Consider the following 224835-nt stretch of genomic DNA (forward strand, 5'->3'; position numbering starts at 1 on the left):
GATCGGGGTGGCCGAGATCACCGCTCCCACCGGGAGCTGAACGCCCGAAAAGAGTTGGCGTGCATCGTGTATATAGACGATGCACGCAAGCGGTCTAAGCTTCCGGGGGATGCCCGCAGACTCTGGCCGCCGGGGTAGCCCCGGCCCCCGACCAACCCGCAGGCGCCGGACGCCGGCCGATGCCCGCCAGGAGATCCTGGACGGTGCCGCGGCCGCCCTCCGTCAGTACGAGTGGCGCGAGCTCACCGTCGCCCGGGTGATGGACAAGACGACGCTCTCGCGACCGTCGTTCTACATGTACTTCGACGGCCTGGTCGATCTGCTCCTCCAGCTGACGATCGGCGCCCAGCAGGAGATCCTCAGCCGCTCCGAGGGGCAGCAGTGGCTCGACCGCTCGGTCAGCTTCTACGACTCGGCCCGCGCCGCCCTCGAAGGCCTCGTGGTGCTGCATCAGCACCACGCGTCGACCCTCGGGGCGCTCTTCGCCGCCTCGTACCACGAGCCGGTCTTCTTCGAGGCTCGTCGTGAGATCGAGCGACAGTTCACCGCCGCGATCTCGACCTGGATCACGGAGGAGGTCGCCGCCGGCCGCGCGCCCGCCGGAGACGCTCGCCGCCTGGCCAGTGCGCTGACGATGGCGACCGAGGCCTCGCTCGTGCGGTGGGCGGCGGAGGATCCGCCGCCGACCGCCGACGAGATGGTCGACGTCCTGCTGCGAATCTGGATCGGGTCGATCTACGGGATGACGCCGGAGCAGGTGCGCGACCGCTGGCCGGATCCGATCGGCGGACGTCACCCCGAGCCGGCCGAGGACCCGGAGGGCGGGTAGCGCGGGCGCAGGCCGTGGGCGTCGCGCGGGCGGCGGGGCACCCGCTCCGGGGCGTTCGGGCCAGGCAGCCGGGCCCCGAACTAAGGCATCCCTAACATAGGTGGTCCCGAGCAGCGAACCGAACGAGGACCGATGCCCGACACCCCCAGCACCCCGCCCACCCGCCCCGTCCGTCGGCCGCTGCGCGCCCGCGTCGAGCAGACCGAGCAGCTGACGCCGCACATGATCCGCGTCGTGCTCGGCGGCGACGACCTGCGGGCGTTCCCCGCGGGCGCGTTCAGCGACCACTACGTGAAGCTGCTGTTCCCCGCGCCGGGAGCGCCGTACGGGATGGTCTTCGACGTCGAGCAGGTGCGCGCGGAGCTCCCGCGCGAGCAGTGGCCGCGGACCCGCACCTACACGGTCCGCGCCTGGGACCCCGAGCGGGTTCGCCTGACCCTCGACTTCGTCCACCACGGTGACACCGGGGTCGCCGGCCCGTGGGCGGCCAATGCCCGTCCCGGCGACGAGATCCAGCTGCTCGGGCCGGGCGGCGCCTACCTGCCGGATCCCGACGCGGCCTGGCACCTGCTCGTCGGCGACGCCAGCGTCGTCCCGGCGATCTCGGCCTCGTTGGAGCGGATGCCCGCCGGGGTGCCCGTGTACGTGATCCTCGAGGTCGAGGACGCCGCGGAGGAGCTGCCGCTGCCCACGCCGGCCGACCTCCAGGTCACCTGGCTGCACCGGCGCGGCGGCATCGGCGAGGGGCTGCTTCCGGCGGTCGCGGCGCTCGACTTCCCCGCCGGGACCCCGCAGGTCTTCGTCCACGGCGAGGCGAACGCGGTCCGCGCGCTCCGCCGGCACCTGCTCGTCGACCGGGCGCTGCCGCGCGAGGCGCTGTCGATCTCCGGCTACTGGAAGCAGACCCTGACCGAGGACGGTTGGCAGGCGAGCAAGGCCGAGTGGAACCGCGAGGTCGAGCGGGACGTGGCCTGACGGTCCAGACAACTCCCCACCGTCGCGGGTGATCCGCCAGACTGCCGACCGAGACACACCGACGTGGTTGGAGAACCGATGGAGAGCACCGAGTACGCCGGCCTCGACGGGCTGGGCCTGGCCGAGCTGATCGCGAAGGGGGAGATCACCGCTGCGGAGGCGCTCGCCGCCGCCCAGCGGCGAGCCGCCGAGGTCGATCCCAAGATCAACTCGATCGTCCGCCGGATGGACGGGGAGGCCAAGGCGCGCACCGAGGAGCAGCTCTCCGGGCCGTTCGCCGGCGTTCCGTTCCTGATCAAGGACCTCGGCCAGGACTACGCGGGCCAGCCGACCTCGTTCGGCTGCCGCGCGCTGGCGACGGCGCCGGCGGCCGAGCACTCGACGGTCGTCCAGCGCTGGCTCGACGCCGGGCTCGTGATCTTCGGCAAGACCAACACGCCGGAGTTCGGGTCGAAGGGGGTGACCGAGCCGACGCTGTTCGGCGCGACCCGCAACCCGTACGACCTCGGACGGACCCCGGGCGGGTCCTCCGGGGGATCCGCTGCGGCGGTCGCGGCCGGGATCGTCCCGGTCGCCGGGGCCAGCGACGGCGGCGGCTCGATCCGGATCCCGGCCGGCTGCTGCGGCCTCTTCGGGCTCAAGCCGAGCCGCGGCCTCGTCTCCTGGGGCCAGAGCGTCGGCGAGCCGCTCCAGGGCTCGGCGTCCAACGGCGTGATCTCGCGCTCCGTCCGCGACAGCGCCGCGATGCTCGACGTGCTCGCCGGCCCCGACGCGGCCTCGCCGTACCTCCCGGCCGTGCCCGACGGCGCGTTCCTCGACGAGGTCGGCCGGGACCCGGGCAAGCTGCGGATCGGCTTCCACACCGACTCGAAGCTGAACCCGGCGACCGATCCGGCCGCCGTCGCGGCCGTGGCGGAGACGGCCAAGCTGCTGGAGGAGCTCGGCCACCACGTCGAACCGGTCACGTCCCCGACCGACGACGCCGCGCTTGCCCGCGACTTCCTCACCACCTGGTTCGCCAACCTGGCGTGGGACGTCGACGCCACCAAGCGCCTGACCGGTGCGGGCGACGAGGGCTTCGAGCAGGACACGCTGCTGACGGCCGCGCTCGGCCGCGCGACCCGCGCGGTCGACCTCGTCGACGCGGTCGAGCGCCGCCACATCTACGTCCGCGACCTGGCCCGCTTCCACGAGCGCTACGACCTGCTGCTGACGCCGACGCTCTCGCGTCCGCCGCTGCGGATCGGCGAGCTCGACAGCAGCCGCGGCGAGCGGATCGCCGCCCGGGTGCTGCTGAAGACCCGTGCGACCCGGCTGCTGCCGCATCTCGGGGTCATCGACAAGCTGATCCAGGAGAACCTCGGTTGGGTCCCGTACACCCAGTTGGCGAACATCACCGGTCGTCCGGCGACCAGCGTGCCGCTGCACTGGACGCCCGACGGGCTGCCGCTCGGCGTCCAGTTCGTCGGCCGGCTCGGGTCCGACGGGCTGCTGCTGCGGCTGGCGGCCCAGCTCGAGGCGGCACGGCCGTGGGCCGACCGCCGGCCGCCGCTCTGAGGGCATGCCGGACCGGGACGAACGCGAGAAGGCGGTCGCGGCCGACGCCGCGGCCGCGATCGTCGACGACGCGATGGTCGTCGCGCTCGGCTCGGGCACGACGGTGGCCCGGATCGCGGCTGCGCTCGGCGAGCGCGGCTCGCGGGCGTCGTTCGCCGTCGCCTCGCCGGCGACCGAGCAGGCGGCCCGCGCGGCCGGCCTGCGGCTGGTGGATCCGGCTCGCACCGCCGGCTACGACCTCGCGCTCGACGGCGCCGACCAGGTCGATCCCCGCGGGTGGGCGATCAAGGGCGGGGGTGGGGCGCACACCCGCGAGCGGATCCTGATCGCCGCCGCGGACCGGTTCGTCTGCGTGGTCGGCGAGGGCAAGCTGGTCGACCGGCTGAGCCGCGCGGTCCCGCTCGAGCTGCAGCCATTCGGTCTTGCGGCGACCCTCCGGCGGCTGCCGGGCGCCCGCCTCCGTGACGCGCCGGCGACGGTCGACGGCGGCCTGCTCGCCGACCTCGACGCCGACCTCGACGACCCGCGGGCGCTCGCCGCCCGGCTCGACGCGACCGTCGGCGTCGTCGACCACGGGCTGTTCGCGCCCGAGCTGCTCGACGAGCTGCTGATCGCGTCGGGGGAGCGGGTCGAGCGGCGCCGGCGTCCCGTCAGTGGCTGGTGATCGCGAGCCCGGCCGGGCTGACGACGAACCAGGAGGCACCGAAGCCGGTGTTGCCCTGGCCGTTGGTCTGGCCGGAACCCGTGTCGCCGGCGTAGCGGTAGAGCGGGTGCCGGGCGTAGGTCACCTGGATGGTGCCGTCGGAGCGTTTCGTCGTGCCCAGCAGCCGCGCCTTCGCGTTGCCGGTCACCTTCGCGGTCCCCTTGGTCAGGAGCGGCGGCCAGCCCTGGGCGCAAGCGCCGGAGCAGTTGCTCTTGCCGCTGCGGTCGGCCCTCCAGAGGTAGAGCGTGCGGCCGCTGCCGTTCACGAGGTAGGTGCCGAGGCGGCCGCGGGTCGTGCCGACGGTCGCGGGTCTGGTGGCCTTCGCCGCGTTGGTGGTGCCCGTCGCGCCGCTGCCGTAGCCGGACGCGCCGTAGCCGCTGCCGGTAGAAGACCCGGAGTTGGTCGTGGTGCTCCCGCCGCCACCGTAGCCGCCGGACGAGCCGCCGCAGCCGCTCAGCGCGAGCAGCGCCGTCGTACCGGCGACCGCTGCGAACATCATCGGTCCTCGCATGGGAATGCCCTTCGGTCCGGGGTTTCGGTCCTGCACCACGGAAGACCCCGCGGACCGGAATTCCTTCCCGGTGGCCGGGAACGCCCCCGTTACAGTCGGGCTCGTGGCGCGGCTCGCTCCCCAGGCGCTCGTGCAGCACGTGGATCGGCTCCACCGGGCCGCCTGGGCGCTCTGCGGCTCCCGCGAGGAGGCCGAGGACCTCGTCCAGGAGACCTTCGCCCGGATCCTCGCCAAGCCGCGCGAGCTGCACGGCCAGGACGAGCTCGCGTACCTGCTGCAGGCGCTGCGCAACACCTTCCTGACCGGCCGCCGGACCGCGAGCCGCCGCCCGCGCGAGGTCGCGCCGCTGGCCGAGGTGGTCGCCGTCGACCCGCGGCGGGCCGAGCGACCGGAGGACGCGCTCGAGACGCACGAGCTGCTGGAGGCGATCGCCGCGCTGCCGGAGGACTTCCGGCTGGCGCTGGTCGCGGTCGACGTCGCGGGGCTCTCCTACCGGGAGGCCGCCTCCGCCCTCGGCACCCGCGAGGCGACGATCGCGACCCGCGTCTTCCGGGCCCGTGACCGCGTCGCGACCACGCTGCGCGGGACCACGACGGACCCGTCGGCCGCTCCGCCGGCGGTCGCGCCGACCGCGCGGCCCTGCGGCCCGGCGGGCCGGGTCGAGCGGGGTCGGGAAGGTCCGGGCCCTCAGGGGAGTCTCCATCGGTGAACGACGTGACGCGCCCCGACCCGATCGACCCGATCCTCGCCGCCGAGCTGGCGGCCCTCGCCGACGGCAGCCTGCCGGCGGAGCACGTCGCCGCGCTCGAGCGTCGGGTCGCGGCCTCACCCGAGCTGGTGGACGCGCTCGCGGGCCAGCGCCGGGCGCGCGAGGCGACGCGGGGGTTGGCGTCCGCCGACGCGCCGGAGCGGCTCCACCAGACGGTCGCCGCGATGGTGGCCGAGGCCGCCGCTGCGCCCGCGCGGCCGGCGCGGGCGTGGTGGTCAAGGCCGCGGCGCCGCTGGGCCCTGCCCGCGGCCGTTGCCAGCGCGATCGTGCTCGCGGTCGCGCTCGGGTCGGGAGGGACCTCCCAGCCGAGCGTTGCCGAGGCGGCCCGCACCGCCCTGCGGCCCGCGACCCAACCGGCCCCGGCCGCGCGACCGCAGACCGGCGTGCTCGCGGTCGCGGTCGACGGCGTCGCCTATCCGTACTGGTACGCGAGCTCGGGCTGGCGTGCGGTCGGGATCCGCAACGACGTGGTCGACGGACGCCAGGTCCGCACCGTCGTCTACACCAACCAGCGCGGGCAGCGGATCGGCTACGCGATCGTGGCCGGCGACGCGCTCACGGTCGACGGCGGTCGCAGCGTCGAGCGGAACGGGGTGCGGATGCGGCTGTTCGAGGGCGGCGCGGCGACGATCGTGACCTGGCAGCGGTCGGGCCGGACCTGCATCCTGGCCGCCCGCGACGTCGATTCCGAGCTGCTGGTGCGGCTCGCGAGCTGGTCGTCGTGACGGTCGCTGCCGGGCGACGGCGGCGGGCGGTCCGGGGTTCGGACCACCCGCCGGCGCAGGCTGGCGCCTAGGGGACCAGCACGACCTTGCCGACGTTCCGGCGCTGCTGGAGGATCCGATGGGCCTCCGGCGCTTCGGCGAACGGGATCTCGGCGGCGACGACCGGCGCGATCGTGCCGTCGTCGAGCGCCTCGCGCAGCGGCGTGGTCCAGGCCTCGAGCGATCCGCGGTCGTCCCACAGCCGCAGCATGTTGAGCCCGATCACGGTCTTGCTCTCGCTCATCTGGTCGATCAGGTTGAACCCGCGAAGCATCGCCAGCGCCTCCGGGACCGCCTTGCGCAGGTTGCGGCTCTCGCCCGCGACCACCGACGAGGCACCGAAGGCGATCACACGGCCGCCCGGTCGGAGCATCCCGTAGCTGCGACGCAGCGAGCGGCCACCGACCGCATCGAGGATCACGTCGAACGACGGCAACCCGCGCTGCCAGCCACGCTTGCGGTAGTCGAGCGGGTGGGCGACGCCCTGCGCCCGGATCGCGTCGTGCTTGCCCGGTGAGGCCGTGCCCCAGATCTCGGCTCCGGCCCGCTTGGCGAGCTGGGTCGCGGCGATCCCGACGCCGCCGGCCGCGGCGTGGATCAGGACCCGCTCGCCGGCCTGCAGCGAGCCGTAGCCGTGGAGCGCGGCCCAGGCCGTCGCGTAGTTGACCGGCAGCGCCGCACCCTCGGCGAAGCTCAGCCGGTCCGGCAGCGGGCTGACGGCCCCGGCGTCGACGACGACCTGCTCGGCGTAGCCACCGAAGCGGGTGCCGGCGTAGACCCGGGCGCCGACGACCGGATCCTCGACGCCCGGCCCGACGGCGGTGACCTCACCGGCGACCTCGTAGCCGACGATTGACGGCAGCGGCGGAGCGTCGGCGTAGAGCCCCATCCGGGCCATCACGTCGGCGAAGTTGACCCCGGCCGCGCGGACGGCGATCGCGACCTGCCCCGGACCGGGCGGCCCCGGATCGGGCCGCTGCTCGACCCGCAGGACCTCGGGCGTCCCGTGGCTGGTGATGACGACGGCGCGCACGGGCGGCTCAGGGACGGACGGTCGTGAAGGGCATGATGGGACGCGAGCCTAGCCGGTCCCCGCCCCGCCAGAAACGCCCGTGCCCGAGTGGCCGATGAGTTCTGGGCCGTTGGCGCGTCCCTAGGACGAACCGACGGACCGACTTCCAGAGGAGCCCGAGATGAGCTTGCCCGACGTCGTATCGCAGGACGAGTGGCTGGTCGCCCGCAAGCGGCTGCTGGAGCAGGAGAAGGCGATGACCCGTGCCCGCGACGCGCTCAACGCCGAGCGCCGGCGGATGCCGATGGTCCGGGTCGAGCCGGACTACCGGTTCCAGGGCCCGGACGGCGAGGTCGGCCTGCTCGACCTCTTCGAGGGTCGCCGCCAGCTGATCGTCGGCCACTTCATGTTCGACCCGAGCTGGACCGACGGCTGCCCGAGCTGCACCGCCGGGGTCGACGAGGTCTCGAAGGGCCTGCTCGACCACCTCCACGTCCGCGACACCACGCTCGCCTACGTCTCGCGCGCGCCGCTGGAGCAGATCGAGGCCTACAAGGACCGCCGCGGGTGGACCGCCGAGCGCCGCGGCTGGACGTTCCCGTGGTACTCGTCGTACGGCAGCGACTTCAACTACGACTTCCACGTCACGCTCGACGAGGCGGTGCGGCCGCTGGAGTACAACTTCCGGACCGCCGCGGAGCACGCCGCGGCCGGGAACCCGCTGCCGCTCGAGCCGGGCACGTCGGCCGAGCTGCCGGGGACGAGCTTCTTCCTGCGCGACGGCGACCAGGTCTTCCACACCAACTCGACCTACGCCCGCGGGGCCGAGATGACCGGGGGCTCGTACTACTTCCTCGACCTGACCGCGCTCGGTCGGCAGGAGCAGTGGGAGCAGCCGAAGGGGCGCGCCGACCACGAGCGCGGTGCGCAGCCGAGCTTCGCGGAGTAGCCGGGCCACGTCGCAGTCGCGCGGTAGAACTGCCCACGATGCCGATCACCGAGACCGCCTTCGCGCAGCGGGCCGAGCAGCACCGGCGTGAGCTGCACGTCCACTGCTACTGAGGGGGAGGGACCGACGGCACGTCCGCGGCCCGGCGATCGATCGGATCGCGCCGCGCTTGGCGGCGAGCGCGGGGATCAGTCCGTCGGATCGAGCACGGACGGCGGACCGTGCTGGGAGACCGCGAGGCCACCCGACACGGCCGTGGTCGGCGCCTCCGCACCCGGCTCCGGGAGCCGGCTGTGGAACGCTCGCGCGACCCGCAGGGCGTGGGACTTGGCCAGCTCGGCCCGCTCACCGGCGAACAGCTCGTCGACCGTCGTCCGCCACAGCAGCAGCCACCGCTCGAAGTGCCCGGCCCGCAGGGTGACCTGCCGGTGGAGGTCGGCGTGGACGCGGAAGGCGCCGCCGGCGTAGGTCTGGTTGCCGAGCAGGATCGTCTCCCAGAACGAGGCGATCACGGGGATGTGGGCCTCGAGGTCGAGCTTGGCGACGTCGACGAAGATGAAGCCGATGATCGGGTCGGTCAGGGCGCGGCCGTAGAACGCCCGGACCAGCCGCTCGCAGTCGGCCCGGTCCTCGATGTCGTGGAGATCGCCGTTCGCGGTCACACCCCAACTATGGCGCAGCCGGGCCGCCGGGTCGTGGGAACGGGCACACGAGCGGCCGGTTCGCTGCGCAGAGACTCCGGGTCATGTCGCTGCTTCGCGCGCTCTGCGCTGTCCGCCGCTCCGGACACGACGAGTCTCTGGAGCGGCGACCGTCGGGTAGGCTCGCCGCCTGATGAGCGCGACCCGCCGGATCCACCACCTCGACTGCGGCACGATGTGCCCGCACGCTGCGCCGGCGCTGGGGCTCGTCGACCGTTCAGCCGGGCACCTCGTCGCGCACTGCATGCTGATCGAGTCCGGCGACGGACTGATCCTGATCGACACCGGCTACGGAACCGGGGACATCGCGGACCCCAAGCGGCTCGGTCCGGCCCGCCACCTGCTCCGGGCCCGGCTCGATCCGGACCAGACCGCGGTCGCGCGGGTCCGGGCGCTCGGTCACGATCCGGCCGACGTCCGGCACGTGCTCGTCACCCACCTCGACCTCGACCACGCCGGCGGGCTCGGCGACTTCCCCAACGCCACGGTCCACGTCCACGCGCCCGAGCTGGCCGCCGCCCGGACCCGCAAGCGCGATAGCGCCCTCCGCTACCGGCCGGCGCAGTGGGCGCACCGGCCCCGGTGGCAGGAGTACACCGCGGCCGGCGAGTCGTGGTTCGGCTTCGAGCGGGCGCGGCTGCTGGAGGACCTCGACGTCGAGATCGCGATGATCCCGCTGGCCGGCCATTCCGCCGGGCACGCCGGCTACGCGATCAACACCGGCGACGGCTGGCTCCTGCACGCGGGCGACGCCTACCTGCACCACGGCGAGGTCGCGTCGCCGCCCCAGTCGAGCGCGGGCCTGCGCGCCTACCACCGGATCAACTCCGACGACGCCCGTCTGCGTCGTGAGAACGCCGATCGTCTGTCCGAGCTCGTGCGCGACCACGGCGACCAGATCAACGTCTTCTGCTCGCACGACCCGGTTGAGCTGGCGCGGATGGCCTAGCGGCGGCCGCGGCGCCGGTCGACGGCCACCGGCGCGGCGGAGCACGCCGGTACGCTCGTCGCCATGTCCACCGACGCGCCCGTCGACCTCGCTCGTGCCCTCGATCTGGCGCGCCCCGCGACCGAGCGCATCTGCGCCGAGGTCTGGGCGCTTGCCGAGCTCTCGTTCGAGGAGACCGCCTCGGCCGAGGTCCACGTTCGCGAGCTCGAGGCTGCCGGCTTCACGATCGTCAGCCGGGGCACCTCCGGCCTGCCGACGGCGTTCGTCGCCGAATGGCGTCAGGGCGAGGACGGACCGAAGGTCGGGTTCCTGGTCGAGTACGACGCCCTGCCCGGCCTCGGCAACGCGGCGGTGCCCCGGCAGGAGGCCCCGGCCGACGGCAAGCGGAGCGGGCACGGCTGCGGCCACAACATGCTCGGCGCGGCCCTGACCGGGGCCGCGATCGCGACCCGCCACCAGATGCGGGCCGACGGAACCCCGGGCACCCTGCGCGTCTACGGCTGCGCCGCCGAGGAGACCGAGGGCGCGAAGGTCTTCATGGCCCGCGACGGGCTGTTCGACGACCTCGACGGGGCGCTCCACTGGCACCCGGGCACGAGCGCGGGGGTGATCAACTTCCGGATGGCCGCGGCCCACATCCTCCGGCTCGAGTTCCACGGACGCAGCGCCCACGCCGGCCTGGAGCCGTGGAGCGGTCGCAGCGCGCTCCACGCGCTCGAGCTCGCCGCGCACGGCATCAACGCGATGCGGGAGCACCTCGAGCCGACCGCGCGCGTCCACTACGTCATCACCGACGGGGGTCGGGCGGCGAACATCGTGCCGGACTACGCCCGGATGAGCGTCTACGTGCGCGACGTCGACCGGGCGCGCGTGCAGGCCACCAGCGACTGGGTCCAGCAGATCGCCGCCGGCGCGGCGCTCGCGACCCAGACCAGCGCCGAGGCCGCGGCCTACTTCGGCATGCACGACCTCCTGCCCAACGGGCCACTCGCCGCGCGGATGCAGGCGCACCTGGAGCGGGTCGGCGTACCCGACTGGACCGGGGAGGAACAGGCGTTCGCGCGCGCCTGCCAGCAGCAGGTCGAGCTGCCCGAGGCGGGGCTCTGCACGGCGGTGATGCCGCTGCAGGACGAGCCGACGACCGGCGGCTCGTCCGACGTCGGGGACGTCAGCTGGTGCACGCCGACGATCGGGATCATGATGCCGACGATGCCGCTCGGCGTCGCGCTGCACACCTGGCCGGTGACCGCCTGCGGCGGGATGTCGATCGGCGCGCGGAGCACCGTCGCGGCCACCGAGGTCCTGGCCCGGACGGCCCTCGACCTGCTGACCGACGCCGACCTCCGCGCCGCCGCTCGCGACGACTTCGAGCGGCGCACCGCCGGTCAGCCCTACCGGTCGCTGTTGCGGCCGGAGCAGACGCAGCCCGACGGCCTGACGGTCCGCGAGGACCACTCGTCGTGAGGTCCCGGGTGCGGAACGCCTGACGGCGGCTCGCACGGAGCACCTCGCGGTCTCGGTCACCGTCGAGGCGGACGACACCCGGGTCGGCGGCCGCGGGGCCGACCCCGCCCGGTGCCGGCGGCTACCCCGCGCTGGCGTCCCCGCGCTGGGCGGGGCAGGTGCCGCCGGGCTCGGTCGCCAGCTCGAAGTGCCAGATCTCGTTGGCGTAGGTCTGGCAGAGCCCATAGTCGGTGCCGTGCTGGATCAGCCAGCTGTCGGCGTCGGTCGGCCCGATGTCGACCGCCCGCCCGTGGACGTGGGTCGAGCGCTCGGGCGTGTTCACGTACTGGCGTGCCGTCTGCTCGTTCCCGTACCGCGCGATCGCCTCGTCGAGCAGCCGCTGCTGGTAGGCGGCGCTGCGCCAGCCGCCGTTGAGGCGGATCGTGATCCCGTCCCGGCGGGCCTCGACCGCGGCCCGCCGGATCGCGGTGCGGAGCTTCGGGTCGAGCCGGGTCACGGCCGGATGGTCGGCGAAGACCGAGACCGACTCGCCGGTCGCGATGTAGCCGCTGTCGTCGCCGGAGGCGTCGCCCGCCTTGCCGTTCGGGACCAGCTTCTCGGCCGCCTGGAAGACGGTCGACGGCGCCCGGCCGACGGCGCCCTGGCTCGCGTCGACCAACCGCTGCGCCACGGGGACGTCCGCCACTCGCGAGAGGCCGAAGGCGGTCAGGGTCAGGGTGACGACGACCGCCAGGATGATCGTCGGGCGCCGCGAGCGGCGGCGAGGCTGGTGATGCACGGTGCTCCTCGGTGGTGGGCGGGGCCGAGGACCACCTCACCAACCGGGGCGTTGCCCCTCCGTCTGCGGATTTCCAGACGTTCCCGCAACACCGCGGCACGCGGATGCGCTCGTCGTCATGGCGCTGCGGCTGGTGCGGCCGGTGCGACGACGAGCGAGCGAGCGGGCCGCTAGTGGAACGGGCTGACGCTGCCGATCGCGCGGCAGGCGACCTCGGCGTCGTCGTGCAGCGCGCACGGGGGCTGATCGGCGTAGGAGCCGGTCTCCGCGCCGTCGAGCAGGGCCTCGACGAGGTGCTCGCCGTGGCGGGTGATCGGGATCCCGGCGCGGAGCGCATGCTCGAGGTCGAGCAGCCGCCCGCGGGCGGCGATCACCTGCTCGCGGGTGGGGCAGGGCGGCGGGGTCGGACGGGTCGGACGGGCCGCGGGCACGATCCGGAAGCGCACCGCCTCCGCGATCAGGTCCTCGATCCGGTCGGCCAGGGCGATCCGGTGGGGGCGGTCGAGCACGCCGGGCGCGCGACCCTCGGGGGAGGCGAGCACGACGGCAGAGAGCGGCGGGAACGGGTGCCCGTCGAGCGACGGGGCGGCGGTGGTGGCCATGTCCTCCAGGATCCGTCCGGGACCGCCCGGCTGGTGTGCAGAAGCCGGCGGCTGGTGTGAAGATCGTCCGAAGACGCCGTCGTCGCTCATCGCTGCGCCGCCCCCGAGCGGAGCAACCGTCGGGCTTCACGGGCGTCGTCGTCGAGCGCCAGCAGGTCGCACGGGGCGAGGCCACCGCGACGGACGTCGGCCAGCAGCGTGCCGATCCGCTGCACGCCGCGCGGATCGAGCGGCCCGTCGCCGCGCAGCAGGTGCTCGATCTCGATCAGGACCGGGCGGGCGAGCAGGATCTGCTCGCCGAGGGCGGGGCCGAGACCGGCGGTCGGTCCCGGCAGGCTGCTCCCGCGGTCGATCAGCGCGGCGACGGCGTCGGCCAGCCGCAGACGGTCCCGCCGGACCAGGGTCGCGCGGACGCGGACGCCGAGCGCGGGGCCGCCCCAGAGCGGATGCGGATGGGCGGGGTCGTGCGGCGTCGCGGCTGCGGCCGGATGGTGGTGGGTACTCATGCTCCGAGCGTGGCCCCGGCGCCGCGCAGAGCGGATCAAGACCGATCGCACCGGCATCAAGACGCTGTGAACACGCCGCGCTCCGAGCCGACGCCGGTCGGCGGTCGAGCCGCCGCGCGTCAGATCCAGCGCCGGTAGCGGAAGACGCCCCAGAGCACGACGCCGACCAGCAGCATCATCACGATCGACATCGGGTAGCCGAGCTTCCAGCTCAGCTCGGGCATGTTGTCGAAGTTCATCCCGTAGACCGTGCCCACGAGCGTCGGCGCGAACAGGATCGCGGCCCAGGCGGAGATCTTCTTGACCTCCTCGGCCTGGGCGATGCTCGCCTCCGAGAGCGCCTTGGTCTCGAGGGTCAGGTTGACGTTGAGGATGTTCTGGAGCAGTTCGCGGAAGCCGGCGATCTGCTCGCGGACCTTCAGCGCGTGGTCCTCGACGTCGCGCAGGTAGGCCAGCTCCTCCTGCGAGACGCCCTTGCCGCTCTTCAGCTGCGCGAGCATGTCCGGCAGCGGCAGGGTCGCCCGCTGGAACTCGATCACCTCGCGGGTCAGCTCGTAGATCCGCCGGGACGCGCTGGCGCTGCCGTCGAAGACGTCGTCCTCGATCTCGTCGATGTCGTTCTCGATCCCAGCCACGACCGGCAGGTAGTCGTCGACGACCCGGTCGACGATCGCGTGCATGATCGCCAGCGGGCCGAGTCGCAGCAGGTCGGGCCGGCCCTCGAGCTTCTCGCGCACGCCGCGCAGCTGGGAGGCGTCGCCGTGGCGGACGGAGACGACGAAGCCGGGGCCGGCGAACAGGTGGACCTCGCCGAACTCGACCGACTCGCTCTCGTCGACGTAGCGCGCCGAGCGCAGCACCAGGAAGCGGGTCGTGCCGTACTGCTCGAGCTTGGGGCGCTGGTGGGCGACGACCGCGTCCTCGACGGCGAGGTCGTGGAGGTCGAACTTGCGCGCGAGCTGCTCGAACTCCTCGCGGCTGGGCTCGTGGAGCCCGAGCCAGACGACGGTGTCGGGCTCGCTGCAGGCGGCGAACAGGTCGTCGAAGTCCTCGGGGGAGCCGACCCGCCGTCCGTCGCGGTAGATGGCTCGGCCGACGATCATGCGGCGGAGCGTAGCGGTGTGCCCGGGCGACCCGGGCACCGGCCGCTCCTCCGTCAGCGATCAGTTCCGACGCGCCACCCGGTCCTACCACCAGAGCACCATCGAGGCCGAGGAGCACCGGATGTCCGAGACAGCGAGCGGTACCCGCATCACCCGGCCAGTCGGCACGGCCTTCGTCGCCGTTGCCGGCCCAGGGCCGGGCGCTGCCGCCGACCGGCGGCCGACATCTGCCGACCGCCAGCCGTCCGCGGGGCCGACCGTTGGCTACGTCGTCCCGTTGTTCGCCACCCAATCGCTGCAGCCCTCGTTCTCCGTGCAGACGCGGATCCAGTTGATCGGGTTTCCGCCCGACGGGGTGTGCCAGCCCGTGCATCCCGCGCTGGGAGCCCAGTCCGGAGACGGGTAGTCGCCGTTGACGGTGCTGTACCAGGCCCGGACGCGGTTGCCGTCGACCTGCCCGTCGCAGGCCTTCACGTTGTTCCAGCCGGACGCCATCGCGTAGGACGGGGGGTCGAAGGGGTTGGTGACCGCGGTGCTGGCCTGTGCCGTTCCCGCGGCGCCCCCGAGACCGACGACGGTCGTGGCGGCGATGGCGATCATCTTCTTCTTGATTCCGTACATGGGAACACTCCTGTTTTGGTTGTTGCCGGCGGCAGTATTGCAGCGTCCTCGGTGGGTGGTCAAGCACACTCCGGAGACATCTCTACGAGGCTTAGGCGATCCTCGAACACACATCAACCAGGCGGTCGGACGGCCGCGAAGGGCCCGCGCCGACGATCATCGCCTCGGCGTCGAACGGTCGGTCGTTGGGGTCCGAAAGTGCCGTGCCAGACTGGCGTTTGGCGCTGCCGGTCGTCGTCCGAGTCGTCGATCGGCGTGCCCGCGGGCGCCCGGATCGCCCCGGGCGACGGGCCGGCTGCCGGCCGGTCCGCCTACCAGCACCTGCGTGGCCAACCAGACGCCCGTTCAGCTCGCGCCGGCGGTCAGCTACGTCGTACAACGCGTCAACACGCGTTGCGTATCCGTGGCGCCAGAGGACAGCCGCGACGCGGCCCCGGGGCCGGCCGACAGCCCGCTTGCGGCGTCGACCAGCGGGCCGAAGGACGTCGACGCCGGCCACCCGGCCGGACCGTGCTCAGACCGCGGTGCCGACCGCCGCACCGATCAGGTAGGTCACGAGCATCGCCACGCTGCCCCAGAGCACGACCCGGGCGGTTGCGGGAGCGGCAGGTGCCCCGCCGAGCCGGGCACCGGTCGCCCCGAGGGCGGCCAGGGCCACGAGCGTGACCGCCACGATCACGGCGATCCGGGTCGCCCCCGAATCCAGGGCCGCGGCGAGCAACGGCAGGATCGCGCCGGCCGCGAAGGCGGCCGCCGATGATCCCGCCGCCTGGAGCGGCCGGGCGCGGCGGGCGGCGTCGAACCCCAGCTCGTCGCGGACGTGCGCCGCCAGGGCATCGCGGGCGGTCAACGTCTCGGCGACCTCACGGGCGAGCGCCGACGGCAGGCCCCGCTGCTCGTAGATCCCGGTCAGCTCGTCGAGCTCGCCATGCGGGTCGCTCGCCAGCTCGCGCTGCTCCAGCCGCAGGTCGGCCTGCTCGGTGTCCCGCTGGGAGCTGACCGAGACGTACTCGCCCGCGGCCATCGAGAGCGCCCCGCCGACGAGCCCGGCCACGCCCGCGGTCAGGATCGCGCCGCTCGAAGCGCCCGATCCGGCCACGCCGAGGACCAGGCTCGAGGTCGAGACGATGCCGTCGTTGGCGCCGAGGACCGCCGCCCGCAACCAGTTCGACCGGTGGCTGAGGTGGACCTCGGCGATGGTGGACGGCGCGTCGGTCATGAGCCCAGGCTACGCGCCCCGGATCCGCCCGTCGTGACCTTGCGACATCGGCCCGCGGCGGCCGTCGGCGGCGAAGATCGGCACGGTTCCGGCGGACGAGGCTCGACGGCCATGAGCGTGGAGCTGCGTGACGTGGCGCCAGGTCTGTGGCTGTGGCGCCAGCCGCATCCGGACTGGCAGGAGGGGGAGGGCTGGGAGCCGCTGGTGACGTCGTTCGTCGTCGCCTCGCGCGGGAAGCGGTTGCTGCTCGATCCACTGGCACCGCCGCCGAGCGCGCGCTACGTCTGGGACCGGATCGAGGCGCTCGCCCGGGAGCCCTGGTCGACCTGATCCGAGATTGGTGGGCCTACCGCGATGAGTTTCTCGCGAGCCCTGCGTCTGGGGGGCATGAGCGATTCCACGAAGACCAAGACGACCGTCACCAACATCGGCGTGGCCATGTTCACGGTCAGCGACCAGGACGCCGCGATCGCGTTCTACACCGGGAAGCTCGGCTTCGAGCTGCGCAGCGACGTCCGCTTCGGCGAGAACGGCGAGATGCGCTGGGTGGAGGTCGCGCCGCCCGGCTCGCGGGCGCGCCTGGCCCTCAACCCGCCGATGTACGACGAGCCGGGCGGCAGTTCGATCGGCGTCGAGACCGCCGACGTGCTCGGCGAGCACGCCCGGCTGAGCGCGCTCGGCGGGATCGACCTCGACCCGGAGCCGATGCGCTCGCCCGGTGCCCCGCTGATGTTCATGCTCCGCGACCCGGACGGCAACACCGTCGTGGTCGTCGACGTGCCCGCTGCCTAGGAGCTGCGCGACTGGCCTCGCTAGCCTCGAAGGATGAGCGTCACCGCCCCGCCGTCGTTCGCGTTCGACGACTCGTTCGCCCGCGAGCTGGGCGAGCTGTGCACGCCGTGGTCGGCGGAGGCGGCGCCCGAGCCGCGGCTGCTGGTCCTCAACGAGGCGCTGGCGGCCGAGCTCGGGGTCGACGGTGACGCGCTGCGTACGCCGGCGGGCGTCGACCTGCTCGTCGGCAACGCCCGTCCCGAGGGAGCGTCGCCGGTCGCCCAGGGCTACTCGGGGCACCAGTTCGGGCAGCTCTCGCCGCGGCTCGGCGACGGCCGCGCCCTGCTGCTCGGCGAGCTGACGGACCGACACGGTCGGCGACGGGACCTGCACCTCAAGGGCTCCGGACGGACGCCGTTCGCGCGTGGGGGAGACGGCAAGGCAGCGGTCGGCCCGATGCTGCGCGAGTACCTGATCGGCGAGGCGATGCACGCGCTGGGGATCCCGACCACCCGCGCGCTCGCGGTGGTCGCGACCGGCGACCAGATCTCGCGTGACAGCCTGCTGCCCGGGGCGGTCCTCTCCCGGGTCGCGGCCAGCCACATCCGGGTCGGCACCTTCCAGTACGCCGCCGCGCTCGGCGACCCCGCGCTCGTCCGGCGGCTGGCCGACTACGCGATCGCCCGTCACCACCCCGCGGCGGCCGCGGCGGAGAACCCGTACCTGGCGTTCTTCGCGAGCGTGGTCGACGCCCAGGCGTCGCTGCTCGCGCAGTGGATGCTGGTCGGGTTCGTCCACGGGGTCATGAACACGGACAACATGACGATCTCCGGCGAGACGATCGACTACGGCCCGTGCGCGTTCATGGACGCCTTCCACCCGTCGACCGTCTTCAGCTCGATCGACCATGGCGGCCGCTACGCCTACGGCAACCAACCCCCGATCGCGCAGTGGAACCTGGCCCGGCTGGCCGAATCGCTGCTGCCGTTGATCGACGACGACAGCGACGCGGCCGTCGCGGCGGCCACCGAGGTCCTCCAGGCGTTCCCCGCTCGCTACGGCGAGTACTGGGAGCAGGGGATGCGGGCCAAGCTCGGCCTCGTCGGGGCAGGCGACGGCGTCGCGGACCTGATCGAGGAGCTGGTCGCGCTGATGCAGGCCCAGCGGGTCGACCTCACGGCCTGCTTCCGGGCGCTCGCGGGCGTGCTGCGTGACGAGCCGGAGCCGGCCCGGGCGCTGTTCGCCGGCGACCCGGCGGCCTTCGACGCCTGGGTCGTGCGCTGGCGGTCGCAGATCGCCGGCGAGGATCGCGCGCCGGGGGCCGTCGCCGACGCGATCGACCTCGTGAACCCCGTCTACGTTCCGCGCAATCACCGGGTCGAGGAGGCGCTCGACGCCGCCACCGCCGGCGATCTCGAGCCGTTCGAGCGGCTGCTCGACGCGGTGACCCGGCCGTACGAGGTGCGACCGGGCCTGGACGCCTACGCCGAGCCGGCCCCGGCGAGCTTCGGCGGCTACCGGACCTTCTGCGGGACCTGAGCGACCGGCGGTCGGGACCGGTCGTCGCCCGGCGCCATCCGTCCGTTCGCGGGGCGGCGCCGAACGCCGCTCGTATAGTGGCGCAGTGCCGCTGTTCACCCCGCCATGCCCGATCGCGTCGCGCTCGCGCGGGGTAGCGTCGGCGTGACCCCCGTCCGCTGGATCACGCTGACCGTCGTCTCGGTCGCCACCGCGATGCTGCTGCTCGACGTGACGATCGTCTACGTCGCGCTGCCGACGATCCAGCGCGATCTCGGGGCCAGCTTCGTGCAGATGCAGTGGGTGATCGACGCCTACACCGTCGTGCTCGCCGCGACGCTGCTGGCCGCCGGGACGCTTGCCGACCGACTCGGCCGTCGCGCGGTCTTCGCGAGCGGGCTGGCGATCTTCACCGCCTGCTCCGCGCTCTGCGGACTCGCGGACGCGCCCCTGCTCCTGAACCTCGCCCGCGGGGCGCAGGGGATCGGGGCGGCCGCGATGTTCGCCGCCTCGCTCGCGATCCTCGCGCACGAGTTCCGGGGAGCCGAGCGCGGCTTCGCGCTCGGCGTCTGGGGTGCGATCACCGGCGCGTCGCTGGCGATCGGCCCGCTGCTGGGTGGGCTCGTCGTCGACGGGCTGAGCTGGCGGTGGATCTTCCTCGTCAACGTCCCCCTCGGGGTGGTCCTGGTCGTGGCGACGCTGCGGGCGTTGCCGGAGTCCCGCGACCGTCGGCCCGGCCGCCCCGACCTCGCCGGCATGGTCCTGTTCGGTGCGGCCAGCTTCCTCGCCGTGCTCGGCTTGATCCGCGGCAACGAGCAGGGGTGGGGGAGCGCGCCGATCGTCGCGACGCTGCTCGGCGCCGCGCTGCTGCTGGGTGCCTTCGTGGTGGTCGAACGGCGGGTGGCCGCACCGATGCTGCCGCTGGAGCTGTTCCGGGTCCCCGCCTTCAGCGGAACGGCCCTGGTCGCGTTTGCGCAGTCGATCGCGATCTACCCGCTGCTGCTGTTCCTGGCGATCTACCTCCAGCTGGCGCTCGGCTACTCGGCGACCGAGACCGGCCTGCGGATGCTGCCGATGACCATCCTGATCCTGGTGGTCGCGCCGTTCTCGGGCAAGTTGACCGGCCGACTGCCGCTGCGGGTCCCGCTGGTGGCCGGGCTGGCGCTGTTCGGGATCGCCCTGCTGACGATCCACGGCGCCGCGCCGGGCGACCACTGGACGCAGTTGCTGCCGGGCCTGCTGCTCGGCGGTATCGCGGTCGGCACGATCAGCCCGGCGCTCGCCGCGGCGATGGTCAGCGTGCTGCCGGTCGAGCGCAGCGGCCTCTCCTCGGGGATCAACAACACCTTCCGGCAGCTGGGGATCGCGATCGGGATCGCCGGGCTGGGGGCGATCTTCCACGGTCAGGTCGGAGCGGGCGCGACGGTCGCCGGGATCGTCGACGGCCTCAACGACGTGGTCCTCGTGGCCGCGCTGGTGGCGATCGCCGGGGCCGTGATCGCCTGGCCGCTGCTCGGCGGTCAGCGGGCGACGTCGCCGGAGACCGGCGAGCCGGCGAGGTCCGATGCCGTGGACCGACCCGCGACGCCCGGCGACTGATCGCGGCGGGAAGCCTCCCCACGAGAGTCCGTGCATCGGCTCGAACGCTCGGCACCAACAGGGCTAGGTGCTTGCGGGTGCTGTTCCCCCGTCAGCGTCGGCGCTTGCCTGACGAATGGCGCGCCGAATCCACGCGTCTGGAGGCGTCGGTCTCGGCCCGCCTTCGCAACGGTAGATCCGACACTTCATCCCGTAGTCGGTGCGCGTCGCGGCGTCCGAGTCGATATCGCGCCCGTTGACGCGAATCGACGGCGAACCGAGGAAGCGCTGGCGCTCGGCGTCCTCGACGGTCTCAATAGCCTGCAGCTGGATCGAGCTGGGATCGAGGCCACTGTCAAGGACAAGCGCCCGTAGCCGCGGCATCAGCTCGCCAAACGACGGGCACCCAGCGAAATAGAGAACCTGAATCTCCATGGTTCGAGTGTCACACCTCGGCTGAAGAGGCCACTGGAACCGGGGCCTGTCGAGATCTCGCCTGCCCTTGCTCAGACGGACAGCTCGGCCGCCAGCGCCCGAACCCGCCGGTCGATCTCGTCGCGCGTCCGCCGGACCTGGTCGAGGCTCTTGCCCGAGGGGTCCTCGAGCTCCCAGTCGATGTAGCGGACGCCAGGCACGTACGGGCAGGCGTCGCCGCAGCCCATCGTGACCACGACGTCGGCCCACTCGGCCAGCTCCTGGGTGAGCCCCCGCGGGGTTCGATCGCGAAGGTCGATCCCCAGCTCGTCCATCGCCTCGATCACCTCGGGGTGAACGCGGTCCGCGGGCGTCGTCCCGGCAGAGCGGGCCTCGTGGACCGCACCGGCGGCCCGGGCGAACAGCGCCTGGCTGATCTGGGAGCGGCCGGCGTTCTGGAGGCAGACGAAGAGGACGTGGCTCATGCGGTGGTCACCGAGGACGCGGGGGACGGGTTCGTGGGATCACGCGGACTCGGCCGCCAGCGACGGGGCGACGGCCCCATCCCGCGAGCGTGCCTCCGCCTCTTCGGCCGGGTAGTACCGGCGACGGATCCAGAGCGCCACGTAGACGAGGCCGACGAGCACCGGCACCTCGATCAGTGGGCCGACGACGCCGGCCAGGGCCTGGCCGGACGTCGCCCCGAAGACCCCGATCGCGACGGCGATCGCCAGCTCGAAGTTGTTGCCGGCGGCCGTGAAGGCGAGCGAGGCGGTGCGGGCGTAGGTCGCGCCGATCAGTCGCCCCGCGGCGAGCCCGGCGGCGAACATCACGCCGAAGTAGACGAGCAGGGGGAGCGCGATCCGCGCGACGTCGAGCGGCTGCGACGTGATCGCGTCGCCCTGGATCGCGAACAGCATCACGATCGTGAACAGCAGCCCGTAGAGCGCGAACGGCCCGATCTTCGGCAGGAACGTCTGCTCGTACCAGGCCTCGCCCTTCCGTCGGACCCCGATCACGCGGGTCAACGCTCCGGCGACCAGCGGGATCCCGAGGAAGATCAGGACCGTCCGGGCGACCTCCCAGATCCCGATCGAGAAGCCCTGCGAGTCGAGACCGAGCAGGTCGGGGAGGGCCGTCAGGTAGAACCAGCCGAGGACGCTGTAGGCGACGATCTGGAAGACCGAGTTGACGGCGACGAGCAGTGCCGTCGACTCGCGGTCGGCACAGGAGAGGTCGCTCCAGATCAGGACCATCGCGATGCAGCGGGCGAGACCGACGATGATCAGGCCCGTCCGGAACTCCGGCTGGTCGGCGAGGAAGATCCAGGCCAGCGCGAACATCAGCGCCGGCCCGACGATCCAGTTCAGCACCAGCGAGGCGCCGAGCATCCTCGCCGTCTGCGGGCTGCGGTCGCGGACGACCTCGCCGTAGCGGACCTTGGCGAGGACGGGGTACATCATCAGCAGCAGACCGAGCGCGATCGGCAGCGAGACCGTCCCGATCCGGAGCCGGTCCAAGCCCTCGTCGATCGACGGGATCGCCGCGCCGAGCCCGAGGCCGACGCCCATGGCGACCAGGATCCAGGCCGGGAGGAACCGGTCGAGGGTCGACAGGCGCTGGAGGACGGGCGCCTCGGCAGTGGCCTGGGCGGCGGAGGCGGTGGCCATGCCGCGAACCGTATCGATTGATGATCATCACTTCAATCGACAAACGTGATTCTTTCGTGTAGCGTCCTAGATCGATGTCCGTCGATATGGAGCTGACGCCGAAGATCAAGCGTGGGGCGGGGGAGCCCTGCTGCGAGCCGGTGGTCTACCCGGACGTCGACCGCGCGCAGGCGCTGCGGATGGCCGAGGTCGCCAAGGCCCTGGGCGATCCGATCCGCCTGCAGCTCGTCGACGTCCTGCGCAAGCACGCCGGCAAGGTCTGCGTCTGCGAGCTGGTGCCGTTGTTCGACGTCTCGCAGTCGACGCTGAGCCACCACCTCAAGAAGCTGCGCGACGCGGGGATCGTCGACAGCGAGCGCCAGGGCCTGTGGGCGTACTACTACGTCCTGCCTGGCGCGATCGACGAGCTGGCCGGCTGGCTGGGGTAAGCGCGAGGCGCTGAGCACCTCGCGCTGGGAGTCACCGCGAGACCGGGGCTGCTGGAAGCTCGCGGCAGAGATCGTCGGTCGTCGCCGCGAGCACGCCGATCCGCTGCATCTCGTCGATGTGGTGGGGCGTGACACCGCTGAGCGCGTCGGTCACCAGGACGGTGCGGTAGTCGAGCTCGCTGGCGTCGAAGGCGGTCGCACGCGGGCAGTTCGGGAAGTTGCAGCCCGCGATCACGACGGTGTCGACGTTCCGCGCCCGCAGGTGCTCGTCGAGCGGGGTGCGGAAGAACGCGCTCCATCGCGGCTTCCAGAGCACGACCTCGTCGGGGCCCAGGGGCTGCGCCTCGCCGCGGATGAGGCGCTCGTGGTCGAGGTCGGGGGTCCCGATCGGACGCAGCGCGTCGAGCAGCTGCGACCCGGGGCTGCCCGGAGCGACCGGGCCCGCTCCGGCGGCCACGAGCGTCCGTCGGACCAGGTCGACGTCGTCGCCGTCGTACAACCGCACGATGTGGACGATCGGCCGGCCTGCGGCGCGGAACGCGGCGACCAGCGTGGCCAGCTGCGGGACGATCGCGGTGGTCCCGTCGATCGGGGTGCGGCCACCGTCGGCGAAGTCGACCTGGGTATCGATCACGACCAGCGCCGCGCGGTCGACGTGCGGGGCGATGTGCGGATCTGGGACGTCCATGCCGACCATCGCTGCACCCTAGAGCAGCGGAAGACGCCGAGCCTGCGACCGCGGCGACGAACGACCGTGGTGGAGGTCCGTCGCGGCGCTGTGCCGGCCCGGGTCTGTCGCGCGCTGTCACGGATCGGCGCTGGCCGGTGTCCTCATGCCGAGAACACCGAACGAGGAGGCGAACATGACCAGCAACACCCGGATCCCCGCGACCGAGATCACCGGTCTCTACGGCGCACTGATCAAGCGGTTCAGCAAGCGGATGCTCGGCCAGGTGCCCGAGGGCCTCGGCGTGCTGTGGCACAACCAGCCGGTGCTCAAGGCCAGCCTCAGCATGGGCCAGAAGTCCATGAAGTGGAACGCGTGCGACACGGACCTGAAGTCCTACGCCCACATGGCGGTGGCGTCCCTGATCGGCTGCTCGTTCTGCCTCGACATGACGTACTTCCAGGCACACAACGACGGACTCGACGTGGCCAAGGCACGAGAGGTGCCGCGGTGGCGGGAATCGAACGTGTTCACCCCGCTGGAGCGCGACGTCCTGGAGTACGCCGAGGCGATCAGCCAGACGCCGCCGACCGTCACCGACGAGCTCTCCGCTCGGCTGCTGGAGCAGCTCGGAGCGCCGGCCCTGATCGAGCTGACGGCGATCGCCTCGATGGCGAACCAGATGGCGCGGTCGAACGTCGCGCTCGGGATCGAGGCCCAGGGGTTCTCGGCATCGTGCGGCCTTGCGCCCCTGGCCCAGCCGAGCGGCGTAGCGTCTCCGGCATGACCGGTGACCCGTTCGTCGCCCACCGCCGTCTGCTCTTCACCGTCGCCTACGAGATGCTCGGCTCCGCCGCCGACGCCGAGGATGTCGTGCAGGAGACCTGGCTGCGGTGGGACCAGCTCGGGACCGCGGCCCGGGCGGAGGTGCACGACCCGCGGGCCTACCTCGTCCGGATCGTCACCCGGCAGGCGCTCAACCAGCTGCGCACGCTGGCGCGGCGGCGCGAGGAGTACGTCGGCGAGTGGCTCCCCGAGCCGCTCCTGACCAGCCCCGACGTAGCCGAGGACGTCGCGCTCGCCGAGAGCGTCTCGTTCGCGATGCTGACCGTGCTGGAGACCCTCGGCGCCACCGAGCGGGCCGTGTTCGTGCTCCGCGAGGTGTTCGACACCCCGTACGACGAGATCGCGGAGGCGGTCGACAAGTCGCCGGCGGCGGTGCGGCAGATCGCGCACCGCGCTCGAGAGCACGTGACCGCGCGGCGGCCGCGGGCGCCGGTGAGCCGCGCCGAGCACGAAGCCGTGGTCGAGCGGTTCCTGGCCGCGGTCCGCGGCGGCGACCTGCAGGGGCTGCTGGACGTGCTCGCGCCGGACGTGGTCGTCGTCGCCGACGGTGGAGGCATCGTCACCGCGGCCAAGCGGCCGATCGTGGGCGCGAAGCGGGTGGCCCCGCTGCTGACCAGGTTGAGCGGCATGGTCGAGGCGATGCCGATCTGGCTCAACGGGGCCCCGGCGGTGCGGCTCGAGCTCGACGGCCAGCTCGACACCGTCACGAGCCTGGTGATCGAGGACGGCCGGATCACGAGGATCTACGCCGTCCGAAACCCGCAGAAGCTCGCGCGGCTCGCTGAGGAGGTCGCCCTCAGCCTCGGGTAGCCGACTGGTCAGCGCTTCTCGACCGACTTCGAGAACGAGATCCGACCGTCGACCGTCTCGGTCTGCTCGAAGCCCGATTGAGCGTGGGTGAGCAGGACGCCGGTGCCGCCACCGTTGAGGCTGCCGGTCGCGCCCAGCGTCGCCGCGAACTGGACGTTCCAGCCGCCGAGCGGCTCGCCGATCGACGCCCGCTGGCAGCTCTGCATCAGGATCGACTCCCAGTCCTCGTAGTAGCCGGTCGTGACCAGGCCCATCTTCGAGACCGACGGCCAGGCGACCTCGACGCCCCAGCCACCGACGAGCTTCTGCTCCTTGCCGCCGACCGTCCGCCGGTTGGTGCCGTAGACGTAGATCGGATAGCTGTCGTGGAAGGTCGCGGTCGACGTCCGCTCCTCGTGATCGCAGCCGGCATGCCACGAGCGATCGTCGGTGCTGTACGTGCCCTGGTAGGTGATCGCGACGTCGGCCTTGCCCTTCGCGGTACGCCCGGTCTGCTCGGGGAACGTGACCTTGCCGTCCTTGACCGTGACGGTCAGCTTCTCGCTCTCGACGCCACCGTGGAGCTCGCCCGTGCGGGTGATCGTCCACGATCCGCTGACGGTCGCGGTGGTCTTCTCCGGTGTCGCGCGGCCCTTGCGGTGTCGCTTCTTCTTGGCCACGGTGGTCGTGGCGGCGTGGGGGATCGCCAGCGGGTTCGGCGCCCCGATCGCCTCGCCGGGGACGGCGACGAAGGCCGTCGCGAGCCCGAGGACGAGGATCGGTCGCAGGCGTGGTTCCCAGGGCATGGCCTCAGCGTAGGAGCGTCGCGGGAGGCCGCGCATCCGTGATTCCACGGGCCGTCGTTCGGGTGGTTGCCGGGACGAGCGGCCACGGCGGCACCGAACGAAAGAAGGAGAGGGCGTCAACCGCTCTCTCCACTCTTAATTTATACCGCACACGAAGCCCTCATGAGGTCGCGGAGGGTGCCCCATACTCGCCTCGTCGCAGATCAGGACCGACGAACGAGGGAGAAGCGAGATGCGCACGAACGAGCATGCCGTGGTGATTGCCGGAGGCGGACCGACGGGGCTGATGCTGGCGGGTGAGCTGGCGCTGGCGGGCGTCGACGTGGCGATCGTCGAGCGGCGAGCCAGCCAGGAGCTCGCCGGCTCGCGCGCGGGTGGCCTGCACTCGCGCACGATCGAGGTCCTCGACCAGCGCGGGATCGCCGACCGGTTCCTGGCGGAGGGGCAGCAGGCGCAGGTCTCGGCGTTCGCCGGAGTCTCGCTGGACATCAGCGGCTTTCCGACCCGGCACGGATACGGGCTCGGGCTGTGGCAGAACCACATCGAGCGGATCCTGGCCGGCTGGGTCGACGAGCTGGCGGTGACGCTCTACCGCGGGCGCGAGGTCACCGGCTTCACCCAGGACGACAGGGGCGTCGATGTCGACCTCTCCGACGGCACGTCGCTGCGGGCGGAGTACCTCGTCGGGTGCGACGGCGGACGCAGCCTGATCCGGAAGGCAGCCGGGATCGAGTTCCCCGGGTGGGATCCGACGATCAGCAGCCTGATCGCCGAGGTCGAGATGGCCGAGGAGCCGGAGCTGGGCATCCACCACAGCGCCCTCGGCACCCATGCCTACGGCAAGACGGACTACGAGATCCGTGACGGCGAGATCATCTACGCGAAGGGCGGGCCGATCCGGGTCATGGTGACCGAGGAGCACGTCGGATCCACGACCGAGGAGCCCACCCTGCGTGATCTCAGCGAGGCGCTGATCGCCGTGGACGGGACCGACTACGGGGCCCACAGCCCGACCTGGATCTCCCGCTTCACCGACATGACGCGGCAGGCCGCGGCCTACCGCGACCGACGGGTGCTGCTGGCCGGCGACGCCGCGCACGTGCACTCGCCGGACGGCGGGCAGGGCCTCAACACCGGCGTCCAGGACGCGGTCAACCTGGGCTGGAAGCTGGCCCGGGTGGTCGAGCGGACGGCGCCGGAGAGCCTCCTCGACAGCTACCACGCGGAGCGTCATCCGGTCGCGGCCCGCGTGCTGCGCAACACGATGGCCTCGGTCGCGCTGCGCCGACCGGACGACCGCACCAAGGCCCTGACCGAGGTGATCGCCGAGCTGCTCGTGGCGGACGAGCCGCGCGAGCAACTTGCCGCGACGTTGTCCGGCCTCGGCATCCACTACGACCTCGGTGAGGGACACCCGCTGCTCGGGCGCCGGATGCCCGACCTCGACCTGGTCACCGCCGACGGTCCGCTCCGCGTCTACGCGCTGCTGCACGACGCCCGGCCGGTGTTGCTGAACCTCGGCGCGCCCGGGGGCCTCGAGATCGGTCCGTGGGCCGATCGGGTCCGGCAGGTCGACGCCGAGTACGCCGGCGTCTGGGAGCTTCCGGCGCTCGGGACGGTCGCTGCGCCCGCGGCCGTGTTGATCCGGCCCGACGGGTACGTGGCCTGGGTCGGGGACGGCAGCGCATCGGGCCTGACCGACGCGCTGACCACCTGGTTCGGACCGGCGGCCGCGGCGTAAGGTCCGATCGCGCGGGTCGGCACCGTCACGGGCACGAAGGCCCGGCCGAGCGGGAGGGACGCCCTCGGGCTGGTCGTTCCGGTCGCGCGTCGACGGGCCGGTCGAGCGCCGGGCCGACGATCCGCCCCGCCGACCGGCGCGCGACGATGACGGGCATGAACGACCGAGCGCAGCGTGCCGCCGCGGGTGATCCCCGCGGCGCGGCGGCCCCGTCCGACCCGTCCGAGTCGGCGGCGCCGGGGGCGGCCCGCGGTCGGGTCCTGGTCCTCGGCGAGGTGCTCGTCGACATGATCTGCGAGCGGCCCGTGCGGTCGTTCGAGGAGGTCGACGCGTTCGTCCCGCACCTCGGCGGGGCGAGCGCGAACGTCTGCGTGGTGGTCGCCCGGCACGGTGGGCGAGCGGCCCTCGGCGGGGTCGTCGGGGCCGACGCCTGGGGTGATTGGCTAGCGCGCCGGCTCGCCGACGAAGGCGTCGGCCTGGAATGGCTCCTCCGCCGCGACGAGCTGACCACGCCGGTCGCGTTCGTCACGGTCAGCGCCGCGGCTGAGCCGTCCTACGCCTTCTACGGCGCGGGGCTGACGCCGGGCTTCGGGGCGCTGGCGGGCCCGATCGAGACGGCGGTCGACGCCTGCGACGCGTTGTTCTTCAGCACCAGCATGCAGATCGAGCCCGACCACCGGGCGGTCACGCGGGCGGCGCGAGCGCGAGCGCTGGAGCGCGGCGTCCCGGTGGTCTTCGACCCGAACGTGCGCTCGAACCTCTGGACGGACCCCGCCCAGGCCGTCGCCGTGGCGCGCGCGAGCGTGCCCGGCACGTTCCTGCTGAAGGCCAACCGCGACGAGATCCGGCTGCTGTCCGGCGAAGACGATCCGGACGACGGAGCGCGGGCGCTGCTGGAGCTCGGCGCCCGCAACGTCGTCGTCACGCTCGGGCCCGACGGGGCGCTGCTGGTTGCCGACGGGGTGCGACGGCGGGTGCCCGGGGTGGGCGTGCGTGCGGTCAACGCGACGGGAGCGGGGGACACCATCGGCGGCGTGCTGCTGGCCCGCCTCGGGCAGGACGGGTACAGCACGCGGACCCTGGAGCAGGCGCTGCCCGAGGCGGTCGCGGCGGCGGCCCACAGCACGGAGTCGTGGGGCGCGGTGAGCTAGGCGACGTTGGTCGCGGCAGCGGTCGGGTGATGCCGACTAGCGTCCGGCCGTCGATGCCGCCCTCGCGTCGGCCGTCAGCAGGCGCGCCCCGACGTCGGCCTCGTCGAGGTCGACCAGGCCGCCATGTCGCGCGTGCCAGCGTCCGCCTTCGAGGTCGGCGGCCAGGGCGGTGACGGCGCGCTGCTCGATCGCCGGGCCGAGTCGATCCCAGACCGAGGTGTTGCGGCGGACGTCCGGGTCGAGATAGGCCGCGGGACGGTTCCAGTAGCAGCAGAAGAACCCGTCGACGCAGTCGGACGGGACCGGGACGGGCCAGATCGACGCGCCGAGCGCCGCGGCTCGCTCGGCCAGCGAGGGACGGCTGGTCGTGGCGGCGACGCCGAACTCCGGGAGGTAGTCGCGGACCAGCCAGTAGTCCGGCAGCGCGGCGTTGTCCCACTGGAACACGACGACGCGGCGCGCGACCCGCTGCATCTCGCGGAGCCCCGCGATCGGGTCGCGCCAATGGTGGTCGGTGAGGACCGCCATCGCGGCGTCGAAGGCCCCGTCATCGAACGGAAGATGCTCGGCCGAGGCCGCCACGCACGGGGCGGCGTCCGGCGGGCGCTGCCCCCGCATGACCGCGGAGGGCTCCACCGCGGTGACGTCGCGGTCGGGAGGCTCGTACGAGCCGGTGCCGGCACCGACGTTGAGGACGGTCCGGGCGTCGCCCAGGGCCGTCCAGATCCGCGCTGCGATTCGCGGGTCGGTCCTGCGCCCCACGGCGTACGTCCGGCCGATCCGGTCGTACAGCGCCCCGGCGTCCTCGCCGCTCATGCAACGCACGATAGGTCCCGCACGTGGCTCCGGCAACCGGCTCGGTCCGGCGAACGGCTCCTCGTCAGCGAGACGAATAGATTCGTCTCGCTCCATGCGTCGTCGTCGCAAGATCGTCCTCGCGGTACTGGCCGTCCTGCTCGCGGTCATCGTCGGCGGCTACTGGTACGAGCGGCCGATGCTGCTGACCGGGACCGGATACGCGGCGCACAACGCGTGCGCCCTGAAGTACGTCGCCGACCGGCAGGACCCCGACGCGGACCTGCCGCCGAACCCGCTGAAGCCGCTCCTGTCGACCAGCACGGGAGACGACTCGGCCACGGGCAGCCTGCTCGGCGTGCTGGCCAAGCAGCGGGCGTTCGCGACGCCGGGGTTCGGCTGCACCCTGGCCGACGAGCGCCCCGATCTGGGACCGGCCACGGAGGTCTCCCCGGACCGCAACCCCTACGCCAGCGCCCGCGCGCCGCGACGCCGGGATCCCGCCGTGGACGCCGCGATCGCGAAGGCGTTCGGGGACGACCTGCCCGAGGACGAGCGGACGACGCTCGGCACCCGCGGGATCGTCGTCCTTGAGGACGGCAAGCTGCTCGGGGAACGCTACGCGAAGGGCTTCGGGCCGCAGGTGCCGCAGCTCGGCTGGTCGATGACCAAGAGCGTGACGAACCTGCTCGTGGGCCGGCTGGTCGCCCAGGGCGAGGTCCGCCTCGACGACGACCACCTGCGACCGGAGTGGCACGACGCCCGCGCCCGCATCACCGTCCGTCAGCTGATGCAGATGACGAGCGGCCTGGACTGGGACGAGACGTACTCGTTGGGCACCCCGATCACGAAGATGCTCTACGTCAAGCGCGACATGGGCGCCTACGTCGCCAGTCAGTCGTTGGCGCACGCCCCGGGCAGCTACCAGCAGTACTCGACCGGAAGCCCGACGCTGTTGTGCGCGATCCTCGCGCCCAAGCACGGCGGCGCGGACTTCCCGCGTCGGGTGCTCTTCGCGCCGCTCGGGCTGTCGAGCGCGGTCTTCGAGCCGGATGCGGTCGGCACCCCGGTCTGCGGGTCCTACATGTGGGCGACGCCGCGGGACTGGGCGGCGGTCGGCCAGTTCGCGCTCGCCGGCGGGGTCTGGAACGGCCGGCGTCTGTTGCCCAAGGGCTGGATGGCGGAGTCGACCCGGGCCGTCGCGGTCGAGAGCGAGGACGAGGGCTACGCGACGGGCTGGTGGGCCAACCGCAGGCCCGACCGCTCGCTGGCGGAACCGAGACTGCCGGCCGACGCGTACTTCGCCTCAGGCCACGACGGCCAGTGGCTGATCGTGGTGCCGTCGAAGCGGCTGGTGGTCGCGCGGCTCGGCTTCACCCCCGACACCGACGTCGACGAGCGCGCGGTCTCGCTCGCCGCCGACCTGATCGGTCGCGAAGGGTCGAGCTGAAGACCGCCGTCCGACTCTCGGACACTCGCGAAGTTCGCCGCTTCTGGCGCGGCGGAGCCGGGCGATCGTCTACGTTCCTGCTTGCGCTATCCAGGTGGCGCACCCGTCCCTCGTGTGTGAAGGAGCGACCGATGCGTCGCGTCCGTGGTCTGTTCGCTCTCGGAGTCGTTGGACTCTCGCCCCTGAGCGGCGCTGCTTCAGCGGTCGCCGGAACGGAACCAGGTGGTGGTGGGGCAGGCGGGCAACCGTCACCAGCCGGCTTGCTGTTGGCGCCCTCGAGCGCGCTCGGTGGGTCGTCGTCGGCGCAGGGCTTCGACATCGGGGCCCAGCGCTCGGTCCGACGCCAGCGGGCACGGGCTCGCATGCTGATCGCGGGCGTGATGACCGTCGTTGGCATCGCGTCATCGGCGATGCCCGCGACGGCCTCGGTGACGGCGGCTTCCTGGCCGACGACCGCCAAGGGCTGGGACCGCGAGGCGGTCACGGCCGCAGCGGGACGATCGTGGGCGGTCTTCCGACGCGGCTTGGCGCTCGAGCTGCGTTCGCGCCCGCTTGCTGGAGGAGCGACGCAGCGATGGCGCTCGACGCTGCCGCGCTCGTTGGACGGCGTCGCCGTCTACCACCCGGTGCCCGGCGGCTACGTCGACCACGGGTCGTACCGCTATGCGTCGGTGGATCGGGTCGTCGTCGAGGACGGCCGGGTGCTGGTGCAGTACTCGTGGTGCCTGTCGGGTGAGGACATCTCCAACTCCGGACTGGCCGTGTGCGTGGGAACGACCGTCGCCGGCTACCGGGCCGACGACGGGGCAGCAGCGACCGTCGTCTCACGGCCCGGCGAGCAGATCGCGGGGACCGACCCGCTCGTGCTCGTCCGCCCGGCGGCGCCGCCGGAGACGGCGGGCGAGCTTCGGATCCTTCGGACCGGCGAGGTGCGTCCGCTTCCTGCTGGGGTCAGCGAGCCGAGTCTGGGGGTGCCGAGGACCAACGGGGGGCGCATCATCCAGTATCGATACGCCCCGTCGCCCGAATCCAGGCTCGTCTTCCGGGATCTCGTCGTCGCCGATCTTCGGACCGGCATGACCGCCTACAGCTTGGGCTACGACCAGCTTTGGGGGAGCATGTCACGAGCGAAGCCGTCGCTGTCGCTGAACGCGCGACTGGTGGCAAAGGGCGAGTTGGCGGTCGGCTTCAGCGCCCGCCGGCGTGGTGTTCAGCCGGTGTTCGTCGACGCCAGCGGACGTGTTCGGAAGGTCGGTGCGCGGATGGGCGGCGCGAGCGCTGTGCTCGTCGAGCCGTCAGGGGTCGATCGACGCACCGTCGTCTTCGTCTACGGGTCGGCGAGAACGTCCGGCCGCCGTCGGGCCTGCGAAGGGCTCTGGGTGGTCGATCGGGCTGGTCGGCGTGGCGCGCGTCTCCGTATGCCGCGCGACCTCGCCGTCGCCGGCGACGATGCGCCCGTCTTCTGGGACGGACGCACGTTGGTCTACGGCCGGCCGATCTCGGAGCCCAGCGGTGATCGGGACCGAGCGATGCTCGTCTGGCGCGGACTGCACCGGCTGAAGCTGCGGACCTCGGCCGTTCCGCAGTGTCCGCGCTGATGCCGAGCGACCTTCCGCAATGCTGAGCACGAACCACTTGCGACCGGTCGTCGCGACGAGCCTGACGTGGGCGATCGCGGGCATCCTGCTCGTGGCGCCCTCGGCCTCGGCGTGGGAGCAGTCGGTGCCTCCTGGCGATGATCCCGTCGTCGCCGACGGACGCGTGTGGTGGCTGACCGCGACGGCCGAGCAAGGCCGCGCCGGCCCGACGATGCTCCAGTCGCGCCCGTTGGCGGGCGGCGATCTGCAGTCGCGGTCGATCGCGCTGCCGCCCAGAGAGGCACTGCCGCCCGGCGACGGCGGTCTGCGCCCCGCCGGCGACGGCGTTGTCGTCAGCGCGAGGCTGACCGGGTTCGTCGACGACCGGGCGTACCTCGAGGTCCAGGCCTGTGGTCCGGCCCCCCAGGTGCAGTGCGGAGGCGTCGCACGACAGATCGTCGACACGACTTCCGGTCGACAGGTCGAGCTGCAGTCGCCGGCTCCCACGGCCACATCGACCTCCGACAGCCGGGTCCTGCTGGATGGGGGCCAGGCTGGCGGTCGCCGGATCCTGCTGGATCCCGAGAACCGCCGGCCGGTTGGCGTGGCCCCGGATCCGGCGAAGGGTCCGACGCAGATCAACGGGCGCTATGCGTCGCAGATGACCGGGGCGGACCGTTGGACGGATGAGCAGATCGAGGGTCCTCAGCGTCATGCCGCGCGGTTGCGGGTGTTCGATCTGCGGACCGGCCGGCAACGGTTCAGCGTGGGGATCAAGAAGGTCGCGTTGCGATCGGCGTCGCGGGGCGTTCAGGTACAGGACGTGCGGTTGCAGGACGACGGATCGGTTGCGGTCGAGACCGGGCGGGGCCCCCTGGCGGGCGACGGCCGGGCGGGACGTGGATCGTTCGCGCCGGTCTTCGTCGACCGGCGTGGAGGGGTTCGCCGCTTGGGGCCTGCAGTGCGGGACGTCAGTGGCGTACGTGGACTGCTGGCGCACGGCCGCGGCCTGGTCGGCGTCAGCGACAACCGGCCGCCGTCACGCAGCTGCGATGCCGACGTGTGGATCACCGACGGCAGCGGCATCCGGTTCCGGCGCGTCCGTGACGGTCTCTCGCACACCGGATGGCCGCTGCTCTGGGACGGCCGCTACGCAGTTTGGGGTCTCCAGAGCCGGGCGCGACGCACCGGGACGTCCTACGTCGCGGTCACGAGCGGCATCGACCGGGGTGGGCTCTCGCGACACGACCGACCCACCTGTAAGGCACGGCGCTAGTGCAGAGTCTGGCGCGCTCACTGGGCGGTCGGGTCGTGAGCGGTACGCGGCCACCGAGCATCCCAGTCACGTCGGGGCTGAGAGGCTGCGTGAGCTGGCCCTGCGGCGTTCGCGTGGCCGACCGCGCTCCGCGCGTGATCCACGCCACCTACAAGTGGCAAGGACCCAAGGGGAACGGGCCGTGCAAGTGAACCGCCTGCCGTTGGGCGCCGTCGGACTCGGGGCTCTCGCCGCGTTCTCGTTGGGGGCAGCGGGTCTGCCCGCAAATGCGGGTGCGTGGAGTGACCTCGCCCCGGCATCTCGGATCGGCACGAACGAGGACTACGGGACCGGCGGACTGGCTGTGTCAGGCGGGCGGGTGTGGTGGCTCGTTGACGTACGGTCGTCGGCAGACGGTCACCCGTCGATAGGCGCCGAGTTGCGTTCACGGTCGCTGACAGGCGGGCGGACCCGGCGAACCACACTGGATCTCGCCGCGATGCAGCGTCCCGGTCCGGTGACCGTCAACATCGACGGCGTGCCTAGTCTTCTGCCGGGCGTGGCGCAGTTTCGGATGCGGGCGGGCCGAGTGTTCGTGACAGGGCTTTGGGTCCCGCCCGTCCCGCCTGTCCCGCCGGTCGTGCAGCCCACCAGCTACGTCGGGTTCCTGGCGGCTTTCGACGCTCGCTCTGGGGCCGTGTTGCGTCAGGACGTCTTGAACTACCAGGAGGGCAGTGACCAACGCACTGGCGGGTTGCCGCGGTTCGTCAGCGGCAACCCGGCGGTGCTTGGTCCGCAACGGGTTGGTCCGCAACGGGTTGGCCCGGACCAGCTGCGTGATCCATGGTCGGACGCGGTGTTCGGTGCTCGGGCGCCGGTTGTTGCGTCGACAAGGGTTGCGGGTCGGTTTCTCTTGGTGTATCCGAATACGTTTGACTCCCAGGTGTCCTGGGAGCGAGAGCGTGGAGCGCTCCGGGTCTTGGATCTCGCGTCAGGAGCGGTGCGGTACCGGTTGACCCGGGCCCAGGTCAACCGGGCAGCGGGCGCACCCCGTGCCTCGAGTGCGGTCGTGACGTTGCGTGAGGACGGCTCGTTGAGCGTCGCGATCGGTGGTCGTGCCGGCAAGGGCGTCTACCCGGTCGCGGTCGATCCTCGGGGGCGGATCCGTCGGATCGGTAGACCGGTGGTCGGGGTCCGGTCGGTGGTGACCACGATCGGGCACGGTCGGGCGTTCGTGCTGGCGGACGCCAAGCGCACCGTTGGTGGGAAGACGAGCTATCCGCAGCGGCTGTGGATCACCGACCTTCGCGGGCGTCGTGGCCGTGCCCTGCCCGCGGTCGATCGGCTTGGTGCGTCGGTCGGAGGCACGCCGTTCTTCTGGGACGGACGTCACGCGGTCTACTACACGATCGGCAGGCGGGACCAGCCGGGGGTGCGGGTCGATACCGGCCTGAACCGCATGCGACTGCGAGCCGGCGAGGTCCCGGCTAGGTAGCAACGCTTGCTGCGGAGCATCGTCGAGGGGGCTGGCCTGGCGCCGAGATTCTTCTAGGCGATGTGGGAGTCAGTGTGATCTGCCCTGCGACGTTTGCGTGGCCAGCAGAGTCTCGATCCACCGAGCGGGCGAGGAGAGCCGTCGAGTCCCGGGAATGAGCGGCCCTGGTGCTCGGGGGCGGCGCTCCGAATCCTGGGGGAGGACGGCGTCGAGTACGCAGATCGAGACCGGACTTGCCGCGGAACCGAAACCGCGTATTGATCCAGCGGTCGACTCAGAGAGACGCGGGTTGCCCACGGCTCGGGCGAGAATCCTTGGCGGGCTCGCCGAACCAGCGGGAGAGGTGGACGTCCAGTTCCCGTTGATCGTCGCCGATCCAGGCGACGTGACCGTCGGGGCGGAGCAGGACGCACGGGACATCCAGTGCGGCAGCGGGATCCGCGAGGTAGTCGACCCGATCCGACCAGCCGCCGACGGTCAGGCGTTCGGTGCGGTCCAGCAGCAGGCCGCGGCCACGATGCAGCAGACCGTATAGGCGCCCCTGTTGCACGTCGATGTCGCGCAGGCGGCGGCCGAGCAGGTCCGGGCCTTCGCCGAAGTCGTAGCGGATGTCGATCGCGGTGATCTTCTCGATCAGGTAGCGGTTCACCTGGTCGAAGTCCATCAGTTCGGTGAGCAGCCTCCGCACGGCCTGCGGGCCCGATTCGGTGGACCCGAGCTCGATCTGGGCACGGGTGTTGTCCAGGACGTCCTCGGCGACCGGATGACGTTCGGCGTGGTAGGTGTCCAGCAGTGGTTCCGGCGCCGAGCCGCGGATCTGTGCGGCCAGCTTCCAACCGAGGTTGAAGGCGTCTTGAACGCCCAGGTTGAGGCCTTGACCGCCGGCGGGTGGATGGATGTGCGCCGCATCCCCGGCCAACAGCACTCGTGCCACCCGATAGCGCTCGGCGATCCGCGTGGCATCCCCGAAGCGGGACAACCAGCGGGGGGAGTGCACGCCGAAATCGGTTCCGGCGATGCTGCGCAATCCTTGCTTGAAGTCCTCGAGGGTGGGGGGCTCCGCGCGATCGCTGACGCCCACGGCGGGGACTACGACGCGATAGATCGCCTCGCCGAAGGGCCCGAGGCTCAATCGCTTGTCGGTCTCGCGGACTTCGGTCAGCTTGGCGGTGATCTCCTCCTGCGGGACGCCCACTTCCATCTCGCCCATCAGCGTGTCGGTCCGCGAAGGCTCGCCGGGGAAGCCGACGCCGAGCAGCTTGCGTACCGCACTGCGCGCGCCGTCACAGCCGACGAGATAGCGCGAACGCAGCTGCTCTCCGTCGGACAGCTCGACGGTCACGCCCTGGTCGTCCTGCTCGAGACCCACGACCGAGCAACCGTGCCGGACCTGCGCACCCAGTTCGATCGCGTGTTCTTCGAGCAGCCGAACGATGACCGGCTGCGGGATGCCCAGCAGATAGGCGTGCGCGGAATCCATGCCCTCGGGCGCGGGCTTGGCAATGCCGGCGAAGATGCCGCCGACCGGACGCTGCCTTCCGTGTTCGAGCATGCGATCCAGCAGTCCGCGCATCGCCAGCAGCTCGAGACTGCGGATGTGCAGACTGACGATGCGGGAGAACGCCGCGGGCTCGGTGTCCTGCTCCAGAACGAGTACCCGCACATCGTGCAGCCGCAGTTCGGCGGCCAGCATCGCACCGGTCGGTCCGCACCCGGCAATGATCACGTCGAACGTGAGAGGCGGGCGCTCGACGCCGGAGCGCGGCGACGAGCGTCCGGGGACGTGGCCCACGGCATCGGTCGGCGGCGGCGTTGCGTCTCGGTCGGTGCTGGCGGTGCCCATCGCCGACACAGTCTGCAGGAGCGCCCGGAGCCGCAGAGTTCCAGCTACCTGAGACCGCGGTCCGGGCGACGACGCCGCCGGCGCCGACACTCAGCTCCCGTCTGCCTCGGGCGGGTCGTAGCCGCGGCGCGGCAGCAACAGGGTCAGTCGCGGCACGGGACCGGCGCGAGCGATCGTCAGCCGTGCGCCTTCCGCCGCGGCGAGCGACCGGGCGAGGGCCAGGCCGATCCCGTGCCCACCGTCGCTGCCGCTGCGACGATCGAACGCGGTCGACGGGTCGTGGAACCCCGCTCCCTCGTCGCTGACGTCGACGGCGATCCAGCCCTTGGCGTCGCGGACGACGACGGTGACCGCCCCGGCGCCGTGGCGATCGGCGTTGGAGACGAGCACGTCGAGGATCTCGCGAACCACGCCGGGCGCGGCGACGGTGATCGGGCGTGGACCGGAGATCGCGGTGCGCAGCGGACGCCCGGCTGCGGCGAGCACGCCGCGCCAGCGCTGCTCGAGCTCCGGCAGCAGCAGCGCGAGGTCGGCCTCCTCCTGCTGGACGCCGCGCGGTCGGTCGCGGCCGACGCTGAGGAGCGTTGCGATCGTCGCCTCGAGGCGGTCGACCTGCGCGAGCGCGGCCGGGAGCTCCGGCGGCTCGTCGTCGCGGAGGCCGATCGCCTCCAGCTCCAGCCGCAGCGCGGCCAGCGGGGTCCGTAGCTGGTGCGAGGCATCGGCGCTGAACGCGCGCTCACGCTCGATCAGCGTCCCGAGCCGGGTGGCGGTGGTGTCGAGCGCGCCGGCGACCGCGTCGACCTCGGCGACGCCCGCACGCGGGGCGCGGACGGCGAAGTCCCCGTCCCCAAGCCGCCGTGCGGCACCGGCGAGCCGCTCCAACGGCCGCGCGAGGCGGCGTCCGAGCACGAGCGCCGCGACGCCCGAGAGCGCGACCAGGATCGCGGCGAGTCCGGCGAGCGCAAGCCAGGCGTCGCGGCTGCTGCGCGCCACTGACGTGGCGTCGCGGGTCGCCAGGACGGCGCCGGTCACCCGCTCGCCGACGACCAGCGGGACGGCGGTGACCAACCGGCCCTGCTCGAGCGCGTCGGTCGGTCGTCCGCCGTCGAGGGCCGCACGGACCAGCCCGTCTGCGACCGAAGCTCCGTTGCCCGTGATCCGCCGGCCGGACCGGTCGTAGACGGTCAGCTCGTCCGCGGACGGTGGCAGCTCGACCGGGTCGCGCACCGACGCCGAGACGTCGATCTGGCGGGTCGCGGCGATCGTGTCGCGTTGCAGGCGCAGCAGCTCGCGGTCACGGTAGGACTGGGACAGGACCACGCCCAGCGGGACCGCGAAGACGACGACGGCGGTCGCCGCGACGGCCACGATCGCGAGGACGAGCCGGCGTCTCACTCAGCCTCGAAGCGGTAGCCGACGCCGCGCAGGGTCGTGATCGCCGGGGCACCGAGCTTGTGCCGTAGCGCGAGCACGTGGGTGTCGAGGGTCTTCGTCGACCCGAGCCAGTCGGTGTCCCAGACCTCCCACATGATCCGCTCACGGGTGACGGCGCGCCCGGCCTCGGCGACGAGCAACGCCAACAGGTCGAACTCCTTCGGCCGCAGCGCCAGCTCGTCGCGGCCACGCCAAGCGCGGCGGGCGCCACGGTCGACGCGGAGGTCGCCGACGACCAGGATCTCGTCGTCCTCGCGGTCGGAACGGGAGGCCGCGACGCGCCGCAGGTGCGCACGGATCCGGGCCAACAGCTCCGAGAGCCGGAACGGCTTGACGAGGTAGTCGTCGGCCCCGGCGTCGAGGCCAGCGACGACGTCGACCTCCTGATCGCGGGCGGTCAGGATCACGATCGGCAGGTCCATGCGACCGGCGCGGAGCTTGCGGCAGACGTCGATCCCGTCGACGTCGGGCAGGCCGAGATCGAGCAGCACGAGGTCGAGCCCGTCGAGGGCGGTGGCGACCGCAGGACCGCCGCGGGAGAGGCGATCGACGTCGTAGCCCTGACCGTCGAGCACCCGCCGCAGTCCCGACGCGATCGCGTCGTCGTCCTCCACCAGCAGGATCCGGGGGCGGGCCACACCCGCAACCTAGACGCTCGCCGGTCGCCCGGCGCGAGAGTTGACCGGGCGATGACCTGACGCTGGCCGGGGGCGGGGACGACCGGCCTAGCTTCGACGGCATGTCGTCTCAACGCCTCCACGCCACCGGTTCGGTTCACCCCCGGAACGGGTTCCGCCACCGCGCCCGCGTGCTGCTGGTGGTCGGCGTCGGTGGGCTGACGCTCGCCGCCACCGGCTGCGGGTCGTCCTCGTCGTCGGGCGGGCCGTCCGGCGGCGGGCAGACCGCCGTCAACCCGAACGGCAAGGAGGTCAGTCCGGCCGGCGACATCCCCGACAACCAGGCCTACGTCGCCTACGCTCCGCCCGGCGGCGGCTACGCGGTCAAGGTCCCGGAGGGCTGGTCGCGGACGACGAGCGGCGGGACGGTCCGGTTCAGCGACAAGCTCAACGCGATCGCGACCGCCGCGGCCCCCGCGTCCGGCCCGCTGACCGTCACCGCCGCCCGCAGCAGCGAGCTCCCGCGGTTGGCCAGGGCCAACGCCGGCTTCGCCGCGGGCACCGTCTCGACCGTCTCCCGCAAGGGCGGCAACGCGGTCCGGATCGCCTACACGGCGAGAGGTCCGCAGGATCCGGTGACCGGCAAGGCACGGACCGACGCCGTCGAGCGGTACGTCTTCTTCCACGGCGGCCAGCGGGTCACGCTGACGCTGAGCGGGCCGAAGGGCGCCGACAACGTCGATCCTTGGCGGATCGTCACCGACTCGCTGCGGTGGACCCGATGAGCGCGCTGCTGGAGGCCGACAGCCTCTACCGCTTCTTCCACGCCGGCGACGACGAGACGCTCGCGCTGCGCGGCGTCTCGTTGCGCGTCGATGCGGGTGAGGTCGTCGCCGTCACCGGGCCGTCCGGGTCGGGCAAGTCGACGCTCCTGAGCTGCCTGGCCGGACTCGACGAGCCGGACGGTGGCGTGGTCCACGTCGCTGGCGAGCGGCTCTCGCGACGATCGGAGCGCGAGCGTGCCGCGATCCGCGGCCGCCGGATCGGCGTCCTCTTCCAGCAGACCAACCTCGTCGGGCATCTCTCGCTGGCAGACAACGTCGCCCTCGCCCAGGGACTCGCCGGCCGCGGCCGGGACGCGCCGGTCCGCCGCGAGCTGCTCGAGCGCTGCGGGATCGGGTCGCGGTCGCGCGCGTTGCCGGGACAGCTCTCGGGAGGCGAGCTGGCCCGCGCTGGCCTGGCGGTCGCGCTGGTCGCCGATCCGCCGCTGGTGCTCGCCGACGAGCCGACCGGCGAGCTCGACGCGGTCACCGCCGGCAGCGTCCTCGACCTGCTCCGCGAGCGCGCCGCCGCCGGCAGCGCGGTCCTGGTCGTGACCCACGATCCGCAGACCGCCTCGGCCGCCGACCGCGAGATCCGCCTGCGCGACGGGCAGGTCGAGTCATGAGCGCCGAGATCCTCGTGCGCTGCGTCGGTGCGGCCCGGACCTACGGGACCGGCGCGGCGGCGACGGTCGCGCTCCAGCCCGCCGACTGCGAGGTCGTGGCCGGGGCGCACGTGGCGCTGGTCGGTCCCTCGGGCTCCGGGAAGTCGACGCTCCTGCACCTGATCGGCGGGCTCGACGCACCGACCTCCGGATCCGTCGCGTGGCCCGGGATCGGCGACCGTCAGGCCCTCCGCCCGGGCCCGGTCGCCGCGGTCTTCCAGGGGCCGAGCCTGCTGCCGCCGCTGACCGTGGCCGAGAACGTCGCGCTGCCGTTGGTGCTGGCCGACGTCGCCGACGACAAGGCCCGCCGGCGGGCGCTCGCCGTGCTCGACGGCCTCGGGCTGGCGGATCTGGCCGACAAGCTGCCGGAGGAGATCTCGGGCGGGCAGGCCCAGCGGGTCGCGGTCGCGCGGGCGCTGATCGGCGAGCCGCGGCTGATCCTGGCCGACGAGCCGACCGGGCAACTCGATCGCTTCCACGGTGCGCTCGTCGTCGACGCCCTCCTGCACGCCGCCGAGCGCTCCGACGCGGCGCTGGTCGTGGCGACCCATGATCCGACGGTCGCCGAGCGCCTGACCGACCGCTGGCGGCTCGCCGACGGTCGCCTGATGACCGAGGAGATCGCATGCTCTGGCTGACCTGGTTGCGGGGGCTCGTCGCGCACCGCCGCGGACGACTGCTGGCGACGGTCGCCGGGGTGATGGTCGCCGTGGCGCTGCTGGCGTCGATCGGCAGCTTCCTCTCGGCCACGACCTCGTCGATGACCGATCGTGCCGTCTCCCGGGTCGCCGTCGACTGGCAGGTCCAGGTCGCGAGCAGCGGCGCGAGCGGCGCGGTCGCCTCGCCCGCTGGCGTCCTGGGCCAGGTCCAGCGTGATCCGGGCGTGCGGCGGGCGTTGCCGGTCGGCTTCGCCGATACGACCGGGCTGCGGGCCACGACCGGAGGATCGGTTCAGGGGACCGGCCCCGGACAGGTGCTCGGGTTGCCCGCGGGCTACGTGAAGGCGTTCCCGAAGCAGCTGCGGGTCCTGGCGGGAGGCGCCGACGGCGTGCTGCTCGCTCAGCAGACGGCGGCGAACCTCCACGCTCGGCCGGGGGAGACGATCGAGATCGGTCGCGCCGGCCTCGCTCCGGCTCGCGTGAAGGTCGCGGGCGTCGTCGACCTGCCGTCGGCCGACGCGCTCTTCCAGCGGGTCGGGGCCCCGGTCGGCTCACAGCCGCAGGCGCCCCCGGACAACGTGATCCTGCTGCCCGCGGCAGTCTTCGCGCAGACCGAGGGGCCGCTGGTCCGAGCTCGGCCCGACCTCGGGCACACCCAGATCCACGTGGCCCTGGACCACGCCCTGCCGGCCAGTCCTGACGCCGCCTTCACGTCGGTCTCGGGGCACGCGCGCAACCTCGAGACGCGCCTGGCCGGCGCGGGCCTGGTCGGCGACAACCTTGGTGCGGCGCTCGACCAGGCCCGCGGCGACGCGCTCTACGCGCAGCTGCTGTTCCTCTTCCTCGGCTTGCCCGGGGCGGTCCTGGCCGGCCTCCTGACGGCGTCGATCGCTGCGGTCGGGGCCGACCGTCGGCGGCGGGACGCGGCCCTCCTGCGGACACGCGGCGCGACGACCCGGCGGCTGGTCGGGATCGCGCTGGCGGAGGCAGGGCTGGCCGGTGGGCTCGGCGTCGTGCTCGGACTTGGCGCCGCGCTGGTGACGGGGCAGATCGCCTTCGGCACCGGCAGCTTCGGGGCGGGAGCCGTAGCAGCGGTGGCCTGGGCGCTCGGCGCGGCGGTCGTCGGGCTGGCGATCGCCGCCACGGCGATCGCCCTGCCCGCCTGGCGGGACGCCCGCAGCCTGACCGTCGTCGGCCAGCGGCGCCAGCTCGGGCGCCGCGACCGCGGACCGTGGTGGGCCCGCTACGGGCTCGACGTCATGGCGCTGATCGGCGCCGGACTGGTCTTCTGGCAAGCCTCGGCGAACGGCTACCAGCTGGTCCTGGCCCCGGAAGGCGTGCCGCAGGTGTCCGTCAACTGGTACGCGCTGCTCGCCCCGGCGCTGGCTTGGATCGGCGGCGGGCTGCTCGTCTACCGGATCGTCGATCTGGTCCTCGTGCGCGGTCGCCGGCCGCTGGCGCGGTTGCTGCGACGGGGAGCCGGACCGCTCGGGCCGACCGTCGCCGCGACGATGGGCCGTCAGCACCCGCTGCTGGCCCGTGCGGCCACGTTGCTGGCGCTGACCGCGGCGTTCGCCGGCTCGACGGCGGTCTTCAACGCGACATACCAGCAGCAGGCCGAGGCCGATGCCCGGCTCACCAACGGGGCCGACGTCAGCGTGGTCGAGTCCCCGGGCGTGCACGTCGGACCGGCTGGAGGCGGTCGGCTCTCGGCGGTGCCCGGGGTCGGCAGCGTCGAGCCGCTCCAGCACCGCTTCGCCTACGTCGGCGCCGACCTCCAGGACCTCTACGGCGTGCGGCCGTCGACGATCGCCCACGCGGGCAAGCTCCAGAACGGGTGGTTCGCGGGCGGGACCGCCAAGGGGCTGATGCAGCGACTCCAGCAGCGGCCGGACAGCCTGCTGGTCTCGGCCGAGACCGTCCACGACTTCCAGCTGCAGCCCGGCGACCTCGTTCGGCTGCGGTTGCAGGACAGCCAGACCAAGCAGTTCCGTGCGGTGCCGTTCCACTATGCCGGGGTCGCGAAGGAGTTCCCGACCGCGCCGAAGGACTCGTTCTTCGTCGCCAACGCCGGCTACGTCGCGCGGGCGACCGGCAACGACGCGGTCGGGACGTTCCTGGTCCAGACCGACGGCACCAGCCCGGCGACGGTCGCCAAGCGGCTGCGGGCGACGCTCGGCACGTCGGCCCAGGTCACCGACATCGTCGACCAGCGCAACGTCGTCGGCTCGAACCTGACCGCGGTCGAGCTGTCCGGGCTGACCAAGGTCGAGCTCGGCTTCGCACTGGTCCTGGCCGTCGCGGCCAGCGGGTTGGTGCTCGGTCTCGGCTTCCGCGAGCGCCGGCGGACCTTCGCGATCGCGACCGCGCTGGGGGCGCGCCGCCACCAGATCGGAGCGTTCGTCTGGAGCGAGTCGATCTTCGTCACCGGCGCCGGCCTCGTCCTCGGGGCCGCGGCGGCCTTCGGGCTCTCGCAGATGCTGGTCAAGGTCCTGACCGGCGTCTTCGACCCGCCGCCGGACGTGTTGGCGGTGCCGTGGGGCTACCTCGCCGGGGCGGTCGCGTTGGTCGTGGTCGCGGTCGGCGCCGCGGGAACGATCACGCTCCGCGCGCTCCGGCGGCCGGCCGTCGAGGAGCTGCGGGACCTGTAGTCGCCGGGGTGGGGGCGGGCGACCCCGTCTGCGAGCGCGGGTGGAAGCAACCTCGCCCCAACCTGACGCTCACCCACGTGCGTCGAGGGTCCACGAGCGTACGGTCATGGTCTTCGGACTCCTGCTCGCGGTGATCGCGTCGGTGGCGCTCAACGCCTCGTATCTGATGCAGCACGCGGGCTCGAGCTCGGCTCCCGAGATAGACGTCCGGCGGCCGGTCCTGACGCTCTCGGGTCTCCTGCGCTCGCCGTGGTGGGGGGCCGGCGCGCTGCTGGGGATCGTCGGCTCGGTCGGCCACGGGGCCGCCCTCTACGGTGCGCCGCTGACGCTCGTGCAGGCGTTCGCGGTCGGCGGCCTGGTGCTGACGGTGCCGGCCGCAGCGTGGGCCTTCCGCCAGCGGCTCGGGCGCCGCGACGCCTGGGCCGTCGCCGGCCTGATCGGCGCGCTGGCCACGCTCGCGATCGGGGCCGCACCGTCGGCGGTCGGGGCAATCCCGACGATCGCCCTGACGGTCGCCGTCGGCGCCGCGGCCGTGGTCGCCGGGCTGATCGTGCTGCTGCCGCGGTCGCGTCGCCGGGCGGTCGCGCTCGGAGCCGCCGGAGGGATCCTCTACGGCGCGGGAGACGCCGCGACCAAGGCGCTGGCCGTGGTCGCCCACGGTGGGCTGCTCAGCGCGCTGGCGAGCCCGTGGCTGATGGTCTACCTCGTGCTCGGCGTCGGCGGATTCGCCTGCTTCCAGCGGGGCCTCCAGATCGGCCCGGTGGTGCCCGTGATCGTGATGATGACCGCGGCGACCGGCGTCGTCGCGATCCTGATCGGCTTCCTCGCCTTCGGCGAACCACTCGGCGTGACCCCGGCGCTGGTCGTCGCCCACGTGCTCGCGTTCGCCGCAGCGGGGATCGCCGGCCTGCGGCTGGTCGCGAGCGAGAGCCGGCTGGTGCCCGCCACCTGAGTGGTCGGCTGGGGAGGCGGCTGCGCTCGGTTTGACAGCGGCTCGTCGCCCGCGGTTGTATCCCTGCCGATGCCCGCGCGCCCGAACGCCGTGCTCGCGCTGCTCGCACTCGCGGCCGTGCTCGCGGTGTTGGCGGTGACCTGGGCGATCCTGGAGCTCGGCGGGCCCGATCCCGCCGCCGATCCGGCACTCCGCGCCGTCGTCTCGGGACCGCTCTACGCGGCCCGCACGATCCGCGGCGACGACGGGGCCGACGACATCGCCTACCTGACCCGGGACGCCACGCTGACCGCGATCGTGCGGGCCGACCCCGCAGATGGCGCCCGCGGCGTCGAGCGGGTGCTCGTGCGGATCGACGGACGCGTCCGTGACGTCCGGGTCGCGGACTGCCCCGACCAGCGCTGCCCGCGGACCCTCGTCGTCCGCTTCATGCCCCGGCTCGTCGCGACCGGGACCGGAGCCCACCGGATCGAGCTCTTCGCCCGCGCCGCCGGCGGGTCAGCGGCGGTCCGCGTCGCCGCCTTCGACGTGCACGTCGGCGAGGCCGGCTCGGCGTCCGCCGAGATCGAGCCGCGCCGGAGGACGCCGCCGCCGCTGGCGCTCTCGGCGACCCGCCTGGCCGTCGACCGGATCGTGGCCAGGTCGACGATCCGCGAGCCGCTCGCCGGGCTGGTCGGTCGCTCACGCCTGCGGCTGCGGGAGCGTGGTGTCGGGCGAGCGATCGTGACGGTCCTCGCCGACCTGCGCCCCGCGCGCCGCGACGTCTCGGCGGAGCTGCCGCAGCCCGCCGGCGACGGGCCGGTCCGGATGCACGCCCGCGTGCTCCGCGACCTGCTGATCGACGTCGATCTGCGCCACCGGAGGTTGGTCGCGGTCCAGCCCGGACCCGATTCGCGGATCGATCGCTGGACGACCCTCCGGGGCGCTCCGACGGCGAGTGGGGAGGACGAGGCGCGGTCGGCCGCGTTCACCGCGTCGCGGCCGCCGCGACTGCACCGGCTCTCCGACCGCGGCCCGGCGTTCTTCGTCGAGGACGGCGACCCGAGCCTGCGCCGCGACGGACGGGACTGGCCGCTGTCGGTGGTCTTCTCGGGCGCGGCCACGGTCGCCAAGGTCAAGGCAGGCCTGCGCCGGATCGGTCTCGTTCGACGCGGGACATCCCGCTACCTCGGCTACCGCACCGCCGGGAGCGGCCTGCTGCGCTTCGACGGTGACCGCGGCCTCAAGAGTCCCTGCGACGCGAACGGGACCGACCTCCACGTCCGGGTCTACGCGCCGACCGCGACCGATCGCTTCGCCGATCCGGGGCTCGGGAGCGTCGTGCTCGGGACGGTTCACCTCGACCACGTCGACGGCTGCGGGGTCGGGCCGACGCTGTTCGGCTTCTCCGAGCGGGCCGAGGCCCGTCTCGCCGCTCTGCTGGCCTCGCGGCTCGGCTGGCGCGTCCGCCGCGACGCGCTCGCGGTCGGCAACGGCGAGCCGCTGCGGCGGGATCCGGCCGACCCCGGCCACCTCTGGCTCGCCGACGGGGCGGCGACCGTCGTCAGCGTCCCGTGAGCGCGGCCTGACGCTCGTGGTCATCGGCCTCCGGCCGGGAGCCGGTTCGCGGAGCCGTCTCGGGCGAGGTAGGGGCCGCTCGCAGGTTCCGGAGCAGCGCCAGCAGCGAGAGCCCGGCCGGCAGCCGCACGCCGTGGCGGACGAGCAGGGCCTCGAACCGCAGCGGCAACTCGAGCAGGGCGTCGAGCCCGGCCGGGGTCCGGTCGAGGTCCGACCGATCGTCGGCGGCGGGCCGCCGGTCGACGGTCAGACGTACGAGCGCGGCGGGCACGAGCAGCAGGCTGTTGAAGTAGGTCGCGCGGACCGGGGACCAGCCGGCGATCGTGGCGGCCTCGAGCAGGCTGGCGCGGCGGTAGCGACGGTAGTGGCGGTTGACCACGTCGTGGTGCGACCACAGCGAGGGGTAGGCGGGCACGGTCACCAGCAGGTGGCCGCCGACCGCGGTCACCCGCCGCAGCTCGGCGAGGCTCCGACGGTCGTCCGGCGTGTGCTCGATCACGTCGAGGCAGGTGACGACGTCGAACGTGCCGTCGACGAACGGCAGTCGCTCGACCGCGGCGACCCGCACGTCGTCGTGGCCACGGAGGCGGGCGACGGCGACGGCTTCGTCGCTCAGGTCGACGCCGCTCGGGCATCCGTAGCGGGCCAGCTCGTCGAGCATCCGGCCCGAGCCGCAGCCGGCGTCGAGCAGCTTCGCGTCCGGGGGCAGGGTGAGTCCGTCGAGAACGCCGTCGAGCACCCGACGGCGCCCGCGGTACCACCAGTGGCGCTCGTCGTTGGCGAGCATCGCGCGGTGTTCGGCTTCGAGCATGTCCCTATCCTGCGCCGGGCGGGATTGGCTGCGGCAGTGGGCGGGTTGGGGTCGGGTTAGCGTCGTCGGCCCTGCCCGGCAGGGGATCGGCCTGGCAGCACGCCTGCCGCCGAGCGGGGCGCCGAGCGGGGGTCAGGCATCGCCAGCGTCGGTCGCTGGTGCGGCGACCAGTTCGAGCACGAACCGCGCTCCGGGACCGTCCGGGTCGAGCCGCAGCTCGCCGCCCATCCGACGCGCGAGCTCGCGTCCGATCGCCAACCCGAGTCCCGATCCTGCTTCGGAGCCGGCGGAAGCGCCCCGGCGGAAGCGCTCGAAGACCTGCGCGGCGTCGGCCGGGTCGACGCCGCGCCCGTGGTCGCGGACGACCAACCGCGGGCGCTGGCCGTCGGCGGAGACCTCGACGTCGATCGGTCCCGCCGGCCCGGCGTGGCGGAGCGCGTTGTCGATCAGGATCCGGACGACCTGGGCGACACTGCTGGGGTCGGCGACGACCCAGACCGGCTCCGTGCCGGAGAGCCGGATCGGGGTCCCGCGCTCAGCCGCGCGCAGCGTCAGCTCGGCGACGACGGAGCGGGCCAGCTCGGTCAGCTCGACCAGCTCCGACCGCAGCGGGAGCCCCGCGTCGAGCCGGCTGAGATCCAGCAGGGTCGACGACAGCTCCGTCAGGCGCCCGGCCTGCTGGATCGCCTTCTCCAGCTGCTGGCGGGCGTCGGCGAGATCGGGTCCGGAGCGTTCGAGGTCCTCGGTCGCGGCGTGCAGCATCAGCAGCAACGAGGCCAGGGGGGTCCGCAGCTCGTGCGAGGCTGTCGCGACGAACGTCCGCCGGGCCTCCTCCTGGTCGCGCAGCTGCTGCTGCATGTCCGCGAAGGCGCGGGTCAGGTCACCGATCTCGTCGCGGGTGTCGTCGGCGTGAATCTCCGCGATCGGTCCCAGCTCCGCGACCCGCAGGGTGGTGTCGCGCAGCGCGGTGATCCGCCGGACCAGCCGTCCGGCGAGCGCGAGCCCGGCCAGCAGCGCGACGACCAGCGCGATCAGCCCGGCGACGAGCAGCGCGCGGCGAACGACCCGCTGGGCGGCGTCGACCCCGCTCAACGAGCGCCGCAGGGTCAGCGCGTACTGCTGGTCGTCGGCGGTCCGGAACGGCACCGTCACCTGGGCGGCTTGGCCGTCCTCGTCGGAGATCGTGCCGCTGACCGTACGCCGCTCACCGATCGCGCGGACGGCGTCGGTCGTCGGCCCGCGGCGGTCGATGTCCGTCGACACGAGCACCGTCCCGTCCGGCCGGGAGACGAGCACGTCGGCCTTGGTCCGCCGCCGCAGCACGATCGCTTGGACCCGGAACTCGCGGTTCCGCGCGGCGGTGCCCTCGGCGTCGACCGCGGCGAACATCGGCTTCGCGGTCCGCGCCGTCTGCCGCAGCGAGGTCAGCGTGTCGTCGCGCAGCTGGCGGTCGAGCGGCGCCAGCAGCAGGACCGCGGTCACCGCCAGGGTCAGGGCGCTGACCGCGAGCAGCGCGACCGTCAGGCGGCCGCGGAGGCCGGTGATCCGGTTCACGGCGCCTGCAGGCGGTAGCCGACGCCGCGCACGGTCAGCAGCAGCTCGGGCTGCTCGGGGAGGGCCTCGAGCTTCTCCCGTAGGTGCCGCACGTGGACGTCGATCCCGCGCGGGTCGCGGTAGGCGTTGTCGCCCCAGATCGCTCGCAGCAGCTCCTGCCGGTTGCGCAGCTCGCCCGGTTGCGTCATCAGCTCCTGGAGCAGCTCGAACTCGGAGAAGGTCAGCTGGGCGGGACGGCCGTCGACGGTCACCGTCCGGCGTCCGCGGTCGAGCACCAGCGGCCCGACCCGCAGCACGTCGTCGCCGATCGCGCGGCTGCCGGCCCGGCGCAGCACCGCTCGGATCCGGCTGCGCAGCTCGGCCGGGCCGAACGGCTTGGTCACGTAGTCGTCGGCCCCGGCCTCGAGGCCGAGGACCGCGTCGGCCTCGGAGTCGAGCGCGGTCAGCATGATGATCGGGACGACGTTGCGACGGGAGCGGAGGGTCCGGCAGACCTCGTAGCCGTCGGGGCCGGCCCCGAGCGCGACGTCGAGCAGGACGATGTCGAACGGGTCGGTGCTGGCCCGGTCGATCGCCGACCGCCCGTCGCCGACCGCCATCACCCGGTGCCCGTCGCGCTCGAACAGGCGCTTGATCTGCTCGCGGAGCGCGGACTCGTCGTCGACGACGAGGATGTCCAGGGTCTCCGTGGCCATGACGCGCACGCTACCGCGCGACTCCGTCGGTGTCGGGGGCCAGGATCGCTGGAAGTCGCCCGGCGTGGCGTACGGTGACCACTGGATCGGGCGTCTTCGGGGCCGTGCCGAGCCGGCCGGGCCCGGGGGTGGTGAGCGACAGCACTCGGTGGCGGGCATCGGTCATCCGATCCGGTCGAGCATGCCCGTGGGCACGCCGGCCTCGCGGCTGACGTCGACGCCGTGCTGGCGGACCCAGCGGACCGCGGGCACCGTCGTCCGGCCGCGGACCATCAGGACGTAGCGGACCTCGCCGCGGTGTGCGAACGCCGCCAACCGCTCCGGGGTCACCAGGGCTCGCCCGGCGAGGCTGGCCAACATCAGCACCGGCCGGCCGTCGCGGACGATCAGCGGAGCCGCGAGCGTGATCCCGGCACTGGCGACCTCGTAGCGTGCGGTGCCCTGATGGGCCCGCAGGTAGCGGCTGAGGAGCGTGACTCGCGAGGCCGACATCCGGCCGGCGACGCCCGAGTCGCTCCTACCGTCGCGCACCAGCCCGACGCTGGTGGTCAGCGGGCTGGCGAGGATCGCGGCCAGGGTCAGGCCGATGGAGAGGGTCGCCAGCCACGTCACCGGTCGCTGGCGCAGCGCGGGCGGCCGTAGGGCGAGCAGGATGGCCAGCCCCGCGGCGACGCTCCCGGCCACGAGCGAGACCACCAGCGCGGTGCCGTGCGCCTGCATCAGGAGCGGGACGCCGATCCCGGCCATGAGGCCGGCGGCGAGCAACGACAGGGCGGCCCGCCGCCGTCGCAGCGCCAGACCACCGAGGGTCACCAGCGCCACGCCGAGCACGCCGGCGACGGCGGGGGTGAAGGCCTCGAGGTAGCGCGGTCGCAGCTGGCCCATCAGGCTGAAGACGAAGGTCCCGGCCAGCAGCCAGGTCGCGAGCGCGGCGGCGACGGCGATCCGGCGGCGCTGGGCTTCCCCGGGGTCGTTCCAGCGACCGAAGCGGACCACGGCGACAACCGCGAACGCCCCGAGCACCAGGGCCGCGACCAGCTCGATGCCGATCAGCTCGACCAGGTGCTGGTGGTGGGCGGGATCGGTCAGCGCGACGAGGTTGGTCACGGCGGCGCCGCTCGCAGGGCCGCCGATCCGGTCGAGCCCGTTGTAGACCAGCAGCACGTTGGCGATCGAGCCGTCGGTCGAGCCGACCGGGAACGGATGCGCGCCCGGCAGCAGCGAGGCGACGACTGCCCAGGCGGCGGCGACGGCGGTGAACGCCAGTCCCGCCAGGCCGAGCGTGCGGAGCCGTCGCTGCGGGGTCCCGTCGAGCAGCAGCCAGGCGAGCACGGCCAACGCCGGCAGGCCGATCATCGCCTGGAACAGCTTGACCTCGAACGCCAGTCCGGCGACGGCACCGGCGAGCACGACGGCCCGAGCCCGGCGCTCGGGCCGGGCGCGAACGATCAGCCAGGCGGCGAGCAACAGCAACGTGCCCATCACCGTGTCCATCGTGTCCGAGCGGGCGGTCAGGACGGCGATCGGCAGGACCACAAGCGCCGCTGCGGCTGCGAGTCCGGCCGGTCGCCCGAAGCCGCGCCGGACGAGGTCGTAGAGGAGTGGCACCGCGAGCACTCCGGCGATCGCCTGCGGCAGACGCAGGCTGACGCTCGAGAAGCCGAAGAGCTTGGTCGACGCGACCTGCAGCCAGAGGTCAACCGGGGTCTTGTCGATCGAGACCTGGCCGCCCGGCTCGAGCGCTCCGTAGAGGAAGTTGTGCCACGAGAGGGCCATCGAGCGGACCGCGGAGTCGTAGAACGGCGTCCCCGCGACGCGGTCGAAGGCGTAGAAGCGGAGCACCGCCGCGAGGACGACGATCGCGGCCAGGCCGACTCGCGCGAGCACGACCGACGACGGAACCGCGGTGCGCGCCGGGGCCGCCGGACCCTCGCGGGCCGGCGGCGGCGCGGTGGCGCTCGGGGGGCTGCCGATGGCCGCGTTCGGTGCGCCCGCCTCCGGCGCCGCGTCCACGGTCTCGGTCGGGCCGCTCATCGCCTCAGGCCCCGACGGTCGTCGTCGGACGGTTCCGGGAGAGCTGCCGCAACGTGGCGCGCATCACCAGCAGCTCGTGCAGCGCCCGCAGGATCACCCGCAGGTTGCCGCCCGTCTCCGTGCCGGCGACCCGGGGCCGGTGGTGGACGCCGATCTCGGCGACGCGCGCGCCCTCGGCCTGGCAGCGCACGACCAGCTCGGTGCTGATCATCGCGCCACTGGAGCGGAGAGCGAAGCCCTGCAGGAGGTCCCGCCGGACGAGCTTGAAGCCGCAGTCGACATCGCGGACGGGGAGCGAGAAGAGCCGGCGGACGAGCTGGTTCCAGACGGCGGCAGAGGCCCGTCGCCGAGCGCTGTCCTGGCGCAGGATCCGCCAGCCCCAGATCGCGTCGGCGGTTCGCGTGACGGGGACGAAGTCCTCCAGCTCGCGGAGGTCGAACTGGAGGTCGGCGTCGGTCAGCAGGACCCAGTCCATCCGGGCGGCGGTGATGCCCGAGCGCAGCGCGTCGCCGTAGCCACGGTTGCGGGCGTGGACGACAAGCCGGACGTGCGGGTCGGCGGCGGCGAGGCCCCCAGCGACGGCAGCCGTCCGGTCGCTGCTGCCGTCGTCGACGACGACGATCTCGTAGTCGTGGCAGCAGAGCGCGGCCGCCGAGGCGGCGTTGCGGACGGCGTCGGCGACGTTGTCCTGCTCGTCGAAGCACGGCAGCACGAACGAGACCCCCCGCAGCAGCGGCGGCGCGGCCCTCCCTGCCAGCGCGCGCGCGTCGCCCTCCCCGGTCACGACCGGGGGCACGACGCGCGGATCGGTACGGACGCTGCGGTCGCTGGTCGAGGTCATGCTGCCACCGTGCTCCGACCCCGGTGACGCCATGTTGCTGCTCCGTTGGCGTCCGGTTAGCGTGGCCCGCGCCGCCCCAAGACCCCAACCTGGTCCCAACCTCACCCACACCATCGCCCGCCGAGCGTGGCGCAGGATCGGGCCATGAAGCCGATCCGCACCACGTCGCTACGCCTGACCGGGGACGGGGACCCGCCGCGCGCTGCGTCCGGCTCGTCCCAGCAACCGCCGCGGCACCTCACGCGGCCGCCGCGCCACGTGCCGCACCGTCGCGGCCCGGCCCGATCCCGGGGGTGATGCGCCGTGCGCCCGCTGGCCCACCTGCGCTCAAGGCTCCCGCTGGCGACGGCGGCGCTCGTCGCCGGAGTCGGCGCGACCAACGTCGTCGCGGCGCTGAGCCCGGAGATCCCGGCCGGTCTCGCGCGGATCGGACGGCTGGCCCCGGACGGGCTGGTCCTCGCTACGCATGCGCTGATGCTCCCGGCGGGGGTCGCCCTGATCGTGCTCTCGGCCTACCTCGCCCGCCGACGTCGGCGGGCGCTGTGGCTGACCGTCGGCGTATTGATCGGGCTCAGCGTGCTCCGGCTCGCCGACGGTCCGGAGCTCATCCAGGCCGCGATCAGCGGGTCACTGGCGGCGGTCCTGATTGCCGGCCGCCGCGCCTTCGCCGTCCGCCACGCGGCCGGATCGCTCGGCGCCGCGCTGCGGCGGGTGACGACGATCGCGGTCGGCGTACCGACGCTGGCGGCGGTCACGGTCCTGCTCGCCGCTGTGTCGGTCCGCCCCGAGCCGTCGGCCGGGGTCCTGGTCCGCGAAGTCGCGGACCTGATCAGCGGAGGGCACGGTCCGCTGCGGGTCACGGAGGCGTTCAGCTGGCTGCCGGTCGGCCTCGGCCTGCTGGCCGGCACGGCGCTGTTGGCGGCGGCCTGGATCGTCTTCCGGCCGCTGGGCGCGCCGGTCGAGGCCCCGTCTCCGTCGCTCCGCCAGCTCGTCCGCGAGCTGGTCCACGAGCACGGCAACGACACCCTCAGTGCGTTCAAGCTGCGGCCCGACGTCGGCACGCTGCTGTCGGCCGACAGGAGGGCGCTGGTCGGCTACCGGATCGAGAACGGGGTCCTCCTCATGTCCGGCGATCCGATCGGCCCGGACGATGCCCTGCCTGGCCTGCTCGACCGGGTCCGCGGGTTCGCCGAGCAGCGCGGGCTGCGGGTCGCGGCGGTCGGCGCCAGCGAGACGTTCGCCGCACGCGCGCGAAACGCTGGACTGCGGACGCTCTACCTCGGGGACGAGGCGCTGGTCTCGACCGCGGACTTCTCGCTCGAGGGCCGTCCGGTGAAGAAGATCCGCCAGGCGGTCAACCGGCTGGTGCGGGAGGGCTACCGCGCCGAGGTCCGACGCCTGGGGGAGTGCTCCGCGGCGACGCTCGGCGAGCTCGAAGCGGTCAGCGCCCGCTGGCGCGACGGCGCCCCCGAGCGCGGCTTCTCGATGGCGATGGACGGCCTCCACGGCGAGCACGTCGCCGATTCGCTGGTCGTCCTCGGCTTCGACCGCGAGCAGCGGATCCGGGGCTTCCTGCACTTCGTACCGGCCTACGGGCGCCCGGCGATGTCGCTGAGCGCGATGCGACGCGACCCGGACACGCCCAACGGGCTGACCGAGTTCCTGGTCGTGCGCGCGATCGAGCAGCTGGGGGAGCGCGGTGTCGTCGAGCTCTCGCTGAACTTCGCGGCGTTCGCCCGCTGGCTGCACGACCCGGCGGGGGCGGGGGAGCGGGCGATGGCGCGGATCATCCGCCGAGTCGACCCGTACTTCCAGATCGAGAGCCTCTACCGCTTCAACGCCAAGTTCTTCCCGCGCTGGCAGCCGCGCTACCTGGTCTACGAACGCGGGAGCGCACTGCCGCGGACGGCGCTTGCGACGCTCCGGATCGAGGGCCAGATCTCCTACCCGGCTGCGCCGTGGCGGCGCCCCGTCCCGGCGGAGCTCAGCTTCGCGGCTTGAGCTGCGAGAGGAACGCCCACGCCTCGGCGCCGGCGTCGATCGGGCTCGGGCCGGGGTCGCGCGGCGTCGCTCCCGGCCACGCGTGCTGGCCTCCGTCGACGACGATGTGCTGCACCCGGGTCCCGCGCTTGCAGCTGGTCCAGCGCATCCGCTGGACGCCCGCCGAGGCCCGCAGCAGGCGGGGCTGGGTCCAACAGCCATCGCGCTTGGCCCACTGCGTCAGCCACGGCCGAACGGCGCCGCGGAGGTCGGAGTCCGGCTTGCCACCGTACGGCACGACATGGTCGGCGTCCCCGTGGATCTCCAGCACCGAGACCGGTCGCGTCGGCTCGCACTCGGACAGCTGGGAGAAGCCACCGGCGACGACGACGATCCCGCTGATCCGGTCGGCCAGCTCGCAACCGAGCCGGGCCGTGAAGCCGCCGCCGTTGGAGACGCCGACGGAGAAGACCCGCGAACGGTCGATGCAGCCGCGATCCTCGATCGCGTCGAGGAGACCGCGGACGGCACCGACGTCGTCGCGGTCGGGCATCGCAGAGGCCACCAGCTGCCACGTCCGCTGTTCGCTCGGGGCGGTCGGGAAGGCGACGACGAAGCCCTTCTGGTCGGCGAGCCGGGCCAGCGACGAATAGCCGCGCATGAACGGGCCGCTGCCCCCGGCGCCGTGGAACGCCAGCATCAGCGGGGCCGGACGGCCCCGCAGCCGCGCAGGGACGTGCACGAGGGCACGCAGCGGCTCGGAGGACGAGCCGACGCTGACGGTGAAGTCCGTGCTGCCGCTGGCGGCCGGCAGACCGCACCGGACCGGGACCGCCCGCGACCCGCTGGTCGAGGGGAAGGTCACCGCGGCGACCGTGGCGGCCGTCAGAGCGAGCAGCAGAAGGGCGATCACCGTCACGCGTCGGCGCGACGGGGTGGTTGCACCATCCACAGGTAGTCAGAATATCGATTCGTCGTCTCGGTGTACGTCACACGTCGACGATGTCCACGCTCGCAGGGGTCATCCGACGGCGGGCAAGCAGACCGGCGGTCAGCGCCCCGAGCACGAACGCCAGTCCGTGCTCGACGGCGGCCAGGCCATCCGCCGGCGGGACCAGCGCGAGCGCCAGCCCGACCGTGGCGGCGACCGCGGTCAGGACCCAGGGGTGCCGCTCGGCGAGATGCGCCGCGAGGAGCGCCCCGACCGATCCGGCCCAGACGCAGGAGATCCCGTAGTCCGGTTGGTCGACGACATGGTCGACGTCGCCGCGGGCCACGAACCAGAGCACGCCGACGCCGAGGTAGGCGATCAGCGTCGCGCCGACGTGGGCGGCGAGCGCAGCGGCCCAGAAGACGCGGGCGCCGAGCCGGCGGATCACCAGCACGGCGGTCACGGCGGTGCCGACGATCTGGGCGAGCGGGGCGCCGGCGACGACCAGCGCGCTGGTCAGGAGCGCCTCGAGATCGCCCCGGGCGACGCCCGACGGCGTCGAGGCGAGCAGATCCGGGTCGGGCCAGCTGGCCGTTCGCCGCAGGATCTCGAGCCCGACGAGCGTGACGAGGTAGCCCGCGGCGATCCCGATCCCGATCCGCTCCAGGCACGGACGCCGACGCCACGACGGCCGGCGGTGGGGCGGGGGTGCCGACGCGGACAGGGTGGTCACGCTCTCGCGAGGATCCAGATGGTCACGGCCTCGCCGTTGAGCGCGTGCCGCGAGAACGAGCGGACGGCGTAGCGGTGCGGGCCGATCGTCACCGTTCCGGCGCCGCTCGGCAGCCGCGCGTTGCGCGCCGCCGGCAGCGACGTCCGGACCTGGCCGGCGGCGCCGCGGATCACGACGTCGGCGGGGTAGTTCCGGTGGATCAGGCGGACGACGCCGATCTCGTCCTGGATCGTCACCGTCAACGTGCCGAGCGCCGAGCCGGCGGCGGCGCGGAGCGTCGCGTGCGGTCCGTCGACGACGAACGGCACCCCGGCGTCGACGAACGTCTTCCCGCCCCGGACGATCTGGATCCGGCTGATGTGGCCGGGACCGGCTTGAAGCCGGTCGGCCTCGATCTGAGCCGCAGGTCGGTCGTTGCGGCGGACGGCGGCCAGCAAGGCCGGGTCGCGGGCGACGAGCCGCAGCTCCCGGTGGACGGTGCCGCCGCTGACCTCCTGGTCGTAGCGCTTCTCGGCGATCACGGTCACGCCGTCGACGGCCCGGGTCACCGGCGGGGACGAGCCGGTGGACGTCACCGCCGCGCCGGTGGTCTGGTCGTGGGCGGCGACGCCCGCCGTTCCACACCCAGCCAGGACGGCCGCGGCGGCCGCGGCGCTGAGGGAGAGACCACGAATCCGCATGCCTCCGGTCTACCGGGACCGCCGTGTCGTCTCGCGCAGATCAGGTTGGCCTCGCGTTGGGCCCCGTCCGGGGCCGGCAGGGGGGCGCGGCGCATGGCGGGTTCGCGCCGAGCGGCCAGGGTCGCTGATCGAATCCTGGTGCGCGCAGACTCGCTCGAGCAGACCCAGACCAGACCCGACGTCAGCTCGCTGGTTGGCGTCGGGCTCGAGTCACGCGCACGACGTCTCACTTGGAATCCGAAGAACGACGTCTCGGTTTGGCGAGAACGAGTTGTCACGTGATCCGAGAGCGGGTCTGGCTGAGGTTTGCGGTGCAGTCTCAGTTCGTGCGAGCAGCGTCTCGATCGACGGAGAATCGACATCCGAGCCCTGCGTGGAGGGAGGCATTCTCCTTCACTAGGTTCACATAATATTGATTATCGAGCGCAGAGAAGACGAGGGACCGAGAGGGGTCCCCCTGCGAAATCTCATCCGGTGATCGCCGAAATCTCAGGTTTTGATCGTCGTCTCACGTTCTGATCGCGCGGTCGCGAGTCCGGATGCGCGTATTGGCCGACGACGGCGATCTGCGTCCGGCTTCGCCACCCAGGCCGCACGTGACGGCCACAGGACCGAGCAGATCACCGACGTCGCCGCCACCGCGACCGCCGCACCCTCGACGGCTACGTCCGCGCCGGCAGGGGCGCCAAGGACATCGCCCGCGTCCTTTAGTGCGGATGCGGGCCGCATGTCTTCAGTCTGCTGCTGGACGACGTCCTGTCGATCTGCCAGACTGAATGAGAATGCTGAATGCACACACCTCATCTGGCACGCGGCAGCGGAAGCAGCCGGTCACCAGGGACGAAATCGTCGGACACTTCCAGCCGATCCAGGCGATCCTCTGGGAGGTCATCGAGGAAGCACGAGAGCTGACCTCGACGCAGGTGGTCGCCGACTCTTTTCCGCGGCTGGGTCGTCGCGCTCATCTGCGTCGGATCAGTGGCGGAGCGCGCTGGATGCACGTCGCCGACGGGATCGTCGGGCGGCGGGGAGACCTGCCGACGGGCTACTTGGTGAAGAGCACGGAGGAGCAGCACAATCAGGGGCAGTACGTCTTCCAGTTCCCGGGCGGCATCTTCACCGTCAAGCGCACGCCGCACAAGGACCCCGCAGACGGCAAGTACCTGCAAGACGCTCTCGACGGGTTTCAGGACCTCGCCCTGAACGCTGGCATCGACGTCGACGCTGACCTGGTGGTCCTCGTCTCCGTCGGCGCCATTGGAGAGCCGAAGCTGATCGTCAAGCACCCGACCCTCAGCAAGCCGCTCACCGTCGGGATGGAGCTGCTCCGTGTCCCGGCCGGGGTCGAGGCGATCGCCCCCGCGGTCCGCGAGATGCCGCAGCCGAAGGCCCGCTCGACCCGCAAGGCTCCGGCCGAGGGCAGCGACCGAGCATCCACAACGGAGGGCTAGATGGCCTCCAACTCCCCCGCGGTCAACTTCCGCATGGTGCGTCTCGCGCGCGAACTGCGCAAGATGACCCAGACGGCCCTGGCCAAAAGCGCACAGCTCCCCCAGGCGCGTCTGAGTCGCATCGAGACCGGACAACTCGAGCCCGCCCCGGAAGAGGTTCAAGCGCTCGCAGGCGCCCTTCGGTTCCCCGCATCGTTCTTCTCCGAACCCGGAGCGCCCGCAGCGGCACCGCTCTTTCGGAAGCGGGCGATCCGCTCGGTACGCCTGGTCGTCTCGATTCAGGCGCGCCTGAATACCGCCGTCTTGATCGCTCAACGACTGCTCGACGCCGGCGTGGACTTCGACGCCCCGCTGCGGTTCCCCGAGCCAGGCGACTTCCCCGGCGACGAGCCGGCAGTTGCAGCGGCCGCGTTGCGCCGTGACTGGCGCCTGCCGGTGGGCAGAGTCGACAACGTCACGGCGATCGTCGAAGCCGCTGGTGGCCTCGTGCTCCGCGTCGACTTCGGCACCGACGACGCAACCGCCGCCTTCATCGCGACGCCACGCGACGGGCGCCTCTGGTTCCTGATCAATACTCGCGAGACCGCCGGGGACCGTGTTCGTCTCAGCCTGGCTCACGAGCTCGGTCATGCCGTACTGCACCGGATGCTTCCCGCCCACGACGAGGCCGAGATGGAGCGGCAAGCGTTCACGTTCGCCGCGGCGCTCTTGCTGCCCGCCGACCAATTCGACGCCTCTGTGCCACTGGACGCACTGACGCTTGCCTATGCCCGGCGGCTAAAGAACACCTACTGGGTCTCGATCCAGGCGATCATCCGGGCCGCCCACGACCGGAAGCGGATCTCACGCGAGCGCTACGCCAGTCTCTTCAAGCAGCTCTCCGCCCGCCAATGGCGCACCATCGAGCCGGACCCGATCCCGCTAGAACGGCCACAACTCTGGCCGGAAGTCCTCCGCATCCACCGCACCGAGCACGGCTACAACGACCATGAACTAGCGGGACTTGCCCGGGTCACGCCCGAGATCCTCGCTGACCTATTCCCGGAGCACTTCACCGTTCAGCTGCAGCCACTGCGACTGGTGTCGACGAAGACCGCCCCCTCCCCATAGACCCGCTCGGCACCGTCTTCTACGCTGCCCCCATGCCCGATGAGGTCCCGTCCGACGAGCTGCACGCCGAGGACATCCCCGACAGCCCTGATGCTGACCTCGGCGAGATCGCGTCCTTCGCCCACACGTTCGACGGCTATCGGCACTTCGGCGAGGCTTGGGGCGAGTCGATGAACGAGGCCTCGGCGCGGTGGCGAGCCGACGGGACACTTCCCGACGACATCGACGACCTCCGGGCCTGCCTCTTCCTGGAGCACCGCCGAGACCGCTTCGTCGGCCGCCCCTCTGGCCTCTCAGAACCCGACGAGAGCGGCGTCAGAACGCTCCTGTATGACGGCATCACCGATGGTGGTCGACGGCAGGAGCGCTACGTCCGCGCCTTGACCCAGCGCATCCACAACATCGTTCGTACCCAAGCACCGTCCTAGTCCAGCTAGAAGGCCTTCTGGCTCTGAGGCCTCGGAGGGAAGGGACCGGTAGCGACGCGGAGAGTCTGATCTGGCCGTGCGATCTCGGTGACGCTCGCGACAGGGTCCGCGGCGCCGTGCCCGTCGCAAGATCGTCCCGGCTGATTCCAGTGCCCTCCCGCGTTCGCTGACGTCGCCGCACCGCGGGGGTCCGTCACGGACTCCGAGTACGGTGTCTGGGTGAGGAGTCGCGAGGACGTACTGTTTAGCCGGGGCGACCTGAGGGATACGCTCAAGGCCCAGTCACAGATGGTCGCCAATGAAGTTGGCTCCGCCCCGGAAGAGCATTTCCTCAAGGTCGACGAGGACGAGTGGGTAGCGAGCCTCGTGAGCCGCTGGTCGATTGAGGTGCCTGTACTGCACCTCGACCAGATGTGGATGGACCCATTGAGGGAGACGCCCGTCGACGTGTCGTGGGACCACGTGACGCGCTGGATCGAGGATCCGTCGACGCCGAGCTATGTCGACGGTTACAGGACTACCGTGCACATCCCGTTCACCGGTGAGGAAGACATCTTCCAGTTGCGGCCAGGTTCATGGTCGACGATGCTTCCATATGCCCAGGTCAGACCGGGCGAGGTGTTCGACGTCGTCGAGTATCCAGCCGACTCCCCGGTGGACATCAGGTCGCATGCCGAGCGGCTCGCACAAGAGCTGGAGACCTACCTGGCGTTCGCTCGCCGTGACGTCGAGCCTTACAACGCGAGGGTCGAATCGACAGCGCGGGCGGCGATCGTTGCGCGACGCGAGCGACTGAAGAGGAACTACGCGCATCTCGAACAGACGGGATTGCCGATCGGCCCTCCCGATGGTCAGGTGAACAAGGCGTATATCTCGGAAGCGATTGTCCGACGTCCGACCCCTGTCCTCCCCGCGACGACGTCCGTACCTATCGCACTGGAGCCGGTACTGCAGGACGATGTCTTCTCGCACATTCTCGGCGTCATCCGTTCGGTTGGTCACGACATGGAACGTGCTCCCGGAACCTACGTGCACATGGGCGAGGAAGACCGCCGCCAGATATTCCTTCTCGCGCTGAACACGCACTATCGAGGCCAAACCACGGCTGAGGCCTTCAATGTACGTGGCAAAACCGACTTGTTGGTCAAACACGATGGCCGGAACCTCTTCATCGGCGAGTGCAAGATATGGACGGGAAGCAAGGGCTTCGGTGAGACCATCGACCAGCTGTTTCGCTACGCGGCCTGGCGCGATTCAAAGCTGGCGATCGTGATGTTCGTGAACGAGAAGGGCCTCACCAAGATTGTCGTCAAGGGCCGGACAACCCTGAGCGAGCACCGGCAGTTCGTGCGGTGGGCGTCGAGCGACGAGGACACCGAGCTCCGATGCACGGTCACGTGGCCGGGCGACGCTGAGAAGACGGCGGATCTCCACGTCTTCTTCGTGCAGACGCCCCCCGCTTGACCGCGGAGTTCCCCGTCAACGGCGCAAACGTGTCGCCTCGGCTCCGACCCCGTTTCACTTCATCATGGTCCGCTCCGCGCGCTCGGTCTGCCCGGCCGTTGTATGGCGACTCCGAAACGACCGCTTCCGTCACGACCCCGAGCTCGAGCAACAAGTTGACCCCGACCTGGTCTCCCTCGCCACGGCACGTCACCGAGACCTTCTGGTCTACACCTCCCCGCCTCGGACGCCGGCCCTCCAACGGCAAGGAGGCACCACCCGAGCAGTCGACATAGCCGGCGCGCTGAACTGCCACCCGGTGCATCGGTTGTTCAGTCAGATGGACTGGTCTATCGACCTCGGTAGCCCGCACGCGATTGGTTAGAGTGACGTGCCGAGTGGGAATCAGCAGCAGACAGATAGCAACGGAGGCACCATGGACAGCAACCGACCGCCCGTGACGATCAGCACCCGCGGGTCGGGGCACTAGCCGCATGCGGATCAAATGCGTCGAGATTGCCAACTTCCGCAAGTTGGAGTCCGTCCGCATCGACCTCTCCGACCAGACAACGCTGCTGGTCGGCGCCAACAACAGCGGCAAGACCAGCGCGATGGACGCCCTCAAGCAGTTCTTGGGCGACAACTCGTTCAAGCTATCCGACTTCACCCTCTTTCATCTCCCACGCATCCGCGAGATCGGCGAGGGCTGGGAGGCGGCCACCGCACGCGCCGCTTCGGGGGGAGCGCCGTCGCCGCCGCCCCCGAGTGACGACTTCCAGACCTTGGCGGAGTGGTCAAGCCTCCTTCCACACCTCGACCTCTGGATCGAGGCGGGCGAGCACGAGATGTACCGAGCCCCTGACCTTCTTCCGCTCCTTGATGCGTACTGTGGCGGCGTCGGGGTCAGGCTCCGGCTCGAACCCAGGGACATCCCGACGCTCGTGAAGGACTACACGAGGGCTCGCAAGGCAGTGGAGGACACCCGTCGCGCTGAGCCCGAAGAGTCGAAGAGGCCTCGCCTTAGGCCGATGAACTTGGTCGAGTTCCTCGAGGCGAACGTCGGAACGTACTTCGGCGTCAGCGCCTACCGCCTAGACCCGCACAAAGTGTCAGGCGAGATCAGCTTCGCCAACACTATGGTGGGCAAACCGATCAAAACCCAATCCGACCCATCCGCTGCGCAACCTCAGCTCGTGGGCGAGGAAAGCGAGCCGATCGCGAAGTCGGTCCTCAGCAAGCTCATCCATGTCGACGTGATCGGCGCGCAACGCTGGCTGCAGAACGACGACTCCACGGAGACGCTCTCCAGCAGCATCGCTTCCTACTATAGGGAGCACCTAGACTTCGCGAAGCACCCGACGCCTGACGACCTCGGTGCGATCCGGGCCACCCAGGAGGCGTCGAAGATCTTCGACGAACGTCTCCAGGAAGTCTTCCGACCCCCTCTCGCGGAGGTGGCCCGCATGGGCTACCCCGGCATCGCGAATCCTGAGCCGGTCATCAAGACGGACATGCGGCTGACTGACGGGCTAGAACGCGAGTCGGTGTTGCGGTACCGCGTTGGAACCCCGAGCGATGGTCAGGACTCGACCCTGTTCGAGCTACCCGAGGGCCTCAACGGGCTCGGTTACCAGAACCTCGTGCTGATGATCTTCCGTCTCATGAGCTTCCGCGACAGGCGGCTGCGGCTCGGCAAGTCGGGCATGGCCGCCCCAGACGCGCCCGAACGTGTCCCGATCCACCTAGTACTGGTGGAGGAACCAGAGGCGCATCTTCACGCACAGGTTCAACAGGTTTTCATCAAGCAGGCTTACTCGACACTAACGACATACGTCGTGCAGGGCGGTTATCCCGACCTGACTGCTCAGCTAGTGGTGAGCACGCACTCGAGCCATATTGCCCACGAACTCGAGTTCGACGAGATTCGCTACTTCTGCCGGGGAGCGCCGGCCGACGACAAGCCAGTCCCAACGACCGTCGTTAAGAGTCTGGCGCGCGTGTTCGGCAGTAGCGACAGCACAGCGCGGTTCGTGAAGCGCTACCTCAAAGTGAACCACTGCAATCTCTTCTTCGCCGATGCAGCGATTCTCTTGGAGGGTGCGGCAGAGCGAATCTTGCTGCCGTCCTTTGTTGCCAACTCGCACCCCAAGATCGCTCAGTGCTTCGTCGAGTACCTCGAGATTGGTGGAGCTCACGCACACCGCCTCAGGGAACTCCTTGTCGAGCTCGCGATCCCGACCCTCGTCATCACGGACATTGACGCGGAAGACGCGGATGGCAAGAAGGTGCGGCCGCAGCGAGGTTCCAAGCAGACGTCCGACAGCGATGCCCTGAGGTTGTGGCTCGCGGCTCCTTCCTCCGTCGACGAGCTGCTGGAGCTGGCAGATGAGGACAAGGTCTCCAGTGGGCCGACCGACGTCGGCGTCAGGTTCGCCTATCAGGTCGCGGTCGACGCGCGCCTCGGCGACGCCGGGCCTATCGAGATGCTTCCCAGCACCTTCGAGGATGCCCTGGTCATGGAGAACCTCGCCCTCTTTGCGACTATGACTGGAACCGGGCTGCTCGGGAAGTTCATAGCAGCAGTTAAGGCAGCGGCCGAGGCAAACGATCTGTCGACGCTCGCCAGAAGCTTGTACGAAGCCATCGCTGATGGTGACAAAGCCAAGTTCGCGCTTGAGATGCTTCTGGCGATCGAGGACGAGAAGTCGGTGATCGTCCCGGGCTATATCAGTGCGGGTCTGCAGTGGCTGGAGTCTGAGGTCAACAAGCTGCCGCTGCTGCCGAGTTCAGTGGTCTCAGATGTCGGCGCGGTCACGGTAAGCCAGTCATGACAGGCGTCAGCGCGCTCGACCTCATCAGCGAGTCGGTCGACCTTAAGAACCCGCGGTCGTTCTTCGTCTACGCCGGCGCCGGATCGGGTAAAACGGCCCAGCTGGTGGCAGCGCTCAAGACCGCGACAGACAGGTGGGGGCGCGACCTGCGTGCGCGCGACTCGCGTTTCTGCGTGATCACCTACACGAACGCCGCCGCCAAGGAGATTCAGATTCGTCTCGGGCGCGACCCACTGGTGCAGGTCTCCACGGTCCACTCGTTCGCCTGGGCGCTCATCAAGCCGTTCTCCCGGGACATCGCGACGTGGCTGCGGAAACGCCTACAGGACGACCTTGTCACGCTAGCGGCCGACGAGGCGAAGGGCCGGCCGGGCACCCAGGCAAGCGAGCGACGCATCCACGACATCGAGCGGAAGACACGACGGCTCGAGACGCTCGACATGGTCCACCGATTCAGCTACAGCCCTTCGCAAGCGAGACGGGGAACGGACGGGCTTGCGCACGCCGAGGTGCTGCAGGCCGCTGCCCACCTCCTTTCCGAGAAGCCAATCTTGCAGGAACTCTTGATCGGCCGATACCCATTCCTGTTCATCGACGAGGTCCAGGACACCAACGAGGCCTTGATGAACGCTGTGCTGGCAGTGCAGGACGCACACCCGACCCGTTTTTGCGTCGGACTCTTCGGCGACACCATGCAGCGGATCTACGCAGACGGTAAAGAACGGCTCGAGGACGCGATCGGAGAGGACTGGAACCGCCCGGCGCTTGAGGTCAACTTCCGATCCTCCCAGCGGATTGTCCAGCTCGTCAACAGCATTCGTGCCGGCGGCGACCAGCGGACCCAAACGCCTCATTCGACGAAGACCGGGGTCGTGCGTCTTTTCATCGCCGACGAAGACTCAAAAGACCAACCTGGGTTCGAGGCGCTCGTCAGACGCCACATGGCCGCTGCCGCCGACGACGCAGATTGGGCGACGGCTGGGTCGGTCAAGACGTTGATCCTCGAGCACTCTTTGGCTGCCGGTCGGCATGGGTTCGCCGATTTCTTCCAGGCATTCGCGGGTGACACACGCCTGCGACAAAACGTCTTCAGCCGCGATCAGGCCGGATCCGGAATCGTCAGTTTCCTCGGGACGCAGTTTCTGCCGCTCGTCCGAGCCATCGCCGCCCAGGACAACGCGGCGACCGAGGCACTACTTCGTGAGCATTCCCCCTTGCTTGCTGCCGAGTCGGAGGCCCGCGACCCGCAGACGCGAGCACGACTGGTCGCGGACATTCGCCGCGCAGTAGACCAGGTGCACGGCGCAGCAGCCGGAGACAGTGAGTCGATCCTCTCAACTCTCTCGGCTGTCCACCGGGCGAACCTTCTTGCGCTGCCGGACATGCTCGCGTACGTCGTCGACAACCCGGAGTCAGGTACCCGCGACGTCAAGGAGGGCGAAGCCGACCAAGACACCGCGTTGGAGGCGTGGAGACTCGCAGTCGCCGTCGACACGGGGCAAGTCTCGCGCTTCTATGAGTACATCGTGGGAGACGCGCCTTTTGATACCCATCAAGGTGTGAAAGGTCTCGAGTTCCAGCGCGTGATGGTGGTGCTCGACGATAAGGCGGCAGGAGGATTTCTATTCTCCTACGGGAAGCTCTTCGGGGCGACCCCAGATTCGAAGACCGACCGCAAAAACGTCGCTGCGGGACAGGAAACGGCAAGAGATCGGACGCTTCGACTCTTCTACGTCGTATGTAGTCGCGCCAAAGGATCTTTGGCGGTCGTGTTCTACACGTCGGACCCTCAAACAGCTAAGCGCTCGGCCGTTACTCTCGGGTGGTTCTCTGACGCCGAAATCGTCCTTGAACGGGATCTCGTGGCCGGAACCGCATCATTCTCGCCGTGACCACTGGGCTCGGCGGATCGGTGCTCATGAGCGACTCCCGGCCGCAGCCGTCCGCCTGGCCCCGGTCTGGCCCGTCCCGCCCACACGACACTTCCTGAGACAACCGCGGTCATCACGGTCATTTGTCGCAGTTCTACGAGATCTCGTCCGATGTCTGTTGGTTCTCGCCTACGTGGGCGCGTCGTCTCATTAGCTGCGTCAGCCGGGACGAAGCTTCGAGTCAAGTCCACGACACCGGCCCGAGCCGCTCTCGCGTACAGGTCCCCGAGCGTCGCCGACTCCGACGAACGAGCCGGTGCTCCAAGTGACCAGTAGCGCTCCTGAGTTGGCCCGCATCCGCGCGTGCAGCACCTGACGCAGCGATCGACCACCAGGATGTTGTTGCGCTGATGCTCCACGCCGGCAGGACCGCGTCGATGTGCTGTCCGTCGTCGGGCTCATGATGGAACGATGGACACCGAGCAAGAGGGGCCCGCCTCTCCCGCGCCTCGCACCTCGTCCGCGATCGCACATTTCGTGCGCGATGAAGCACACGAGGCCCATGAGTGCCACTGGCTGGAGTGGAAGAGCCGACTGGATCTGCGCGAGGAAGGTCATCTCGCCAAGGTCGCAAAGGCGATCCTCGCGTTCTCGAACCGCACTCCGGATCAGGCCAGCCCGAGTGAAAGAGGATACGCATACTTCGTGGTCGGAACTGAACCGGGAGCGACCCACGGAACCGGCGAACCAGTCGACCTGCAGATCCTGCGCCCACGCCTGATCCGGCTAGTGGGACCTCGACCTCGTTGGGAACCCGAGTACGTTCAGTTCGGTGAGCACCACGTCCTGGTTGTCACAATCCAACCGCCGCGGTGGGGAGATCTGCCTAACGTTGCCCAGCAGAGCGTCCGAGACGCGCGCCAAAAGGCACGCTACGAGATCACCCAAGGCACCATCTACGTTCGTAACGGCTCCGAAACTGGGCCAGCCGGAGACGCAGACGTCGAGGCCCTCTTCATACGAGCACTTCGGGGTCGCGCTGCCACCCCCACCCGCCAGCCGGACCTCGAAGTCACCACCCGGCTCAATCTAGCCCGAACAAGGCTGCGCGCCGCCCGGCTCGGGCCCGACGAACTCCAATCCTTCATCGCCCGCGAGCGGTGCCGGCTGTTGGAGCCGCTCACACTCGCCGAAGAAGTCGAGCAAGCCAGACAGCAGCGGGCCATCAGGAGATCTCATTCACAGTCCGGCCCCAAGACCCTTCCGCACAACCAGGATATCCTGGCGACTATCAGGGCGTCGTTTGCTGAGCAACCTCAAGTCGAATGGTCGATGCCCGCCGTTCGCGGCGCGTTCGTCGAACCACGTACCCCTGAGGTCTACCGCGCGAAGGTCGCCAGCTACCTTGAGGAACTCGAAGCTGTACTACAGCGCGTGCTGGGCCTTCGCGTTCAACAGCTTGGTCTTGCGGTTCTTGCCGTGGATTTCAGCAACCCGGGCGACGAGGCGATCCGCGATCTCGAGATTGTCCTTCATCTCCCCGAAGCAGTCACAGGGGTCGAACTGCCTGACGAAAGCCCGAGACTCGCTGAGTTGCCGGCCGCACCGGTCCTTTGGGGCACGCGGCCCCAACGAGACGTGCATGCCTTCGACCTATTCTCACCTGGGCATATTCCGACGATCCACATCCACACCGACGTCAGACGCACGGACGACGGGTCCTTCGAAGTTCGCCATCGGACGTCAACGCTTCGCGCTCACGACACCAGGTCACTGCTCCTCCACCTGCTAATCGAGGATTGCCCCGACTCCGAGATCACCGTCGACTGGAGCGCCGCTGCAACAAACCGCGCGGGGCGGCCAACCAGCACGTTGATCGTGCCTGTTGGCTCGTTGCCAGTCACGATCGATGACCTGGTCGCCAGCGTCTGGGCCGGCGAGGACTAGCTCGGCCGCGCCGATCGACCTTGAGAGCCTCAAGACACGCCGAACCAAGCTGCGACCAGCGGCTCCACGAGGCCGCCAGCGCGCCAAACCGCCACGCGCTATCCGCCGATGTTCCTTGGCGTCTGGCCGACTACGTATCGTTCCGCACGTACGCACGTTCGATCGAAGGAGCCCAAATGACGGGACAGCGGCGACACGTTACGAAGCGGCCTGACGGCCAGTGGCAGGACAAGGCCGAGGGCGCACGGCGCGCCGGATCGGTCACCAAGACGCAGGGCGCAGCCGAGGCCGCCTCGAAGAGGGTGCTTGACAATCGACCGGGCGGTGGCGAGGTCATCGTCCACCGGCCCAACGGGCAGATCCGCGACTCCGACACCATCAACCGCAAGGACCCGAACCCGCCGCGAGACAGGCGCCACTGAGGGCCGGCTGCCCATCGGACCGGATCGTCGTCAAAGACGCTCGGCTCGGAAACAGAGTCGCTGCTCCTTCCACCGGCGCCCGCCGGGCGTCCCCAGGCAGCTTGCAATCCGTCTGGGGCGCCGCGCGCGATCAGCCGCTGAGACGGCGATCACTTCCTGAGACAACCGCGATCATTTCGGTGAGATTTCGCACCTCTGTGCGAAATGTCGATTCTCACCTGTTGAGCACGTTCGCTCTCTCGTCTCACCGTGCAGACGCTCGGCGGTCACGACCGTCATCGCTCGCTCGTCGACGGTCGACTTGCCACCACCCGTTCTCGACCTTCCCAGCGATCGACCTTCCGATGTCGAACCGGCGACGTCGGCTCCGACGTCAGGTATGAAGACCACCAACGGAGCGCAGCCACGCGCTCCGGCAATCCCTTTCGAAAGGGTCACGAATGTCGGACACCACCTGCCACATGTCGATCTCGCTCGACGGCTTCGTCGCCGGACCGGACCAGAGTCGCGAGCACCCGCTCGGGAAGCGCGGACACGACCTCCACCGCTGGCACCTCGGTGACGAGCGCGCCACCGAGAACGACGAGACCGCGGTCGGCTGGCTCATGCGCCCGCGTGGCGCCTACGTGATGGGCCGCAACATGTTCGGGCCGATCCGCGGCGCGTGGGACGAGGACTGGCGCGGCTGGTGGGGCGCCGAGCCGCCCTACCACGCACCGGTGTTCGTGCTCACCCACCACGCCCACGAGCCGATCGAGATGGAGGGCGGGACGACCTTCCACTTCGTCACCGACGGCTTCGACGCCGCCTACGCCCAGGCGCTCGAGACGGCCGGCGACATCGGCGTGGACATCGCGGGCGGCGCCTCCACCGTTCGCCAGGCGCTCGTCGCCGGGGTCATCGACGAGCTCGCGCTCGACATCGCCCCGGTCCTACTCGGGTCCGGCGAGCGAATCTTCGACGGCGTCGAATCGCTCGGGATGGAGCGCGTCGAGGTGCTGCATTCGCCGTTGGCCACGCACATCCGCTACCGCCGAGCGAGCTGAGATCAGGGGTCGCTCGAGACTCAGACGAACTGCGCCGCTGCGTGGCCCGACGCCCAGGCCCACTGGAAGTTGAAGCCGCCCAGGTGGCCGGTGACGTCCAGCACCTCGCCGATGAAGTAGAGGCCCGGGCTCTTCAGCGATTCCATGGTCTGGGACGACACCTGGCGGGTGTCGACGCCGCCCAGGGTGACCTCGGCGGTGCGGTAGCCCTCGGTGCCGGCCGGCATGACCTGCCAGGCGCCGAGCGTGCCGGCGAGGTCGCGCAGCTCCGCGGCGGTGAACTGCTTCAGGGGCTTCGAGGCGGACCAGTACTCGGCGACGAGCGTCGCCATCTTCTTGGTGAAGACCTCCCCCAGCACGGTCTTCAGCTCGCTGTTGGGGCGCTCGGCCTGCTGGCCCTGCAACCACTCCAGGGCATCGTGGTCGGGCAGCAGATTGACCTCCACCGCCTCGCCGGGGCGCCAGAACGAGGAGATCTGCAGGATCGCCGGGCCGCTGAGGCCGCGGTGGGTGAACAGGAGGTTCTCCCGGAAGCTCTGGCCGTTGCCGCGGGCGACGCAGTCCGCCGAGGTGCCGGACAGCTCGACGCAGAGGTCCTTGAGCCGGCCGTTGGCGGTGAACGGCACCAGGCCGGCGCGGGTGGCAAGCACGTCATGGCCGAACTGGCGGGCGACGTCGTAGCCGAAGCCGGTGGCGCCCAGCGTCGGGATCGACAGGCCGCCGGTCGCGATCACCAGCGACGACGCGGCGACGGGCCCCAGGTCGGTGGTCAACGCGTATCCGGCCTCGGTCTTCTCGATCTCGTGCACCGAGGTGTTCACGTGCAGCTCGACGCCGGCCTGCTCGCACTCCCCCAGGAGCATCTCGAGGATGTCCTTGGACTTGTTGTCGCAGAACAGCTGGCCGAGCTTCTTCTCGTGGTAGGGCACGCCGTGCTCGCCGACCATGGCGATGAAGTCCCACGGCGTGTAGCGGGCCAGGGCCGACTTGCAGAAGTGCGGGTTCTGCGAGAAGTAGTTCGCGGGCTCCGCGTACATGTTGGTGAAGTTGCAGCGGCCCCCGCCGGACATCAGGATCTTCTTGCCCGGCTTGTTGGAGCTCTCGATGACCAGCACCTCGCGGCCGCGAGCGGCAGCGGTCAGGGCACACATCAGGCCGGCGGCACCTGCGCCGATGATCACCACGTCGGTAGAGCGCACAACACTTCCTCGGGCACAGTCAACTTCGGGATCGATCCTGGCCCCGCAGGGCAAGGCTGCGGCATCGTTCGACGAACGACGCACGCGCACCGAGCGGCCTCTGTTCTCGCCGTCGTCCGGGCGAGACGACCGCCCAGGTGCTTCGGTGCCAGCGCAGGGTAGCGGCTCCCATCTGTCCCCCGGCCTCCCGGAGCTCTCGCGCCCGGTGGCCGCGTCCGTTCGAGACACCGCCCCGAGGCAGCGCCGAACGGCAGTCTCAGCTCCTGACGACGCCCTCGAGCGACGGCAGGAGCGCGGTCATCGCGCCGGTCGCCTCCTCGATCGCCGAGTGGCCACCGCCGGGCGGCAGGGCCAGCGCGTCGAGGGCCTGGTCCGCGCGCAGCACGAGCTCGCTGCCCGCCGGGGTCAGGGTCATCACGTTCTCGCGGCGTGACGTCGCCGACGGACGGACCGTCAGGTAGCCGGCCTTCGCGGCCGCCTCGACCTGGCGGCTCGCGCTGCTCTTCGCCACGCCGAGCAGGTCCGCGACCTCCTGCTGGTTGACCCGGCAGTCGGCCGCCTCGAGCGTGGCCAGCAGCGCGTAGAGCGAGAGCCCGACCCCGAGCTCGTCCTGCAGGCGTCGCTCGGCGAGTCCCTCGATCGAGGCCGTGACCCGCCGGGCGGCGAGCCACAGGTCGACCAGCGCAGGGCCTGTCACGTCATCCGGCATGCGGCTATCTTCCCGGATTATGGTTCCGTATGCAACACTCCCATCTGGAACCGTCTCGTCTGGAACTCATGCACGTCCTGATCGTCTTCGACCACCCCTACGGCGCCTCGGCCTCCGAGAACGTCCCCCACCGGCGGAGCTTCTCCGCCGCGCTGCTCGCCGCCGCCCGACGCGGCCTCGACGAGGCCGGCCACACCGTCGACGTGATCGACCTCGTGACGGACGGCTTCGATCCCGTGCTGTCCGCAGCCGATCTCGTCGCGTGGCGCGGGCGCCAGACCGTCGACCCGGTCGTGCAGGACTACCAGCGCCGGCTCGCCGCCGCCGATCACCTCGTCCTCATCTTCCCCACCTGGTGGATGTCGATGCCCGCGTCGACCAAGGGCTTCCTGGATCGCGTGCTGGCGCGTGGATTCGCGTTCGACGAGGAGCGGGTCGGCGGTGCGCTGACCAACCTGCTCCCGCGGCTCTCGGGCGTGACGGTGCTCACGCCGATGACTACCCGGTGGGGCCTCTACCGCCTCTGGTTCGGTCGGCCCGCGCACCGGATCCTCCTGCGCGGCACGTTCGGCCTGATCGGCGTGCGCCGTCTGCGTTGGGTCCCGTTCGCCGGCCCCGCCCAGCGCTCGCCCCGCACCCGCCAGCGCATGCTCGAGCAGACGACCCGGCGCTTCGCGCGCCTGCGGCCCAGGGGAACCCCGGCAGCAGGCTGACCCGCGTCGACGGCAACGCGGGCGTGTTCGACACGATCCGCCGAGACCGTGCGAACTGCCCGCCGGCGCGTGCCGTCGCCGGAACGCGAGGCCGGGCGAACGAGTTCAGTGATGCCGAGTGGCCGTGCCGTCGCCGGCGCTCTCGAGGATCGCCCAGGCGACGCGGTACTGCGTCTCGGGAACCAACATGGCGAGCAGGTGATCCTCGACGGCAGCGCGCTTGACGACCAGCGCCAGCTCGCGTGCCGGACCCGTGGGCGCGCCAGTGACCCGCTGGACGTGGTCGATGAATCCCTCACCGCCCGGCTTCCTCGTCAGGAGCACGAGCGCCTCGCGCTCGTGCTCTTCGAGGCCGACCATCGCGGCCACGTCCTCCGGTTGCAGCGTCGACCGTTCGCAGACGTCGTGGACCAGCGCGACCGGCCGTGCGGCCACCGGCACCCGGCCGGCGATCCGTTCGAGGTGGTCGACCATCGGCTCGCCGCACCAGTCGAGTTGCCCGGCGTGGACCTCTTGCGCCAGGCGTCGTGCCTGCCGGTCGCGCGCCGACCAAGGCGGGACGGCATGGCCGCCGCCGCAGCGCTCGAGCAGGTCGTGATGGTGGGTCACCGCCGCCATGCACAGAGATTGGCCCGCCGCCGGGCAACCGCCATCCGTGGGAAGCCGCAGCGACACCGGACAAACTGCGCGGGTTTCGTCCCGGAAACGTGGAACCGACCGTCCAGGACCGCTCCGGTGCCGACACCGGACTGCGCCCACGGGCCGACGGCGCGCCATGTCGGGCCCCGGAGCCGATCGTCGGGAACGGGCACGTACGCAGGCGGTACGGTCGGGAGATGCGTGCCGCGCTGCTGGAAGCCCCGGGCGTCCCGCTGCGGAACGTCGAGCGGGAACGACCGGAGGCAGCGCCCGGTCAGGTGCTGCTGCGGGTGTCGGCCTGCGGGGTCTGCCGCACCGACCTGCACCTTCGCGACGGCGAGCTGCCGTTCTCGGCCCCGCGGATCCTCGGCCACCAGATCGTCGGAACGGCGGTCGATGGCGGTGGACGACGCTTCGGCGTGCCGTGGCTGGGCTGGACCTGCGGCGAATGCGCCTGGTGTCGCAGCGGACGCGAGAACCTCTGCCCCCGCGCGAGGTTCACCGGTCGCGACATCGACGGCGGCTTCGCCGAGTACGCCGTCGCCGACGAGCGCTACTGCTTCCCCCTGCCCAACGGGCTCTCCGACGAGCAGATCGCCCCGTTGCTCTGCGGCGGCCTGATCGGGTACCGGGCACTGCGGATGTGCGGCGACGCCCGCCGGCTCGGCCTCTACGGCTTCGGCTCGGCCGCGCACCTGATCACCCAGGTCGCGGTCTCCCAGGGACGCTCGGTGCTCGCCTTCACCCGCGACGGCGACGCGGACGCCCAGGCTCTCGCCCTCGAGCTCGGGGCCGTCTGGGCGGGCGCCTCGGAGGACTCGCCCCCGGAGCCGCTCGACGCGGCGATCATCTTCGCGCCGGTCGGGTCGCTGGTGCCGCTCGCCCTACGGGCCGTCGCCCCGGGCGGGACGGTCGTCTGCGGCGGCATCCACATGAGCGACATCCCGTCGTTCCCCTATGCCGACCTCTGGGAGGAGCGCTCGCTGCGATCGGTCGCCAACCTGACCCGCGCCGACGCGACGGAGTTCCTCGCGCTGGCGCCGACCGTCCCCGTCAGGACCCACGTCACCACCTACGCGCTGAGCCAGGCCGAGCAGGCACTGAGCGACCTGCGGGCCGGCCGGCTGGTCGGCTCGGCGGTGGTCGTGCCGTGATCCGGTCCGCCGGCCGACCCGGCGCTTCCGACGACCTGGGGGTCACCGACCCCGCGCATCGGTAGTCCTCCCCCCGCCGATCCGTGAGCGTCCGCAACCGCGACACGGCGGACAGCCGACGGCAGCCGCGACCAGAACTGGGAGAACTGAGTCATGACGTATCTCCAGCACCGTCACCGTTCGGCCGGTGCCGCGGCGGGGCCGGCGAGCACCGATCACGAGCACCTCGAGCGCCTCGAACAGCGCCTGGCGGCGGCGGCCGCCGTGCTCCGTGATCACCGCCGCGAACGGCCCGCCCCCGGCGTGCACTCGGCTCTGGAGCGGTTCGAGACTCAGCTCCGCCACGTCAGACAGCACCTGGGCGCGCGGCACCATTGAGCAACGTCGGGGCCATCCGCCCAGCGTTTCGCCAGACCCCCCTCCGAAGGACCGTGCTCGATGTTCGCCAGGATCCTGATCGGCTTCGACGGCTCACCCGAGTCCGTGGTCGCTCTGCGTGCGGCCGACGCCCTGGCCGGTCCGGAGGCCACGTTGATCGCCGCCCACGTCGCGGCCAACTCCTACGTCTCCGCCGCTCCGGCCTACGAGCGTCGCCGCGTCGCCGCCGACGGACAGCTCAAGCAGGTTCGGACCCTGCTGCCCGACCGGCCCGACGTCGAGCTCGCCGCGCCGGGCGGCCCGAGCGTCGCCCATGTCCTGCACGAGACGGCCGCGCAGACGATGTGCGATCTGATCGTCGTCGGCAGCAGCCGTCGACACGGCACGGGACGGGTGCTGCTGGGCAGCAACACGGAGGCGACGCTGCACGGCTCGCCGTGCGCCGTGCTGGTCGCTCCCGACCTGCCGCCGGAACCGGTCGACCGGATCGGCGTCGGCTTCGACGGCACGGCATCCGGTCGCGGAACCGTCGAGCAGGCGGGCGTCCTCGCCGGGCAGCTCGGCGCCACCCTGACGATCCTGGGGGTCATCGACACCCGCCACTCGCACCTGACGTTCGGCACCGAGCGCGGCTTCGAGGACGTGCTCGACCGGACGCAGGAGCTGCTCGCCGAAGCGGAGGCGGCCGCGATCGCGGCCGGCGCGCCGCGCGTCCGGCGGCAGCTGCAGGAGGGCGATCCGGTCCACCAGCTGCTGGGGCTGGGGCGCGAGTCGGACCTGCTCGTCGTCGGCTCGCGACGCAACCGGCCGCTGCTGCGCGTCGTGCTCGGCAGCATCAGCGCCGCCGTCGTCCGGCGGGCGACCTGCGCCGTGCTCGTCCTGCCCGAGGCCATCGGGTCAGCGCATCCCAGCGCGGTCCCGTCCGCCAACGCATAGGCGCCCCGCGCCGCGCTCAGCTGCTCGACCGCGGACGGCCGATCAGGTCATGCCGCAACGCGTAGTCGACGAGCTGCGCGCGGCTGGTCCGGCCGAGCTTCTGCTGCACGTGCGCGCGGTGCGTCTCGACCGTCCGGACGCTGAGGAAGAGGGCGTGGGCGACCTCGGTGTTGGTGTGGCCCAGGGCGACCAGGCGGAGGACGTCGAGCTCGCGCGGGGACAGGTCGTCGGGCGGTCCGGTGCGCTCGGGCGCCGCGGCGATCTCGGCTCCGAGCGACGGATCCAGATAGGTGCGCCCCGACAGGGCGGTGCGGATCGCCTGGACCAGCTCGGCGTTGGCCGCCTCCTTCAGCACGTAGCCCCGGGCTCCCGCCCGCAGCGCGGCGCGGGCGAACGCCGGATCCTCCTGCATCGTGAGCACGACGATCGTGGTCCCCGGCGAATCCGAGCGCATCTTCGGGATCGTCTCGAGGCTGACCCCGCCGGGCATGTTCAGGTCGAGGACGAGCACGTCGGGCTTGTACCCGAGCACCATCCGCGCCGCCTCGGTCAGGTCCGCCGCCTCGGCCACGACCTCGAAGTCCGGCTGTCCGTCGAGGACCAGGCGCAGGCCGCTGCGGACGACTTCGTGGTCGTCGGCCAATGCGACGCGCACGCGCTCCGGTGCGGCAGAGCGCCCGGAGGCCTCGGTACCGGTGCTCATCGCCCTACGGTAGTCCCGCGGTCGTCCCCGACCCTCCGCGAGAGTCCCGCCGACTTGCCGTGGAGACTACGGATCCTGGCCCGCGGATCCGGCCCCACGACGCGGTGCCTCGAGGGGCGCTCGCGGCCGGTCGACGGAACCACCACGAGCGGGATTGCCCGCACGGCGATAGGAGAGACTGACGGTGGTCGGGGGCCCCGTCCGCCCGCCGGCGACGACGATGGGCGATCACGAGCTAGACAACACCCGTCTGCGGCGCCTGATCGCCGTCGGCCGATCGTTCGTCGAGGAGCTCGACCCCGAGGCGCTGTTCGGCGACATCCTCGCGGCCGCCCAGGAGTTGACCGGTGCCCGCTACGCCGCGCTGGGCGTGTTGGACGGCGATCGGAGGCGCCTGGCCCGGTTCCTGACCCGGGGCGTCGACGATGTGACGCGGCGCGCGATCGGCGATCTGCCCCACGGACGCGGCATCCTCGGCGTGTTGATCGACGAGCCCGAGCCGCTGCGGCTCGACGATCTGCACGCACATCCACGGTCGTACGGCTTCCCCGCCGGTCACCCGCCGATGACGTCGTTCCTCGGCGTGCCGATCGTCGTCCGCGGCAACGCCTGGGGCAACCTCTACCTGACGGAGAAGGCGGACGGCCCCTTCGACGCCGCCGACGAGGAGGCGCTGGTGATCCTCGCCGACTGGGCCGCCGTCGCCGTCGAGAACGCACGGGTGTACGCCGAGCTGCGCACCCGTCACGCGGAGGCCACCCGCTCCAACCACGTGCTCGCGGCCACCACGGCGATCAGCCGCGCGATCGGGACGGAAACCGACCTCGACCGGATCCTGGAGCTGATCGTCAAGCGCGGGCGCGCGCTGATCGACGCGCGGACGATGATGATCTCCTTGCCGCGCGGCAGCGACCTGGAGATCGTCGCCGTCGCCGGAGAGCGCGGCCTTGCGCACCCCGGCGTTCGGATTCCGATCGCCGGATCGACTGCGGGCATGGTGCTGCGCGATCAACGCCCCCGGCGGATGAGCGCCGACCAGCTCGCGGTCTCCCCCGCCGAGCTCGGGATCCACGCGGCCGTCAGCGCACTGCTGGTGCCGTTGGTCTTCCACGGCACCAGCCTCGGCATCCTGCTGGCCCTGGATCCGGTCGACGACCGGTCGAGGTTCGCCGCGGAGGACGAGGAGCTGATGCTGGGCTTCGCCACCAGCGCCGGGATGGCGGTCGCGATGGCGCAGGCCGTCAACGAGCAGCGCCTGAGGGAGGCACTGGCCAGCGCCGAGCAGGAGCGCCGTCGCTGGGCCCGGGAGTTGCACGACGAGACGCTGCAGGGGCTCGCCGGCCTCCGCGTACGGCTTGCGGTCGTCGAGCAGGACAGCCGGGAGCCGGAGACCAGCGCAGCCGTCCATGACGTGCTCGAGGCGCTGGCGGGCGAGATCCGCAAGCTGCGGACGCTGATCACCGAGCTGCGCCCCGCGGCCCTCGACGAGCTCGGGCTCGGCCCCGCGCTCGACAGCCTGGTCCGCAGGATCGCCACCACCGCCGGGCTGGAGATCGACCTCCGGCTGGACCTGGGCGAGCAGCGGCTCGATGCCGAGATGGAGACCGCCGTCTACCGGCTGGTCCAGGAGTCGTTGACCAACGTCGCCAAGCACGCCCAGGCGACGCGTTGCACGATCACGGTGGTTCGGGGCCACGACCACGTCGACCTCGCCGTACGCGACGACGGCCGCGGCGTCGACGAGCAAGCGCTCGGGAAGCGCTCGGGCTTCGGCCTGACCGGCATGCGCGAGCGGGCGCAACTGGCCGGAGGCTCGCTGGAGCTCGGGAACAGCGCCGACGGTGGCGCCGAGCTCCGCGCTCGCCTCCCGCTGCGTCGTTCCTCCCCCGCGCCCAGCTAGCCGGCCGCCCGTCGGCCGCCGTGACCGGTGCCCGTGCTCGACGGCGGCGCGCTCGCCCGCGGCCCGTCGCCGCCCCCTCAGGAGGTGGGTGCCTCGTGCCCGTCCGGCGCGGTCTCCTCGAGCGACGACTCCCGCACCGGGCGATCCCCCCGGGCCCGGCGCGGGAGCACGATCAGGGGGCACGGGGGCTCGCGCACCAGCGACGAGCTGACGCTCCCGAGCATGACCCGCCGCAGCGGGCCGTGCTCGTGCGAGCCGATGACCAGCAGGTCGGCGGTCACGCCGACCCGCGCCAGCACCTTCGCCGGGTCGCCCTCGAGCATCTCGGTCTCGACGGCCGCGATCCCGGAGACCCGCTCGGCGTGGTGCCGTGCTCGATCGAGGGCCTCGCGGAGCTCGTCGCGCGCATCGCGCGCCGCCCCTGGCCCCATGTATCCGCCGTACCAGAGGACGGCCTGCTCGACGACGTTGACGACCCGCAGACGGGCACGGGCCACGGCGGCGATCCTGGCGGCGACGTCGAGTGCGGCCTCGGATTCGGGCGAGCTGTCGTACGCCGCCAGGACCAGGCGAAGCGGCCTGTTCCCGGTCCGGCTCTCGGCGTAGCCGGTCGGGGCCACGGCGACCCCGCATGGCGACCCGTACAGCATCGGCTCGGTGGCGCTGCCGGGACGGATATGGCCCAGGCCGTGCCGGCGGCTCGCGCCGACGACGAGCAGCGTCGCGCCCTCGCGGTCGGCCAGGCGATGCAACCCGTCGGCGGGCGAGAGCCCGCAGGAGGGGACGACCGTCGTACGGGGCCGGCCGCTGACGACCTGTCGCGCGGACCCGAGCTCGTCGTCGGCACGGTCCCGCAGCACCTTGCGCCAGCCCGAGGGTGGTGCCAGCTCCTCCGGCGGGTTGTAGCCGTAGACCCGGGTCACGATCAGCGCGCTGTCCGGCGCGAGATCGGCCAGCGCCAGGCCGAGCGCCAACGCGTCCCGGCCACCCGGGGTGTCGACGTACCCGATGACGATGCGTTGCGGCATGGCCTGCCCCAACCGTAGGTGCCGGGCGCGCCGTGGCCATCGGCATTCCCCCGCAGCGACGTCCGTAGAACTCCCGGGGGCCTGCTCGGCGTTCAGCGGAGCCGGAAGGGCGGATAGCGATCGGTCACCAGCAGACCGACGTACCCGAGCACCCGGAGGTGCCAGCGACCGACGCCCACGACGAAGTCGAAGGCACCGCGCGGATAGCGACCGGTCACGAGGATCACGACCCAGGAGTAGAGGACCACGAAGAGCACCGCCAGCCAGAGGAACGACAGGACCACGTAGTGCGGCACCGCGAGCAGCCACTTGATCAGCGGCAGCCACCGGTTCAGGTCCGCTTCCGCGTCGGGGTAGTCGACCTCGAGGTGCACCGCCTGCTCGTCCTCCGTGGAGGGATAGTGATCGTCGAGGAGGGCGAGGTATGCGGCGATCCGCGCGCCGAACCGCACGAGCTCGCGGTTGAAGTCGAACCACCAGCGCGGATAGCGCCTGCGGAAGACGAGCATCACCACCGTCGGCAGGACGAGCAGGCCGCCCCCGGTGAACGCGACCCGCTGCTCGTCGACGGTCACGCCGCTGCCGTCGACGAGCCAGAGGACGACCATGATCGGGAGCGCCACCAGCGGGCGCAGCAGGGTGGTGAGGCGGTTCAGGGGTCGGTCGGGGTAGTCCACGTCGAGCCGCACGCGGAGGTCCTCCGTCCCGGACGAGGCGATGGTCATGCGCCGAACCTACGTCTGCGGCGCGCGGCCATCGATGGCGAGCCGCCGCCGACCCCACCGGCGTCACGGAACCAGCCGTTGCTCCCGCAGCCACCGCTCGGTGCGGCGCATGCCCTCGTCGAGGTCGATCCGGGGCGCGTAGTCGATCAGCCGTCGGGCCTTGTCGATCGAGTACGTCCCGGTGCGCAGGATGTAGGCGACGGCACTCGGGTTCACCTCGACCTCGACACCACGAACGCGCCCGTAGAGCGCCATCGCTCCGGCCAGGCCCTCGGCGACGCGGGTCGGCACCGTCGGCACGCCGCGGCGACCGAGCATCGTCGCGTAGCGCCCGAAGTAGTCCGCGGTCGTGACGCCGATCCCGTCGCTCAGCGTCAGGACCTGTCCCACCGCCGCCGTCGACCCGGCCGCGGCGGTCACGCCGTCAACCAGGTTGTCCACGTAGACGGGGCTGAAGATCGTCTTGCCGCCGGCCGGGAGCAGCAGCTGGCGGCGCTTCAGGTCGGTCACCGGGATCACGGTCCACGGCTTCGATCCCGGTCCGTAGACGTCGCCGGGCCGCACGATCGTGCACGCGATCTCGCCGGCGGCGTGCGCCTGCAGGACGACCTGCTCGCTGGCGATCTTGGTGTCGACGTAGGGCACGCCGTTGAGGCGGACCGGGTAGCTCTCGTCGACGCCGTCGGGGAAGCTGAACCCGAAGACGGTCACCGACGAGAAATGCACGAACCGCGTGGCGCCGCCGGCGATCGCCGCGTCGAGCACGAGCCGCGTACCGCGCGTGTTGACCTTCCAGAACTCGTCCAGGCCCGAGCGCATCGACACCAGCGCCGCGGTGTGGACGACCAGATCGCAACCGTTCGCGTGCTGCTGCCACTCCCCGGCGACGGAGATGTCCCCGGCGACCACGCCGAGGCGCGGATCCGCGCGCACGTCGACGCCGCGAACCTCGACACCGGACGCCCGGTAGCGGTCGGCGAGCGTCCGGCCGATGAAGCCGAGCGCCCCCGTGATGAAGACCCGACGTGGGGCGCTCATCGCGTCGCTCCGCTCGGCTCGGAGGGGCTCGGCGCGAATTCGCGGGCGGTGACGGACGGCAACTCCGGCGCCCCCTTCGGACCTGGCGTGCCGTTCACGGTGATCGCTCCATGGTGGACTCGCCGGCGAGTCTAGTGGCCCCCGATCGAACGCTCGCGCCGACGGTCTGCGTCGACAGCAGCGCGTCGCGCGCCGGTTCGCGTGCCGCCGCAGCAGTGCCCAGCGATTGCCCCCTGGCCTCGCCAACCAACCAGGCGGTTGGCGGGGGGGGGTGAGTGACATTCGGCTGCGACAACCAGGCAGAGACCCCGTACACCCCGGAGCCGGGAGCAGGTGCGGGTGCTCGAGCCAGGCCCCCACTGGCCGTGTCCAACCGGGCATGGGCAGGTTCGCCCATCGACAGGAGAGGTTCCCTCACATGACTTCCCGCAGGACGTTCACCCACCAGCCCGCGCGGCTCTCGGCCCGCGCGGCCTACGCCGCGCTCGCCCTGATCGCCGCGCTGTTCGTGTCGCTCGCGCTGATCGCGCCCGGCCGTTCCGAGGCCGCCGTCATCCCCAACGCGATCACGGCCGTCTCGACCTCGATCACCCCGGGCGGAACGGTCAACACCGACCTGACCTGGGCCGTCCCCGACAGCGCCCAGCCCGGCGACACCTTCTCGCTCACCCTCCCCGGCTCGCTGGCCGGGTACCCGGCGACGTTCCCGTTGAAGGACCCCAACGGCGACGTCGTCGCGAACGCGACCGTGACCGGATCCCCGGCCGTCGTGACCTTCACGCTGACCAACTTCGTGGCCACCCACGACAACGTGCACGGCACCGGGGGCTTCTCGGCGAACGTCAGCGCCGCTCCCGACACCGACGTGACGCTGACCTACGTGACCGACGACGGCACCCAGTACAGCTCCGTGGTCCACACGCCGGCGGCGGTCGTCGTCGACCGCACCAAGGGCAGGAAGACCGGTCGCTTCACCACCAGCACCGACCAGTGCCGCACCACCACCAGTGACTGCATGCAGTGGACGATGGAGACCCCCACCGGCCCGCTCTCGTCCGGCACGATCACCGACACCGCCACCGCAGGTCAGACGATCGACTGCGACACGCTGACGGCGAGCATCGGCGACGCCAGCGGCACCAACGCCGCGTTCGCCAACGGCACCGCGTTCACCGGGTACACGGACGTCTGCACCCCGACGTCGCTGTCGATCTCCTACGGGGCGGTTCCCGCCGGCAAGCTCCTGCAGTTCCGCTTCAAGGCCAACGCGACCGACCCGGCCGCGGCCAACGGCGGGTACAACTTCGCCAACACGGCCAAGTTCACCCAGGTCAGGAACGGCACCCCGACGGAGAACGGCTCCAGCGCCTACATCGTGTCGGCCTCGGGTCACGGCGACGGCGACGGCGATCTCCCGTCCCCGCCCACCACCCCCGAGGTTCCGACGCCCCCGGTCGTGCCGATCCCGCCGGTGACGACGCCGGAGCAGCCCGTCACCCCGGAGCAGCCTGCCCCCCAGATCGAGCAGCCGAAGCTCACCGTCCCGAAGCTGACGCTGAGGAAGACGTCGAACGTCAGGTCGGCCAAGGCCGGATCGGTCGTCACCTACACGCTGACGGCCCGCAACACGGGCACCGCTGACGCGACGAGCGTCGCGCTCTGCGACCAGCTCCCCGACCACCTCACGCTGGTGCGGAGCCAGAAGCGCCTGCACGCCGCGAAGCTCACGCATGGCCAGCTCTGCTGGTCGATCGGGACGCTCAAGGCCGGGCAGACCGTGGTGCGGTCGTTCCAGGTTCGAATCGACAGCGACGCACCGCGGGGGACGATCGTGAACCATGCGACCGTCGACCGCACCGACGTCGCCGGGATCGACGCCAAGGCCAAGCACGACGTGCGCGTCGAGCGGCAGGTCGTCAAGGCCGCCAGCGCCGTCACGGGCTAGGCGATCACCGTGGCGGACGTCATCGAGACGGCTCCGGGCGCGCAGGTGCCCGGGGCCCCGCCCGGCCGCACCGGGACGGCGGCTCCGCTCCGGCGGCTCGCCGTCCCGGTCGTGCTGGCGCTCACGGTCGCACTGGCTGGCTCCGTTGCGCCGACCAGCGAGGCCGCGGCCACCCCGACCGACGCCGCGACGATCAGCGCGCCGAGCCAACGGCACGGGGCGTGGGTCGCCAAGATCCTGCGCAGCACGAGCGCCCGCAGCCACCCCGGGAGCACCGGGAAGGGTTGGCCGGTGACGACGACCGTCCCCGGGGGCCAGTTCGCCCAGGAGCTGCTGGTCCTCGAGGAGCGGACCGTCGACGGCCGGTCGTGGCTGAAGGTCCGGCTGCCGAAGCGGCCGAACACCGCCGACGGCTGGATCATGGCCGACGCCACCCGCCTCCGCCACACCGGCTGGTGGGTGCGGGTGCGGACGCAGAGCCGGACCGTCCGCGTCTACCGGGACGGGCACCTGAAGATGAAGCTCTCGGCGGTCGTGGGGGCTCCTGCGACGCCCACCCCCCACGGGCTGTTCGCCGTGATGCTCGTCGCCCGCCAGGCCGACCCGCACGGCTTCATCGGTCCCTGGGCGCTCCACCTGACCGCCCACTCCGACGTGCTCGAGAACTACGGCGGCGGCCCGGGACGGGTGGCGATCCACGGACGCAGCGGCGCCAGCCTGCGCGATCCGCTCGGCAGCGCGCGCTCTCACGGCTGCGTCCGCGTGAGCAACCAGACGGTCTCGTCACTGGCGCGCCGGCTGCGGGCGGGCACGCCGGTCCGGATCACCAACTGACCCGGTGCGGGCCGGCCGCCTCGAGCAGCGCGTCGGCCCGAGCGCAGCGTCGCCCCAGGCGGCGACGTACGCGCACACTCGACCGATCCCAGAACTCAGGACGACGTCCTCATACCATCGTCTACAACCAACGCCTAGCGGTGCGCAAGCAGCCTTGAGCTCGACGCTGCTTGTGCCGGGACCGTAACCGGGATGGCCGCAGCATGACAAACCGGATACCCAAGACCTTCCCCACCAAGGTCGCGATCGAGCGCTCATAGGATTGGCTGCCCGTCCCGCCGACGCCTCCCGTACAGTCCCCCGACCACGAATCGGCCCGGGAGACGTTGCGTCACCCCGGCCCACCACAGGACGGGTCAGCATCGATGCGGTTCCACCGGACGAACTCCAGCACACGGGCCGCCCTCGTCGCGGCCCTCACCCTGGCCATCGTCGTCGTGCTCGCCGGATGCGGCGGTGTGCTCCGCAACGACGACAAGAGCCCGATCCAGAAGGCGTACGGGGGGAGCTCGGACAAGGACATGGTCGCGATGCAGGCCGTGCGCGACGAGTTCCGCGGGTTCCTCGCGGGCCAGGACGCGTTCTTCGTAGCGATCGACGATGAGGACCTGCCGAAGGCGCGGTCCGCGCTCGGGGCGATGTACGCCGGACTGGACCAGACCCAAGAGCGCGTGCTGGACGTGGACAACACCAAGCTGCGTTCCGCGATCCAGGGCTACACGGCGACCATGCGCACGCACACCCGGGCCGTGGACCGCCTGCTCGCCTACCGCGAGAGCGGCAAGGTCGACAAGCGGCGGGAGGACAAGCTCGCGACGAAGGCCGCGAACGCTGCGAACGAAGCGCACGCCGCCGACCGCAAGTTCTTGGCGGCGCTGCTCGAAGCTGCCTCTCCCGAACAGCGCGAGGTGCTCCGCAAGGAGGCGGCCGAGCGCGCGGCAAAGGTCGATGGCGCAGCGCCGGTAGAGGATTCCCGCCGCGCCGACCTGCTGCTGCTCGGGACGACGCTCGGCGCGTTCCTGCGCCACTACACCGACCACATCCAGGGGCTGGAAGCGGACGACTACCCGCGATCCCGCGCGGCCCTCGAGAAGATCGAGGCCGACGGAGCGGAGGTTCGGGACCTCATCCCGAAGCTGGACAGCTCCTCACTGCGGGCCACGGCCCAGGACTACGTGACCCGGATGGCCGCGATCGTCCGCACCGCAGACCGCCGGCTCGCGTACTACGAGGACCCGGGCGGACGCGTCGACAAGCGACTCGAGAGGCGACTCTCCCGCCAGTTCTGGCGGGCCATGAGCAAGCTCTACGACCACGAGGTCAAGCTCCTCGAGGACGTCCTCGAGGAGCTTGACGCCGAGGATCAGGAGCAGGTGGAGCAGGAGTACGACGACGCCATCAACGGGATGCCGAAGTAGCCGACGACACGCGGGCCGCCCACCGCCTCCGTGCCGACCGCCGTGGGCGGGTCACCGCCAGACGATGGGCTCGGCGGCACTACCACGACGAGCCACGCGCACGAACAGTACTGCCGCTACCTCCCCTACTCATACGTTCGTCCACGGCACACCGGTCCCGGCCCCACCGTCTCGACTTACGTAGAGTCACCCGCTCACCAATCATCCCTGGACGCCGTCGAAGCGCCGGGATCGCCACAGGACAGGGTTCACACGTATATGCGGTTCCATCGGACGACGTTCAGCACCAGCGCCACCATCCTGGCCCTGGCCCTCACCGTCGCACTGGCCGGATGCGGCGGCGAGAGCACCCCGGGGCCCGTCGTGCGGAAGGCGTTCGCCGACACGTCGACGCAGGACCTGAGCAAGGTGCAGGCGATCCTCCGGGACGTGTTCGCTCCCTACAACGCCGCGTACATCGACTTCCTGAACGCGCTGAACGATGAGGATCTGCCGGCCGCGCGGATCGCCATCGACAAGGCCGACGCGGCACTGGTGAAGGCGGCGAGTCGCATGCGCGGCCTGGGGCGCTCGTCGGTGACCACCGTCATCAGCGACTACCTCGCGACCATGCGCGGGGTCACCCGCTCAGCGGATCGCGTGCTGGCCTACTACGAAGACGAGGACTCGCCCCCCAGCGCGCGGGTCGAGAACAGGCTCTCGGAGAAGTTCCAGACCGCCACGCTCGCGGCCCAGAAGGCCGACCGGGAGCTGCTCGACCGCTTGCTCGACAACGCGTCGCCGGAGGACCGCAAGCGCATGCGCGCCGAGGCCCGCGCGCTCCAGAAGTCGCTCGACAAGCAGCTCGACTTCTAGCCGCTTGCGGCGCCCGACCCACACAGGATGGTCTCGTACCTATGCGGTTCCACCGGACGACACCCAGCACGAGGGCCACGATCGTGGCCCTCACCCTCGTTGCCGCGCTAGCCGGATGTGGCGACGTCCGCAGCGACGCCGTGCGCACGACCAACGACAAGGCCGCCAGCACGACGTCGGCGGGAAGCACAACGGAGCACGATCGAGTCGCGATCGCCGCCGTGCTCGAGGACCTCCGTGCCCACGACAAGCACGACGCGGGCCGTAGCGCGGCGCTCGAGAAGGATCGCGACTTCACGAACGCGATTGCCGCCATCGAGCGGATGTTCGACAGTCTGTTCGCCGCCCAGAACCACATCCTCGACGTGGACGACGCCACGACCCGCAAGCTGCTCAACGCCTACGTCGCCGCGCTGCTCGGTGCCGCCGCAGCCATCGACCGGATGTACGCCTACTACGACGACGATCGGGGCCTCCAGGACGACGACGTCGAAGAGGACCTCGAGACCCGTCTCGGCGTCGCCTACGAGAAGGCCGAGGCCGCGGGCAACCGGCTCGTCCGGCGGCTCCGCGAGGCGGCCTCGCCCGAGCAGCGGAAGCGCCTCGGTACGACGATCCGCGCGGTCCAGCGGAACTACGCGAGGCAGGCGAGCGGGTAGCCCGACCGCCACCGGTCGTCGGCAGGCCGGCCAGATACATATGTACGATTGTGCATATGTGGAGGCAGGCGACACGCGCGCGATCGCCGCTGGCCGATCCGGTCTACCGGCGGCTGTTCTCGGCCCAGGTGATCGCGCTGCTGGGCACCGGCCTGACGACCGTCGCGCTGTCGCTGCTCGCCTACGACCTGGCCGAGCGGAACGCCGGGGTCGTGGTCGGCATCGCGCTCGCGCTCAAGATGGTCGCCTACGTGGTGGTCGCGCCGGTCGTCTCGGGGTTCCTCCAGCACGTCGAGCGGCGACGGCTGCTGATCACGCTCGACCTGCTCCGCGCGGCGTGCGCGTTCACGATGCCGTTCGTCAACGAGGTCTGGCAGGTCTTCGTGCTGATCTTCGTCCTCAACGCCTGCTCGGCCGGCTTCACCCCGACCTTCCAGGCCGCGATCCCCGACGTGCTCCCGGACGAGCAGCGCTACGTCCACGCGCTCTCCCTCTCACGGGTCGCCTACGAGCTGGAGAACCTGCTCAGCCCGGCGCTCGCCGCCGCGGCGCTGCTGCTCGTCAGCTACCACGCGCTCTTCGCCGCCAACGGCGTGGCGTTCGTGCTCTCGGCGGCCCTCGTCCTCTCGATCGCCCTCCCCGCTGCCTCCCCCGCGGCCCGCTCGCGGGTCGGGACGGTCTGGGCCCGGCTGAGCTTCGGCATCCGCCGCTACCTGCGGGTCCCACGGTTGCGGGCCCTGCTGGCCCTGAACGTCGCGGTCGCGGCGGCCAGCGCGATGGTGCTCGTCAACACCGTGGTCGTCGTCCGCGACCAGTTCGACCGGGGGGCCAGCAGCGACGTCGCGGTCGCGCTCGGGGCGGCGGGCCTCGGGTCGATGGCGACCGCGCTGCTGGTCCCCAGGATCCTCCACCGGCTCGGCGACCGGACGACGGTCCTGGCCGGCGGAGCGCTGCTGCCGCTCGGCCTGGTGCTGACGGCGGTCCTGCCGAGCTACGCGGCGCTGCTGGCGGTCTGGATCCTGCTCGGGATCGGGCTCGCGCTGGTCGAGACGCCGTCCGGCTACCTGGTCCAGCAGTCGATCTCCGAGGGCGACGGTCAGGCGCTGTTCGCCGCCCAGTTCTCGCTCTCCCACGCCTGCTGGCTCCTGACCTACCCGGTCGCCGGCGTGCTCGGATCGGTGCTCGGGCTGGACGCGGTCGCACTGGTCCTCGCCGTGGTCGCCGGCCTGGCGGTGCTCGTGGCCGCACGGCTCTGGCCGTGCCCGCGGGCCGAGCGGCACGGCCCGGCGCGACCGATCAGCGCGAGCCGGCAGCGGCCGGGTCGGTCGCCGCGAGCTCCGGCGCCGGCGGCTCGTCGGCGCTGATCACGTGCTCGTGGTGGTACCGCATCGCCGTCAGCAGCTCGGGCAGGTGATGGTCGCGCAGCCGGTACAGCACCTGGCGTCCGGACTTCGATGCGGTCACCAGCTTCGCGTCGCGCAGGAGCCGCAGCTGGTGCGAGACCGCACTCTGCGTCAGACCGACCTCCTGGACCAGCTCGTCGACCGGCCGCTCGCCGTCCAGCAGCGCCCACAGCAGCCGCAGGCGGCTCGAGGTCGCGAACGCCTGGAGGGTGCCGGCCAGCTCCTCGGCCTCCGCGGGGCCCAGCGGCCGGGCGGCCGGCGCGTGCTCGGACGGATGCGGCATGTCCCGATCATAGGAGCCTGCCGTCGGCCGGCGCCAGCGATCCGGCGAGCACGGTGCTCGCCCGGGTCGCCAGAGCCGGCCGACGCCGACGGCTAGACCGGAGCGCCGGGGCCCAGCGGGATCCCGAGCAGGTACCAGGCGACGAAGAACAGCGTCCAGGCGACCGTCAGCACGATCGCGTACGGCAGCATCAACGAGATCACCGTGCCGATCCCCGCCTGCTTGTCGTAGCGCTGCGCGTACACGACCACCAGCGGGAAGTAGACCATCAGCGGCGTGAGCACGTTGGTCGGCGAATCCCCGACCCGGTAGGCGGCCAGCACCGTCTGCGGCTCGATCCCGAGGCGGATGAAGAGCGGGATGAAGATCGGCGCCAGCAACGCCCACTTGGCGATCGCCTGGGGCATGATGAAGTTCACCACCGCGGTGATCAGGATCACGCCGATCAGCAGCCAGACCGAGCCGATGTCCATCTGCTCGAGGACGTCGCCGAGCTTGACCGCCGCGACCTGCGGGATGTTGCTGAAGTTGAAGTACGCGATGAACTGCGCGACCAGCAGGAACAGGAGCAGCAGCCCGGCCAGCCCCGCCCACGACTTGGTGATCGCGTTGATCACGTCGGTGCTGCTCTTCAGCGTCCCCGCGCCCTTGCCGTAGCAGAGGCCCGCCACGAAGAAGACCAGCGTGATCATCACGATCAGGCTGTCCATGAACGGCGAGTCGCCGATGACCTTGCCGGTCTCCGGGTTGCGCAACGGCGCGCCGGGGATCGCGGTCAGCAGCACGATCGCGATCGCCACCGCGACGGTGCCCCAGAGGGCGTAGCGCAGGCCGCGGGCCTCGTCGGCCGCTTCGACCTCGGGCTCGTCGCCGGTCGCGTCACCCGGGCCGTCGCCGGCCGCCGCCGGATCGTAGGTGCCGAGGCGGCCCTCGACCAAGCGGGCGGTCACGATCGTCACGACGATCACGACGAAGATCGTCGAGCCGATCCCGAAGTAGAGGTTCGAGACGAGGTCGATCGTCCGGCCCGGCTCAACGAGCGCGATCGCCTCGTTGGTGATCTCGGTCAGGACCCCGTCGATCGGCGTGATCAGGAAGTTGACGCCGAAGCCGGCGGCCACGCCCGCGAACGCCGCGGCCATGCCCGCCAGCGGATGCCGCCCGACGCTCCGGAAGGCCGCCGCGCCTAGGGGTATCAGGACCAGATAGCCCGCATCGGAGGCGACGCTCGAGAGCATTCCGAGCAGCACGATGATCAGCGTCAGGGTGCGGTTGGAGGAGACCGCTACCAGCTTCCGGATCAGCGCCCCGATCAGCCCGGCCGCCTCCGCCAGCCCGACCCCGATCATCACGATCAGGATGATCGAGACCGCCGCGAAGTTGCGGAAGTTGTCGACGAACGAGGTGAAGAGGTACCGCACCCCGTCGGCCGTCAGGAGGCCCTTGACCGAGGTCGTCTCGGTGTGGACCTCGTAGCTCTTCGCCGGCTGCGGCTGGGTCGCGCCGACGTCGGAGGGCACCACCGAGCCCCCGTAGTACTGCTCCTGGGTGGCGACCGGCGGCGGGGTGACCGACTCGTAGGTCGCCTCGACGTTCATCCAGTTCAGCGCCTGGGAGAGCACGATGATGATCACGCACAGCGCCAGGAACAGGATCGCTGGGTGCGGCATCTTGTTGCCGACCCGCTCGATCCCGTCCAGCATCCGCTGCGAGAACGTCTTCTTCGGCGCCTCCCCTGCGCCGGGTCCCCCTGGTGCGGAGACCGCAGCGCCGCTCATGCGGTGCCCTGCGTCGCGGCGGCGAAGCGCCCGAGGAACGCGGCTTCGGCGACGATCGCCTTCTCGAGCTCGTCGAGCAGCACCCGCTCGTTGGGAGCGTGGATGTTGCTGTAGCCGTCGGTGGCGCCCAGCAGCAGGATCTCGGCCTCCGGCACGGCGGCCTGGAGCGCGTTGACGAGCGGGATCGAGCCGCCGGTCGCGGCGCTCTGGGTCTCGGCGCCCCAGGCCGCCGCGAGCGCATCGCGGGCGGCCTCGTAGGCGGGGCCGGACGGGTCGGCGGCGAAGCCGTTGCCGGTCTCGCCCGGCTGGACGTCGAGCTCGATGCCGAACGGCCGCAGCGCCCGCAGGTGGCGGACCAGCGCCGCCTGCGCCTCGGTCGCGTCCTGGGCCGGATGGACCCGCAGGTTGATCTTCGCCCGCGCGTGCGCGGCGACCGCGTTCAGCGCCCCGTCGACGGACGGGACGTCGATCCCGGTGACGGTGATCGCCGGCCCCGACCAGATCCGCGATCCGAGGTCGCCGGTGCCCATCAGCGGCAGCCCGGGACGGACCTCGGCCAGCTCGCGGAACTCCTCCTCGCTGTAGCCGGCACCGGTCCACGGCTCCCGCAGAAGGCCCTCGACGGCGACGTCGCCGCGCTCGTCGTGGAGCGAGGCCAGCGCCTGCAGCACGACCACCAGCGCGTCCGGGGCGGCCCCGCCGTACTGGCCGCTGTGCTTCGGCCCGGCGAGGGTCGTGACCTCGATCGTGACCATCGCCATCCCGCGCAGGGCGACCGTCAGGGTCGGGACGCCCGGGCGCACGCTGCCCATGTCGGCGATCAGCATCGCGTCGGCGCGGAACCGCTCGGGATCGCTGAGCGGGTAGGTCGTCAGCGCGCCGCCGCCGACCTCCTCCTGGCCCTCGATCACGAGCTTGATCCCGACCGGCGGCCGTCCACCCCAGGCGCGCAGGGCGCCGACGTGGGCGATCACGTTGGCCTTGGAGTCCGAGGCCCCGCGGCCGAAGATCGCGCCGTCGCGCTCGGTCGCCTCGAACGGCGGCGACGACCAGGCCGCCTCGTCGCCGGCCGGCACCACGTCGTAGTGGCTGTAGAGCAGCACCGTCGGCGCGCCCGGCGGTGCCGGGATCTCGCCGATCACGATCGGGGCGGTGTCGGGCAGCTCCAACGTTCCGACGTTCGCGACGCCGGCGTCCCGCAGCAGCGCGCTGACCAGCTCGTGGGCCTCCACGATCGGTCCTCGTGGTTCCGGGAACCCGGGCGCGGAGATCGACGGTATCCGCACCAGCGCGGCGAGGTCCCGCTGCAATTGCGGCATCAGCCCCCGCACGACCCCTGCGACATCGGAGGACGCAGGGTCCCCCTTCAACGGCCCCGACATGTGTGCCTCCGCGATTTGAAACGAGCTGAACCGCGGCGTACCTTCTCGTGCACACCGGGGCCTGTCAAGCAAGCAGGCCACCGCAGCCGTCGCGGTCGCCCAGGCCGGACGCAGCTCAGCCGGAGCGCGGCTCCCCCAGCCGGAAGACCCGCGGGCGTTGCCGTCGAGGTAGAGCGTGCGGGCCTCGTCGTCGAGGCCGAGCGCGACCTGGTCGACGTACGGGATCGGCCGGCCGGTCTCCGACGGCTTCAGCGGGCCGGTGCGGCCGCCTCGACCGAATATGGTTCGGGCATGACGGAGAGCGCCACCACCGCCGAGCGACTGCTGGACGCGGTGGTCGCCCGGATCGCCGCGACCGGGGCCGCGTCGGTCTCGATCGCCGGGGTCCGCGCCGACGCCGGGGTCAGCGTGGGCGCGGTCTACCACCACTTCCCCGACCGTCAGGCGCTGCTCGACGGCGCCTGGCTGCGCGCGCTGTCCAGCCACCAGGACGCCCTGCTCGAGGCGGTGCACGGCGCGCCGGACGCACGGGCCGGGATCGAGGGTGGGGTCGCCGCGTACCTCACCTGGCACGAGCAGCACCGGCCCGAGGCGATCGTCCTGCGCGAGCCCGGACCGACCCGCGACCGCGCCGACGGCTGGCAGCGGCGGCGGGCGCTCAACCGGCCGTTCTTCGCCGAGCTCGCCGGCTGGTGGGCGCGCCACGCCGAGGCGGGCAGCCTGCGGGCGCTGCCGCCGGTGCTCGTCCACGCGCTCTGGCTGGGCGCGGCGCGCGACGTCTGCGACCTCTGGATGCAGGGCCCCGCCGACCAGCCCGGTCCTGGCGAGCACGCCGCCCTGCTCGCCGACGCCGCCTGGAAGACCGTCTCGGTCTGAGCGACGGCCGGCCCGAACGGCCGCGACGCCCGACCGGATCGGGCGGTCGCGGGGCACGCCGGCGGCCCGGTGCGGCCGCCTCCGGCTAGTCGGCCGGGGCCGCCGCCGGCACCAGCCGGAAGACGGTCCGGGCGGTGCCCGCGCTGCCGTCGAGGACCGCGGCTATCGCCGCGTTGACGTCCTCGAGCCGGGCGTCGGAGCGCTCGACGCGGGTCAGGCCGCGGCGGTGGAGGTCGAAGACGTCGACGAGGTCCTGGTGGGTGCCGACGATCGAGCCCTTGACGGTCAGGCCGCCGAGCACGGTCTGGAAGATCGGCACGTCCATCAGGTTGTCGGCCGGAAGACCGACGCAGACGAGCGTGCCCCCGCGGGCCAGCGAGCCGAGGGCCTGCTCGAACGCCTTCGGGTTGACCGCGGTGGCGATCGCGGCGTCGGCCCCGCCGAGCGCCTGGATCGCCGCGATCGGATCCTCGTCGAGCGGGTTGACCACGTGCTCGGCACCGAGCTCGGTGGCGGTCTTCAGCCGTTCGGGGTTGATGTCGACCGCGACCACCTCGGCGCCGGTGATCCGGGCGTACTGGACCGCCATGTGGCCGAGCCCGCCGACCCCGAAGACGGCGACCAGGCTCGACGACGTGCAGCCCGACTCCTTGACCGCCTTGTAGGTCGTCACCCCGGCGCAGGTCAGCGGTGCGGCGTCGGCGGGATCGACGCCGTCCGGCACCGCCACGACGTGGCGTGCCCAGCCGACGACGTACTCGGCGAAGCCGCCGTCGACCGAGTAGCCGGTGTTCTGCTGCCGCTCGCAGAGCGTCTCGCGGCCGGAGTTGCAGTAGCGGCAGTCACCGCAGGCGTAGCCCAGCCACGGGACCGCGACCCGCATGCCGACCTCGACCCCGTGGGCGTTGCCCGGACCGACCCGCTCGACGGTCCCGACCGCCTCGTGGCCGGGCACGAACGGCGGCTCGGGCTTGACCGGCCAGTCACCGTGGGCGGCGTGGATGTCGGTGTGGCAGAGACCCGAGGCCTCGACCCGGACCAGCACCTGCTCCGGCCCCGGGTCGGGCACGGGGAGGTCCTCGAGTCGCAGCGGCTCGGTGAAGCGGTGAACGACGGCGGCCTTCATGGTCCGGCTCCTTCGGGGGACGGCGCGGCGGGGTGCCGCCCCCGCACCGTCGCGGGTGCGCCGGACGGTGCCATCCGGGCCTTCTCCGGTACGGGCTCCGTAGTCTCCGCCCGCGCTCGGCGGCGACCGGCGTCCGTCAGGCCTCCGGCGGACCCTCGGCGGGCGGATCGAGCGGGATCGACACGTGCCGGACGCCGTCGCGGGTCCGATTCCGGAGCGGCAGTCCGGACGCGATCAGCAGGTCGATCATGTCGCGGTTGCTCGGCAGGATCTCGGCCACCAGCTCGCGGTACCCGACCTCCCGCGCCCGTTGGGTCAGGTACTCGAGCAGCGTTCCGCCGATCCCGCGTCGGTGGTAGCCGTCGGCGACCTCGAAGGCGATCTCCGCGGTCACGCCGCCGGCCGGGAAGCACATGCCGTGGCCGAGGATCCGGCTGTCGTCGGCGGAGAGCGCGAGCACGCCCAGCCGTGCCTCGTCGCAGCGCGCCTCCTCGGCGGCGGCCCGGCGGATGTCCGCCCCGCCGGTGAAGAACCGCAGCCAGCGCGACTCGCCGGTCACGTGCTCCAGCAGGGTCAGCAGCAGCTGCTCGTCGGCCGGCGTCACCTCGCGCAGGACGATCGTCTCGCCGTCCGCGAGCGTGCGCCGGGTGGTCGTCGGCGCCGTACGGGCTCCCGCCGGCCCGGCGTCGCTCGCGCCTTCGGGCGGGCCCTGGCCTCGGTCTTCGGGCGCGGCGGACGACATGACGGACTCCTCAGGGCAGGTGCGGTGGGTGTCGCTCTCCCCCAGCCTCGCGCTCGGCGCGCGTCCTGGCAACCGGGCCGACCCGTTCCCAGGCGATTCCCAGCGAACGCCAACCTGAGCGACAGGCAGCCGGCGCAGGATGGGCCCCATGACCGGCAGCCCGCAGCACCCCGACGACCGCGCCAACGACCGCGGAACGCCGCGACCGGGTGACGCGGGCCAGCGCCGCGACCGCGGCCTGCGGCTCTCTCGCCGCCTGACCCGCAGCCTGGTCGGGGCCAGCGCGGCACTGGTGCTCGGCTTCAGCGTGCTGGCCGCGACGAGCACCGGCTCGCCCGGCGGCACGGCCAACCCGGTGACGACGACCGACACCGGGCAGGCCAGGACGACGACCACCACCGACACCACGACGAGGGGGACGACGTCGACGGACGCGACCGGCGCCAGCGACGGCAGTGCCCAGGACACCAGCAGCGCCGGCAGCTCGTCGAGCGGGACCAGCGCACCGTCGAGCTCGAGCTCGACGCCGGCCGTCACCTCGGGAGCGTCATGACCACCGCCGTGACCCGCTGGCGGGCCCTCGGCACCAGCGTCGAGGTCGTCGTCAGCGACCCGACCCAGCTGTTCGCCGCGCGGATCGCGGTCGAGCGCGAGCTGCTGGCGGTCGATCGGGCCTGCAGCCGCTTCCGCGACGGCTCCGAGCTCGTCCGGCTCAACGCCGCCGCGGGTCGCGGCCCGCGGCGGGTCGGACCGCTGCTGCTCGACGCGGTCGCGGTCGCCCTCGCCGTCTGCGTCCGGACCGGCGGGCTCGTCGACCCGACGGTCGGCCGCTCGATCGTCGCCGCCGGCTACGACCGGGACCTCGCCGCGGTTCCCGCCGACGGCCCGGCGGTCGTCGCCGCCCCCGCCCCGGGGATCGACGGGATCGCGCTCGACCGCAACGCCCGGACGATCGGCCTGCCGCCCGACGTCGCGCTCGATCTCGGCGCGACCGCCAAGGCGCTCGCCGCCGACCGGGCCACGGCCGCCGCCGGGCGCGCCGTCGACGCGGGCGCCGTGCTGGTCAGCCTCGGCGGCGACCTCGCCGTGGCCGGCCCTGCGCCCGCCGGCGGCTGGCCGGTCGGGATCGCCGACCACCACCGCGACAGCGCCCCGGCGCAGGTCGTCTCGATCGAGCGCGGTGGGCTGGCGACCTCGGGGCTCACCGCTCGCCGCTGGCGACGGGGCGACCGCACCGTCCACCACGTCCTCGATCCCCGCAGCGGCGAGCCCGTCGCGCCGGTCTGGCGGACCGTCAGCGTCGCCGCGCCGAGCTGCGTGGCCGCCAACGCCTGGAGCACGGCCGCGCTCGTCCGGGGGGAGGCGGCCCCCGAGCTGCTGCGCCGCGCCGGGGTCGCCGCGCGCCTGGTGAGCGACGACGGCGACGTGACCTGCGTCGGCGGCTGGCCCGCCGACGGGACCGCGTCGGCGGTGGCCTGATGGCGCTCTGGTACCTCTCCCGCGCGACCGGGGCGGTCACGCTCGTGCTCCTGACCCTGACCGTCGCGCTCGGGATCGCCAACCAGCGCCGCTGGGCTCCGCGGCGGACGCCGCGGTTCGTCGTCGAGCACCTCCACCGCACGACCTCGCTGCTGGTGATGGTGGTGCTGGCGATCCACATCGTCACCAACGTGATCGACGGCTACGTCCAGATCCGCCTGGTCGACGCCGTGGTCCCGTTCGCCGGCAGCTACCGCCCGCTCTGGCTCGGACTCGGCGCGCTGAGCTTCGACCTCCTGCTCGCCCTGATCGTCACCAGCTTGCTCCGCAACCGGATCGGTCTCCGGACCTGGCGGGCGGTCCACTGGCTCGCCTACGCCTGCTGGCCGGTCGCGATCGCCCACGGTCTCGGCATCGGGACCGACGTCGGCGGCGGGGGCTGGATGCTCTGGCTCGCGGTCGCCTGCGGCGTGACGGTCGCCGCGGCCGTCTGGGCCCGCCTGACCGTTCCCGCCCGACCGCCCGGCGCCTCCGCGCCGACCGCGCGGGTCGTACCTGCTTCGAACGTTCCCCACCGCGAGGTGCTGCGATGACCACCCGACTGCTGGCCGCCGCCGTCCCCGACGGCACGACGACCCTCGACCGCCATCGCGCGGTCCACGGCCCGCTGCCGGCGATCGGCCCGGCCGACGCCGACGCGTTGATCGCGAGTGTCGCCGCTGCTGGGCTGCGGGGTCGTGGTGGCGCCGGATTCCCGAGCGGCCGCAAGCTCGCGGCGGTGGCCGCGGCGGGCTCCCGGCGCCGTCCGCCGGTGGTCGTCGTCAACGGCACCGAAGGCGAGCCGGCCTCGGCCAAGGACCGGCTGCTGCTCACCGGCCAACCGCAGCTGGTGCTCGACGGGGCGGTCCTCGCCGCGAACGCCGTCGCTGCCGACGAGATCCACGTCGTCGTCCCGACCGCGACGCTCGCGGTGGTCGGGCACGCGATCCGGCAGCGAGCCGCGGAGAGCGGCCCCCAGATCCGGCTCCACGCCGCTGCTCCGGGCTATGTCGCCGGGGAGGAGACCGCCGTCCTCGCCCACCTCGAAGGACGCCCCGCCAAGCCCCGGATGACGCCCCAGCGCCCCGCCGAGCGCGGGCTCCGCGGACGTCCGACGCTGGTCCAGAACGTCGAGACGCTCGCCCACCTCGCCCTGATCGCGCGTCACGGCCCGGCCTGGTTCCGGGAACGCGGCAGCGAGGAGCGGCCCGGCACGACGCTGGTGACGCTCTCCGGTGCGGTCGTCCATCCGGGGATCTGCGAGGTCACCGTCGGGCTCCCGCTGCCGGCCCTGCTCACGCGGGCCGGCGGTCCCCGCGAGCGCCTTCGCGCGCTGCTGGTCGGAGGCTACTTCGGCGCCTGGGTCGATGCGGCCGAGACCGCTGCCCTGACCGACTCCGCGCTCCGACCGCTCGGGGCATCGGTCGGCGCCGGCGTGATCGTCGCGCTCGACGCGGCGACGTGCCCGGTCCGGACGCTCGCCCGGCTCGGCGGCTGGATGGCGGAGCAGTCCGCCGGTCAGTGCGGCCCCTGCGTCAACGGGCTCGCCGCGATCGCCGGGGCGCTGACCGCCCTCGCCGACGGCCGCGGTGGCCCGCACGAGCTGGACCGGATCGAGCGCTGGACGGCGATGGTCGACGGCCGCGGCGCCTGCGCCCACCCGACCGGCAGCGTGCGGATGGTCGAGAGCGGGATCCGGCTGTTCGCCGAGGAGCTCCACGACCACGCCGGCCACCGGCACTGCCGCGTCTGCTCCCCGTCCGTGCCGCGGGTCGGGGCGGCGCCTCGTGGGCGGGCGGCCGCGTGAGCGTCCGCGGCCCCCGCCCCGCGGCGCCGGCCACGGGGTCCGACCGGGACGGCAGCCAGGAGCTGGCCCTCGACCCGATCGCGTGCGTCGGCCACGGGCTCTGCGCGGAGCTCCTTCCCGAGGGGATCGTGCTCGACGACTGGGGCTACCCGATCGTGCTGGACGAGGCCCACGATCCGGCCCTCCGCGCGCACGCACGTCGTGCCGTCGCCGCCTGCCCCGCCCTCGCCCTCAGGCTGCGGGCGCGCGGCGCCTGAGCGCGAACCGCGTGTTCGGAGCGGTGCCCGTCAGCCCTCGGGCTCGAACAGGAACACGTCGACGGCAGTGTCGTCGAGCGCGTTGAGCCCGCTGATGTACGTCCGGACCCGGCGGCCGGTCGCCGCTTCGACAGCGGCACGCAGCGCGGCCTCACGGGCGTACTGGACGAGCACGCGGGTCTCGCGGAGCCGCCGTTCCTCGCCGATCTCGGCGAGGGCGTTCTCAGCCGTCGAGCGGGTGCCCTCGAGCACGCAGACCACCCCGTCGGCCCCGAGCACGTAGGGGCGCACGATCGTCGGCCCCCGACCGAGCACCTCCTTGTAGTGGTGCGCGACTCCGTTGGCGATCTCCTGCAGCCACGAATGCGGGTGCTCGGCGGAGGACGATTCCTCGGGCATCACGCCCATCCTACGTGCGCGATGCGCCCCCTCCTACGTGCGCGATACGCGTCAGCGGCGGCCTTCCCGGCGTCGGCCGGTAGACCCCCCGGTTGGCCGAGCCGACGAGCGGGTAGTCGCCAGCAAGGGACAAGCGGCGCTGCTCGATCGGGTGGAGCCGAAGGTCCCGGCCAGGTCGATCGGGGATTCGCTGAGACGCCTCCGGGATGCCTCGGAGGCGACCCGACGACCGCCCTGTCGTTGCCCACCCCCTCCCGGTGCTCACGTGATCACCGGCGGCTCCGCATTGGTCGCGAGCAAGCCCGGGTGCGCGCGCGAAGGGGAACGATCGTCGATCCCAGCCCGGTCGGCGGGCCGCGATCCGTAGGCTCCCGCATGTGACCTGGACGATCGACATCCCGGCGGACTCGCTGCCCAACCTCCCGCCGCTGCCGGAGGCCCTGCGGACGGCCCTCGACGACGCGCTCGCTCGGCCGGCGTTGCAGCAGCCGTCGTGGCCGGACAGCGACTACACCGCCCGCGTGCGCGCGTTGCTGGAGGCCGTGCCGCCGGTGACCCTGCCGGCCGAGGTCGACCAGCTGCAGGAGCGGCTCGGTGCCGTCGCCCGCGGCGAGGCGTTCCTGCTCCAGGGCGGCGACTGCGCCGAGACCTTCGTCGACAACACCGAGGCGCACCTGCGCGGCACGATCCGCACGCTGCTGCAGATGGCCGTCGTGCTCACCTACGGCACCGCGATGCCGGTCGTCAAGATCGCGCGGATCGCCGGCCAGTACGCCAAGCCGCGCAGCTCCGACGTCGACGCGCTCGGCCTGCCCTCCTACCGCGGCGACATGGTCAACGCGCTCGAGCCGACCCCCGAGGGCCGACGCCCGGATCCGGTCCGGATGCTGCGCGCCTACGCCAACGCCTCGGCGGCGCTGAACCTCACCCGTGCGATCGCCGGCTCCGGGATGGCCGACCTCCACCACGTGCACGAGTGGAACATGGACTTCGTGGCCAGCTCGCCGATGGGCACGCGCTACGAGCGGGTCGCCAACGAGATCGACCGCAGCCTCCGCTTCATGTCGGCCTGCGGGATCGACGGCAGCTCGCTGCGGACGGTCGAGATGTACGCCAGCCACGAGCTGCTGGTGCTCGACTACGAGCGCGCGATGCTGCGGCTCGAGGGCGACCGGCTCTACAACCTCTCGGCCCACCTCCAGTGGATCGGCGAGCGGACCCGCCAGATCGACGGCGCGCACGTCGCGCTCGCCGGCCTGACCGCGAACCCGACCGGCGTCAAGCTCGGGCCGAAGACGTCGCCGGACGACGCCGTCGCGCTGCTGAAGGCGCTGGATCCCGACAAGGTCGACGGCCGCGTCTGCCTCGTCGCCCGGATGGGCAACGACAAGGTCCGCGACGCGCTGCCGTCGATCGTCGAGGCGGTCCGCGACTCCGGCCACGTGGTGGTCTGGCAGTGCGACCCGATGCACGGCAACACCGAGGAGTCCCCGAGCGGCCACAAGACCCGCCACTTCGACCGCGTCGTCGACGAGGTCAAGGGCTTCTTCGAGGTCCACCGCGCGCTCGGCACCCACCCGGGCGGGATCCACGTCGAGCACACCGGCGAGGACGTCACCGAGTGCCTCGGCGGCGGCCAGGAGATCTCGCACGACCAGCTCGGCTCACGCTACGAGACCGCCTGCGACCCGCGCCTGAACACGACGCAGGCGCTGGAGCTGTCGTTCCTCGCGGCCGAGATGCTCCAGCGCAGCCACTGAGCCGACCGCTACGCCGGCCGCAAGCCCGCGGCCGGCGGAGGATCGGGCAGCACCCGCGCCAGGACCGCGGCCGGGTCGCCGAGCAGCACCCCGGGCGCCATCCGCCGCAGGAACTCGCCCAGCTCGGGCCGGACCGCGAGCGCGGCGGTGAAGTGCTCGCGCGCGTCGTCCTCGCGACCGATGCGGGCCAGCAGGACACCGCGCCAGAACGTCGCCTCCTGGTTGCCGCCGAGCAGCTCGCGGCCGGCGGCGAGGTCGTCGAGCGCCCGCTCGAGCGCAGCCCGGTCGTCGGTCAGCGGCCCGCCGAGCACGCCCTCCTCGCTCAGCAGCGCGAGGAATCGGTCGTAGAAGCCGTTGAGCGCGACCAGTCGCCGCAGCTCGACCAGCGGCTCGGGGTCGTCGTCGACGCGGCAGTCGACGCGGACCGCCTCCCACGGACGCTCCCGGGGGTCGGCCCGGACGACGAGCAACGACGCCGACTGGCGTCCGCGAAGGTCGCCGCCCTCCCCCTCGCCGGCGTCGAGCGCGGCCAGCAGCCGCGCCGCGAGATCGCCGCCGTGGGCCTCGTAGGCGGCCAGCATCGCCGGCCAGACCCGCTCGTTGGCGAGCATGTTGCCCTGGACGACGACCTGGTCGCCGACCGCGTGCCCGGCCGCGGGCACGCAGGTCGCTCCGGTGTGGACGGCGACTCGGCCGGTGGGGTCGATCGCCGCGACCTGCCGGGTCGGGGCCACGTGGTCGGCGTCGACCAGCAGCGCCAGCGCCTCGGGTGCGGCGAGGCCGCCGTCCATCAGCTCCAGCGCCCGCGGTCCGTAGGAGACCTCGGCGAACGCCTGGGTGGCGACGACGCCAGCGCCGGGACGGGCCCAGCCGACGACCCGGCCGACGCCGAAGAAGTGCGACTGGACCGCGACCCCCAGCTCGCCGGTCTCGCGGTCACGGGCGACGATCGAGTAGGTCATGCCGCCACCGCCGGCGCCAGCCGCGGGTGCCGCACGACCGGCCGGCCGCGCAGGAAGACCCCGGTCACGGTGCCGGGACGACGGAAGACCGTGAGATCGCTGGGGTCCTCGTCGAGCAGCAGCGCGTCGAAGACCTGGCCCGGCGCGATCCGGCCGTGGGTGGCGTCGATCCCGAGCAGCTCGGCGCCGCGACGGGTCGCCGCGAGCAGCGCCTCGTGCGGCTCCAGGCCCGCGTCGTGCAGCAGCGCGATCTCCTCGAGGTTGCGGCCGTGCTGGTCGGCGCTGAGCGCGTCGGAGCCGAGCGCGATCGGCACCCCGTGCTCGCGCGCGAGCTCGACCGCCTGACCCCAGACCGCCTCGAGCTCGGCCGCCTTCGGAACCGCGTAGTCCGGCAGCCGGCCCTCGTGGTTCCAGCCGATCGCGTCCCGCATCACCAGCAGCGTCGGCACCAGCCAGGTTCCGCGGCGGGCCATCTCGACCGCCTGCTCCTCGCTCAGCCAGGCGCCGTGCTCGATCGTGCGCGCCCCGGCGCGGACGGCGACGGTCAGTCCCTCGCCGCCGTTGGCGTGGACCATCACCCCGCGGCCGCGGCGCTCGGCCTCGAAGACCGCGACGGCGACCTCCTCGTCGCTCAGCTCCGGTTGGGTCGGGTGGTCGTGCGGCGAGAGCACGCCACCGGTCGTGCAGAGCTTGATCCAGTCGGCCCCCGCCCGCAGCGTCTGGCGGACGACCCGCCGCATCGCGTCGACCCCGTCGACGCAGAGGTCGGGCCGCCCCGGCCAGTCCGGGGTCAGGTACTGGGAGCTGATCTCGAGTCCCGGACCGGCGAGGAAGCCGTCGCCGTGCCCGCCGGTCTGGCTGAGCAGCACGACCGACGCCTGGACCGCCGGGCCCGGGATCAGGCCCGCGGCGATCCCGTCGCGGAAGCCGGCGTCGACGCCGCCGGCGTCGCGGACGGTGGTGACGCCGCCCTCGAGCGTCCGACGGGCCGCGGCGGCCGCCGCCAGCGTCCAGCGCTGGATCGAGGTCCCGAGCAGCTGGGCCGTGTCCCAGCCGCTCCAGCCGAGGTGGACGTGGCTGTCGATCACGCCGGGCATCAGGAACAGGCCGGCGGCGTCGGTCCCCGCCCCACCGGGCAGGTCGCGCCCGACCGCCGCCACGAGGCCGTCGCGGACCTCGACGTCGACCGGCCCGGTGAAGCGGCCGCTCGGGTCGAGCACGTTGACGCCGCGCAGCAGCAGGTCGCCGCTCATCGGCCGAGCACCTCGTGGGCGACGCGCTCGATCATCGCCTCGATCGGCTGGTCGGGCGGGAAGCAGAGCGCGATCGCGTCGGCGCCGGCCTCGGCCAGCGCCTCGAGCTTCGCCCGGCACTGCTCCGGGGTACCGGCGACGGTCAGCGCGTCGATCCAGGCGTCGGGGATCAGCGGGATCGCCTCGTCGAGGCCGCGGGCGGCGAGCGCCTCGGCCTCGTCGGCGATCCCCTGGACCTCGCTCAGCGGGTTGCGCGGTCCGGTCAGCAGGTACAGGCCGACCAGCTCGCGGAGCATCTCGCGGGCGACGTCGGGGTCGTCGTCGACCGCGCACATCACGTAGAGCACCACCCGGTGGTCCGGGCCAGCGCCGCCCTCGGCGATCCGCTCGCACGCCCAGCGCACGTAGTCGACGCCGGCGAGCACCGACAGGACCGTGCCGTCGGCGTGCTCGCCGGACATCCGCAGCGCCTTCGGCCCGCTCGCGCCGACGTACAGCGGCGGCGGCGAGGCCGGCGGGTGCTCGAGGACCACGTCACGCGCAGCGTAGGTCTCGTGCTCGACGTCGAGCCGCTCGCCGGCCAGCAGCGCACGGACCCCCGTGAGGGTGTTGCGGACCGACCCCAGCGGCGAGCGCGGACGCAGCGCCATGCCGTCGAGCCAGTCCGGCACCCCGGAGCCGATCCCGCCCGAGAGCCGCCCCGGGTACATCCCGGCCAGCGTCGCCAGCTCCATCGCCAGCAGCGCCGGGTGCCGCGAGACGGCCGGCACGATCCCGATCCCGACGGGCAGGCTGGTCGTCGCCAGCAGGCTGCCGGCGATCGCGATCGCGCCGGTGAAGAAGTAGTCCTCGCCGACCCAGAGCTCGTCGAGGCCGGCCCGCTCGGCGGCGGTCGCGGCGGTCAGGATCTCGGCCGGCGTCTGCGAGCTGCCGAGCAGCACGCCGATCTTCGGCGTCACGCGCGACTCAGGCATCGCGGGTCGGGATCGGGGTCCACGGCACGAAGCCGCTCCCGCGGCTCTCGGTGCTGTCCTCGAACGCGGGCCGCGGTTCGGTCGGGATCGGCGCCGGGCTGATGTGGGTGTGCCACATCCGCCACTCCGGCTTGCCGCCTCCGTCGTCGCGGCGGTAGATCTCGGTCGCCCGCAGCCACGGGGTGTCGACGTCGTCGGCGGTCCAGGCGTCGCCCTCGGGCTGGTCCCAGTCGAACCGGCCCTCGCAGGCCAGCCAGGCGGTGTCGCCGTCGACCTCGAGCCGCATGATCCGCACGTCGTAGCCGTGCGCGGTCCCGAGCAGCGGGGCGTAGAACTCCCACAGCGCGGTCTTCTCGTCCATCCCGATGTACGGATGGCCGTTGAGGTTGAACATCAGGTACTCCTCGCCGGGCGACGGGAACACCGTCTGCATCCGCGGGATGTCGAAGGCGAGGTTGGCCTCCCACCACTCACGGTGGAGGTGGAGGATCGCGTCGACGTCGGCCGCCGGCGCGTGGCGCTCGGGGTAGGGGGTGCTGGTCATCTGGTCGGGCTCCTCGTGGGGTGCAGGTCGATGTGATCGGTAAGCAGGGTGGCGATCGCCGCGGGCGCCTCGTACATCGGCAGGTGGCCGACGCCGGGCAGCCGCTCCAGCCGTCCGCCGGTCGCGTCGGCGAACCACGCCGACTCGTCGGGTGGGCAGGTCCGGTCGTGCTCGCCGACGATCGCCAGGCAGGCGACGTCGGCCAGCGCCTCGATCGCGGGACGGGCGTCGGTCGCCAGCGCCGCGCGCCAGATCGCGGTCACGGTCGCGCCGTCGTTCTCGCTCAGGTCGCGGGCGACGCGGGCGGCCAGCTGCTCCGGCGCGTCGTCGGCCAACGCGTCGAGCACGACGTGACGGCGGAGTGCCTCGCCGGGACCGAGCGCGGCGATCTCGCGCACGAGCTCGTCGGAGTCCTCGGGCGCGGGCAGGTAGGCGCCGCCGATCCCGGTCAGCGTGCGGACCCGCTCGGGAGCCCGCGCGGCGAGCTCGACGGCGATCGCCGCGCCGACCGAGGCGCCGACGAGGTGGACCGGCGCACCGCCGAGCTCGTCGAGCAGCGGCGCGCAGTCGTCGGCCCAGGCGGCGACCCCGTAGGGCCCGCCCCGGTCGGCTCCGCCGTGACCGCGGAGGTCGACGGCGACGCAGGCGAACCGCTCGGCCAGGCGCTCGGCGACGGCGCTCCAGCAGCCTCCGCCGAGGTTGGCGGGATGCAGCAGCAGCAGCGTCTCCTCCACGGGCGACGCGGGGGCCCAGGTGCGGATGCGGATCCGCCCGCTTCGACGAACGACCGCGTTCATCGTCCGGCTCCCGACCCCGGCTCGACCGGGAGCGGCCCGTGCAACGGGTCGGCCGCCGGCTCCGGCTCGTCGAGCAGGGCGGCGCTGCGGGCGATCGCCTCCCGCTCGCTGGCGGGATCGAAGCCCCGCATCAGCAGCAGGTAGAGGCCGCCGGCGACGAGCAGGCCGACGGCGAACGAGACGTCGGCTCCGTCGAGCGCCTCGTTCGCCGGACCGGTGAAGAAGCTCGTCGACATGAACGGCACCATCGCCGCGAAGCCGGCCACGTACGCTCCGAGGCCCCGCCAGCCCCAGCGGCCGTAGATGCCGTTGGGCGAGAACAGCTCGGTGACGGCGTAGTGCCCCCGCCGGATGACGTAGAAGTCGACGAGGTTGACCGCCGTCCACGGGACCAGCAGGTACAGCATCATCGTCACGAAGCTGCTGAAGTTGCCCAGGAAGTCGGTCGGCAGCGCGTTGGCCACCACCAGGACCACGACCGAGAAGAGCACGATCCCGACGACTCGCATCCGGGCGCTCGGGCGGACCACGCCGAAGCCCTCGAGGATGCTGGCCCCGGCCAGCATCGAGCCGTAGGCGTTGACGCCCATGATCGCGACCGCCGAGGGGACGATCGAGGCCACCACGGCGAAGGTGCCGAAGCCGCCGAAGAGCTCGTCGCCGACCTGCTTCAGGTTCGTGACGGCGTCGGGGATCGCGAACGAGCTGGCGATCAGCGCGCCGAGCGCCATCAGCCAGATCGACGAGAGCCCGGCGCCGAGGTAGGTCCAGCCGATCACCGAGCGGCTCGACGTCTCCGCCGGCAGGTAGCGCGAGTAGTCGGAGACGTAGACCGCGTAGCTGATCTGGTAGCCGGCGGAGGCGGCGAACTGGACCAGGAACAGGCTCAGCGCGAAGCCGGCGTGGCCCCCGCCGCCCCCGGTCCCCGGTTCGAGGTGGACGATCGCCAGCACGGTCACGACCGCGAAGATCGGGACGACCAGGTAGGTCAGCCAGCGCATCGCCAGGTGCAGCAGGTCGTAGCCGACGATCGCGATCGACCCGGCGGCGATCACCATCACCGGGTACCAGACGGCGTCGCCGCCGGGCAGGATCGTGGTGATCGCCTGGGTCGCCAGGATCACCCCGAAGACGCTGAAGCCGATGTAGACGAAGAGCACGGCGAGCAGCGGCAGGAACGCGCCGCGAACGCCGAACTGGGCCCGCGACTGGATCATCTGCGGGAGGCCCATCGTCGGCCCCTGGTTGGCGTGGAAGGCCATGAAGAAGGTGCCGAGCAGGGCGCCGAGCGCGGAGGCGAGGATCGCCCAGCCGAGCGCGAGGCCCTGGGCGGGACCGACGAAGCCGACGACCATCGTGCTGATCACGAAGTTGCCGGTGAACCAGAACGGCGCCTGGTGCCAGGCCTTGCCGTGGCGCTCGCGGCGCGGGATGTGGTCGATCGAGTGGGACTCGATCGACCGGGCGCGCGGCCGCGCCGCCGACGCTCCGGGCTCTGCTGCTGATCGTGCTGTTCCCACGGTTCCGTCCCTCTCCCGGACTGCGATGCACCTGCGAGCGGCGCTCGCGGTGAGCGTCGCCTCCCTCCCCCGTCGGCGTCGGCGCCTATGGCGCCGATCACCTGACGGCGATGAACTTACAACCGACCTGTAGGTCTTGTCAAACGATCGTTTGTGCGCGGCGTCGGGCGTCCACGACTTCCGAACCGCAGGAAGGGACCGGGGACGGAACACCGTGCCGGTTTCAGACCTCCAAACGACCGGCAACTCTGTCGGCGCCATCCGCGGTCGTTCGCGCGCATAGACTGCTGCCATGCGCGAGCGCGACGGGCAGACCTTCCTCACGATCGGCGAGGTCGCGGCCGAGGTCGGGGTCAGCGCCCAGACGCTGCGCGTCTGGGAGGCCCAGGACCTGCTCGTGCCCGACCGCAGCAAGGGTGCCCAGCGGCTCTACACGCAGGAGCACCTCGAGCGCGCCCGCCAGATCGCCGAGCTGCGCCGCGGCCAGGGCTGGAACCCCGCCGCGATCCGGACCGCGCTCGGCGGCAGCGCGACCGATCTGCGCACCGGCGAGGGCGCCGCCGCCCGCTGGGACGGCGCGACGATCCGCAAGGCCCGCCGCGAACGCGGCCTGACCGTCAAGCAGGCGGCCGCGCGGATCGGGATCTCGCCCTCGTTCCTCTCGTCGGTCGAGCGCGGCGAGACCGGCGTCTCGACCCAGATCGTGGCCCGGATCGCCGACGCGTTCCTGATCCCGATGAGCGGACTCGCCCGCTTCCGGGCCCGCGACACCAAGGTCGTGCGCCGCGACGAGCGAGCCCGCGGACTCTTCAGCGGCGGCGTCGTCTGGGAGGAGCTGGCCGTCCCCGGCCACAGCCTCGAGCCGGCGATGCTGACGGTCCCACCCGGCGAGACCAGCGGCGGCGCCTACTCGCGCCCCGGCGAGACCTTCGCCCTCGTCCTGGTCGGCGAGCTGCGGTTCACGGTCGCGCAGGAGCCGATCGCCGTCGGGCAGGGCGACTCGATCCTGCTGCCCCCGGCGACCCCCTACGCGTGGGAGAACCCCGGCGAGGTCCCCGCCCAGGCCGTCTGGGTCGAGCAGCTGGCTCCCCACGCCTGGGCCGACTCCTCCGCCGTCGACAGCGAGGCCGAGGCGACCCCCGAGCCGGCCGTCGACGGCGACTCGCCGACCACCGCCTGACGCGATGCTACCCCGCGCTCCAAGCACCAACGATCATCAAACCTATATCTGACCGGTAGGGTCGTGGCGTGCTGGGCGACGCCCGTGTGCCCGCCCGCCCGTACCGACCTCGGCTTCCATCCCCCGACGAACGACCCTCGATCCCATGCCCCAGACTCCGCACTACGGCCCGCCCGACGCCTCGGTCGCCCCGCGCTACACCGGCATCCGCACCTTCGCGCGCTGCCCCCACCAGACCGACTGGGCGCACGCCGACGTCGCGGTGATCGGCGTCCCGTTCGACACCGCCACCAGCTACCGGCCCGGGCCGCGGTTCGGGCCGGCGGCGATCCGCGACCAGAGCCAGCTGCTGCGCCCGTGGCACCCGCAGCTGGCGGTCGACGTCTTCTCGACGCTCTCGGTCGTCGACGGCGGCGACCTCGACGTGACCCCGGGCAACGCCGAGCGCACGGCCACCCAGATCGCGGACGGGCTCGCCCCGGTGCTCGACGCCAGCGCGATCCCGATCGTGCTCGGCGGCGACCACTCGATCGTGCTCGGCGAGCTGCGCGCCCAGGCCCGCAAGCACGGTCCGGTCGGCGTGGTCCTGCTCGACGCCCACGCCGACACCTGGGAGCAGTACTACGGCGAGCGCTACTTCCACGGCACGCCGTTCAAGCGGGCGCTGGAGGAGGGCCTGATCGACCCCGAGCGCTCGCTGCTGGCCGGCATGCGCGGCTCGCTCTACGCCGCCTCCGACCTCGACGAGCCGCGCTCGTGGGGCTTCGAGATCCTGACGACCGAGGAGCTCCGCGCGCTCAGCCCGAAGGAGTACGGCCGCCGCGTCCGCGCCCGGACGGGAGCCGCCGACGGCCGCCCGACCTTCCTCTCGTTCGACATCGACGTGCTCGATCCGGCCTTCGCCCCGGGGACCGGGACGCCCGAGGTCGCCGGGATCCTCCCGCACGAGGCGCTGGCCTTCCTGCGCTCGCTGGCCGGGCTGCCGTTCGTCGGCTTCGACCTGGTCGAGGTCTCGCCGCCCTACGACGGCCCCGGGCAGGTCACCGCGCTGACGGCCGCCAACGTCGTCTACGAGTTCCTCGCGTTGACGGCGGTCCGCCAGCGCGACGAGCGGGCGCGCGGCTAGCCCGCCGGGGGCGCGAGCTCGCGCCCCCGCTAGCGGGTCGCCGCGGCGTGGTCGACCGGGCAGCCCGCGGTCGCCGCAGCGGCCGCGTCGGTCGCCGCGTTCGCCCCGGCCGTCGTGGCCGACCGGCCCGCGGCCGGACGCCGGGCGACGACCTCGACCGGCGCGCCGTGCCGCGGCACCAGCGTGATCCCGCGCATCACGACGGGATCGAGCTGCGGACGCTGCGCCCGCAGCTGCACGCGGGGGACCACGACCCGCAGCACCTCGGCCATCTCCGCCTCCGCGAGCGCCGCGCCGATGCAGCGGCGGATCCCGCCGCCGAACGGGATCCACGAGTACGACGGGGCCTTCCCGTCGAGGAACCGCTCGGGACGGAAGGCGTCCGGCTCGGGATAGAGATCGGGCCGACGCTGCACCGCGGCGATGCTCGGGTAGACCCGGATCCCGGCGGGCAGCAGGTGCCCACCGACCTCCCGCGGGGCCTTCAGCGTCCGCTCGGCGGCGTCGAGCACCGGCCGCAGCCGCAGCGACTCGCTGACGACGGCGTCGAGGTAGGCGTCGTCGCCGTCGTCGGTCGCCAGCTCGTCCTGCAGGCGGGCCAGGACCGCCGGGTTGTGCAACAGCAGGTCGAAGGCGAAGGCGAGCCCGGTCGCGGTCGTCTCGTGGCCGGCGAGCAGCATCGTCATCAGCTCGTCGCGCAGCTCGACGTCGGTGAACGCGCCGCCGTCCTCGTCGCGGGCGGCGAGCAGCAGCGAGAGCACGTCGTCGCGCTGCTCGTGCTCGGCCTCGCGGCGCCGCCGGGCGATCTCCTCGTAGACGAGGGCGTCAGCCTCGGCCAGCTGCCGCTGGAAGCGGCCCCAGGGGCTGAAGCGACCGAGGTCGCGCCGCAGCGCCTCCGGCATCGCCAGCATCGCGGTCGCGTCGAGGACCGCCGTCAGTGCGTGGTGGAGGCGTTCGATCCGGGCCGGCTCGGTGACGCCGAAGACGATCCGCGCGATCACCTCGAAGGTCAGCGCCCGCATCCGCTCGCGCATCGCGAACTGCTCGCCGGGCTGCCAGCGGTCGACCTCCCGCTCGCTGACCTCGCGGATGACCTCCCGGTACCCCTGCAGGCTGGAGCCCTTGAACGGCGGCAGCAGCAGCCGGCGGTGGCGGAGGTGCTCGGGCCCGTCGAGCACGAGCACCGAGCGCTGGCCGAGGATCACCGACAGCGGCGCGTTCGCCTCCCCCGCGTGCAGGTCGGACTGGTCGCCGACGAACAGCTCGCGGATCGCCTTCGGGTCGGAGACGTAGACGCCGGTTCCGAAGATCAACAGCGGTACCGTGACGACATCCCCGTAACGGGCGTGCCATCCGAGCAGCGACTCGATCGGGCGCATCGCCAGCCGCGCCATGTTGACCGCGGCCGGGGCCCGCGGCCCCGGAGGCAGTGCCGCGTTCTGGGTCCGCCCTTGCGTCAACATACAGCTCCGTATAAAAGAACATCACCGTATGAAAAGCAAGCCCAGATCCCAGGCCGAGCGTCGCGGGGAGACTCGCGCGGCGATCCTGCACGCCGCCGCGCGGATCTTCGCCGAGCGCGGTCTGCACGCGGCCAGCCTCGATGCGATCGCCCACGACGCGGGCTGCACGCGCGGCGCCGTCTACTACAACTTCGCCGACAAGGAGGAGCTCTTCCTCGAGCTCCTCGACCAGCGCTGCACCCAGCACCTCCGGGATCTGCAGGCCGTCTTCGCCGGGGACGACGACCCCGAGCGGCAGACCCGGGTCGCCGCCGACGAGGCGCTGGCCGCGATGACCGGCGACACCGAGTGGCGCGCGCTCTACCTCGAGTTCCTGGCGCTGGCCGCCCGCGACCCCGGGATCCGCGACCGCTTCTCCAGCCGCAGCGCCGAGATGCTGGGCGCGCTCGAGGACGTCGTCGCCGAGCAGACCGAGCCGTTCGCGCAGGCGCTCCCGGTCCCGCCGCAGCAGTTGGCCGTGGTGCTCGACGGCCTCGCCACCGGGCTCTGGGGCCACCACATGCTCCACGGGGCCGAGATGGTCCCGCCGGACCTGCTCTCCAAGGCCGTCGCGCTGATCGTCGAGGGCCTCGCCGCCCGTGCGGCCGCGGAGCCGTCCGCGGCCGACGACGCCGCGGACGAGGGAGCCCCGCTCAGGCCTTCTTGACCACGCTGGACTTCAGCTGCATCGCGCCGAAGCCGTCGACCTTGCAGTCGATGTCGTGGTCGCCGACGCCGTTGACGAGGCGGATGTTGCGGACCTTCGTGCCCGCCTTGATCGGCGACGGGTTGCCCTTGACCTTGAGGCTCTTGATCACGGTCACGGTGTCACCGTTGGCCAGCACGTTGCCGACGGCGTCCTTGATCACGGCCTCGGCCTCCGCCTCGGCGGCGGCCACCGGGGACCACTCGTGGGCGCACATCGAACAGACCTGGAACCCACCCAGCTCGTAGGTGTACTCGCTCGCGCACTCGGGGCACACCGGGACGGATTCACTCATGCGGCGATTGTATTTCGCCAGCCCGAAGCCTGATCGGTCGCCGCGTCCGCGGATAGCCTGCGCCGATGTCTCCGGCCCCGCGCACCGTCCTCCCGCTCGTCGTAGCCGCCGCCCTGGTGCTGCCCGCGACCGCCGCGTCGGCGAGCACGACCCCGCTCCGGCTCGACGGCGTCGGCCCGCTCCGGCTCGGGATGACGCGCACAGCCGCGGTCGGGACCGGGTGGCTGACGGGTCGCTCCCGCGGATGCGAGCTCGCCAGCCCGGTCCCGATCACGTACCGCCTGGCCGGGGCCAAGGCGCCACGCGGACTGCGGGGCACGGCGGAGTTCAGCGGCGGCAAGCTGACCAACCTCGCCTTCACCGGCGGCGTCCGCACCGCGAACGGCGTGACCGTCGGGACCACCACCGCCAAGCTGGTCTCCGCCTACCGGCGGGCCGGGTTCCAGGCCTCGTCGGAGTACGTCGACATGTTCCAGGGGACGTTCGGGACCGTCAAGCGTCGGGGCCGCGACGTCCTCGGCAGCTTCGCCGAGGGCTCGCGGACGACGCTGCTCGCGATCCCGCGGATGCGCGTCTGCGAGTAGACCCCGCGGCACTCCCGCCGGCGCCGGTCGACGATGATCCGCCGATGGACGCCGCCAGCGACGAGGCGCGCACGGCCAACGCCGCGCGCAACGCGACCGTCCCCTACGGTCGCGCCCGGCGCTGGCGCGAGACCCGGCGCTCGCTCTGGCGGCTGCTCGACCCGTACGTCGCGGCGGGCGCCCGGGTGGCGGTCGTCGGCGCCGGCAACGGCTATGACGTCCCGCTCGGGCGGCTGGCCCAGCGTGCCGGTCGCGTCGACCTGATCGACATCGACGGCGACGCGGCGGCGGGCGCGGTCCGGCGCTTGCCGGGCCACGCCAACGTCCGCACGGTCGTCACGGACGTCACCCAGGGCGCGGCCGATGCGATCGTCCGGCGGGCGGTCCGGGACGCGGCGGACGCCCTCGAGACGACCGTCGGAGTCGCGCCGATCGACGACCCCCGTGACCCGGCCGACGACGTCGCCCCGATCGGCAGTCCGCGCGATCGCTCCGACGAGGCGGCCCTGCCCCGCGGCCCCCTCGATTCGGGCCCCTACGACGTGGTCGTCGCCGACCTCTTCCTGACCCAGCTGCTCTACCCGGCGCTGCGCGACACGGCCCTGCCGCGGAAGGCGATCGGGGCGACCCTCCGCCGCTACGGCCAGCCGCTGACGACCGCCGTCGCAGCCCGGCTCCACGCGAGCGCCCCCGACGGTCTCGTCGTCTACGTCCACGACCTGCTCGGCTGGTGGGACGGGCATCCGCAGCCGTTCACGATCGACGAGCTGCTGACCGCCGCCCGCCGCGACCCCGAGGCCGCCCTCGAGCTCGCCGCCCGCGGGAACACGCCCTACAGCGGGGACCCGCGCGTGGCGATCGCCGAGCTCGGCGCCGAGATCGTGCGGACGACGTTCTGGCGCTGGCCGTTCAGCCCCGGGACCGACTACGCCGTCTGCGCGACCGTCGCCCGCAGCGCGACGACGCGGTGAGCGGTCAGGAGTCCGACCCGCCGTCGTCCTTGACCGACGGCGCCCCGGCGATCAGGTCGGCGAGACGGCGCTGCCAGCGGACCTCCCGCCGGTCCGGGGCGAAGCGGGCCTGCGCGCGCTCCAGCCGCTCACCCGAGTAGCGGCGCCGGGCCCAGAGCGACGACGGCTGGGCCAGCCGGACCGCCCCGAAGAGCGCCACCACGGGGATGAACATCCCGATCACGCCGAGCAACAGCCGGCCCTTGACGAAGCAGATCGCGCAGAGCACGAGCGCGACCGCGACGGCGACGACCGTGCCCGCGATCGAGGCCGGGTCGTCGAGCCCGAACGGGGTGGTGCCCAGCACCACGAGCGCGGCGAAGGCCAGGGCCACGATCACCGCCTCGAACGACGCCCGCCCCTCGGGACTCCAGTAGACGTCGCGCAGGTAGACCCAGAGCGCGAACTCGTCGAGCGTGAATCCGGCGCCGATCCCGAACAGGATCGCCAGGATGTGCCACCAGGGCGTCTCCAGCGGCACCGCGAACGAGAGGAAGCCCGAGAGCAGCATCAGGCAGATGCCCCAGACGAGGTGGTGCAGGTGGACGCCGCCCGAGGACTCGACCCCGCCCGGCCACCAGGAGACGCTGCGGGTCAGCCGCGCGCTCGTCCGGATCGCGAGGAACGAGAGCACGAAGGCGGCCAGGACCAGGAACGCCGTCCCGCCGCCGGCCCCGGCCCGATCGCCGAACAGCTCGAGGTCGAAGGTCACCGCACTCAACACGCCGTCCACCGTACTGGCCGCCCCGCGCGCCCCGGGAGATCCGCGGGTGGTCGGCTGTCGTCACGGGCGCCGTCCGCCTGCGAGGCTGGATCGATGCCCGTCCGCGAGCCGCTGCTGATCGACGCGAACCCGCTGCCCGAAGCGCTGACGGGCGACCTCCGCCGGCAGCTGGAGTTCGTCGTCGAGGTCGACCGGATGAAGGCGATCCTGCGCCAGTCGCCGGTCGCCGCGGTCGAGCGGCGGGAGAACGACGCCGAGCACTCGTGGCACCTGGCGCTGATGGTGATCGTGCTGGCCGAGTACGCCCACGAGCCGATCGACCGCGCCCGCGTGATCGAGCTGGTCGTGCTCCACGACCTGGTCGAGATCTACGCCGGGGACACCTCGATCCACGATCCCGCCGCCGCGGTCGGACAGGAGCAGCGCGAGGCCGCAGCGGCCGACCGGCTGTTCGCGCTGCTCCCGGAGGAGCAGGGCCAGCGCCTCCGCGACGCCTGGGACGAGTTCGAGGCCCACGTCACCCCGGAGGCCCGCTTCGCGCGCTCGATGGACCGGATGCAGCCGGTCCTGCTGAACTGGATGGCCGAGGGCGGCAGCTGGGTCCGCGAGAGCGTCACGGCCGAGAAGCTGCGCTCCCGCGTCGGGATCATCGCCGACGGCTCCCCGACGCTCTGGGCCGCGACCGAGACCCTGATCGACGAGGGCGAGCGGCGCGGCTACCTCGCTCCGGCCGTCGAGGACCGCCCTTGAACGCGGGCGGCGGACGTGGTTCGCTGGGTCGAGGCCGCCGCATCCGCGTCGTGGCCAGCCAGCACCGGCGTCCCGACCGCCAAGGAGACGAGCGATGGCCACCACCTGCACCCACCTCGAACACGTCCGGATCACGGAGCTGCCCGAGGCGGTGGCCGGCTGCGAGGACTGCCTGGCGACCGGCGGCAAGTGGCTGCACCTGCGGATCTGCCTCGAGTGCGGCCACGTCGGCTGCTGCGACGACTCCCCCGGACGCCACGCGACCGCCCACGCCGAGAGCGCGCAGCATCCGATCATCCGCTCGATCGAGCCGGGCGAGCGCTGGTCGTGGTGCTTCCCCGACCAGCTGCTGCTGCGGATCGACGGGGTCCACGGGCAGCCCCAGATCCCGCCCTCGCCGCTCGGCGGCTGAGCGACGCGACGAGCGGGGCATCGCGAGCACGATCAGGAGGGACCGCCGCGCGTCGACGGGCTCCTAGGCCGACATTCCCCGGCCGGAGGCCGCTGCGTCCCGCGCCGGGTCGTCCGGCCGACCGCCGGGATCGCGGTCCAGGTACCCGGCGAACCCGTCGCGCCAGCTCGGCAGCAGCGGTGCCCAGCCGAGCCCCTCGCGGGCACGGGCGTTCGCGGCCCCGCGCAGCTCGGTCGACAGCGCGACCGCGAGCGGCCCCGCCACCAGCCGCGCCAGCCAGGCCGGGACCCGCAGTGGCCGCTTCGCCCCGATTGCGACCGCGAACGCCGGCAGCCACTCGTGCAGCGGCGCCGGCTCGTCGTCGACGACGTTGTAGCTCCCCGGACCACCGCGGGTCAGGGCCGCGACGGTCGCCGCGGCGGCGTCGTCGACGTGCACGAACGAGGTCACCCCCGCCCCCGTCCCGACCAGTGGCAGCCGGCGCTTCCGCACCTGGTCGCCGATCGAGCCGTCGGGGCTGAGGTAGGTCCCCGGCCCGTAGAAGAAGCCGTAGCGGAGGACCAGGCCCTCGAGGTCGCTGGCCCCGGTGACCTGCTGCTCGTTCGCGGCGAGGATCCACAGCGCCTCGGCCAGCGGGCCCGGCGCGTCGAGCCAGAGCGGGGCCGACTCGTGCTTGACCGAGCCGCCCTCCGGGGCGTAGGAGAACGCGACCGACTGCAGCAGGTAGCGCCGTACGCCCGCTTCGCTCGCGGCCGCCAGCAACGCGCCGGTCCCGGCCTCCCGGATCCGGTTGGTGGCGTCGTAGAGGTCCTTGCGCCGGATGTCGTACTCGGCCGGGAGCGCCGTCAGCTCGTCGACGACGACCTCCGGGCGGGCCGCGAGCACGACCGTCCGGACGGCCTCCGGGTCGAGCAGGTCGCAGACCACGCCCTCGGCCCCGCCGGCCCGCAGCGCCGCCGCCCGCTCCGGCGAGCGGGTGGTCGCCACGACCTCGTGGCCGGCGGCCAGCAGCCGCGTCAGCAGCGGCCGGCCGATCGCCCCGGTCGCCCCCGCGACGAGGACCTTCATGCCGACCGGTCCGTGATCGCGGCGTACGTCAGCAGGGCGCAGAGCACGGCCAGCGAGGTCTGGGAGACCGCGCCGATCACCCCGGCGTAGGTGCCCGGCTCGTCGGCGCCGAGGTCGTTCCAGTGGTTGATCGCGTGGAACGTGATCGCGGCCGTCGCGGCCATCAGGGCTCCTGGTCGCAGGATCGTCCAGCGCACGGCCAGCGCCAGCGCGACCCCGGTGCCGGCGGTCAGCGCCATCGCGTCGCGAAGGTAGTGGACGTTGTAGGGGCCGAACGCGCCGACGGAGGCGTGGAAGCCCTCCGGCGCCACGAGCATCCAGCCGGCGGTGATCAGCTGGGTGGCGGCGAGCGCGACGAGCCCGAGGCCGACGACCCGCTGCAGCGGTGTCCTGGCCTGGGAAGCGGTCAACGAGCGGGTGGTCATCACCCGAACCTAGTTCGGAGCCGCCGGCGTGCCCAGGACCAGTCGGGACCCGATCGGCAGGACCACTCCGGTCCGGGGCGGCGACCCAGGCTCAGGCGGCCGTGCCGCCGGTCGCCGCCTCCAGCCGCGCGATTGTCCGGTGGCAGAGGTCGCGGTAGAACGTGTGCAGCTCGACCCCGCCCTCCCAGACCATGTGGGCGTTGGCCAGGTGCGCGACCAGCGGCTCGGCCGCGGCGAGGTCGCGCAGGGCCTGCTCGTGGCGCCGCGCCATCCGCTCGAGGATCGCGATCGAGACCGCCGGATCGCAGCCCTCCGCCGAGGCCAGCATCAGCAGCCCCTCGTCGCGCAGCTCGAACGTCGGTTCCTCGTCGCTCGTCAACCAGTCGTGCAGCGCGTCGCGTCCCTCGGCCGAGAGCGCGTAGCGGCGCCGGGCCCGACCGCCGTGGGGATCGTCGGTGCTGGCCAGCAGCCCGTCGCCCTCCAACCGCTGGAGCTCGGGGTAGATCCGGCCGTAGCTCGTCTTCCAGAAGAAGGTCGCGGCGTCCTCGATCAGGCGCTTGACCTCGTAGCCACTGGTGGCCCCGAGGCCGATCGCGCCGAGGATCGCGCGAGCCGTCGCCGAGAGTCGCATCGGGCCAGCCTAGCGCGGCAATCTATCCGTGCTATATATCGCCGAGATGCATCCACGTCTCCTCACCGGCAGTCCCCGAGTTCGGCGGGCGCTGCTGCTGCTCGCGGTCGTGGCCCTGATCGTCGGCGGGCTGTCCAGCGCGGGACGGTTCTTCCCCTACAGCGCCGACGACCCGGACTCCCCGTCGATCGCGCTGCGGGCCGAGGTCGAGCGACGGACCGGCAGCGAGCTGACCCCGGGCGTCGTGATCACCGCGACCGGCGCGACCGCGGCCGAGTCCGCCCGCCGGACCGAGAGGGTCGTCGGCCTGGTCCGCGGCCAGCGCCACGTTCGCGCCGTCACGCCCGGCCTGGGACGACGCTCGCCGCTGGCGACCGAGGACGGCCGTACCCGGCTGGTGCTGGTCTCGCTCGCGGCCGTCTCCGACCGCGAACGGCTGCTGGCCGCCGAGCAGATCGCCGAACGGGTCGCCGACGTCCCCGGCGTGACCGTCGGGGGCAGCGCCCGGGCCAACGCCGAGGCCAACGACATCGTCTTCTCCGACATCGAGCGCGCCGAGCTGCTGGCCGCGCCGCTGGTCTTCCTGCTGAGCATCCTCGTCTTCCGCTCGCTGGTCGCCGCGCTGCTGCCGCTGCTGGTGGCGGGGATCTCGATCGGCTTCACGATCCTCGTGCTCCGGATCCTGTCCCACCAGCTCGAGCTGTCGGTCTACGCGATCAACCTCACGACCGCGCTCGGGCTCGGGCTGGCGATCGACTACGCGCTCTTCATCGTCAGCCGCTTCCGCGAGGAGCTGGCCCGCGGCGGGACGGTCGACGAGGCGATCGCGGCGACCCGCAAGGAGGCCGGCCACACCGTCGTCTTCAGCGCCCTGACCGTCGCCGCGGCACTGGCCGCGCTGCTCGTCTTCCCCCAGCGCCAGCTCTACTCGCTCGGACTCGGCGGGGCGATCGTCGCGCTCGCCTCCGCCGCGGTCGCGACCCAGCTGCTGCCGCTGCTGCTGCGGTGGCTCGGGCCGCGGATCGACGCCTTCACGCCGAAGCTGCTGGCCCGCGGACGGGACCGCGAGGCGGCCGACGGCGCCCGCAACTGGGAGCGTCTGACCCGCTGGGTCCTGCGACGCCCGGGGCGGGTGGCGCTGGTCGCGATCCTCCTGACCGGCGGGCTCGCGTGGGCCGGAACCGGGCTGAAGACGTTCGCGATCGACGGGCGCGTGCTGCCCGCGCACACCGACTCCAGTCGGGTCGCGGCGACGGTCCAGGCCGAGTTCCCGGCGATCTCCGTCGAGCCGTCGCTGGTGGTCGTGCGGGCCGACCGCGCCCGGGTCGTGAGCGAGACCGCGCGAGCGCTGCCGGGCGTCCGCGCCGTCGACCCGCCACGCGCGATCGGCGGCGAGCAGGTCGCGCTCTCCGTCGCCGGCAGCGCCGCGGCCACCAGCCCCCAGGGGGAGGCACTGGCCACCCGCCTGCGTGCGGCCGTGGCCCCGTACGGCGGCCAGGTCACCGGGGCGGCGGCCCAGGCCCACGACGTGCGGGCGGCGATCAGCGACCGCGTCCCGCTGGCCGCCGCGATCATCGTCGGACTGACCCTGCTGCTGATGTTCGCGATGACCGGCTCGGTCGTGCTGCCGGTGATGACGGTCCTGCTCAACGTGCTCACGCTCGGGGCGACGCTGGGGATCCTGCGGCTGGTCTTCCAGGACGGCCGGCTGGAAGGGCTGCTCGGCTTCACCTCGCTGGGAGCGCTCGAGGTGACCCAGCCAGTCGTGATCGGGGCGATCGCGTTCGGGCTCTCGACCGACTACGGGGTCTTCGTGCTCGCCCGGGTCCGCGAGGCGCTGGAGGCCGGCGCGAGCGTGCAGGAGGCGATCGTCGCCGGGCTGACCCGGACCGGCCGGATCGTGACCGCCGCCGCGGTCCTGTTCGCGGTCGCGGTCGGGGCCAACGTCACCAGCGAGATCGTCTTCATCAAGATGCTCGGCCTCGGCGCCGCCGCCGCGGTCCTGATCGACGCCACGATCGTGCGGGCGTTCATCGTCCCGGGGCTGCTCGGCGTGCTCGGGCGCTGGGCCTGGTGGGCACCGCGCCAGACGGAGATCCCGCCCGATCCCGAGCCGCTGAGCACCGAGGCGGCTGCTCTGGACACCGGTCCGGCGCGAGGCGCTGCCGGACCAGTGGCCCGCTGACCCCAGGCCGCGGCGCTCACTTGATGACCAGGATCTCCGGATTGGTGGCCAGCAGGGTCTGCGTGAAGGCGTAGTTGAAGACGAACACCCCGAGCATCGCGATCACGACCGCCTGGTTGACCGCCCTGCCGACCCCCTCCGCCCCACCCTTCGCGGTCATCCCCTTGTAGGAGCAGACGACCGCGATGATCGCCCCGAAGAGCGTGCACTTGAGCACCGACGCCCAGAGGTCGGTGACCGAGGCGTTGCTGAAGAAGGTCGACCAGAACGGCCCGACCGGGGCACCGTTGATCAACGTCGCCAGCACCCCGCCGAAGATCCCGAAGATCATCGCGTAGACGTCGAACAGCGCCGTCACGATCATCAGCGCCAGGAAGCGCGGGACGACCAGGCTCTTGACCGGATCGACGCCGAGCACCTGCAGCGCGTCGAGCTCCTCCCGGATCTTGCGCGCCCCGAGGTCGGCGGTGATCGCCGTGCCGGCCACGCCGACCAGGATCACCGAGGACACCACCGGCGCGAATTCCCGGATCGACGCCAGCACGAAGAACCCGCCGAGCCGATCCACGGCCCCGAACATGACCAGGAAGTTCGCCGCCTGCAAGCCTGGCGTGCCGAAGCTGATCGCCACGGTCGAGACCATCAGCGGGAACCAGCAGAGACGCAGCGCGAACAGGAACTGCTGGACGAACTCGTCCCCGTACGAATACGGGGGCCGAACCGCCGACACGATCGTCTTGCCTGTCAGCACGCAGACGTCGCCCAGCTCCCCGAGCGCGCTCCGGGCTGGGACGAAGATGCGACGGGTGACCGTGCTGGACATCGGAGCTGACCTTCCGTCGTGCGCGACCGGACCCCCGCGAACCCCGTGAGCACCGGACGCCGGAATCAGCGTGTACAGACTACACGCTGTCGCCGTTCACCGTACACACGACGATCTCCCAGCGCAACGGGTCAGCCGCGGAACAGCCCACGCGGGAATCCTCCACGGGCGCGCCGCCCCGGCCGTCTAGCGCGGGCCGTTGGTCTGGAGGACGACGACCGGCCCCTCCCCGAAGACTCCGGCGGCGTTGCCGTCGAGCGTCGCCGCGACGGCCTTCGCGGTGTAGACGGGATCGAGCGCGAGGCCGTCGGCGGTCGCGCGCTCGGTCGCCCGCTCGCCCTCCGGGGTCGGGTGGCCGTAGCCGGCGCCGAGCCAGTCGCGAACGACCTCCAGCCCGCCGCTGTGCAGGTCCAGCGGCGGCAGTCGGGCGCCGCGACGACGCAGCAGCCGCTCGGCGGCAACGGCCATCCGCCGAACCGTCGGGTCGTCCAGCCGCAGCGCGTCGTTGACCACGACCCCGACGACGGTGGTCCGCAGTCGCGCCAGCCGCAGGCCCAGCAGCAGTCCGGCCGCGGTCCCGCCCGAGCCGATCGCGGTGACGACGTGCGACGGCTCCGGCAGCGCTCCCCCACGGACCTGCTCGGCGAGCTCGAGCGCCATGTTCACATAGCCGAGGACCCCGACCGCCGAGGAGCCGCCGACCGGCAGCACGTAGGGCGGCCGCCCGCCGCTCGCGTGGCGGGCCAGCAACCACGGCAGCGCCGCGATCGTGCGGCCCTTGGTGTGGGTGAAGTGGAGCGTCGCGCCGGACGCCTCCAGCCGCTCCAGCTGGGCGCGGACGTGATCGTCGAGCGGCTGGTCGACCAGCGCCAGCGCCGTCCGCAGTCCCTGCTCACGGCCGTAGAGCGCGGTCGCCAGACCCCAGTTCGTTCCGAGGCCGCCGAAGGTCAGGATCGTCCGCGCTCCGCGCCGGCGCGCCTCGGGCAGCAGCCACTCGAGCTTGCGGACCTTGTTGCCGCCCCAGCCTCCCGTACCGAACTCGGCGTCGTCCTTGAGCCAGAGCGGCGCCGGCCCGTCGGTCAGCGCCGGGAGCGGACGGACCGGCGTCGGCACGCTCCCCAGCGACACGTGCGGGAGGCTCGCGCGGAGCTCGGGGAACCACTGGTGGAGCGGCGGTGTCGGCCCGGCCCCAGGGTTCGCGCGCGGCTCGGGTCGGTGGGGCATGCGGGGCACCGTAGCAACGGGTGGGCGGCGCGTCACGGAACCGCGCTCTTCCGTCGCGAGCCGGAGCGCACCCGCCGACGGACCGGTGGGTCAGCGATCGAGCCCCGGCACGTCGCCGCCGACCTTCGAGCGCAGCTCGTCGATCCGCAGCGGCCCCCCGGCGTCGGCTCGCAGCGGCGGCGTCCCGCCCCCGGAGCAGTCGCGGAGGCCGACCAGCAGCTCGCGCATCGTCTCCGGCCCGTCGTGGCGCGGCGACCAGCCGAGTGCCCGCAGCCGCGAGGTGTCCATCAGCGGCGACTGCACGCCGAGGTCGACCCAGCCCGGCGGCGACGGCTGCAGGTGCGCCCGCCAGGTGACCGAGGCCAGCGCGCGCAGGACGCTCTGCGGGATCGGGAGCGGCAGCCCGCCGAGCAGGCTCGCCAACCGGCGCGGGGTGATCATCGGGTCGGCCGCGACGTTGTAGGCGCCATGGGCGTCGGGCCGGAGCAGCGCCAGCCGGTAGGCCTCGGCGACGTCGTTGGCGTGCACGACCTGGAACTGCATCGCGCGCGGGACCGGGGCGATCGGCAGCCAGCCGGGCCGGACCAGCGGGCTCGGCCAGAACGGCCCGAGGAAGTACCGTCGGATCTCCTGTGCGGCGTCGCGCTGGAAGATGATCGCTGGCCGCAGCCGCACCACCCGGATGCCGCTGTGACTCGCCTCGAACGCGTCGACCAGGGCCTCGGCAGCGACCTTCTCGCGCGAGTAGAACGAGCTCGGGATCCCCGTCGTCGGCCAGCTCTCGTCGACCGGCCCGTCGGCTCCCGGCCCGTAGGCGGCGACCGACGAGGCGTGGACGAGCGTCGGGACCCGCGCCGCGCCGACTGCGTCGAGCACCCGCTCGGTCCCGGCCACGTCGACGCTGCGGGTGAGGTCGCGGTCGCGCGAGGGCTGGATCCGCCAGACGAGGTTGACGACCGCGGTCGCCCCGGCGAAGAGCCGCTCGAGGTCGTAGGTGCGGACGTCGCCGGAGACCCAGGTGACCTTGGCGCGGTCATGCTCGGGCGTGCGACGGGCGAAGGCGACGATCTCGTCGATCGCCGGGTCGACGATCAGCCGCCGGAGCAGGGCGCTCCCGACGTTGCCGGTGGCCCCCGTGATCACGACGCGCATGCCGGCCGAGTACCCCGTATGCGCGAGCGCCAATCCCGATCCACCGCCGGAGCCCGCGCGGCCTTCGCGATCGACCTCGTGCCCGAACGGCTGGCGCTCGCCGCCCAAGTGCGGCGCCACCGATCGAGACCATCAAGACGCGGCTCCCGCCCGCCTGAGTCAGTCGTCCGCGGCCTCGGGCGGGTGACCGAGCACGTTGATCAACGCACCGCTGGGGTCGCGGACGAAGAACCGGCGGACGCCCCACGGCTCGTCGGTCAGCGGGTGCACGATCTCATGGCCGAGCCGGACGGCCGTGGCGTGGACCGCATCGACGTCGTCGACCTCGATCGAGACGTCCGGCGAGGCGACCGCGCTGGCGTCCTCCCGCATCACGCTGAGCTGGACGGCCGGGTTGCCCGGCGCGGCGAAGGTGGTGATCCAGCCGTGGTCCATCGCCACCTCCAGCCCGAGCACGTCGACGTAGAACGCGCGGCTGTCGGCCGGCTCGGCGGCGTGGAGGTCGGGGACGATCCGGCGTACGGCCATGGCCCGCAGTATCGCGAGCCGGGCCGTCGCTCGGGCGTCGAGGTCGCGCCGCCCGTCGGGCGCCGCCCACCACTCAGGCCGCCGGCTGGCGCGGCGCGTAGCGGTGGTGGATCCCCAGCACGTTGCCGTCGGGGTCCTCGAAGAACGTCTGGTGGCAGACGCCGCTGTCGATCGTATCGCTGAGAAAGCGCACCCCGCGCGACTCCAGCTCCGCCCGTGCGGCCTCGAAGTCCTCGACCTGCAGCGCGACCGGATGCCTGTGCGGGCTGAACTCGAGCCCGAACGCGGCCGACTCCATCACCGCGAGCGTGAGGTTGCCGGTCTCGAACTCGGCGCCGGGCATCTCGCCCCAACGGGCCGTGCAGGGCAGGCCGAGCACGTCGCCGTAGAAGGCAACTGCGGCGTCGAAGTTCTTGGTCGGCAGCGCGACGAAGTCGACGCCGGTGACGAGGGAGGTCTTGGTGCTCATGGTCGTTCCTCGGTGGTGGACCCGACGAGCGTGACAGCCGTCCGGGACGCCACGGCCGCTCGCCGCGGCCCGTTCCCGAGGCCGTCACATAGGCTGATCGGGGTCCGGACCACCGCCGGGCGCTGGCCGCCGGAGCGGTGGTCCGACCGGGTCGCCCGACCAGCCTCGGGTGGCCCACCCGTCGACGCCGCACCGAACCCGAGGAGATCCGATGATCGACGTCCCCCAGCAGATCGACGCCGTTCGGCGGCAGGTCGGCAAGCGCAAGCTCGCCAGCGGCAAGGGCCGCACCGTCGGCCTCACCCAGACCTACGCCGCCCCGATCGACGACGTCTGGAAGGCGTGCACCGAGGCCGAGCGGATCCCGCAGTGGTTCCTGCCCGTCAGCGGCGACCTGCGGCACGGCGGTCGGTTCCAGCTCGAGGGCAACGCCGGCGGCACGATCGAACGCTGCGAGCCGCCGCACGCCTTCGACGCGACCTGGGAGTTCGCCGACGACCTCAGCTGGATCGAGGTCCGGCTCAGCCCCACGCCCGACGGCGGCACCGAGCTCGAGCTGACCCACATCGCGAAGGTCGGCGGCACCCAGTGGGCGGAGTACGGCCCCGGCGCGGTCGGGGTCGGCTGGGACATGGCCCTGCTCGGCCTGACCCTGCTGCTGACCACCGGCGCGCCGGTCGACGGGCAGGAGACGGCCGCCTGGCTCGGCTCCGACGACGGCCGCCGCTTCATGTCGCTCAGCAGCATCCGCTGGGGCGACGCCAGCATCGCCGCCGGCACCGACGAGACCGCCGCGCGGGAGGCCGCCGACCGCACCACCGCGGCCTACACCGCGGCCGACGACGAGGACTGAGTCCACCCGCGGAGGTAATTGCCTCCGCAAATATCACGGACCGTCGCGGTCGACCGTCTCCCCTCGCAGCCCCGGCATCCGCCGGGGCACGTTCCCGAAGGAGACAGACATGGACCTCGAACTGCACGGCCGCGTGGCCGTCGTCACCGGTGGCTCGAAGGGCATCGGCCTGGCCGTCGTCCGCACGCTGCTGGAGGAGGGCGCGCGCGTCGTCGTCAGCTCTCGCCGGCGCTCGCCCGAGCTCGACGCGCTCGACGGCGACCTGATCCACGTGCCCGCGGATCTGATGGATCCCGCGGCACCGACGGAGATCGTCGCCCGCACGATCGAGGCCTTCGGTCGCCTCGACGTCCTGGTCAACAACGCGGGCGGACCACCCCCGGGCGCGCCGCTGCCGCACACGGGCTTCCTCAGCCGCAGCGACCAGGCCTGGCAGGCGGTCTTCGAGCTCAACCTGTTCTCGGCCGTCCGCACCAGCCGCGCCGCGCTGCCGCTGCTGCTGGAGGGCGACGGCGGAGCGATCGTCAACGTCTCGTCGGTCAACGGCCGCCAGCCGGCGACGATGAACCTCGACTACGCGGCGGCCAAGGCGGCGATGATCAACCTGACCAAGGCGCTCTCGGAGGAGTTCGCCCCGCAGGGCGTGCGCGTCAACGGGGTCTGCCCCGGCCCGACGCTGACGCCGTGGTGGACCGACCCGGGCGGCGCCGCGGACGTCATCGCCGAGATCGCCGGCAGCGATCGCGACACCGTCCTGACCAGCGTCGGGCCGCAGATGATGCAGCTCGTGACCGGGCGGCTGGTCGACCCGCAGGAGGTCGCCGACGCCGTCGTCCTGCTCGCCTCCCCGCGCTCCGCGAGCACCACGGGGATCGAGCTGGTGGTCGACGGGGGCATGCTCAAGAGCACCTGACCCCAGCCCGTCGACCCGATGGCCGTCGCTCAGTCGGTCAGTCGGTCAGTCGGAAGACGCCGACCAACCGCTGGAGCTCGTCGGCGGTGCCGGCCAGCTCCTGCGCCGACGCGGCGATCTCCTGCGTCGAGGCGCTCGTCTGCTCGGTCGAGGCGGAGACCTCCTCGGCCGACGCCGACGACTCCTCGGCGACCGCAGCGACACCGGCGATCTCCTCGGTGGCCCGCCCGGTCTCCACGGAGACGCGGGTCGTCGCGACCGTGATCTCGGCCGCCCGCGCGTTGACCTCGCCGACCGCCTCCTCGATCCGCTCGAACGCGGCCCGCGTCTGCTCGACCGTCGCGACGCCGTCGTTGGCGCGCTCGACGCTCTGCGCGATCACGCCGACCACGCGGCCGGTGTCGCCCTGGATCTCGTCGATCAGCCCGCTGATCTCGCGGGCCGCGTCCTGCGAGCCCTCGGCGAGCTTGCGGACCTCCTCGGCGACGACCGCGAAGCCACGACCCTGCTCACCGGCACGGGCGGCCTCGATCGCCGCGTTCAACGCCAGCAGGTTCGTCTGCTGCGCGATCCCCGTGATCGTGTCGACGATCCCGCCGATCCGCTCCGACTTCGTCGACAGCTCGCCCATCGCCTCGCCGACCTCCTGCGAGGACCCGGCCACCAGCCGCATCGCGTCGGTCGCCTCGTGCGCGGCCTTGACGCCCTCGCCGGCGATCTCCCGCGCGTTGTCGGCGGCCCCGGCCGTCTGCTGCGCGGACGCCTCGCCGCGGGCGGCGGCTTCGGCCGCCTGCTCGACGGCGGCCCGGGTCTGCTCGACCATCTGGACCTGCCGCTCGGCACCGCGAGCGACGTCGCCGGTCGCGGCGGCGATCTCCTCGACCGCCCGCCCGGCCTCGGTCGACGCCGTCGCCATCTGGCCCGACGCCGCCGAGACCGACGCCGCCGACGCGCTCACGCGACCGACGATGTCCCGCAGGTCGACCGACAGCTTGCGGAAGGCGTGGCCGAGCAGGTCGCGCTCGGAGCGCGGCTCGACCTCGACCGTCAGGTCGCCGTCGGCGATCCGCTCGGCCGCCGTGGCCTTCTCCTTCAGGTACTCGACCATCCGCTCGAAGGCCTTGCCCATCCGGCCGATCTCGTCCTCGGTCGTGAGGTCGAGGTGCACGTCGACGTCACCGTCGGCGACCTGCTCGGCGGCCTCGGTCATGGCCGTGATCGGCCGCACGATCTTGCGGGCGAGCAGGATCACCGCGACGCTGATCAGGATCAGCGCCAGCAGGCCCGTCAGCAGCAGGTTCGTGCGGAGGCTGTGGACCGGCCCGAGGACCTCGTCCATCGGGGTCGACGTGAGCAAGCTCCAGTTGCCGTTCGGAATCGGCGACCAGGTCAGCATCACGCGCTCGCCGGAGAACGGATCGTCGGTCTCCGCCTGGCCCCAACGGCCGGCGTAGACGTCCTTCACGACCTGCTTGAGGACCGGGCTGTTCTTGCTCTCGGCGAGCTTGCCGAGCGTGCTCTGGCCGATCAGCTGCTTGCTCGGGGCGGAGACGAACAGCCCCTTGCGGCTGACCATCATCGCGTAGCCGGTCTCGAGCAGCTTGACCTTCGAGACGTCCGCGTCCATCGACGCCAGCGAGCGGTCGACGGTGGTCGCGCCGATGAACTTGCCGTGGCGGATGACCGGCGAGGCGTAGCTCGTCAGCAGGGTCTTGCCGTCGGTGTCGAGGTACGGCTCGATCACCGCGTCACGGCGGGTGTCGCGCGGAATGGTCCAGTACTCGCCGGCCCCGTGGCCTCCACCGGCCACGACCTCGAGCGCCAGCTTGTTGTCACGACGGCTCCAGAACGGGCCGAACTGGCCCTTGCCGTCGCTGCCCGGCTCGCCGCGGTGCTTGCTGTCGGCGCCGTCGAAGGCGTTCGGCGCGAACCCGGCCCAGGCCCCGACGAGCTGCTTGTCGCTCTCGATCGTGTGGCGGACCAGCGCCGTGACCTGCTTGCGGTCACCCCCGGTGTAGCTCTCCATCGTGTTGGCCAACTGCCGCGAGATCGCGACGCTGCGCGAGACCTGCGAGTTGATCGTCATCGACTCGGCATGGCCGGTCCGACTGATCTCGGCGAAGCGGGCCTTCTGCTGCTGGTCAGTGGCCTGGACGATCGCGAGGACCGTCAGCGCACCGATCGCCAACAGGATGGGTGGAAGGAGGAGGACGAGCATCCTCGTCCGCAGCGAACGGAACCGCAAGATCTTCATGGGGGAAACGGGGCTCCAGCGACGGGTGGCCGCGGGTCGGAGACATTCGGGTAGCAGCCCTGGTGATCGGCCGATACGCCGCAATCTGGAGCCGTAGCGACCAACCGTACGGTCGGGGGGGGTGTCGGATCCTCGGTGGTGCGGAGGCCGGGAGAACGCGGCTCGGCGGCCAGTCTGCGGGAGGTTGCGGGACGTGCCCGCGCGGTCGCGCCCCGGTCGGGTCGGGCGCCCCCGCCGTCGGTTGGGCCCGACCGGGTGGCCGGGGTTCGGCGGGGTCGGTCGTGCCCGGGTCGGGTCGGGCACCCCGTCGTGGGCCGAGCCCGACCGAGCGGCCGAAGTTCTGGGGCGTCGGCCGAGCCCCGACCGAGTGGCCGAGGTTCGGCGGCGGGGTGGGGAGCGTCGAGCCGAGGCCGATCTCACATCCTGCCGTCGCGGACCGTCCTCTCGATGGGCGACCATGCTCGAGAGCGGTTCGCGTCGCCCGCCTGTCCCGAGGGACAGACCGGGCTCAGACCCCGGCCGCCTGTCCCGCACCATCGTCCGCGACCGAGAACCGACCCCGGAGCCTCCCCGAACCGTGTCCCCCGAGCAGCGGCCGTCTCCCACCCTCGCGTCCCCGGCGCCCGCGATCGCCGACGGCTCGTCGACCGACGGCGACGGTGCGCCCCAGGCGATCGTCGGCGACGACGGCCTCGGTCGCTGCCCGTGGGCGACCGGCCACCCCCTCAACCGCGTCTACCACGACGGGGAGTGGGGTCTCCCGGTCCACGGCGAGCAAGCGCTGTTCGAGCGGATCTCGCTCGAGGCGTTCCAGGCCGGGCTCAGCTGGCTGACGATCCTGGCCAAGCGCCCCGCGTTCCGCGAGCTGTTCCACGACTTCGCCCCCGAGGCGGTCGCGGCGTTCGGCGACGACGACGTCGAGCGGCTGATGCTCGACCCGCGGATCGTCCGCAACCGGGCCAAGATCCGCGCCGCCCGCACCAACGCTCAGGCGACGATCGCCCTGCGCGACGAGGGCGGGCTCGACGCCCTGATCTGGTCGTACCTGCCGGCCGAGACCCCGCGACCGCTGACGACCGCCGACGTCCCGACCAGCACCCCGGAGTCGCGCACCCTCGCGCGCGACCTCCGCGCCCGGGGCTTCGCCTTCGTCGGGCCGACCACCGCCTACGCCCTGATGGAGGCGATCGGCCTGGTCGACACCCACCTGCTCGGCTGCCACCGCCGCGGCTGCTCGGGCGTCCATCCCGTGGGCTAGGCGCCGCGCGGGGTGCCGCGGAGTTGGCGCGCCCGGCGCGAGCTGATGCGGGTTGGCGTTCCCCGTGAACGCTTTTCTGCCTCCGCCGCCCCCGAACCCGGCGCGAGCGGCGGAGTGATGCGGATTTACTGTCGTATAGGCGGTAAATCCGCATCAGTCGGCCGCCCCGCCCCGAAGCGCCGCCCCGCCCCGGAGCGCCCACCACCCGAAGCGCCCGCACCCGGAGCGCCCCGCCCCGGAGCGCCCACCACCCGAGCGCGCCCACGCCCGCGGGCGCTGCTCAGATCGCCGGGGTGTTCCGCTTCGCGAGGCGCCGCTGGACCAGCACGTTCACGGCCATGAGGCCGAAGACGAGCAACAGCAGCATCGTCGAGAGCACGTTGACCTGCGGCGGCACGCCCTGGCGGGTGGCGCCGAAGATGAACAGCGGGAACGTCTGCGTCTGCCCCGCGTTGAAGCTCGTGATCACGTAGTCGTCGATCGAGAGCGCAAACGCCAGCACCGCCGCGGCGGCCACACCGGGCGCGATCATCGGCAGCGTGATGCGGAAGAACGTCGTCAGCTCCCCCGCCCCCAGATCCCGGGCCGCCTCCTCGATGTGAGGATCCATCCCTTCCAACCGGGATTTGACGGTCACCACGACATACGAGATCGAGAACATCACGTGCGCGAGCAGGATCGTCACGAAGCCGGTCCCGACCCCGAGCACGAGGAACATCGCCAGCAGGGCCGCGCCCATCACGACCTCGGGAGAGGCCATCGGCAGGAACACGAACATGTCGGCGGTTGCGCGACCACGGAAGCGATAGCGGATCAGGGCGATCGCGAGGAAGGTGCCCAGGGCGGTGGCGATGATCGTCGTCAGAACGGCGATCATCAGCGAGTTCTCCAGCGCCTTGGCCAGGTCCGGGTCTGCGAACGGGTGTGCCCAGTGCTTCAGCGTGAACCCGGACCACTGGAAGTTGAAGCGGCCCTGGTTGTCGTTGAACGAGAACACGATCATGAACAGGATCGGCACCAGCAGGAACAGGATCGCCAGCGTCGACCAGACCCCCAACGCGAACGTCCGTCCGCGACCGCTGGGGGCCTTCGGCTTCCGGCGCGGCGCGCCGGAGTCCGCGGGCGGGGTGGTCGGTGTCGTGACAGAGGACATCGCTCAGCCCGCCAGCTCGGTCAGGTTCTTGGTGCCCAGAACGCGTGAGTACAACGCGATGCCCAGCAGGATCACGCCCATCAAGATGAACGAGAGCGCCGCGGCGGTCGGGTAGTCCAGCACGTTGAGGAACTTCGACTGGATCACGTTGCCGATCATCGTCGTATTCGACGACCCCAGGATCGACGCGTTGATGTAGTCACCGCAGGCCGGGATGAAGACCAGCAGCGACCCGGCGAAGATCCCCGGGATCGCCAACGGCAACGTCACCTTCCGAAACGCCGTCGCCCGGCTGCAGTACAGATCGGTGGCGGCCTCCAGCAGCCTCCGGTCCATCCGGTCCAGGGTCGCGAACAGCGGCAGGACCATGAACGGCAGGAAGTTGTAGGCGATCCCGCCGACCACGGCCTTGCCGGTGGCCAGCACGCGGCCGTCGTCGGCGACCAGCCCGATGTCCTTCAGCTGCCCGACGAGCCAGCCGCTGTCGTTGAGGATCAGCTGCCACGACGCCGTGCGCATCACCTGCGAGACGAAGAACGGCAGGATCACCAGCAGCAGCCAGAACGCCTTGAACCGCCCGGCCTTGAAGGCGATGAAGTACGCCAGCGGGAACGCGATCACCAGGTCGATCAGGGTCGCCGCACCGGCGTATCCGATCGACCGCAGGAACTGCGTGTGGTAATCGCGGATCGCGTCGGTGTAGGTCGAGAACGCCCACGTGAACTCGAAGCCGACCTCCGGATCGCCGGTCATCAACGAGACCGACACCTGGTTCAGGATCGGGATCGCGAAGAAGATGATCAGCCACAGCAGACCGGGCAGCGCAAACCACCACGGCATCAGCTGACGACGAAGCTTGAACGACACGATCAGCCCCCCGTGACCTTCGCCATGGCTTCGTACATCTGCTGCTCCTCGCTGCTGGAGTACGACGGGTAGTTGTGGAGGTTGGCGCGGATCTCGTCCGAGGGGAAGATCAGCTCGTTCTTGGCCACCTCCGGTTCGGTCCGCTCGAGGATCGGGCGGATCCCGTCGACCGGACTGATGTAGTTGACGTAGGCACAGAGCTTCGCCGCCACCTCCGGCTCGTAGAGGTAGTTCATCATCACCTCGGCGGCGTACGGATGCTCGACGTGCGCCGGCAGCATCATGTTGTCGGTGAAGATCATCGACCCCTCCTCGGCGTACGTGAACCGGAGGTTGGGGTTGTCCGCCTGGAGCTGGACCATGTCGCCCGCGTAGGCCAACGCCAGCACGACGTTGCCCTTGGTCAGGTCGGTCGCGTAGTCGTTGCCGGTGAAGCGCCGGAACTGGCCCTTCTGGTTCTGCTCGTCAAGCGTCTGGATCGCCCCCAGCTGCTGGTCGAGCGTCGCCTTGGTGGCGTCCTTGCCCTCCATCAGGAGCACGGTGCCGGCGCTGTCGTACGCCTCCGCCAGCATCGTCACCTTGCCCTTCCACTCGGGGTTGAAGAACTCCTTCAGCGACGTCAGCTCGCGCCCGGTCGCCTTGATGTCGTAGCCCAGGCCGACCGCACCCGACTGGTACGGGAGCGTGAACTGGCGCTTCGGGTCGTAGGCGATCGACCGGAGGTTCGGGACCAGGTTCTTCGCGTTGGGGACGTTGCGCGGGTCGAACGGCGTGACGAACCCGCTCCGGACCCACTTCGAGGCCATCGGGTCGGTCAGGACCACGAGGTCGCGCCCGATCGGCACGCCCTGGGTCAGCTGCTGCCGGACCTTGCCGAAGAAGTCGTTGTTGTCGTTGATGTCCTCGAGGTACTTGACCTTGCCGCCGTAGCGCTGGTCGAACTCCTTCAGGAGCGACTTGTCCATGTACAGGGGCCAGTTGGAGAACGTCCAGTTCCCCAGCGGCACCTTCGGGTGGTCGACCGCGTCCGCCTCCTTCGAGAGCTGGGCCACGTTCTGCTGCGCCGTGCCCGCGATCCCGCAGGCGGAGAGGACCGAGGCCATCCCCGTCGCGAAGAGGGCCGCGGTCGCCCCACGGCCGACCAACCGGCGGCGCGACATCCGCTCGCCGAAGATCGTCTCCTCGAGCGCCCGCTCGATCCGTTCGCGATCTTCAGGCATCAGGGTCCCCCGGAGGTACGGTGCCGTCTCGTTCAGGCATGAGCGCTCCCATCGCCGGGCTGCTCGCCTTCGACGATGAAGGTGTGGCGCGGATCCCAGCTCAACAGGACCTCACGACCCGCCCCCAGCGCCTCTTCGAGATCACCGGCATCGTTCTGACAGATCACCGTCAACTCGTCGCCCCCGACCGTCTTGACGATGTACTCCAAGGTCACCCCCATGAACGAGCTGACCATCACCCGCGCGCGCAGCGCGTTGTGCCCGTCCGCCACCGGCTGATCGACCGGCGCGATCCGGACCTTCTCCGGCCGCACCCCGATCCGCACCGGACCCGACGCCAACGCCCCCACCCGATGCGTCAACAGCCGCAGCGAAGCCCCGTCGTGGGTCTCCACCGCGGTCCACTCGCCGTCAACACGGCCGAGCTTGACGTCAACGAGGTTCGACTTGCCCAGGAAGTTCGCCACGAACGCCGTCTCCGGCCGCTCGTAGAGATCGGTCGCGCTGCCGGCCTGCTCGATCCCGCCGCCGTTCATCACGGCGATCGTGTCGGCCAGCGACATCGCCTCCTCCTGATCGTGCGTCACGTGCACGAACGTGATCCCGACCTCCCGCTGAATCCGCTTCAACTCGACCTGGAGCTGCCGCCGCAGACGCAAGTCCAGGGCACCGAGCGGCTCATCCAGCAGCAGCGCCCGCGGCCGGTTGACCAACGCCCGCGCGAGCGCGACCCGCTGCTGCTGACCGCCCGACAGCTGCCCCGGCTTGCGCTCCGCCAGATGGGTCAACTGCACCGACTCCAGCGTCTCGCCAACCCGCTGCCGGACCTCCGCCCGCTTGACGCCCCGCCGCTCGAGACCGAACGCCACGTTCTTGGCGACGGTCAGGTGCGGAAACAGCGCGTAGGACTGGAAGACCGTGTTGACCTCGCGCTTGTGCGGCGCCAGGTCCGTCACGTCCTGCCCGCCCAGCAGCACGCGGCCCTCGGTCGGGACCTCGAAGCCGCCGATCATCCGCAACGTCGTCGTCTTGCCGCACCCCGAAGGGCCCAGCAACGCGTAGAACGCGCCCCGCTCGATCTCCAACGACAGATCACCGATCACGACCTGATCGCCGTACCGCTTGTGCACCCGATCCAAACGGATGTCGCTCTCGCCGCCGGCCTCGGCGTCGGTGGCGTCGATCGGGGCAATTGTGTCGCTGACCGTCATCGGGAACTCCTCCGGCCGCAGGCGGCCTCTTGCTGGACAGGCACTCCGGTAGGACCATGGTCCTCCCAGGTCGGGACGTGTTCGTGCAACGGGCTAGATCTCGTCCGGTCGTTCTGGACGACGAAGCAGGCGGAGCGCTGAGCGGGCATCACTCGTCCTCCGCCGGGACGGTCACCTGGTAGACCTTGCGGAGCGTTTCGCGGACCCGCCAGACGGTCCGATCGCCGGCCCGCAGCACTCCGAGCACGCCGGGCGCCAGCTCCAGGGTCGGCCCGTCGGCGACCTCGACGGTCGCGCGTCCGCTGAGCACCACGAACAGCTCGTCGGCCTCGACGTCGCGGACCACGCCCGGGGTGATCTGCCAGATCCCCCGCTCGATCGTGACGCCGTCGACGGTCGTGCTGTCGAGCGTGACCGCGTGGACCTCGGGACGACCGTCGAGCACGTCCTCGGGCGCGAGCGGCGAGGGCTCCAGCTCCGCGTACGGGACGTCGACGGTGAAGGAGGCGAGGGTGTCGCTCATGCGATGCTCCGGGGGTCGAGATCGCGCACGCCGTACGCGCGGCGGTCGGGATGGAAGGGGGTTTGGGGCCAGGCTAGTTCGGCCGCGAGCCGCCCGGGGAAAGTCCTTGCCAGGGAGCCGTGCATCAGCTGTCGAACCCCAGGCCGAGGCGGTCGAGCGTGCGCAGCCAGAGGCCGCGCCGGCCGCCGTTGCGGTCGGCCGCGGCCAGCCGGTTGCGGGTGATCTGGATCCCGATCGTCCGCAGCGGCTCGGGCGGGAACGGGACCGGCTTGGTCCGCACGTAGCGCAGGCGGGTCGCCTCGGTCTCGCGGCCGTCGACCAGGTCGAGCGCGACGCGGGCTCCGAAGCGGGTCGCGGCGACACCGAGCCCGGTGTAGCCCGCGGCGTAGGCGACGCGACCGCGGTGGGCCGTGCCGAAGAAGACCGAGAAGCGGCTGCAGGTGTCGATCGCCCCGCCCCAGCGGTGGCTGAAGCGGACGCCCTGCAGCTGCGGGAAGGTCAGGAAGAAGTGCTGCGACAGCCGCGCGAAGGTCGCGTCGTGGTCGTCGAGCCGCGCCTCGACCGGGCTCCCGTAGCGGTAGACGGCGTCGTAGCCGCCCCACAGGATCCGGTTGTCCGCGGTCAGCCGGTAGTAGTGGAACTGGTTGGCCATGTCGCCGATGCCCTGGCGGTTGCTCCAGCCGATCGAGGCCAGCTGCTCGTCGCTCAGCGGCTCGGTCACCAGCACGTAGTCGTAGACCGGCACGACGTAGCGGCCGATCTCCTTCAGCAGCGGCGTGAACGCGTTGGTCGCCAGCAGCACGCGGCTCGCGCGCACGCGCGCCTGCGGGCAGACCAGCTCGATCCCGTCCGCGGTCTCGCGGAGCGCGTCGACCTGGGTGTGCTCGTAGATCCGCACGCCGGCCGCCAACGCCGCCCGCCGCAACCCGAGGGCGAGCTTGCCCGGGTGCAGGATCGACGCCCCGGTGCGGTCCCAGACCCCGCCGAGGAAGAGCTCGGAGCCGACCTCCGCGCGGACCCCGGCGGCGTCGAGCACCTCGACCTCGTGCCCGTACCGGCGCAGCAGCTCGGCCTCCTCGTCCAGCTCCGGCAGCGCCTCCGAGTCGAGCGCGACCAGCAGCTCGCCGGTGTGCTCGAGATCGCAGTCGATCCCGAGCCGCTCGACGTCCGCACAGAGACCGGCGTGGTTCTCGAGGCCGAGCCGCTCGAGCGTTGGCAGCTCGTCCTCGAACCGCGAGAGGCCGTTGGCGATCCCGTGGGTCAGCGAGGCGACGCAGAAGCCGCCGTTGCGGCCGCTGGCGCCGAAGCCGCAGGTCTCCCCCTCGATCAGCACGACGTCCCGCGCGGGCGCGTCGGCCTTCGCGTGGATCGCGGCCCAGAGGCCGGTGAAGCCGCCGCCGACGATGCAGAGGTCGGCCGTCGCGTCGCTCCGCAGCGCGGGCTCCGGGGCCGGGATCTCGACGCCGCCGGCCTGCGCGTCGAGCCAGACCGGACGCACCGCCGCGTCCGCGTAGGCGGCGCGATCGGTGGTGGTCGGTAGCGTGCGGGGCCACGGCGTCATCGCGAGCACCGTAGACGGCTCGGCCCGACCCCGAACCAATCTGCGACAGGCCGTCGCCGATCGGAGGTCGCGGGGCGACGACCTGCCGCCCTTCTCACGCCGTTTGGCGACCGAATGGCGTACGCACGCTCGTTGTTGAAACGATTCGATACAGCGCCCACTCTGACAGCTCGTCTAGCCATTCGGGGGGTATCATGGACGCTGTGCCGGCCATCACCGTGCCCGCCAGGCATCATGGCGCGGTGACCGTCACCGGCTCCCCGACCGCCTTGTCCGCTCCCCTCACCGCCCCGGTACCCCGGATCACTGTCGCCCAGGCGCTCGCACTGCCGGTCCTGCGTCGTGGCCTACCGACCGTCGTCGCCGGACGCGAGCACCTCGACCGCCCGATCCGTTGGGTCCACGCGGGCGAGGTCTCCTACATCGCCTCGCAGCTGACCGGCGGCGAGCTGCTGCTGACGACCGGGATGGGGATCGGGCGCCGCGCCCCCGAGCAGCGGCGGTTCGTGGCCGGTCTCGCCGAGCTCGGGCTCGCCGCGTTGGTGATCGAGCTCGGCAGCAGCTTCGCCGAGCTCCCCGAGGCCCTGATCGACGCCGCCGAGCAGCACGGCCTCTGCCTGGTCGCCCTGACCCAGGAGGTGCCGTTCATCTCGGTCACCGAGGCGATCCACAGCGAGATCGTCAACGCCCACTACGCGATGCTCCAGCGCGGCGACGAGGTCCAGCAGCGGCTGACGCAGCTGCTGCTCGACGGCCACGGGATCCCCGAGGTCCTGCGCGCGACCTGCGAGCTGCTGGGTAACCCGATCTTCCTCGAGGACGGCGACGGCCGGCTGCTCTACCACGCGGGATCGGCCGGCGACGGGGTCGACGTGCTCGACGCCTGGAAGGCCTCCAAGAGCGCCAGCGGGCGGGCCCCGTGGCGGGCCGGCCTCGCCGCCCCGGTGCCGCTCGGCGCGCACCAGCAGGCCGGCCGGCTGCTGGCGCTGCCGGTCGCCGGGCCGATGGACGAGATCACGGAGATCGTGCTCCAGCGAGCGGCGGGGATCGTCGCGCTGTCGCTGCTGCGCGCCCGGCAGGAGGAGGAGCTGGTCGCCCGCGAGCGCGGGAACTTCCTCGTCGACCTCGCCGAGGGCCGGATCGCGGGCGGGCACGCCGAGCGGCAGGCTGGGTCGATCGGCTTCCACTCGACGGCCAAGCTGCTGCTGCCGGTCGCCGCCGAGACCAACGCCGCGGCCGGCGTCGCCGCCTGGAGCCTGGTTCTGCGCGACGTCCAGGTCGAGCTGGAGGGCCGCGGCCTCGCCGCGCTCGCCGGTCAGAGCTCCCGCGCCGGGCGCTTGCTGGCCGTCGTCGGCCTGCGTGACGTTGGCCAGCGGGCGACCGTCGCCGAGGCCGTCGCCCGCGCGATCCGTACCGCCGCCGACCGGCGGCTCGGCGACGGCGACGTGGTCGTGGCCGTCGGCGACGCGGTCGCCTGGCGCGACGCCGGACCCGCCCTCCAACTCGCCGGCGAGGCCGCCGCCAGCGCCGCCTCACTCCCGCCCGCCGACTGGCACGACGTGCGCGCCCTGGAGCTCCAGCGGTTGCTCTGGCGGTGGCGCGACGACGTCGAGCTGGCGGCCTTCGTCGAGCGCCGGCTCGGTCCGCTGATCGCGCACGACCGGCGCCGCAAGCACCAGCTGCTGCCGACGCTCGAGGCGCTCTGCGCGAACGGCTGGCGCAAGGCCGAGGCGTCGCGCGCACTGCACCTCAACCGGCAGGCGCTCTACAACCGGCTGGCCCGGATCGAGGAGCTGCTGCAGGTCGACCTCGGCGACCCGGAGCAGACGATGACCCTGCACCTGGCGCTGCGCGCGCTGCCGCACGTACGCGAACGCTGAGGCCCACGCGGGCGCACAGCGAGCGGCCAGCTCCGCCGGACGACGCGGAGCGCGACAAACCGTCTGCTGCCCGCGGCGGAGTCGCGACGGGCTGCTCGCTGATCGCAAGTGGGGCCTCCGTCACGCTTGGAGGGGGCCGGCTCCACGAGCCGGCCGCTGCCTTTCCTGTCGCCCGACCGAAGACCCCACTTCATGCCCGACACGACTCTCGCTTCGACGACCCGCACGCTCTCGCAGTACATCGGTGGGGCGTGGGTACCGTCGACGGCGACCGACGCCCTCGACGACCGCAACCCGGCCACCGGCGAGCTGCTCGCCCGCGTCCCGCTGGGCACCGCGGCCGACGTCGACGCCGCCGTCCAGAGCGCCCGCGCCGCCCAGGTCGCCTGGCGCCGGACCGCCCCCCAGGTCCGCGCCCGCGCCCTCTACAAGCTGCGCGAGCTGCTCGACCAGCACCGCGACGAGCTCGCCGCGATCGTCACCCGCGACATGGGCAAGACGCTCGACGACGCACTGGCCGAGGTCGGCCGCGGGATCGAGTCGGTCGAGGCCGCGATGGGCGCCCCGCACAAGCTCAAGGGCCAGACCCTCGAGGGGATCGGCACCGGCGTCGACGTCGAGCTGCACCGTCAGCCGGTCGGCGTCGTCGCCGCGATCACGCCGTTCAACTTCCCGGCGATGATCCCGATGTGGTTCCTGCCCTACGCGCTGGCGACCGGCAACGCCGTGATCCTCAAGCCGTCCGAGCAGGATCCGCTCACGTCCGAGCGCTACATCGAGCTGATCAGCGAGATCGAGGGGATCCCGAGCGGCCTGGTCAACCTCGTCCACGGCGCCCACGACGCCGTCAACGCGATCCTCGAGCACCCGGGGATCGACGCGATCTCGTTCGTCGGCTCGGCCGCGACCGCCCGCTACGTGGCGACCAAGGCGACCGAGACCGGCAAGCGCGTCCAGGCGCTCGGCGGCGCCAAGAACTCGATGATCGTGATGCCCGACGCCGACCCGGCGCTGCTGGCCGGCGGCGTCGCCGGCTCCGCCTTCGGGGCCGCCGGTCAGCGCTGCATGGCCGGCTCGGTCGCCGTGCTCGTCGGCAGCCGCGAGCAGCAGGACCACTCGCTGCAGCTGATCGTCGACGCCGCCTCCAAGCTGACCACCGGCCCCGGCGACGACGCCGCGACCGACATCTGCCCGGTCGTCACCTCCGACGCCCGCACCCGCCTGGTCGGCGAGATCGACCAGGCCGAGAAGGACGGCATCACCGTCGTCCTCGACGGCCGCAAGGCCGACGCCGGTGCCGGCAACGCCAACCTCGGCGCGACGATCCTCGACGACGTCCCGACCGACCACCGCGTCGCCGTCGAAGAGCTGTTCGGCCCGGTCCTCGCCGTCGTCCGCGTCGCCGACCTCGACGCCGCGCTCGAGTTCACCAACGCCAGCCGCTACGGCAACTCGACGATCCTCTTCACCGAGTCCGGCGGCGCCGCCCGCGAGCTGCGCTACTCGGCCGAGGCCGGGATGCTCGGGATCAACGTCGGCGTGGCCGCCCCGATCGCCTGGATGCCCTTCGGGGGCTGGAAGGACTCGATCGACGGCGACCTGCACGCCAACGGCGACGACGCGTTCGCGTTCTACACCCGTCAGAAGGTCGTGACCACCCGCTGGGCGGGCACCTCGGCCGGTACCACCAGCGCCGCCCCGACCGGTGGCATGCGCTTCTAGCGCGGAGACATCCCGATGCTCAACGACACCACCACCGCCACCACCGCGGCCCAGCACGACGAGCTCCAGCGTTCCGCGCGCGAGCACCTGCTGCTGCACTTCACCAAGCAGGCCGCGGCCTACGGCGCCAGCGCGCCGGAGCCGGTCGACGGCGCGGCCGACCTGCTCGTGCTCGAGCGTGGCGAGGGCCCCTACGTCTTCGACACCCAGGGCAAGCGCTACATCGACGCGCTGTCGAGTCTGTTCTGCTCGCAGATCGGGTACTCGTACGGCGAGGAGATGACCGCCGCGATCGGACAGCAGCTGTCGACGCTGGCCTTCAACACCAACTGGAACACGGCCCACCCGGCCGCGATCCAGCTGGCCAAGGCCCTGGCCGAGCGCGCGCCCGGCGACCTCAACCACGTCTTCTTCACCAACGGCGGCTCCGAGGCCGTCGAGTCGATGTGGAAGATGGCCCGCGAGTACTTCACCGCGATCGGCCAGCCGCAGCGGACGAAGGCGATCGCCCGCAAGAACGCGTACCACGGCGTCACCCTCGGGGCCCTCTCCTTCACCGGCGTTCCCGGCTTCAAGGACGGCTTCGGGACCCCGCCGGTCGACGTCACGCACGTCTCGAACACGAACAGCTTCCGGGCCGAGGGCGGCGACGACCTCGAGGCCTTCTCCGCCCGCCTGCTGCAGGAGGTCCGCGACACGATCGCCGAGCTCGGCGCCGAGAACGTCGCCGTGATCATCGCCGAGCCGGTCCAGAACGCCGGAGGCTGCCTGACGCCGCCGCCCGGCTACTGGAAGGGCCTGCGCGAGATCGCCGACGAGCACGGGATCCTGCTCGTCGCCGACTCCGTCATCTGCGGCTTCGGCCGGATGGGCAACTGGCTCGGGATCGAGCAGGAGGACGTCGTCCCGGACATGGTCACGACGGCCAAGGGCATCACCTCGGCCTACGTCCCCGGCGGCGCGGTCTTCGTCAACGACAAGGTCGCCGAGGGCCTGTTCTCCTCCGCCACCCCGCTGCGCCACGGGATCACCTTCGGCGGCCACCCCGTGATGGCCGCGGTCGCGCTCAAGAACATCGAGATCTTCGAGCGCGACGGCGTGCTCGAGAACGTCCGCGCGCTGTCCCCGCACCTGCAGGCGCGGATGGAGACCCTGAGCGAGCTGCCGATCGTCGGCGACGTCCGCGGCAAGGGCTTCTTCTGGGCCGTCGAGCTCGTCAAGGACGCGTCCGACAGCACGTTCGACCTCGACGAGCGCAACGACCTGCTGCGCGGGTTCCTGCCGGGCGCGCTCCGCGACGCCGGGATCATCGCCCGCGCCGACGACCGGGGCGACTCGGTCCTGCAGATCGCGCCGCCGCTGACCGCCGACCAGGCCGTGCTCGACGAGATCGTCGACACCCTGCGCGCCGTCCTGACCGCCGCCGGCGCCCACATGGGCCTCGCCGGCGCGGACACCACCCTTTCCACCACCCCCGAATCCCCCATGGAGACCATCTGATGCGCGTTGGCGTCGTAACCGAGATCAAGCCGGCCGAGCAGCGGGTCGCGCTGACCCCCGCCGGTACCCTCGAACTGACCAACGGTGGTCACGAGGTCCTCGTCCAGGCCGGTGCCGGTGTCGGCTCCGGATTCGCCGATGCCGCCTACGTCGGCGCCGGCGCGCGGATCGTCCCCGAGGCCGCCGCCGTCTGGGGCGAGAGCGAGCTGCTGCTGAAGGTCAAGGAGCCGATCGCCTCCGAGTACCCGCTGCTGAACGGCGACGCGGCCCTCTTCACCTACCTGCACCTGGCCGCCGACCTGCCGCTGACCGAGGCCCTGATGGCCTCGGGCACGAACGCGATCGCCTACGAGACGGTCACGGGCGGCACCGCCTCCCGCCCGACCCTCCCGCTGCTCGCTCCGATGAGCGAGGTCGCGGGTCGCCTGGCCGCCCAGGCCGGCGCCTACTTCCTGCAGGCCCCGCTCGGCGGCCGTGGCGTCCTGATCGGCGGCGTCCCGGGCGTCGCCCCGGCCCGCGTCGTCGTGATCGGCGGCGGTGTCGTCGGCACCAACGCCGCCCGCGTCGCGGTCGGCATGGGCGCCGAGGTCACGATCCTCGAGCGCAGCATCGCCCGCCTGACCGAGCTGGAGCTGCTGTTCGACGGCCGCGTCCGCGTCCTGATGAGCGACGCCCTGACGCTCCGCGAGGAGATCGCCCACGCCGACGTCGTGATCGGTGCCGTGCTGGTCGCCGGTGCCGCCGCGCCGAAGCTGATCAGCCGCGCGATGCTCTCCGACATGCGCAAGAACGCCGTGATCGTCGACGTGGCGATCGACCAGGGCGGGTGCGCCGAGACCTCGACGCCCACCACCCACGGCGACCCGACCTACGTCGTCGACGACGTCCTGCACTACTGCGTCGCCAACATGCCCGGCGCGGTGCCGGCCACGTCGACGCGGGCCCTGACCAACGCGACGCTCCCCTACGTCCGCGCGTTCGCGGACAAGGGCATCGACGCCGCCCTCGAGGCCGACGCCGGCCTCGCCAACGGCGTCAACGTCCGTGACGGCAAGATCCTGATCCCGGCCGTGCAGGAAGCCCTCGACGCCGGCCGCGCGGCGGCCTGAGTCCCCGCTTCGGCCGGACCCGTCCTTCGGGGCGGTCCGGCCGAGCTCCGCGGGCGGCGGTCGTCGCCCGCGGGTCGGTACATCGGCCTGGCGCTGGCACCTGTCGCCCCGGTGTCCCGAGAAGTTCCCGTAGGCCCCCCACCCCGCCGTACCCTTCCTCTCCGGAGTCCTTGAATGAGCACTGCTGACGTCACCGTCCTGAAGAACCTCGTCGGGGGCGAGCTGGTCGACGCCACCACCGGCGTGCTCGAGGACGTCATCGACCCCGCGACCGAAGAGGTCATCGCCCGCGCCCCCGTCGGTGGCGCGGAGGACGTGACCCGGGCCGTCGACGCCGCCTCCGGTGCCGCCCGTGCCTGGGGCCGGACCACCCCGAAGGACCGCGCGACCGCGATCCTGGCGCTGGCCGACCTGCTCGACGAGCACGCTCCCGAGCTGGCCGAGCTGGAGTCGAAGGACGCCGGCAAGCCGCGCGACGCCGCGCTCGAGGAGGTCGAGTCGTGCAGCGACCACCTGCGCTTCTTCGCCGGCGCCGCCCGCTCCCTGAACGGCCAGGCCGCCGGGGAGTACGCCGACGGCTACACGTCGATCATCCGCCGCGAGCCGCTCGGCGTGGTCAGCCAGATCACGCCCTGGAACTACCCGCTGGCGATGGCGATGTGGAAGATCGGCCCGGCCCTGGCCGGCGGCAACACGATCGTCCTGAAGCCGTCCGAGCTGACCCCGATCACCACGATCCGGCTCGCCGAGCTGGCCGCCGAGGTCCTGCCCGCCGGCGTCCTCAACGTGATCACCGGCCACGGTCGCCCGGTCGGGGCCGACATGGTCACCAACCCGGCCGTGCGGCTGGTCTCGCTGACCGGCTCGGTCGGCACCGGCAAGGCGATCGCCCGCGCCGCGGCCGACACCCTCGCCCGGACCCACCTCGAGCTCGGCGGCAAGGCCCCCGTCGTGGTCCTCGACGACGCCGACCTCGACAAGGTCGTCGCCGGGATCCGCCTGGCCAGCTTCTACAACGCCGGCCAGGACTGCACCGCCGCCTGCCGGGTGATCGCCACCGCCGGGATCTACGACCGCCTGCTCGAGGCGCTCGTGCCCGCCGTCCAGTCGATCAAGGTCGGCGGGGTGGGTGGGAACGGTCTCGATGCCGACGACATCGAGCTCGGCCCGGTCATCTCGGCCGCCCAGCGCGAGAAGGTGCTCGGCTTCGTCGACCGCGCCGCCTCGGCCGGGGCCGACGTCCTGACCGGCGGCAACGCGCTTGGTCAGCGCGGCTTCTTCATCGCCCCGACGGTGATCGCGAACCCGACCCAGGACAGCGAGATCGTCCAGCAGGAGGTCTTCGGTCCCGTCGTCAGCGTCCAGCGCGCCGCCGACGAGGCCCAGGCGATCGAGTGGGCCAACGACACGATCTACGGCCTCGCCGCCTCGGTCTGGACCCGCGACGTCGGCTCCGCCCTCCGCGCCACCCGCGACCTCAACTTCGGCTGCGTGTGGGTCAACGACCACATCCCGTACCTCTCCGAGATGCCCCACGGCGGCTTCGGCGAGTCCGGCTACGGCAAGGACCTCTCGGTCTACTCGCTCGAGGAGTACACCCGGATCAAGCACGTGATGGCGAACCTGGACTAGAACCTGTTTCAGGATCAGTGGCTGCCTGGGGTGGTCGTTGACCGAGCCGGGCGGTGGACGGATCCCGAGAGTCAGACTGGTGGTCTGACTGAGGGTCCGGGTGCCGATCCGGCGATGTGTCAACGGCCGCCCCAGGCGGCCGATCATCCTGAACCAGGTTCGAGACGGGTGGGCGTGAGGGGTGTGTCGGCGCGGCGCATCTCGCGCCGTTCGACGCTCGGCAGTACTGGCGTACAGCTCTCCCGCCGACCGCCCCGACCTGCTTGGCCTCCACCTCCCCTCACACCCACCCGACGGGTGGGCGGCAGGAGATGCGGAGTCAGCGAATCGCCGCCGGCGCCGGCTCGAAGCCGCGCCAGACGATCCCGAACACGCGCTCGACCTGCTCGGCGACCACGTCGGCGGACAGCGCGCCCGGCGGTGACGCCGCGTAGGCGTACATGATCGGGAAGGCGGTGCCGGCGAGCAGCGTGCCGGCGAGGGTGAACGGGTCGACGTCGCCGCGGACCTCACCGCGCTGCTGGCCGTGGGCAACGAGCTGGGCGACGGTCTGGACGAGCGGCTGCTCGTCCTCCCCCAGCATCGCCGTGAAGCGCTCGCGCTGCGCGAGCACCTCCTGCAGCATCGCGCCGTGCAGCCGCGGCGGGTGGTCCCGGGGCCCGAGCAGCGTGGTGAAGAACGCCAGCGCGGTGGTGCGGGCGGCCTGGTCCGATGCGACGAGGCCCGCCGCGACGACCGGGGCGACGTGTTCGCGGACGTGCCGCACGGCGGCCTCGAGCAGCACGTCCTGCTTGCGCGGGAACCAGCGGTAGAAGGTCCCCCACGCGACACCCGCGGCCGCGACGACGTCCTCGATCCGGGTCGCGTCGACGCCGTGCTCGGCGAACTGGCGGACCGCCTCGACGTAGACGCGATCGCGGGCCACGGCGCCGCGCGCCTGGCGTGGGCGCGGCGGCAGCGGCGGGTCGTCGCTCGACCGGGTTCGCGGGGTCGCGGGCACGTCGCTCATCGGCCGACCCGGGCAGGGCAGCTAAACGTGATGTGAATCATGATATGAATCGTGTTCGCTCGGATCAGGGTAGCGTCGAACAAGGATCGCAGCACGATGAGACAGCGCAGCAACCACCCACGCACGCCCCGGCAACCAGGGGCGCGCCGGAGGATCACGGCGTCGACCGTCGCCCTCGCCGCCACGCTCGGGCTCCTGCTCCCAGCGGCGGGCGAGGCGGCGACGACGATCGGCGCTACGGGCACGGTTCAGATCCCCCTGGGCGACCCGTTCGTGGCCGTCGGCCAGTCGTTCACCGCGCCGACCACGGGCGATGATGTCCTCCACACCCTGCGGATCGACGGCTTGGGCCGCCCGGACGGCCTGCCGTTCCGGGTGGCGATCCAGGCCTTCGACCCCCAGAGGTCAGTCCCGTCGGGGCCCGTGCTCTACGAGAGCCCGCCGCTGGAATCCAGCACACAGGTGCGGGCCTACACCGCCTATCCGAACCTCACGCTGACCCCAGGTAAGCAGTACGCGTTCTCGGTGCCCGTCGCGCCAGGGGGCACGTTCCTCCTGTCGAACGCCGTCTACGCCGGGGGGTCCGTGCAGTACGGGTTCAGCGACGGCGGCTGGGGCCACTCCTCCACGCAGCACCTGGGGTTCCGGGCCGACTTCGACACCGGTCGGCGGGCAAGCGTCGTTGCCGTCTCCTGCCCGCCGGCGGCGATCGGCGTGGCCGCGACCTGCACGGCCAAGGTCACGGACGGCGCAGGCGGGCCCACCCCGACCGGCGACGTGCACTTCGCGGCACCCGGCAGCACCTTCGCCCCCGCGAGCTGCACGCTCGCGGACGGAGCCTGCAGCGTCAGCCACACCCCCATCGCGCCCGGCGCCCGCACGGTCACCGTCCTGTACGACGGTGACGCGCAGCAGCTCGAAGTCATCGGCACGACCGCCTTCGCGCCCCTGAAGCGCACGACGGCCACGTCCGTGCAGTGCCCCGGCCCCGCGATCCTGGGCGAGCCGACGACCTGCACCGCAACGGTGACCGACACCGATCCCGGGACGAGCACCACCCCGACGGGCACCGTCGCGCTCACCACCAGCGGAACGGGCCTCCTGAACCCTTCGCCGTGCGCGCTCGTGGCCGGCGTCTGCGCCTTCGCCTTCACCCCCGGGAGCGGGGCCGGTGAGGAGCACCGCCTGACGGCGACCTACGCCGACTCGTCGCCGCACGACTCCAGCACGGGCACGAGTGACGTGCCGATCGTGGCGCGGCCCGTGGTCAGCGGCGCCGGCAGCGAGGTCACGTGGACGGAGGGCGACAACGTCCCCGGAGTCCCGGTCGCGGTCGCGCCGAACGCGTCCGCCAGCGACGAGGACAGCGCGACCCTCGCCTCCGCCACCGTCGCGATCGGGACCGCGTTCTCGTCCGGCGAGGACGTCCTGGCCTTCTCGCCGAGCCCCGCGACCGGCAACGTCGTCGCCGACTACGCCGCGACCACCGGGATCCTGACCCTCACCAGCGACGGCGCGACGGCCACGCTCGCGCAGTGGACCGCCGCGCTCCGCGCGGTCACGTACACCAACCGCAGCGCGACACCGAGCACCGCCGACCGGACGATCGCCATCCTGGTGAGCGACGGCGAGAACCAGAGCCGGCCGGCGTCGTCCGTCGTCCGGATCACCGCGATCGACCAGCACCCCACCCTGACGGCGTCGGCCGGGGCCGCGCAGCTGGTCGAGGGCGACAACGTCGCGGCGACCCCGGTGCCCGTCGACGCCGGCCTCGTGGTCAGCGATCCCGACGAGGGCAACGACCGCTGCTCGGCCCGGATCACCGCCGGGCATGCCGACGCCGAGGACCTGCTGGCCTACGACGGCGACCTGACGATCGGCGGCGAGACGCTGGACCCGCGGTTCGACGCCCCGACCGGCACCCTCACGCTCGGCACCGCCGCACTGACCGCCGCCCAGTGGCAGGCGGTGCTGCGCGACGTCACCTACGCGAACACGAGCGAGCGACCGGACGCGACGCCGCGCACGGTGACCCTCTCCTGCCAGGGCACCGGCCTCGCCGACGCAACCACCCGGACGATCGAGGTCACGCCCACCGACGACACGCCCGTCGTCACCACCTCCGCCGGCACGACGACGTTCACGACCGCTGACGGCGTCCCCGGCAACCCGGTCGCGATCGACCCGGACCTGCGGCTCTCCGACGCCGATGACGAGACGCTGGCCTCCGCGACGGTGCAGATCGCCGACGGCCGCGAGACCGCGCACGACCGGCTGCTCCTGGACGTCGACCCCGCGACGATGGGGGCAGTCCGCGCGCGCTGGAACGCCGGGGCCGGCGTGCTCGAGCTGACCAGCGCGCCCGCCGCGACCGTCCTCGAGTGGCAGGCCGCCCTGCGCAGCGTCCGGTTCGCCAGCGACGCGGTCGTTCCCGGCGTCCACGACCGCGTTCTCACGTTCGCGGTCTCGGATGGCGAGCAGACGAGCGCCGAGGCCGACCGCCGGATCGCGATCGACCCGGTCGCCCAGACCCCGATCCTGACACCGCCCCCGCTGCCCCTGCCGCCGGTTGCCGCGGCGCCGACCCCGGTACCGAAGACGCCGCGGGCGAAGCCGGACCCGACGCCGAAGCCCGCCGGGCCGACGCTCGCCGGCTCGGCCGGTCTCCGGGCGACGACCGCCCTGCGCGTGCCGGCCTCCGGTCGGCTGCGGGTGCCGTGCCGGGTCGTCACCCGCTCGGCGACCCGCTGCACCGTCGACCTCTTCGCCACCGATCCGCGGCGACCGACCGCCAAGCGTGGCGGAACCCGGACCGGAGTCCGCGGGATCCGGATCGGCCGCGGCAGCGTCCGGAGCACCCGCCGCGGCCGGCTGCGACTGAGCGTGCCCGTCCGGCTCAACGCCCAGGGCCGGTCGCTCCTGCGCCGGCACCCCGCCGGCGTCCGCGCCACCGTCCGCGTACGCGCTACGTTCGCCGGCTACTCGCACCCGCGACGGACGACGACCACGCTCTGGCTGCGGCACCCGCGGTAGGCCGACAACCGGCCCATTTGGTGCACACCCACCGCGGTGGGGGGCGGCGTGGCACACTGCCCTCGCCGCACTCATCCTCCCTACCGCAAGGACCCCGATGTCCCGCATTCGCTCAACGATCCCGGCGACCGCCGTCGCCGTCACCCTCGGCCTGTCGCTCGTCGCCGTCGCCCCGGCGCACGCCGCGAAGAAGAAGACCCCGGCCGCCAAGGCCCCGGCCACCAAGACCGTCACCGCCTGCGTGAACAAGAAGAGCGGCGCCACCAAGGTGCTGCTCGGGAAGAAGGCGAAGAAGAAGTGCGCCAAGGGCTGGACCAAGGTGACGTGGAACGTCAGCGGGACCAACGGCGCCAACGGCACCAACGGCGCTAGCGGGACCAACGGGATCAACGGCGTCAACGGCCAGCCGCTCAGCGTCCGGGACGCTGCCGGCAACCGGATCGGGACGTTCGGGGGCGTCGGCGTCGCCGGCATCCCGATCCCGATCATCCAGGTGCTGGGCAGCGACGGCGGCCTCTACCCCTACCTCGAGACCGGGCAGTACTTCCCGCTCTTCTCGGCGTTCGGATCGAGCGCCTCCCCGCTCTTCCGCGACGCCGCCTGTGCCGGCACCGGGTACGTCCGGAGCGATCCGAGCTCGTGGAACGGGCTCCTGTCGAAGTTCGTCGGCGGATCGCTGCGCCTCGGGTTCCGCACGATGAACGGCCCGACGCTCGAGGTCACCGGCCCCGCCCGGGTCTGGAAGCTCACCACCACGACGGAGGTCCTGCCCGCCGTGGTGCCGCCGCTCTACCAGCTCGCCCCCTCCGGCACCTGCTCGGTGGTCGGCGCTGCCGATGCCCCCAAGCCGGCCGACCTGCTCGTCGCGCTGGAGTCGGTCCCGGCTCCGCCCGACGGCGTCGGTCGCCTGACGATCGGCTGATCCGCCCCCGGACCGCCGCGGCCGAGCGCCGCGGCGGTCCCACCGGCGGACGTCCCGAGCCGCGCCCGCACCGCAACGCCCGCGCAGAGGACGACCGCCAGGCCGCCGAGGACGGTCGCCCAGGTCAGCCGCTCGCCCAGCAGCAGCGCCGCCCACGTGATGCTGAGCACCGCCTGCACGAGCTGGACCTGGCTGACCTGCGCCATCGGGCCGATCGCGAGACCGCGGTACCAGGCGAAGAAGCCGAGGTACATGCTGACCACCGCGAGGTACCCGAACGCGGCCCACTCCGCCAAGGAGGCAGCGGGCGGCTGCGCGGCGGCGGAGACGACGGTGAGCACGACCATCAGCGGCGCGGCGAGCACCAGCGCCCACGAGACGGTCTGCCAGGAGCCGAGCTCGCGCGACAGCAGTCCGCCCTCGGCGTAGCCGATCGCGGCGGCGACCACGGCACCGAACAGCAGCAGGTCGGCCCAGTGCAGCTCGCCGAACCCGCCGCCCTGGAGCGAGGCGAAGCCCAGCGCGGCCACGGCCCCGATCGCCGCCATCGCCCAGAACGCCCGCGGCGGCCGCTCGTGGCCGCGCAGGACCACCATCACCGCGGTCGCGGCGGGCAGCAGGGCGATCACGACGGCCCCGTGACCGGCCGGCGCGGTCCGCAGCGCAAACGACGTCAACAGCGGAAAGCCGACCACCACGCCCCCGGCGACGAGCGCCAGGCGCAGCCACTGGCCGCCCCGCGGGCGCCGCTGCCGGGTCACCGCCAGGGCCAGGACCGCCAGGACCGCGGCGACCACGGCCCGGCCGGACCCGATGAACAACGGCGAGAGGCCACCGACCGCCACCCGCGTGAACGGGACGGTGAAGGAGAACGCGACCACCCCCACGAGACCCCACCCCAGACCGGCCCGCGAGGCCGATAGCACGAGGCCGGCGGGCTGAGTAGCGCTACTCTGTATCGACATGAGTCACGATAGCGGTTCGCGAATCGCCTCCGGCCTGCGGGAGTGGATCGCCCAGGCCCCGCCCGGGGCGCGGCTGCCGTCGAGTCGGTCGCTGGTGGCGCAGTACGGCGTGAGCCCCGTGACGGTGCAGAAGGCGATGCGGACCCTCACCGCGCAGGGCCTGATCGAGAGCCGGCCCGGCGTCGGCACCTTCGTTCGCGAGGTCCGGACGGCACGGCCCCAGGACTACGGCTGGCAGACCGCGGCGCTCCGGGCCCCGCAGCGGCGTCTCCCGCTGCTCGCGACGGCGATGCGGGCCAGTCCCAACGACGTGATCGCGCTGCACGCCGGCTACCCCGACCGCGAGTTGCTGCCCGAGCGCCTGATCCGCTCCGCGCTCACCCGGGCCGCCCGCAGCGACGCGGCCCTGACGCGATCCCCCACCGCGGGACTCCCGGAGCTGCAGGCGTGGTTCGCGGCCGAGCTGGGCGCCGCGACGCCGGCGGGCGTGATGCGGCCGACGGCCGGCGACGTGGTCGTGCTGCCCGGAAGCCAGAGCGGCCTGAGCTCGATCTTCCGGGCGCTGGTCACCGCCGGACGGCCGCTCCTGATCGAGTCGCCGACCTACTGGGGCGCGATCCTCGCCGCCGCCCAGGCCGGCGTGCGCGTGGTGCCGGTGCCGAGCGGCCCCCAGGGTCCCGACCCCGACGAGCTGGAGCGCGCCTTCGCGGAGACCGGCGCCCGGACGTTCTACGCGCAGCCGAGCTTCGCCAATCCGACCGGCGCGCAGTGGTCGCCCGCCGTCCGCGACCGGATCCTCGAGGTCGTCCGCACCCACGGCGCGTTCCTGATCGAGGACGACTGGGCCCACGACCTCGCGATCACCACCGACTCCGCCGCCGTCGCCGCGCACGACGACGCCGGCCACGTCGTCTACATCCGCTCGTTGACCAAGAGCGTCTCGCCCGCGATCCGGATCGCGGCGGTGATCGCCCGCGGACCGGCACGGGAGCGGATCCTCGCCGACCGCGGAGCCGCGTCGATGTACGTCAGCGGCCTGCTCCAAGCGGCCGCGCTCGACGTTGTCACCCAGCCCGCCTGGCGCACCCACCTGCGCGGCCTGCGCCACCAGCTCCGCGCCCGCCGCGACCTGCTCGTCTCCAGCCTGCACGAGCACGTGCCCGACGCGCATCTCGAGCACCTTCCCCAGGGCGGCCTGAACCTCTGGCTGCGCCTGCCCGACGGGACCGATCTCACCCGGCTGGTCCGGGACTGCGAGACCGCGGGCGTGCTGATCGCCGACGGCCGCGAGTGGTTCCCCGCCGAGCCCGCCGGACCGTACGTGCGGCTGAACTACTCCGGGGCGAACCCCGGCGCGTTCCCGGAAGGCGCTCGCCTGATCGGCCGGGCGCTGGCGGAGAACGGCTAGCGCGCGGCCCGATTGCACGATCGAAGACGCCCACTCGACGGGCCGTGACCGGCCGGTCGCCCGTCGCGGACCCGGTCGCCCGTCGCGAGTCAGCAGCCGCTCCCGCTCACTCGAAGCGGCCCTCGTCGGTGCGGGTCGCGCCGGGGTGCTCGCTCATCCGCAGCAGCGCGTCGTTGTCGGCGGTGCGCGGCAGCTGCTGGACCTCGAGGTAGTCGACGGTTCGGTCCGGAGCGTCCCCGGTCCCGTGGTCGACGAGCCGGACCGGCAGCGCGTCGTCGCGGTTCAGGAAGATGTCGCGGACCGTCGTCAGCTGCTTGGTCGGCAGGCCCCGCGGGCGCGAGAGGTCGGCGCCGGGCGGCGGGTCGAGCACGGTCACGCTGCTCGTGATCCGGACCTGCTCGACCGGGATCCCCCGGATCGTGCTGCGGCCGACGACCGTCGCGACGCCGTCGCCGTCCTCCGCCCGCTGCAGCAGCGCCCGCAGGTCACCGACCGTGGTCACCGCCAGCAGGTCGTTGCCGCGCGCCAGGCCGACGCTGCCCAGCCGCTCCCGGAACCAGTCCGGATCGCGGTGAACGAGCAGGTCGTCGCGCTCGCGGTCGTAGGTCGTGAAGGTGCGGGCGTCCCGGTCACGGACCGACTCGAGCGCGCCGTCGTCGAAGACCGTCCGCTCCCGCCGCCCGTCGGTCGTCTGCCACGACTCCAGCGCGCGAGACCGCGAGCCGTTGGCGACCGTGGCCCGGAAGTGCAGGATCGTGTTCGGTCGCGAGACGGCGGCGGCAGCGCGGCCGAGGACCGTGGGCGTGCCCGCGGGGCCGCCGGGTGACACGACGACGACCGCCGTCGCGGCGACGGCCAGCGCTCCGGCCACGACCGCCGGCCGGACGTAGGACGAGCGCCGACGCGGCGCGGGCTCCGGGCCGGCGAGCAGCAGCCGCTCGAGCGCCGCCGCGTCGGGACGGGCGTCGGCAGGCGGACGCAGCTCGCGGAGCAGCGTGGTGGGATCGACCGGGCTCATGCGGGGTTCCTGTTCGTGGTGGGGCTGGTGGGGACGGGCGACTCGGCGGCCGAGCTGGTGCGGACCGATGTCGGCGGCCGACGGTCGGGAGCGAGCTCCCGACGGAGCGCGCCCTCCAGGCGTCGGCGCGCCCGAGAGAGCCGGGCGCGCGTCGCGACCACGCCCAGCTCGAGGACGACGGCGATCTCACGCGCCGGCAGGTCCTCCCAGACGTGCAGGAGCATCAGCTCGCGGTCCTGCTCCGACAGCGTCGCCAGCGCGGCGACCAGGGCCTGCCGCTGGGTCCGTCGCTCGGCGTCGACCTCGACGTCGAGCGCAGCGCCCCGGGTCGCCTCCTGCATCGCCAGCAGCGTCACCTGCTCGGTCAGTGCCCGGGCCCGATCGCTGCCGCGGCGCTGGTTGGCCAGCTGCTTCGCCGCGACGTTCAGCAGCCACGGCAACGTGTGGTCGGGCACCGCACCGAACCGCCGCCAGGCGACGAGGAACGTCTCCGCCGTCAGGTCATCGACCTGGTCGGCGTGCGTGCGGGCGGCCAGGTAGCGCCGAACGGTCGCGTAGTGCGTGCCGTAGAGCTGCCGGAAGGCGTCGGGATCGCGGTCGTCCATCACCAGGGAGATGTCCGGCCGCCACGTTTCGTGACCGCGACCCGCGCGGCCGCGCCGATCAGGCCGGCGGCGTCGCCTGGGCGCGCGCGGCGCTGCGGCTCAGCAGCCAGTGCATGAAGAGGTAGTTCGCTCCGAACGAGAACGGCAGCACCAGCGTCTTGGCGAGCAGGAACTTGCCGTCGAGCGCCGATTCGAGCAGGCCGACCGCCAACGAGGCCGCCGGCACCGCACAGGCCTGCCAGGCCAGGTAGCGGAGGAACGTCCCCCGCGAGGAGACCGCCCCGAGGTGGGCGAACACGTGCCGCAGCGAGACGACGTAGACGAACGTCACCCCGGCCGAGGCCGAGAACAGGTTCGCCACCCCCGCGGGCACGCCGAGCTCGTGCAGCGCGGTGTAGATCGCGTAGTCGAGCAGCAGCCCGAGGCCCGACGCACCGCCGAACCGCACGATCGAGCGCGCGTGCTGGGCGAGGCTCATGCGCGTGCTCCGCGGTCGGTCGGGCGGAGAGGGCGAGCGCCGTGCGGGGCGGATCGGTCGCGGTCGGGTCGGGCCATGCGATCGCGGAGTATGACCGCTGGAGCGGGCGAGCCGCGGGGCGCCGGGCGGCGAGGTCGCCCCGCCCCGACCGGGGTCCGTTCGGCGCGGGTCCGGGCAGCCCGCAGGCACGGCCCCCGGGCCTGGGCACGCGGCAGGCACGGCCCCCGCCCACCGGGGTCGCCCACCGCCCCGCCGAGCCGACCGACGGCCGACCGGACCGAAGCCCGACCCGGCAACCCCCTCAGCCGAGCCCGTAGACCGCCGCCGCAGCCTCGGCCGTGATCTTGCCCTCGAGCAGGTCGCGCTCGACCAGCGCGCGGTCGCGCTCGCGCGGGTCGCCGTAGCCACCCCCGCCGCCGGTCACCACCACCAGACGGTCGCCGCGGCGAGCATCGACCCGCAGCTTGCGCAGCTCCGTCGACGACCCGTCGGCGCGCTCCAGCGTGACCCGCGCCGGACGACCGTCACCGCCACCGCGGATCCCGTGGGGGGCGTGCACCTCCAGCGTCTGCTCGGTGTAGACCACCGCATCGGCGTCGTCGAGGAACTCGTAGATCCGGCGCATCCCGAGGCCACCCCGGAAGCGGCCCGGGCCGGCGGAGTCCGCGACCAGCTCGGTCCCGACGATCCGGACCGGGTACTGCAGCTCGGCGATCTCCGCCGGCAGCATCTGGACGTTGCCGAGGTAGGTGTCGACCGTGTCGAGGCCGTCGCCCGCCGCGTGGGCGCCCATCCCGCCGCCGAGGTCGTCCTGGATCACGACCGGATCGCCGGTCCGCGGGTGCGCGCAGGCCGCCGCGAGGCTGGAGAAGCCGACGAACGAGCCGGCGGTCGCCTCGTCCGGGTAGAGGTCGCCGAACGCGCGGACCAGCGTGTCGGTCGTGCGCTGCGCGGCCAGATGGCGAAGGCTGACCGCCGCCGGGAACCGCGGGTTGGCGATCGAGCCCTCGGGCAGGACCATCTCGATCGCCCGGAAGACGCCGCCGTTGTGGGGCGCGTCCGGGTCGAAGATCGCCTTGATCGCGTAGCCGATGCTCGACCGCGCGGCCGTCTCCGACATGTTCATCCCACCGGCCATCTGCGGGGCGGTCCCGGTCAGGTCGACGTGGACGCCGTCGCCCGCAACGGTCACGCGGACCCGGATCGGGACCGGCGCGCCGCCGACGCCGTCGTCGTCGAGCCAGCCCTCGGCCTCGGCGACGCCGTCGGGACGGGCGGCGATCGCCGCCCGCAGCCGCCGCTCGGACTGCTCCAGCAGCGCGTCCATCGCGGCCACGATCGTCGCCCCGCCGTAGCGGCCGAGCAGCTCGTCCATCCGCCGCGCCCCGAGCCGGGCCGCGGCCAGCTGGGCTCGCAGGTCGCCCGCGGTCGAGCGCGGGTCGCGGATGTTGTTCTCCAAGGTCCGCAGCAGCGGCTCGTTGAGCCGGCCCGCGTCGACCAGCCGGACCGGCGGGATCCGCAGCCCCTCCTCGAAGATCGAGTGGTTGGCGTAGCCCTCGGTGCCCGGGTTGGTGCCACCCATGTCGCTGTGGTGGGCGATGTTGCCGCACCAGCCGACCAGCGTGCCGTCGGCGAACAGCGGCACGAACAGCTGGATGTCCGGCGTGTGGGTGCCGCCGCGGTACGGGTCGTTGGTCATGAAGACGTCGCCCGGCTGCGGGTCGCCGCCCTCGTCGATCACGAACGGCATCGTCGCCGCCATCGTGCCGAGGAAGGCGGGGATCAGCTCGTCCTGGGCGACGGTCTCGCCCGCGGCGGTGAAGACGCCGCAGGAGTAGTCGTACATCTCGCGGATGATCGGCGAGTGCGACGAGCGCCGCAGCGCCTCGCCCATCTCCCACGCCATCGAGCGCAGGGCGCTGGCGATCACCGCGACGGTGATCGGATCGGTCGTCGGGGTGCTCATCGGACGTCCTCCGTCGGGGGCCGGATCGTTCGTGGGGATGCTCATGCCGTCGCCTCCGTCGGGGTGATGACCAGGGCCGCGGACTCGTGCACCTCGGCACGCGCGCCCGGCGGGACGACGGTCGTCGTGTCGAGCTGCTCGATGATCGCCGGGCCGTCGACCCGCTGACCGCGGGCCAGCTCGCCGCGACGGTAGACCGCCGTCGCGTACGGCTCGTCGCGGTCGCGGAAGCGGACCGGCCGCGTCGCGTAGGCCTGGCCGGCGGCGTCGGCCGTCTCGCGCGGGAGCTCCGGCATCGGCCGCAGCCCGTACGCGATCACGCGGGCGACGACGCTCTCGACCGGCAGCTCCGGCGCAGCGTGGCCGAACGTCCGCTCGTGCTGGACGTGGAACCGCACGACGACGTCGGCGAACCGCTCGCCGGCCGTCGTCGGCACCGTCAGCGCGTGCTCCTGGCCGACGTAGCGGACGTCGATCCCCCGCTCCAGCGACTGGTCCTCGGGGGCCACGTCGTCGGCGGCCAGCTGGGCGGACGCGTGCGCTTCGACCGCCGCGAAGCAGCCCGCGACCTGATCGTCGGTCAGGCCGCCCTCGGCCCCGGGCAACGGTGCGACGTGGTCGTGGCGGAGGTGCGCGCCGAGCAACCCGAACGCGCTGAGCAGGCCCGGGTAGGGCGGGATGATCGTCGCCGGCATCCCCAGCGCGAGCATCAGCGGCGCGGCCAGCAGCGGCCCGGCGCCACCGCCGGCGACGAGCGCGAAGTCGCGGAGGTCGTCGCCGTGACGGGCGGCAGCGGAGCGGATCGCCCCGGCGGTGTTCTCCTCCAGGACCGCGATCACGCCGAGGGCGGCGGCGTCGGCGTCGATCCCGAGCGGCTCGCCGATCCGGGCCAGGGCCTCGCGGGCCAGCGCGACGTCGAGCGGCAGCTCGCCGTCGATCAGCCCCGCCGCGGACAGCCGGCCGAGCAACAGCTGGGCGTCGGTCACGGTCGGCTCGGTTCCGCCCCAGCCGTAGCACGCCGGACCGGGGGCGGCGCCCGCGCTGCGGGGGCCGACGCTCAGGGCGCCGCCGACGTCGACGCCGGCGATGCTGCCGCCGCCGGCCCCGATCGCGTCGACCTCGATGTGGGCCACCTTGCAGGGCACGCCGTTGGGCAGGGTCATCTCGACGGTCGTCCGAGGACGCTCGTCGAGCACCACGCCGATGTCGGCGCTGGTACCGCCGACGTCGAAGGTGATGCAGCTGCGGAAGCCGGCGGCGGCGGCCTCGCGGGCGCCACCGACGACGCCGGCGGCGGGACCGGAGAGCAGCAGCTGGTGGGCGTGCTCGCCCATCGAGCGCTCGGCCGTCCCGATCCCGCCGTTGCTCTGCATCACGTACAGGCGGGCGGCGAGCGGCGGCGCGGCGAGCCGGTCGCGGAGCGAGCTGATGTAGGGGTCGAGCCTCGGCGCCAGCGCGGCGTTGACGGCGGCGGTCGCGAAGCGCGGGTACTCGCGCGGCTCCTGGGTGACCTCCGAGGAGCGACAGACGTAGATCCCCGGCGCGTGCTCGCGGACGATCCGCTGGATCTCGATCTCCTGCTCGGGCGCGACGTAGGCGAACGCGCAGGCGACGGCGATCGACGCGACCCCGGCGGCGACCAGCTGCTTCGCGGCCGCCGCGATCTCCTCCGGGTCGATCGCCTCGATCTCGACCCCGTCGGCGTCGCAGCGGCCGGCGACCTCGACCCGCAGCTGCCGCGGGACCATCAGCGGCGGGCGGCTCTGGCGCAGGTCGTAGAGCTTGCCGCGGGTCTGGGTGCCGATCTCGAGCGCGTCGCGGAAGCCGCGGGTGGTGATCATCCCGCAGCGGGCGAGGTCGTTGACGATCACCGCGTTGGTGGCGATCGTGGTGCCGTGGACGACCGACTCGACCGGGGCTCCCCCGTCGTCCAGGCGCCCGACCCCGGTCAGGATCGCCTCCTGGGGTTGACTCGGCACCGACGGGACCTTCGCCACCCGGACCTGGTGCTGGTCGTAGTCGACCAGGACGCAGTCCGTGAAGGTTCCCCCGGTGTCGACTCCGATGCGTCGCAGTGCGGGCATGCTGCCTCTCGTTCGTCTCTCGGCCCGCGGCGACTCGCCGCGCTCCCGTTCGGCGACGACTCTGGCCGACGGTCGCCCGCACGGCAATACGTCAATGCTCGTACGCCGGAGCCTCGAGCGCCGGGCTCGGACGGCCGGGATCGTCCGGCGCTACCGCGCCAGGGCGCCGGCCGCGAGCGACCACGGCGGCGTCCGGAACGGGACCTCGGCGTAGGTCCCCGGCGAGAGCACCCGCTGGCGCCCGTCCTGGATCTGGAAGACCAGCTGGGCCTGCCCGAGCGAGGCGTCCGGGGTGTCGAACGGGAACGAGAGCCCGCACTGGCGGTCGTGCCCGAGCACGTAGCTGCCGTTGACGCCACGGTGGTGGCCGCGACGCAGCTCCGCCGCGACCTTGGCGAACGCCCGCGGGTTGCCGACCCGCGACCAGGCGTTGACGAGCAGCCCGACCTGGTCGTAGGCGAGCCCGGCCAGGGTACGGCCGGGCGCGGCGCCGTAGCTCCGGCGGTAGCGACGCTCGAAGTCGGCCGCGATCGGGTCGCCGCCGTTGCCGGTGACCGTCGCCCACAGCAGGCCCTCGGCGCTCGCCCCGGCGATCTCCAGGAAGGCCGGCACCGACGGTGCGTGGACCGCGTAGAGCAGGGACGGGACCGGCCCCTCGTCGGCCACCCGCCGCAGCAGTGCGGCCAGCTCGTCGGGCAGGAAGTGCGCGACCAGCACCGCCGCCGGAGACCGCTCGCGGATCGCGGTCAGGGTCGGATCCCAGTCGGCGTCCCGGAGCGCGACGACCAGCCGCCGGTCGATCTCCCAACCCGAGGCCTCGGCCGCGGCGACGACCTCCGGCCGCAGCACGTGGCCGCCGGTGGTGTCGGTCTCGACGACCAGCAGCCGGCGGTTGGCGGGACGCCAGGCGGTCGTCTCCCGCAGCTGGTCGAGGAAGCGGACGAAGCCGAGCCCGTAGTGCCGCTCGGTCGGGTCGACCTGGAAGACGCGGCCGAGCGTGTCCGGGTCCTCGCGGACCCACTCGGTCTGGGCCTCGCTGGTCATCGCGTTCAGCAGCGGTGCGCCGTAGGCCCCGACCGCGGCGTAGCTGGCGCGGTCGTCGACCAGCGAGTAGCCCATCGTGATCGCATCGACCTCGGCCTCGAGCAGCTCGCCGAGCGCGGCGTCGAAGCTGCCGGGCGCGCAGGCGTCGACGGGCACCACGACCTGCTGGAGCGGGCGGCCGGCGATCCCGCCGTGGCGGTTGATCTCCTCGATCGCCAGCTGCGACCCGCGCTGCATCTCGATCCCCTCGGCCCGCAGCGGGCCGTCCAGCGGCAGCGCCGAGCCGACCAGGTACGGCCGTTGCCGCGGTGCCCGCCGTCCGCGGGGCGCGACGGTTCGCCCCTCGGCAACCTGCGCGACCGCACCGACGGCGAGGATGTCGACGCTGCGACCGGGCGCCGGCAGCGGGATCCGCAGCAGCCCCTGCTCGACCGCGATCGCCCCGGCACCGGTGCGGGTGCCGACGCCGAGCTTGCCCATCACCCGGTAGACGTGGGTCGAGATCGTCCGCGGGCTGGCGTCGAGGTGGACCGCGATCTCGGGGTTGCTGAGCCCGCCGGCCAGCAGCGTCAGGACGTCGAGCTCGCGAACGGTCAGGCCGTAGGGCGGCGACGGCTCGGGGGTCAGCTCGACGAGGGCGCCGCCCCCGTCCTCGCGCAGCGCGTGGACGCCGAGCCAGCGCGGGCCGTCGACGAAGCTGGCGCGCAGCGCGACGACCGGCGCCCGGACGAACGCGTGGAGGTAGCGCTCCAGCTCGGGGTGGGCGCGGATCAGGGCGACGCCGGCGGCGCCGTTGCGCTGCTCGAGCGTTCCGTCGGCGGCCAGCGACGCGGCGGCCGGGGCGGGCGTGATCCGGGCGTCTTCCCGGGAGTCCTCCACGTGCGGGCCGTCGGGCGCCATCTCGAGCCCATCGTCCCACAGCGACGGTCGATCGCCGGCCGGATCGGGGCCGGAAGCGACGACCTGTCGCCCCTCGGGCGAAGAGACTCGACGGATCGGACTTGCCTTCCGCACTAAGTGATGGCATCATCACTTATATGAGCACGACGTCGAAGCCCAGCCACGCGGGAGCCGCCGCGCTCCGCAAGTCCGCGCAGGAGCACCTCTGGCTGCACTTCAGCCAGATGTCGGACTTCGAGAAGCGCCCGCTGCCGATCATCGTCAGCGGCGAGGGCAGCTACCTCACCGACGTCGACGGCAAGACGTTCCTCGACGGCCTGGCCGGCCTCTTCGCCGTCCAGATCGGCTACAGCCACGGCGAGGAGATCGGCGAGGCCGCGGCCGCGCAGATGCGCGAGCTGCCGTACTACACGAACTGGAACTACGCCCACCCGCGCGCGATCGAGCTGGCCGAAGAGGTCTCCTCGCTCGCCCCCGACGGCTTCAACCGCGTCTTCTTCACCTCCGGTGGCGCCGAGTCCGTCGAGGCCGCCTGGAAGATCGCCCGCCAGTACCACGCCCTCAACGGCGAGCGCCGCTGGAAGGCGATCGGCCGCGACGTCGCCTACCACGGCACCACCATGGGCGCGCTCTCGATCACCGGCGTGGAGTCGATCCGCAGCCCGTTCGAGCCGCTCGTCCCCCAGGTCTCGCACGTCCGCAACACGGACCGCTTCCACCGCCCCGAGGGCGAGACGGAAGAGCAGTTCACCGCGATGCTGCTCGACGACATGGAGCACCGGATCCTCAGCGAGGGCCCGGAGACGATCGCCATGATCATCCTCGAGCCGGTCCAGAACTCGGGCGGCGCCTTCACCCCGCCCAAGGGCTACTTCCAGGGCGTCCGCGCGCTCTGCGACGAGTACGGGATCCTGCTCTGCGCCGACGAGGTCATCACCGGCTTCGGCCGCCTCGGCGAGTGGTTCGGCTCGATCAAGTACGACATCAAGCCCGACCTGATCACGTCCGCCAAGGGCCTCTCGTCGGCCTACGCCTCGATCGGCGCGCTGATCGTCTCCGACAAGGTCGCCGAGCCGTTCTACGGCCAGGACCAGATGTTCTCGCACGGCATCACCTTCGGCGGCCACCCGGTCCAGACGGCGATCGCGCTCAAGAACATCGAGATCATGAAGCGGCTCGACGTGGTCGGCAACGTCGCCGCCAACGCCGACGCCTTCCGCAACACGCTGAACCCGCTGCTCGACATCCCGATCGTCGGCGACGTCCGCGGCACCGGCTACTTCTACGCGCTCGAGCTGGTCAAGGACAAGGACACGAAGCAGGGCTTCAGCGCCGAGGAGGGCAAGGACCTGCTCCAGAACTTCCTCTCCGACCGCCTCCACGACGCCGGCCTGATCTGCCGCGCCGACGACCGTGGCGAGCCCGTCATCCAGGTCTCGCCGCCGCTGGTCGCCGGCCAGGAGGAGTTCGACAAGATCGCCGGCATCCTCGGCACCGTCCTGACCGAGGCCACCGAGCGGGTGCGCTGAGCCGTCGGGCCGCCTGGCGCGGCCCGCACCAACCGTCGATCGCCGTAGTCGGGCGGATCGCCTGAGGGACCCGGGGTCCGCCGTTCGCTCGGCGGGCCCCGTCTGCGTTGGTGGGGGGGGCGCGCGGGCGGACCCTGTCTGCGTTGGTGGGGCGCGCGTGAGGCGTTCGCTCGGCGGCACCGTCTGAGTTGGCGGGGGGGCGTGCCGGGCGGGCGGGTCGCGGCGGGCGGTCCACCGAACCCGTTCTCACTGAGGTTGGCCACCGTAGAGGTGGCGAACCTCAAGGAGAACGACCAGGCCCGCCCCGTCCGCGCTGCCCGATGACTCCGCGATGCCTTGCCCACCGTGGAGGTGGCAAACGCATCGAGGAGCAGGCCCGGGGCCCGCGCGGGTCGCCACTCACCCACCGCGCTCCCCTCCGCGATGCCTTGTCCACCGTGGAGGTGGCGAACGCATCGAGGAGCAGGCCGGCCGCTCGGCCGGCACCCCGCGGCCGCCCGTCCCGCCGCGCCCGCGCGCCCCGCCGCGCCCGCTACCCCCATCGCCCGCCCCGAATTTCCCCACAAACGACGGCGTCCGACTTAGACTATCCGGCGAGTTCAGTCCCGTGAGCCCGACCCACCGCGAGTCGACCTGCCGATGCCCGATCACCCGCCGCTCAAGATGGAGATCAGCCGCCACGCCGCCCGCCGCTGGGCCGAGCGTGTCCGCCAGGACCGCACGATCGGTCCTCGCGCGGCCCGCTCGGACATGGAGCGCTGCGCACGACTCGGCACGGTCCAGGTCGACGCACCAGCCTGGATGTACGCGACCGAGGAGGACTACGAGGGCTCGGTCTACCTGATGCTCGGCGACGACGTGGCCCTGGTGCTCTGCCGACCCCCGAACCGCCCGTGGGTGGTCGTCACGGTGATGACCCGGCACGACGCGGGCGGTGTCCACGCCGCCACCCTCCGCGAACGCCGCCAGGCCCGCCGCGCCGCGCTGCACCCTCCCCCGCGGGCCGGCAGCCTGCTGCCACCACGCACCTACGACGACGGCCTCTACGAGTTCTAGATCAGTGATTCCACGACCTCGCGACAGGGGACGGTCGGGGCGTCACCCATGTCGTAGCGCTCACGGGACGGCGGACGGTGACCGCCACGTTCTGGTCGCTCACGACCCCACTTCGTCACCCTCGCCGTCGGGCCGCCGGCGACCGCGACGTTCTGGATGATCGGTCGGCCACACGCTCATACGGCTTCCCCGCCTGACTCTCGGCACCGTCGGGGGCGTCAGGGCACCGCCCGAACGGGCCCCATGTCCACGACTCCCCGGAACCAACCGGCTAGAGCACCACCGTCGTCCCGTCGTGCACGATCACGCGGTCCTCGCCGTGCCAGGTCACCGCCCGCGCCAGCACCGTCCGCTCGATGTCCCGGCCGACCGCCTCCAGCGCGGCGACGTCGTCGCGGTGACTGACCCGGGCCACATCCTGCTCGATGATCGGGCCCGCGTCGAGCTCCTCGGTCACGTAGTGCGCGGTCGCGCCGACGAGCTTCACCCCCCGTCGCCGGGCCTGCGCGTAGGGCTGGGCCCCGACGAACGCGGGCAGGAACGAGTGGTGGATGTTGATCACCGGCATCCCCAGCTGCTCCAGGAACGAGCCCGACAGGATCTGCATGTAGCGGGCGAGGATCACCACGTCGAACCGGCCGCGCAGCAGCTCGAGCAGGCGCGCCTCCGACTCGGGCTTCGTCGTCGGGGTGACCGGGACGTGCTCGTAGGGGATCCCGAAGCCGGCCACGTCGCCGCCGAGGTCCGGATGGTTGGAGGCAACCAGCCCGATGTCGACGCCCAGCTCGCCCCGCCGCGAGCGCCAGAGCAGATCGAGCAGGCAGTGGTCCTCGCGCGAGACCAGCACCGCTGCGCGCTTGGCCCGCCCCGCGTTGTGCAGCGACCACGCCATCGCGTGCGGAGTCGCCACCCGCTGGCGGAAGTCGTCCTCGAAGGCCGCCCGGCGCGCTTCGAGATGCGGTAGGTGGAAGACCACCCGCATCAGGAAGGTCCCGCCCTCCAGGCTCGTGGAGTACTGGTCCGATTGCGCGATGTTCGCCCCGTACTCGTGGAGCAGACCGGAGACGGCGGCGACGATCCCTGGACCGTCGGCGCAGCGGACCAGCAGTCGACCGACGTCGGAGGCAGCGGAAGCGGGAGCGGACATCGTCGGGAGACTGCCGGACGACGACGCCTCCGGCAAGCCCCGTCGACGGATCGTCAGACGGTCGACGGCGACGAGCTGATGTCGCCGGGCGGCGCGGCGGCCACGTCGGGCGTCACCGTCGAGCCACCGGGGACCGTTCCGCCGCCGACCGGCGGATGCCCGTCCTCGTCGGCCAGCGCCTGCCGCGCCAGCTCCAGGACCCCTTCGCGGGAGCCGGCGACCGCCATGAAGCGCGCGCCGTGGCAGAAGACCGCGTCAGCGACGCCGGTCACCTGCTGGAGCGGCTCCCCCTCGAGGCCGGCCCACGAGGCCGGCAGCGACTTGCGGTTGGCGAACCCGTGCGAGGCGGCCGGGACCGCCTGCAGGCTCCAGTCGGACGTCCGCGGCGAGATCACGAAGCGGACGTCGGGCGCCTCGTTGACGACCACGCTCCGCCACGGCATCCCGCGGCCCAGCTCGAGCAACCGCGGATCGGTGGCGGCGGTGATCGCGGAGCGGACGAGGTCGGCCGCGCGGGCGCGGGCCTGAGCGGAGGCGATCTCCCGCCGGAGCACCGCCTCGGCGAGGTCGATCGCCTGGTCGAAGGCCTCGCGCTCGGCGCGCGGACCGTCCTCGACGTCCCACGGCGGGTTCATCGCCGCGATCACGCCGCTGACCGCGTACGGGCTGATCCCGGGGATCTTCGGGTCGTAGAGCTCCTGGCCGTTGTCGCCGGCGTCGATCGGCGCCACGATCAGCGTGTCGAGCTGGTGCGCGATCTCGGGGCTGCCGGCGAGCGCGACACCGACCTCCTGCCAGACGAGCCCGAACGACGCGAACCGGATCCCGTTCGGCCGCTCGCCGACGTCACCCTGGTGGTGGTCGTAGTCGCCCGTGGCCGGGTCGTGTTGACGACCGACGTCGACCCGCAACGCGCAGCGCGCCAGCACCTTCGGGTCGCGGCTGCGGATCACCTCCAGCGGACCACGGGCGAGCCGCAGCGTGGCTAGGGCGAAGACCTCGTCCGCGTGGAATGACCCCGAGTGGGTCCCGACGACCAGCGGGCTTTCGGCCGGCGTTGCGCTTGTCGTTGCGTCGGTCACACCAGGGACCGTATCGTCGTCAGGGGCCGGTTGGCGAAAGGATTGTCCCTCCCAGCAGGGCGAACCCACCGATCGGCACGGTCGGAGATCGAGGCCCGGGACGGCCCAGCGGCCGTTGCCCCGCGACGCATCGAGGCCCCGCGGCGACCTATCCTGGATCGGATGCCTGCAGTCCCCGACTCCCCGCCGTCGGGCGTGGAACCCGCAGGCCCCGCGTCCCCGTCCGAGCTGGTCGTCGAGGACGCCGCGCCGACGACGCCCGACGAGCCTGCCGTTCCCGCGGCGACCACCGACGCCGATCCGACCACCGACGCCGACCCGGCCACCGACGCCGACCCGGCTCCCGAGGCCGATCCGACCACCGACGCCGATCCGGTTGCCGACGCCGATCCGGTTGCCGACGCCGATCCGGTTGCCGACGCCGATCCGGCTCCCGAGGCCGCTCCGGCGAGCGCGCGCCGCCGCCGTCGCCGCTCCTCCGCCGGACGGCCCGAGGACCTCCGCCCCCGTCTCCGCGAGCTCGGCCCCCGCGACGAGCACCGGCTCGCGCGCAAGTACGACCGCCTCCGCCACCAGGACGACCCGGAGATCCGCGCCCGCGACCTCCAGCGGCTGCTGACCGAGCTGACCGCCGCCGAGGAGAAGCTGACCCGCCGCCGGGGTCTCGTCCCCGCCGTCAACTACCCCGAGCAGCTGCCGGTCTCCCAGCGCAAGGACGACCTGCTCGCCGCGATCCGCGACCACCAGGTCGTCGTCGTCGCCGGCGAGACCGGATCCGGCAAGACCACCCAGCTGCCGAAGATCTGCCTCGAGCTCGGACGCGGGATCCGCGGCCAGATCGCCCACACCCAGCCGCGCCGGATCGCCGCCCGCACCGTCGCGGAGCGGATCGCGGAGGAGCTGAACGTCCCGCTCGGCGACGCCGTCGGCTACAGCGTCCGGTTCAACGACCACTCCAGCGACGACACGCTGGTGCGGTTGCTGACCGACGGCCTGCTGCTGGCCGAGATCCAACGCGACCGGCTGCTCCGCCGCTACGACACGATCATCATCGACGAGGCGCACGAGCGGTCGCTGAACATCGACTTCCTGCTCGGCTGCATCAAGCAGATCCTGCCCCAGCGGCCGGACCTGAAGGTGATCATCACCTCGGCGACGATCGATCCCGAGCGCTTCAGCGAGCACTTCGACGACGCCCCGATCATCGAGGTCTCCGGGCGCACGTTCCCGGTCGAGGTGCGGTACCGCCCGGTCCAGGATCCGGACGACCCGAACCCCGATCCCGACCGTGACCAGGTCGACGCGATCGGCGACGCCGTCGAGGAGCTGATGCGCGAATCGCAGGGCAGCGGCCCCGGCGACGTGCTCGTCTTCCTCAGCGGCGAGCGCGAGATCCGCGACACCGCCGAGGCCCTCAACGGCCGCTTCGGCTCCGGGGGCGGACGCCGGACCCAAGGCGTCGAGATCCTGCCGCTCTACGCGCGCCTGGCGACCACCGAGCAGCAGCGGGTCTTCCGGCGCGGGTCGAGCAGCCTCCGCCGCGTCGTGCTCGCGACCAACGTCGCCGAGACGTCGCTGACCGTCCCCGGGATCAAGTACGTGATCGACCCGGGCAGCGCCCGGATCAGCCGCTACAGCTCGCGGCTGAAGGTCCAGCGGCTGCCGATCGAGCGGGTCTCGCAGGCGTCGGCCAACCAGCGCAAGGGCCGCTGCGGGCGGACCTCCGACGGCATCTGCATCCGCCTCTACACCGAGGAGGACTTCGAGGAGCGGCCCGAGTACACCGACCCGGAGATCCTGCGGACGAACCTCGCCTCGGTGATCCTCCAGATGGCCTCGCTCGGCCTCGGCGAGATCCGCGACTTCCCGTTCCTCGAGCCGCCGGACCGCGCCCAGATCCGCGACGGCCTGATGCTGCTGCACGAGCTCGGCGCGCTGGCCGAGGGCTCCGACGGACGACCGGCGGCGGGTGCCGGTGCGGGCGACGATGACGATCCGACCGTCGAGCGCCGCGCGGCCAAGGCCCCGGCCGGCGAGGCGACGACCCAGCTGACCCCGATCGGCCGCAAGCTCGCGCAGCTGCCGGTCGACCCGCGGATGGGCCGGATGGTGCTGGAGGCCGATCGGCTCGGCGTGACCGAGGAGGTCGTCGTGATCGCGGCGGCGCTCTCGATCCAGGACCCGCGCGAGCGGCCGACCGACAAGCAGCAGGCGGCCGAGCAGTCGCACGCCCGCTTCAAGCACGAGCAGTCGGACTTCCTCGGCTACCTGAACCTCTGGGACTACCTCCGCCAGCAGCAGCGCGAGCTGTCCGGCAGCCAGTTCCGCAAGCGCTGCCACAACGAGTTCCTCCACTACCTGCGGATCCGCGAGTGGCAGGACCTCGTCGCCCAGCTGCGCCAGGCGGCCAAGCAGGTCGGGATCACGGTGCCGCGCGACGGCGGCCTACGGGGGATCGGACCCGCGATCGGTGACGGCGCCGCCGGACGGCCCGGGTCTGCTTCCGGCCCCGACGCGGCTACCGGCTCCGGCCCCGACACCGGCCCCGGTTCGGGCTCCGGTCGCACCGCCACTTCCGCTGCGGCCGCCGCTGTCGCCGCCGAGGCCGCGGACGCCGAGCAGGCCGCCGCCGGGGCCAAGCCCGCAGCGGCCGCGGTCCCGCACGTCGGCGCGCCCTCGAAGCGGCGTCGTCGCGGCGGCAAGAAGCCCGCAGCCGCCGCGGCTCAGCCCGCCCGCGCCTCGTCCGAGACGGCGAGCGCCCCGGTCGCACCGCTCGCCGGCCGCTCGTCCGACACCCCCCGCGCCGAGCAGCAGATCCACATCGCGCTGCTCTCCGGGCTGCTCTCGCACCTGGGGCTGAAGGACGAGACCCAGAAGAAGGACCAGCAGGGTCGGATCCGCGCCAAGGGCCGCCCCCAGCGGGCCGGTCGGCCGGAGTTCCTCGGCGCCCGCGGCGGTCGCTTCCAGATCTTCCCGGGCTCGACCCTGGCCAAGAACCCGCCGACCTGGGTGATGGTCGCCGAGCTCGTCGAGACCTCGCGCCTGTGGGGCCGGACGGCCGCGCGGATCAACCCGGAGTGGGTCGAGCCGCTGGCCGAGCACCTGCTCAAGCGGACCTACGCCGAGCCGCGCTGGAGCAAGAAGCGGGCGTCCGCCGTCGCCGACGAGCGGGCGCTGCTCTACGGCCTGCCGATCGTCGCCGGCCGCACCGTCGCCTACGGCCGGCTCGACCCGATCGTCTCCCGCGAGCTGTTCATCCAGCACGCGCTGGTCGAGGGCGACTGGGACGGCCGCCACCGGTTCCTGGAGGACAACAGGGCGCTGGTCGAGGAGGTCGAGGCGATGGAGGAGCGCGCCCGCCGCCGCGACATCCTCGTCGAGGACGACGAGATCTTCGCCTTCTACGAGGAGCGGATCCCCGCCGAGGTCGTCTCCGGCGCGCACTTCGACCGCTGGTGGAAGCGCCAGCGGGAGAAGACCCCGGACCTGCTGACCTTCCCCCGCGAGCTGCTGATCAGCGAGCGCGCGGTCGACGCGGTCGACGTCCGCGAGCGTCCGGAGGCGTGGAAGCAGGGCGACGTCGTCCTCAAGCTCAGCTACCGCTTCGAGCCGGGCACCGACCACGACGGGGTGACGGTCCACGTCCCGCTGACGATCCTGCCGCAGGTCAAGTCGGTCGGCTTCGAGTGGCTGGTCCCCGGGCTCCGCCGCGAGCTGGTGACCGCGCTCGTCCGCGGGCTGCCGAAGGAGATCCGCCGCGAGCTGGTGCCGGTCCCCGACACCGTCGAGCGGCTGCTGACCCGGATGACCCCGCGCTCGGCGCCGCTACCGGTCGCGTTGGCGCGGGAGCTGAACGAGCTGCCGGGCGTCCAGGTCTCCCCCGCGATGCTGCGGCTCGACCAGCTGCCCGGGCACCTCCGGATGACCTTTCGGATCGAGGACGAGAACGGCAACGAGCTGGCCGGCGGCCACGACCTCGACGCGCTCCGCGAGCAGCTGCGGCCGAAGCTCCGCGAGGCGCTGACCGCGGCCGTTCCCGACCTCGAGCGGCACGGGCTGAGCGCCTGGACGCTCGGGACCCTGCCGCGCTCGGTCGGCCTCGGCGGCACGACCGACGGCGGCTCCGGCGTGCGGGTCTACCCCGCGCTGGTCGACGAGGGCAAGACGGTCGGCGTCCGCGGCTTCGACAGCGCCGAGCTGCAGGCCGAGGCAATGCGGGCCGGCACCCGCAAGCTGCTGCTGCTCACGATCCCGTCTCCGGGGCGGTACGTGCGCGGCCAGCTCGACATGGCCGCGCAGCTGACCCTCGCGACCGCGCCCCACGGCAACCTCGACGCGGTGATCGACGACGCGATCCGGGCGACCGTCGACGGGCTGACCGCCTCGGCCGGCGGACCGGCCTGGGACGAGGCCGGCTTCAAGCGCCTGCGCGACCACGTCGCCGGGCACCTGGCGACGGCGACGGTCAAGGTCCTCGGCCAGGTCGTGCTGATCCTCGAGGCCGAGCGCGAGGTCCGCTCGCGGCTGGAGGCGATGGCGGCCCGCCCGACCAAGCCCGGTTCGGCCTTCGACATCGCCCAGCGCGACGTGACCGCGCAGCTGCGGCGGCTGGTCTTCCCCGGCTTCGTGACCGCGGCCGGCGCCCGTCGCCTGCCCGACATCGTCCGCTACCTGCGGGCCGCCGCCCACCGCCTCGACCGGCTGCCCGACGCCCAGGCCGCCGACGCCGACCGGACCAACGCGATCCACGAGCTGGAGCGGCAGTACCAGCGGCGGGCGGAGGCGTGGCCGAAGGGCCGCCCCCGTCCCGACGCCCTGCGCGAGGTCCCCTGGATGATCGAGGAGCTGCGCGTCGCCCAGTTCGCCCAGGGTCTCGGCGCCAAGAAGACGACCGGCCCCGCGGGCAGCGGCAAGCCGATCTCAAGCAAGCGGATCCGCAAGCTGCTGGACGAGGTCGCGGCGGCGGCCTGAGGATCAGGGGGTGCCGTCGCCCCCGCTCGTCGCCGAGGCGTCCTCGAGCGTCTTGACGTCCTGCGCGAGCTGATCGACCTGGTTGCCGAGGTCATCGACCGAGGTCGAGAGGGCCTCGAGGCCGGAGACGCCGTCCGGCAGCCCGTCGACCTTGCTCTCTAGGCTGTCGAGCGAGGCCTGGAGCTTGGCGATGTCGCTGGCGTTCTCGCTGATCGCGCTCTTGTTCGCCTTCGCCTCCTCACTGGCGTTGGCGCTGGTCTCCTTGGCCGCCTTGGTGCTGGAGCGCAGGTCGTCCAGGACCTGGTTGGCCTGCTCCGTCTCGTCCCGGATCTGCTTCTCGATCTGCTCGGCCGTGTTGCTCGACTCGCGCCTGACGGCCTCGGCGATCTTGTCGTCGTCGGTGCTCTGGTTGCCGGCGCTGATGGCCAGGACCAGGGCGACGATCGCGATCAGCAGCCCGAGCCCGGCCGCGACCGCCAGCCAGGTGAACCGCCGCTTGCTCTCGGCCTCGAGCGCAGCCAGCTCCGGGTTGGCGGGACCGTAGGGCGGGCCACCCTGGCCGGGCTGCCCCGGCTGACCGGAGTACGGCGGCTGTCCGCCCTGGCCCGGCTGTCCCGACGGCGGGCCGCCTGGGCCGGGCTGACCCGGCTGGCCGCCTTGGCCACCGGGCGCGGCGCCGGAGACCGCCGTGTACTGCTCCGTGGCGGGCTCGGGCGCGCCCGCCGGGGGTCGCGGCGTCCGCGGGCCGGAGGCACCGCCACCGGGAGGCGTCGGCCGCGGCGGTCCGGAGGGCGGGGTGCCAGAGCCGGACCGCGGGTCAGGCGACGCGTTGCCGGGATCGGACGGGGGAACGCTGGGGCTCATCGTGGTCTCTCCTGGTCGTCCACGAGCCTGTCGCGGACGCGTGGCCTGGTGCGGACGGGAACGGTGGCGGACGACGGATCGCGGTGATCCGGCGCGTGGCTGCGCGGGACAGCCGTCGCGACCTCGTAGAGGTCGGCGTCGAGCACGGCCCCGCGGTCGAGGCGGCCGAAGGACGTGACCGGAGCGACCAACGCGGAGGCCGGTCGCTGGGGCCAAGTCGGCACGGCGCGAATGTACACCGGGGCCCGGAGACCTACAAGCGGCGGGGTGACGGCGGGTGCGGGGCAGCAGCCTGAAGCTGCCGAGGAACGATCCTCTTCGCGTCGGGACGACGGCAACGCGCCGGCCCGTTCACCCCAGCGCCCGCGCCTTGAGGCGGTCGTACTCGGCGGCGTCGATCGCGCCGCTGTCGAGCAGTTCCTTGGCCTTGGCGATCTCCGAGGCGGCACCCTCACCGGCGACGCTGCTGACGTAGTCCTTGAAGTCGGCTTCTGCGCGTTTGGCAGCTGCGGCCTGGCGTTCGGCCATGCCCCGCCCCTGCGAGACCAGGTAGATGAAGACCCCGAGCAACGGCAGGAACAGCATCAACAGCGACCAGCCGGCCTTGCCCCAGCCGGAGACATCGTCGCGGCCGAAGAGATCGACGAAGGCACGGATCATCAGCAACATCCACAGGACGAAGCCAAAGAAGACGAGCATCGTCCAGATGATGTTCAGCAGCGGGTACTCGGCGGCAAGCGGAAGCATCGGTTCTCCTCTTGGATGGTTGACTCGGCGCGCCCCGTCAGGCGCGCTCGACCGGCTCGCCGTAGACGATCAGGCCGTGTAGGACGATCACGCAGAGGGCGAAGACCGCAAGCGACCAGAACGGGTAGGCGCCGGCGACAGAGAGGATCGCGCCGATCGCCCCCAAGGAAGCGGCGACGATGCCGATGACGCGGCCGTAGGCGTTGCCGCTCAACAGCGAGAGGCCACCGGTCAGCTCGATGACGCCGAGGATCGTGATGATCCAACCCCAGGTGTTGAGGTCGGAGAAGACGAAGTGGCTGCCAGCGTCGGTGAAGAAATGTGCGTCTGAGATCGCGGCGATCCCGTAGATCACGTTCAGCACCCCCGCGATCATCAGCAAGATCGCCGCGAACGCCACGCGGCCTGCTCCTCGTACCTCCATCTCAACCAGCTCCTATCGACTGATGGCCTTGGCGGTTCATGAACGTCATTCCACCGTCCGCTCGCGGTTCGCGCATCACCCTTGCGGGGTTAGATCTCACGCAGAGGGGCTGATCCCGAGGACTCATACGCCGGTCTCGGCGGTGATCGCTCCGGCGTCGACCGCCTCGCGCACGGCCGAGTAGTCCCTCTCGTTCTGGTCGGCATAGGCCTCGGCGAACTCGGCCAGTGCGCGGTCGAAGCGATCTCCGCGACCCAGGTAGCTGGCGATCGGAACCGGGTCCCCCGCTCTCGCGTGCGCACGGGCGAGCGCCTGGCCGCAGACCCGGGCGTACTCTCCGAGTGCCGTCGCGTTCATCAGCTCGACGAGCGCCGATCCCTTCTCATCCCACAGCTGGCGCACGTAGTAGTGGCGGTCCTGCCCGTCCGGGCCGGAGGTACGCAGCCAGCCGAGCAGGATGTCGTTGGCGGCCTGCGTCAGACGCTGCCCCTCGACGACCCGCTGTCCGTGGTTGGCGAACTCGCTCGGCTCGAGGAACGGCTCGAGAACCGAGGCCTCTGCCTCCTTGAGCTGGAGGAAGAGCGGGTCGTCGGGGCCACGACGACCGATCAGCAGCGCGATCCAGGCGCGCGTGCCGACGCTGCCGACGCCGACGACCTTGCGGGCGGAGTCGACGTAGCGGTAGCGCTCGAGCAGCCGTCGCCGGTCATCCGCAAGGGTGCCGCGATATTCCTGCAGCATCGCGTGGATCGCCTCGTCGAGCGCAGCATGCTGCTCGGGCTTGAACAGATCGCGGGTCGCCACGACGACCGGCGGATGGCTGCGGATCCGTGGCTCTCCGTCGACGACCTCGGTCAGCTTGCCGAAGGCACGAATGCGGTCCTTCGAGCGCGCCTGCGCGAGGTTCTTCTCGAGGCGCCGCATCTGCTTCGGCGACGCCGCTGCCGCGAACTGCTCGACCAGTTGGTCGACCGATGTGCGGTGGTACCAGAGGTCGAGATCGCCCATCGTCGCGTAGCGGTGCATCGCCTCGCGGTAGGCACGCGCCGCGGTCACGTTGATCACCGCGCGCTGGGAGAGGGAGAGGCCCCGGTCCCGTCCTGCCACGGCGAAGCTGGTGACCAGGCGCTTGACGTCCCACTCGAACGGCCCCGGCAAGGTCTCGTCGAAGTCGTTGATGTCGAAGACGAGGGTCCGATCCGGGGCAGCGTAGGCGCCGAAGTTCGAGAGATGGGCATCGCCGCAGAGCTGGGTGTGCAGGGTGGTTCGCGGCACGCCGGCCAGGTCCGACGCCATCAGATAGGCGGCTCCGCGGTAGAACGTGAAGGCCGAGACGAGCATCCGGCCGTAGCGGATCGGAACGAGCTCCGGCACGCGTGAGGCGGCCTGTCGCTCCAACAGGTCGATCGGGCTCGGCCGATCGACCGGGGGGCTCCAGCTGCCGTGGGCACCCCGCGGCGTCTGTTCGCGAGCGGCGTGCCCGAGCGCCACGCGCTCTGCCAAGGCGGGATGCTCCACGATGGCGTGCTTCTTGCCTGCGGCCATGCGCTGGTCCCCCGGCCTAGGTCTCGCAGTCGATCTGCGCGAAGGTCTGTTCGTAGGAGCTCGCCAACTGTCGGATGGCGGCCTCCAGCTTGGACTTCGCGTCAGCAAGCGACAGATCCGAACCGAGGCCGGCCGCGACCGCTTGGACTTCTGAAGCGAACTGCTGGTTGGCCGACTCGACCTCCTGCTTGCGGTCGCCGCTGAGGTTGCCCTGGGCGTCCTTGATCTGGTTGAGATCGTCCTTGATGGCGTTCAGGTCGGACTTCACGCCGTCGACCGTCACCGTCGTAGACGTGAGCCCGGTCAGGTCGTCGACCTGCTTCTTCAGGTCGGCGATGGCGTCGCAGACCTGCGTCTGCGCCTTGTCCGCGTCCGACTCACCGCATCCGACCGCGGTAGCGGAGAGCAGCAGCAGGCCCGCGACGAGCAGCGCGAGGTACGACACCCGCCTGGGGGGCGGAGCTACCTCTCGGGAGGTGGTGCGGCGAGTCATGCGTTGCATTCCATCGCCCGATCGCCGTCGCGGCATCACCCGGGGGGGATGAGATGTCATCCAGCCGGGCGGCCCGATCGGCGATTCCGGCGTCAGCGCGTCCCGAGCCAGCGCACGATCTCGAGCGCGACGGCGACCTGGACCGTGCGCCCGTGCAACGGGGCGGGCATCAGCTCCTCGGCGCGCCCCAGGCGGTTGAGGATCGTGTTGCGGTGGGTGAAGAGCTGCTCCGCCGTACGGCTGGCGCTGAAGCCCTCGCGGACATAGGTGCGAACGGTCTCGCGCAGGTCGGCGGGCGCGTCGGCGAGCGCCCCGAGCGTGCGATCGGCGAACTCGCGGGCGCGCTCCTCGTCCCGGCTCGCCAGGTCGACGACCTGGACCTCGTCGTAGGTCGCCAGGCGCACGCGGTCGGGGGTGCGGTGCAGGAGCCGCTGGGTGGTGAGTGCATCGAGGTGGCTGAGCCGGAAGCCCGCCATCCCGACCTCGGTCGTGCCGACGGCGATCCGCGTGTCGGGGAGCTCGTCGAGCCCCTGGCGGAGCGCCTGCACGTCCGGGCCCGCGGCGCCGGGCACCCAGACCCACAGCGACGAGACGCTCGCGGTGACCGTGAACGGCGCCCGCACGCCGGCGGCCCGCGCGAGCAGCTCGGCGCCGCGGGCGAGGACCGCCTGGTCCGGCTGGGCGCTGTCGCTGAAGACGACCGCGGCGGTGTGCGGGCGGTCCAGCGCGTACCCGAGCCGGCTCGAGGCCCGCTCCTGGCCGATCGGCGCGCCCTCGAGCAGCAGCGTCACGACCTCGAGCCGCTCGGCGTGGGTGCCGCGGGTGAGGCGGTCGCGCTCGCGGCTGATCTGGCTGTTGATGCCGGCGATCGTCTCGTCGACGAACGCGAAGATCGACCGCGCCGTGACGTCGAGCAGCTCGCTCAGCTCCTCGGGGTCGGAGGTCAGCGTGAAGACCAGCGTCATCCACAGCCGCCAGGCCGTGTTCTGCCCCGTCCGGTACGCGTCGACCGTGTTCGCGTCGAGCCCCCGGCGGACGAGGTCACGGGCGACGTTGACGACCTCGGGCCCGAGGTTGGGCGCGACCGGCGCCCCCGGGTCGCGGACGTTGGCCTCGGCCCAGTGGAGGAGGTTCGCGCGATTGGCGCGCCGGATCGCCTCGACGAACGACGGGTCGGCGGTGACGGCCGCGTCGGTGTGCTCGAGGGTGACCGCGTCGACCTCCCCGACGACGGCCTCCGGCGCCGCCAGCAGCTCCTGGCACGCCTGGCGGATCAGCGCGGCCGCCCGCGGGCTGGGCGGGGGCCAGGACGAACGCGGCGGCACGCGCCGATCCTACCGGCGGTTGGGCATCGTGCACCTCGGGGCGACGAACGTTGGGCATCTGCCTCGGGCAATCGGAGTCCGACCCGGTCATGCTGCAACCACGCCCATGCTTGCCGCGACCGCCAGCCCCGCAGATCACGAGACCGCCACCGAGCACGTCGACGTCCTGATCGTCGGCGCGGGCCTCTCCGGCATCGGTGCCGCCCGGCACCTCCAGGCGGGTCACCCCGGGCGCTCGTTCGCGATCCTGGAGGGTCGCGAGGCCAGCGGCGGCACCTGGGACCTCTTCCGCTACCCGGGGATCCGCTCGGACTCCGACCTCTCGACCTTCGCCTACGACTTCAAGCCGTGGACGGGCGCGAAGGCGATCGCCGACGGCGCGGACATCCTCGCCTACCTCCGCGAAGCCGCCTCCGAGACCGGCGTCGATCGGCACATCCGCTACGACCACCGGGTCCTCGGCGCCTCGTTCTCGACCGCCGACGCCCGCTGGACGGTCCGCGTCCGGCACGCCGGCGAGGAGCGCGAGCTGACCTGCTCGTGGTTCTTCTGCGCCTCGGGCTACTACCGCTACGACGAAGGCTTCTCGCCGACGTTCCCCGGCTCCGAGGAGTTCGCCGGGCAGATCGTCCACCCGCAGTTCTGGCCCGAGGACTTCGCGCCGGCCGGCAAGCGGATCGTCGTGATCGGCTCCGGCGCGACCGCCGTCACCCTCATCCCCGCGCTCGCTGAGCAGGGCGCCCAGGTGACGATGCTGCAGCGCTCGCCCTCCTACGTGCTGCCGCTGCCGGAGACGGACCCGATCGGCGACCGGCTCCGCAAGTGGTTCGGCGACCAGCGCGGGCACCGGCTCACGCGCCGGAAGAACATCCAGCAGCAGCGGTTGCTCTACGCGTTCTGCCAGCGCTTCCCCGGGCTGGCCCGGAAGTTGATCCGCGGCGTCAACGCCAAGCACCTGCCCGATCACGTCGACGTCGACGTCCACTTCAACCCGAAGTACGAGCCGTGGGATCAGCGGCTCTGCGCCGTCCCCAAGGGCGACCTCTTCCGGGCGTTCCGCCAGCGCACCGCCGAGATCGTCACCGACGGGATCGAGCGCTTCACCGAGAACGGGATCCTGACGACGTCGGGCAAAGAGATTCCGGCAGACGTGATCGTGACCGCGACCGGCCTCAACCTGCTGCTGTTCGGCGACATGACGCTCGACGTCGACGGCGTGCCCGTCGACGTGCCGCAGACGCTCGCCTACAAGGGCTTCATGGGCTCGGGCGTGCCGAACTTCTCGTTCGCGATCGGCTACACGAACTCGTCGTGGACGCTCAAGATCGACCTCGTCTGCCGGTACCTAAACCGGGTTCTGGCGCACATGGACGAGCACGGGTTCGACACCGCCGTCCCGGTCAACGACGACCCGGCGATGGAGACCCGGCCGTTGCTGGACTTCAAGGCCGGGTACGTGCTGCGGTCGCTGGACCAGATGCCCAAGCAGGGCCAGTCTGCCCCGTGGCAGCTGGCGATGAGCTACCGCGAGGACGAGAAGCACCTGCGCAAGGCGGACACGGTCGACGACGGCTTCCTGCGGTTCTCGCGTGCGGCTGCGGGCGCGACCGGCGCCACCACCGTGCGCACCGGCCAGGAGGTCGCCGCGTGAGCAAGGTCGACGGCAAGGTCTGCGCGGTCACCGGCGCGGGCTCCGGCATCGGCCGCGCGCTCGCGGTCGAGCTGGCCACGCGCGGCGCGCGGCTGGCGATCTCCGACGTCAACGCGGCGGGGCTCGAGGAGACCGCGACCGCGGCCCGGAAGGCGGGCGCTCCCGAGGTCCTGGTCTCGACCCTCGACGTCGCCGACCGCGAGGCCTTCTTCGCCTGGGCGGCGGAGGTCGCCCAGCACTTCGGCCGCGTCCACCAGATCTACAACAACGCCGGCGTCGCGTTCTCCCGCTCGGTGCTCGAGTCGGAGTGGTCCGACTACGAGCGGGTCCTCAGCATCAACCTGGCCGGCGTGATCCACGGGACCCAGGCGTTCCTGCCGCACCTGATCGCCTCCGGCGACGGCCACGTCGTCAACCTCTCGTCGCTCAACGGGATCATGGCCCAGCCCGAGATGAGCCACTACTGCGCGTCGAAGTACGCGGTCCGCGGGTTCACCGAGTGCCTGCGGATGGAGATGCAGCAGGGCGGCCACCCGGTCGGCGTCACGTCGGTGCACCCGGGCGGGATCAAGACCAACATCAGCTCCGCCGCGCTCCAGCACGCCCGCGACAGCGGCGCCGAGGTCACCGCCGCCGACGAGGCCCGCGACCGGCTCTACCGCGAGAAGCTCCTGAAGATGGACCCCGCCGAGGCGGCCCGGATCATCATCCGCGGCGTCGAGGCGAACCGGGTCCGGGTCCTCGTCGGCAACGACGCGAAGGCGATGGACGCCGTCGTCCGGGCGATCCCATCGCGCTACGGCCGGGTGCTGCTGGCGGCCCAGAAGCGGCTCCTGAAGGGCTGAGGGGGCGGGAGCGCCGGCTAGAAGGTAGGCGCGACGCAGGTATACGCGAGCGGCCCGGCGCCACGCTCGCCTAAAGAAGCGCGCCCGACCCTGGGGCGTTCGTCCATTTCAGCCCAGCCCGCGCTATACGTCCACGTCTACCACGTACCGTGCCGGACATGAATGCGTCTCCCGGTCGGCCACGCGTGTGCGGCCGCCGACCTCGTCCCATGTCCGTTCCCCAACGGGCCACATCCGCCCTCGCACTCGCCGCGGCAGGCCTCCTGGCCTTCGGTGGCGGAGTGGCGTCGGCGGCGAACAACCCCGGTACCGGCGATTCCGGGTTCTTCACCTTCCGACCATCCGCGACGATCGGCGGGACCCAGATCAACGTCGCGTCCGGCAACGCCCTGGTTCGCACCCGCGACCTCGCCGATTCGCTTCTGAACTACCACGTCGTGGTCGACCGGGCCTACAACAGCCTCGCCCCGGACACGTTCTCGATCCTCAGTCCCCGCTGGGCCTACGACGTCGGCCCCGCGACGGGCCTGACGGTCGAGAGCAACCAGGACGTGACCGTCACCGGACCGTCGGGCTACCGGATCAGGTTCGCCCGCCAGGCCAACGGCAGCTACGACCCGCCCGACGGGTTCGACGGATCGCTGACCAAGACGCCCAACGGGTGGACGCTGGTGCGTACCTCGCAAGGCGACGAGTTCGGATTCGACAACTCCGGCACGCTGACCTGGACCAAGGACGCAGTTGCGCGCGACTTCACGGTCCAGGGCACCAGCGCCGCCGGCCGCACCGTCCTCTCCAGCTACGGCACCAGCTCCGGCCGCCGGGTGAACGTCTCCTACACCGGCGACAGCCTCGTCCGCGAGATGGACGACCCGTCCTCCGGCCACCACTACTACCGCTACGCCGCAGGCCGACTGACCGCCTACGAGAGCCCCAGCGGCCAGATCACCAGCTACCACTACGACAGCGACGGCCTGCTGGACAAGATCACCGAACCCGGCGGCACGACCGTCGAGCTCGACGTCGCCGCCTCCGGCCGCGTCCGCTCGATCAGCACCACGCTTCCCGGCGGCTTCCCGCAGACGACGAGCTTCGTCTACACCCGCCGGACGTACAAGTCCGATGCGATCGCGCCTGACGGCGTGCGGCGCACCTACGCCTACGACGACGACTGGCGCGTGACCCGGCAGTACAACCCGGACGAGATGCCGTCGGTGACCGCGTCCGCGGAGCTGCGTGATCTGGCGGGTGGCTACGTCGGCCCGAACCGCACCTATCCCGTCACGGTCGCGGCCACCCAGCCCGACGGCGCCGGTCTGCGGCGTCTCTGGCTGACGCTCGTCCCCGAACACGAGCTGGCTGGCAAGGACGTGCCGTGCACGACCACCCCGTTCGACCTCGTCTGCCCGCAGACCCACGACGTCCCCCTGGACATCGACTTCTCGCCGCTACCCGAGGGTCCGACGACGATCCGGGGTGCCGCGCGCGACGACGAGCAGAACCGCGGCAACAGCGCGGCGTGGGAGGTCACCGTCGACAAGACCGCGCCGGTAGAGGTCGCTGCTTCGGGTGAGCTGTTCGACGCGCACGACGGATACATCAACGGGCAGGGCACCAAGACCCTGACCGCGTCGGCCGTCGACCCCGACATGGCCAACGGGACCCGCCTGTCGGGCATCAGGAGCCTGCAGCTCGAGGACGTCGGCCACGGCATCGTCGCGACCACCAACGTGTCCTGCACCGCGCTTGCGTGCCCGGTCACGGCCAGCGAGACGCTAGACGTCGATACCGGCCCGTTGGCCGAAGGCGCACACCAGTTGCGCATCGTGACCACCGACCTCGTCGGCAACGTCAGCCGGTCCGATTCGTGGACCGTGAACGTCGACAAGACGCCGCCGACGTCGCCGGGGCTTTCGTCGGTCGTAGGTGGACGATTCGCCAACGGTGAAGCGGAGATCACGTGGGAGCCGGGGGTCGACCCCCCGTTGGCGGACGGCTCCGATCCGTCGGGTGAGACGACGACGTTGATCCGGACCCGTGCGCCGGGTGGTGCGTGGAGCGACTGGACGGAGACCAACGAGCTGACCCACGGCCTGCCGGCGGGCACGCCGGCGACCGTCGAGGTGGAATTGCGAACCGCAGATGCGGTGGGCAACGTCGGGCCGGTGACGAGCGGCACGGTGACGTTCGATCCGGACGAGACCGATACCTGCGACGAGCGCAACGCTCCGGGGCCGGCGCTGGAGTGCGAGGTGCTGAACGACGCCCCGGCGTTCGACAGCGAGGACGACCCAGATATCGATCTGGAGCGCGACGATATCTTCGACGACGGCGCGGCCGGCCGGGCCACCAATCCGGCGCTGCGCTACTGGGTGACGTCGGACAGCGTGTCCTGCGAGCACGATCCGTGCTGGACGACCACCAGGTACTTCCCGCAGTCGTTCACGACCGGCAACATGCGGATGCAGTGGCGTCCCCAGCTCGATCGCGTGCACAACGGGACCGCAGCTGCGTCGACGCTCGACAAGCGGGCGCGGTTCTGGCGTACCTACCTGGACGTGCCGGCTGGCAGCACCCCGAAGAACTACTTCGGTCACAACGGCACGTCGGATGCGTGCGTGTGGCTCGCACGCGGCAATCTGGCCGGCGCGGGCGTCGCGAACTCCAGTGCGCCGTGCTCCAGCAAGCCGGAGACGCAGATCAACCGATACGGAAACTACATTCAGCGTCGGGCACGTCCGACCGCTGGAGCCGAGGACGGAGAGCTGCGGTCGGTGCCGAAGGGCGAGCCGCCGGTGTGGGTCAACTGCTTCTGGGACGGCGACGACCACGACGAGCCAGCTCGCCTGATGCGCAAGGTCTACTGGGGCCAATACCACGGCCACCAGTACTGCAACCCGTCGTCGATTCGCCTGAAGATGCCGACCGATGCGGCACTGAAGGCGCAGATGGCAGATCAGCCGCTGGCGTTCTGCGCGAATGTCTTCACCAACCCCAAGGCGCCGCACTCTGCACGGCTTCAGTGCCGACCGGAAGATCGAGTGCACCCGGCTATCGTGCAGCGACTGAAGGACAACGAAGGCGTCTCGAACTACCTCGGAGAGCGGGTCGGATGGCGCTACGTGGTCCGCGGTCGTCGATGGGTGATGGTCGCTGTCCCGGGGTTCACCGGAGCGCAGATCCACTGGGTCTTCGTGCCGCGCTACCTGTTTCCCAAGGATGTCGCCGACTGGCCCGGCACCGGCGCCAAGCCCGCCGGCCTGAGCTACGGTTGATCTGATGCGTATGTGGTTGACAACCGGGCTGGCGTGCACGGCGTCGGTCTTGGGTGCCGTGGCTCTGACGCCGTCGGCCACGGCATCGTCGAAGCCATCGAAGCCGCTGCAGATCGTCGGAACCCCGGTTGTCGCCTACTACGAGGCACACGACGGGAAGAGCAGGACCAAGGCGGTCACGTTCCAGTTCCGGACGAACCGGCGGTTGGGGTCCAACTGGGAGGTCCGCCTCAGCGGCATGTTCCCGGCGTTCGTCAGCCGCGGAAGTACGGGCACCTGCTACTCCGGTCAGTTCGCGGTCGGCGCCGGCCAGGGGATGAACATCTACCGGGCCATGCGTCCCGGTAAGCGGATGACGCTCGCCGCGCAGGAGTTCGAGCCCTTCCGGGAAGCCCGACGCGGCGTCCGCGTCCAGCGGGCATCCGGGCAGAAGGACGTCGTCGCCCGGGCCAAGAGCGCCTGCCGCTGACCGCCGGGCCGCGAGCGTCACCGTGCGATCGGTGACGCTCGTCTTCGGTGGTCCGTCGCTGGCGGAGGGCGGCCGGGCGCAGCGTTCGGCCCCTCTTCATCGGTTCCGTCCACTCCTCGGAGGTCGTCGAGGAGATGCTCCAGAACAGGCTCATCGGCAGACCTTCCGACAACACCGATTGGGTCCTTGACCTCACCACCGCGGTTACGGGCGATTTGCTCGCTTCCTCCCGTCGACTTCCGAGCGTCGGCCGAAGCTGGTTCTTGGCGCTCGCCGCCGGAGATCCTGAGCCGGTTGACCCGCACCTCGCCCCGGCGCCGGCTGGTACGTCGGCGGGCGGTCGAACCGGGTCAGGTCTGCGTGCGCGAGACCGGCTGGCGGAGGATCGTCCTCAGCTTCTCGGGCGCGGTCCGGCGCGGGTCGCCGAGGTAGATCTCGTGGTGCTTGCCGGCCATCTCGAGTGCCTGGGACGGAACGAAGTCGTGGTGCACCGCGGCGAGCACCGGACCCTCGTCGTCGTAGGGGCCGAGGTGGAGCGTCTGACCCGACCCATGACGACCCGGCGCACCGGCGGTCGGCCCGCCGGCGCCTGTCCGGTTAACGCAAGTAGTCCTCCTGCGATATGTCCGGCCCGGACGCGGTGCGAAGCCCGCTGGTCTGAGCTACGGTCAGGGATCCGATGGGTACGACGCCTACCGCTGGTGTTCTCTGCAGCGCGCTGCTGTTTGGCGGGACGGCGTCCTACGCATCGGCGGCGCCCAAGCCGTTGCGGATCATCGGGACGCCCGCGCTGGTCTACTCGCAGTACAGCAAGAAGGACCGGACGGTCATTTATCAGTTCCAGACCAACCGGCCGCTGGGCCGCCGGAGGGCGCTGTACATCAGTGGGATGTACCCGATGGACATCAACGAGGCGGAGTCGGGAACGCGCTACCAGGGGCGGTTCGGCGTCGGCACCGACGTCATGGAGAACATCTATCGCGCGCTTCGACCCGGAAAGCTCCTGACCTTCGACGTGCGTGAGGGCAAGCCGTCTTCACAGCGAGCCCGCCGCGGCGTCCGGGTCCAACGAGCAAGCAGCACCAACGCTGCGTTCAAGCTCGCCGCTCGGGCCTGCCGAGGCTGATCGGTCCCGGGCTTCTCGGGGAGCCGGCGCGATCGCCTGGGCGTGCCCGAGCTACGGTGGACCCGATGCGAACGACGTTGACCGCTGGTGTTCTCTGCAGCGCGCTGTTCTTCGGTTCCCTGGCCGCGGACGCGTCCGCGGCCCCGGCCCCGTTGCGGATCGTCGGCACGCCCGCGCTGGTCTACTCGCAATACAGCAAGACCTCCAAGAGCGTCACCTACAGGTTCCAGACCAACCGGCGGCTGGGGCGCAGATGGGCGATCTACATCAGCGGAATGTACCCCGTGTTCGTCAACGAAGGACGTAGGGGGACCTGCTACAGCGGTGAGTTCGGCGTAGGCGCCGTCGACGACGCGAACATCTACCGGGCGCTTCGTCCCGGAAAGCTCCTGACCTTCGACGTGCGGAAGGCCAAGCCGTTCCCCGGACGAGCCCGTCGCGGCGTTCGCGTGCAGCGGGCACGCACCATGCACGAGGAGGGTACGCTCGCGGCGGGGGCTTGCCGAAGCTGACCCGCCGAAAGCGACAGGCCGCGGTGACGGTGGGCACGACGGAGCGCGTACGTCCGGCCGAGCGCGGCCCCAGCACCAGATTGACAGTATGCTGTCAATCTGACAGGCTGCTGTCATGTCGCCCACCGCACACCTGGCGCTCTTCGACACCCTCGCCGACTGGGAGACCGGACACCTGCTGGTCGAGCTCCGCACCGGACGCTTCACCGGGCAGCCGTTCGACGTGGTCGCGGTCGCCGAGACCCTCGACCCGATCACGACGATGGGCGGCGTCCGGATGCTGCCCGACGCGCTGATCTCCGCGCTCGATCCCGCCGACAGCGACCTGCTGATCCTGCCCGGCGGCGAGATCTGGGAGGGTGACGGCGCCACGGCCTTCACCGATGCCGCCCGTCGCTTCCTCGACGCCGGCGTGCCGGTCGCAGCGATCTGCGGGGCCGTCTTCGGGCTGGCCCGTGCCGGCCTGCTCGACGAGCGCGACCACACGGGTGCCGATCCCGGGTACCTGGCCGCCTCCGGGTACTCCGGCGGCAAGCGGTACGTCGAGGCCCGCGCGGTGGTCGGCGACGGCGTCGTGACCGCAGGGCCGTCCTCGCCCGTCCAGTTCGCGCGGGTCACCCTGGAGCACCTCGGACTGCTCTCCGGCGACGTCGCCGAGGCGTACGAAGCGGTCTTCGATCGCGAGGTTGCCTCCGCGTATCCGACCCTGATGTCGGCGACGGCGTGAGTCGCGAGGCAGGCGCCAGCAGGCCGCCCCGCGAGCAGTGGCCCGAGCCCGAGCCGCAAACGGCGGCGGGGGCCGCGCTCACCGACCTGATCCTGGCCACGTTTCGCCTCAACCGACGCCTGATGGACGCCGCCCAGGAGCTCGCGGCCGAGGGCGAGATCACCGCCGCCGCCTGGCAGGTGCTCGGCGGCGTCCTCGACGAGCCGCGGACCGTCGCCGAGATCGGCCGGCGCATGGGCATGACGCGCCAAGGCGTGCAACGCGTCGCCGACCTCCTCGTGCAACGCGGCCTGGCCGAGTACCGCCCGAACCCTGCCCACCGCCGGGCCAAGCTCCTCGCGTGCACCGAGGACGGCTCCTGGGCCATCCGGCGGATCTCGATCGCCCAGCACCCCTGGGCGGACCGGGTCGCCGGCCAGATCGGGGCCACGAAGCTCCGTGACACGCTCGAGGTCCTCGAGCGCCTCGCCGGTGTCATCGACGAGGACACGCCCTGACGGTGACGCCGCCGCTGGCGCATCGGTAGCCCCACGCGAAACCGGCCCCGCCCCCATCCCTGCAAGCGCAAACCCGCCTAGCGACACTGCGCGAGATAGAGGTCGGTGCGGTACGGGATCGTCACCGCACCGGCGTCTCCAACGAGCGTCAGCACGTCGTCGAGCACCGCTCGACGACGATCGGCCTCGAGATTGGCGATCCAGCTCCACGAAGCGACCTGCGCGACGAAATCGGCCGGTTCCAAGGTCTGCGTCTGCGCGAGCTCGACGTGGACGAGCCCACCGAACCGTTCGGTGCGGTCGAAGCCCTCGCGCCAGGTCCCGTTGGCGGCCGGGTAGTCACCCGCCTCGCGCCTGTGGCGGGCCACGAACGCGCGGAAGTCGTCGAGCCAGGGCGTCGTCTCGGACGACCATGTCGCGACGTTCCAGAGCAACGCCACTCCCCCAGCGGGCTTCAGCACGCGCGCGATCTCGTCCGTAGCGGCTTCGGTCGCGAACCAGTGGAACGCTTCGCCGACGACGACCGCATCCACAGCGGCATCATCCAGCGGTATCGCCTCCGCCGCCCCGGGCAGCACCGTCACGCCCGGCAACTCGGCGGCCAGCCGCTCCCGCATCTCGCGAGAGGGCTCGACGGCGATCGTCGCCTCCACGCGGGGCTGAAACCGACGCGACAGCTGTCCCGTCCCGGCCGCCAGGTCCAGCACCCGACTCGCTCCCGACAACGAGAACTCGTCGACGATCCTGTCGATGGCTGCCGTCGGATACCCAGGGCGGCCACGCTCGTACGCGTCCGCCACCGACGAGAAGCCGGATGCTGCACGCGGATCGATGCTCATCGAACCACCGTATTCGCTACCCCCAGCGTTCGCGCACCGGCGGTTTGAGGACGTCCGCACCAAGCCGGTCGATCCCCTTCTTCGCACCGCGCCCGGTCGCCCGAACGACCACGACGACCCGCAGGAGTCACCCAGATCGACGTCTCACGTTCTCGCGCCTCTCGGCGTCTCACCCCTACCGTGCCGCTGAACGCCTCCGAGACCCCCGCTCCCGCGCCGCCGGACACCGCCCGGCGAACGGCGAGGAAGGACATCGCCGATGATCGGCCCGACATCTTCGGCTCGACATCTGACGCCGTCACCGCCCGCATCGGCCGGTTGGACTGGGACGACCTGGCCCGCCAGCTGGATGAAAACGGCTTCGCCATCACGCCCGAGATCCTCACCGAGGACGAGTGCGTCGCGCTGGCGGACCTGTTCGAGAGCGACCGGTTCCGGTCGACGATCGAGATGGCCCGCCACCGCTTCGGCGACGGCCGCTACCGCTACTTCGCCCACCCCCTTCCCGATCCGATCCAAGCCGCGAGGGTTGCGTTCTACGAGCGCCTCGCGCCGATCGCCAACCGCTGGGCCGCGCTGCTGTCGGGCGAGAACACGACGTTCCCGCTCACCCACGAGAAGCTCCTGGAGCGCTGCCACGCGGCCGGACAGGACCGCCCGACCCCGCTGATGCTCCGCTACCACGCCGGCGACTGGAACGCCCTGCATCAGGACCTCTACGGCGACGTGTCCTTCCCGTTCCAGGTCCTCACCGTCCTCTCCGACGCCGAACGGGACTACGACGGAGGCGAGTTCGTGCTGATGGAGCAGCGCCCGCGCGCCCAGAGCCGCGCGCACGTCCTACGTCCGGCGCGGGGCGCGTTCGTGATCTTCCCGACCCGCGAGCGCCCCAACCGCGGCAAGACCGGCTACCACCGCGTCGGCTTGCGCCACGGTGTCTCCACCGTCACCGCCGGTACCCGCACGGCGCTGGGCGTCATCTTCCACGACGCCAAGTAGCAGTCGACCTCACGAAACCGACCCCGGCCGCGTCTCACCACCACCCTCGAGAAAGCGGCCTGACCATGTCCTGGACCACCTACAGCAGCCCCCTCGGCGTCCTCACGCTCGTCGGATCCGATCGCGGCCTGCGCAACGTCTTCTACCCCGACCTCGTGCCGATGCTCGACCCCGACTTCAGGGATCCGCGCGTGTTCGCCGCGACGACCGAGCAGTTCGACCGGTACTTCTCCGGCGACGCCGAGACCATCGACGTACCGCTCGAGCTCGAAGGCAGCGAGTTCCAGTGCCGTGCGGGGCCGGCGTGATCCCCAACGAGCCGCACCACGCCGGTACGCTCGCGCAGGTGACCTCTCTCGACGCGTGGTGGGCGGGCGGACGGCGCCTGAACGACGGCATCTTCACGCGCGCCGACGGGGAGGCGGACGCCCCGACCGTCACGTGGCTGCACGGCTTCCCGACGTCCTCGTGGGACTGGGTGCCGTTGCACCAGGCGCTCGGTCCGGGGCGGCGGGACGTGACGCTCGACTTCCTCGGCTTCGGGGCCTCGGCCAAGCCGCGCGGGCACGACTACCGGCTCGTCGAGCAGGCCGACCTCGTCGAGGCGGCGTGGCGCGCCCACGGCGTCGGCGAGACCGCGCTCGTCGCGCACGACTACGGCGTGTCGGTCGCGCAGGAGCTGCTCGCGCGGCGTCGCGACGGCACCCTCCCGGCGACGCTCACCGAGGTGACGTTCCTGAACGGCGGCATCTTCCCGCACCTCCACCGCCCGATCCGGATCCAGAAGCTGATGGCGGGGCCGTTCGGCCCCCTGCTCGCGCGCCTGACGTCCGAGCGCCGGTTCAGCGATGCGCTGCGGGAGGTGATGACCGTCGATCCCGGAGACGCCGAGCTGCACGAGCACTGGCGGGCCTTCAGCCGCGACCACGGCAACCGCAACGCCGACCGCCTGCTCGCCTACATCGCCGAGCGACGCGTCCACGAGGCGCGCTGGGTCGGCGCGCTGGTCGAGGATGACCTGCCGAAGCGCTTCGTCTGGGGGCCCGAGGACCCGGTCTCCGGCGCGCACGTGCTTCCGGAGATCCACGAGCGGCTACCCGGCGCGGAGCTGCACGTCCTCGACGGGATCGGCCACTACCCCCAGCTCGAGGCGACCGACCGCGTCGCCGCCGCGTTCGCCGAGACGTAGGGCCCCTGCGTCACGCGAGCTCAGCCGATGTCGACCTCCAGCAGGAACCGCGGACGATCCCGCTTCCGCGTCAGCCGCGCCCTCCTCGCGCCCTCGAGTCGCAACACCACGCCCCAGGTCGGGATGTCCTCGGGCCGGATGATCCCGACGACCAGCCCGCGCAGCACCACCTCGACGCCGCCATCGAGCTGTGGCGAACGGCCCCGCAACTCGGCCTGGAGGCCAACCCGACCGTCGACGGGATCGCCCGACGACTCGAACACCTCGATCAGATGCTCCTCGACGTCGGGTGCGAACGCCACCGGCGCCCACCACCCCGCGCCCTCGCCCTGGGAGGCCGCCCGCACGGCCCCGATCGCCGAGCGCAGCTTGCGCGCCCCGAAGCGCAGCTGCCACCAGACCGGCTGCTCGGCGACCTCGCGACCCCAGCCTTCGTAGAACTCCAGCCGGATCGTGTCCTCCGCCGTGCGATCCCGAGCGTGGGTCGCCGAAAGCGGCAGCGGCTCCGGGGCATCGGGCAGCGCATCGACGCCAGCGATCACGACCTGCTCCAGGCGCTCGGCGAACGGCGCGAAGCCGGGATCCGCCGCGACGCTCGCGATCGTCCCCGCGGCCCGCAGCCTCGCCATCGCCTCCGGACCGCGGCCGCACGCCGCCAGCATCACCGGCACGTCCCACGCGAGCACCTCGGGGTCTTCCCGGCCGATCGCCTCGGAGGCGCTGAGCCAGGCGTCGAGGTTCGCGTGCTCTCGCGCCCACGGCTCCAACACCCTCGTCGTGTAGCTCAGGACGTCGGAGACGACGGACGAATAGTCCTGGGCGCCCCGGAACTGGCGCTGCTCAGGCTTGTTGCCCGGGACCTCGAACTCACGCGCCGCGCTGATGCCCAGCCCGCCGTTGACCCCCAACCGCTCGGCCAGCTGCTCGGCCGCGGGCAGCGTCACTTCTCCGTGGACCATCACGACGTGCCGCATGCCGCGCTGCCACGGCGAGAGCTCGATCGTCTCACGATCGAACCACGTCGCTCGGAGCTTCGCCACCCACCCGCCGTCGAGCGACAGCGTGAACGTTCGGAAGGCGGAAGTGCCGCCCGGTGGCGGTCCGGGCGGTCCCTGGCCCCGCCATCCGTACGACCCGAGGGCGTTCTGCAGGGTGCGGGCGAACTCGCTCGGGCGCGTCACCTGGGAACGCCTGGGACGGCGGCAGCGGGCCGAGGCCCGCGAAGGCGAGGGCGCCGGACAACCGGCTTGCCTGCTCGGACACCCATCCGAACGGACCGAGATTCCCACGCACGCAACGGCGCCCCCTCAGACGTCGACCATGCCCAAGCCACAGGGTGACGCGAGCCCCTCTCGCTCAACCTACCGCGCGAGGGACGTCAACGTCTCTACGCCAGCATCGGGCTCCGCCGCCTCCCCCGCACCTAGGATCTGCTCCGTGACGCTGACCCTGATGCACAACCCGCACTGCCCGACCTCGGTGCACGCGCTGGATGCCCTCACCGATGCCGGCCACGACGTGACCGTGCGCAAGTACCTGCTCGTCGCCGAACGGCTGTCCGAGTCCGAAGTGCGGTCGCTCGCCGAGCGCGTGCAGGGCGATCCGGTCGACGCGCTGATCCGGCGCGACAAGAAGTACCAGGACCTCGGACTCGAGGCTGACGGCCTGCCGCTCGACGAGGTCGTCGCGATCCTGCTCGCGCACCCGGCGCTGCTGCAGCGGCCGATCCTCGACGACGGCACGAACGTCGTGATCGGTCGCCCGCGCGACCGACAGCGTGCGTGGGCGGCAACCGGGAAGGCCGTCGTCGAGGCGTAGACGATCGCCCGGAACCGCGGCGTGGCGCAGGCCTGAGGCGATCATCTCGGCGAGCTGCGCCTCGCGACCGGCGAGGCCGGCGGCGCCTGAGGACGCCGCCGCCGAGCGCTAGCGGGCGCGGTCGTAGACCAGCGCCATCTCCCCCAGCTCGCCCACCTCGTGGTGCGCGAGCGTCCACTTCGACGCCGGCAGGCCGTCGTCGAACAGCCGCGGTCCGCCCCCGGCGATCTCGGGGCAGACCATCAGGTACAGCCGGTCGAGCAGATCTGCCGAGAGCAGCGCCTTGGTGATGCTCGGGCTGGTGTTGACGAGGATGTCGCCCTCGCCGCTGGCCCGGAGGTCGGCGACGACGTCCGCCGCCGGGGCGTTCACGATCCGGGTGCGGTCCCACGGCGCTTCGGTCAAGGTGGTCGAGAGCACCACCTTCTCCGTCTCGACCAGCCACTTCGCGTATCCACGATCGCGCGGGTCGGCGTTCTCGTCCTCGGCGACCGGCGGCCAGTACCCCAGGAATCCCTCGGCGTTGCGCCGGCCGAGCAGCACCGTCGTCGCGCCCTGCCAGATCCGGGTGAGGTGGTCGCGCGTGACCTCGGTGGTCGCGTAGGGGACGATCGCGCCGATGTCGGCGGGCCCGCCGGGTCCGCTGTAGCGCCCGTCGAGGGTGAGGCCGATGTTCGCCGTCACCCGGCGTTCGGAGGAGTTGGTCATTGGACGTCCCTTCGCTTCGTGTGCGCGGCCTTGGTGGCGCGCGGAGCACTGCCGACGGCGTCGGCGAGGTTGTCGAGCACCTGACCCCAGCCGGTCTCGATCCCGGCGATGTACGGGACCGCCTCGACGGCGGTGTCGACGATGCGCAGGTCGAGCCGCAGTCGGGTGCCGTCCGGGACCGCGGCCAGGGCCAGGTCGTAGTGGCCGGTGAACGAGACCGCTCCGGCCGCGTCCAGCACCGACAGCTCGAACGCGAGCTGCTCCGGCTCCTTCGCGGCGTGGACCCGTCCCGCCGAGCGGTAGTCCCGCCCCTCGGCGTCGCGGTAGTCGAGGACGACGCGACCGTCCGGCTTCGGTTCGAGCACGCACTCGGTGACCGTCATCGACGGCGGAGCCCACCAGGACGCGAGCAGGTCCGGGTCGACCCAATGCCGCCAGGCGACGTCGCGGGGCGCGGCCAAGACGCGCTCGAACGAGAAGCGACGTCCGTCCGCCCACCGTTCCCGGTCCGCGACCGCGGCTTCCGCTTCGATCGCGGCGCGGTAGCGGGCGATCACGTCGCGCTCACCCCCGTGCGCCTCGGTCGCCTCGACGAGTTCCGCCACCCCACGCTCGAAGGCCTTCAGCGGCGCCGCCTCGAGCGCGTAGACCCGACGCTGCCCGAGCGGGAAGACCGTGACGAGGCCCGCACGGCCGAGGGTCTGGAGGTGCTTGGTCGTCTGCGGTTGCCGCAGGCCGGTCAGCTCGGCGAGCTCGCCGACGGACCGGGGCCGCTCGGCGAGCAGCTCGACGATCCGCCAGCGCGCGCCGTCCCCCAGTGCCGATGCCACCTGCTCCATGGGGCGAAGTATTCACCAGACCGTATATTCGTGTCAAGGAATACATTTGCGCCGCTGGGGGCTGGGGCCCAAGCGAGCCCCAGCTCCTCCGCCTACCCGCTCAGCCGCGGGGCACCAGCACCGGCAGGCTGGTGAAGCGGGTCCCCTGCCGGATCCGGTAGGCGAGCAGCGGAGCGTCGCCGGTCGGCGGCGCGAGGACGACGCGGAAGCGTCCCGAGCGGTTCGATCGCAGCGACCGGCCGGCGAACCCGCTGGTCCCGCAGACCGGGGTCGCCGTCACCCGCATCGTGGTGGCGCGGCGGACGCCGAGCAGGCGCCCGTCGACGACGACGCGGCCGTCCGCGAGCACCCGTCGGCGGAGCACCACGACGCGGCGCTTCGCCTTGAGCGCGCTCGTCCGGACCGCTCCCAGCACCAGCCGGTAGCGCGCCCGGTCGCGGGCCGCCCGGCTGCGCGGCGCGGTCACCCGGGCCTCGATCTCCCCCGCCGTCCCGACCTGCACGCTGGCGATCCGGCGACCGTCGCGCTGGACCTCGACCTGCTCGCCGGCCAACGCGCGGGCCGCGACGCCCGTCAGTTGCACGCGCGGTGCGCGAGCGGTGCCCTGCTGCTCGATCCCGATCAGCGCCACGAACGGGCTCTCGCAGGTGGTCGGGAGCGGAGCGGGCTGTGGGTTCGGCTGTGGGGTCGGGTTCGGCTGCGGCTGGGGCGCCGGCTGCGGACCGGGCTGCCGGTCCGGCGTCGCGGGCACGGTGATCGCGACCGACGACCGCGGTGCCTCGCTGTTGCCGACCTCGTCGACGCTGAAGTAGCGGATCCGCTCGCCCGCCGCGAGCCGCGGCGGGTCGGCCGGGTCGTAGACCGGGCTCGCGACCGTCGGCAGCGCCGGATCGGTCCCGACCGTGAAGTGCGTCGCAGCCACGCCCGACTGCCCGTCGACCGCCGTCAGCACGGCCTGCTGCCCCGGCGCCGTCTCGGCGGTGATCGCGTCGGTCGTCGTCGGCGAGGTCGTGTCGACCCGCACGACCGGCGAGATTCGCAACGCCTCGTCGTTCCCGGCGGCGTCGACGCTGAAGTAGCGGATCCGCTCACCGTCCTGCAGCACCGGCGGAGCGGCCGGGTCGTAGACCGGGCTCGCGACCGTCGGCAGCGCCGGATCGGCGCCGACCGCGAAGTGCGTCGCCACGACGCCGTTGGCGTCGCTCGCGGCAAGCGTCACCGTCGGTGGCTCGGCCACCCAACTGCTCGGGACGTCGTCGGTCGTCGCCGGCGCCGTCGAGTCCTCCACGTACGTCGGGCTCGCCGACGAGCACGCCGATGTCAGGCTGACACGCTCGTCGGTGGCGGTGGCGTAGACGGTCGTCGACGCGTCGTTGGCGACCGCTATCGCGAGGCCGTCGGCCAGGCCATCCCCGCTTCCGCTGGCGAGCGGCGTGCCGGTGCAGGTCGCGTTGGCGTAGATCCGGACGGTCGTCGCCGGATCGGCGGCCCCGACGACGCGCGGCTGATTGTCGTTGGCCGGGGAGCTCGGGGAGAACGACGCGAGCACCGGCACGGGCGGCGGCGCGTAGTCGCCCGAGAAGGCGAACGTGTCGACGCCGATGTAGTCGCTGTTGATTCCCTCCGTCCCGCCGTTGGGGACGCTGTAGTGGAAGCCGAAGCAGCCGGTCGCGCCTTCGGCGGGCAGCCCGGAGAGCGTCGCCGAGACCTGCGTCCAGGTCGCGGGATAGCCGTACGCCTGCAACGTCGGGTTGATCGTCGTCAGCAGCTGGGTGAAGTCCCCGGGCACGCCGGCCTGCGTCCCCGGCTGGCAGCTGCCGTTCGTCGACAGCCGCAGCTCGAGCCGATCCGCGTAGCCGCTGCCGGTGCCCCGGGTGAAGAACGAGACCGTCTGGCCGTTGGCCAGGAGCAGGCGCGGGCTCGACATCCAGTTGCTGATCGTGCCGTGCTCCGTCGTGCTCATCGAGGACACGGCGACGTACGAGCCGGCCGCGCCCTGGTGCGCCGAGAAGACCCCGGTATTGCCGAACGCCCACCCGACCAGCGGGCCGTGCGGCTCCGAGCGGTTGATCGTCCCCCATGCCTGCACCGGACCAGGGGTATCCACGAAGTCCTCGCTGACCGCCGCGGTCGCGACGGCCGCGGTCGAGCCCGCCAGCCCGACCGCGGCGCCCACCGCGAGGGCGAGCCGCAGCAGGCGGTCGGCCCGTGGTCGGGTCGACCGGGAACGGACGACGGTGGAACGGCAGGGATCTGGTTGAACGGTCACGCAGGGTTCCTCGGTCGTGTCCGGCCCACGACGGGCCGGCGGGAACGGGCGATCCTATGCGGGGCCCGCTCCGGCGCGCACGCAATCTCCACGGAAGTCCTGTACGCATCTGCGCCGCTCCGGTGGGGAGCCCACCGAGCATCGTGGCGCAGCCCTGCGGCCGCGCTCAGCGGGGAGCCGGTCCAGCTGCGGGGGCGGACGGCGGGCGCTGGCCGACGACGGCCGCGGCGGCCACCGCGAGGGCGGCGACGACCGCAGCGGCCAGCGCCACGTAGCTCGCCCCGAGGGTCTTGAACGGAATCACGCCCCAACTCGGCACCGACACGTTCAAGACGGCGACCGCCACCAGCGCGAGGCCACCGGCCACGGCGTAGCGCCGTGCCGCGCGCGATCGGTTCGGCCGCACCAGCAGGGAGGCCGCCACGCCCGCGACGGCCAACAGGCAGAGCAGCTCGAGGATCGCCGGATACAGGAAGAGGAACGCGTCCGCGATGAACGGCCCGCTGCGGTCTCCCCGCTTCTCGCCGAAGTAGACCTCGGGCCGGTACGTCGTCAGGAAGTCCTCGCTGTAGCGGCCCTGGGCGCGCGGCCGGAACATCGTGACGAACTCGACGATCGTGGCAACGATCGCCACCCCGGCCAGGACCCGCGTCGGCGCGGCCGCGGCCGTCGACGACGGCCGTCGGATCCCGAGGGACCGGGGGCGCGGGTGGCGGGCCCCAAGACCGTGATCATCGTGGTCTCCTCGGCCTGGCACGTTCGCGGGGCGAGCCTACGCGCTATGTCGGTCGTCTACCCACAGGCAGGCCGGTGCGACGACCGATCGCACCTCATCTGGAACGCCGACGGCCTCAACATCCACGACCAGCGTCCGACGGGACGTGCACGAGCCTCAGAACGCGACGGCCGCCTCCACGTAGCGGCCCGAGACGTCCCCGGAGAGCTGGATGTCGTCGGGGTCGAGGACGAGCACGGGCGCGCCGGGCGAGAGGTCCAGCTCGCCGAGCTCGGTCCAGATCACGTTCGGGCTGGTGGTCAGCTCGAAGAAGTAGCGGCGGCTGGTGAGGTCAGCGACCGTCCGGTACTCGGTGTTGTAGATCCCGAAGTCGTGGTACGGCGCCCCGAACGGGACCGAGACGTTGCGCATGATCGAGAGCACGCTCGCCGCCGCCTCGCGCTCGCTGCGGGGCTCCGGCAGCAATGCGCTGTAGTACGCCGCCCGCTGGAAGCGGTCCCGGGGGTTGACGTTACCCGGCAGCGGCAGGTCGCTCGACGGGTGCGCGAAGTCCTGCTCGGCCAGCAGCGCCAGCTGCTCGTCGTAGGTCGGGTCGTTGGTCATCAGGGTGAACTCGCGCCCGTGGTGGACGACCGGGACGCCCGTCTCGTACTCGATGATCGCGGAGTCGCCGTCGGCGTCCTCGATCGCCAGGTGGATGGTCGCGTCGTGCCCGTTGGCCGAGACCATCGCCGGCTGGAACGTGTCGAGCAGCGCGACGGCCTCGCCGACCGTCGCCGCGGCGTCGAGCAGGTACTGCGTCAGCAGCCCCATCTGCAGACCGGGCCGGCTCGGGTCGCGCTCGCCGACGTCCGTCGACTGGAGGTAGAGCGCGTGCGCCGCGAGGCCCCGCTCGTTGATCCCGTCGACCGATCCGATCCCGTAGATGCTCGTGACGAGGCTGCCATAGCGGCTCGTCCACTCCAGCGCCTGCCCGGCAACGGCCCGCTGCCCGCCGACCAGGCCGCCGTCGCGCTCGCGCCCGCGCGGGAAGACCGTCAGCTTCGGCTGCGTCGACTCGGGCCAGTCCATCGTCCGGCCGGAGATCACGGTCAGCTGGTTGCTGTTCCACAACACGCGGGTGCACATCGGTGGATCCTCGCGCATCCGGGAGGTCTCCGCCGGTCCCGCAGATGCATCTGCATCGTGCGCGCAGCAGACACGGCTACGCTCGCCCCCGTGCCCCTCGCCAGCTCCCCTCGACGACCAACCGGGACGCCCGCAGGTCCGTCGATCCGGCCCCTCGCGAAGGCCGTCGGGCTCGGCCTGATCGTGCTCGGGCTGCTCGTCCCCGCGACCAGCGACGGCGCGTCGGCCAAGCGACGAGCGACGCCCTACGGGACGGCGGCCGCACGCTGCACGCCACCGGCCAAGCAGACCCTGATGGCGAGTGACGAGGTCGTCGTCTACGTGCAGGGGCCGCAGGATCGAGAGCGGTACTACGCCTGCCGTCGCGGCTCCCGCCAGCGGATCAAGCTCGGGGAGATGGAGATGTCCGACGTCTCGATCAGCTCGTTCAACGCCAGCGGACGCTACGTCGCGTTCTCCCACTACGGCTGCCCGCGCAACGCCGAGCCCGGATGCAGCGGCTTCCTCCGGATCGTCGACGTCCGCCGGCGGAAGGTCCGGCTGACCTGGGAGCTGCCGTCGGGGTCCTACGGCTCGCCCTCGAGCCTCCAGCTGTCGGAGACGGGCGCCGCGGCCTGGACCCTCGTGACCTACCCCACCGGCCTGTCGGGCGGACCGCTGACCTCGCTCTACGCCGCGCCCGCCGGCGGCAAGGTCGCGACCCTCGACGCCGGCGGCGACCTCGAGTCCGCCTCGGTCGCGCTCGCGTTCCGCCCGACCGCGCCGCCGGTCGACGGGCAGCCGCCGACCTACGGACCGATCGTCTACTGGTTCAAGGGCGGCGTGCCGCAGTCCGCCCCGCTCCGGTGAGCCACCGCCCTGCCGCAGCCGACCGGCCTCGGCGCTTCCGGGTCCTCGGCCGCGACAAGCCCGGCGCGGACTCCGCGGACTGCGCGGCCGGGGCGGCCCTACGGATAGATCCCGCGCGCCCGGCCGGCCGCCGCGACGCGCTCCACCGCGACGGTCATCGCTGCCGTCCGCCAGTCGAGGTCGCCGACGCGACCGGCCTCGAGCACCCGGACGGTCGCGTCGCGCATCAGGTGCCGCAGGCGCCGGTGTACGTCCGGGGTCTCCCAGGCGTACCGCTGGAGACCCTGCACCCACTCGAAGTACGAGACCGAGACACCCCCCGCGTTGGCGAGGATGTCCGGGACCACGCGGATCCCGCGGCGGGCCAGGATCTGCTCCGCCTCCTGCGTGGTCGGGCCGTTGGCCGCTTCGACGACGAGCTCGCAGTCGATCCGCTCGGCGTTCGCGGCCGTGATCTGCGTCTCCAGCGCCGCCGGGATCAGCAGGTCGCAGGGCACCTCGAGGATCGTGTCGCGATCGACCCGGTCGCCGACCGGGCACCCGTCGAGCGTGCCGTGCTGCTGGGCCCAGCTCCGCAGTTGCGCGACCGGCAGCCCGCCGACGTCGACCAGCCCGCACGCGGCGTCGGCGACGCCGACCACGGACGCGCCGCGCTCCTCGACCGCGGCGGCGACCACCGCGCCGACGTTCCCGAATCCCTGGATCACGACCCGCAGGCCCGCCATGCTGCGCCCCAGGTCCTCGAGCACCGCCTCCGCCGCGTAGACGACCCCGAGGCCGGTAGCGGCCGCTCGCGCCTCGATGCCGCCGATCGCCTCCGGCTTGCCGGTCACGACCTCCGGCACGCTGTAGCCGACCTGCTGGGAGTAGGTGTCCATGAACCAGGCCATCTCCCGCTCCCCGGTCGCCAGGTCCGGGGCCGGGATGTCGCGGTCGGGACCGATCACCGGGATCAGGTCGCTCGCGAAGCGGCGTGTCAGCCGCTCGAGCTCACCGACCGACAGCGTCGCCGGATCGCAGCGGACCGCGCCCTTGGCCCCGCCGTAGGGGAGCCGCAGCAGCGCGCACTTCCAGGTCATCCACATCGCCAGCGCCGCGCACTCCCCCATCGACGCCTCCGGCACGTAGCGGATGCCGCCCTTGGTCGGGCCCATCGTCAGCGTGTGCTGCACGCGGTAGCCGGTGAACGACCGCACGTCGCCGTCGTCCATCCGGACCGGGAAGTTGACGGTCAGCGCCCGGCGCGGCTGGGCCAGCCGCACCCGCGACTCGTCGTCCAGGCCGACGACCGCCGCCGCCTGGTCGAACTGGGCGACCGCCATCCGGTGGAGCGGGGTGCTCCACTCCGTCCCCGGATCCGGATGCTCGACCGCCCCGGCGGTCTCCCGGCGTTGCTCGCGCACGCTCATGCGGCCGGCCCGTGGACGATCGCGTTCTGGGGGCCCGAGCGCCCGGCGGGCCGCCCGTCGCCGGAGGCCGGCCTCACCACGCTCATGCGCGCGCCATCGCCGCGTCGAGACGCCCGAGCGCCTCGTCGACCAGCGACTCGTCCATCACCGTCGTCACGTTGAGCTCGCCGCGCGGGGCGATGTAGACCCCTTCGGCCAGCGCCTCGAGGTGGAAGCGGGCCAGCATCGGGCTCCCCGGGTTGAGGTCGGCTCCCGTCCGCGGCCGCTCGTCGACCTCGAAGTGGACCTGGACCAGCGAGCCGTCCTCGGTCACGTGCGCCGGCACGCCGTGGCGGGCGACCGAGGCCCGCAGGCCCGCCGCCATCCGCGCGCCGAGGGCGTTGTTGCGGGCGATCGCCGCGGCGTCGAGCAGGTCGACCGAGGCGACCCCGGCGGCCATCGCGAGCCCGTTGCCGTTGAACGTCCCGTGGTGCGAGATGCCGTACTCGGTCCGCGGGTCGAAGAGCGCCATCAGGTCGGCACGGCCACCGAAGGCGCCGATCGGCAGGCCGCCGCCGATCAGCTTGCCGAGCAGGGTCAGGTCGGGCGTCACCCCGAACTCGCCCTGGTAGCCCCCGTGACGCAGGCGCAGGGTGACGACCTCGTCGAGGATCAGGAGCGCGCCGCAGCGGTCGGCCTCGCGTCGCGCCGTGACGAAGAACTCCCGTTCCCCGGGGATCACCCCTGCCCCGAGCATCGGCTCGAGGATGATCGCGGCGACCTCGTCGCCGTGCTCGCGCATGACCGCTTCCAGCCCGGCCGCGTCGTTGAACTCGACCCAGCGGATCGTGTCGTCGACGGCGCTCGGGACGCCGCTGCCGGGACCGGGACGCGTCGGGGGCGTGCCGTCCCACGAGCCGTGGTAGCCGTGGCTGGCCTTGACGATCGTCGTCCGGCCGGTGGTCACGCGCGCGCAGCGGACCGCGTGCATCGCCGCCTCGGTCCCGGAGTTGGTGAACCGCAGCTGCTCGATCGAGGCGATCCGGGAGCAGAGCCGCTCCGCCAGCTCCGCCTGGTCCTCGATCGGCGACGGGAAGATCATCCCGCGCTCGGCCGCCCGCGTGATCGCCGCGGTGATCGTCGGCTCCGCGTGGCCGTGCACGAGCGAGGTGTAGTTGTTGACCAGGTCGATCAGGCGGTTGCCGTCGAGGTCCCAGATCAACGCCCCGTCGCCGCGGTCCAGCGTCAGCGGGTACGGCGCGAAGTACGTCGCGGTGCGGGTGTTCGCGCCCGGCATCGACCGGGTCAGGCGCTCGAACGACGCCTTCGAGCGCGTGGTCGTGGGCCGCACGGAGCGGGTCGTGTCGCTCATGCGGTCAGCCCCCGATCCGGTGCGGTGCCCGGTTGCTCGATCGGCGCTCGCCGGGTCGCGTCGGTGGTGCCGTCGGCTGAACGTTCATGCCTCGAACCTAGGCTCGTGGCGGGCCGTCCCCTACGGGCATCCGTCACAACGTCGGCCCGATCACCGCACGATTGTGCGAGGCGGCGCGGGTCCCGGAAGGCGGCCCGGCGGCGGCGCTCGCCGCTCCGCACGTCTGTCCCAGATCGGGCTCCCGGGTGCGACAGCTGTGCCTATAGCCACCGACCGGGCACGGCTAGCGTCGCGACATCTCCACGACCCGTGCCCCCACTCCACCTCCGACCCGCTGGCCGAACGCCGCCGGTGCCGAGGGCCGCACGTGAGTCGCCCTCCCGCCTTCGGGGCGTTCCACGAGCATCCGCTGACCGGCTACCTCGATCGGGACGAGCTGGCCCCGGGCGAGCAGCTGGTCGTGCGGGCCTCGGGGCCGGTCGGCCCGGCCCGGCTGCGCGTGCTCCGCGCCGGAGCCCCCGAGGCAAGCTCCCGGCCGGGCCCCGGCTTCGGCGAGCAGGCGCTGGCCTGGGGTCCGCCCGACGCCGTCGCGCTGGAGCCGCGCGGCCTGCGGTCGGGCTCGTACCTGGAGGTCACGCCGGCGCCGACCTGCGCGGGCGCCTTCACGTTCGCCGTCTGGTGCCGCCCGACCCTGCTGCGCGGCGGCTGGCACGCGATCGCCGCGGCGGGCGAGGCGGGCGCACCCTCGTGGGGGCTGTTCGTCTCGGCGGCCGGCGTCGTCAGCGCGATGATCCACGACGGGATCCGCGCCCGCTGGTGCTCGGGCCGGCAACCGCTCGCGCTCGACGACTGGCGGCTGCTCGCGCTCGTCCACGACCCGGACGCCGGCACGCTCTCGCTGCTGCAGGCCGGTCGCGATCGCGACGAGCCGGTCCAGGTCGACCGCGTCGGGAACGCCGGCCGCCCCTGCGGTTCCGCGGGTCATCTGCTGCTCGGCGCGCAGCTCGACGCGACGGGCTCCGCCGCCGGGCACTTCAACGGTCGCCTGGCCCGCCCGCTCGCGCTCGACCGGGCGGTCGCGCCCGACGAGCTGCGGGCCGTCGTCGCCGCCCGCTCCGACCCGCGGCTGCTCGCCGCCTGGGCGCTCGAGGACGACGTCTCCGCCGTCCGGGTGCGCGACCTCGGGCCGGGCGGCTTCGACGCCCGCGCCCACAACGCCCCGCTGCGGGCGGTCGCCGGGCCGACCTGGGCCGGCCGCGACAGCCGACGCTACGAGGACCGCCCCGGCGACTACGACGCGATCCATCTGCACGACGACGACCTCGACGACGCCGACTGGCCCGTGACGGCCACGATCGAGGTCCCCGACGACGCGCGGCCGGGCATCCATCTGGCACGGATCACCACCGCCGACGACGCCCTCTGCCTGCCGTTCGTCGTGGTCGGCGGCACCGCCGATCGGCGGCTCGCGTACCTGGCGCCGACGCTCTCGTGGCAGGCCTACGCCTCCGACCGTCCGGCCCACGAGCAGGCCGACGACGGCGCCGTCGACAGCGTCGGGGCGCTCTACGACCTGCACGACGACGGAACCCCTCGGCACCTCTGCAGCCGCCTCCGTCCGACCCGCTCCGGGGCGCCGGAGCACGGCTCCCGTCCCTGGGGCGCCCACACCCTCGCCGCCGACCTGATGCTGGTCGGCGGACTCGAGGCGCTGGACCTCCCGCACGCGATGCTCGCCGACCGGGCGCTCCACGACCGCGGCTCGTCGCTGCTCGCCCGCTACCGCTGCGTCGTCGTCGGCCCGCACCCGGAGTACACGACCGCACCGATGCGCGACGCGCTCGACGCGTACCTCGCGGGCGGCGGCCGGATCGTCTACCTCGGGGGCAACGGCTTCTACTGGGTCACCTCGCTGGATCCCGCGCGACCCCACCTGATCGAGGTCCGCAAGGGCGGCCAGGGCGAGGTCGACGCGAGCTTCAAGGTCCGCGCGGGCGAGTCCCAGCACCAGACGACGCTCGAGGACGGAGGCACCTGGTGCGAGAGCGAGCGCCCGCCGCGGGCGCTGGTCGGCGTCGAGTTCTCCGCCAACGGCCACGCCGACGGCGACGGACGGCGCGGCTTCGTCCGCCGGCCCGCCGCCGCGGACCCACGGCACGCATGGGTCTTCGAGGGCGTCGGCCCCGACGATCCGCTCGGCGCCTACGGCGCCAACCTCGGCTCGGCCGTCGGCTACGAGATGGACGCCGTGACCGCCTGGACCTGGAGCCCGGAGCAGCCGGCACCGGTGCTGCTCGCCCGCTGTGCCGACGACGGCCTCTACGGCCAGCGGCTCGTCCCCCGGGCCCCGGTCTCCGACATCGCCCTTCGCGTCCTCCCGAACGGCGGCGCGACCTTCGCCGCCGGCTCGGTGACCTGGAGCGGAAGCCTGCAACACGACGGGTTCGACAACGACATCGCGCGGATCACCGCGAACGTCGTCCGTCGATTCGTCGACACCCCCGCTGGAGAGCCCGTGAGCGCATGACCCGCACCAAGATCCCCGCGTCGATCACCGACGCCAAGCCGATCCCCTTCTGGCTCGACGTCCCGGAAGCTCCGCCCGTCCGGCCACCGCTGACCGCCGACCTCGACTGCGACCTGCTGGTCGTCGGCGGCGGCCTGACCGGGCTCTGGAGCGCGCTCCTCGCCAAGCAGGAGGACCCCGACCGCGACGTCGTGGTGCTCGAGCGGATGACCGTCCCCGGCGGAGCCTCGGGGCGCAACGGCGGCATGCTGCTGGGCTCGTTCGTCGACGAGCGCAAGCTCAGCGGCTTCCCCGAGCAGGAGGCCGGGCTGCTGGCGATGGGCGCCGACAACCGGGCCGAGATCGAGCGCACGATCGAGCGCTACGCGATCGACTGCGACTACGAGAACCGCGGGCTGCTGCTGACGGCGACCACGCCGGCCCAGGTCGAGCGGGCGCGGGCGATCCACGCCGCGGCTGTCGCCAGCGGACGACGCTCGACGTTCCACGACGCCGACGCGCTCGCCGAGCGACTGCGCGGCGTCGGCCTGCTCGGCGGCGTCGAGCAGCCCGACAGCTCGGCGATGGCGAACCCGGCCAAGCTCGCCCGCGGCCTCGCCCGCGCCTGCGAGCAGCTCGGCGTCCGGATCCACGAGCAGACGCCGGTCTCCGCGCTCGAGGACCGCCCCGAGGCGCTCACCGCCGTGACCCCGCGCGGCCGCGTCCGCGCCCGCCAGGTCGTGCTCGCGACCTACGCCGCGCCGTCGCTGGTCCCGCGCCGCGTCGAGCCGTGGCGGATCCTCGTCTCCTCGCGGATCCTGATGACCGAGCCGCTGCGTCGCGAGCAGCTCGCCTCGATCGGCTGGGACGGACGTCAGTGCGTGATCGACCTCGACGCGCACTATTACTACTACCGCCTGACCGCCGACGACCGGATCCTCTGGGGCTTCGGCGACGCCGCGCTCCAGCGGAAGGGCGTCGCCCACGACGAGATGGCCGGCAACCTCGAGACCTACGCGCGGATGGCGGGCGACTTCCGGGCCCGCTTCCCGTCGCTGGCCGCGGTCGGGTTCAGCCACCGCTGGGGCGGGGTCGTCGACACCGGCAGCCGCGCCGCGCCGTTCTTCGGCACCACCCACGACGGCCGCGTGGCCTACGTCCACGGCTACGCCGGCGGGGCGGCCGCCAGTCGCGGCGGGGCGGTCGTGATGCTCGACCTGCTCGCGCGACGGACCGGCAGCTACTCGTCGCTGCCGATCGTCGCCGGCGGGCAGCACGGCCGTCCCGGGCTGCGCCGTTACCCGCCGCAGCCGCTGCTCTCGCTGGGGATGCGGCTGGTCGCACGGGCGGCCGACCGCAGCGAACGCCGCGGACGGCGGCACTGGCTGCTGCGCGTGCTCGCGCGGCTCGGCTACGCGGTCTGACCCGCGGGGGGCGCTGCGTTCCGGGCGACCGTCGCCGGAACGCAGCGCCGGCTCAGGCCTGGCCCGGTGCGGCGACCGCCCGCGGACCCAGCCGCGGCGCCGCACCCAGCAGCGTGCGGGTGTAGTCGTGCTGCGGAGCACCCAGCACCTGGGCGGTCGTGCCGGACTCGCGGACGCTGCCGCGCTCGAGCACGACCACCCGGTCGGCGATCGCGCTGACGAGCGCGAGATCGTGGGTGATGAAGACGATCGCCAGGCCGATCTCGCGGCGCAGGTCCTCGAGCAGCTCGACGACCGCCGCCTGGACGGACACGTCGAGCGCCGAGGTCACCTCGTCGCAGACCAGCAGCTCCGGGCCTGCGGCCAGCGCTCGGGCGATCGAGACCCGCTGGCGCTCTCCCCCGGACAGCTGCGACGGATACCGCGTCGCGAGCTGCCGCGGCAGGCGCACCAGCTCGAGCAGCCGCTCGGCCTCGGCCCGCGCCGCCAGCCGGTCCATCCCCTGGAGCTGCCGGCAGGGCCGGGCGACGGCGTCGCCGACGGTCGTCCGGGGGTTGAGCGACGCATCGGGGTTCTGGAAGACGATCTGGACCCGTCGCCGTTGCTCGCCCGTCCGCCGCGCCGCGCGCCGCGGCAGCGGCTGGTCGCCGAGCACGATCCGGCCGGCCGACGGCGCGTGCAGCCCGAGCAGGCAGCGGGCGAGGGTCGTCTTGCCGCTGCCGCTCTCGCCGACCACGGCCAGGCACTCCCCCGGCCAGACCTCGAGCGAGACGCCGCCGAGGATCTGGACGTCGCGGTACCCCGCCTCGAGGGCCTCCACGCGGAGGACGGGATCGCCGGTCGGCTGCGAACGCGGCACGCGCGGAGCGTCGGCGACCCGCGGCGGGAGGTCCGCCCAGCGCAGGCAGCGCACCTCGTGCCCGACCGCGACGGTCTCCAGCGGCGGCGGCGCGACCGTGCAGCGGTCCTCGACGCAGGGGCAGCGTGGCGCGAAGCCGCAGCCGGCCGGTCGCTCGCGCAGGGTCGGGGCCACCCCGGGGATCCCGGTCAGCTTGGTCGTCACGTCCATCCGGGGGACGGCGGCGACCAGCGCGCGGGTGTAGGGGTGACGGGGCGCGTACAGGACCTCGTCGCGGTCGGCGCACTCGACGATCCGCCCGGCGTACATCACGGCGATCCGGGTCGCGACCTCCGCCACCACCGCGAGGTCGTGGGTGACGTAGAGGAACGCCGCCGCCCGGTCGTCCCTAAGGCTGACGATCAGGTCGAGCACGTGCTTCTGGGTGACGACGTCGAGCGCCGTGGTCGGCTCGTCGAGGACCACCACGTCGGGATCGCAGGCGAGCGCCATCGCGATCGCGACCCGCTGCTGCTGCCCGCCGGAGAGCTGGTGCGGGAACCGTCGCCGGAAGTCGCGGTCGTCGGGCAGCGCCACGCGCCGGAACAGCGCCGGCACCACGTCCCCGGAGGCGTCGAGCCCGTGGACCTCGCGGGCCTCCGCGATCTGGTCGCCGACGCGGTGCGACGGATTGAGGGCGGAGGTCGGGTTCTGCGGGACGTAGCTGACCCGCCGACCGCGGGCCGCGCGCAGCTCGGTCGGCCCGAGCGCGGTGATCTCCAGGCCGTCGACGACGACGCTGCCGCGCTCGCGCTCGACGCCCTCGCGGCGATACCCGAGCACCTCCAGCGCGAGCGTCGTCTTGCCGGCCCCCGACTCGCCGACCAGGGCGAGCAGCTCGCCCGGCCGGACGGTCAGCTGCACGCCCTCGACGATCGGGGCGGTCGAGCCCTTCAGGGTCAGGACGACGTCGTCGACCCGCAGGGCGGGTCCGGTGTCGGTGGTCGTGCTCATCGGGCGGCCTTTGCGGTCTCGATCGTGGTCTTGACGTCCAGCTGGACGCCGCGCCGGCGGACGATCCCGTCGGCGATCAGGTTGCCGCCCACGGACATCAGCGCGATCAGCGCGACGGGCAGCAGCACCGGCCAGGGGTTCTCCAGCAGCCCGATCCGGTTCTCGGCGGCCATCAGGCCCCAGTCGACGGCGGGCGGTGCCTGGCCGAGGCCGAGGTAGTTCATCGACGCCGCGAGCAGGATCGCGCCGGTGAAGCGGATCCCGACGTCGGCCAGGATCACGTCGACGATGTTCGGCAGGATCTCCCGCCGGATCACGTAGGAGGTCGACTCCCCGCGCGCGGCGGCCGCTTCAACGAACGGCCGCGACGCGACCTCGAGCGAGGCCGCCCGGACCAGCCGGGCGATCCCCGGGACGAAGACGATCCCGACCGCGCCGATCAGCAGCAGCTGGCTGGCCCCGGCTCCGGCGACCAGCAGCAGCACGAGGATCACCGGCGGGAACGCCTGCAGGACGTCGACGGGCCGCATCAGCAGCGGGTCGAAGAGCGCCTGCCGGTAGCCGGCGAGCAGGCCGATCGTGATTCCGAGCGCGTAGGCGATCAGCGACGCCGCGACCCCGACCACGACCACGCTGCGGCCGCCGGTCAGGACCCGCGACAGCACGTCGTGGCCGAGGTAGTCGAGCCCGAGCCAGTGGTTGCCGTCGGGGGCCGCGAACGGCCGCCCGAAGATCGACGTGGTGTCGTGCGGGGCGACGAACGGCCCGATCAGCGCCACCAGCAGGACGACCAGCGCCATCGTCCAGCCGACGCGAGAACTGCGGAACAGACGGAGCATCAGCGGGTCCGCAGCTTCGGGGTCAGGAAGACGACGAGCAGGTCGGCGACGATGTTGAGGCCGACGTAGACGACGGCGACGAACAGCGCGCAGGCCTGGACGACCGGGAAGTCGCGCGTCGCGACCGCCTGGATCAGGGCGCTGCCGATCCCCGGGTAGTTGAAGACGATCTCGGTCACCACGATCCCCCCGACGAGGTACTGGAGCGCGAGCGCGATCACCGGCACCGCCGGGATCAGCGCGTTGCGCAGGGCATGGCGGCGCAGGACCGCGCTCTCGGGCACGCCCTTGAGGCGCGCCATCTGGACGTACTCCGCGCGCATCGTCTCCATCACCCCGGCCCGGACCAGCCGGGTCGTCTGCGCCAGGCTGATCGTCAGCAGGGTCAGGATCGGGAGCACGAGCTTGCTCGGCTCGCTCAGCGGGTTCTGGCCGACCGCGTACAGCGAGACCGGCGGGAACAGCCCGAGCTGGAGCGCGAGCAGGAAGATCAGGATGCTGCCGGCGACGAACTCCGGCAGCGCGATCGCCACCAGCGAGGTCGACATCACCACCCGATCGAAGCGGCGGCGGGGCCGGGCCCCGCTGATCGCCCCGAGCAGCAGCGCCAGCGGGACCAGCAGCGCCGCGGTCACCAGCGCGAGGATCGCGCTGTTCCCCAGCCGCTCGCCGATCACGTCGGCGACCGGCTGGCGGCTCTGGATCGACGTCCCGAGGTCCCCGCGGGTCAGATCGCCGGCCCAGTTGAGGTAGCGCTCGGCCGGGGGCCGGTCGACCCCCAGCTCCTGGCGGACCTCGGCGAGGTTCTCCGGGGTCGCACCCTTGCCGAGCGCGGCGACCGCCGCGTCGCCCGGCAGCAGCGACGTGGCCGCGAAGACCACGACCGAGATCACGCCGAGCATCACCGCTCCGGCGAGGACCCGCCGGAGCGCGTAGCGCGCGAGATGGTGCTTGGCCGGCGACGAGCGGCCCCAGCGCAGGACCGTCACGCCACGCTCACGGCCCGGAAGTCGTACGCCCCGAGCGGGTAGGTCGGCCGGTCGGAGATCCCGCTGACCTTCGCCGAGGTCGCGTCGAGGTACTCGGAGTCGGACCACTGGACGTAGCCGCCGTCCTCCCAGAGCGCGCTCTGGAGGTCGTGGTAGATCGCCTTCTTGCGGGCCGGATCGTCGGTCCGCTGGGATTCGACGTAGCGCTTCTGCCAGGCCGCGCCGGGCAGCTGGGTCTCCGCGAACGGGGCCCCGGTCGCGAGGCCGAGCCGGAAGAACTGCGGCAGGGCGATGTCGCCCCACGCCGACTGCCCGAACGGGTACGGCCACTGGGTGCCGAAGTACGAGTCGCTCGTGAGCTTGCGCAGCTTGACCGTCAGGCCGGCCTGGCTGGCTTGCTGGGCGAACGCGGTCGCCGCCTCGAGCATCCCCGGGGTCAGGTCGGACGTGACCAGGGTGATCGGGGTCCGGCCGATCCCGGCCTTCTTCAGCAGCGCCTTCGCCTTGTCGAGGTCCTGCTCGCGCTGCGGCAGGTCGGCCGCGAAGAGCGGCTGGCCCTGGCCGTAGAGGTCGTTGGCGATCTTGCCGCGACCGGAGAACGCCGACTCGACGAGCTGCTTGCGGTCGACGATCAGGCGCAGCGCCTGACGGACTCCGGGGCGGTCGAACGGTGCCTTCGAGCCGAGCGTCGTGAACGGGACGATCGAGTTCGACTGCCGGGCGATCGCGCGCACGTTCGGGTTGCGCTCGAGCTGCCCGAACTGGGCCGGGGCGACCCGCTCGATCGCGTCGACCTGGCCGCTGAGGAGGGCGTTGAGCCGGGCACCGGGATCGGGGATCACGGTCAGCTCGAGCCGGTCGATCAGCGGCTGGTCGGGGCCCCAGTAGTCCGCGAACCGCTCCCAGACGATCTGGCGGCCCATGTTGACCGAGACGACCTTGAACGGACCGGTCCCGATCGGCTTGGTCTTGAAGCTCGCGTCGGTGGCGCCGTCCTGGACGACCTCGGTCAGCGCGAACGCCAGCGGCATGTCGCTGTCGGGACGGTCGAGCCGCAGCTCGACCGTCAGCCGGTCGAGCTTCCGAATCCGGTTCGGCTTGAGGGCGGAGTAGAACGAGGCCCGGCCCGACGCCGTCTTCGGATCGAGGATCCGCTTGAGCGAGTAGATCAGGTCGTCGGCGGAGAGCTTGCGGCCGTCGTGGAAGACGACGCCGTCGCGCAGGCGGATCGTCCAGGTCCGGAAGTCCGCGCTCGGCTCGATCGACTCGGCCAGCCGCAGCTCGGGGGTGTGGTCGCCCCGCAGCGCCATCAGCGTGTCGAAGGTGTTGGTGCGCCGGCACCCGTCGGCGTCGACCGACTCGCGGGCCGGATCGAACGTCCCGGCCGCGGAGTCGTAGGCGATCGCGAAGCGGAAGCGTCCGCCGGCCTTGCCGGTCGTCGCGACGGGCTTGGTCGAGCTCGCGGTGGTCGTGCCGCTGCTCCCCCCACCGCAGGCCGCGAGGAACGCGGGAGCGGCGAGCAGGAGCCCGGCCGCGGCACCGCGCTTGAGGACCGTGCGGCGGTCGATCGCGGCGCCGAAGCGGGCAGCGGAGGTCGGTGGCGCTGCGTCAGCGTCGTCGTGCATGAGCGGTCCCCTGTTGCGGAGTGTGGACGGCCGGCCGAAGGCGGACCGCGTACTGTCGACGGCCCGCCGGGCGGCGGACCGGATGCTGTCGGCGGCTCACCGGGTGGCCGACCGAATGCTGCCGACAGTCTGACCGCGGTCGGCCGCCGCGACCTGCGGCAACCGTCCGAAGTCCGGGGTCCGGTTCGGACACCTGTGGGAAGCGCTCGGGCCGATCACCGGATCGCCGTCGGCGTGGGCGCCGACCCGGTCACGGACCCGGTCGACGCGGCGGCGGATCAGCCGTGCCACGGTCCGAGCTCGCGGCGCAGCTGGTCGGGCGTCGCGATCGGCCGGCCGATGATCTCGGCGAGCGTGACGGCGGCGCCGACGAGCTCGGCGTTGCTCTCGGCCAGCTGCTTGCGTCGCAGCCGCAGGTTGTCCTCCAGGCCGACCCGGCAGTCCAGGCCGCGGCCGAGCCCGGCCGCGGCGCAGCGGAACTCCATCGGGTAGCCGGTCGCGGCGACGCCGAGCGCTCCCAGGTCGTCGCCGAGCAGCCGCTCCGCCGCCTGGGCCATCGCGAACAGGTCGTCGAGCCCGTTGCCGACGCCACCGAACACGCCGAGCACGAGCTGCAGCCGGATCGGCCCCTCGATCGTGCCCTCGTCGAGCAGGAACTTCGCCAGCGCGATGTGGCCCATGTCGTAGGCCTCGATCTCCGGCGTCACCCCCAGCTCCCGGAAGGCCGCGGCGAACCGTCGGACCGTCGAGAGGGTGTTGACGAACTTCCCCTCGCCGGCCGCGGCGACGATCTCCCGCTCCCAGTCGCTGGCGACCTCCGGCGAGCGGCCCGGGGTCGGGAACAGCTCGTAGCTCATCGTCGCGACGTTGAGCGTGGCGATCTCCGGTCGGGCGGCCTCGAGCGCCGCCAACCGGTCGCGCTCGGCCATGCCGGGCGTCCCGCCGGTCGAGAAGTTCAGGACCACGTCGCAGCGGGCGCGGATCCCGTCGGCGATCTCCGCCAGCAGCTCCGGCCGACCGGACGGGCGCCCGTCCTCCTCCCGGCCGTGGAGGTGCACGCAGGTGGCGCCGGCCGCGGCCGCGGCCACCGCCTCCTCGACGATCTGGTCGGCGCCGCAGGGGATGTGCGGGCTCTGGCTCGGCAGCACGTCGCCACCGGTGATCGCCGCGGTCAGGACCGCGGGCTCATAGGTCGTTCGCATGGGGATCCTCGTCCGGCCGGGTCACCCGGCCATCGGTGTGGTTCTCAGGAGCAGGAAGCGGGGACTGCGGTGCGGCCGCCGGGGCCGACCTCGGGCGCGGGCCGGGTGGCGAGCCAGCTCACGACGCCGGCGACGTCGACGGCCGGATCGCTGGTCGCGTCGAGTGCCGCGGATGCGGTCGCCGGCCAGCTCCGTTCGTGCTGGCGGAGCCACTCGCGGACCCGCTCGGTCAGCTCCGGCTCGACGACGTCCCCGCGACGGAGGGCGTCGATCGCCGCGGTCCAGGCGCGCAGGGTCTCGCCGCCGCGATCCAGGATCGCGTCGACCGCGGTCGCGCCGCCGTCGTGGGTCGCCAGGCCGAAGTGCCCGAGCCAGAGCCGGCGGCTGCCGCTCGCCCGCAGGGCCTCGATCGAGGTCAGCGCGAGCTCGAGGTCGAAGTCGGCCGGAGGCGTGGTCGCACGCCACAGCTCGTCGCCTCCCACCTGCATCCCGACCGCGTCGCCGACGAACGCGTCGCCGCCGGACTCCTCGATCCAGGCGTGGTGGTGGCGCGCGTGGCCAGGGGTCGCCAGCGCCCGCAACCGACGATCGCCGAGATCGATCCCGTCGCCGCTCGCGATCGCGTGGACGCGTGAGGCGGGGACGGGCAGCGGCCGGCCCCAGAGAGCCTCGGTGCGATCGCCGTAGACCGCGCTGACCCCCTGCCAGAGCCTGGAGGGATCGACGACGTGGCGGGCCCCACGGGGATGGACGGCGACCTGCGCGTCGGGGAACTCCGCCGCGAGCGCACCGCAGGCCCCGGCGTGATCGAGGTGCACGTGGGTCAGGACGATCCAGTCGAGCCGCGTGACGCCGAGCCGCGCCAACGCCGCCCGGGTCGCGGGCAGCGAGGCGGCCGGTCCCGTGTCGATCAGGGCCGTCCCGCCGCTGCCCCGGACCACGTAGGCGGCCGTCGTCGCGGGCCGCCCGTGCATCAGGACGTCGACGACGGACGGGAGAGCTGCGGTGGAGTCCACGCCTTCACCGTAGATGCGCTCCTCGGGGGCCTCCACGCTCGAATGTCCAAGTCCGCCCCCAGCGTCTGGCGCGAATGTGCGAACCCGGATCCGCGCGTCAGTAGCGGGCTGGGGCGGTCACCCAGATCGCCTCCGCGGCGACCGTCCCCCGGTTCCAGACGCCGTGCGGGCGCTCCCCCGAGAAGGTGATGCTGTCCCCGGCGGCCAGCGGCACCCGATCGTCGCCGAGACCGAGCAGCAGCTCGCCGGAGAGCACGTAGACGACCTCGACGCGGGTGCCGTGGGTGTAGACGCCCTCGCCGGTTCCGCCGTCCGGCTCGATCCTGGTCCGGAGCACCTCGACCTCGTCGCTCGGGTCGTCCGAGAGCACCTCGTCGTGGACCCCGTGCTCCGCGTAGCGATAGACGGTCCGCTCGCCCGGGTGCCGGACCTCGCCCTGGGCCTCGGGCTTGTCGAACAGGTCGCTGACCTGGACGCCGAGCGCGCTCGCGATCCGCAGCAGCGACGCGACCGACGGCATCACGCGGCCGTTCTCGACCTGGGAGATGAAGCCGCCCGTGACGCTGGCCGCGTCCCCCAGCGCCCGCACGCTCAGGCCGCTGCTCTCGCGCAGCCCGGCGATCCGGCGTCCGATGCTGATCCGGGTCGCGTCGAGGTCGGCGTCGGGCGCCGGCTCTCCGGCGCCGGGGTCGGCGACCGCTCGTCGCAGTGGTTCGCTCATAGGCCGCGAGTTTAGCGCTGAGAAGCAGTACGACGAGAACTTTGGCGTCTGCTTGACGACGATCGATCCAGGCGCTTAGTATCGCTAAACAGATGCGAGCGCTTCAGCACATCGTCGAACGAACGAGCGACGCGTTGCACCAACCCGTGCTGATGGACGATGCGAGCCTCCGCCCGCTGGCCTACAGCGCCCACCGACAGGGCGAGGCCGACGAGGTCCGTATCGACTGCATCCTCGAACGCGAGGTCCGGCCCGAGGTCAGTCGCTGGCTCCAGGACGTGGGCATCACCGAAGCGGAGGAGCCGATGCGGATCCTCGGCGGCGAGGCGGTCGGTCTGACGCCCCGCTGGTGTGCGCCGATCCGCCACCAGGGGACGTTGCTCGGGTTCCTCTGGGTGATCGCCGGCGAGGAGCCGGCCGCCGGCGAGCTGGCGCAGCTGGCCCGGTTCGCCGACGACGCGGCGCGGGCGATCGAGCGGGAGCGCGGGAGCGGCCGGCGTCACGCCGCCCCGCACGAGGCGCTGCGCCAGCTGGTCTGCGCGGCGCCGTCGGAGTCCTACGCCGCGGCCGCGCGGCTGGTCGCCTCCGGCGTCGTGCGGCTGGAGCAGCAGGTGCTGGTGCTGGTGGTCGGCGTCGGGCGCGGCGAGATGACCGCCACGTCGCGGGTCGCGGCCGGGATCGGCACGCAGCAGTTCGCGACCAGCTCCGGCTGCCGGGCGCTCCACACCGTGCTCGACGACCAGGCCGTCTGCCTGGTCCCGTCCGACGATGCCGCCGGACTCCGCCGCCGTGCCTCCGAGCTCGGAACGCTGCTCCACGGCTGCATGACGCAGGCCTGGGCCGGCCGTCACACCCCGACGATCGGGATCGGGACCGTGGTCGGCTCCCTGGCCGAGACGCGGACCTCCTACGAGCGCGCGCTGTGGGCGGCGCACGTCGCCGGCCGCCTGCCGGAGACCGGGCCGATCGCCGCCTGGGACGACCTCGGCGTCTTCCAGCTCCTGCGCCGCGTCGACGCCGGCGATGCGCTGCCGTCCGGCCTCCAGGCGCTGATGTCGCGGCCCAACGCGTCGATGCTGCTGGAGACGCTCGAGGCCTACCTCGACACCGGCGGCGACGCCCAGGCGACCGCCGCTCGGCTGTTCCTCGCGCGCGGCAGCCTCTACTACCGGCTGCGCCGGATCGAGGAGATGGCGAACGTCGACCTCAGCGACGGCGGCGTCCGCCTGACCCTCCATCTCGGGCTCAAGCTCGTCCGGTTGTCGGGCGGCTGGAGCAGCGTCGACCACGACGGACTGCGGCTCGCCGTCTGATCCCCGCACCTGCGCCAGACCGGCCGGGCCGCTTGCGACAGCTGTGCGTGGCGGCGCCCCGGACCCGGGCCTAGCGTGGACCTCCGGACGGACCCGTCCACCGACCCACCCCATCGAGGAGACCGATGCAGAGCAACGACGTGCCCCACCAGGAGACCCGATGAACGACAGTGCAGACGTGGTGGTCGTCGGCGGCGGGATCCTCGGGCTCTCGACCGCCGTCCACCTGCTGTCCGAGGGCGCGGGCCAGGTCACCCTGGTCGAGCGCGACGGGATCGTGCAGGGCACCACCGCTGCGGGCGGTGGCTTCATCGGCCCGTCGTACGCGGCCGGCTACAGCGGCCTGCTCGGCCCGGAGGAGCTGGCCGTCGAGCGCTACAGCCTCGAGTTCTACCGCGACGTCGCCACCCGCCAGGAGTTCGGCTTCCGGCAGGACGGCGCGCTGTTCGTCGCCCGCGACGAGCAGGCATGGGACCAGCTGCGGGGGCTCGCCGAGCACGAGGCCGGCGGCCACCGCGTGGCGATCGAGCCCGACGAGGTCGAGCGCCTGACCCAGGGCGTCGTCCGCGGCCGCGAGATCACCCGCGGGCTGTTCGACCCCGAGTGGGCGCAGCTCTCCGCCGGGGACGCCGCCAAGGCGCTCGGGCGCGAGTTCATCGCCCGCGGCGGCCGGCTGCTGGAGCGGACCCCAGTCACCGAGCTGCTGATCGACGGCGAGCGCGTGACCGGCGTCAAGACGCTGCACGGGACCGTCTCCGCCGACCACGTCGTGCTCGCGGCCGGCTCGTGGACCAACCAGCTGCTGGCCCGCCACGGGCGGTTCCTGCCGATGGTCGGGCTGATCGTCTCGCGGATCGTGACCGAGCCGCAGGGCGTGCCGAGCACGATCCCGTCGCTGTTCCTGGCCGGCTACGCCGCTGACGGCAACCAGTGGATCTGGGCCCGCGAGGAGCGCGGCGGGATGCTCTGGGGGATCCGCTACCACAGCGGATCGCGGCTGATGCTCGTCGACGACCCGCCGCCGGAGCGCTACGACCAGCTGCGGCTGGACGGCGTCAGCGAGCAGCGCGAGGCCGGCGCCCGCGCCGCCAGCGCGGTCCCCCAGCTGATGCACCCGGCCTACACCGTCGGCCACGGCGCGCCGTGCCACACGGTCGACGGTCGCGCGATCCTCGGTCCGCTGGAGGGGCTCGAGGGCCTGCACGTCTGCGGTGGCTGCAACGAGGCCGGCGTGATCCACGCCCCCGGCTGGGGCAAGGTCGTCGCCGAGCGGATCGTCCACGGCGCCTCGCGCCTGACCGACATCGACGTCTGGCGCGCGGACCGCTTCGATCCCGCGCTCCAGACGGCGGCGCAGGTCCTGGCCGCCCACGAGCCGACCCGGCGGGAGTAGCGGATGCCCGTCGAACGGATCCCGTCGACCTTCAGCAGCTTCAGCGAGCTGGTGACGATCACCGGTCCCGGCAGCTGGATGCAGATCGGCGGGCAGGTCGCCTTCGACGCGTCGCGGACCGGCGTGATCGACGGCGACGTCGCCGCCCAGGCGGAGCTGATCTTCGACCAGCTCGACGCGCTCCTGCGCCGGGCCGGCTCGCAGCTGTCCGACCTGGTCAAGCTCCACGTCTACCTGATCGACATCGCCGACTTCGAGGCGTTCGCGGCCGTTCGCGGCCGGCGCTTCCCGGACGGACCGCCGGCCAGCGCGACGGTCGCGGTCTCCGGGCTCGTGCTCGGCGCGCGGATCGAGATCGAGGGCCTCGCCTTCCGTCCCGATCCGGCCGCGGCCTGAGCCGCGGCGGCGGGGGTCGGGCGCACGGCCCGACCCCCGCGGCTCACCAGCTGGTCAGCGGGGCCGCGTGGAGGGAGACCGGCCCGTCCTCCGTGATCAGGATCGTGTTCTCGATCCGCAGGCCACCGAGCCGCTCGAGGTAGATGCCGGGCTCGACGGCCACGACCATCCCGGCCTCGAAGTAGCCCTCCTCGACGCCGGCGTCGATGATCGGCCCCTCGTGCACGTCGCCGCCGATCCCGTGGCCGGTGTCGTGGATGTAGTCGTAGCCGGCCTCGGCGACGACCGCGACCGCCGCGTCGTGCGGGGCCTCGGTCCGCTCGCCGACCCGCAGCCGGTCGAACGCCGCCAGGTACGAGCGCTCGACGGTGTCCATCATCCGCAGCTGCTCGGGCGTCGGCTCGCCGCCGATCGCGCCGCGGGCCATGTCGGTGCAGTAGCCGTGATGGCGGCAGGCGCAGTCGAGCATCGCGATCTGGCCGGGCTCGATCTGACGGATCGACGGCATCACGGTCGGGTCGAGCGAGCCGGCGCCGACACCGAGCACGATCGGGAACCAGAACCGCTCCAGCCCCGCCGCGCGCATCGCCTGCTCGATCTCCGAGGCCAGCTCGATCTCGGTCATCCCGCCGCGGGCCATGCCGGCCTGGAAGGCGAGCACGCCGGCGTCGGTGATCGCGGCCGACGAGCGCAGGACGGCGACCTCCTCGTCGCTCTTGCGCAGCCGGATCCGGTCCAGCAGCGCGGTCGGCCGGTAGCGGCCGCCCGGCTCCCACGGCCGCAGGTGCTGGGAGAACATCCCCGGCATCCAGTCGGCGTTGGCGACGCCGACGCGGGCGGCCCCGCCCAGCAGCCGGTCGATCGTCGCCAGCGCGTCGCGGGCGTGATGGACATGGGCCGGGTCGAGCCACGCGCGGCCGTGGGTGTGGTTCCACTCGAACGCGCCGGCGACCAGCTCGCAGGCGGTCTCGGTGACCACGCACCACGCGAACTCGAAGACCGGCTCGTAGCCGGTCAGGTAGCTGACGGCGCCGGGCGCGTCGGGGAGCGAGAAGGCCAGCAGCGCGTCGAGTCCCTCCTCGGCCATCGCCGCGCGGACCTCGATCAGCCGCCGCTCGCGCTCCTGCGGCGAGAACACGATCGGGTGGGCGGGCGGCACGGACGCGGGGGTACGGCTCAGATCGGGCACGGGACCAGCTCTCGGTTGGATGTCGTCAGCACTTCTGCGCCGTCGTCGGTCACGACCACGACGTCCTCGATCCGGACCCCGGCCACGCCGGGCAGGTAGATGCCGGGCTCGACGGCCACGACCGCCCCCGGTTCCAGCCGCTGCTCGTCGCCGTGGGCCAGGAACGGCGCCTCGTGGGCGTCCAGGCCCAGGCCGTGGCCGGTGCGATGGACGAACGCGTCCCCGTACCCGGCGGCGGCGATCACCCGGCGAGCCGCGGCGTCGACCGCGTCGCCGGTGACCCCGGGCGCGACCATCGCGCGAGCGGCGGTCGCTGCCTCCGCCACGACCGCCAGCAGCTCGAGCGTCCGCGGCGGTGGCTCCCCGAGCACGAAGTTGCGGGTGCAGTCGGCGTAGTAGCCGCCGACGTTGCACTCGAAGTCGACCAGCACCGTCTCGCCCTCGGTCAGGACGGCGTCGCCGGGCGGAGCGTGGGGATCGGATGCCCGCTCGCCGGTCAGCACGATCGGCTGGTAGACCACGGTCGCGCCGAAGTCGAGCGCGAGACGACGGATCTCGACGGCGATCTGCAACTCGGTCCGTCCGGGACGAAGCAGCTCGGGCATCGCCGCCATGCACCCGTCGATCGCCGCGCTCGCCGCGCGGATCGAGGCCAGCTCGTGCTCGTCCTTGCGGCGCCGCAGCCCGTCGATCTCGGGCGAGACGTCGATGAACGTCGCCGTGCCGCCGGCCTCCTGCAGGAGCTCGGCGTAGGCGACGGTCAGCGTCCGCTTCTCGATCCCCACGACGTCGCCAGGCTCGATCACGCGGGCCAGCGCCGCCGCCGGCCCGCCCGGCTCGGTCCACTCCTCGACCACGATCCCGGCCGGGTTGGCCCGGGCCAGCGCGGCGTCGACCCGCGGCACGATCAGGACCGGATCACGGCCGGGACGAACCACGAGGCCGAAGAACCGCTCGAGCGGCTCGAACGCGCTGCCGGTCAGATAGGCCATCCCGGCAGCGGAGCCGACCACGGCGACCGTCGCCCCGGTGTCGGCGATCCGGTCGGCGAGGCGGTCGACTCGTTCGCGGTATCTCCGGTCGGCGCCGGTCGTCGGCCGCCCGTTCATCGCGTGCCCTTCGGCGTCTCGGGTTCGACGTACCGCTCGACCAATCGCATCCGACCAACCTACGGGTAGGTTTCCGGCGGACCCAGCCCCAGATGGCCAGTTCTCGCGCGCCGGGTTTGACAGCTGTCGCAATCGGGTCGGCAGGCCCCCCGAACGGATGGCGGACCCGCACCCGGCCGGGGTCATTTCGCGTCGGCCGCGCCAACCGGGGTCATTCCGCTTCGCTATCCGACGCAGATTGATCCCACTGCCCGACAGCCGACGCTTCGTGACCCCAGAACGCCCCGACCGGCCCACCGACCGGCGCCGAACGACGCGCCGCCGGAGTCGGCTCAGCTCCCGAGACCGCCCGGCCCGAACGAGAGCGTCCGGATCACGGGCTCGCCCGCCTGGTCCGAGCCGTCGAGGTCGACCTCGGCCACGATCGCGAAGTCGCGGTCGTCCTCCGGGTCGTCGATCACCTGACGGACCAGCCAGCGGCGTCGGCCGTCGGCCGACGCCCCGGGCGTCGCCGTCGGCCCGGGATCACGGTCGATCGTCAGCAGCTGGGGCGAGCGTGCCTCCGGGCCGGCGCCCATCGACTCGTACTCCTCCCAGTAGGCGTCGAGCGCGGCCTCCCACGCCGGGGCCCGCATCGCGATCTTCCCCGGCGGATCGGTGAGCGCGGCCGCGGCCGCCTCCAGCTGCGCCAGCTCGGCGGAGCGATCGCGGGACGCCAGCCGGACCTTCTGGAACATCGCGTTGCGGACCATCACCGTGAAGTTGCGGTCGTTGGCGGTGATCGGCCGCGCGGGCGGGGTCGGCTCGCCGGCCGCGAGCGCCGCCGAGGCCCGCTCGACCGACTCCGGGTCGGTCAGCGCCTCCCACTCGTCCAGCAGGCTGGAGTCGGTCTGGCGGACGGTCTCGCCGAGCCAGTCGATGATCTCCTCCAGCTCCTCGGTCTTGACCTCCTCCGGGACCGTCTGACGGAGCGCCCGGTAGGCGCTGCTGAGGTAGCGCAGGAGCAGGCCCTCGGAGCGCATCAGGCCGTAGTGCGAGATGAACTCGGTGAAGGTCCGCCCCCACTCGTGCATGTCGCGCACGATCGACTTCGGGGAGAGGTCGGACTCGCGGACCCACGGGTGCGTCTCGCGGTAGGTCCGCAGCGCGTCGAGCAGCGGCTCGCCCAGCGGCTTCGGGTAGCTGACCTGCTCGAGCAGCTCCATCCGCTCCTCGTACTCGATCCCCTCCGCCTTCATCTCGGCGATCGCCTCGCCGCGCTCCTTGTTCGCCTGCGCCATCAGGACCGGGAACGGGTCGTCGAGGATCGCCTCGACCACGGACAGGACGTCGAGCGCGTAGGTCTCGGCCTCCTGGTTCAGCAGCTCGAAGGCGACCAGCGCGAACGACGCCAGCGGCTGGTTGAGGGCGAAGTCGTCCTGCAGGTCGACGGCCAGCCGCAGCGTGCGGCCGTGCTCGTCGGGCTCCGGCAGCCACTCCAGCACGCCCGCGCCGACCAGCTCGTCGCCGAGCGCCTGGGCCTGCTCGGTCAGCTTCTCGCGGCCCCGCTCGTCCTCGTGGTTGTCCTCCATCAGCGCCCGCATCGTCTCGACCGGGTCGGCCGGCTGGTTGACGACGTTGAGGATCATCGAGTGGTCGACCCGCATCCGCGAGACGAGCGCCTCGGGGGTCGCGCCCTTCAGCCGCTCGAAGGTCTCCTCGGTCCAGCTGACCGCGCCGTCCTGCGGCTTCTTGGTCTGGACCTTGCGCCGCTTCTTGGGGTCGTCGCCGGCCTTGGCCAGCGCGCGGGTCCGGTCGATCACGTGCTCGGGCGCCTGCACCACCACGTAGCCGGAGGTGTCGAAGCCCGCCCGTCCCGCGCGGCCGGCGATCTGGTGGAACTCGCGGGCCTTCAGCAGCCGGTGCTTGGTGCCGTCGTACTTCGCGAGCGCGGTGAAGACGACCGTCCGGATCGGCACGTTGATCCCGACACCGAGCGTGTCGGTGCCGCAGATCACCTTCAGCAGGCCGGTCTGGGCGAGCTGCTCGACGAGCCGCCGGTAGCGCGGCAGCATCCCGGCGTGGTGGACGCCGATCCCGCTCCGGACAAGCTTCGACAGCGTCTTCCCGAACCCGGCGGTGAAGCGGAAGGCCCCCAGCGCCTCGGCGATCGCGTCGCGCTCCTCGCGGGTCACGAGCTTGGCCGACATCAGCGACTGGGCGCGCTCCATCGCCGACGCCTGGGTGAAGTGGACCACGTAGATCGGGGCCTTGTCGGCGCCGACCAGCTCCTCCAGCAGCTCGTGCAGCGGGTCGACCGACCACGAGTAGGTGAGCGGGACCGGCCGCTCGGCGTCGTCGATCAGGACCGTCTCGTGGCCGGTCCGGCGGGTCAGGTCGGTGGCGATCTTGCTGACGTCGCCGAGCGTTGCCGACATCAGCAGGAACTGCGCCTGCGGCAGGCACAGCAGCGGCACCTGCCAGGCCCAGCCGCGCTGACCGTCGGCGTAGTAGTGGAACTCGTCCATCACGACCTGGCCGACGTCCGCGCGCGGGCCTTCCCGCAGCGCGATGTTGGCCAGCACCTCGGCGGTGCAGCAGATGATCGGGGCGTCGGCGTTGACCGACGCGTCGCCGGTCAGCATCCCGACGTTCTCGGCCCCGAAGATCGTGCAGAGGGCGAAGAACTTCTCCGAGACCAGGGCCTTGATCGGCGCGGTGTAGAAGCTGATGCGGCGGTCGGCGAGCGCGGCGAAGTGGGCCGCGATCGCGACCATCGACTTGCCCGACCCGGTCGGCGTGGCGAGCACGACGTTGTCGCCGGAGAAGAGCTCGATCGCCGCTTCCTCCTGGTGCGGGTAGAGGTTCAGCCCCTCGTGCGTCGCCCAGTCGATGAACGCGTCGTAGAGCGCGTCGGCACTCGGCTCGTTGGGAAGGGCGTCGACCAGTCTCATGCGTTCGCCCGATCACGCTACCGGTCCGGCGCGGATCGTCACCGGGGCCGGACGAGCTTCGGCGGCCGGCACGGCGTCGGCGCCCCCCCGACGCCACCCGGGCAACGAGACCCCCAGATCGACCGAACGGTCGATCTGTGGTCAGGCTGGAGTTCACTGTGATCCACCGAGGACGGCCCAGCCTCAATCTGCTGGGCCGTCGCAGCAGATAGGCTTCGAATCTGCGGTAATCCCCCGCCAAACGGGCGGTTGCTGCCCTCCGGAGACGCTCCCCGGAGCCCGATCGCTCCGTATCGTCTGCCCTGCCGATGGCGCCCGACCCCTCGCCCTCCAACTCCCGACTGCCGCGGGGCCGCAGCGCACTCACCCCCGACGACCGCGGTCGGGTCCATCGCCTGCGCCTGCAGGAGGCGACCGTCGAGGTCGTGACCGAGAGCGGCTTCGCCGAGACGCGGATCCGCGACATCTGCGCGCGGGCCCACGTCGCCTCCCGCGACCTCTACGCGCAGTACGAGAACAAGCAGGAGCTGCTGCTCAGCACCTGCGACACGATCGTCGAGGACGCCTGCGACGCCGTTCGGACGGCGCTCCGGGAAGCACGCGAGCCGCCGACCGACGTCGAGGGGGCCGTCGCCGGCGTGCTGGTCCCGCTGGCCCGCCGCTTGGCCGCACGCCCCAAGCACGGCGCGCTCGTCCTCGTCGACGTCTTCAGCGCCGGAGCCGAGGGTCCCCCGTACCGTCGTGCGCTGGTCGCCCGGCTGCAGGCGCTGCTCGCCGAGGCGATCGACGGCGTGCCCGACGACGGCCGGCTCTCGGAACCGTCGGTCGCCGTCGTCGCCGCGGGTGCCCTCCAGGCCTTCGAGCACCGTCTCCGCACCGGCCGCGCGCGCAGCCTCCCCGGCGTCGCCGCCGAGCTGGCCGGCTGGGCCGCCCACTACCGGACCGCCACGCCGCTGCCGCTTCCCCGTCCCCCGGTCCCGAGCGAGCCGGCGAGGCCCCGCGCCCCACGCGCGCAGCCGCTGCCGCGGAACACCCAGCGGCTGCCGCGCCAGTTCGTCGTGCCCCACCAGCGCGACCGGATCCTGCGGGCCGTGTTCGAGCTGACCGCCCGCGAGGGCTACGCCGGCACCACGATCCCCGCGATCGCCGCCGAGGCGCAGATCTCGATGCGGACCTTCTACCAGCACTTCCCGTCGAAGCAGGCCGCGTTCACGGCCGCCTACGACCATGCCTTCGGCCGGCTCTTCACCTCCACCTGGGAGGCCGCCTCCGGACAGGAGAGCTGGTCCGACGCGATCCGCGCCGGGCTCGGCGCCTGGGCCGCGTTCGTCGAGCACGAGACCGATCTGGCCCGCTTCGGCTCCAACGACGCGCTGACCGCCGGCCGTGAGGCGGTCGAGAAGATCGACGACGCCTACGTCTCGTTCGCCGCGCTCTTCACCCGTGGGCGCCCCGGCGATCAGACCCCGTCCGAGATCATCGCCTACGCGACTGCCGGCGGGATCGGCGGGCTGGTCGGCTGCTGGATCGCCGACGGGCACGCCGCCGAGATCGGCCAGCTGCTGCCGCACCTCCTCTACGCCGCGCTCGCTCCGGCGGTCGGCGACGACGAGGCGCTGCAGCTCAGCGGCCTCGCGACCGCCGCGGCGTAGCCCGGGACCGCCGTCGACACGGCACCCCGGCGGCTACCCCACCCGCTCGACCGGCGGCAGCCGGTAGGTCCCGTCGAGGACCGACTGCTCCGGCAGGTACATCCGCAGGATCGGCCGGAACTCGCCGGCCGGGGCCGGCAGCCAGTTGCGCTGGTCGTCCGGCGGCTCGTGCTGGATCACGATCGTCAGCGAGCCGTCGGCGGCGTACCGCAGGCCGCCGGTGCGGTCGCCGATCGAGTAGCGGTCGATCGGGTTCTCGACCATGTAGTAGTCGGGCAGGTCGTACATCGTCACCGACCAGAAGGCCCGGCACGGCGGCGACTGCTCGAACCGCAACGTGTAGCGGCGGCGGCCGTCGAGCTGCTCGCCGGCGTCGTCCTCGTAGACGAAGAAGTAGGCCGCCTCGTAGCCGTGGTTGCCCCAGAGCCCACCGCGCGCGGCGATCGCCCGCGCGACGCGCGCCGTGGCCGGGTCGTCGATCCGCCACTCCGGTGCGTTGACGGTGCCGATCTCGAAGAACGAGACGTTGTAGTCGAAGGCGTGCAGCGCGGTCGCCCAGCCGTTGACCTTCGGGTGCGTGGCGCTGCGCAGCGCCTGCTCGAGCCGCTGCCGGCCTTCCGCGACCCCCTCCGTCAGCGTCCGGGTCAGCGACTCCGGCGCCGCCACGTAGGGCGAGGTCGCCTCCAGCAGCCCGAGCGGCGCGAATCGCTGCTGGTAGGCGACGTCGGCCGGCGGCGGCGGGAAGGCCGCCATCCAGACCCGCATCCGCTCGAACAGCACCAGGGCGTCGGGCACCTCCTCGGCGGGATCGGGCACGCCCTCGCCGTAGCGCTCGCCCCCGGCCAGCGGTTCGAGCGACAGCTGGGCCTGGAGCGCCGCGATCGCCGGCAGGTCCTGCTCGCCGTCGCACGCGAGCCGCCCGACGATCGTCGCGACCCGGGTCGGGAACGCGATCTGCCGGACCCCGTCCGGAGCGGTCCCCTCCCAGCCGGGCGGGGTCAGCAGGTACGTCGCCGCGGCGGTGCCGGTCGCGCGGGTCCCGAGGTAGGCGAAGTTGTTGGTCCAGGCGTCGACGAACTGGAAGACGGCGTAGCGCTCGCCGATCTCGGGCAGGTGCAGCAGCTGCGGCCCGGCCCCGAGGTCGACCTGGGCCAGCGAGTAGATCGTGTCGTTGTTGATCGAGACGAACCGGTCCCGGGCGCCCGGTAGCTGGGTGCCGTGCGAGAAGCGGTTGAACGGCGCGGCCGGTTGGACCCCGACCCCCTCCTGCACGTACCGGAGCATCTGCTCGATGTCGAAGACGAGCGGGAATCCGTAGACGTACGCCTCGGCCGCCAGCGCGACCCGATCACGATCAACCATCGAACCTGTCTCCTCGGTCACGACCCGGACCGCCAGCCTCGGCCGGCACGGGGTGAGCGCTCGTCACCCGCGGCAGGTGAGGGCGGGCGGCCGCGGCGGCGCTGGGTACGCCGCGTGGCGTGCCCGGGAACGCCCGAGACGACCGGCTCGCCCAGCCGCTAGCCCCAGTCGGCGGCGGCCCGCTTCGGCAGCAGCAGCATCAGCCCGGCCGCCACGACGTAGAACGCGATCTGCCACGGGAGGATCGCCGCGAACGCGTCGCCGTAGGCGTGCAGCGGTCCCGCACCGTCGGCGAGCGAGGCGTCGAGGTCGGCGAAGAAGAGCACGCCGAGGATCGCCACGCCGGCCGCCGTTCCCACCTGGTCGACGGTCGTCAGCACCCCGCCCGCGACGCCCGCGTCCTTCGCCGGCACGCCGGCCAGGATCACGTTGACCAACGACGGCGCCGTCAGCCCGAGGCCGAGGCCGCCGAGGAACAGCGGCAACGCCAGCAACCAGTAGGACGGATCCGGTCCGTCCCGGACGATCACCAGCAGCAGGGCCTGGGACACGGCGATCACGAGCGCGCCGCTGGCGAGCATCGTCCGGCCCGCCCGCGCGGCGAACCGCACGCCGACCCCGGACATGATCGTCGAGCCGACCGCGTACGGCAGGATCACCAGGCCCGTCTCCCACGCCGAACGGCCGGTCCCGAGCTGGAGGTAGAGCGAGAGGAAGAGGAAGAACGAGCCGATCGAGCCGATGAAGAGCACCGACGCGGCCAGGCCGCTGCCGAACGCCCGCACCCGCAGCAGCGCCGGGTCGAGGATCGGCTGGCCGCCCCCGGCGACGAGCCCGCGCTCCCGTCGGAGGAAGAGGGCGATGGTCGGCGCCGAGAGCCCCAGGAGGACGAAGCCCCACCACGGCCAGCCCCACTCGCGGCCCTGGACCAGCGGCAGGATCACCAGCACCGCCGCGAGCGCGGCCAGCGCCGCGCCCGGCAGGTCCAGCCGCGTGCCCTCGGTCGCGGTCGACTCCGGCAGGAACCGCGCCCCCAGCACCAGCCCGACGACCGCGACCGGCAGGTTGACCCAGAAGATCGTCCGCCAGCCCAGGCCGAAGAGGTCGGCGTCGACGAGCAGGCCACCGAGCAGCGGGCCGGCGACCGAGGCGATCCCGAGCACCGCGCCGTAGGCGCCGAACGCCTTCGCCCGCTCCGCCGGGGCGAACGACGAGCGGATGATCCCGAAGACCTGCGGGACCATCAGGCCGCCGGCGAGGCCCTGGAGGACGCGCGTGGCGATCAGGGTCTCCGGGCTCTGCGCCAGGCCGCAGGCGGCGGAGGCCACGGCGAAGCCGGCGAGCCCGAGCAGGAACACCCGGCGGCGACCGAACTGGTCGCCGATCCGGCCGCCCGTGATCAGGCCCGCGCCGAGCGCCAACGTGTAGCCGGCGAGCGTCCACTGCAGCGCGGCCTCGCTGGCCCCGAGGTCGTCGGCGATCGCCGGGGCGGCGAGGCTGACGATCGTGGCGTCGAGCAGCTCCATGAACGCCGCGACGAGGACCACGACGAGCGCGATCAGGGCCGCGCGGCCGGAGACGACGTCGGGATCGGGGGCCTCGGCTGGACGGAGGCTGGCGCCGTCGCTGGCGACGGGAGACGGGGTCATGGGCGCAGCCTTCCACGAGTGACGGCCACATAGTGACCGCTACTCGGAGGAAGATGCGTCGTATGGCTGAGACGTCGGCGCGACTGCTGCTCCTGCTCTCCCTCCTCCAGTCGCGTCGCGCCTGGCCGGGACCGGAGCTGGCCGAGCGGCTGGAGGTCAGCCCGCGGACCCTCCGTCGCGACGTCGACCGGCTCCGCCAGCTCGGCTATCCGGTGCGCGGCACCAAGGGCCCCGGTGCCGCCTACCGTCTGGACGCCGGAACGAAGCTGCCGCCGCTCGTCTTCGACGACGACCAGGCGATCGCCGTGGCCGTCGCGTTGCAGACCGCTCCGACGACGGTGATGGGCCTCGGGGAGGCGGCCGCGCGGGCGCTCGCCACCGTCCGTCAGGTGATGCCGACCCGGCTGCATCACCGCGTCGACGCCGTGCAGGTGACCTCGATCAGCAACGACTGGGACATGGACCCACCGCAGGTCGATCCCGAGGTCCTGCTCGCGGTCGCCACCGCCGTCCACGGGCACGAGCTGCTGCGGTTCGACTACGCGCCGGACGCGAGCGACGAGGGCGGCCCCGCGACGGCGCGGTCGCGACGGGTCGAGCCGCACCATCTCGTGGTCTGGGCCGGTCGCTGGTACCTGGTCGCGTGGGACCTCGAGCGCCAGGCCTGGCAGACCTTCCGCGTCGATCGTCTGACCCCGCGGGACCGCAGCGGGATCCACTTCACCCCGCGCGAGCTGCCCGGCCCCGACGTGACGACGTTCGTCACCCACCAGAGCGACCGCGGCGAGACCCTCGACCACTGGCCGTGCCGGGGCGAGGCGATCCTCGACGTCGCCGCCGCCGTCGTCGCCCGCTGGGCCCCGGGCGGGGCGATCGTGGAGGAGCTCGCCCCCACCCGCTGCCGGGTCACGCTGGGGGCCTGGTCGTGGGTCGGCCTCGCCGCGCTGCTCGGGACCTTCGAGGCCGACATCGAGGTGCTCGGCCCGCCCGAGCTGCGGGCCGCCTGCGCCGAGCTGGCCGAGCGGTACGCCGCGGCGAGCACCGACCGCCGACCCGGCTAGCGCTCCCCGGCGCCGGCGCGAACCGTCTCGGGGCGACCGGGCCCGAACGTGCGCACCGGGCCGCGGACCCGGACGCCGACCTCCTGCCCGACCGCCGGGAGGTCCGTGCCGACCAGCCGCGCCACGATCAGCCGGTCGCCGAGCCGGAGCTGCACGTCGGCGTCGTGACCGAAGAAGTGGATCGCCGCGACCCGCGCTCGCGGGCCAGTCCCGGCCTCGTCCGCCTTCCCCTCGGCGCTCACGGCGACGAGCTCGAGCTGCTCGGGTCGCACCAGGACCGTGTCCGCCTCCGGAGGAACGGGAGCGATCACCGGCAGCCGGCCCAGCGCGCAGGTCGCGACCCCGTCCCGGACCTCGGCCGGCAGCAGCACCGTCCCGCCGAGGAAGTCCGCGACCGTCCGCGTCAGCGGCTCGGCATAGACGTCCTGCGGCGCCCCGTGCTGGAGGATCCGGCCGGCGTCCATCACCGCGATCCGGTCCGCCAGCGACAGCGCCTCGGCCTGGTCGTGCGTGACCAGCAACCCGGTCGCACCGGTCTCGCGCAGGACCTCGCCGACCGCCTGGCCGGTGTTCTCGCGCAGCCGCGCGTCGAGCGACGCGAACGGCTCGTCGAGCAGCACCAGCGACGGCTTCGGCGCCAGCGCCCGTGCGAGCGCGACCCGCTGCTGCTGGCCGCCCGAGAGCTCGTCGGGGCGCCGGCTCGCGAACGACGACTCGAGGCCGACGAGCTCCAGCAGCTCGTCGACCCGGTGCCGCAGGCCCCGCTCGCGGCGGGGCAGCCCGAACGCGATGTTCGCCGCCACCGTCTGGTGGGGGAAGAGCGCCCCCTCCTGCGGCACGTAGCCGACGCGGCGGCGCTCGGCGCGCTCGTGGCGCCCGTCGCCCGTCACCAGTCGCCCGGCGATCTGCACCGTCCCGGCCTCCGCCCGCAGGAACCCGACGACGATCCGCAGCAGCGTCGTCTTGCCGCACCCGGACGGACCGAGCACCGCCGTCAGCGTGCCCTCGGGGATCTCCAGGTCGACGCCGTCGAGCGCGACGGTGTCCCCGAACGTCCGGCGCAGCCCGCGGATCTCGAGCGCGCTCATCCGATCGTCGCCCGTTCGGCCCGCCGCGTCAGCAGCAACGTCGCCGGGATCGAGATCACGACCATCAGCGCCGCGTAGGGCGCTGCCGCCCCGTACGCGACGCTCGAGCTGGCGCTCCAGAACTTCGTCGCCAGCGTCGTGGTGCCGATCGGGGCCAGCAGCAGGGTCGCGGTCAGCTCCGTCACCACGGCGAGGAAGACCAGCGCCGCCCCGGCCCCGAGACCGGGAGCGATCAGCGGCAGCGTGACCCGTCGCCAGCGGCCCAGCGGACCGACGCCGAGCGAGGCCGCGACGTCCTCGAGGACCGGCGCCGCCTGAGCGATCGCCGCCCGCTGGGCGATCATCGCGCGGGGCAGGAACAGGATCGCGTAGGCGGCCACGAGCATCGCGGTCGTCTGGTAGAGCGGGTTGGCGTAGCGGATGGTCACGGTGACGAGGGCGAGAGCGACGACGATACCCGGGAGCGCGCTGCCGAAGTACGTGCTGCGCTCGAGGATCGTCCCCAGCCGACTCGGCGTCCGCGTGCTGAGCCACGCGACCGGCAGCGCGAGCAACGTCGCCGCCAGAGCGGCGATCGCGGCCAGCAGCGCGGTCGTGCCCGCCGCCGAGGCCAGCTCGCCGACCGGGAACGCGGTCGAGGACCCGACGATCAGCCAGCGCACCAGGCTGCCGAGCGGCACGCCCAGCGCGAGCACCACAAGCGCCCCGACGGTCAGCAGCACCGGGACGGTCGCGCGGCCGAGCCGCACGCGATCGGCCGTGCGACGGGCACCGCCGCCGACGCGCGCGTAGCGACGGTCGCCCCGGACGCACAGCTCCGCGGTCAGCAGGATCACGCAGCCGAGCGCGAGCACGGTCGCCAGGCCGGACGCCGCCGGACCGCTGAAGGTCGACTGGTACTGGTCGTAGATCGCCGTCGTGAAGGTCGGGAAGCGGAGCATCTGGAGCGCGCCGAACTCCGCCAGCAGGTGCAGGCCAACGAGCAGGCAGCCGCCGAGCAACGCCGGACGCAGCTGCGGCAGGACCACGCGGACGAAGACCCGGACCGGGCCGTGGCCCAGCGACCGCGCGACGTCCTCGAGCGCCGGATCGAGCCCGCGCAGCGAGGCGGAGACCGGCAGGTAGACGAACGGGAAGTACGACAGGGTCACGATCAGCAGGGCGCCGTCGAAGCCATCGATCGAGGACGACAGCGAGACCCAGCCGTAGCTGTTGACGAAGGCCGGGATCGCCAACGGCGCGACCAGCAGCGGGTGCAGCAGCCGTCGCCCGGGGAGCGTCGTGCGCTCGACCGCCCAGGCCGCGCCCGTCCCGACTACCGCGGCGGCTGCGATCGCCGCCGCCGTGAGCCGGACGGTGTTGCTGAGGAGCTCGCCCGTGCGGGGACGCACCAGCAGCTCCCAGAGCTCACCGGCCCCGGCGCTCGCCGCCGAGACGATCACGAAGCCCAGCGGGATCAGCGTCAGCGCGACCGTCGGTATCGCGAGCAGGACCACCAGCGGCGGTCGCCGCAGTCGGCGGGGCCGCGCCGCCGCGCGCCCGCCGACCCCACGGGTGACCGGCTCGACGCTCAGAGGATCCCGGCGCCCTGCATCAGATCGATGACCTTCTGGCTGTTCAGCGAGGTGACGTCGACGTTCGGCGCGTCGAGGTCGGCGAGCGGCGTGAGCACCTCGTTGGCCGCGACGCCGCTGCCGAGCGGGTACTCGAGGGCGGTCGAGTCCGCCAGGATCTGCTGACCGCTCTTGCCCGTCAGGTACCGCACGAGCTTCTGCGCGTTCGCCTGGTTCTCGCTCGACGCGAGGACCCCGGTCCCCGAGACGCTCGTGAACGCACCCGGATCCTGGTTGCCGAAGAAGTGCAGCTTCGTGTCCTTGCTGTTGTCGCCGGCCTCGGCCTGGTCCTGGTACCAGTAGTAGTGGTAGATCACGCCGCCTTCGACCTTGCCGTCGCTGACCGCCTTCATCACCGTGCTGTTGCCCTGGAACGCGACCGCGTTCTGCTTCAGCCCTTCGAGCCAGGCCTCGGTCG

The 224835-nt window shown here is 72.5% G+C and carries 198 protein-coding genes and 2 pseudogenes (1 of these 200 running past the window's edge); 96 read left to right on the forward strand and 104 right to left on the reverse strand.

What is annotated here, in order from left to right; translation table 11 throughout:
- Positions 1 to 109: 109 nt before the first annotated feature.
- The 4 genes from ACVUH9_RS05020 (at position 110) to rpiA (ending at position 4025) form a co-directional block, all read left to right on the forward strand.
- Entirely contained in the window at positions 110 to 829 is a 720-nt protein-coding gene (locus ACVUH9_RS05020; protein ID WP_475754544.1) for a TetR/AcrR family transcriptional regulator, read from the forward strand.
- 132 nt (positions 830 to 961) lie between these two features.
- The gene (locus tag ACVUH9_RS05025; protein WP_475754546.1) at positions 962 to 1804 is read left to right on the forward strand and encodes a siderophore-interacting protein; all 843 of its coding nucleotides are present in this window, start codon (positions 962 to 964) and stop codon (positions 1802 to 1804) included.
- Between the two features lie 78 nt (positions 1805 to 1882).
- Complete coding sequence (locus tag ACVUH9_RS05030; protein WP_475754547.1) at positions 1883 to 3361, forward strand: amidase; 1479 nt, start codon at positions 1883 to 1885, stop codon at positions 3359 to 3361.
- Between the two features lie 4 nt (positions 3362 to 3365).
- Entirely contained in the window at positions 3366 to 4025 is a 660-nt protein-coding gene (gene rpiA / locus ACVUH9_RS05035; RefSeq protein WP_475754549.1) for a ribose 5-phosphate isomerase A, read from the forward strand.
- Here the strand turns inward: rpiA and ACVUH9_RS05040 are convergent.
- On the reverse strand, positions 4012 to 4563 hold the full coding sequence (locus ACVUH9_RS05040; RefSeq protein WP_475754551.1) for a COG4315 family predicted lipoprotein: 552 nt from the start codon (positions 4561 to 4563) through the stop codon (positions 4012 to 4014). The two genes, rpiA and ACVUH9_RS05040, sit on opposite strands and share 14 nt — an antisense overlap.
- Before the next feature lie 115 nt (positions 4564 to 4678).
- Between ACVUH9_RS05040 and ACVUH9_RS05045 the strand changes: the two genes are divergently transcribed.
- Together ACVUH9_RS05045 and ACVUH9_RS05050 are read left to right on the forward strand one after the other, a co-directional pair.
- Positions 4679 to 5284 (forward strand): RNA polymerase sigma factor, encoded by a 606-nt coding sequence (locus ACVUH9_RS05045; protein ID WP_475754553.1) that lies wholly within the window; start codon positions 4679 to 4681, stop codon positions 5282 to 5284.
- Positions 5281 to 6069: a hypothetical protein gene (locus tag ACVUH9_RS05050; RefSeq protein WP_475754555.1), complete on the forward strand. Its 789-nt coding sequence runs from the start codon at positions 5281 to 5283 to the stop codon at positions 6067 to 6069. Before ACVUH9_RS05045 ends, ACVUH9_RS05050 begins: the two co-directional genes overlap by 4 nt.
- Before the next feature lie 67 nt (positions 6070 to 6136).
- On the opposite strand, the gene ACVUH9_RS05055 is transcribed toward ACVUH9_RS05050, so the two are convergent.
- Entirely contained in the window at positions 6137 to 7141 is a 1005-nt protein-coding gene (locus ACVUH9_RS05055; RefSeq protein ID WP_475754557.1) for a zinc-binding dehydrogenase, read from the reverse strand.
- 160 nt (positions 7142 to 7301) lie between these two features.
- Between ACVUH9_RS05055 and ACVUH9_RS05060 the strand changes: the two genes are divergently transcribed.
- Entirely contained in the window at positions 7302 to 8069 is a 768-nt protein-coding gene (locus ACVUH9_RS05060; protein WP_475754559.1) for a DUF899 domain-containing protein, read from the forward strand.
- Between the two features lie 188 nt (positions 8070 to 8257).
- Here ACVUH9_RS05060 and ACVUH9_RS05065 read toward each other — a convergent pair whose 3' ends face one another.
- The gene (locus ACVUH9_RS05065; RefSeq protein ID WP_475754561.1) at positions 8258 to 8731 is read right to left on the reverse strand and encodes a group III truncated hemoglobin; all 474 of its coding nucleotides are present in this window, start codon (positions 8729 to 8731) and stop codon (positions 8258 to 8260) included.
- 172 nt (positions 8732 to 8903) lie between these two features.
- Between ACVUH9_RS05065 and ACVUH9_RS05070 the strand changes: the two genes are divergently transcribed.
- Positions 8904 to 9719, forward strand: a complete 816-nt coding sequence (locus ACVUH9_RS05070; RefSeq protein WP_475754563.1) for an MBL fold metallo-hydrolase — start codon at positions 8904 to 8906, stop codon at positions 9717 to 9719.
- A gap of 63 nt (positions 9720 to 9782) precedes the next feature.
- The gene (locus ACVUH9_RS05075; RefSeq protein ID WP_475754564.1) at positions 9783 to 11183 is read left to right on the forward strand and encodes an amidohydrolase; all 1401 of its coding nucleotides are present in this window, start codon (positions 9783 to 9785) and stop codon (positions 11181 to 11183) included.
- Between the two features lie 121 nt (positions 11184 to 11304).
- Here the strand turns inward: ACVUH9_RS05075 and ACVUH9_RS05080 are convergent, their stop codons facing one another.
- The 6 genes from ACVUH9_RS05080 to ACVUH9_RS05105 all read right to left on the reverse strand — a co-directional run bounded on the left by ACVUH9_RS05080 (position 11305) and on the right by ACVUH9_RS05105 (position 16012).
- Positions 11305 to 11961, reverse strand: coding sequence for a M15 family metallopeptidase (locus ACVUH9_RS05080; protein ID WP_475754566.1), 657 nt, complete (start codon positions 11959 to 11961; stop codon positions 11305 to 11307).
- 170 nt (positions 11962 to 12131) lie between these two features.
- Positions 12132 to 12563 (reverse strand): hypothetical protein, encoded by a 432-nt coding sequence (locus ACVUH9_RS05085; RefSeq protein ID WP_475754568.1) that lies wholly within the window; start codon positions 12561 to 12563, stop codon positions 12132 to 12134.
- 86 nt (positions 12564 to 12649) lie between these two features.
- On the reverse strand, positions 12650 to 13069 hold the full coding sequence (locus ACVUH9_RS05090) for a hypothetical protein (protein ID WP_475754570.1): 420 nt from the start codon (positions 13067 to 13069) through the stop codon (positions 12650 to 12652).
- 119 nt (positions 13070 to 13188) lie between these two features.
- Positions 13189 to 14172 (reverse strand): magnesium and cobalt transport protein CorA, encoded by a 984-nt coding sequence (locus tag ACVUH9_RS05095; protein ID WP_475754572.1) that lies wholly within the window; start codon positions 14170 to 14172, stop codon positions 13189 to 13191.
- Positions 14173 to 14436: 264 nt separating this feature from the next.
- Positions 14437 to 14793 (reverse strand): hypothetical protein, encoded by a 357-nt coding sequence (locus tag ACVUH9_RS05100; RefSeq protein WP_475754574.1) that lies wholly within the window; start codon positions 14791 to 14793, stop codon positions 14437 to 14439.
- Positions 14794 to 15307: 514 nt separating this feature from the next.
- On the reverse strand, positions 15308 to 16012 hold the full coding sequence (locus tag ACVUH9_RS05105) for a VIT1/CCC1 transporter family protein (RefSeq protein ID WP_475754576.1): 705 nt from the start codon (positions 16010 to 16012) through the stop codon (positions 15308 to 15310).
- Positions 16013 to 16123: 111 nt separating this feature from the next.
- Between ACVUH9_RS05105 and ACVUH9_RS05110 the strand changes: the two genes are divergently transcribed.
- The 4 genes from ACVUH9_RS05110 (at position 16124) to ACVUH9_RS05125 (ending at position 19900) form a co-directional block, all read left to right on the forward strand.
- Entirely contained in the window at positions 16124 to 16342 is a 219-nt protein-coding gene (locus ACVUH9_RS05110; protein WP_475754578.1) for a hypothetical protein, read from the forward strand.
- 57 nt (positions 16343 to 16399) lie between these two features.
- Complete coding sequence (locus ACVUH9_RS05115; protein ID WP_475754580.1) at positions 16400 to 16804, forward strand: VOC family protein; 405 nt, start codon at positions 16400 to 16402, stop codon at positions 16802 to 16804.
- A gap of 33 nt (positions 16805 to 16837) precedes the next feature.
- A complete protein-coding gene (locus tag ACVUH9_RS05120) occupies positions 16838 to 18322 on the forward strand; it encodes a protein adenylyltransferase SelO (RefSeq protein WP_475754582.1) in 1485 nt (494 codons plus the stop codon).
- Positions 18323 to 18466: 144 nt separating this feature from the next.
- The gene (locus ACVUH9_RS05125) at positions 18467 to 19900 is read left to right on the forward strand and encodes an MFS transporter (RefSeq protein WP_475754584.1); all 1434 of its coding nucleotides are present in this window, start codon (positions 18467 to 18469) and stop codon (positions 19898 to 19900) included.
- A 63-nt stretch (positions 19901 to 19963) separates the two neighbouring features.
- Here ACVUH9_RS05125 and ACVUH9_RS05130 read toward each other — a convergent pair whose 3' ends face one another.
- The 3 genes from ACVUH9_RS05130 to arsB all read right to left on the reverse strand — a co-directional run bounded on the left by ACVUH9_RS05130 (position 19964) and on the right by arsB (position 21963).
- Positions 19964 to 20314, reverse strand: coding sequence for a DF family (seleno)protein (locus ACVUH9_RS05130; RefSeq protein ID WP_475754586.1), 351 nt, complete (start codon positions 20312 to 20314; stop codon positions 19964 to 19966).
- A 71-nt stretch (positions 20315 to 20385) separates the two neighbouring features.
- Positions 20386 to 20778 carry an arsenate-mycothiol transferase ArsC gene (locus ACVUH9_RS05135; protein ID WP_475754588.1) on the reverse strand — a complete coding sequence of 131 codons (393 nt, stop codon included), beginning with the start codon at positions 20776 to 20778 and terminating at the stop codon, positions 20386 to 20388.
- 39 nt (positions 20779 to 20817) lie between these two features.
- Positions 20818 to 21963, reverse strand: a complete 1146-nt coding sequence (arsB, locus tag ACVUH9_RS05140; RefSeq protein ID WP_475754590.1) for an ACR3 family arsenite efflux transporter — start codon at positions 21961 to 21963, stop codon at positions 20818 to 20820.
- Positions 21964 to 22037: 74 nt separating this feature from the next.
- Here arsB and ACVUH9_RS05145 point away from each other — a divergent pair, with 74 nt between their 5' ends.
- Complete coding sequence (locus ACVUH9_RS05145) at positions 22038 to 22391, forward strand: ArsR/SmtB family transcription factor (protein ID WP_475754592.1); 354 nt, start codon at positions 22038 to 22040, stop codon at positions 22389 to 22391.
- 31 nt (positions 22392 to 22422) lie between these two features.
- Here ACVUH9_RS05145 and ACVUH9_RS05150 read toward each other — a convergent pair whose 3' ends face one another.
- Complete coding sequence (locus tag ACVUH9_RS05150; RefSeq protein ID WP_475754594.1) at positions 22423 to 23088, reverse strand: cysteine hydrolase family protein; 666 nt, start codon at positions 23086 to 23088, stop codon at positions 22423 to 22425.
- 166 nt (positions 23089 to 23254) lie between these two features.
- On the opposite strand from ACVUH9_RS05150, the gene ACVUH9_RS05155 reads away from it, so the two are divergent.
- Together ACVUH9_RS05155 and ACVUH9_RS05160 are read left to right on the forward strand one after the other, a co-directional pair.
- Positions 23255 to 23845 carry a carboxymuconolactone decarboxylase family protein gene (locus tag ACVUH9_RS05155; protein WP_475754596.1) on the forward strand — a complete coding sequence of 197 codons (591 nt, stop codon included), beginning with the start codon at positions 23255 to 23257 and terminating at the stop codon, positions 23843 to 23845.
- Complete coding sequence (locus ACVUH9_RS05160) at positions 23842 to 24714, forward strand: RNA polymerase sigma-70 factor (protein WP_475754598.1); 873 nt, start codon at positions 23842 to 23844, stop codon at positions 24712 to 24714. Before ACVUH9_RS05155 ends, ACVUH9_RS05160 begins: the two co-directional genes overlap by 4 nt.
- A gap of 8 nt (positions 24715 to 24722) precedes the next feature.
- Here ACVUH9_RS05160 and ACVUH9_RS05165 read toward each other — a convergent pair whose 3' ends face one another.
- On the reverse strand, positions 24723 to 25499 hold the full coding sequence (locus ACVUH9_RS05165; RefSeq protein WP_475754600.1) for a hypothetical protein: 777 nt from the start codon (positions 25497 to 25499) through the stop codon (positions 24723 to 24725).
- A gap of 232 nt (positions 25500 to 25731) precedes the next feature.
- Here ACVUH9_RS05165 and ACVUH9_RS05170 point away from each other — a divergent pair, with 232 nt between their 5' ends.
- Together ACVUH9_RS05170 and ACVUH9_RS05175 are read left to right on the forward strand one after the other, a co-directional pair.
- Entirely contained in the window at positions 25732 to 27240 is a 1509-nt protein-coding gene (locus tag ACVUH9_RS05170) for an FAD-dependent monooxygenase (protein ID WP_475754602.1), read from the forward strand.
- 155 nt (positions 27241 to 27395) lie between these two features.
- Positions 27396 to 28391 (forward strand): carbohydrate kinase family protein, encoded by a 996-nt coding sequence (locus ACVUH9_RS05175; RefSeq protein WP_475754603.1) that lies wholly within the window; start codon positions 27396 to 27398, stop codon positions 28389 to 28391.
- Between the two features lie 36 nt (positions 28392 to 28427).
- Here ACVUH9_RS05175 and ACVUH9_RS05180 read toward each other — a convergent pair.
- A pseudogene (locus tag ACVUH9_RS05180) lies at positions 28428 to 29183 on the reverse strand (class I SAM-dependent methyltransferase); the annotation flags it as partial.
- A gap of 118 nt (positions 29184 to 29301) precedes the next feature.
- Here ACVUH9_RS05180 and ACVUH9_RS05185 point away from each other — a divergent pair.
- From ACVUH9_RS05185 to ACVUH9_RS05200, 4 genes are all read left to right on the forward strand, one after another.
- Positions 29302 to 30636, forward strand: a complete 1335-nt coding sequence (locus ACVUH9_RS05185) for a serine hydrolase domain-containing protein (protein WP_475754605.1) — start codon at positions 29302 to 29304, stop codon at positions 30634 to 30636.
- 260 nt (positions 30637 to 30896) lie between these two features.
- Positions 30897 to 32234, forward strand: a complete 1338-nt coding sequence (locus ACVUH9_RS05190; protein WP_475754607.1) for a hypothetical protein — start codon at positions 30897 to 30899, stop codon at positions 32232 to 32234.
- A 19-nt stretch (positions 32235 to 32253) separates the two neighbouring features.
- A complete protein-coding gene (locus ACVUH9_RS05195; protein ID WP_475754609.1) occupies positions 32254 to 33489 on the forward strand; it encodes a hypothetical protein in 1236 nt (411 codons plus the stop codon).
- A 496-nt stretch (positions 33490 to 33985) separates the two neighbouring features.
- On the forward strand, positions 33986 to 34963 hold the full coding sequence (locus ACVUH9_RS05200; RefSeq protein ID WP_475754611.1) for a hypothetical protein: 978 nt from the start codon (positions 33986 to 33988) through the stop codon (positions 34961 to 34963).
- A 274-nt stretch (positions 34964 to 35237) separates the two neighbouring features.
- On the opposite strand, the gene rox is transcribed toward ACVUH9_RS05200, so the two are convergent.
- From rox to ACVUH9_RS05215, 3 genes are all read right to left on the reverse strand, one after another.
- Positions 35238 to 36806 carry a rifampin monooxygenase gene (gene rox / locus ACVUH9_RS05205; RefSeq protein ID WP_475754613.1) on the reverse strand — a complete coding sequence of 523 codons (1569 nt, stop codon included), beginning with the start codon at positions 36804 to 36806 and terminating at the stop codon, positions 35238 to 35240.
- A 90-nt stretch (positions 36807 to 36896) separates the two neighbouring features.
- On the reverse strand, positions 36897 to 38201 hold the full coding sequence (locus ACVUH9_RS05210) for a HAMP domain-containing sensor histidine kinase (protein ID WP_475754615.1): 1305 nt from the start codon (positions 38199 to 38201) through the stop codon (positions 36897 to 36899).
- On the reverse strand, positions 38198 to 38878 hold the full coding sequence (locus ACVUH9_RS05215) for a response regulator transcription factor (RefSeq protein WP_475754617.1): 681 nt from the start codon (positions 38876 to 38878) through the stop codon (positions 38198 to 38200). The genes ACVUH9_RS05210 and ACVUH9_RS05215 overlap by 4 nt, the downstream gene beginning before the upstream one ends.
- A gap of 101 nt (positions 38879 to 38979) precedes the next feature.
- Here ACVUH9_RS05215 and ACVUH9_RS05220 point away from each other — a divergent pair, with 101 nt between their 5' ends.
- The 6 genes from ACVUH9_RS05220 to ACVUH9_RS05245 all read left to right on the forward strand — a co-directional run bounded on the left by ACVUH9_RS05220 (position 38980) and on the right by ACVUH9_RS05245 (position 46162).
- Positions 38980 to 39642, forward strand: a complete 663-nt coding sequence (locus tag ACVUH9_RS05220) for a hypothetical protein (RefSeq protein WP_475754619.1) — start codon at positions 38980 to 38982, stop codon at positions 39640 to 39642.
- On the forward strand, positions 39639 to 40304 hold the full coding sequence (locus ACVUH9_RS05225) for an ABC transporter ATP-binding protein (RefSeq protein WP_475754621.1): 666 nt from the start codon (positions 39639 to 39641) through the stop codon (positions 40302 to 40304). Before ACVUH9_RS05220 ends, ACVUH9_RS05225 begins: the two co-directional genes overlap by 4 nt.
- Positions 40301 to 40981 (forward strand): ABC transporter ATP-binding protein, encoded by a 681-nt coding sequence (locus ACVUH9_RS05230; RefSeq protein WP_475754623.1) that lies wholly within the window; start codon positions 40301 to 40303, stop codon positions 40979 to 40981. The genes ACVUH9_RS05225 and ACVUH9_RS05230 overlap by 4 nt, the downstream gene beginning before the upstream one ends.
- The gene (locus ACVUH9_RS05235; protein ID WP_475754625.1) at positions 40969 to 43653 is read left to right on the forward strand and encodes an ABC transporter permease; all 2685 of its coding nucleotides are present in this window, start codon (positions 40969 to 40971) and stop codon (positions 43651 to 43653) included. The genes ACVUH9_RS05230 and ACVUH9_RS05235 overlap by 13 nt, the downstream gene beginning before the upstream one ends.
- 106 nt (positions 43654 to 43759) lie before the next feature.
- Positions 43760 to 44605 (forward strand): DMT family transporter, encoded by an 846-nt coding sequence (locus ACVUH9_RS05240; RefSeq protein ID WP_475754627.1) that lies wholly within the window; start codon positions 43760 to 43762, stop codon positions 44603 to 44605.
- A gap of 69 nt (positions 44606 to 44674) precedes the next feature.
- Positions 44675 to 46162, forward strand: coding sequence for a hypothetical protein (locus ACVUH9_RS05245; protein WP_475754629.1), 1488 nt, complete (start codon positions 44675 to 44677; stop codon positions 46160 to 46162).
- Here ACVUH9_RS05245 and ACVUH9_RS05250 read toward each other — a convergent pair.
- The 5 genes from ACVUH9_RS05250 to ACVUH9_RS05270 all read right to left on the reverse strand — a co-directional run bounded on the left by ACVUH9_RS05250 (position 46149) and on the right by ACVUH9_RS05270 (position 52097).
- The gene (locus tag ACVUH9_RS05250; protein ID WP_475754631.1) at positions 46149 to 46973 is read right to left on the reverse strand and encodes a class I SAM-dependent methyltransferase; all 825 of its coding nucleotides are present in this window, start codon (positions 46971 to 46973) and stop codon (positions 46149 to 46151) included. The genes ACVUH9_RS05245 and ACVUH9_RS05250 overlap by 14 nt on opposite strands.
- A 132-nt stretch (positions 46974 to 47105) precedes the next feature.
- Positions 47106 to 48527 (reverse strand): HAMP domain-containing sensor histidine kinase, encoded by a 1422-nt coding sequence (locus tag ACVUH9_RS05255; RefSeq protein ID WP_475754633.1) that lies wholly within the window; start codon positions 48525 to 48527, stop codon positions 47106 to 47108.
- Positions 48524 to 49222, reverse strand: a complete 699-nt coding sequence (locus ACVUH9_RS05260; protein ID WP_475754635.1) for a response regulator transcription factor — start codon at positions 49220 to 49222, stop codon at positions 48524 to 48526. Before ACVUH9_RS05260 ends, ACVUH9_RS05255 begins: the two co-directional genes overlap by 4 nt.
- A gap of 162 nt (positions 49223 to 49384) precedes the next feature.
- Positions 49385 to 51256, reverse strand: coding sequence for a glycosyltransferase family 39 protein (locus ACVUH9_RS05265; protein WP_475754637.1), 1872 nt, complete (start codon positions 51254 to 51256; stop codon positions 49385 to 49387).
- A gap of 4 nt (positions 51257 to 51260) precedes the next feature.
- Positions 51261 to 52097: a glycosyltransferase family 2 protein gene (locus ACVUH9_RS05270; RefSeq protein ID WP_475754639.1), complete on the reverse strand. Its 837-nt coding sequence runs from the start codon at positions 52095 to 52097 to the stop codon at positions 51261 to 51263.
- A gap of 303 nt (positions 52098 to 52400) precedes the next feature.
- On the opposite strand from ACVUH9_RS05270, the gene ACVUH9_RS05275 reads away from it, so the two are divergent.
- Positions 52401 to 54098 (forward strand): bifunctional lysylphosphatidylglycerol flippase/synthetase MprF, encoded by a 1698-nt coding sequence (locus ACVUH9_RS05275; RefSeq protein WP_475754640.1) that lies wholly within the window; start codon positions 52401 to 52403, stop codon positions 54096 to 54098.
- On the opposite strand, the gene ACVUH9_RS05280 is transcribed toward ACVUH9_RS05275, so the two are convergent.
- The 3 genes from ACVUH9_RS05280 to ACVUH9_RS05290 form a co-directional block, all read right to left on the reverse strand.
- The gene (locus ACVUH9_RS05280; RefSeq protein WP_475754642.1) at positions 54082 to 54990 is read right to left on the reverse strand and encodes a CE1 family esterase; all 909 of its coding nucleotides are present in this window, start codon (positions 54988 to 54990) and stop codon (positions 54082 to 54084) included. The two genes, ACVUH9_RS05275 and ACVUH9_RS05280, sit on opposite strands and share 17 nt — an antisense overlap.
- Before the next feature lie 76 nt (positions 54991 to 55066).
- Complete coding sequence (locus tag ACVUH9_RS05285) at positions 55067 to 55741, reverse strand: hypothetical protein (protein ID WP_475754644.1); 675 nt, start codon at positions 55739 to 55741, stop codon at positions 55067 to 55069.
- Positions 55738 to 56421, reverse strand: coding sequence for a hypothetical protein (locus ACVUH9_RS05290; RefSeq protein ID WP_475754646.1), 684 nt, complete (start codon positions 56419 to 56421; stop codon positions 55738 to 55740). Before ACVUH9_RS05290 ends, ACVUH9_RS05285 begins: the two co-directional genes overlap by 4 nt.
- Positions 56422 to 57203: 782 nt before the next feature.
- Between ACVUH9_RS05290 and ACVUH9_RS05295 the strand changes: the two genes are divergently transcribed.
- From ACVUH9_RS05295 to ACVUH9_RS05335, 9 genes are all read left to right on the forward strand, one after another.
- Positions 57204 to 57872: a hypothetical protein gene (locus ACVUH9_RS05295; RefSeq protein ID WP_475754648.1), complete on the forward strand. Its 669-nt coding sequence runs from the start codon at positions 57204 to 57206 to the stop codon at positions 57870 to 57872.
- Positions 57873 to 58982: an XRE family transcriptional regulator gene (locus tag ACVUH9_RS05300; RefSeq protein WP_475754650.1), complete on the forward strand. Its 1110-nt coding sequence runs from the start codon at positions 57873 to 57875 to the stop codon at positions 58980 to 58982.
- Between the two features lie 32 nt (positions 58983 to 59014).
- Complete coding sequence (locus ACVUH9_RS05305) at positions 59015 to 59410, forward strand: hypothetical protein (RefSeq protein WP_475754652.1); 396 nt, start codon at positions 59015 to 59017, stop codon at positions 59408 to 59410.
- A 219-nt stretch (positions 59411 to 59629) separates the two neighbouring features.
- A complete protein-coding gene (locus tag ACVUH9_RS05310) occupies positions 59630 to 60874 on the forward strand; it encodes a hypothetical protein (RefSeq protein ID WP_475754654.1) in 1245 nt (414 codons plus the stop codon).
- A gap of 473 nt (positions 60875 to 61347) precedes the next feature.
- A complete protein-coding gene (locus ACVUH9_RS05315) occupies positions 61348 to 63684 on the forward strand; it encodes an ATP-dependent nuclease (RefSeq protein WP_475754656.1) in 2337 nt (778 codons plus the stop codon).
- A complete protein-coding gene (locus ACVUH9_RS05320) occupies positions 63681 to 65576 on the forward strand; it encodes a UvrD-helicase domain-containing protein (protein WP_475754658.1) in 1896 nt (631 codons plus the stop codon). The genes ACVUH9_RS05315 and ACVUH9_RS05320 overlap by 4 nt, the downstream gene beginning before the upstream one ends.
- A gap of 450 nt (positions 65577 to 66026) precedes the next feature.
- Complete coding sequence (locus ACVUH9_RS05325) at positions 66027 to 67502, forward strand: ATP-binding protein (RefSeq protein WP_475754659.1); 1476 nt, start codon at positions 66027 to 66029, stop codon at positions 67500 to 67502.
- A gap of 176 nt (positions 67503 to 67678) precedes the next feature.
- Positions 67679 to 67924, forward strand: a complete 246-nt coding sequence (locus ACVUH9_RS05330; protein ID WP_475754661.1) for a DUF2188 domain-containing protein — start codon at positions 67679 to 67681, stop codon at positions 67922 to 67924.
- Positions 67925 to 68364: 440 nt separating this feature from the next.
- Positions 68365 to 68970: a dihydrofolate reductase family protein gene (locus ACVUH9_RS05335; RefSeq protein WP_475754663.1), complete on the forward strand. Its 606-nt coding sequence runs from the start codon at positions 68365 to 68367 to the stop codon at positions 68968 to 68970.
- Between the two features lie 20 nt (positions 68971 to 68990).
- Here the strand turns inward: ACVUH9_RS05335 and ACVUH9_RS05340 are convergent, their stop codons facing one another.
- Positions 68991 to 70169, reverse strand: a complete 1179-nt coding sequence (locus ACVUH9_RS05340) for a BaiN/RdsA family NAD(P)/FAD-dependent oxidoreductase (RefSeq protein WP_475754665.1) — start codon at positions 70167 to 70169, stop codon at positions 68991 to 68993.
- A 256-nt stretch (positions 70170 to 70425) separates the two neighbouring features.
- Positions 70426 to 70878, reverse strand: a complete 453-nt coding sequence (locus tag ACVUH9_RS05345; RefSeq protein WP_475754667.1) for a MarR family winged helix-turn-helix transcriptional regulator — start codon at positions 70876 to 70878, stop codon at positions 70426 to 70428.
- Positions 70879 to 70946: 68 nt separating this feature from the next.
- Between ACVUH9_RS05345 and ACVUH9_RS05350 the strand changes: the two genes are divergently transcribed.
- Positions 70947 to 71591 (forward strand): NAD(P)H-dependent oxidoreductase, encoded by a 645-nt coding sequence (locus ACVUH9_RS05350; protein WP_475754669.1) that lies wholly within the window; start codon positions 70947 to 70949, stop codon positions 71589 to 71591.
- A 105-nt stretch (positions 71592 to 71696) separates the two neighbouring features.
- On the opposite strand, the gene ACVUH9_RS05355 is transcribed toward ACVUH9_RS05350, so the two are convergent.
- The gene (locus ACVUH9_RS05355; RefSeq protein ID WP_475754671.1) at positions 71697 to 72209 is read right to left on the reverse strand and encodes a hypothetical protein; all 513 of its coding nucleotides are present in this window, start codon (positions 72207 to 72209) and stop codon (positions 71697 to 71699) included.
- A 218-nt stretch (positions 72210 to 72427) separates the two neighbouring features.
- Between ACVUH9_RS05355 and ACVUH9_RS05360 the strand changes: the two genes are divergently transcribed.
- Positions 72428 to 73384, forward strand: coding sequence for a zinc-dependent alcohol dehydrogenase family protein (locus ACVUH9_RS05360; RefSeq protein ID WP_475754672.1), 957 nt, complete (start codon positions 72428 to 72430; stop codon positions 73382 to 73384).
- A gap of 438 nt (positions 73385 to 73822) precedes the next feature.
- A complete protein-coding gene (locus ACVUH9_RS05365) occupies positions 73823 to 74698 on the forward strand; it encodes a universal stress protein (RefSeq protein ID WP_475754674.1) in 876 nt (291 codons plus the stop codon).
- 16 nt (positions 74699 to 74714) lie between these two features.
- On the opposite strand, the gene ACVUH9_RS05370 is transcribed toward ACVUH9_RS05365, so the two are convergent.
- Positions 74715 to 75401: a response regulator gene (locus tag ACVUH9_RS05370; RefSeq protein WP_475754676.1), complete on the reverse strand. Its 687-nt coding sequence runs from the start codon at positions 75399 to 75401 to the stop codon at positions 74715 to 74717.
- Positions 75402 to 75585: 184 nt separating this feature from the next.
- On the opposite strand from ACVUH9_RS05370, the gene ACVUH9_RS05375 reads away from it, so the two are divergent.
- On the forward strand, positions 75586 to 77301 hold the full coding sequence (locus tag ACVUH9_RS05375) for a sensor histidine kinase (protein ID WP_475754678.1): 1716 nt from the start codon (positions 75586 to 75588) through the stop codon (positions 77299 to 77301).
- A gap of 77 nt (positions 77302 to 77378) precedes the next feature.
- Here ACVUH9_RS05375 and ACVUH9_RS05380 read toward each other — a convergent pair whose 3' ends face one another.
- The 3 genes from ACVUH9_RS05380 to ACVUH9_RS05390 form a co-directional block, all read right to left on the reverse strand.
- Positions 77379 to 78329 (reverse strand): universal stress protein, encoded by a 951-nt coding sequence (locus tag ACVUH9_RS05380; RefSeq protein ID WP_475754680.1) that lies wholly within the window; start codon positions 78327 to 78329, stop codon positions 77379 to 77381.
- A gap of 92 nt (positions 78330 to 78421) precedes the next feature.
- Entirely contained in the window at positions 78422 to 79054 is a 633-nt protein-coding gene (locus ACVUH9_RS05385) for a DUF4389 domain-containing protein (RefSeq protein WP_475754682.1), read from the reverse strand.
- 63 nt (positions 79055 to 79117) lie between these two features.
- Positions 79118 to 80092, reverse strand: coding sequence for an NAD-dependent epimerase/dehydratase family protein (locus ACVUH9_RS05390; RefSeq protein ID WP_475754684.1), 975 nt, complete (start codon positions 80090 to 80092; stop codon positions 79118 to 79120).
- A 418-nt stretch (positions 80093 to 80510) separates the two neighbouring features.
- Between ACVUH9_RS05390 and ACVUH9_RS05395 the strand changes: the two genes are divergently transcribed.
- From ACVUH9_RS05395 to ACVUH9_RS05420, 6 genes are all read left to right on the forward strand, one after another.
- Positions 80511 to 82037 (forward strand): Ig-like domain-containing protein, encoded by a 1527-nt coding sequence (locus tag ACVUH9_RS05395; protein ID WP_475754687.1) that lies wholly within the window; start codon positions 80511 to 80513, stop codon positions 82035 to 82037.
- A 9-nt stretch (positions 82038 to 82046) separates the two neighbouring features.
- Positions 82047 to 82871 carry a L,D-transpeptidase gene (locus ACVUH9_RS05400; protein ID WP_475754689.1) on the forward strand — a complete coding sequence of 275 codons (825 nt, stop codon included), beginning with the start codon at positions 82047 to 82049 and terminating at the stop codon, positions 82869 to 82871.
- 365 nt (positions 82872 to 83236) lie between these two features.
- Positions 83237 to 84289 carry a hypothetical protein gene (locus ACVUH9_RS05405; RefSeq protein WP_475754690.1) on the forward strand — a complete coding sequence of 351 codons (1053 nt, stop codon included), beginning with the start codon at positions 83237 to 83239 and terminating at the stop codon, positions 84287 to 84289.
- Positions 84290 to 84547: 258 nt separating this feature from the next.
- Positions 84548 to 85144 (forward strand): hypothetical protein, encoded by a 597-nt coding sequence (locus ACVUH9_RS05410; protein WP_475754692.1) that lies wholly within the window; start codon positions 84548 to 84550, stop codon positions 85142 to 85144.
- A gap of 83 nt (positions 85145 to 85227) precedes the next feature.
- A complete protein-coding gene (locus ACVUH9_RS05415; RefSeq protein WP_475754694.1) occupies positions 85228 to 85803 on the forward strand; it encodes a hypothetical protein in 576 nt (191 codons plus the stop codon).
- A 56-nt stretch (positions 85804 to 85859) separates the two neighbouring features.
- Positions 85860 to 87167: an MFS transporter gene (locus tag ACVUH9_RS05420; RefSeq protein WP_475754696.1), complete on the forward strand. Its 1308-nt coding sequence runs from the start codon at positions 85860 to 85862 to the stop codon at positions 87165 to 87167.
- Here the strand turns inward: ACVUH9_RS05420 and ACVUH9_RS05425 are convergent.
- From ACVUH9_RS05425 to ACVUH9_RS05435, 3 genes are all read right to left on the reverse strand, one after another.
- A complete protein-coding gene (locus tag ACVUH9_RS05425) occupies positions 87100 to 87489 on the reverse strand; it encodes an ArsR/SmtB family transcription factor (RefSeq protein WP_475754698.1) in 390 nt (129 codons plus the stop codon). The genes ACVUH9_RS05420 and ACVUH9_RS05425 overlap by 68 nt on opposite strands.
- A gap of 92 nt (positions 87490 to 87581) precedes the next feature.
- Positions 87582 to 89267, reverse strand: coding sequence for an AbgT family transporter (locus ACVUH9_RS05430; protein ID WP_475754700.1), 1686 nt, complete (start codon positions 89265 to 89267; stop codon positions 87582 to 87584).
- Positions 89264 to 90649, reverse strand: coding sequence for a M20/M25/M40 family metallo-hydrolase (locus tag ACVUH9_RS05435; protein WP_475754702.1), 1386 nt, complete (start codon positions 90647 to 90649; stop codon positions 89264 to 89266). Before ACVUH9_RS05435 ends, ACVUH9_RS05430 begins: the two co-directional genes overlap by 4 nt.
- 291 nt (positions 90650 to 90940) lie before the next feature.
- Between ACVUH9_RS05435 and ACVUH9_RS05440 the strand changes: the two genes are divergently transcribed.
- Positions 90941 to 91525 (forward strand): TetR/AcrR family transcriptional regulator, encoded by a 585-nt coding sequence (locus ACVUH9_RS05440; protein WP_475754704.1) that lies wholly within the window; start codon positions 90941 to 90943, stop codon positions 91523 to 91525.
- A gap of 85 nt (positions 91526 to 91610) precedes the next feature.
- Here ACVUH9_RS05440 and ACVUH9_RS05445 read toward each other — a convergent pair whose 3' ends face one another.
- Together ACVUH9_RS05445 and ACVUH9_RS05450 are read right to left on the reverse strand one after the other, a co-directional pair.
- A complete protein-coding gene (locus ACVUH9_RS05445; RefSeq protein ID WP_475754705.1) occupies positions 91611 to 92651 on the reverse strand; it encodes an alcohol dehydrogenase catalytic domain-containing protein in 1041 nt (346 codons plus the stop codon).
- A 136-nt stretch (positions 92652 to 92787) separates the two neighbouring features.
- Positions 92788 to 93393: an N-acetyltransferase family protein gene (locus tag ACVUH9_RS05450; RefSeq protein ID WP_475754707.1), complete on the reverse strand. Its 606-nt coding sequence runs from the start codon at positions 93391 to 93393 to the stop codon at positions 92788 to 92790.
- Between the two features lie 148 nt (positions 93394 to 93541).
- Between ACVUH9_RS05450 and ACVUH9_RS05455 the strand changes: the two genes are divergently transcribed.
- Genes ACVUH9_RS05455 through ACVUH9_RS05475 form a run of 5 tightly spaced genes read left to right on the forward strand, consistent with a single transcriptional unit; the run spans position 93542 to position 96975 of the window.
- The gene (locus ACVUH9_RS05455; RefSeq protein WP_475754709.1) at positions 93542 to 93946 is read left to right on the forward strand and encodes a hypothetical protein; all 405 of its coding nucleotides are present in this window, start codon (positions 93542 to 93544) and stop codon (positions 93944 to 93946) included.
- Positions 93943 to 94872, forward strand: coding sequence for an FAD:protein FMN transferase (locus ACVUH9_RS05460; protein WP_475754711.1), 930 nt, complete (start codon positions 93943 to 93945; stop codon positions 94870 to 94872). Before ACVUH9_RS05455 ends, ACVUH9_RS05460 begins: the two co-directional genes overlap by 4 nt.
- Complete coding sequence (locus tag ACVUH9_RS05465) at positions 94872 to 95465, forward strand: ferric reductase-like transmembrane domain-containing protein (RefSeq protein ID WP_475754712.1); 594 nt, start codon at positions 94872 to 94874, stop codon at positions 95463 to 95465. The genes ACVUH9_RS05460 and ACVUH9_RS05465 overlap by 1 nt, the downstream gene beginning before the upstream one ends.
- Entirely contained in the window at positions 95462 to 96718 is a 1257-nt protein-coding gene (locus ACVUH9_RS05470; protein WP_475754714.1) for an NADH-ubiquinone oxidoreductase-F iron-sulfur binding region domain-containing protein, read from the forward strand. The genes ACVUH9_RS05465 and ACVUH9_RS05470 overlap by 4 nt, the downstream gene beginning before the upstream one ends.
- On the forward strand, positions 96715 to 96975 hold the full coding sequence (locus tag ACVUH9_RS05475; protein ID WP_475754716.1) for a ferredoxin: 261 nt from the start codon (positions 96715 to 96717) through the stop codon (positions 96973 to 96975). The genes ACVUH9_RS05470 and ACVUH9_RS05475 overlap by 4 nt, the downstream gene beginning before the upstream one ends.
- A 30-nt stretch (positions 96976 to 97005) precedes the next feature.
- On the opposite strand, the gene ACVUH9_RS05480 is transcribed toward ACVUH9_RS05475, so the two are convergent.
- Positions 97006 to 97374, reverse strand: coding sequence for a Na-translocating system protein MpsC family protein (locus ACVUH9_RS05480; RefSeq protein WP_475754717.1), 369 nt, complete (start codon positions 97372 to 97374; stop codon positions 97006 to 97008).
- Between the two features lie 377 nt (positions 97375 to 97751).
- On the opposite strand from ACVUH9_RS05480, the gene ACVUH9_RS05485 reads away from it, so the two are divergent.
- The gene (locus ACVUH9_RS05485; protein ID WP_475754719.1) at positions 97752 to 99134 is read left to right on the forward strand and encodes a class II 3-deoxy-7-phosphoheptulonate synthase; all 1383 of its coding nucleotides are present in this window, start codon (positions 97752 to 97754) and stop codon (positions 99132 to 99134) included.
- 8 nt (positions 99135 to 99142) lie between these two features.
- On the opposite strand, the gene ACVUH9_RS05490 is transcribed toward ACVUH9_RS05485, so the two are convergent.
- From ACVUH9_RS05490 to ACVUH9_RS05515, 6 genes are read right to left on the reverse strand one after another with little or no spacing between them, the layout of a single operon-like run.
- Entirely contained in the window at positions 99143 to 100096 is a 954-nt protein-coding gene (locus tag ACVUH9_RS05490) for a DUF1028 domain-containing protein (protein ID WP_475754721.1), read from the reverse strand.
- Entirely contained in the window at positions 100093 to 101349 is a 1257-nt protein-coding gene (locus tag ACVUH9_RS05495) for a metal-dependent hydrolase family protein (protein ID WP_475754723.1), read from the reverse strand. Before ACVUH9_RS05495 ends, ACVUH9_RS05490 begins: the two co-directional genes overlap by 4 nt.
- Entirely contained in the window at positions 101346 to 102323 is a 978-nt protein-coding gene (locus ACVUH9_RS05500) for an LLM class flavin-dependent oxidoreductase (RefSeq protein WP_475754725.1), read from the reverse strand. The genes ACVUH9_RS05495 and ACVUH9_RS05500 overlap by 4 nt, the downstream gene beginning before the upstream one ends.
- Complete coding sequence (locus ACVUH9_RS05505; RefSeq protein WP_475754726.1) at positions 102316 to 102867, reverse strand: YybH family protein; 552 nt, start codon at positions 102865 to 102867, stop codon at positions 102316 to 102318. The genes ACVUH9_RS05500 and ACVUH9_RS05505 overlap by 8 nt, the downstream gene beginning before the upstream one ends.
- Positions 102864 to 103601 (reverse strand): alpha/beta fold hydrolase, encoded by a 738-nt coding sequence (locus tag ACVUH9_RS05510; protein ID WP_475754728.1) that lies wholly within the window; start codon positions 103599 to 103601, stop codon positions 102864 to 102866. Before ACVUH9_RS05510 ends, ACVUH9_RS05505 begins: the two co-directional genes overlap by 4 nt.
- A 59-nt stretch (positions 103602 to 103660) precedes the next feature.
- Complete coding sequence (locus tag ACVUH9_RS05515; protein ID WP_475754730.1) at positions 103661 to 105184, reverse strand: purine-cytosine permease family protein; 1524 nt, start codon at positions 105182 to 105184, stop codon at positions 103661 to 103663.
- 292 nt (positions 105185 to 105476) lie between these two features.
- Here ACVUH9_RS05515 and ACVUH9_RS05520 point away from each other — a divergent pair, with 292 nt between their 5' ends.
- Together ACVUH9_RS05520 and speB are read left to right on the forward strand one after the other, a co-directional pair.
- Complete coding sequence (locus ACVUH9_RS05520) at positions 105477 to 106364, forward strand: MerR family transcriptional regulator (RefSeq protein ID WP_475754732.1); 888 nt, start codon at positions 105477 to 105479, stop codon at positions 106362 to 106364.
- A gap of 145 nt (positions 106365 to 106509) precedes the next feature.
- Positions 106510 to 107490 (forward strand): agmatinase, encoded by a 981-nt coding sequence (speB, locus tag ACVUH9_RS05525; protein WP_475754734.1) that lies wholly within the window; start codon positions 106510 to 106512, stop codon positions 107488 to 107490.
- Between the two features lie 29 nt (positions 107491 to 107519).
- On the opposite strand, the gene ACVUH9_RS05530 is transcribed toward speB, so the two are convergent.
- Positions 107520 to 108953 carry a cytochrome P450 gene (locus tag ACVUH9_RS05530; RefSeq protein WP_475754736.1) on the reverse strand — a complete coding sequence of 478 codons (1434 nt, stop codon included), beginning with the start codon at positions 108951 to 108953 and terminating at the stop codon, positions 107520 to 107522.
- Between the two features lie 28 nt (positions 108954 to 108981).
- Here ACVUH9_RS05530 and ACVUH9_RS05535 point away from each other — a divergent pair, with 28 nt between their 5' ends.
- A complete protein-coding gene (locus ACVUH9_RS05535) occupies positions 108982 to 109659 on the forward strand; it encodes a TetR/AcrR family transcriptional regulator (protein ID WP_475754738.1) in 678 nt (225 codons plus the stop codon).
- Here the strand turns inward: ACVUH9_RS05535 and ACVUH9_RS05540 are convergent.
- The gene (locus tag ACVUH9_RS05540; RefSeq protein WP_475754740.1) at positions 109646 to 109993 is read right to left on the reverse strand and encodes a zinc ribbon domain-containing protein YjdM; all 348 of its coding nucleotides are present in this window, start codon (positions 109991 to 109993) and stop codon (positions 109646 to 109648) included. The two genes, ACVUH9_RS05535 and ACVUH9_RS05540, sit on opposite strands and share 14 nt — an antisense overlap.
- A 65-nt stretch (positions 109994 to 110058) precedes the next feature.
- Here ACVUH9_RS05540 and ACVUH9_RS05545 point away from each other — a divergent pair, with 65 nt between their 5' ends.
- Both ACVUH9_RS05545 and ACVUH9_RS05550 read left to right on the forward strand, forming a co-directional pair.
- The gene (locus ACVUH9_RS05545; RefSeq protein ID WP_475754742.1) at positions 110059 to 110577 is read left to right on the forward strand and encodes a hypothetical protein; all 519 of its coding nucleotides are present in this window, start codon (positions 110059 to 110061) and stop codon (positions 110575 to 110577) included.
- A gap of 44 nt (positions 110578 to 110621) precedes the next feature.
- Positions 110622 to 111548 (forward strand): hypothetical protein, encoded by a 927-nt coding sequence (locus tag ACVUH9_RS05550; RefSeq protein ID WP_475754744.1) that lies wholly within the window; start codon positions 110622 to 110624, stop codon positions 111546 to 111548.
- Positions 111549 to 111552: 4 nt separating this feature from the next.
- Here ACVUH9_RS05550 and ACVUH9_RS05555 read toward each other — a convergent pair whose 3' ends face one another.
- On the reverse strand, positions 111553 to 112311 hold the full coding sequence (locus ACVUH9_RS05555; RefSeq protein ID WP_475754746.1) for a hypothetical protein: 759 nt from the start codon (positions 112309 to 112311) through the stop codon (positions 111553 to 111555).
- Positions 112312 to 112404: 93 nt separating this feature from the next.
- Here ACVUH9_RS05555 and ACVUH9_RS05560 point away from each other — a divergent pair, with 93 nt between their 5' ends.
- Together ACVUH9_RS05560 and ACVUH9_RS05565 are read left to right on the forward strand one after the other, a co-directional pair.
- The gene (locus tag ACVUH9_RS05560; RefSeq protein ID WP_475754748.1) at positions 112405 to 113061 is read left to right on the forward strand and encodes an HD domain-containing protein; all 657 of its coding nucleotides are present in this window, start codon (positions 112405 to 112407) and stop codon (positions 113059 to 113061) included.
- Between the two features lie 94 nt (positions 113062 to 113155).
- On the forward strand, positions 113156 to 113473 hold the full coding sequence (locus tag ACVUH9_RS05565) for a UBP-type zinc finger domain-containing protein (protein ID WP_475754750.1): 318 nt from the start codon (positions 113156 to 113158) through the stop codon (positions 113471 to 113473).
- Positions 113474 to 113536: 63 nt separating this feature from the next.
- Here the strand turns inward: ACVUH9_RS05565 and ACVUH9_RS05570 are convergent, their stop codons facing one another.
- From ACVUH9_RS05570 to ACVUH9_RS05580, 3 genes are all read right to left on the reverse strand, one after another.
- The gene (locus ACVUH9_RS05570) at positions 113537 to 114541 is read right to left on the reverse strand and encodes an NAD-dependent epimerase/dehydratase family protein (RefSeq protein ID WP_475754751.1); all 1005 of its coding nucleotides are present in this window, start codon (positions 114539 to 114541) and stop codon (positions 113537 to 113539) included.
- On the reverse strand, positions 114538 to 114966 hold the full coding sequence (locus tag ACVUH9_RS05575; RefSeq protein WP_475754753.1) for a hypothetical protein: 429 nt from the start codon (positions 114964 to 114966) through the stop codon (positions 114538 to 114540). The genes ACVUH9_RS05570 and ACVUH9_RS05575 overlap by 4 nt, the downstream gene beginning before the upstream one ends.
- Before the next feature lie 91 nt (positions 114967 to 115057).
- A complete protein-coding gene (locus ACVUH9_RS05580; protein WP_475754755.1) occupies positions 115058 to 115597 on the reverse strand; it encodes a PadR family transcriptional regulator in 540 nt (179 codons plus the stop codon).
- A 46-nt stretch (positions 115598 to 115643) separates the two neighbouring features.
- On the opposite strand from ACVUH9_RS05580, the gene ACVUH9_RS05585 reads away from it, so the two are divergent.
- Entirely contained in the window at positions 115644 to 117782 is a 2139-nt protein-coding gene (locus tag ACVUH9_RS05585; protein ID WP_475754757.1) for an MMPL family transporter, read from the forward strand.
- 16 nt (positions 117783 to 117798) lie between these two features.
- Here the strand turns inward: ACVUH9_RS05585 and ACVUH9_RS05590 are convergent, their stop codons facing one another.
- The 5 genes from ACVUH9_RS05590 to ACVUH9_RS05610 form a co-directional block, all read right to left on the reverse strand.
- Complete coding sequence (locus tag ACVUH9_RS05590; RefSeq protein WP_475754759.1) at positions 117799 to 118605, reverse strand: MlaE family ABC transporter permease; 807 nt, start codon at positions 118603 to 118605, stop codon at positions 117799 to 117801.
- A gap of 186 nt (positions 118606 to 118791) precedes the next feature.
- Complete coding sequence (locus ACVUH9_RS05595) at positions 118792 to 119829, reverse strand: 1-aminocyclopropane-1-carboxylate deaminase/D-cysteine desulfhydrase (protein WP_475754761.1); 1038 nt, start codon at positions 119827 to 119829, stop codon at positions 118792 to 118794.
- A gap of 90 nt (positions 119830 to 119919) precedes the next feature.
- The gene (locus ACVUH9_RS05600) at positions 119920 to 121101 is read right to left on the reverse strand and encodes an NAD-dependent epimerase/dehydratase family protein (protein WP_475754763.1); all 1182 of its coding nucleotides are present in this window, start codon (positions 121099 to 121101) and stop codon (positions 119920 to 119922) included.
- 39 nt (positions 121102 to 121140) lie between these two features.
- Positions 121141 to 121509, reverse strand: a complete 369-nt coding sequence (locus ACVUH9_RS05605; protein WP_475754765.1) for a VOC family protein — start codon at positions 121507 to 121509, stop codon at positions 121141 to 121143.
- Positions 121510 to 121582: 73 nt separating this feature from the next.
- A complete protein-coding gene (locus tag ACVUH9_RS05610) occupies positions 121583 to 121978 on the reverse strand; it encodes a VOC family protein (RefSeq protein ID WP_475754767.1) in 396 nt (131 codons plus the stop codon).
- Positions 121979 to 122189: 211 nt separating this feature from the next.
- Here ACVUH9_RS05610 and ACVUH9_RS05615 point away from each other — a divergent pair, with 211 nt between their 5' ends.
- Positions 122190 to 122831 (forward strand): SRPBCC family protein, encoded by a 642-nt coding sequence (locus ACVUH9_RS05615; RefSeq protein ID WP_475754768.1) that lies wholly within the window; start codon positions 122190 to 122192, stop codon positions 122829 to 122831.
- Positions 122832 to 122940: 109 nt separating this feature from the next.
- Positions 122941 to 123744 carry an SDR family NAD(P)-dependent oxidoreductase gene (locus ACVUH9_RS05620; RefSeq protein WP_475754770.1) on the forward strand — a complete coding sequence of 268 codons (804 nt, stop codon included), beginning with the start codon at positions 122941 to 122943 and terminating at the stop codon, positions 123742 to 123744.
- Positions 123745 to 123781: 37 nt separating this feature from the next.
- On the opposite strand, the gene ACVUH9_RS05625 is transcribed toward ACVUH9_RS05620, so the two are convergent.
- A complete protein-coding gene (locus ACVUH9_RS05625; RefSeq protein WP_475754772.1) occupies positions 123782 to 125962 on the reverse strand; it encodes a methyl-accepting chemotaxis protein in 2181 nt (726 codons plus the stop codon).
- A 664-nt stretch (positions 125963 to 126626) separates the two neighbouring features.
- Between ACVUH9_RS05625 and ACVUH9_RS05630 the strand changes: the two genes are divergently transcribed.
- Positions 126627 to 127256, forward strand: coding sequence for a DNA-3-methyladenine glycosylase I (locus ACVUH9_RS05630; protein ID WP_475755082.1), 630 nt, complete (start codon positions 126627 to 126629; stop codon positions 127254 to 127256).
- Positions 127257 to 127536: 280 nt separating this feature from the next.
- Here the strand turns inward: ACVUH9_RS05630 and ACVUH9_RS05635 are convergent, their stop codons facing one another.
- The 6 genes from ACVUH9_RS05635 to ACVUH9_RS05660 all read right to left on the reverse strand — a co-directional run bounded on the left by ACVUH9_RS05635 (position 127537) and on the right by ACVUH9_RS05660 (position 133791).
- The gene (locus ACVUH9_RS05635; RefSeq protein ID WP_475754774.1) at positions 127537 to 128409 is read right to left on the reverse strand and encodes an ABC transporter permease; all 873 of its coding nucleotides are present in this window, start codon (positions 128407 to 128409) and stop codon (positions 127537 to 127539) included.
- A 3-nt stretch (positions 128410 to 128412) separates the two neighbouring features.
- Entirely contained in the window at positions 128413 to 129276 is an 864-nt protein-coding gene (locus ACVUH9_RS05640) for an ABC transporter permease (protein ID WP_475754776.1), read from the reverse strand.
- A gap of 2 nt (positions 129277 to 129278) precedes the next feature.
- Positions 129279 to 130496 carry a polyamine ABC transporter substrate-binding protein gene (locus ACVUH9_RS05645; protein ID WP_475754778.1) on the reverse strand — a complete coding sequence of 406 codons (1218 nt, stop codon included), beginning with the start codon at positions 130494 to 130496 and terminating at the stop codon, positions 129279 to 129281.
- A 32-nt stretch (positions 130497 to 130528) separates the two neighbouring features.
- Positions 130529 to 131707 carry an ABC transporter ATP-binding protein gene (locus tag ACVUH9_RS05650; protein WP_475754780.1) on the reverse strand — a complete coding sequence of 393 codons (1179 nt, stop codon included), beginning with the start codon at positions 131705 to 131707 and terminating at the stop codon, positions 130529 to 130531.
- 148 nt (positions 131708 to 131855) lie between these two features.
- On the reverse strand, positions 131856 to 132230 hold the full coding sequence (locus ACVUH9_RS05655) for a cupin domain-containing protein (protein ID WP_475754782.1): 375 nt from the start codon (positions 132228 to 132230) through the stop codon (positions 131856 to 131858).
- 124 nt (positions 132231 to 132354) lie between these two features.
- On the reverse strand, positions 132355 to 133791 hold the full coding sequence (locus ACVUH9_RS05660) for an NAD(P)/FAD-dependent oxidoreductase (protein WP_475754784.1): 1437 nt from the start codon (positions 133789 to 133791) through the stop codon (positions 132355 to 132357).
- 242 nt (positions 133792 to 134033) lie between these two features.
- On the opposite strand from ACVUH9_RS05660, the gene ACVUH9_RS05665 reads away from it, so the two are divergent.
- From ACVUH9_RS05665 to ACVUH9_RS05685, 5 genes are all read left to right on the forward strand, one after another.
- Positions 134034 to 135671: a PucR family transcriptional regulator gene (locus ACVUH9_RS05665; RefSeq protein WP_475754786.1), complete on the forward strand. Its 1638-nt coding sequence runs from the start codon at positions 134034 to 134036 to the stop codon at positions 135669 to 135671.
- Positions 135672 to 135863: 192 nt separating this feature from the next.
- Positions 135864 to 137393 carry a CoA-acylating methylmalonate-semialdehyde dehydrogenase gene (locus tag ACVUH9_RS05670; RefSeq protein WP_475754787.1) on the forward strand — a complete coding sequence of 510 codons (1530 nt, stop codon included), beginning with the start codon at positions 135864 to 135866 and terminating at the stop codon, positions 137391 to 137393.
- Positions 137394 to 137408: 15 nt separating this feature from the next.
- A complete protein-coding gene (locus ACVUH9_RS05675; RefSeq protein ID WP_475754789.1) occupies positions 137409 to 138893 on the forward strand; it encodes an aspartate aminotransferase family protein in 1485 nt (494 codons plus the stop codon).
- On the forward strand, positions 138893 to 140002 hold the full coding sequence (gene ald, locus ACVUH9_RS05680; protein WP_475754790.1) for an alanine dehydrogenase: 1110 nt from the start codon (positions 138893 to 138895) through the stop codon (positions 140000 to 140002). Before ACVUH9_RS05675 ends, ald begins: the two co-directional genes overlap by 1 nt.
- A gap of 174 nt (positions 140003 to 140176) precedes the next feature.
- Positions 140177 to 141634 carry a gamma-aminobutyraldehyde dehydrogenase gene (locus ACVUH9_RS05685; RefSeq protein WP_475754791.1) on the forward strand — a complete coding sequence of 486 codons (1458 nt, stop codon included), beginning with the start codon at positions 140177 to 140179 and terminating at the stop codon, positions 141632 to 141634.
- A gap of 319 nt (positions 141635 to 141953) precedes the next feature.
- Here ACVUH9_RS05685 and ACVUH9_RS05690 read toward each other — a convergent pair whose 3' ends face one another.
- Positions 141954 to 142643, reverse strand: coding sequence for a TetR/AcrR family transcriptional regulator (locus ACVUH9_RS05690; RefSeq protein ID WP_475754793.1), 690 nt, complete (start codon positions 142641 to 142643; stop codon positions 141954 to 141956).
- Positions 142644 to 142739: 96 nt separating this feature from the next.
- Here ACVUH9_RS05690 and ACVUH9_RS05695 point away from each other — a divergent pair, with 96 nt between their 5' ends.
- Entirely contained in the window at positions 142740 to 145676 is a 2937-nt protein-coding gene (locus ACVUH9_RS05695; protein WP_475754794.1) for an Ig-like domain-containing protein, read from the forward strand.
- A gap of 789 nt (positions 145677 to 146465) precedes the next feature.
- On the opposite strand, the gene ACVUH9_RS05700 is transcribed toward ACVUH9_RS05695, so the two are convergent.
- A complete protein-coding gene (locus ACVUH9_RS05700; RefSeq protein ID WP_475754795.1) occupies positions 146466 to 147563 on the reverse strand; it encodes a DMT family transporter in 1098 nt (365 codons plus the stop codon).
- Between ACVUH9_RS05700 and ACVUH9_RS05705 the strand changes: the two genes are divergently transcribed.
- On the forward strand, positions 147562 to 148971 hold the full coding sequence (locus ACVUH9_RS05705; protein ID WP_475754797.1) for an aminotransferase-like domain-containing protein: 1410 nt from the start codon (positions 147562 to 147564) through the stop codon (positions 148969 to 148971). The two genes, ACVUH9_RS05700 and ACVUH9_RS05705, sit on opposite strands and share 2 nt — an antisense overlap.
- A 106-nt stretch (positions 148972 to 149077) precedes the next feature.
- Here the strand turns inward: ACVUH9_RS05705 and ACVUH9_RS05710 are convergent, their stop codons facing one another.
- From ACVUH9_RS05710 to ACVUH9_RS05735, 6 genes are all read right to left on the reverse strand, one after another.
- Entirely contained in the window at positions 149078 to 149989 is a 912-nt protein-coding gene (locus ACVUH9_RS05710; protein WP_475754798.1) for a hypothetical protein, read from the reverse strand.
- Positions 149986 to 150594, reverse strand: a complete 609-nt coding sequence (locus tag ACVUH9_RS05715) for an RNA polymerase sigma factor (protein WP_475754801.1) — start codon at positions 150592 to 150594, stop codon at positions 149986 to 149988. Before ACVUH9_RS05715 ends, ACVUH9_RS05710 begins: the two co-directional genes overlap by 4 nt.
- Before the next feature lie 58 nt (positions 150595 to 150652).
- Complete coding sequence (locus ACVUH9_RS05720) at positions 150653 to 151072, reverse strand: GtrA family protein (RefSeq protein WP_475754803.1); 420 nt, start codon at positions 151070 to 151072, stop codon at positions 150653 to 150655.
- A gap of 301 nt (positions 151073 to 151373) precedes the next feature.
- Complete coding sequence (locus ACVUH9_RS05725; RefSeq protein WP_475754805.1) at positions 151374 to 153038, reverse strand: hydantoinase B/oxoprolinase family protein; 1665 nt, start codon at positions 153036 to 153038, stop codon at positions 151374 to 151376.
- Positions 153039 to 153079: 41 nt separating this feature from the next.
- Positions 153080 to 155122, reverse strand: a complete 2043-nt coding sequence (locus ACVUH9_RS05730; RefSeq protein ID WP_475754806.1) for a hydantoinase/oxoprolinase family protein — start codon at positions 155120 to 155122, stop codon at positions 153080 to 153082.
- Between the two features lie 150 nt (positions 155123 to 155272).
- Positions 155273 to 157066 (reverse strand): ABC transporter substrate-binding protein, encoded by a 1794-nt coding sequence (locus tag ACVUH9_RS05735; RefSeq protein WP_475754808.1) that lies wholly within the window; start codon positions 157064 to 157066, stop codon positions 155273 to 155275.
- A gap of 137 nt (positions 157067 to 157203) precedes the next feature.
- Between ACVUH9_RS05735 and ACVUH9_RS05740 the strand changes: the two genes are divergently transcribed.
- Both ACVUH9_RS05740 and ACVUH9_RS05745 read left to right on the forward strand, forming a co-directional pair.
- Positions 157204 to 158595 (forward strand): aspartate aminotransferase family protein, encoded by a 1392-nt coding sequence (locus tag ACVUH9_RS05740; protein WP_475754810.1) that lies wholly within the window; start codon positions 157204 to 157206, stop codon positions 158593 to 158595.
- 639 nt (positions 158596 to 159234) lie between these two features.
- Positions 159235 to 159651, forward strand: coding sequence for a hypothetical protein (locus ACVUH9_RS05745; protein ID WP_475754811.1), 417 nt, complete (start codon positions 159235 to 159237; stop codon positions 159649 to 159651).
- Positions 159652 to 159922: 271 nt separating this feature from the next.
- Here the strand turns inward: ACVUH9_RS05745 and purU are convergent, their stop codons facing one another.
- Complete coding sequence (purU, locus tag ACVUH9_RS05750; RefSeq protein WP_475754812.1) at positions 159923 to 160798, reverse strand: formyltetrahydrofolate deformylase; 876 nt, start codon at positions 160796 to 160798, stop codon at positions 159923 to 159925.
- Between the two features lie 53 nt (positions 160799 to 160851).
- Positions 160852 to 161880: an MYG1 family protein gene (locus ACVUH9_RS05755; RefSeq protein ID WP_475754814.1), complete on the reverse strand. Its 1029-nt coding sequence runs from the start codon at positions 161878 to 161880 to the stop codon at positions 160852 to 160854.
- Between the two features lie 162 nt (positions 161881 to 162042).
- On the opposite strand from ACVUH9_RS05755, the gene hrpA reads away from it, so the two are divergent.
- Positions 162043 to 166851: an ATP-dependent RNA helicase HrpA gene (hrpA, locus tag ACVUH9_RS05760; RefSeq protein ID WP_475754816.1), complete on the forward strand. Its 4809-nt coding sequence runs from the start codon at positions 162043 to 162045 to the stop codon at positions 166849 to 166851.
- 3 nt (positions 166852 to 166854) lie between these two features.
- Here hrpA and ACVUH9_RS05765 read toward each other — a convergent pair whose 3' ends face one another.
- The 6 genes from ACVUH9_RS05765 to ACVUH9_RS05790 form a co-directional block, all read right to left on the reverse strand.
- A complete protein-coding gene (locus ACVUH9_RS05765) occupies positions 166855 to 167715 on the reverse strand; it encodes a hypothetical protein (protein ID WP_475754818.1) in 861 nt (286 codons plus the stop codon).
- 351 nt (positions 167716 to 168066) lie between these two features.
- Positions 168067 to 168462: an SHOCT domain-containing protein gene (locus tag ACVUH9_RS05770; RefSeq protein WP_475754820.1), complete on the reverse strand. Its 396-nt coding sequence runs from the start codon at positions 168460 to 168462 to the stop codon at positions 168067 to 168069.
- Between the two features lie 37 nt (positions 168463 to 168499).
- The gene (locus ACVUH9_RS05775; RefSeq protein WP_475754822.1) at positions 168500 to 168886 is read right to left on the reverse strand and encodes a DUF7144 family membrane protein; all 387 of its coding nucleotides are present in this window, start codon (positions 168884 to 168886) and stop codon (positions 168500 to 168502) included.
- A gap of 123 nt (positions 168887 to 169009) precedes the next feature.
- Positions 169010 to 170539 carry a DUF2252 domain-containing protein gene (locus tag ACVUH9_RS05780; RefSeq protein ID WP_475754824.1) on the reverse strand — a complete coding sequence of 510 codons (1530 nt, stop codon included), beginning with the start codon at positions 170537 to 170539 and terminating at the stop codon, positions 169010 to 169012.
- The gene (locus tag ACVUH9_RS05785) at positions 170448 to 170924 is read right to left on the reverse strand and encodes a hypothetical protein (RefSeq protein ID WP_475754826.1); all 477 of its coding nucleotides are present in this window, start codon (positions 170922 to 170924) and stop codon (positions 170448 to 170450) included. The genes ACVUH9_RS05780 and ACVUH9_RS05785 overlap by 92 nt, the downstream gene beginning before the upstream one ends.
- 92 nt (positions 170925 to 171016) lie before the next feature.
- Positions 171017 to 172249 carry a PucR family transcriptional regulator gene (locus tag ACVUH9_RS05790; RefSeq protein ID WP_475754828.1) on the reverse strand — a complete coding sequence of 411 codons (1233 nt, stop codon included), beginning with the start codon at positions 172247 to 172249 and terminating at the stop codon, positions 171017 to 171019.
- A 106-nt stretch (positions 172250 to 172355) separates the two neighbouring features.
- Between ACVUH9_RS05790 and ACVUH9_RS05795 the strand changes: the two genes are divergently transcribed.
- The 4 genes from ACVUH9_RS05795 (at position 172356) to ACVUH9_RS05810 (ending at position 178489) form a co-directional block, all read left to right on the forward strand.
- Positions 172356 to 173900, forward strand: coding sequence for a flavin-containing monooxygenase (locus tag ACVUH9_RS05795; RefSeq protein ID WP_475754830.1), 1545 nt, complete (start codon positions 172356 to 172358; stop codon positions 173898 to 173900).
- A complete protein-coding gene (locus ACVUH9_RS05800; RefSeq protein WP_475754832.1) occupies positions 173897 to 174745 on the forward strand; it encodes an SDR family NAD(P)-dependent oxidoreductase in 849 nt (282 codons plus the stop codon). Before ACVUH9_RS05795 ends, ACVUH9_RS05800 begins: the two co-directional genes overlap by 4 nt.
- Before the next feature lie 863 nt (positions 174746 to 175608).
- On the forward strand, positions 175609 to 178020 hold the full coding sequence (locus ACVUH9_RS05805) for an RHS repeat domain-containing protein (RefSeq protein WP_475754834.1): 2412 nt from the start codon (positions 175609 to 175611) through the stop codon (positions 178018 to 178020).
- Between the two features lie 10 nt (positions 178021 to 178030).
- Positions 178031 to 178489 carry a hypothetical protein gene (locus tag ACVUH9_RS05810; RefSeq protein WP_475754836.1) on the forward strand — a complete coding sequence of 153 codons (459 nt, stop codon included), beginning with the start codon at positions 178031 to 178033 and terminating at the stop codon, positions 178487 to 178489.
- Positions 178490 to 178839: 350 nt separating this feature from the next.
- Here the strand turns inward: ACVUH9_RS05810 and ACVUH9_RS05815 are convergent.
- Positions 178840 to 179031 (reverse strand): annotated as a pseudogene (locus ACVUH9_RS05815) (GyrI-like domain-containing protein); the annotation flags it as partial.
- A 137-nt stretch (positions 179032 to 179168) separates the two neighbouring features.
- Between ACVUH9_RS05815 and ACVUH9_RS05820 the strand changes: the two are divergent.
- The 4 genes from ACVUH9_RS05820 to ACVUH9_RS05835 all read left to right on the forward strand — a co-directional run bounded on the left by ACVUH9_RS05820 (position 179169) and on the right by ACVUH9_RS05835 (position 181351).
- Positions 179169 to 179615 (forward strand): hypothetical protein, encoded by a 447-nt coding sequence (locus ACVUH9_RS05820; protein ID WP_475754838.1) that lies wholly within the window; start codon positions 179169 to 179171, stop codon positions 179613 to 179615.
- A gap of 65 nt (positions 179616 to 179680) precedes the next feature.
- Positions 179681 to 180127 carry a hypothetical protein gene (locus ACVUH9_RS05825; RefSeq protein WP_475754840.1) on the forward strand — a complete coding sequence of 149 codons (447 nt, stop codon included), beginning with the start codon at positions 179681 to 179683 and terminating at the stop codon, positions 180125 to 180127.
- A 115-nt stretch (positions 180128 to 180242) separates the two neighbouring features.
- Positions 180243 to 180854: a DJ-1/PfpI family protein gene (locus ACVUH9_RS05830; RefSeq protein WP_475754842.1), complete on the forward strand. Its 612-nt coding sequence runs from the start codon at positions 180243 to 180245 to the stop codon at positions 180852 to 180854.
- Positions 180851 to 181351, forward strand: a complete 501-nt coding sequence (locus ACVUH9_RS05835; RefSeq protein WP_475754844.1) for a MarR family winged helix-turn-helix transcriptional regulator — start codon at positions 180851 to 180853, stop codon at positions 181349 to 181351. The genes ACVUH9_RS05830 and ACVUH9_RS05835 overlap by 4 nt, the downstream gene beginning before the upstream one ends.
- A 77-nt stretch (positions 181352 to 181428) precedes the next feature.
- Here the strand turns inward: ACVUH9_RS05835 and ACVUH9_RS05840 are convergent, their stop codons facing one another.
- Entirely contained in the window at positions 181429 to 182190 is a 762-nt protein-coding gene (locus ACVUH9_RS05840; protein ID WP_475754846.1) for a class I SAM-dependent methyltransferase, read from the reverse strand.
- A gap of 180 nt (positions 182191 to 182370) precedes the next feature.
- Here ACVUH9_RS05840 and ACVUH9_RS05845 point away from each other — a divergent pair, with 180 nt between their 5' ends.
- From ACVUH9_RS05845 to ACVUH9_RS05855, 3 genes are all read left to right on the forward strand, one after another.
- Positions 182371 to 183189, forward strand: a complete 819-nt coding sequence (locus ACVUH9_RS05845; RefSeq protein ID WP_475754848.1) for a 2OG-Fe(II) oxygenase — start codon at positions 182371 to 182373, stop codon at positions 183187 to 183189.
- A 65-nt stretch (positions 183190 to 183254) separates the two neighbouring features.
- A complete protein-coding gene (locus tag ACVUH9_RS05850) occupies positions 183255 to 183497 on the forward strand; it encodes a hypothetical protein (protein ID WP_475754850.1) in 243 nt (80 codons plus the stop codon).
- Between the two features lie 38 nt (positions 183498 to 183535).
- Positions 183536 to 184378, forward strand: coding sequence for an alpha/beta fold hydrolase (locus ACVUH9_RS05855; RefSeq protein ID WP_475754852.1), 843 nt, complete (start codon positions 183536 to 183538; stop codon positions 184376 to 184378).
- A 20-nt stretch (positions 184379 to 184398) separates the two neighbouring features.
- On the opposite strand, the gene ACVUH9_RS05860 is transcribed toward ACVUH9_RS05855, so the two are convergent.
- The gene (locus tag ACVUH9_RS05860) at positions 184399 to 185418 is read right to left on the reverse strand and encodes a hypothetical protein (protein ID WP_475754854.1); all 1020 of its coding nucleotides are present in this window, start codon (positions 185416 to 185418) and stop codon (positions 184399 to 184401) included.
- 397 nt (positions 185419 to 185815) lie between these two features.
- Here ACVUH9_RS05860 and ACVUH9_RS05865 point away from each other — a divergent pair, with 397 nt between their 5' ends.
- Positions 185816 to 186196, forward strand: a complete 381-nt coding sequence (locus tag ACVUH9_RS05865) for an arsenate reductase family protein (RefSeq protein ID WP_475754856.1) — start codon at positions 185816 to 185818, stop codon at positions 186194 to 186196.
- Between the two features lie 108 nt (positions 186197 to 186304).
- On the opposite strand, the gene ACVUH9_RS05870 is transcribed toward ACVUH9_RS05865, so the two are convergent.
- The 5 genes from ACVUH9_RS05870 to ACVUH9_RS05890 all read right to left on the reverse strand — a co-directional run bounded on the left by ACVUH9_RS05870 (position 186305) and on the right by ACVUH9_RS05890 (position 191876).
- Positions 186305 to 186904, reverse strand: a complete 600-nt coding sequence (locus tag ACVUH9_RS05870; protein WP_475754858.1) for a dihydrofolate reductase family protein — start codon at positions 186902 to 186904, stop codon at positions 186305 to 186307.
- Positions 186901 to 187743, reverse strand: a complete 843-nt coding sequence (locus tag ACVUH9_RS05875) for a metalloregulator ArsR/SmtB family transcription factor (protein ID WP_475754860.1) — start codon at positions 187741 to 187743, stop codon at positions 186901 to 186903. The genes ACVUH9_RS05870 and ACVUH9_RS05875 overlap by 4 nt, the downstream gene beginning before the upstream one ends.
- A 100-nt stretch (positions 187744 to 187843) precedes the next feature.
- Complete coding sequence (locus ACVUH9_RS05880; RefSeq protein WP_475754862.1) at positions 187844 to 190012, reverse strand: choice-of-anchor J domain-containing protein; 2169 nt, start codon at positions 190010 to 190012, stop codon at positions 187844 to 187846.
- Between the two features lie 166 nt (positions 190013 to 190178).
- A complete protein-coding gene (locus tag ACVUH9_RS05885) occupies positions 190179 to 190646 on the reverse strand; it encodes a hypothetical protein (protein ID WP_475754864.1) in 468 nt (155 codons plus the stop codon).
- 258 nt (positions 190647 to 190904) lie between these two features.
- Positions 190905 to 191876, reverse strand: coding sequence for a linear amide C-N hydrolase (locus ACVUH9_RS05890; RefSeq protein WP_475754866.1), 972 nt, complete (start codon positions 191874 to 191876; stop codon positions 190905 to 190907).
- 90 nt (positions 191877 to 191966) lie between these two features.
- On the opposite strand from ACVUH9_RS05890, the gene ACVUH9_RS05895 reads away from it, so the two are divergent.
- Positions 191967 to 192725: a hypothetical protein gene (locus ACVUH9_RS05895; protein WP_475754868.1), complete on the forward strand. Its 759-nt coding sequence runs from the start codon at positions 191967 to 191969 to the stop codon at positions 192723 to 192725.
- 98 nt (positions 192726 to 192823) lie between these two features.
- Here ACVUH9_RS05895 and ACVUH9_RS05900 read toward each other — a convergent pair whose 3' ends face one another.
- Both ACVUH9_RS05900 and ACVUH9_RS05905 read right to left on the reverse strand, forming a co-directional pair.
- Complete coding sequence (locus tag ACVUH9_RS05900; RefSeq protein WP_475754870.1) at positions 192824 to 194134, reverse strand: Glu/Leu/Phe/Val family dehydrogenase; 1311 nt, start codon at positions 194132 to 194134, stop codon at positions 192824 to 192826.
- A gap of 82 nt (positions 194135 to 194216) precedes the next feature.
- Complete coding sequence (locus ACVUH9_RS05905; protein WP_475754872.1) at positions 194217 to 195485, reverse strand: aspartate aminotransferase family protein; 1269 nt, start codon at positions 195483 to 195485, stop codon at positions 194217 to 194219.
- A 367-nt stretch (positions 195486 to 195852) separates the two neighbouring features.
- Between ACVUH9_RS05905 and ACVUH9_RS05910 the strand changes: the two genes are divergently transcribed.
- Positions 195853 to 198012 (forward strand): N,N-dimethylformamidase beta subunit family domain-containing protein, encoded by a 2160-nt coding sequence (locus ACVUH9_RS05910; protein WP_475754874.1) that lies wholly within the window; start codon positions 195853 to 195855, stop codon positions 198010 to 198012.
- On the forward strand, positions 198009 to 199415 hold the full coding sequence (locus ACVUH9_RS05915; protein WP_475754876.1) for an NAD(P)/FAD-dependent oxidoreductase: 1407 nt from the start codon (positions 198009 to 198011) through the stop codon (positions 199413 to 199415). The genes ACVUH9_RS05910 and ACVUH9_RS05915 overlap by 4 nt, the downstream gene beginning before the upstream one ends.
- Before the next feature lie 52 nt (positions 199416 to 199467).
- Here the strand turns inward: ACVUH9_RS05915 and ACVUH9_RS05920 are convergent, their stop codons facing one another.
- From ACVUH9_RS05920 to ACVUH9_RS05950, 7 genes are all read right to left on the reverse strand, one after another.
- Positions 199468 to 201267, reverse strand: a complete 1800-nt coding sequence (locus ACVUH9_RS05920) for an ABC transporter ATP-binding protein (RefSeq protein WP_475754878.1) — start codon at positions 201265 to 201267, stop codon at positions 199468 to 199470.
- Complete coding sequence (locus tag ACVUH9_RS05925) at positions 201264 to 202106, reverse strand: ABC transporter permease (protein WP_475754880.1); 843 nt, start codon at positions 202104 to 202106, stop codon at positions 201264 to 201266. Before ACVUH9_RS05925 ends, ACVUH9_RS05920 begins: the two co-directional genes overlap by 4 nt.
- Positions 202106 to 203095 carry an ABC transporter permease gene (locus ACVUH9_RS05930; RefSeq protein WP_475754882.1) on the reverse strand — a complete coding sequence of 330 codons (990 nt, stop codon included), beginning with the start codon at positions 203093 to 203095 and terminating at the stop codon, positions 202106 to 202108. Before ACVUH9_RS05930 ends, ACVUH9_RS05925 begins: the two co-directional genes overlap by 1 nt.
- Positions 203092 to 204720: an ABC transporter substrate-binding protein gene (locus tag ACVUH9_RS05935; protein ID WP_475754884.1), complete on the reverse strand. Its 1629-nt coding sequence runs from the start codon at positions 204718 to 204720 to the stop codon at positions 203092 to 203094. The genes ACVUH9_RS05930 and ACVUH9_RS05935 overlap by 4 nt, the downstream gene beginning before the upstream one ends.
- A gap of 278 nt (positions 204721 to 204998) precedes the next feature.
- Positions 204999 to 205922: a beta-keto acid cleavage family enzyme gene (locus ACVUH9_RS05940; RefSeq protein ID WP_475754886.1), complete on the reverse strand. Its 924-nt coding sequence runs from the start codon at positions 205920 to 205922 to the stop codon at positions 204999 to 205001.
- Positions 205923 to 205966: 44 nt separating this feature from the next.
- The gene (locus ACVUH9_RS05945) at positions 205967 to 206938 is read right to left on the reverse strand and encodes an MBL fold metallo-hydrolase (RefSeq protein ID WP_475754888.1); all 972 of its coding nucleotides are present in this window, start codon (positions 206936 to 206938) and stop codon (positions 205967 to 205969) included.
- Between the two features lie 97 nt (positions 206939 to 207035).
- The gene (locus ACVUH9_RS05950) at positions 207036 to 207659 is read right to left on the reverse strand and encodes a helix-turn-helix domain-containing protein (protein WP_475754890.1); all 624 of its coding nucleotides are present in this window, start codon (positions 207657 to 207659) and stop codon (positions 207036 to 207038) included.
- Between the two features lie 152 nt (positions 207660 to 207811).
- Between ACVUH9_RS05950 and ACVUH9_RS05955 the strand changes: the two genes are divergently transcribed.
- The 3 genes from ACVUH9_RS05955 to ACVUH9_RS05965 all read left to right on the forward strand — a co-directional run bounded on the left by ACVUH9_RS05955 (position 207812) and on the right by ACVUH9_RS05965 (position 210761).
- The gene (locus tag ACVUH9_RS05955; protein ID WP_475754892.1) at positions 207812 to 208972 is read left to right on the forward strand and encodes a PucR family transcriptional regulator; all 1161 of its coding nucleotides are present in this window, start codon (positions 207812 to 207814) and stop codon (positions 208970 to 208972) included.
- A 160-nt stretch (positions 208973 to 209132) separates the two neighbouring features.
- Positions 209133 to 210365 carry an NAD(P)/FAD-dependent oxidoreductase gene (locus ACVUH9_RS05960; RefSeq protein ID WP_475754894.1) on the forward strand — a complete coding sequence of 411 codons (1233 nt, stop codon included), beginning with the start codon at positions 209133 to 209135 and terminating at the stop codon, positions 210363 to 210365.
- 3 nt (positions 210366 to 210368) lie between these two features.
- A complete protein-coding gene (locus ACVUH9_RS05965; protein ID WP_475754896.1) occupies positions 210369 to 210761 on the forward strand; it encodes a RidA family protein in 393 nt (130 codons plus the stop codon).
- Positions 210762 to 210804: 43 nt separating this feature from the next.
- Here the strand turns inward: ACVUH9_RS05965 and ACVUH9_RS05970 are convergent, their stop codons facing one another.
- The 3 genes from ACVUH9_RS05970 to ACVUH9_RS05980 form a co-directional block, all read right to left on the reverse strand.
- Positions 210805 to 211920 carry a M24 family metallopeptidase gene (locus ACVUH9_RS05970; RefSeq protein ID WP_475754898.1) on the reverse strand — a complete coding sequence of 372 codons (1116 nt, stop codon included), beginning with the start codon at positions 211918 to 211920 and terminating at the stop codon, positions 210805 to 210807.
- Positions 211921 to 211937: 17 nt separating this feature from the next.
- On the reverse strand, positions 211938 to 213059 hold the full coding sequence (locus tag ACVUH9_RS05975) for a M24 family metallopeptidase (protein ID WP_475754900.1): 1122 nt from the start codon (positions 213057 to 213059) through the stop codon (positions 211938 to 211940).
- A gap of 332 nt (positions 213060 to 213391) precedes the next feature.
- Positions 213392 to 215992 carry a DEAD/DEAH box helicase gene (locus ACVUH9_RS05980; protein WP_475754902.1) on the reverse strand — a complete coding sequence of 867 codons (2601 nt, stop codon included), beginning with the start codon at positions 215990 to 215992 and terminating at the stop codon, positions 213392 to 213394.
- Positions 215993 to 216300: 308 nt separating this feature from the next.
- Here ACVUH9_RS05980 and ACVUH9_RS05985 point away from each other — a divergent pair, with 308 nt between their 5' ends.
- Entirely contained in the window at positions 216301 to 217644 is a 1344-nt protein-coding gene (locus ACVUH9_RS05985) for a TetR/AcrR family transcriptional regulator (RefSeq protein WP_475754904.1), read from the forward strand.
- A gap of 33 nt (positions 217645 to 217677) precedes the next feature.
- Here ACVUH9_RS05985 and ACVUH9_RS05990 read toward each other — a convergent pair whose 3' ends face one another.
- Positions 217678 to 219006 (reverse strand): DUF1254 domain-containing protein, encoded by a 1329-nt coding sequence (locus ACVUH9_RS05990; protein WP_475754906.1) that lies wholly within the window; start codon positions 219004 to 219006, stop codon positions 217678 to 217680.
- A 158-nt stretch (positions 219007 to 219164) separates the two neighbouring features.
- Positions 219165 to 220655 carry an MFS transporter gene (locus ACVUH9_RS05995; RefSeq protein ID WP_475754908.1) on the reverse strand — a complete coding sequence of 497 codons (1491 nt, stop codon included), beginning with the start codon at positions 220653 to 220655 and terminating at the stop codon, positions 219165 to 219167.
- A 62-nt stretch (positions 220656 to 220717) separates the two neighbouring features.
- Here ACVUH9_RS05995 and ACVUH9_RS06000 point away from each other — a divergent pair, with 62 nt between their 5' ends.
- On the forward strand, positions 220718 to 221716 hold the full coding sequence (locus ACVUH9_RS06000; protein WP_475754910.1) for a helix-turn-helix transcriptional regulator: 999 nt from the start codon (positions 220718 to 220720) through the stop codon (positions 221714 to 221716).
- Here ACVUH9_RS06000 and ACVUH9_RS06005 read toward each other — a convergent pair.
- From ACVUH9_RS06005 to ACVUH9_RS06015, 3 genes are all read right to left on the reverse strand, one after another.
- The gene (locus ACVUH9_RS06005; RefSeq protein WP_475754912.1) at positions 221713 to 222804 is read right to left on the reverse strand and encodes an ABC transporter ATP-binding protein; all 1092 of its coding nucleotides are present in this window, start codon (positions 222802 to 222804) and stop codon (positions 221713 to 221715) included. The two genes, ACVUH9_RS06000 and ACVUH9_RS06005, sit on opposite strands and share 4 nt — an antisense overlap.
- Positions 222801 to 224300, reverse strand: a complete 1500-nt coding sequence (locus ACVUH9_RS06010) for an ABC transporter permease (protein ID WP_475754914.1) — start codon at positions 224298 to 224300, stop codon at positions 222801 to 222803. Before ACVUH9_RS06010 ends, ACVUH9_RS06005 begins: the two co-directional genes overlap by 4 nt.
- Positions 224301 to 224374: 74 nt before the next feature.
- Positions 224375 to 224835: the 3' portion of an iron ABC transporter substrate-binding protein gene (locus ACVUH9_RS06015; protein ID WP_475754916.1), read on the reverse strand. Its footprint extends 592 nt past the window's final position; the window shows 461 of its 1053 coding nt (coding positions 593-1053); its start codon lies beyond the right edge, outside the window; the stop codon is at positions 224375 to 224377.

This window comes from Patulibacter ginsengiterrae (genome assembly GCF_056269115.1).

Coding starts and splice junctions, on each gene's coding strand:
- ACVUH9_RS05020 (WP_475754544.1), top strand. CDS start 110: ATGCCCGCAGACTCTGGCCGCCGGGGTAGCCCCGGCCCCCGACCAACC.
- ACVUH9_RS05025 (WP_475754546.1), top strand. CDS start 962: ATGCCCGACACCCCCAGCACCCCGCCCACCCGCCCCGTCCGTCGGCCG.
- ACVUH9_RS05030 (WP_475754547.1), top strand. CDS start 1,883: ATGGAGAGCACCGAGTACGCCGGCCTCGACGGGCTGGGCCTGGCCGAG.
- rpiA (WP_475754549.1), top strand. CDS start 3,366: ATGCCGGACCGGGACGAACGCGAGAAGGCGGTCGCGGCCGACGCCGCG.
- ACVUH9_RS05040 (WP_475754551.1), bottom strand. CDS start 4,563: ATGATGTTCGCAGCGGTCGCCGGTACGACGGCGCTGCTCGCGCTGAGC.
- ACVUH9_RS05060 (WP_475754559.1), top strand. CDS start 7,302: ATGAGCTTGCCCGACGTCGTATCGCAGGACGAGTGGCTGGTCGCCCGC.
- ACVUH9_RS05070 (WP_475754563.1), top strand. CDS start 8,904: ATGAGCGCGACCCGCCGGATCCACCACCTCGACTGCGGCACGATGTGC.
- ACVUH9_RS05075 (WP_475754564.1), top strand. CDS start 9,783: ATGTCCACCGACGCGCCCGTCGACCTCGCTCGTGCCCTCGATCTGGCG.
- ACVUH9_RS05085 (WP_475754568.1), bottom strand. CDS start 12,563: ATGGCCACCACCGCCGCCCCGTCGCTCGACGGGCACCCGTTCCCGCCG.
- ACVUH9_RS05090 (WP_475754570.1), bottom strand. CDS start 13,069: ATGAGTACCCACCACCATCCGGCCGCAGCCGCGACGCCGCACGACCCC.
- ACVUH9_RS05095 (WP_475754572.1), bottom strand. CDS start 14,172: ATGATCGTCGGCCGAGCCATCTACCGCGACGGACGGCGGGTCGGCTCC.
- ACVUH9_RS05100 (WP_475754574.1), bottom strand. CDS start 14,793: ATGTACGGAATCAAGAAGAAGATGATCGCCATCGCCGCCACGACCGTC.
- ACVUH9_RS05105 (WP_475754576.1), bottom strand. CDS start 16,012: ATGACCGACGCGCCGTCCACCATCGCCGAGGTCCACCTCAGCCACCGG.
- ACVUH9_RS05110 (WP_475754578.1), top strand. CDS start 16,124: ATGAGCGTGGAGCTGCGTGACGTGGCGCCAGGTCTGTGGCTGTGGCGC.
- ACVUH9_RS05115 (WP_475754580.1), top strand. CDS start 16,400: ATGAGCGATTCCACGAAGACCAAGACGACCGTCACCAACATCGGCGTG.
- ACVUH9_RS05120 (WP_475754582.1), top strand. CDS start 16,838: ATGAGCGTCACCGCCCCGCCGTCGTTCGCGTTCGACGACTCGTTCGCC.
- ACVUH9_RS05130 (WP_475754586.1), bottom strand. CDS start 20,314: ATGGAGATTCAGGTTCTCTATTTCGCTGGGTGCCCGTCGTTTGGCGAG.
- ACVUH9_RS05135 (WP_475754588.1), bottom strand. CDS start 20,778: ATGAGCCACGTCCTCTTCGTCTGCCTCCAGAACGCCGGCCGCTCCCAG.
- arsB (WP_475754590.1), bottom strand. CDS start 21,963: ATGGCCACCGCCTCCGCCGCCCAGGCCACTGCCGAGGCGCCCGTCCTC.
- ACVUH9_RS05145 (WP_475754592.1), top strand. CDS start 22,038: ATGTCCGTCGATATGGAGCTGACGCCGAAGATCAAGCGTGGGGCGGGG.
- ACVUH9_RS05150 (WP_475754594.1), bottom strand. CDS start 23,088: ATGGTCGGCATGGACGTCCCAGATCCGCACATCGCCCCGCACGTCGAC.
- ACVUH9_RS05155 (WP_475754596.1), top strand. CDS start 23,255: ATGACCAGCAACACCCGGATCCCCGCGACCGAGATCACCGGTCTCTAC.
- ACVUH9_RS05160 (WP_475754598.1), top strand. CDS start 23,842: ATGACCGGTGACCCGTTCGTCGCCCACCGCCGTCTGCTCTTCACCGTC.
- ACVUH9_RS05165 (WP_475754600.1), bottom strand. CDS start 25,499: ATGCCCTGGGAACCACGCCTGCGACCGATCCTCGTCCTCGGGCTCGCG.
- ACVUH9_RS05170 (WP_475754602.1), top strand. CDS start 25,732: ATGCGCACGAACGAGCATGCCGTGGTGATTGCCGGAGGCGGACCGACG.
- ACVUH9_RS05175 (WP_475754603.1), top strand. CDS start 27,396: ATGAACGACCGAGCGCAGCGTGCCGCCGCGGGTGATCCCCGCGGCGCG.
- ACVUH9_RS05185 (WP_475754605.1), top strand. CDS start 29,302: ATGCGTCGTCGTCGCAAGATCGTCCTCGCGGTACTGGCCGTCCTGCTC.
- ACVUH9_RS05195 (WP_475754609.1), top strand. CDS start 32,254: ATGCTGAGCACGAACCACTTGCGACCGGTCGTCGCGACGAGCCTGACG.
- rox (WP_475754613.1), bottom strand. CDS start 36,806: ATGGGCACCGCCAGCACCGACCGAGACGCAACGCCGCCGCCGACCGAT.
- ACVUH9_RS05220 (WP_475754619.1), top strand. CDS start 38,980: ATGTCGTCTCAACGCCTCCACGCCACCGGTTCGGTTCACCCCCGGAAC.
- ACVUH9_RS05225 (WP_475754621.1), top strand. CDS start 39,639: ATGAGCGCGCTGCTGGAGGCCGACAGCCTCTACCGCTTCTTCCACGCC.
- ACVUH9_RS05230 (WP_475754623.1), top strand. CDS start 40,301: ATGAGCGCCGAGATCCTCGTGCGCTGCGTCGGTGCGGCCCGGACCTAC.
- ACVUH9_RS05235 (WP_475754625.1), top strand. CDS start 40,969: ATGCTCTGGCTGACCTGGTTGCGGGGGCTCGTCGCGCACCGCCGCGGA.
- ACVUH9_RS05240 (WP_475754627.1), top strand. CDS start 43,760: ATGGTCTTCGGACTCCTGCTCGCGGTGATCGCGTCGGTGGCGCTCAAC.
- ACVUH9_RS05245 (WP_475754629.1), top strand. CDS start 44,675: ATGCCCGCGCGCCCGAACGCCGTGCTCGCGCTGCTCGCACTCGCGGCC.
- ACVUH9_RS05250 (WP_475754631.1), bottom strand. CDS start 46,973: ATGCTCGAAGCCGAACACCGCGCGATGCTCGCCAACGACGAGCGCCAC.
- ACVUH9_RS05260 (WP_475754635.1), bottom strand. CDS start 49,222: ATGGCCACGGAGACCCTGGACATCCTCGTCGTCGACGACGAGTCCGCG.
- ACVUH9_RS05265 (WP_475754637.1), bottom strand. CDS start 51,256: ATGAGCGGCCCGACCGAGACCGTGGACGCGGCGCCGGAGGCGGGCGCA.
- ACVUH9_RS05270 (WP_475754639.1), bottom strand. CDS start 52,097: ATGACCTCGACCAGCGACCGCAGCGTCCGTACCGATCCGCGCGTCGTG.
- ACVUH9_RS05290 (WP_475754646.1), bottom strand. CDS start 56,421: ATGCGGATTCGTGGTCTCTCCCTCAGCGCCGCGGCCGCCGCGGCCGTC.
- ACVUH9_RS05295 (WP_475754648.1), top strand. CDS start 57,204: ATGCTGAATGCACACACCTCATCTGGCACGCGGCAGCGGAAGCAGCCG.
- ACVUH9_RS05300 (WP_475754650.1), top strand. CDS start 57,873: ATGGCCTCCAACTCCCCCGCGGTCAACTTCCGCATGGTGCGTCTCGCG.
- ACVUH9_RS05305 (WP_475754652.1), top strand. CDS start 59,015: ATGCCCGATGAGGTCCCGTCCGACGAGCTGCACGCCGAGGACATCCCC.
- ACVUH9_RS05315 (WP_475754656.1), top strand. CDS start 61,348: ATGCGGATCAAATGCGTCGAGATTGCCAACTTCCGCAAGTTGGAGTCC.
- ACVUH9_RS05320 (WP_475754658.1), top strand. CDS start 63,681: ATGACAGGCGTCAGCGCGCTCGACCTCATCAGCGAGTCGGTCGACCTT.
- ACVUH9_RS05325 (WP_475754659.1), top strand. CDS start 66,027: ATGGACACCGAGCAAGAGGGGCCCGCCTCTCCCGCGCCTCGCACCTCG.
- ACVUH9_RS05330 (WP_475754661.1), top strand. CDS start 67,679: ATGACGGGACAGCGGCGACACGTTACGAAGCGGCCTGACGGCCAGTGG.
- ACVUH9_RS05335 (WP_475754663.1), top strand. CDS start 68,365: ATGTCGGACACCACCTGCCACATGTCGATCTCGCTCGACGGCTTCGTC.
- ACVUH9_RS05345 (WP_475754667.1), bottom strand. CDS start 70,878: ATGCCGGATGACGTGACAGGCCCTGCGCTGGTCGACCTGTGGCTCGCC.
- ACVUH9_RS05350 (WP_475754669.1), top strand. CDS start 70,947: ATGCACGTCCTGATCGTCTTCGACCACCCCTACGGCGCCTCGGCCTCC.
- ACVUH9_RS05355 (WP_475754671.1), bottom strand. CDS start 72,209: ATGGCGGCGGTGACCCACCATCACGACCTGCTCGAGCGCTGCGGCGGC.
- ACVUH9_RS05360 (WP_475754672.1), top strand. CDS start 72,428: ATGCGTGCCGCGCTGCTGGAAGCCCCGGGCGTCCCGCTGCGGAACGTC.
- ACVUH9_RS05365 (WP_475754674.1), top strand. CDS start 73,823: ATGTTCGCCAGGATCCTGATCGGCTTCGACGGCTCACCCGAGTCCGTG.
- ACVUH9_RS05370 (WP_475754676.1), bottom strand. CDS start 75,401: ATGAGCACCGGTACCGAGGCCTCCGGGCGCTCTGCCGCACCGGAGCGC.
- ACVUH9_RS05380 (WP_475754680.1), bottom strand. CDS start 78,329: ATGCCGCAACGCATCGTCATCGGGTACGTCGACACCCCGGGTGGCCGG.
- ACVUH9_RS05385 (WP_475754682.1), bottom strand. CDS start 79,054: ATGACCATCGCCTCGTCCGGGACGGAGGACCTCCGCGTGCGGCTCGAC.
- ACVUH9_RS05390 (WP_475754684.1), bottom strand. CDS start 80,092: ATGAGCGCCCCACGTCGGGTCTTCATCACGGGGGCGCTCGGCTTCATC.
- ACVUH9_RS05395 (WP_475754687.1), top strand. CDS start 80,511: ATGACTTCCCGCAGGACGTTCACCCACCAGCCCGCGCGGCTCTCGGCC.
- ACVUH9_RS05405 (WP_475754690.1), top strand. CDS start 83,237: ATGCGGTTCCACCGGACGAACTCCAGCACACGGGCCGCCCTCGTCGCG.
- ACVUH9_RS05410 (WP_475754692.1), top strand. CDS start 84,548: ATGCGGTTCCATCGGACGACGTTCAGCACCAGCGCCACCATCCTGGCC.
- ACVUH9_RS05420 (WP_475754696.1), top strand. CDS start 85,860: ATGTGGAGGCAGGCGACACGCGCGCGATCGCCGCTGGCCGATCCGGTC.
- ACVUH9_RS05425 (WP_475754698.1), bottom strand. CDS start 87,489: ATGCCGCATCCGTCCGAGCACGCGCCGGCCGCCCGGCCGCTGGGCCCC.
- ACVUH9_RS05430 (WP_475754700.1), bottom strand. CDS start 89,267: ATGAGCGGCGCTGCGGTCTCCGCACCAGGGGGACCCGGCGCAGGGGAG.
- ACVUH9_RS05435 (WP_475754702.1), bottom strand. CDS start 90,649: ATGTCGGGGCCGTTGAAGGGGGACCCTGCGTCCTCCGATGTCGCAGGG.
- ACVUH9_RS05440 (WP_475754704.1), top strand. CDS start 90,941: ATGACGGAGAGCGCCACCACCGCCGAGCGACTGCTGGACGCGGTGGTC.
- ACVUH9_RS05445 (WP_475754705.1), bottom strand. CDS start 92,651: ATGAAGGCCGCCGTCGTTCACCGCTTCACCGAGCCGCTGCGACTCGAG.
- ACVUH9_RS05450 (WP_475754707.1), bottom strand. CDS start 93,393: ATGTCGTCCGCCGCGCCCGAAGACCGAGGCCAGGGCCCGCCCGAAGGC.
- ACVUH9_RS05455 (WP_475754709.1), top strand. CDS start 93,542: ATGACCGGCAGCCCGCAGCACCCCGACGACCGCGCCAACGACCGCGGA.
- ACVUH9_RS05460 (WP_475754711.1), top strand. CDS start 93,943: ATGACCACCGCCGTGACCCGCTGGCGGGCCCTCGGCACCAGCGTCGAG.
- ACVUH9_RS05465 (WP_475754712.1), top strand. CDS start 94,872: ATGGCGCTCTGGTACCTCTCCCGCGCGACCGGGGCGGTCACGCTCGTG.
- ACVUH9_RS05470 (WP_475754714.1), top strand. CDS start 95,462: ATGACCACCCGACTGCTGGCCGCCGCCGTCCCCGACGGCACGACGACC.
- ACVUH9_RS05480 (WP_475754717.1), bottom strand. CDS start 97,374: ATGCCCGAGGAATCGTCCTCCGCCGAGCACCCGCATTCGTGGCTGCAG.
- ACVUH9_RS05490 (WP_475754721.1), bottom strand. CDS start 100,096: ATGACCTACTCGATCGTCGCCCGTGACCGCGAGACCGGCGAGCTGGGG.
- ACVUH9_RS05495 (WP_475754723.1), bottom strand. CDS start 101,349: ATGAGCGGCGACCTGCTGCTGCGCGGCGTCAACGTGCTCGACCCGAGC.
- ACVUH9_RS05500 (WP_475754725.1), bottom strand. CDS start 102,323: ATGCCTGAGTCGCGCGTGACGCCGAAGATCGGCGTGCTGCTCGGCAGC.
- ACVUH9_RS05505 (WP_475754726.1), bottom strand. CDS start 102,867: ATGACCAGCACCCCCTACCCCGAGCGCCACGCGCCGGCGGCCGACGTC.
- ACVUH9_RS05520 (WP_475754732.1), top strand. CDS start 105,477: ATGCGCGAGCGCGACGGGCAGACCTTCCTCACGATCGGCGAGGTCGCG.
- speB (WP_475754734.1), top strand. CDS start 106,510: ATGCCCCAGACTCCGCACTACGGCCCGCCCGACGCCTCGGTCGCCCCG.
- ACVUH9_RS05530 (WP_475754736.1), bottom strand. CDS start 108,953: ATGTTGACGCAAGGGCGGACCCAGAACGCGGCACTGCCTCCGGGGCCG.
- ACVUH9_RS05535 (WP_475754738.1), top strand. CDS start 108,982: ATGAAAAGCAAGCCCAGATCCCAGGCCGAGCGTCGCGGGGAGACTCGC.
- ACVUH9_RS05540 (WP_475754740.1), bottom strand. CDS start 109,993: ATGAGTGAATCCGTCCCGGTGTGCCCCGAGTGCGCGAGCGAGTACACC.
- ACVUH9_RS05545 (WP_475754742.1), top strand. CDS start 110,059: ATGTCTCCGGCCCCGCGCACCGTCCTCCCGCTCGTCGTAGCCGCCGCC.
- ACVUH9_RS05550 (WP_475754744.1), top strand. CDS start 110,622: ATGGACGCCGCCAGCGACGAGGCGCGCACGGCCAACGCCGCGCGCAAC.
- ACVUH9_RS05560 (WP_475754748.1), top strand. CDS start 112,405: ATGCCCGTCCGCGAGCCGCTGCTGATCGACGCGAACCCGCTGCCCGAA.
- ACVUH9_RS05565 (WP_475754750.1), top strand. CDS start 113,156: ATGGCCACCACCTGCACCCACCTCGAACACGTCCGGATCACGGAGCTG.
- ACVUH9_RS05570 (WP_475754751.1), bottom strand. CDS start 114,541: ATGAAGGTCCTCGTCGCGGGGGCGACCGGGGCGATCGGCCGGCCGCTG.
- ACVUH9_RS05575 (WP_475754753.1), bottom strand. CDS start 114,966: ATGACCACCCGCTCGTTGACCGCTTCCCAGGCCAGGACACCGCTGCAG.
- ACVUH9_RS05580 (WP_475754755.1), bottom strand. CDS start 115,597: ATGCGACTCTCGGCGACGGCTCGCGCGATCCTCGGCGCGATCGGCCTC.
- ACVUH9_RS05585 (WP_475754757.1), top strand. CDS start 115,644: ATGCATCCACGTCTCCTCACCGGCAGTCCCCGAGTTCGGCGGGCGCTG.
- ACVUH9_RS05590 (WP_475754759.1), bottom strand. CDS start 118,605: ATGTCCAGCACGGTCACCCGTCGCATCTTCGTCCCAGCCCGGAGCGCG.
- ACVUH9_RS05595 (WP_475754761.1), bottom strand. CDS start 119,829: ATGCCCCACCGACCCGAGCCGCGCGCGAACCCTGGGGCCGGGCCGACA.
- ACVUH9_RS05605 (WP_475754765.1), bottom strand. CDS start 121,509: ATGGCCGTACGCCGGATCGTCCCCGACCTCCACGCCGCCGAGCCGGCC.
- ACVUH9_RS05610 (WP_475754767.1), bottom strand. CDS start 121,978: ATGAGCACCAAGACCTCCCTCGTCACCGGCGTCGACTTCGTCGCGCTG.
- ACVUH9_RS05615 (WP_475754768.1), top strand. CDS start 122,190: ATGATCGACGTCCCCCAGCAGATCGACGCCGTTCGGCGGCAGGTCGGC.
- ACVUH9_RS05620 (WP_475754770.1), top strand. CDS start 122,941: ATGGACCTCGAACTGCACGGCCGCGTGGCCGTCGTCACCGGTGGCTCG.
- ACVUH9_RS05625 (WP_475754772.1), bottom strand. CDS start 125,962: ATGCTCGTCCTCCTCCTTCCACCCATCCTGTTGGCGATCGGTGCGCTG.
- ACVUH9_RS05635 (WP_475754774.1), bottom strand. CDS start 128,409: ATGTCCTCTGTCACGACACCGACCACCCCGCCCGCGGACTCCGGCGCG.
- ACVUH9_RS05645 (WP_475754778.1), bottom strand. CDS start 130,496: ATGCCTGAAGATCGCGAACGGATCGAGCGGGCGCTCGAGGAGACGATC.
- ACVUH9_RS05650 (WP_475754780.1), bottom strand. CDS start 131,707: ATGACGGTCAGCGACACAATTGCCCCGATCGACGCCACCGACGCCGAG.
- ACVUH9_RS05655 (WP_475754782.1), bottom strand. CDS start 132,230: ATGAGCGACACCCTCGCCTCCTTCACCGTCGACGTCCCGTACGCGGAG.
- ACVUH9_RS05660 (WP_475754784.1), bottom strand. CDS start 133,791: ATGACGCCGTGGCCCCGCACGCTACCGACCACCACCGATCGCGCCGCC.
- ACVUH9_RS05670 (WP_475754787.1), top strand. CDS start 135,864: ATGCCCGACACGACTCTCGCTTCGACGACCCGCACGCTCTCGCAGTAC.
- ACVUH9_RS05675 (WP_475754789.1), top strand. CDS start 137,409: ATGCTCAACGACACCACCACCGCCACCACCGCGGCCCAGCACGACGAG.
- ald (WP_475754790.1), top strand. CDS start 138,893: ATGCGCGTTGGCGTCGTAACCGAGATCAAGCCGGCCGAGCAGCGGGTC.
- ACVUH9_RS05685 (WP_475754791.1), top strand. CDS start 140,177: ATGAGCACTGCTGACGTCACCGTCCTGAAGAACCTCGTCGGGGGCGAG.
- ACVUH9_RS05690 (WP_475754793.1), bottom strand. CDS start 142,643: ATGAGCGACGTGCCCGCGACCCCGCGAACCCGGTCGAGCGACGACCCG.
- ACVUH9_RS05695 (WP_475754794.1), top strand. CDS start 142,740: ATGAGACAGCGCAGCAACCACCCACGCACGCCCCGGCAACCAGGGGCG.
- ACVUH9_RS05705 (WP_475754797.1), top strand. CDS start 147,562: ATGAGTCACGATAGCGGTTCGCGAATCGCCTCCGGCCTGCGGGAGTGG.
- ACVUH9_RS05700 (WP_475754795.1), bottom strand. CDS start 147,563: ATGTCGATACAGAGTAGCGCTACTCAGCCCGCCGGCCTCGTGCTATCG.
- ACVUH9_RS05710 (WP_475754798.1), bottom strand. CDS start 149,989: ATGAGCCCGGTCGATCCCACCACGCTGCTCCGCGAGCTGCGTCCGCCT.
- ACVUH9_RS05715 (WP_475754801.1), bottom strand. CDS start 150,594: ATGGACGACCGCGATCCCGACGCCTTCCGGCAGCTCTACGGCACGCAC.
- ACVUH9_RS05720 (WP_475754803.1), bottom strand. CDS start 151,072: ATGAGCCTCGCCCAGCACGCGCGCTCGATCGTGCGGTTCGGCGGTGCG.
- ACVUH9_RS05725 (WP_475754805.1), bottom strand. CDS start 153,038: ATGAGCACCCCGACGACCGATCCGATCACCGTCGCGGTGATCGCCAGC.
- ACVUH9_RS05730 (WP_475754806.1), bottom strand. CDS start 155,122: ATGCCCGCACTGCGACGCATCGGAGTCGACACCGGGGGAACCTTCACG.
- ACVUH9_RS05735 (WP_475754808.1), bottom strand. CDS start 157,066: ATGGCGCCCGACGGCCCGCACGTGGAGGACTCCCGGGAAGACGCCCGG.
- ACVUH9_RS05740 (WP_475754810.1), top strand. CDS start 157,204: ATGAGCACGACGTCGAAGCCCAGCCACGCGGGAGCCGCCGCGCTCCGC.
- ACVUH9_RS05745 (WP_475754811.1), top strand. CDS start 159,235: ATGCCCGATCACCCGCCGCTCAAGATGGAGATCAGCCGCCACGCCGCC.
- purU (WP_475754812.1), bottom strand. CDS start 160,798: ATGTCCGCTCCCGCTTCCGCTGCCTCCGACGTCGGTCGACTGCTGGTC.
- hrpA (WP_475754816.1), top strand. CDS start 162,043: ATGCCTGCAGTCCCCGACTCCCCGCCGTCGGGCGTGGAACCCGCAGGC.
- ACVUH9_RS05765 (WP_475754818.1), bottom strand. CDS start 167,715: ATGAGCCCCAGCGTTCCCCCGTCCGATCCCGGCAACGCGTCGCCTGAC.
- ACVUH9_RS05770 (WP_475754820.1), bottom strand. CDS start 168,462: ATGCTTCCGCTTGCCGCCGAGTACCCGCTGCTGAACATCATCTGGACG.
- ACVUH9_RS05775 (WP_475754822.1), bottom strand. CDS start 168,886: ATGGAGGTACGAGGAGCAGGCCGCGTGGCGTTCGCGGCGATCTTGCTG.
- ACVUH9_RS05785 (WP_475754826.1), bottom strand. CDS start 170,924: ATGACTCGCCGCACCACCTCCCGAGAGGTAGCTCCGCCCCCCAGGCGG.
- ACVUH9_RS05795 (WP_475754830.1), top strand. CDS start 172,356: ATGCTTGCCGCGACCGCCAGCCCCGCAGATCACGAGACCGCCACCGAG.
- ACVUH9_RS05805 (WP_475754834.1), top strand. CDS start 175,609: ATGGACGACCCGTCCTCCGGCCACCACTACTACCGCTACGCCGCAGGC.
- ACVUH9_RS05810 (WP_475754836.1), top strand. CDS start 178,031: ATGTGGTTGACAACCGGGCTGGCGTGCACGGCGTCGGTCTTGGGTGCC.
- ACVUH9_RS05820 (WP_475754838.1), top strand. CDS start 179,169: ATGGGTACGACGCCTACCGCTGGTGTTCTCTGCAGCGCGCTGCTGTTT.
- ACVUH9_RS05825 (WP_475754840.1), top strand. CDS start 179,681: ATGCGAACGACGTTGACCGCTGGTGTTCTCTGCAGCGCGCTGTTCTTC.
- ACVUH9_RS05830 (WP_475754842.1), top strand. CDS start 180,243: ATGTCGCCCACCGCACACCTGGCGCTCTTCGACACCCTCGCCGACTGG.
- ACVUH9_RS05840 (WP_475754846.1), bottom strand. CDS start 182,190: ATGAGCATCGATCCGCGTGCAGCATCCGGCTTCTCGTCGGTGGCGGAC.
- ACVUH9_RS05850 (WP_475754850.1), top strand. CDS start 183,255: ATGTCCTGGACCACCTACAGCAGCCCCCTCGGCGTCCTCACGCTCGTC.
- ACVUH9_RS05870 (WP_475754858.1), bottom strand. CDS start 186,904: ATGACCAACTCCTCCGAACGCCGGGTGACGGCGAACATCGGCCTCACC.
- ACVUH9_RS05875 (WP_475754860.1), bottom strand. CDS start 187,743: ATGGAGCAGGTGGCATCGGCACTGGGGGACGGCGCGCGCTGGCGGATC.
- ACVUH9_RS05890 (WP_475754866.1), bottom strand. CDS start 191,876: ATGTGCACCCGCGTGTTGTGGAACAGCAACCAGCTGACCGTGATCTCC.
- ACVUH9_RS05900 (WP_475754870.1), bottom strand. CDS start 194,134: ATGAGCGTGCGCGAGCAACGCCGGGAGACCGCCGGGGCGGTCGAGCAT.
- ACVUH9_RS05905 (WP_475754872.1), bottom strand. CDS start 195,485: ATGAGCGACACGACCCGCTCCGTGCGGCCCACGACCACGCGCTCGAAG.
- ACVUH9_RS05915 (WP_475754876.1), top strand. CDS start 198,009: ATGACCCGCACCAAGATCCCCGCGTCGATCACCGACGCCAAGCCGATC.
- ACVUH9_RS05920 (WP_475754878.1), bottom strand. CDS start 201,267: ATGAGCACGACCACCGACACCGGACCCGCCCTGCGGGTCGACGACGTC.
- ACVUH9_RS05925 (WP_475754880.1), bottom strand. CDS start 202,106: ATGCTCCGTCTGTTCCGCAGTTCTCGCGTCGGCTGGACGATGGCGCTG.
- ACVUH9_RS05935 (WP_475754884.1), bottom strand. CDS start 204,720: ATGCACGACGACGCTGACGCAGCGCCACCGACCTCCGCTGCCCGCTTC.
- ACVUH9_RS05940 (WP_475754886.1), bottom strand. CDS start 205,922: ATGCGAACGACCTATGAGCCCGCGGTCCTGACCGCGGCGATCACCGGT.
- ACVUH9_RS05950 (WP_475754890.1), bottom strand. CDS start 207,659: ATGAGCGAACCACTGCGACGAGCGGTCGCCGACCCCGGCGCCGGAGAG.
- ACVUH9_RS05955 (WP_475754892.1), top strand. CDS start 207,812: ATGGACGATGCGAGCCTCCGCCCGCTGGCCTACAGCGCCCACCGACAG.
- ACVUH9_RS05960 (WP_475754894.1), top strand. CDS start 209,133: ATGAACGACAGTGCAGACGTGGTGGTCGTCGGCGGCGGGATCCTCGGG.
- ACVUH9_RS05965 (WP_475754896.1), top strand. CDS start 210,369: ATGCCCGTCGAACGGATCCCGTCGACCTTCAGCAGCTTCAGCGAGCTG.
- ACVUH9_RS05975 (WP_475754900.1), bottom strand. CDS start 213,059: ATGAACGGGCGGCCGACGACCGGCGCCGACCGGAGATACCGCGAACGA.
- ACVUH9_RS05980 (WP_475754902.1), bottom strand. CDS start 215,992: ATGAGACTGGTCGACGCCCTTCCCAACGAGCCGAGTGCCGACGCGCTC.
- ACVUH9_RS05985 (WP_475754904.1), top strand. CDS start 216,301: ATGGCGCCCGACCCCTCGCCCTCCAACTCCCGACTGCCGCGGGGCCGC.
- ACVUH9_RS05990 (WP_475754906.1), bottom strand. CDS start 219,006: ATGGTTGATCGTGATCGGGTCGCGCTGGCGGCCGAGGCGTACGTCTAC.
- ACVUH9_RS05995 (WP_475754908.1), bottom strand. CDS start 220,655: ATGACCCCGTCTCCCGTCGCCAGCGACGGCGCCAGCCTCCGTCCAGCC.
- ACVUH9_RS06000 (WP_475754910.1), top strand. CDS start 220,718: ATGGCTGAGACGTCGGCGCGACTGCTGCTCCTGCTCTCCCTCCTCCAG.
- ACVUH9_RS06005 (WP_475754912.1), bottom strand. CDS start 222,804: ATGAGCGCGCTCGAGATCCGCGGGCTGCGCCGGACGTTCGGGGACACC.